Genomic DNA, 227703 nt, shown 5'->3' with positions numbered 1-227703 from the left:
CACGATGCGGGCCCGCTCAACGTGATCGGGCCGATGGTCGCCCTCGGTCAGCGCCGACTGCAATTCGGCCAGCGTGTCGTCATTGTCCGGACCCTTCGAGAAGACCATGGAATAGACGGTCACCTCGGGGAAGTCGACAACGCACCACGCCGGAGCGCTCGGCGAGTGCCCCTCCGGTCGATTCGCTGACATCGGTCTGACAGATCCCGGCGAGGGATCCGCTCAGGCGCCGAGTTCGGCGGCGCGAGCCCGGAAGCTCTCGACGTTGGCCTCTTTGATGTCCTCGTAGCCGCGGATCATGTCCGGCAATTCGGCGATCTCGACGGCCCGGGCGTAGGCAGCATCATCGCCGCTCGCCAGCGTGTCGAGCGCCCGGGAGATCATCCCGCGGTACTCGTCGATCAGCTCCCGCTCCATGCGGCGATGAGCGGTCTTGCCGAAGATGTCCAGCGCGCCGCCCCGCAAGCCCTTCATCCGGGCCAGCAACGCAAATGCGACATCACCCGACCGGCCAAGGCCGATCTTCTTGTCGACGCCCATGCGCCGCATGATCGGCGGGTGCAGCTTGTAGGTGACCTCGGTCTTGTCGCCGAACTGGTCACGCACTGCCTGCTGGAACGCCTCGCTGCGGTGCAGGCGAGCAACCTCGTACTCGTCCTTGTACGCCATCAGCTTGTACAGGTACCTCGCCACGGCCTCGCTGAGGGCCGTCTCGTCACCTGCAGCAGCCTCGGCCTCGCGCACCTTGGCCACAAACTCCGCGTACGCCGCCGCATAGTCGACGCTCTGGTACGCAACGAGGTCGGGCACGCGGATGCGCAGCAGCCGAGCCAGCTCTTCTGACTGATCGGGCACCGTGTCGACGAGCTTCTGCTCCCGCTTGGAACGACCGGTCTCTCGCTTCACCCGGCCGACACGCTCCACGTGCAGCGTCTCCATGAAGTCCGGGTCGAGCACGATGTTGCGGCCGATGCGGAACGCCTGGGTGTTCATCTCGACGGCGACGCCGTTGAGCTCGATGGCCCGCTCGATGGCCGCGGCGCTGATCGGCACCACGCCCGACTGGTAAGCGGCGCCGAGCACCAGCACGTTGGCCGGCATGTGCGAGCGGAACAGGTTGTCCGACAGCGTGCCTGCGTCGAAGTAGATGTTGCGCTCCGGTGTGGTCGCCTCGTCGATCGAGCGCTGGAACGCCGTCCACTCAGGGAACTCAGCGGAGGTGTCACGCACCATCGCGCTGGTCGGCACCTTCGACGACGACACCAGCGCCACCGTGCGGCCCGCCTGAGCCTTCTCGAGGTTGACCGGATTCGTGCCCGACAGCAGGTCGAACACGATGTAGGCGTCGGCCTCGCCGGTCCCGACCTTGTTGGCCTCGCCACCATCACTGCCGTGGGGACCATTGGCGTCCGGTGCGCTGCCGAGGCGGCGGACCTTCAGGTTCGACACCACCGGGCCGCCTTTCTGGGCGAGTCCGGTCTGGTCGAGTCCGTTGGCCTGCTTGCCGTCGAGCAGCGCCGCTGTGGCGAGCATCTGGTTCACGGTCACCACGCCGGTGCCGCCGATGCCCATCATCAAGATGTTGCCCTCGTCGAGCCGGTCGGGCTCGGGCAGGTCGTGGCCGATCTCGTCCACGGCCGCTGTTGCTTTCGTGGGCACCTTGCCCCCGGGCACCACCTCGATGAATGCCGGGCAGTCGCCGTCGAGGCAGGTGAAGTCCTTGTTGCACGAGGACTGGTGGATCTGCGTCTTGCGACCGAACTCGGTCTCGACGGGCTGCACGCTCAGGCAGCTCGACTTCTCGCCGCAGTCGCCGCAGCCCTCGCATACGGCTTCGTTGATGAACACCCGTGTCTTGGGCTCGGCCACCTTGCCGCGCTTGCGGTCACGCCGGAGCTCGGCCGCGCACACCTGGTCGTAGATGAGCACGGTGCAGCCCTCGATGTCACGCAGCAGCCGCTGCGCCTCGTCGAGCCGGTCGCGGTGCCAGACGTCAGTGTCGGGTGCGAACTGTGCGTCGGCTGGGTACTTGTCGGGATCGTCGGCGACGACCATCACCTTGGCCGCACCCTCGGCATGCAGCGAGCGGGTCAGCTCCGGCACCTCCATGCCGCCGTCCACGTCTTGGCCACCCGTCATTGCGACCGCTGCGTTGTAGAGGATCTTGTAGGTGACGTTGGTGCCTGCCGCAATGGCCTGGCGGACCGCCAGCGAGCCGGAGTGGTGGAACGTGCCGTCGCCGATGTTCTGGAAACGGTGATCCATCGTCACGAACGGCGCTGCGCCGACCCACTGCACGCCCTCGCCGCCCATCTGGGTGGTGCCGCGCACGTTGCGGGTGGGAGTCATCGCCGCCATGCCATGGCAGCCGATGCCGCCCCCGGCCTCGGAGCCCTCAGGCACCCAGGTCGAGCGGTTGTGCGGGCAGCCCGAGCAGAAGCCCGGCGTGCGGCCCGCTGCTTTGGCACCGTCCTTCGTGGTGACAGCCAGCGGGATCGTGATGCGCTTGGGCACGGCGGGGCCGATGCCGTCGCTGCCGAGGCGGTCGACCAGGAACGGGCGGATCTTGCGGGCGATGAGGTCGGCGTCCATCTCGCCGTGACCGGGGAACCAGAAGCCGTCGGCGGCGTCGCGCTTGCCCAGCACCCGGGGGGCGGAAGCGGTGCCGTAGAGGATCTCGCGCACGAGCGTCTCGATGACCGAGCGTTTCTCCTCGACCACGACGATCACGTTGAGCCCACGTGCAAACTCACGCAAGCTGGTGGGCTCCAGCGGCCATACCACCGTCGGCTTGAAAATGCGGACGCCACGGCGAGACAGTTCTGCCTCGCTGAGACCCATGCGGTCGAGCGCCTCACGCAGGTCGTAGTAGGTCTTCCCGGCCGCGATCAGGCCGACCTTGGCGTCGGGACTGGTGACGGTCTGGCGATTGAGCTTGTTCTCCGCCACGAACTTGTCGACCGCGACCATGCGGCCCTCATGGATCTCAAGCTCCATGCGCACGGCATTCGGGCCGAACAGGGCGTCCTGCTGGGTGTGCGCCCAAGGCTTGCCGTCCCATTCGAGGGCGGGACGCACGGCGCTCACCCTTCCCGGGCCCACCTCGACGGTCGAGTAGCCGTCAGCGACATTGGTGACAATCTTCAACGCCGACCAGAAGCCCGAGTAGCGGGACAGCTCGTAGCCCCAGCGTCCGTAGTCGATGACCTCCTGCACTGAGCCGGGGTACAGGATCGGCGTCTGGAAGTGGATGAGCACCGGCTCAGATTCTGACGCCAGCGTCGAGGACTTGGAGGCCGGGTCGTCGCCCGCTACGAGCAGCACGCCGCCCTTGGGGTCGACGCCGCAGACGTTCGCATGCTTGATGGCGTCACCTGACCGGTCGACGCCGGGCGCCTTCCCGTACCACATGCCCAGCACGCCGTCGTAGCGGCCTTCGAAGTTGCGGTTCGCGAGCTGGCTGCCCCACACCACAGTGGCACCGAGATCCTCGTTGAGGCCGGGCTGGAACGTGATGTTGTTCTCGGCCAACTCGGTTGCGTTGCCGAGCATGAGGCTGTCGATGCCGCCAAGCGGCGAACCCCGGTAACCCGAGACCATCGCGGCGTTGTTCAGACCGTCGCGGCGGTCGGCGCGCAACTGGTCGAGCAGCACACGCAGCAGCGCCTGCACGCCAGACATAGCAACATCGCCCTCGGCGCGGTCGAAGCGGTCCTCGAGCTTGAAGTCTGCGAGTGCCATCGATTCCCCCTGATCCGCCGTCGTGGCTCCCTGCGGAGGCTACCCGTCGGCCCAAAGTGCTGCCCGCTGAACGAGGGCACTCATGTTTTGACGATGCCCGCCAGCCCCGACGACCCAGACTCTGCGCAAGAATGCCGCCACAGGCGGCAAATCTGCACAAAGAGTGCGTGGCAGTCGTTCCCCGAGCCGTGACCTATCCGCCCGGCTGCTTGGGCAGCAAGACTGGCCGCGGGAGCGTGAAGGCCAAACCCAGTGCGCAGGCGTTCGACACTGCCGCCAAGGAGAACGTCCAGCCGTAGCCGCCAGTGGCTCCGAGCAGCAGCTGCGCGACGTACGGACCCACTGCCGCGAACGACCCCGCTGTGGCGAAGAAACGTCCCACGATCGCGCCGGCATGGGTACGCCCGAAATAGTCGGCAACCAGCGCCGGGAAGACCGCCACGCTCCCGCCATAGGACAGGCCGAAGGCGATCGACGAGGCGTACAGCAACACCAGCCCGTCGGAGACGGCGATGCCGACGAACGACAGCGTCTCCACCGCCAGGGCCAGCATCACGGCACGGCGACGGTCGATGTGGTCGGACAGCGGGCCGGTCACGATTCTGCCCACGAGCCCGCCAACGCCGACGGAGCTGATGACTCCCGCAGCCCACAACGGTGAGAATCCGAGGCTCCGGGCGTACTGGATGCCATGCGCGAATGGCACGAACACCACCACGAACGTCAGGGCAAACATCCCGAAGATGCGCCAGAACACCGAGTTGCGCCAAGCCTGCGGGGCAGTCCACGCGGTGGCGGGGTCCTCGGTCTTCGGATCGCGGACGTCCGCTGCGTCCACGTCGAACCCCGCCGGCCTCGACGCGACTCGTGATCGCCCGAGCGAGCGGTCCCGAGGATCGGGCGCGGGCCCGTCGGGTTCCTGGCCGATCGACTCTGGGTCGCGCACGAACACCGTTGCGGTGACTGCCATGAGTACACCGCCCGTCACCGCCATCACGGCGATAGCGGTCCGCCATCCGTATTGCTCAACGAGCCACGCGGCGATCGGCGGTGCAACGATACCGCCCGCGCTCCCCCCGGAGCCGACGATGCCTGTCGCCAATCCGCGCCGCTCGGTGAACCAGCGCACGACGGTGGCGTTCGCGGGCACCCACGATGACGACATCCCGAGCGGTGCAATCACGGCGAGGCCGATGAACACCATCGCGAGGCTGCCCGCCGCTGACAGCACCAAGTAGCCCGCCGCAAGCAGCACGGCACCGCCGGCAATGACTCGGCGCGGACCGAAGCGGTCGGTGAGCTGTCCACTCCATGCGCTCACGGCGCTGTACGCGAGGATGTACGAGGCATATGCGAGTTGCAGCCAGCTCGCCGACCAGCCGGTGTCGGAGCTGATGGCACTCTCGAAGGTGCCGTAGCTGAACTGGATGCCGTAGACGATGAACAGCACCCAGAATCCGGCCCACGCCACGCGCCAGCCGTGGAACGGCTGGCCAATGAGCACGCTCGCCCCGTCAGGCGGCGAGCCATTGGACGCAGTCACAGGACGCGCTTTCTCGTTCGCGGGAGGCCGCTCCCGGCGGCCATCGCTACATGTCGCCAGGCGTGATGTAGAACCAGATGCCGTGCTTCTCGCCGGAGTCGGCCATCGCCTTACGGGCTGCGACGATGGTGCGCCCTGCTTCGGTCGACTCGAAGAACCAGCGAGTGCCTGCCCACGCTGAAGGAGCGTGCTCGGCGAGCGCAAGCGCCGCTGTCTCGTAGTAGCCGCGGATGTCCTGGGCCACACGTGCCGGGATGCCGGGCACACCTGCCTGTTTCCACGGCTTGCCGTCAGCGATGTCAGCGAATGCCTGCACCGCAGCTGGAATATCGCCGGCAGACACAGTGCGCCCGGCGCCAACCCGGTTGCCGAGCTTGGCTAGGGCACGGTCGTAGGCGGGGCGCAGGCCGTTGGCCTCGTCGACGGCGGGGTGCAGGTTCGGGTCGTGGCGGGGAGGCAGTGTGCACGACACCGTCTCGGTGCCGTCGTCGTCGATCGTCTCGGAGAACTTCTCCACGACCGGCTCGGGTGACGACAGCAAGCTGAACGCATGTGCCAGCACCCGATGCTGGAACTCGGCGTCGTTGGGCTTGCCGAGCGGCCGACCGAGAGGGAAGTCGCACCAGAGGCCTCGCGGCGGAGCGGTGCCCTGGATGTGGGCGCCGATGGATCCCAGCGCAACCGTCGCCAGTCCCTCTGCCTCAAAGACGTGTGCGAGCGTACTCACGGTACGCGTGCACAGCGGTCAGAGGGGAGTGAACAGGACGACGTCCACCTCGTGCTCACGGAGGAACTTCGCCCCCGCAGGACCCGAGTCCATCCGCACCGCAGACAGATCGAACTGGTTGCCCGCGTAGGACAGGTGGATGTCGGAGACCCGCCCGATGGTGCAGTCAGCCGCCAACTCGTCGAGGCGGTCGATCGGAAAGACGGTGTTGAGGTCGAGTGCGATGCCGGTGGCGTCGAAGTTCGGGCTCCAGTGGCCGCACATGTAGTCACGCCGGCCCGCCTCAAGCACTCGGTAGCCGACGTCGATGGGTGCAAAATCGTCCTGGTCGGGATGATGCAACGATGCCGAGGACACGATTGCCACGGTGGCATCGGCCAGCGGCGGGGGCGTGGTGAACGCCGTGGTCTCGAAATCGGGCAGCTCGAGCCCTCCGGTCAGGGCCTTGACATCAGAATCAGCCATGGCGGCAAAGTTAGGGCACAGTCCGCTCTACGCGCTGAAGCTGGCGCGGCGCGGCGGCCCGCCCACCTCAGACGTCTTCTTCGAGGTTCAGCGAACGCTGGCGGAGGCGGCGCATGCCTCGCAGCCAGCGATCCGGGTCGGAGGCCTTTCGCTCCACGTATGTCTGGGCTTCGGGATGAGAGAGGATCAGGAACCGCTCCTGTGCCATCGCTTCGGTAATGACTTGCGCCACGAACTCGGGTTCGACGATGCCGTCGGTGCCGCCGTCGGCGAGCCTCCTCGGCGCCATGGCGGTGTTCACGCCCTGCGGGCACAGCACCGAGACCTGGATGCCGTCGTCGCCGTGGAGGATCGCCTCCATCTCGGCCAGCTTGATGCATGCCGCCTTGGTGACCGAATACGGCGCCGAACCCATCGCCGCGAGCAGACCCGCCGCGCTCGCGGTGTGGACGAGGTAGCCCTCTCCCCGAGCCAGCATCGACGGCAGCACCGCACGGGCGGCGTACACGTGGCTCATGACGTGCAGCTCCCACTGGGACTGCCACGCGTCGTTGGACGCGTCCACTCCGCCTTCGGCGCCAGCTCCTGCGTTGGAGAAGAACACGTCGATCGGTCCGTGAGCTTCGAGCGTGCGCTCTACGAGGTCCGTGATGGCCGCCTCGTCGGTGACATCCAGCCCGACGCCCTCGCACCCCAGCTCATCGGCCACTGCCACCGCAGCTTCAGTGTTGTAGTCGGCGACCACGACATGGCGGGCGCCCTGCGCCAACCAGTGGCGCGCCGTAGCGGAGCCAATGCCCCCGCCGCCTCCGGTGATGATCGCTGCTCGATCGCGCAGTTCCATCTCATCCGCTCCTTGTCTGGCGTTGCGACGGCGTGAACCGGATCAGTGTCGCGCAGCGCAGCGCCTCGTGGCGAGGCGGGAGTCGTATCAGTCGGCTGCGGCCTGGGCCGGCTCGGTCGTGCCGATGCCGCCGACTTCGGAGCCGTCTTCAATCGCCTTCAGCCGAGCCGCATACGCGGTCTCGGCAAGACGATCGGCGCCGAGGTACCGGCCGGGGCTGGCCCCATCGACGTGCCCCATGATCCCCCGGTAGAGGCTGAACCCGCACAGCGCCGCCAGCTCTTCGGGCATGTCACGGACGTCGGCCCCCGAGAGGCTGTAGTACTGGTTCTGCTGCTGGCGCATCCAGCCCCGGCAGTACTGCACGCTGATGCCGAGGCGCCAGTCGTCGGGGGACGTGTTGGCGCCGCCGCAGTGCCAGGTGCCGCCATTCACGATGAGGACCGAGCCAGCAGGCATCTCAGCCGCTATGTAGGAGGGCTTCTCCCCCGGCTGGGGCTCGTGGTCGAAGCGGTGCGACCCAGGAACCAGGCGGGTTGCGCCGTTCTCGTCGGTGAAGTCGGTGAATGCCCAGATCGTGGTGACCATGAATGGCGGGCGCGGGCGCGGCACATCGATCTGATCGACGAGGCCGTCGTCAGAATGCAGGCCTTGGTGCACCTCGCCAGGGCCGATGTGCATGCAGGTGGTGCCCGACAGGATCGCTCCCGGCTCCATCAGCCGCTGCGGGAACGGCAGCACGTTGCGGTGGATCGGCAGCTTCCAGAACGACCGGTCCTTGCCCAACAGGTTGTACATGCGCTTGGTGGCGAACCCCTCGATGCGGTTCCCCTTCGGCTGGATATTCAGCTCGTCTTCGACCCGGGCGACGGTGTCGCGGATCTCGGTGAGGAGTTCCGGCTCGATGGCACCCTCGACGATGCAGTAGCCGTGAGCTTCCACTTCGTCGAGATAGCGCTGAAGTTCGCCTTCGTTTGCGGTGAGATCGGGGGTGCCGCTGCTCATGGTCCCAGTCTTGCAGGACACGATCGCCGATACCTCACCGCACAAGCGTTGCGGTACCGCGTTCGTAGGATGACTCCCGTGGATGGCGAGAGCAGGTACGCGTCGAGCCACGACGACGCCCACCTGCGCCCGCTCATTGACCTGACATCACGGCCCACGTCGCTCAACTATCTGCGCGAGGCCTGGCGCCGGCGAGAGTTCGCCATCGTCGTGCCCGCACAAGATCTTCGAGCCCAGAACATGGACACGACGTTGGGCCAGTTCTGGCATCTGATGAACCCAGCGCTGCTTGTGGGCGTCTACTTCCTGGTTTTTGGTGTCGTCATCGACACCAGTCGCGGCGTCAGCAACTTCCTGGGGTTCCTGATCGTCGGGATTGTGCTGTTCCATCTCACCCAACGGGTGGTGCAGGAGGCGGCAGTCTCGATCACTCAGAATCTCGGACTCATTCGATCTATCCAGTTCCCGCGCATCTTGCTGCCCGCCGCAACGGTGAACGGCCAGACCGCAGCATTCGTTCCGGCGATCGTTCTGGCACTTCTAGCGGTGTTGACCACAGGAGAGCGCCCATCGATGCGCTGGTTGTTGCTGCCGCTCGTACTGTTGGCGCAGTTCGTCTTCAACTTCGGATCGGCGCTGATATCTGCACGCATCGGCACTGCTGTCCCGGACCTGCGGCACATCTTGCCTCACCTGTTCCGGCTCTTGTTCTACGCCTCGGGCGTGATCTTCAGCGTCGATGCATTCGTGCACAGCTTCGCCTGGCGACGGGCTTTTGCGCTGAACCCGATCTACGACCTGATCACGTGCGCACGCTGGTGCCTGCTGGGACAGGCAGTCGACGTCTGGGTGCTGGCTGGCACGGTTGCGTGGAGCGTCCTGATGCCCATCGTTGGCTTCATGATCTTCTTCCGCTCGGAACAGCGACTCGGTGCGTGATGGCAGCGTCGACACGGGTGACCGTCGAGATTCGCGACGCTCACGTGAACTACCGGGTGTACGAGGAACCGGCCAAGGGACTCAAGCAGGGATTTGCCCGAGGTCGGATGCGTCGCCGCTACCGCATCATTGAGGCGATACAAGGTGTGACGCTGAATCTCCACGAGCACGAGACACTCGGGCTGATCGGGGCCAACGGAACAGGAAAGTCGACGCTGCTCTCGGCCATGACTGGGCTGTTGCCCCTTGCGTCAGGCAGCATTCGCGGCCGGTCGAGGCCTTCGCTTCTCGGCGTGTCGTCGGTGATGCGGCCGGCACTGTCAGGTCGCCGCAACATTCTGATCGGCGGGCTGGCTCTGGGCTTCTCCCGGGTTGAAATCGAGGGTCGCATGGATGAGATCATCGACTTTGCAGGTGTACGTGAGGCCATCGATCGGCCCATGCGCACCTACTCGTCGGGTATGCGCGCCCGGCTGCACTTCGCCATTTCCACGGCACGCGTACCTGAAATCCTCCTGATCGACGAGGCGCTCACAGTGGGCGACGAGGAGTTCCGTCGGCGTGCCGCCGAGCGCATAGATGACGTCTGCGGCGCTGCTGGTTCCGTCGTTCTGGTCTCGCACAACATGGCGGAGATCGAGCGCTACTGCGATCGGGTTGTGTGGCTGGACGGTGGCCGCATCCGAGCCGTCGGAGAGCCAGCCGAGATCGTCGAGGCCTACGTCACGACCTCCCGCCCCAACTCCCGTTGAGCCAGCGGGGCGCTGCGGGGGCGACAATGCGAGACTGACCCTGTGGCGGGAGAAGCAAGGCCGGGGCGGCGGATCATCCTGAACGCCTTCACGATGAACTGCGTCAGCCACATCCAGCAGGGCTTATGGGTGCGTGACGACACCCGCCAGCGGGAGTACACCTCGCTCGAACCGTGGCTCGAGCTCGCCCGCATCTGCGAGGCGGGGTACTTCGACGCCATCTTCCTGGCGGACGTGATCGGGCTGTACGACACCTACCAGGGCAGCGCCGACACCTCGCTGCGCGAGGGCATGCAGGTGCCCGTGAACGACCCGATGCTGCTGATCCCAGCCATGGCGACGGTCACTGAGCACCTCGCATTCGCCTTCACCAGCTCAGTGCTGCAGGCACACCCGTTCACGTTCGCCCGCCAGATCACCACGCTCGATCACCTCACCGGCGGGCGCGTGGCGTGGAACGTCGTGACGTCGTACCTGCAGAACGCCGCCCAGAGCCTCGGCTATGACTGCCTTCCGCGCCATGACGAGCGCTACGAACGGGCCGAGGACTACATGGAGGTCTGCTACAAGCTCTGGGAGGGCAGCTGGACCGACGATGCCGTGGTGGCCGACACCGAGCGCCGCGTGTACGTCGATCCCGACGGCGTACGGCCGATCAACCACGAGGGCGCCTACTACTCGGTGGCGGGGCCACACCTCTCGGAGCCGTCACCGCAGCGGACGCCGGTGATCTTTCAAGCAGGTTCCTCAGATCGCGGGCGAGACTTCGCCGCGAGACATGCCGAGTGCGTCTTTGTCGTGGCGGCATCGCGGGGCCTCACCCGCATCGCCGCAGACATCCGCCGAAGGGTGAGCGCGGCCGGTCGCCATCCCGACGACGTGAAGATCATTGCCGGCCTGTCCCCTGTCGTGGGCGGAACGGAGGCCGAGGCGAAAGCCAAGCACGCCGACTATCTCGAAACGCTCTCGCTGGAAGCGGGCCTCGCCCATCTGAGCGGCAACCTCAACGTCGATCTCAGCCACATCGACCCTGATCAGCCGCTCGAGACCTTCGACACCGAAGGCGTGCGGGGACCGGTGAAGTCCCTGCTGGATTCCGCTCAGCCGGGCACCCGCACCTTCGGGGATCTCGTCAAGCTCAACATGACGGGGCAGTTCCTGGTCGGCTCCCCCGAGCAGATCGCCGACGGCATGCAGCGCCGTCTGGACCAAGGCGTGGACGGCTTCAACTTGGTCTACGCCACCACGCCCGGCACGTTCGTGGACTTCATCGAAAGCGTGGTTCCCGTGCTCTCAGAACGTGGGCTGGTTCAGCGGGCGTATCAACCGGGAACGCTGCGGGACAAGCTCTTCGGCCGCAGTCGACTGCCCGGGACACACTTCGGCAGCGGCTTCCGTCGGTAGTCGGCGCAGCTGCTGCGCCGTCGCCTGGCCGTTCCGCTCGGGGGTTCAGCCGGCCAGCGTGGCCCGTGACGGCCCCCGCAAGGTCACACCGCCGTCGACGACCAGCGTGTGGCCGGTGATGTAACGAGCCTCGTCAGTGCACAGGAACCTGACCGCTGCGCCTACATCCCAGCCGTTGCCTTCGATGCCGAGCACGCTGGCGCGCCGGCGTGCCTCTGCAAGATCTTCGGGCATGTCGTCGCCGCCGACGAGTGGCGTACGGACGGGACCAGGGGCGACGCAGTTCACCCGAACGTTGTCGGCACCATGGTCGACCGCCATCGCCGACGTGAGCGCCATGATCGCCCCCTTCGAGGTCGAGTACGCCGTCATGCCTCGGGGCCTTAGCGCCGAGATGGATGAGATGTTGACGACGGCGCCTCCGCCCGAGTGCTCGATCATGGCGGGGATTGCGTGCCGTGACGCCAGCACCATCGAGGTCAGGTTCACATCCATGACGCGCTGCCAGCGGTCGACGTCATCGGTCACCACCGATCCGCTGCTGCCGATGCCCACGTTGTTCACCAGGATGTCCAGCCGGCCCCAGCGATCGAGTGCAGCCTGGGTCATGGCCTCGCAGTCGGCTTCGACGGTCACATCGGCCTCGACGGCGATGGCGCTGCCGCCTTCGGCGGTGATCATCTCGACGGTGAACTCAGCGAGCTCCGCCTTGCGGTCGACAGCAACGACATGCGCTCCGGCCTCGGCCAGCAACACCGCAGCGGCGCGGCCGTTGCCGATCCCGTCCCCCCGTGCCCCCGCGCCGGTGACCATCGCCACCCGGCCGCTCAGATCAGCATTCGCCCGTGTCGCACTCATTGACAGCCTCCTGCGCTGGGCGACCGCCTAGCCGCTGTTGCGGCGCAGCGTGCTGCGGTCGTCCAGCGGTGTCCACGCATCGGTGTAGTCGTCCTGCAGCTCACTCAGGCCGGCTGCCCAGGCGGTGGGGATCCACGCATAGCGGGACTCGAACATGAAGGCCAGCATGTCGGCCATCCGCCGGGGCTCGAGTTCCGCCGTGGTGCCGGCGTTGTAGGCGTCGATGTCGGGGCCGTGGGGCAGGAACGCGTTGTGAATGCTCACGCCGCCGGGCAGGAAGCCTTCGAGCTTGGCGTCGTAGGTGCCTTCGATGAGCCCCATCAGCTCGCTCATCACGTTGGAGTGGTACCAGGGCGGACGGAACGTGTGCTCCTGAACGGCCCAGCGTTCGCGGAACAGCACGAAGTCCACGTTGGCGGTGCCCGGAAGGTCTGAGGGCGACGTCAGCAGCGTCCAGATCGAGGGCGCGGTGTGATCGAACAGCAGCGGCCCGAGCGGGCAGTAGTTGCGCAGGTCGTACTTGTAGGGGGCGAAGTTGCCGTGCCACGCCACCACATCGAGCGGTGAGTGCGGCAGGTGTGTCTCGAGCAGGCGGCCGTCGTGCTTGAAGACCAGCCGGGTGGGATGGTCGTCGGCCTCGTAGCCGGCGACCGGATAGAGGAAGTCCCGCGGCATGGCCAGCGCGTCCACGCCGATCAAACCCGGGTCTGGCAGCCGGAATGGTGCGCCGTAGTTCTCGCACACATATCCCCGGGCTGTCTCCTCCATGAGCTCGACGCGGAACTTGACGCCACGGGGAACTGTTGCCAGCTCGGCAGGCCCAACCGTGAGCGTGCCGAGTTCGGTGACGAGTCGCAGCGTCCCCTGCTGGGGCACGATCAACATCTCGCCGTCGGAATTCGCGAACACTTCACCGTCCATCGAACGGTTGGCGAAGTACAGGTGCGTAGCAGCGCCGCATTGGACGTGAGCATCGCCATTGGCCGCCAGCGTGCAGAGCCCTTCGAGCCAGGTGCGCGGCTCGTCAGGAACCCCAATGGGGCCCCAGCGCAGCTGGGCCACCGGCGGTGAGCCCTCACGGCATGGGGAGGTCCGGATATTGCCCGGATCGATGTCGCGCAGTCCCGTGACGTGACGTACCGATGGCCGGATCCGGTACATCCACGTGCGCAGCGCATCCGTCCGAGCGACAGTGAAGGCGCTGCCGGTCAGCTGCTCGGTGTACAGGTCGTGGGCGACACGCTGGGGGCTGTTCTGACCGATCGGCAGCACGCCGGACTCAGCCTCGGTGGCGTGCTCGTTGCCGAATCCGCTCTGATACTCGACGCCGAAGTCATCCCCCATGCCTGCCAGCCTAGATCGGGCCTGCCGACCCGCTTGAGGGGGCGAGCACGGACCAGTCAGACCGGCGCTAGTAGCTGGGTCGGCGGTGTCGGCGCATGACCAGCGCCAGGACGGTTGCGCCAGCCGCGCAGACCGCGAAGCCGGTCCAAACCAGGTCGAAACTGCCCGTCCATTCCGCTATGTAGCCGGTCGCGACACCGCCGATGCTCAGCCCGGACATGAAGCCGAGCATCACGGTGCCTGATGCCCGGCCCGCCAGCGCAACAGGAATGCCGGTGATGATCGCCAACATCGCCACGGCGTTCCAGGACATCATGGTGAAGCCAGCCACCAGGGACATCACCCACAGCAGGCCGCCGTTGACAGAGGTGGCGGCGAGCAGGAGCCCCATCGCGACGACGGTGAACCCCGCTTGGACGGCCAGTGCGCTCGCCGGCCGGACTCGTCGTTCGGTGAGCCGAGCCCACCAGATGCGTGATCCCACCGCGGTGATGCCCGCGAGCGCACTGGCCAGCCCGGCCCAGAAGTTGGTCCAGCCCAGTGATTCCTCGGCAAAGAGGATCTGGAAGCGGCCGACGCCACCCGCGACGGCTCCCATCAACAGCGAGTACCAGGTGATCGCAATGATGAAGCGGTGCTCGGAGCGGCCCATGCGGAGCACCTTCGGTGCCAGCGGGGTGATGGTGAACACCGCGCCCGGCGGTGCGTCGTACGCCGCCGCCGATTCGGAGCCCGTCCGCGCGTCAGGACGAATCCACAGTTGGATGCCGAGAGCGCACACCAGAGCCACGACTCCATAGGCGCCGACCGCGGTACGCCATCCGAACCAGACAGCGAGCGTCGGCAGTGTCGCCCCCGCCAGGAAGGCCCCGAACATGACGCCCGATTGCTTGAGGCCGGTGATTGTGCCTCGTTGACCTTCCGGCACTCGTTCGGCGACGAGCTTGTTGGTTGCCGGGTTGCACCAGCCCTGGCCAAGGCCAGCGAACGTTGCAGAGGCCATCAGCGCCCAAACGTTGGGCGCGAAGGCCATGCCGACCATGCCGACCCCGGCCGTAACGATGGTCAGCACGGTGGAGAGCTTCGGGCCGATGCGGTCGGTGAGGCGCCCCGAGAGCGGGGCGAACAGCGCTGCTGCAACCGTGTTGGTCGTGAGCGCCACCCCGAAGACACCTTTAGTGATGCCGAGCGACCCGATGAGATCGGCCGCTACAACCGCCGGTGCGATCAGGGGAAACGGCCCGAGCACCATCGTGGCGACGAGCACGAACCTCAGACCGAAGCGCTGCAGCGGGCCATCGGGACCCGGCGGGGGCGCCTCGGCAGCGTCCGGTACTGCGCTGGAGACGCTGCCGACCGTTCGCATCGCTGCGCACCCTATGGCTGCTGTCACGCTTTCTGTGTGCAAATTTGCCGTCTGTGGCGGCATTTCTGCGCAGAGTCGAGGCCATCGGGGCTGCCGGGCATCGCCGCCTATCCGCTAAGGCTCTAATGGATCGTCCCGGCGATCGCATCTGAGACTGCGTAGCGTTCCGGCGTGAGTTGTCGACAGGTCCTCTTGCCCGCCGACGACTATGGGCGACTCGCTGATCGGCTGTCGGCGCTCGATCACGACATCGAGCCGCTGTTGTGGAGTCGCGACGGGGTAACGCTCGCCGACGGCACCCCGGCCTCCGACACGAACGGGATTCCGGTCGGCTCAGCGACGTACACGCCTGCTTCGGCTTGGGTGTCCATCGGGCTGCTGTTCGGCGGCGATCTGGCCGGCTTCGTCGAAGCTGCGCTTGCTCCGGGGACACTGCGTTGGACTCAGGCGTGCCTGGCCGGAACCGATGCGCCACCGTTCCAGCGACTCGTGGCCGATGGCGTTCAGTTGAGCCGCAGCGACGCTCCGAACGACGCCACCGCCGAGCACACGATGTCGCTGGTCCTGCACACTCTTCATGGCTGGGAAGGACGTATCGATCGCCGGAGAGCCGGTGTCTGGCTGCAGGTGCCGTGGCGAGAGGTGCGGGGCAGCCGCTGGCTGGTGATCGGCTTCGGCTCGATCGGCCGCAAGCTGGCGGCGCTGGCACGGCCGTTCGGCGCAGTCGTCGTCGGTGCCCGCCGCAGCGTTGCCGATGCCGTCGACCTCGGGGCCGCGGACGCGATGGTGACGATGGAAGCCCTTGCTGATGAGCTGCCTCTGGCTGACGTGGTGGTCCTGACGTGCCCGCTCACTGATGAAACGCGGGGACTCGTCGATGCCAAGTTCCTGGCGTCCCTGCGCGACGACGCGGTGCTGGTCAACGTGGCCCGTGGACCCGTCATCGACGCCGATGCCCTGCTGGCATGGCTGGACGAGGACCGTCCCGCGACGGCGGTGCTTGATGTCTTCGACATCGAGCCGTTGCCCGCTGACAGCCCGCTCTGGAATCATCCCAAGGTTGTGATGACAACCCATATCGGAGGCGCCGGCAGCGGGATGCCGTCTCGCAACGACGACCTGTTCATTTCCCAGCTCGATTCGTTCCTCGCGGGCCACACGCCTCGCCTGCTGGTGGAGGGCTGAGCCATGAGAACCGAGACACTGCTGCCACTTGGCAAGCTCGACCCCGGACTGCGAGCACCCGACGCGCCGCTCGACGTGACGAGCATCGGCGAGGCCGCTGCGCAGGTCGAAGAACTGGGCTACGACGCCCTCGTCGTCGAGGAGACCAAGGACGACCCCTACCAGCTCCTCGCAATGGCAGCAATGGCAACGACCACGCTGGGACTCGGCACCTCAGTGGCGATGGCATTCCCGCGGTCACCAACTGTCACAGCACTGTCGGCATGGACGCTGCAGAAGGCTTCTGGCAACCGGGCGATTCTGGGGCTCGGATCCCAAGTTCGTGGCCACATCCGCCGCCGCTACGGCATGGAGTGGTCGGCGCCGGGGCCGTGGATGCGCGACTACGTCGGCGCAGTGCGTGCGGTGTGGCGCTGCTGGCAGGATCGCTCCCCGCTGGACTACCAGAGCGAGCACTACAACCTGAACCTGATGGTGCCGCTGTTCGATCCAGGCCCGATCGCCCATCCCGACATCCCGGTGCACATCGCGGCAATCAACCCGAACATGTGTGCAGTCGCGGGCGAGGTCGCCGATGGCGTCCGGCTGCACCCGGTGTGCTCGCCGCTGTACATCACTGAGGTCATGGCGCCTGCGGTCGAGCGTGGCGCCCAACGAGCTGGGCGCAACGCCGCCGCAGTTGACTGGTGCATGAAGCCGCTCGTGGCCACAGCGCCAGACGAGGCCGCGCTGGCGGTCGTGGCACGCACCGTTCGCGAGCGCGTGGGCTTCTACCTGTCGACACCCGCCTACCGGGCAGCCTTCGACGTGCACGAATGGACTGACGAGGCGGAGCGGGCCGCGGTGATGTCGAAAGCTCAGCGCTGGGACGAGATTTCGGCGCTCGTATCCGACGAGATGCTGCACACCATCGCCACGGTCGGCACCTATGACCAGATCGGACGCCTGCTCGCCGAGCGATACGGTGCCCTGATCGACCGCATCGAGTTCTCGATCCCCGTCAACAATCCTGAAGACGGCGAGCGGTTGACCAGCATTCTCACGGAGCTTCAGGCCACCAGCCGACGCTGAGCGGCGCCGCGGCTCCTCGCCGGCAACGGCACCTGAGACCTTCTAGGTCTAGGGTCTCGTCGTCAGTCGCGTGCAGGCGCGGCCATGGAGTCAACCGCACACAGGCTGGGAGGCAGCAGATGGGTGTCCTGGACGGACGAGTTGCGATCATTACCGGGGGCGCACGAGGGCAGGGCGCTGTCGAAGGGCAGCTCTTTGCTGACGAGGGTGCAACCGTGGTCCTCACCGACGTGCTCGACGAAGAGGGCGAGCGGACCGCCGGTGAGGTGGGATGCGAGTACCTTCACCAGGACGTGGCCTCGGAGGCCGATTGGGATGCGGTCGTGGCCGACGTCGTGAATCGTCACGGCCGCATCGACGTCCTGGTGAACAACGCCGGGATCTTCCAGGACACCGGCCTGATGAACACCACGGCCGAGGACTACCACCGCATGATGAGCATCAACGCTCTCGGCCCGTTCTTGGGAATGCAGAAGGTCGGGTCAGTGATGGCCGAGGCAGAGTCCGGATCCATCATCAACATCAGCTCAGTCGCGGGCCTCATGGGCACCTTGGGAGGGTTCGCCTACGGCGCCAGCAAGTGGGCGGTGCGCGGCATGACCAAGTCGGCGGCGAAGGAACTCGGCCGCCGCAACGTGCGCGTCAACTCGGTTCATCCCGGCTACATCGACACCGAGATGCTGACCCAGACATCGGTCTTCAACGAGGACCCCGACCGCACTCGCCGGGTGCTGCGCAACGTGCCGCTGGGGCGCATCGCCGAACCGGCCGAAGTCGGCCGCGTGGTCCTGTTCCTGGCGTCGGACGCCAGCAGCTACTGCACCGGCCAGGAATTCACGGTCGATGGGGGCATGTTCGGTTGAGCTTGCTCAGCCGAACCATCAGACACAGCGGTTGAGCTCGCCGCCAGCTGCTCAGCCGAACCATCAGACACAGCGGTTGAGCTTGCTCAGCCGAACCATCAGACACAGCGGCTAGGAACGGCGCTCCCGCATCTTGACGGCGACGCGGACATCGGGCAATTGCTGCCCCACCTCGGGTCCGCTGGGCGAGTTTCAGGTGCTGCGGGGCGCAACGTCAGAGTCCACAAGAGGCTGTCAAGCAGTGAAATACAGTGACCCGCGGGTTGACCCCATGGGGAGAGATCTCACATGAACTACGACGCCCGGCTCCTCCGTGCGGACATCCGAGCTGGCATCACCTCTGCCGCTGTCGTCTTGCCGCTGGCGCTCGCCTTCGGCGTCGTGTCAGGGCTGGGTCCCGTTGCCGGTCTGTGGGGCGCAGTTGCCGTCGGGTTCCTCGCGGCTGTCGTAGGGGGCACGCGGGTACAGATTTCCGCCGCGACGGCCCCGGTGGCGATCGCCGTGTCGTTCATTCTCGTGAGGTACGCGGACTCGGCCGTCGAGGCGCTCGCAATCATCTTCATCGCCGGCATCATCCAGATCGTCCTGGGCCTGTTGCGGCTCGGGAATCTGGTGCAATACACGCCCTATTCGGTGGCTTCGGGCTTCATCAGCGGTGTCGGCATCATGGTGGTGCTGCTGCAGGTACTGCCCTTCTTCGGCACCGACCCAGTGCTCGGCAACCCACTCGATTCGATCCGCGAGTGGCCCGACGCTGCCCGCGACATGGACTTCCACGCGTTCGGATTGGCCGTCACCACCTTCGTGATCTTCGCGGGATGGCCAAAGCGGTGGCGCAACTACGTGCCAGCCGCCGCTGGCGCGCTCGTATGCGGGATCGTTCTCGGCGCATGGATCTTCGACGGGGCTCCCCGCCTCACCGAAGTCGTCGACGCCCCGGAGTTCTGGGCGATGGAGATGCCAGCCGGCGGCTTCTGGGGCGCTGTCGGCGCAGCGATGATCATCGCTCTCATCGGCACGCTGAACAGCCTCCTGAACGCCTCGGCATCGGACTCAATGACCGGGTACCAGCACGACCCAGATCGGGAACTCATCGGCGTTGGACTCGGCAATGCACTGGCGGGCATGTTCGGCGGCCTGCCGGGTGCCGCGGCTCCGGACGCTACGCAGACGAATATCCGGGCAGGGGCTCAGACCAGGGTGGCGGGCGCAGTATCCGCAGTGGTGTCGCTCGTGCTGATCATCGTGCTCGGCGGCCTCGTCGACGACATCCCCTACTCGGTCCTGGCGGGCATCTTGCTGTGGATGGGCTTCAGGCTCATCGACTGGCGACTCATAACGCACCTGAACAAGGTGCAACGAGAGCACGTGCTGGTGATGTTGCTCACGCTTGGGTTCACCGTTTTTGTCGACCTGCTGGTGGCCATTGCCGCCGGCCTGATCGCTGCGGCTCTGGCTGCCAGCCGTCGCTTTGAGCGGTTGGAGCTGGACAGTGTCTTGTCAGTGCCGATGCTCGACGCGGTGTTCTTTGCTGACAGCGACAGGGTCGACATCAGCCAATTCGATGCGTTCTCGGCGCGAGTCGGGATGGTGAAGATGCGTGGCAGCTTCACCGTTGCGTCATCCAACCGGCTGAGGATCGCCATCAGCAAGGACATCCAAGAACACGAAGTCGTGATCCTGGACTTCTCCGAGACGAGCTACATCGACGACAGCGCAGCGCTCGTGATGGAGCAACTCATCGACGCTGCGATGGAGCACGACACCGAGTGCATCGTGATCGGCCTCGACGGGCTGCCCGCGACCAGCTTGCAGGCCCTCGACGTGCTGCGCCGGGTGCCGGGCGACCACTTCGTCCAGAGCTTTGATGACGCCCGGGCAATCGCCGCTCGGTTGCTCGAGATCAACATGGAGACCTGAGCCAGCACGCTGCGACTCCGAATCGAGCCAGCCGAGGTCGGCTGAGGCAAGCTCAGTACAGCTCGGGGACGAACGTCTGGTCTGACATCGGCGGGCGCACGTACCCGCCTGAAGGACTGCGTTCTGGCAGCTCGACGGACTCCCACGGCACGGCTTCGTAGGGGATCTGCGACACCAGGTGGGCAATGCAGTTGAGCCGCGCCGCCCGCTTGTCGTCCGCCTCGACGACCCACCACGAGGCCTGCTTGATGTCGGTGTGTGCGAACAGCGTGTCCTTGGCCCGTGAGAACTCCACCCACCGTGCACGAGCTTGGAGGTCCATCGGCGAGAGCTTCCAGCGCCGGGCCGGGTCGGCAATGCGGCTCTGGAAGCGACGCTCCTGCTCCTCGTCGCTGACGGAGAACCAGTATTTGATGAGGATGACGCCCGAGCGCACCAGCATCCGCTCAAACTCGGGGCACGAGCGCAGGAACTCCTCATACTCCTCTTCGGTGCAAAAGCCCATGACCGGCTCGACGAGGCCGCGGTTGTACCAGCTGCGATCGAACAGCACCATTTCGCCGGCTGCAGGCAGCTCTCCGACGTAGCGCTGGAACCACCACTGCGTCTTCTCGCGATCACTGGGCGTGCCAAGCGCCACGACGCGCACCACGCGAGGGTTCAGGCGTTCGGTGATGCGCTTGATCGTGCTGCCCTTGCCGGCCGCATCCCGGCCCTCGAAGATGACCACGACCTTGAGCCCCTTGTGGCGAATCCAGCGCTGGAGGCGGGCCAGTTCTTGCTGCAGGAGCTTGAGTTCCCGCTCGTATTCGCGGCGACCGATGCGACTGCGACGCTTCGGCGGCGGGGCGGGGGGATCGGTGTCTGGCTCGGCTGCGGCAGCTGCTTCAGGCTCGGCGTCTTCAGACGTGGCCTCCGACCCCATGGGTTCGGACAGTAATTCAGCGATCCGAGTGACGAAGACCCACTGGAGGGGGCTGGTCTCAGGCCTTCCTGATCGCCTTAGTCGTGGTTCGATCAAGCACCGTCGCGTAGAGCACGCCGAAGATCACGATGATGGCGCCCGCCACCGTCCTGAGCGTCGGGTACTCGCTCAAGAACACGGCTGCCCAGATGATGCCGGCCGCGGTCTCCACCGGAGCGAACAGGGCCACCTCGCCGGCAGGTGCATGTCTCGATGCGGTGCTGTAGGACAGGCGTCCAAGCGGGTTGCAGACCAAGCCCATCACCAGCACGGCAGCCCAGGCTGTGGCGTCGAGCCGGCCCAGGTCGACGACGAATGCCGTGGGGATGACCACCAGCGCCGAAGCCAATGCCAGACCGACGATGCGGCTCATATCGCGATGGCGTCGCCAGACGACCGTGCTGGCGGCGAATGCCGCGACCGCAACCAGTGCCAGGAAATCGCCCAGCAGGTTCGGCGTGCCTATCGAGTCTGAGACCACCAGGCCGATGCCGGCCAGCGTGAGCGTGATGCCCACGACGACGCGCAACGACGTGCGTTCGCGCAGAGCAAACCATGCGATCGCCGCAGCCAGAACTGGCGCAGCCGCCACGATGGCCACGACGTGAGGGATCTCGGTGTGGGTGATCGCCGAGATGAACGTGAGCTGGCTGAGCGCCCCGAGCACGCCGATCGTGAGCAAGGGCACGGTGTGGGCCCGGATGGACGCCCAAGCGACGGATGGGCGCCGCATCGCCATTGCGCCATAAAGCACCAGTGCCAGCGCCCCGACGACGAAAGCGATGTCGAGTGCGTCGGCTTCCGAGATACGCACCCACAGCGAGTCAGTGGACACCAGCAGCATGCCGCTCGCCGCGAGGAACCAGCCGAGGCGTCGACCGTCGCGGTCGGAGTGAGTGTCCGTCACAACACCGTCGCGCTGCCGAGGTGGCCTGTTGTGATCATGAGAGGTTCAGTCATTGGCAGAGATGTCGCCGCCGAGGCGGCGGTGCACCAGCTGGGCTCCGGCCAAGTCCGACAAGGCGAAACCGACTGACTTGAACAGGGTGATCTCGGAATCCGAGGTGCGCCCGGGATGGTTGCCGGCGACAAGTGCCGCCAAGTCGGCTGCGATCGAGTCGCTCGTAATGAGTTCGTCGGCGAGCGGTTGGGCGAGATCACCTGCGAGCACTGCTCCGGCGCGCGTGTCGACGAACAACGTCGATCGAACGACCGCGGCATCGTCGGCCTCGCGCATGTCGGCGCGGAAGCCGCCCACGAGGTCGAGATGCGTGCCGGGCTGCAGGAGGCTGCCGCACACCAGCGGGCTGGTCGCGCCAGTGGCGCAGGTGACGATGTCGGCACGCTCGACTGCGACGTCAAGCGAGGGAGCAGGTCGGGCCGGCAGGCCGTGGTCTTCGAGTGCGCGCGCCACTGCAGCGGCCTTGGCCCGATCCCGTCCCCAGACCTCAATGACGCCGAATTGCCGGACCGCGGCATGGGCGAGCGCGAGGTTGGGTGCCAGCTTGCCCGTACCGACAACGAGCAACCGATCCGCATCGGAACGGGCCAGGCGATCAGCGGCCAGCGCTGAGACGGCGGCCGTGCGCCGCAGCGTGAGCTCGTCGCCGTCAAGCACAGCAGCGAGCTGGCCCGTCTGGCCGTCGAACATCAGGTAGCCCGCACTGATGATCGGCAGGTCGGTGCCCGCATTGGAGGGGTAATACGTGACGGCTTTCACTCCGAGCAGTTCGCGATCAACCCATGCGGCCATGACCAGCAGCGAGCCAGTGCCTCCGTCGGGCAGGGCCACATCGTGCACCTCCCGCTGGGGCACCGTGGCGCCACCGTCGAGGAGCATCTGGGCAATCGCCTCCATCAGCTCGTTCCACGGCGTGGCCCGCCGCACCGCTGCGGCATCGAGCGAGAGCATCACGAAGTGCCAGCGGCGAACAAGCGGGGAGGCCGGTAGACCCCGTGGGTGACGGCGCCGTCGACAACGTGAAGCTCCCAGACGGACGCCTTCTTGCAGCGGCTCGGGGTGACGTCGACTCCCCGGTGGGCGAGGCGCCACAGCACTTCGGGAATGACGTCACCGTGGCTGCACAACACGCTGTCCCCTGGCAGGCCGCACAGGTAATCGAGCATGGCTTCCGTGCGCGAGCCATCGGCGCCCTCGTCGAGCTCGACAGCGATCCCGATGTCGAGTCCCAGCGCTGCGGCGAGCGGTTCGACGGTCTGGACGCAGCGCACCGACGGGCTCGACAACACTCGGCGCACTGCTGCTGCGGAGAGCAACTCGGCGATGGCCGCCGCCTGGGCCAAGCCCTTCGAGTCAAGAGGTCGGACGCTGTCGTCACCCTGCCAGGCCCGCCGATCGCCAGCGGAAGCGTGACGAACGAGGTAGAGCACAGCGTGAACGCTAGGGCCGCGCAGGAATGTCTGCCGCCCCTCCGCGACTACTGAGACCGGGGTGGGGTATGAGACGATGAGCCCGAACCGAACGGGGGTGGGCGATGAGTAACACGACTCAGGATCCGGATCCGAGCGAGACGCCAAGCGTCGCAGTGCCAGCGCTGCCCGACGGCGCGTTTGCCTGGCACCGGCTGATCGGCGTCGACGAACTCGATGTCGGCCGGGTCACCGCGGTGACCGTCGAGCGCGAGAGCCTGTGCGTCACTCGCACGGATACAGGATTCGGGTGCCTCGCCAACGCCTGCCCGCATCAGGGCGGTCCGCTCGGCGAGGGCAGCATCGAGGGCGGTTGGCTGCGCTGCCCGTGGCATGGCTACGACTACTCCCCCAGCAATGGCAAGCCGCCGCCCCCATTCGACGATGCACCTGCCGCCTACCGCACCGAGGTCCGGCCCGACGGTGTCTACGTGGCTCTGCCGGTTTCGGCCACCCGGACTCGAACCGTGTCGGACCAGCTCGTCGAGACCATGACCGCGTGGGGCGTCGGGTGGGTCTTCGGCATGGTGGGGCACTCAAACCTGGGCTTCGCCGATGCACTGCGAGAGGCCGAGGCTCGCGGCTCGCTGCAGTTCATCGGTGTGCGCCACGAGGGCGCCGCCTCCTTCGCAGCGACCGCCTACGGAAAGCTGACCGGGAGTCTGGCCGCGTGCTTTGCGATTGCCGGGCCGGGCAGTACCAACCTGCTGACCGGGCTGTATGACGCCAAGATGGATCGGGCGCCGGTGCTGGCGCTGTCGGGCCAGGTGCCGTCGAGCGTGCGTGGCAGGGGCGCATTTCAGGACACCGACCTGTCAGCGGCCTTCGCCGACGTAGCGCGCTATTCCCAGACCGTCCAGGCCGGCTCCGACGCAGCAGAGCTGATGAACCTGGCCTGCAAGACGGCGTTGGTGGAGCGCGACGTGGCACACCTGATGCTTCCCGACGAGGTGCAGGTGCTTCGGGCGCCCGACGGGGGCCGCGGTGATGCCGGATCGCCGCAGGGCCGCACCGGCGACCGGGCGGTCTCGCCCGCGGCGAGCGCGCTCGACGCGGCAATCGATGTGCTGTCGGGCGCGGCGCGGCCGATGATCATTGTGGGGCACGGCGCCCGCAGCGGTATCGACGACATCGTGGCGCTGGCCGAAGCGATCGATGCGCCGGTCGCCACGACGTTCAAGGGCAAGGGTCTGATTGCCGACCAGCACCCGCTGGCCTGCGGGGTGCTGGGCCGCTCAGGTACGCCGATTGCCAGCTGGTTCATGAACGAGGCCGACGCGCTGGTGACCTTCGGCGTGTCATTCGCGAATCACACCGGCATTGCGTCGTACAAGCCGATCGTGCAGGTCGACTTCGACCCGATGGCGCTGGGGCGGTTCCATGCGGTGACGGTGCCGATGCTGGCCGACGTGGGCGTGGCGGCACGGGCGCTCGCCGAAGCGTTGCGCAGCCGGGCCGTCTCAGGTACGGCCGCGGCCGAGGTGGCAGCGCGTTGGGACATCTGGCGTGCGGAAAAACAGAGCCGGCGCGACGACGACCGGGGCAGCGGCATGAACTCGGCGGTCGTCTTCGAGGCTCTGAGTCGCCTCGTTCCGGCCGACGCCATCATGACGGTGGATGTCGGCAATCACGCCTACTCCTTCGGCCGCTACTTCGAGCCGTGCGGGCAGACCGTGCTGATGTCGGGATACCTAGGGTCCATCGGCTTCGCATTCCCCGCTGCGATGGGGTGCTGGGCCGCAACCCAGCGCGCACCGGGTGTCGACGGATCGCCGTGGGCGGAGCGGTCTGTGGTCTCCGTGTCAGGCGACGGCGGCTTCGGCCAGTACGCCATGGAGTTGACGACCGCCGTGAAGTACGGCATGAACATCACCCACGTGCTGCTCAACAACGGCGAGCTGGGGAAGATCTCCAAGGAGCAGCGAGCGGCCGAGCTCGACGTGTGGCAGACCTCGCTGCACAACCCCGGATTCGCGTCCTTCGCGCAGTTGTGCGGTGCGATGGGGCGCGAGGTGACATCGGCAGATGAGCTGGACTCGGCACTGTCGGACGCCCTCGCCCACCGGGGCCCTGCGCTCGTTGAGGTGATGACCGATCCGCTGCTCGTCTAGGTGCCGCGCGGATAGGTGGTGGCGTCTCGAAAAGTTGCTGTCACGCCTTCGTTGTGCAAGTTTGCCGTCTGTGGCGGCATTTCTGCACAAAGTCCAGGCCGTCGGGGCCGCCGGGCATCGCCGCCTATCCGCTAAGGCTCTTAGGGGCCGTCCGGAGGTGATCACTAGCGTCGAGGGACGATGACGAGACAAACGGCAGCACAATCGGCAGCCTCGAAATCCCCAGACGGGCTCGGGCTCGACGAGGCGTATGCGGTCGAGGGACCGGACGCCAACCGCGAGCTGTACGCGTCGTGGGCGGCGACATACGAGTCGGAGTTCATCGTCGAGAGCCGCTACGTGTACCACCAGCAGGTGGCCGAGGTGTTCTGCGCCGGCATGGCCGCCTTTGACCGACCGGTACTCGATGCAGGCTGTGGCACCGGCATCGTGGGTGACGAGCTGGCGAGGCTGGGCGTGACGGTGATCGATGGCATCGATATTTCGACGGAGATGCTGGCGAAGGCCGGCACCAAGACCCACGACAGTCGGCCTACCTACCGGCAGCTCGTCGAAGCCGACCTCACCGGCCGCATCGATCTCGCTGATGAGTCCTACGACGGCATCGTGAGCGCAGGCACATTCACTCACGGACATCTCGGTCCCGACACGATCTCGGAGCTGCTGCGGGTGGCACGCACTGGTGCGCATTGCGCGCTGGGGATCAACTCGGCTCACTTCGACGAGTCCGGATTCGGCGACTGGCTCGAGCAGTGCCGCGCAGACGGGCACATCACCGAGCTGCACTACGAGCTGCGGCCCATCTATGGCGGCGCGGACGAAGCGGATCCCAACCAGTGGGCCCGCATCGCCGTCTTCGCGGTCCGATGAGCACCGCTCCGACTTCCCAGCGGGCGATCTTCGCCGACTTGGGCCCCTGCCAGTGGTACCTGCACCTGAGCCGCCCATCAGCGGGTGGGAGTGGATTCGACCTGGGCTGGCTGGGTGCTGTGCTTGGCGAAGCGCGTGCAGCGTGTGCTTCGGCCGGCCTGGAGTTGCTGATGGGCTTCGGCCCAGCGCTGCTGGGCGAGCTCACCGACGACGTACCCGACGACTTCGGGCCTTACGAGACGATCGAGTCCGCCGACGATTCGGGCCGCCGAGCCATGGCCACGCAGGAAGAACTGTTGCTGTGGTTCCACGGATCACGCACGCACGACGTGTGGAAGGCCCAGTACGACACCCGGATCTCACTGCGGCCGCATTTCGCAGTGGCGCGCGAGACGCCGGCATTCGTCTATGGCGAATCGCTCGACATGACCGGGTTCGTGGACGGCCTCGGAAACCCCGACGATGACGAGCGGGTCGCCGTGGCGACGGTTCCCGCCGGCGAGCCCGGAGCGGGCGGCAGCCACGTCAACGCACAGCGCTGGGTGCACGACCTCGGGGCGTGGGAACGACTTGCCACCCGCGAGCAGCAGGACATCATCGGCCGGCGCAAGTGGCCGGGCACTGACAAGCTGGCGGTTCAGGCGCCGCAGAGTCATCTGCGCCATGTCGAGCTGCGTGTCGATGGGAACCATGGATTGAGCGGCAGCCCCGAGCGCGACGAGATGTGGCGCCGCTCGACGCCGTATGCAGTCCACGACGGCACGGTCGGACTGTACTTCCTCGGCTTCTCGGCGTCGCAGGCGCCGCTGCGCGAACGGATGCGTCTCATGTACGGCCTCGATGCCGCTGACGGAGTACGCGACGGGCTCACTGACTATTCGACGCCGGCGTCAGGTTCGCACTACTTCGCCCCCAGCCAACAGACCCTCGACGCAATCTGCGGCTAGGTCGCCGCGGCCGCTGCGAAGTGGAGAGCTACTGGCGGTACGCGAAGGTCTCGTCGAAACGCGACTGGAGGTACACGCCCGACGTCGTGGGCGGGTACTTCGGCTGCTCGCCTTCGCCGAGGCAGCTCGGCAGGCACTCGACGACCGTGTCGAAGGACGGGTTGACAAACGTCGGCACCGAGTATCGGTCGGCGGCGCGCGGCGACTGCACCCGGTGAACCGTGGCGCGATACCGATCATTCGTCCAGCGGGCCAGCATGTCGCCCAGATTCACGATGAAGCTGCCCGCCGGTGCGACGACGTCGTGCCACTGCCCGTCGACGTCCGCCAGCTGCAGTCCGGGCGTTCCGTCGGTGTGCAAGAGCGTTACGCAGCCGTAGTCGCTGTGGGCACCGCAACCCAGCTGGTCCAAAAGCGGTTCGCCGACAGCGGGGTACCTGATGAGACGGGTGCCGACCAGGGGCCGCACGAGGCGCTGACCAAAGAAGGACGGCGGTAGGTCGAGGGCCTCGGCAATCAAGCGCAGCAGGCGTTTCGCAGCATCGAGTACTGCCTCCTGGTAGGCCTCGACAGTCATACGAAACCCGGGCAGGTCCGGCCACTGATTCGGTCCCTCGAGCGGCGAACAATCGGGGTCATCGAGTGAGCGTTCGGGGCCGAAGTCCAACGTCTCCTTGAAGTCGGCACGCAGCCCTGGCTCGAGCAATTCGCCCTCCACACCCGCGTAACCCCGGTGATGACCGGAGAGTTCGATTGCGAGCGCGCACTTGGATGCAAGAGGCTGTGTGAAGAACTGACCTGCGGCCATGAGCACGCCATCGAGGAGTTCGTGCTCAACGCCGTGCCCAGTAGTGGCAAAGAAACCGATGCCTCGGCAGGCAGCGTCGATCTGCTCGCTCGCAGCCGCGAGCGAGGTATCGCCGGAAATGTTGATGACCGGAATCTCCGTATCGTCGCCCGGCATGGCACGCAAGATATCGGGTCAGCCAGGCGCGCCGAAACGGGCCGGCGGAGAGGAAACCGGCCCGCTTCGGATGCTGCTGGGGGTCGATGCAGCGGTCGTCGAAGCAGTGGAGCTGGACCCCTCGGAGTGGGTGTGGCTGCCCCAGCGGTCCTTGCCCATGAAGCCGCCGCGGTGACGTTGCCAACCGTCGGGGTCTTCGGATCGCTCGGGCCGCTCGCCGTTCACCATTGCAGTGATCTTGGCCGTCAGCTCGTCGGCGTCGACATCCCTGTCATGTTCTGCCGCCCGCTCGGTGACCGCCGTGACGAGTGCGTCGACCACGTCGGAGACTTCGACGCCCTGCTCGGCCGCGATGTCGGCCAGGGTTGACCCCTCCTTCAGCTTGGTCCGCAAGGTCTCAGCGTCGATGCCAAGCACTTCGGTCAGCGTTTCGGCAGTGCCGAATCGCCAGTGCTTGCCGCCCCGGTGCGTGCCGCCGTCGGTGTCCTCCGTCTGCGCACTTACGCTGCCGACGCTGAACGAGATGGCGGCGACCGCCGCCAGGAGGGCTGCGAGGAGAACGGCCAGCAGCCGGCCTCGCTTGGGTTTGCGGTGAGGCATCTCGCTCTGCAGGGTGATCTCGCCGGATTCGGCCATTCCGCCAGTCCTTTCGTCAGGGTGTTCTGTGACGACCCTGACGATGGCAGGCGAATCTGAAAGGCCCCTGAGATCAACCTGAGAGCGACCTAAGAACGCGCGCTCGGCAGAGGTGATCGCCAAGGCGGAGCGTGACCAGCCGGCTGTCAGCCAGCTTCGGAGTGGGTGACCGGCTCCTCGCCCATCCATTCGCGCAGCGTGTTCTTGAGCTTCGTCTGCTGAATGAACAGGTCATGCTCTGGACCGGCGGGATCTGCGGACTGCGGCGCCTTCAGGTAGAACGACAACCACTCCTGCACGCCGCCGTGACCGGTACGCTGGGCGAGATCCAGGAAGAGCGCCAAGTCGAGCACGATGGGCGCCGCCAAGATCGAATCGCGGCACAGGAAATCGATCTTGATCTGCATCGGGTAGCCGAGCCATCCGAAGATGTCGATGTTGTCCCAGCTCTCTTTGTTGTCTCCACGCGGCGGGTAGTAGTTGATCCGCACCACGTGGTCGATCTCGTCGTAGAGATCCGGGTAGGTCTCCGGCTGCAGGATCGTGTCGAGAACGCCCAGCTTGGAGGTTTCCTTCGTCTTGAAGTTCTCGGGATCGTCGAGGACCTCGCCGTCGCGGTTGCCCAGAATGTTGGTGGAGTACCAGCCGCGCAGGCCCAGCATTCGAGCCTTGAGCCCCGGCGCTACCAGCGTCTTCATGAGTGTCTGACCGGTCTTGAAATCCTTGCCGGCGATCGGGACGCCGCGGCGTTCCGCGAGCTCGGTCATGACCGGGATGTCGACCGCCAGGTTCGGCGCGCCGTTGGCAAACGGCACACCGCTCATAAGTGCTGCGTAGGCGTACATCTGGCTCGGCGAGATGTTCTCGTCATCGGCTGCAAGCCCAGCTTCGAACGCCTCCACGCTGGCGTGCACCTCGGTGGGCTCCTGGTACGCCTCGGTCGACCCGCACCACACCATCACCAGCCGGTCACACTCGTTCTCAGCGCGGAAGCGTTCAATGTCGTCCATCAGGGCTTGCGTCGCATCGAGCTTGCTCATAGGCGGCTTTGTACGGGTGCCTTTGAGCCGACTGACCCAGCGGGGGTCGAACACGGCGTCCATCGCCACGATGCCTTCGAGCTCGCGGGAGATCACGCCGAGGTCGCGCTCTTCGAGAACCCCCGCAGCGCGAGCACCCTCGAGTGCGTTCGGCGTAATGGGGTCCCAGCCGCCGAACACCAGGTCGTCAAGACTGGCCAGCGGCACAAAGTCGCGAATCAACGGGTTGCGGCCCTCGCCCCGGCCTCCCAGGCGAATATGGGCCATCTGGGTCACCGACCCGATCGGCGCTGCCAGCCCGGCCCGCATTGCCAGCACGCCAGCGATGAACGTGGTGGCAACGGCGCCCATGCCGGGCGTCAGCACACCGAGCTTGCCCGTCGCAGGTGCGATCTGGGGTGTCGTCATACCGCGAACCCTATGGGACAGGCGTGTTGCTGCGACTGTCGAGCGCAGCCAGTCAGGCAGCCAGCGGAGCCGTCGGCGTGAACTCGACGTCGAGGTGCTTGACGCCGTGAATGAACGCTGCTTGCAGGGCGTCGGGCTCGCTGACAGCGACGATGTCCGGTAGCCGGTCGAACAGCTCGCGGTACATCACCGTCATCTCACGCCGTGCGAGATGCGCTCCGAGGCAGTAGTGGGGGCCGGGACCGCCGAATCCGTACTGCGGGTTCGGATCTCGCAGAACGTCGAACTTGAAGGGGTCATCGAAGGCCGCTGGGTCGCGGTTGGCGGCGACGTAGAGCATTGCGACCTTGTCGCCCTCGCACATCTCGCGGCCCTCGAAGACGTAGTCACGGGTGACGGTCCGGCGCATGTAGCCCACGGGGCTGGACAGCCGCACGATCTCCTCGATTGCAGTGGGCACAACGCCCTCGAAGTCCGCAGCCCAGATGGCCCGCTGGTCGGGATGGTCGGTGAGGTACTTGAGCCCCCACGAGATGGCGTTGCGGGTGGTTTCGTTGCCGGCCACGACCAGCAGCACGAAGAAGCTGGCCAAGTCGGCGTCGTTCAGCTGATCGTCGGGGAGCTCGGCGTTGACGAGCACGCTCGTGAGATCGGTGCCGTCGCCGCCGCGCTTTGCCTGGGCGACTTCCTTCATCAACTCGGCCAGTTGGCCGCCGGCGGTGAGCAATGCCGTGAGGAAATCGACATCTTCGGGTTGGTACTCGGGATCCGAGATACCCAAGATGACGTTCGTCGCCTCGAACACGCCCTGGTACTCCGACCCCGGAATGCCCATGAGGTCGCACACGATCTTGAGCGGGAGCGCTGCGGCCACATCGGTCACAAAATCGCAGCTTCCCTGCTCGCACACGGAGTCCACGATGTCCGCCGCTGCCGCCTGAACGCTGCCATCGAGATCGGCCAGCATCCTCGGCGTAAATCCCTTGGCGACGAGGCGCCGCAGCCGGGCGTGGCGCGGGTCGTCCATAGCGATCATCGAACTGAAGAATTCGGTGAACTCCGGCGGCGCATCCAGCAGGGTGATGCCGGCAGCAGAGCTGAAGACCTCGGTGTTGCGGGAGACGGCGGCTACGTCGGCATGCCGGGTGACGCACCAGTAGCCGGGGCCCGGTTTGACAACTTCGTCGTCGTAGTCAGGCTCCTCGAACCAGTCCAACGGAGCCTCGGCATGGTGCCGGGCGATCACCGCGTCGATCACATCGGCGGGCTGGGTCCAGAACCACGCCTCCATCAGGTTGGGCAGGTCCGTGTTCCACTCGCGCATAGCAGCACGGTAGCGCCGCGCCGCGAACGGCAAGCACGGCCCACACTCAGACACGCGGGGCCATCTGGCACGATGTACCGCCGTGGTGACGAAACGTGTCCCAGATCTCGATTCGGCCGAGGACGATTCCGAGCTGAACTACATCGTTCACGGAGCCGGGGCCATCGGCTGCGTGCTCGGAGCTCGGCTGACCCAAGCGGGGCGCCGGGTGGCCCTGGTCGCTCGCGGGGAGCATCTGGAAGCTCTGCAGCGCGACGGGCTGCGGATCTCGGGTTACACCGAGGGCCATTTCAGGCTGCCGGCCGTGCGCGCCGCACACGAACTCGATCTTGATGACCGCACCGTGGTGCTGCTGGCCATGAAGACCCAACACACGTTCGAGGCCGTCGAAGAACACCGCGAGCTGTACGAGGGCGTGCCGCTGTTCTGCTTCCAGAACAGCGTCAGCAACGAGGAGTGGCTGGCCAGCCAGGGTCTGCGCGCCTACGGCGTCATGGTCCGCATCGGAGCTCGCATTGACGAGCCCGGCGTGGTCACCCACACCGGCGCGCGCCGGGCTCAGATCGGTTGCTGGCCGACTGGCACCGACGAACTCTGTGCACGAGTGGTCGATGACCTCGTTGCCGCCGAGATGAACGGTTCGCTTGAAGAGCGGGTCGCGGACGCCAAGTGGGGCAAGCTCGTGCTGAACCTGACGAACGCCTTCTCGGCGCTCGCCGATCTGCCGGTCCAGGAGTGGTTCTGCTCCGAAGAAAACCGGATCTTCATGGCCGACATCGAAGAAGAAGCGGCCAACGTGCTCGAGGCGGCGGGCATCACGCCGATCATGGAGGACATGGGCGAATTGCGCCCGTGGATCGCACGCCTGCGGAAACCTGGAGAGCGCGAGCCCCGGGGGGCTACCGACCCTGCGCTGCTCAGCTACCCCTCGACCTGGCAGGACCTGAACTTCCGGCGCCCGACCGTCGAGGTCGAGCACTTCAACGGCCGCATCTGCGAGCTCGGCGAGCAGTACGGCATCCCCACGCCGCTCAACCGGGTGCTGACCGAGCGCTGTGTTGATGCTGCAGCCCGACGCCTCGGTCCAGGTACCGAGACCGTTGCGTCGCTGCGCGCCGCCGCCCAGACGTGACCGCTGGGTAGGCAGCGGGTTGGTGCCCGGGGCGGGATTCGAACCCGCACGCTCCCGAAGGAGCCGAGGGGTTTAAGCCCTCTGCGTCTGCCAGTTCCGCCACCCGGGCCAGCCAGCGCGGCGAGTGCCGCCGCAGACGCAATCATGCTCGCTCCGCGGCCATCACGACACCTCGACCCGTGAACAACCCGTGTGTCGCGCCGAGAGCCTCGCGCACCCGATGCTCAAGCGGCCTCGTCCAGCGGGTGCGGCGAGCCAGATTCCTCCTTGGGCTGGTGGTTGGCCGGTGCTGGTGCACCGCGTGGTGCCGTAGCTCCCGAGGACATGCCGACACCGTCGACCAGTTCGTCAGCGCCCTCGACCGCGCGCCACAGCTCGTCACGGGCTGCGCCCGCAGTACCGGCGCCCAGCTCGTTGCAGACCACGATCCCCTCGATGGCGTCGGCGACGACCGCTCCGAATGGACGGCCACGCACACGCACCGCTACTACGCAATCGTCGGGAGGCCTGCGTTGGATCGAGCGATCAAGCTGGTCGGAGCGCGGCGGGCTTTGAAAGCTCGGAACGCTCAAGCCCAGGTCGCGAGCTGCAGCGGCGAGCGCCCGCACGGTCAGGACGAAGCGACCTGATGCATCGGGGCTGGGGCGCTCGACGCCCCGCTCGGTGCGGGACGGCGTGGCTCCCCCACGGTGTGGCCGGCTGCGGACCGGCGATGCATCGACCAGTCGAAGCGGTGCGGGAAGGTGGGTACGGGGTGTTGCTGGCATGTGCCCAGCATCACAGGGGGGTGTGACGGTCATGATGTTTGGGCCAGTGGTTCGGGCCTGGGTGTGACCCTGGGTGTGACGGGCTTGGTGCCTTGTGGCTGATCTGTCGGCTTGGTGCCCGGGCTGCTGGCGCGCACCGACCGGTCGGGCGGACGTGACCTCATAGGAGCCTTGGAGACCACCTTGACCGTCCTGTCCGCCCCGGCCGATGGTGCCTGACTGACCCAGATGGGAGAAAGGCAGGGGTTCATCATGGCTGATCAGCCAATCGGCGTCTACGGGGGCGTCGACACTCACAAGGAGGTCCACGTCGCTGCGGTGGCCGACCAGGCGGGCCGGGTGCTCGCCACGGCGTCGTTCGGGGCGGACCCGGCCGGGTATCGCCAGCTGGCGGGGTGGCTGGGATCGTTCGGGCCGCTGGTGCGCGTCGGCGTGGAGGGCACCGGCTCCTATGGGGCGGGGCTGACGCGCCACCTGGTCGGCTCGGGCGTCGAGGTGGTCGAGGTGAACCGGCCGAACCGCCAGATGCGCCGCCGCCGCGGCAAGTCCGACACCGTCGACGCCGAGGCCGCGGCCCGCGCCGCGCTCAACGGCGAGGCGGCCACGGCTCCCAAGGGCGGCGACGGGATCGTGGAGTCGATCCGGGCGATCCGGGTCGCGTTGTGCTCGACCCGTGCCCATCGCACCCGCATCTCCAATCAGATCCGTGATCTCGTCGTCACCGCTCCCGACCGGCTGCGCAGCGCCCTGGAACCGCTCACGACTGCGCAGCGGGTGGCTCGGTGCGCTCGGTTCCGTCCCGGCGACCCCGCCGAGCCCGCCGAGGCGGCAAAGATCGCGCTGCGCACCCTGGCCCGCCAATACGAGACCCTCGACGCCGACCTGGTCGAGCTGCGCCGCCATCTCGACGAGCTCACCTTGACCGCCAACCCGGCGCTGCGAGCCGCCAAAGGCATCGGCACCGACACGGCGTCGATCCTGCTCATCACCGCCGGCGACAACCCCGAACGGCTCACCACCGAAGCCGCGTTCGCCGCTCTGTGCGGCGCGTCACCCGTCGAGGCGTCCTCAGGCAAGACCACCCGCCACCGCCTCAACCCCGGCGGGGACCGCCAAGCCAACCACGCCCTGTGGCGCATCGCCATGGTCCGCCTCGCCACCTGCCCCCGAACACGCGCCTATGCCGGGCGCCGCCAAACAGAAGGCAAATCACGCCGCGAGATCATCCGATGCCTCAAGCGCTACATCGCCCGAGAAGTCTTCGCCCTGCTCGCCGACCCCCACCACACCACCCACACCGGCGACCCAGGCGAGCTCCGACACCGACGACAAGCCGCCGGCCTCAGCCTCGCCCACGCCGCCGACCAGCTCAACACCTGGCCCGCAACCATCTCGGTGATCGAACGCGGCAAAGCACCCCACCACCCCCTCGTACCCGCCTACCGCGACTGGCTCAACACACTCCAACCCGCCGCTTGACGAACCATAGGAGCATCAGCTATCCGAACAGCCACCGACACGCTTCCCCACGCGTTGACAATCACCGAGGCCTGCGCGGAGGCGACCACAATGGGCAGCGATGGCCGGCACTGCAACAGGACTGCTTCCAGCCCAGCAGGCGACGCTCGATGCAATCCGCACGCCTTCGCAGCAGCGGCCCGTCTATCCCAACGACTTCGCCGTTGAGTTGCGCCAACAGTCCGAAGACGCGCTGGCTCAAGTGGTCGATACGGCACGCGAGCTCGACAGCCGAGGCCTGCGGGTAGTCAAGCGAGACCTGGCCGGCGTCTTCGGCTGCGAAGCACGACACCTCGCCGATGCTGAGGTCCCCTTTGAATGGTCCGTGCCCACCGCCCGCGGCACAGTGCTGCACAAGGCCGTCGAATTGTCGATTCACCAACACTTCGAGCCCACCGATGGAGTGAACGCAGCTATCGAGCGCCTCATTGCCGACGATGAGAACTTGGGCAGCTTCCTGGCCGACTCCAGTCCTGGCGAGCGCGCCGACCTGATGGCCGGGTGCGTTGCACTGCTCACGCGGTTCGGTGAGACCTTCCCGCCGATGCAACGATCCTGGCGACCTGCCGCCGAGGTCAAAGCGCGCGCGCGACTGTGCGGCGGTGCCTTCGTGCTCTCCGGAAAGTACGACCTGACTCTGGGAACGCCAGCGCCGCTGGGTGGTCCTGACGGCAGCCAGCGTGCCGGCAAGGTCATCATCGACCTCAAGACCGGTTCGCGGACCCCGACCGATCCCGAGGACCTGCGGTTCTATGCGCTCGTCGAGACGCTGTCAGTCGGCGTGCCGCCGCTCGGCGTGGGCTCGTTCTATGTCGCAGAGGGTCGTATCGAACACGAAACAGTCACCGCCGAGGTGCTCGACAGTGCACTGCGTCGAACGGTTGACGGCATCGGAAGGCTCGTGACGCTTCGATCAGCCGAGCGAGAAGCACGCCGGGTGCCCGGCCCGCCGTGCCGATGGTGCCCGATCTCGGCGGATTGCAGCCCCGGTCAGGAGTGGCTGTCCGACCCTGACGACTGAGCGACACCGTCGCTGCGAGCGGCTCGCAGCCGCGCTGCCATCTCGTCGCGGCCCGCCCGCCATTCCTCCAACGTCAGGCCGAAACGCACGTGGTCTTCCCAGACGCCGGCGATCTGGATGTAGCCCTGCGCGATCCCCTCGGAGCGCAGGCCCAGCTTTTTTACCACCCGCAAGCTGGCGTCGTTGCGGGGCATGATCGAGACCTGCACCCGGTGAAGTCCGGCCTGCTCGAAGGCGAACTCGAAGACGGCCACGAGGCCCTCGGCGACCAGTCCCTTGCCCGCCAGCCGCTCGTCGACCCAGTAGCCGACATGAGCGCTCTGGAACGCTCCCCGTGCCACATGGGAAATGTTGATCTCGCCGCAGAACCAGCCTTCGTGCCACAGGCCGAAGTCGAACGCGGTGCCCAGCGAGCGCTCGCGTTCACGCATGCGGCAACGGTTGGCGAATGCTTGGGGGTCGCACGACGGATCGGACGCGCTCGAGGGTGGGCACGGCTCCCATTTCACCAACCAGTCGCGGCATCGTTCGCGAACCTCACTCCATTGAGCGAAGTCCGACGACACGAGCGGGCGAAGCTCGAGCCGGTCGGTGCGCAGGCAACTCACCCCCCGCACAGTACTGGCGCGCCGTCGGCGCTCACCGAGCGGCATGAGCGCCTCCTGCGGTATCCGTGGGGCGCTGCGGCGTTCGCAGCTCAGCGGCAATGCCATCGAGAAGATCGCGTTCACGCACCAAGCACTCGTCGATCTCCCAGTGGCGCATGATGGCAACCAGGATGCAGCAACCGCCCACGATCACGGGCGCCCGGTCGACGTGCAGGCCCGGATTGTGGACGCGGTCGGCCAGTCGCTCGGTGGCGAGCGTGCGGAACACGTCCTCGGCTGCAGCCCTGGTGAGTACGAACTCGTCGATCATCTCAGGATCGTAGGGATCGAGACCAATCTCTACCGCAGCCACCGTCGTGATAGTGCCGGCAACACCCACGAGCCGTGCCGCCGGAACACCTCGGCCGATGACCGGGTGCTCGCGGTCGATGTCGTCGAGGTGCAGGCGAGCGACCGAGATCGCCGAACTCAGCTCGGAGGGCTGAGGGGGATCGGATGCCAGGAATCTCTCGGTCCACCGCACCGATCCCATGTCGACTGACGTGGCGTCGACCGGGAAGGCGTTCGCGGCGGGCGTGCCGTAGGCGAGCTCAGTAGAGCCGCCGCCGATGTCCAGCACCAGCGCGGGGCCCGCATGGGCGCCAGCGAGGCCCGAGGTGGCTCCGGCGAATCCATATGCCGCCTCGCTGTTGCCGTCCAGCAGCTCAACCTCAGTGCCGAGCGTGCGGCTCGCCTTCTGCAGGAATGCGGCGCCGTTCGCTGCATCGCGTACAGCGCTGGTCGCCACCGCCCGCACTGCGTTCACCTCACGGCGTTCGATGATCTCGCGGTACTCCCCCAGCACGTCGAGCACACGGCCTATGGCGTCGTCCCGCAGCCGACCGCCAGCGTCGACGCCGCGCCCGAGCCCAGTGATCCGCTGCAGCCTCAGACCCAGACCCTCGCCGTCGTCGATGAGCAGCCGTGTGCTGTTCGTACCGCAGTCCACCACCGCCACTGGGCCGGCTGGGTTCTCGGCAGTCACCGAACCAACCCCTCGGGGCCCAGCCGTACAAGCACCCAGTCACCGACGGGGTCGTCGCCGCCCGCCAGCCGGTACGCCAGGTGCGCATGCAGGCACTTCACGCCCTGCGACGTGCCCCCGACACCGCCGCTTGGGCGCGGTCCGCGGTGATCCTGGGGCAATAGCGCATCCCGTTCGGCGGCGTAGCAGCGGTGGGCAGCAGCGAGCGCCGCTGGGTCAACGGCCGCCTCGGCCATCCGGACACCGCCGTCGCCCTCAAGCTGGGACACCCGCCTGCGCAAGTCGGCATCGACCAGCCAGTAGCGGGTCGGCATGGGGCGTCCGTCGTCAAGCAGCGGGGCATTGGCAATCACGACCGGTCGCCCGTCGTCGTGCGCGACGGCCACATCGAAGGTGCACTGGGGCGGGCGGCCGAGCAACTCGGCCACCGCTTCAGATTGAGCGGGCGTCAGAGGTGCGCCGCGAGCGCAACGGACAAGCAACGCCCTGTGGGGAGTCGCGGAGGCGGACCCTCAGCCTTGGCGGCGCTTGCGCCTGCGGCGACGATTGAACAAGAAGAACACCACCACTGCGAGCGGGGCCAGGATGCGCTTGAGCAAGGGCCTGCCCGCTGTCTCGAGCAGGTCAACCGGCTCCGGTTCGGCCATCTCGATCTGGCGCGGGCCCGACTCTGCGGGAGTCTCCGCCGCCTCGCCCGTCGTTTCAGCGTCGTCAGCGGAGGCATCGTCCGCCTCAGCACCGGGGTCATCTTGGTCACCAATCTGGGACAGTTTCTCCTCGAGCGAACTCACGAACTGCCCGATGAGCTTCTCGGTCACATCGGCCATGATCCCGCGGCCGAACTGGGCCACCTTGCCCGTGATCTTGAGATCGGTGGTGATCGACACGACTGTGCCGTCGCCGTCGGGGGTCATTTGGGCGGTCACCTCCGCGGCTGCATTGCCAGCGCCCCGAGAGTCTCGGCCGGTGGCCTCCAGCACGATCCGGTGGTTCGCCTCGTCCAGCTCGACGAAGCGGGCCGAGCCTTTGTACTGCGCGGTGATCGGGCCCACCTTGATCTTCACACCGCCCTTGAACTCATCGCCGTCGATCTCGGTGAGCTGCGCGCCCGGCATGCACGGCGCGATGAACTCGACGTCGGTCAGGGTGTTCCAAGTCTGCTCGACGGGAATGCCGACACGGAATTCACTCTTCAGCTCCATCGGCTCAGATCCTCCACGGTGTCGATGTCGTCGGGTAGCCCTTCGCAGGCTACCGGCACCACGATTTCGGGAAATCGGCGCATCACCGTTCGGGCCCCCTCATCGCCGTCGTGCGGCAGCAACGGCCAGACCTCGCGTGCGAGGCGGACCGGATTGCCTCGACGGCCGTCGTAGGTGGCAACTGCGATCGGCCCAGCGCTGGCCGCCACGGCGCGCCACGCCGCCGAAATCACGAACGGCTGGTCGGCAAGGCCGACCACGACTGCTTCGTGGCCCTGCCGTTCTGCCCAGCCGGCGGCGCACCGTACCGATGATGCAATACCCGACGCCCAGCGCTCGTTGGAGATCAGCGCAATCTTGTGACGTGCATCAGCGAGCGCGCCGGTGAGATCGACGGCGCCGGTCACGACGGCGACGGCGTCCAGCGATGCCTCGAACAGCGATTGGAGCGCTCTGCTCACCACGCTTCGGCCGTCGATCGTCGCAAGCAGCTTGTGCTGAGAGGCGGTGAATCGTGTCCCCGCCCCTGCGGCCAGCAACACCCCCGCAGTACTCACCGGATTCAGCTTTCCCGACGCTGCCTGGCCAGCCGGCTGGATATCGCTAGTACGAGCGCGGCAGGCCCAGCACCTTCGACGACACGAAGTTCAAGACCATCTCCTGGCTGACGGGGGCGATCTTCATAAGCCTCGCCTCGCGCCAGTAGCGCTCCACGTCGTACTCCTTGGCGTAGCCGAAGCCGCCATGTGTCTGCATCGCCCGGTCGGCGCATTCGAATGCTGCCTCCGACGCCAGATACTTGGCCAGGTTGGCCTGCTCGCCGCAGCTGAGTCCGTTGTCGTAGCGCCACGCGGCATCGCGCAGCACCAACTCGGCCGCGTGCAGGCGGGCATGACTGTCGGCCAACGGAAAGGCAATGCCCTGGTTCTGGCCGATCGGCCGTCCGAAGATCACCCGGCTCTTCGCATACTCCGCAGCGCGGCGCAGCGCTACCCGGCCGATCCCCAACGCTTCGGCGGAAATCAGGATGCGCTCGGGATTGAGGCCGTCGAGGATGTAGCGGAAGCCCTCGCCCTCCTCACCGACCCGGCGGCTGACCGGCACCCGCAGCCCGTCGTAGCGGACCTCGCACGAGACAACGGCGTTGCGGCCCACCTTCGGGATCGGCGTGATGTCGACAGCTGGGTCCTGCAGGTCAACGAGCAGCAGGGTCATCCCCTGGGTCGGTCCGTCGCACTCTTCCTTCGGCGTGGTGCGCACCAGCAGCAGGCACACGTCGCAATACGGGGCTTTGGTGGTCCACACCTTGGCGCCGTGGATCACGTACTCGTCACCGTCGCGCACCGCCCGGGTGCGAATCGACGTCGTATCGGTGCCCGCATCGGGCTCGGTCACGCCAAACGCCGCATGGATGGAGCCGTCGGCAACGCCGGGCAGGAACTCCTTGACGAGCGCATCGGAGCCGTACTTGCGCACCGGCTCCATGCCGAAGATGGACAGGTGCAGCGCCGAGCAGCCGTTCATGGCCGCACCGCTGGCGGCCACCTCCTCGAGCACGATCGAGGCCTCGGTGATGCCCTGGCCGCCGCCGCCGAACTCGGTGGGAATCGCGATACCGACCCAGCCTCCTTCGGCTATGGCGTTGTAGAAGTCCCAGGGGAACTCGTGGTTCTCGTCGCGGTCGCGCCAGTACTCGTCGGGGAAGTCGGCGCAGACCCGTCGGACGCCTTCGCGGATCGCCTCGTGGTCCTCGTTCGTTGTGAAGTCCATCGCGCCGAAGCTACCCGTCATCGCGACGCGCTTCGGAGGAAACCGCGATGAAGCGACCAGGCGCGGTCGTCACCCGGCTGAAAGTGACATCAGGGACCGAGGTTCGGTTCTCCAGAGTCCCATGGCAGCGCAGAGCGTCGACAGGGACTGTCGACTTCTTAGTGGGGAGGGGATTCGTCCGTCGTATCGAGCAATATGACGCTAGCTGGCAGGAATCGCCACTGGACTAGTGTCCTGAGTGGGGAATTTGTTGCATATATGCGGCCATGGTGTCGAAGATCTCGTCGGCGGTCTTGTGCCACACGAACGGTTTCGGGTTGTCGTTCCAGTTGTCGGTCCAGTGGTTGATGGAGTCCTTGAGTTCTGTGACGGAGCGGTGGGTTGAGCGGCGGAGCCACTTGGTGGTGAGCTCTGAGAACCAGCGCTCGACGAGGTTCATCCAGGAGCTGTAGGTGGGGGTGAAGTGGAGCTTGAAGCGGGGGTGGCGCAGCAGCCAGCGCTTGATCGTGGGGGTCTTGTGGGTGGAGACGTTGTCGAGCACGATGTGCACGTCGAGCCCGTCGGGGACCTGCTTGTCGATGAGGTTCAAGAACGAGCGGAACTCCTCGCTGCGGTGCCGGGCTGTCATGGAGGTGATGACCTTGCCCGAGGCGGCGTCGAGGGCTGCGAACAGGTCGGTGGTGCCGTGGCGGCGGTAGTCGTGGGTGCGCCGCTGGGGCGTGCCGGGCATGAGCGGCAGGATCGGCGCGGTGCGGTCGAGCGCCTGGATCTGGGTCTTCTCGTCCACGCACAGCACCACCGCCGCCTCGGGCGGGTTCAGGTACAGCCCGGCGACGTCGCGGACCTTGTCCACGAACTGCGGGTCGGGGGACACCTTGTACTCGTCGATGAGGTGGGGCTTGAGGCCGAACGCGCGCCATATCTGGCTGACCGCGGTCTGCGACACCCCTGCTGCTGTGGCCATCGACCGCGTCGACCAGTGCGTCGCGTCCGCCGGGACGGTCTCGAGGGTGCGCACGAGCACGTCCTCGATCACCGCGTCGGTGATCTTGCGCGGCGGGCCCGGCCGCGGGTCGTCGGCCAGCCCGTCCAGGCGGCGCTGCGCGAACCGCTTGCGCCACTTCGACACCGTCGCCGGATGACAGCCCAGCTCCGCGGCGAGGTCGTTGTTCGCCCGCCCCGACGCGGCGCCCAGCACGATCCTGCACCGCAAAGCCAGCGCCTGGGACGACTTGGGCCGTCGCGCCCACCGCTCCAGCGTCTCTCGCTCCGCGTCGTCCAGCTCCACCGGCACCGCCGGCCGTCCCCGTCGAGCACCCATAACAGCCTCCGATCCACGCCGAAGACCCCATGATGGCGCACCCAACACAAAAACGCGACTAACTCAACACTCAGGACACTAGGCACTTGCCCGGTAAGGCACGTCAAGCTCGACATCGTGCGAGAGCGGCTTGCCATCGCCCGTGTACGCCTGAACCTGGCGGGCCGCTTGGCCGTCTTCGGGCATCACGCATTCGGTTGCAGCCGGGAGCAACAGCGACACATCGGCAGCAGTGGGCTTGATGTGGATCTCCCACAGGTCGTTGCGCTTGTCGACGCGCTTGAACTTGTGAGCCTTTCCGTTGGTGACTTCCAGCAAGTCGTCACGCAGCGTGCGATAGCTCACCTTGAGCGGCTCACTGAAGAGGATGCGAACCGTGAACTTTCTAACGCCGGAGTGCGATTCGGGCAGGGAACCTTCAACGAATTCGGCAGTCAGGGGGGGTTCCGACGATTCCTCCTCGTCCTTTGTTTGCGTCTCACCGCCCTCGCCAACGTTCTTCGTGTCGGTGACGACGGTCTCAGTGCCCGAGTCCATAGTGACCTGCCGATCCGACTGCACCTCATCCTCGCTCGAAGATGGCGAGCACTGCGCGGGGGCCGCCGCAGTCTGGCTTCCAGCGCTGGCGCTCGGTGTGCCGAGGGATGCCTGGTTCAGATGGAACGGAGTGCTGAGATCGCCCCACGAAGTCTGCGCCCGCGCCACCACCTTGTACGAGACATCATTCGACAGACCAGAAATCACATGTTCCAAGTCCTCGGGCCCGTCCTCGCCGTCGCGGGGGTCGACGCTCGGGATGAACTCGCTCCTGGTCCATCTCGACAGGAGAAACTGGCTGTACGCCGTGGACTCGATCCATTAGATGTAATAGCCGGTGTAGTCGATGTCGGCGGCGTCCGAGAACTGCGGCCAAGTCACCTTCAGACTGCCGTCGCCAACCGTCACTGTCGGCCTGTGGATCGGTTGGGGGCGGCTCCGGGAGCGTTCCGTGAGCGAATCACTCCACGGGCCGAATCCCTGCTCGTTGCCCACACGCACTTGGATCACGTACCGGACATCGCGCTCCAAGCCGTTGATTTCGTGGTACCAACTGGCGTCGGCCGTCTCGACCGTCCACTGTTCGTCGGACTTGTCCTCTGCGTTCTCGCGGATATAGCGAACCTCAGCACGGTCCGACTCGACATCGTCAGAATCGCTCACCCATGTGAGCCACATCCAAGTAGGACCCCACATGTACAAGCAGCAAACAGGCGCCTTCATGACCGCAGGAATCTCGCCGCCATCGGATTGCGCGTGAGCCTGCGTCGGAATCGCTGCGATGAGCACCGCTGCACACAACGCCGCAACAATCCGCGACCTTGATGCATGGAGGAATCTGTACATGAGCACTTGCCTTCCGAGCCGTGGGCACTTCACCCTGGCGCCCAGCCAGCACGTCATATTCAATTCACTCATGTAGCAATGCATCTAATACAGATGCATTGCGCCAGCTCAGTGGATGCGGCCTTCGCCGTCTTTGAGGCGGGGGGCCTGGTGGCCGGTTCGGGAGGCGATGATCTCGGCCACGATGGACACGGCGGTTTCTTCTGGAGTGCGGCCGCCGATGTCAATGCCTATGGGGGCGGCGACGCTGGCGAGTTCTTCGTCGGTGACACCGGCTTCGCGTAGGCGCTCGGATCGTTTCTCGTGTGTTGTGCGCGAACCCATGGCGCCCAGATAGCCGACGCGTGTGGGCAGGGCGCCGACGATGGCAGGCACGTCGAACTTGTGGTCGTGGGTGAGCACGCACACGGCGTCTCTGGGGCCCAGGTCGTCGCCGATCCGGTCGAGCAAGCGGTTGGGCCAGTCCACGACCACCTCGTCAGCCATCGGGAATCGTCGCCTGGTAGCGAAGACCTCCCGTGCATCGCAAACCGTGACGCGGTAGCCGAGCAGCTTGGCCTGGGAGGCGAGAGCGCGGGTGAAATCCACCGCTCCGAAGATCACCATGTGGGGGCGGCGGGCGTGACACTCCACGAACACGCTGAGGTCCATCTGGCGGGCCTCGCCGTGCTGGCCGTAGTGGCGTACCTCGCTGATGCCCGCATCCAGCATCCCGAGCGCGTCGCGCTCGACGACCCGGTCGAGATCGGCGTCACCCAGGCTGCCGAGTGTCGGCGTGTCGGGTCGCACGAGGAGCTTCGCTCCGGCATCGGGGCCTTCGATGATCGTCGCCAGCGCAACAGGTTCCTCGGCCCGGATGGCATCCCGGAACACCTCGTAGATGCTGGCCCCCTCGGTGTTCGACGCGGCGCTCACCAGTCGAGTTCCTCCACGAACAGGTGGATCGTGCCTCCGCAGGTCAGACCAACGGCGAAGGCCTCGTCGTCGCTGTAGCCGAACGTGGTGATGCCGGCACCGCGGCTGCCGCCCAGCAACGCCAGTGCCTCACCCACCACGGCACCTTCGACGCAGCCGCCCGAGACAGAGCCCGCCACTTCACCCTCTTCGTTCACGGCCATCGCGGCGCCGGGGTCTCGTGGTCCCGAGCCTTCGATGTCCACCACCCGAGCAACTGCCACGCGTTGGCCCGCGGCCCGCCACCGGTCGATGTCATCCAGGATCTCGTCCATTTGTCCAGTCTCTCTTTCTTGGCAGGTTGTGCGTCGGGTGCCCTCAGAGCTAGCGCTCTCAGGCGGCGATGGCGGCAGCAAGGTGCTCCAGCGAATCGAAGGAGTGGCCTTCGATGAATTCGTCAACGTGCGGCAAGGCCGCGGCCATTCCACGGGCCAGAGGCGCGTAGCCCGGAGTGTGCTTGAGCGGGTTAACCCACACCAGACGGTGGGTCACCAAGTGCAGGCGCGCCATCTGCTCGGCCAGCTCGTCCGGAGTGCCGCGGTCCCAACCGTCAGAGCAGATCACCACGATGGCGCCGCGGGCGTGGCCCCGCACCCCCCAACGGTCGTTGAACTCATGCAAGGTGGCGCCGAGGCGAGTGCCGCCCGACCAGTCCTGAACTGAGTCGGATGCGGCGCGCAGTCCTGCGTCGGGATCGCGGGACGATAGCTCACGGGTGACGCGGGTGAGTCGGGTGCCGATCGTGAACGCCTCCACCCGGGTGCGTCCCACCACAGCGGCGTGTGCGAATCGCACGAGTGCGCGGGCGTAAGGCTCCATGGAACCCGACACGTCGAGCAGCAGCACGACCCGCCGCGGCTTGCGGTTCCCCGTGAGGAACTCGCGCTGGATTGCCTCGCCTCCGGTGCGCAAGGCACGGCGAATGGTGCGACGCAGGTCAGGCCGACGGGTGAACCGCTTGGCCCTCACCGCCCGGCGCGAGCGGCGAGTCACGGCATGGAATCGAAGCTCGCTCATCAACGAATGGAGCTCTGTCAGCTCGGCGTCGCTGCAATCGGCGAAGTCCTTGTGACGCAGAGTCTCGACATCGCTGTAACGAACGCGCAGCGTGGGTCCGGTCTCGGGCTCGTCACCCTCAGCCGTCGGCGGAGCGTCGCCGTCGTCGGTGTCAGTGGCGAGCGTTACCGAGATCGGCGGCAGCTCCACAACGATCCCGCTGGGTTCGCGGCCTTCCCAGAACACTGCGAAAGCACGGTCATAGACGCCGATGTCGGCCGGGCTGCCCACCAACGTGGCCCTGCCCGCCCAGTACACGTCGTCGCGGCCGGAAACCCCCAGCAGCCGCAGCGCCTCGGTGAACGCCATTACTCGGCGGATGGTGACGACAAGCCCCGCTCCGCGCAAGATCGACGAGAACGCCGAAGCCAAGAACTCGGGCTCGTTGACGTGACCGTCGGTCGCCGACTGCTCGGCACCCAGGTCAGTGCCGGTGGCGCCCATGGCCTCCCCGCAGTCCAGGCCGCTCAGGCCTCGGCCACGGCGGCCATGATCATCTCCATGCCCACTGAGGTGACCCGCTGCTGGTCCTCGCGGTACTTCAGCACGGTGCCCAAGGTGGCCTCCAGCATGGGACTGTCCAATTCGGCAGCACCGAGACGCCCAAGAGCGGTGGCCCAGTCGATGGTCTCGGCTACGCCGGGCGGTTTGTAGAGCCGCATTTCCCGCATGGCGGACACGGCCGAGGCAACCTGCCGGGCAAGGGTGCCGTCCACGTCGGGCAGCTTCAGCTTCACGATCTCGACTTCCCGCTCCACCGAGGGATGCGAGACCCAGTGGTACAAGCAGCGTCGCTTGAGGGCGTCGTGCACATCGCGGGTCCGGTTGGATGTGACCACCACGAACGGCGGTCGGGCGGCCGTGATCGTGCCCAACTCGGGCACGGTGACGGTGAAGTCGGAGAGCACTTCCAGCAGGAATGCTTCGAACTCGTCGTCGGCGCGGTCCACCTCGTCGATCAGCAACACCGCCGGCGTGGCGTTGTCGTGGTCGATGGCCTGCAGCAGCGGGCGGCGGATCAGGAACCGCTCGGAGTACAGCTCGTCCTCGATGGCCTCGGCATCGGCAGCGGCACGTCCTGCTGCTTCCGCAGTGCGCAGGTGCAGCAGCTGGCGCGTGTAGTCCCATTCGTAAAGCGCTTGCGCCGCATCGATGCCCTCGTAGCACTGAAGGCGGATGAAATCTCCACCGGTCCACGCTGCGAGCACCTTGGCCAGCTCGGTCTTGCCAACGCCAGCGTCGCCTTCGAGGAACAGCGGGCGACTCATGGTGACCGACAGGTACACCACCGTGGAGAGTCCCTCGTCAGGCAGGTAACCGTGCCGAGACAGGGCCGCCGAGACCTCAGCAGGAGTACCGGGCGCCTTGAACACAGCGGCCAAGGCTACGGCCTTGCGCTTACGCGGATGCAGTTCGGGCCGAACGCCCCCAACCCAGTTGGGCCTGGCTGGCCGCTCTCCCAGACTCTGCGCAAGAATGCCGCCTCAGGCGGCAAATCTGCACACAGAAGCGTGAGTTCTCCTCGGTGCATAAGCAATTCGCATATTTCATGCTGTTTCAATAGTTTCCAGTCGGCGTGTGCTCTGCAGCTGCCGAACCAGAGCCATCCGGCAACGGGCCGGTCGTGGACGAGGCGCGTCTTGAAGCCCACATGCGGCGACAGTACGGACTCGTCTCGCGCACCCAGTCCCTGGCAGCCGGAATGACCCGGCATCGCATACAGCACCGAGTGAGCACCGGGCGCTGGCGGCGTGTCGGACCCGGCGTGTACCAGCACTCGGCCCTGCCCGTCACTCCACATTCGAAGCTGCTGGCCGCATGCATCGCCTACGACGGCTTGGCAAGCCACCGATCCGCAGCGGCGCTGCACCGCATCGACGGCTTCGAGTTGGGGCGTCCCGAACTGGTCGTCAGCAAGGAGCGTGCGAGGTCCGCCGTCGGGGTCATCCTGCATCGCTCCGGACAGATGGACCTGGCCCAGCCGACCTGGCTCGACAGCATCCCCTGCACGGGACTGGCCCGCACTCTGCTCGACCTCGCCGCAGTCGTGAGCCGCAACCGACTCGAGCGGGCGATTGACGCTGCGATGCGCGACCGACGCCTGCGGTACGACGATCTCTCCGAGGTGCTCGCGACCCACACCGGCACGGGCAGGCGTGGCCGGGGCCCGCTCGGCGCGGTGCTCGCCGAGCGATGTGCCGACGTTCCCGTGCCGCTGAGCGACTGGAGTCGTTGGGTATGCGAATTGCTGTGTGAGTCCGGTCTTCCGAGGCCAGCGTTGGAGCATCGGGTGCACGAGGCCGACGGTCGCTTTCTGGCTCAGGTAGATCTGGCGTACCCCTCTCGCCAACTGGCCATCGAGCTTGACAGCATCCGCTGGCACCACAACCGCGAATCCTTTGTGAATGACCGGCGCCGCCGCAACCGGCTGCTAGCAGCCGGTTGGGATGTGCTCTCCTTCACCTGGGACGACTACTCCGAGCAGCCCACCGAGCTGTGCGCTGTTGTTGCCAAGGCCCTCGGTGATATGGCGTCTCGCTGAGTATCACGTAGGCAGTCCACGAGAACGCACCTACAGGCACGTCTCATCGGACTTTGCGCAGAAATGCCGCCTTGGGCGGCAATTTTGCGCAACGAACCGGTGCTCGACGACACCGGGACGGACCCACCGCCCAACGCAGACGATCCCGGCCCGGCTACGACCTAGCGCTTACGCGGATGCGTTGGCCTCCAGCCGGCAGAAGCACGAGGCAGTGATCGGGACGTCGGCGCGTGCGACCGCCAAATCGAGGCGCTGGCGGATGAGGGGCGCCTCGACGGTGTCCCCTCGCCGGACGAGGCACTCGTGCAGCCCATGCAGGCTCCAGACGTTGTCGGGATGCTGGCAGGGTCGACGCAGCTGGCCATCCAGGCCCAGGTCGGCTCGGTAGAGGACTTCGGCCTCGTCGAAGTGGCCCTGTTCTGCCAGCAGCGCGCCCAGCGCGTGACGCGTCGGCTGCATCCAGCCCCAGGGCTCGTCGTAGGGCAAGTTGTCGTCGAGCGCGACCGCCCGGCGGAGATGGGAGAAGGCGACGTCGAAGTTGCCGCGCCGGTACTCCACCTCGCCGTCCAGCATCGCCCCTGCGACGGCCAGGATGTCCAGGCCGGTGTTGTTGAACAGCGTCCGGCTCGGCAGCACCTGGGCCTTGGCGGCCAAGAAAGCCTCACGTTCGGCCAGCGCGTTGTCGACCCGGTTCGTCGAGGCATACGCCACCGTCCGTGCGTAGCGCATCATCGCCGTGGTGACGCAGTAGAACTGCTGGTCAAAGGGCAGGTGTTGGGCGAGGATCTGCTGCCACTTGCCGAAGCGCACCAGGACGTGCTGCTTGATCGCCACGAATCCCTCCAGCCAGTCGGCCATCGGCGGCGAGCCAGTACGCAGCAACTCCTCAGGCAGCGTGCGGTTCATCTCTTCAGCCGCTTGGAGTGCCGGGCCGAACTGGCCGGCGAGCATCGCCCCGTACACCTTGAAGTGATAGTCGTGGCAGCGGTAGGCCGAATAGAAGTTCATCGGACCCTTCAGGTCCAAGTACTTCCGATCGGCGACGATTGCCGCTGAATTGCGCTCCACGACATTGTGGTAGTGGCCGCACAGCACGTCGATATGGGTCGGCATGTGGACCAGGTGTCCTGCGTCAGGCGCAAGATCGACGAGCCGGTCGCCGGCTGACAGCGCCCGCTCGGGATGGGGCGACATCTCCATGAGGTGGATGTACATGTGCAGCAGACCCAGATGGCTGTTGGCACCGGAGGCATCGAGCGTCTCGAAGGCAGACTCCAGCACTTCGACCGCTTCGAGGGTTCCCGCGCCGTCGGCTGGCTCGCCGGTAGCCAGGTCCCACAGCCCCCACGGGGTCCGGTTCATGATCGCCTCGGCGAACAGGGCGCAGATATCGAGGTGATCGCTGTGGGCCCGGTAAACCTCGCGCATCGCCTCCGCGTAGGCGTCATTCCATCGCCCAAAGTCGTCCTCGTCCGGTACTTGGGGATTCGATGGATAGCGGTGCGTCAGTGCACCGATCAGCGCTCGTTCGAGATCGCTGGTGCCTGCTGATGCATCGTCAGCTGCCACCACCTCAACTCGAGCACGTTCCAACGAGGTGCGCAGATCGTCCTCGTCGAAGTCTTCCCACGGTTTGTTGTAGTTCGGCCCGATGGCATACGCGATGCCCCAGCGGGCCATTGCGAAGCCGGGATCGTGCAACAGAGCACGCTCGAAGCAGGCGATCGCCTCTTCATGATGGAAGCCGTAGCACCACGCCATGCCTCGGTCGAACCAGAGCTGGGCTTCGGCATCCCGTGTTGTCACCGGCCACTGGTACGAGCCCAGATCGAAGTACGCCATTCTTGTTTCTCAAGCCCTCCCGCTCGTATGGACAGTATTCCTCACGAAACCTGACAAAGCCATGACCACTGCTCATCTGCTATATCCGACTGCGCTCAGGATCCGACGGCTCCTACGAGGTCGATGATTCCGATTGACGGGCGGACGCCGAATCGGAGCTGTGGGGCATTGCCACGCTCGCGGCCGACGCCGGTTGACACATAGATCGGTGTTCCGTCCAGCTCATGCAACCCGCCTGCGGCGACGTGCCTCGGCACGCTCGACAACGTCAATGGCGGGCCGATGAGCGGGAACGAAACCTGCCCGCCGTGGGTATGGCCGGCAATGAGAAGATTGGCCGGCCGTGCGTGCAGCAACTCGATTGCGTCTGGCTTGTGGGCGAGCAGTATCCGAACGTCGGCATGCTCATCGCCCGAGAGTCGTTCAGCCATCCGCCGCGCCGACGCCTCGTCGCCGAAGAGCGTCGTCCCTCCGATGCTCAGCGTGATGCCATTGAGCTCGAACGTGTCGACCTCGTTGTCGAGCACTCTGGCGCCGGTGCCAGCGGTGATCTGCCGGAGGCCCGCAACGGTGTCGGTGTTGCCGCTCACCAAGAAAACCAATGGCACGTCGTCGAGAATCCGCCGGATCACTTGCGTGAATTGCGGCGCTCGCTCGTCGAAGAGGTCGTCGTCGAACTGGTACAGATCTCCAGGCATCACGACGATGTCAGGTGCGAATCCAAGCAAGCGGTCGACGGCCTCGTTCTCGTAGTTGCCGACCGCTGTCGTCTGCAGATCAGCGAGCACCCCGATCCGGATCCGCTCGTCGACGCCATCGACCGCGAGCTCCGCAGTGTCCACCCGTAGCCAGAAGGGCTCGACATAGGTCGCATAGACGCCGACCGGGATTGCGACAAGGGCGATCACGCAGACAGCGGTGATGGCTTGCGGGCGCGTGCGGGCAGCCAGCAGCGCGATGCCACCGGCGATCGGCGCACCCATCGCCCCTACGACATAGGTGACATGCACAAGCGTGAACCCGTCCAGTCCGGTAATGAACAACGCTCCGCCGCTCAAGATGACCGTGCCCACGAATCCAACGGTCACCGCGCGGGCAACGACCTGGCCGCTGCGGAGTCCTGTGCGGATCCACTTCACCCCGAGGTTCCCCGAAACGATCCCCACGACGACTGCGGCGACGATGGAGTAGTAGTTCAAGAACATCGGCAACAGACCCTCGCATCCCGAGGGTGCCACAGACCTGTCGAGCCGTTCGGTCGGAAGGGCACCGGTGCAGCTGCGCTGTGCGTTGAGTGCGACCTCAGCTGGTGCCGATGGTGAGCAGGTTCTCGACAGGCTGGTAGAGCTCTTCGAGGTAGGCGGTGTCGTCGGAGCTGAGCTCGATCATCGTGGCCTCGACGAGTTGGTCAAGCTGACTGATCTTCGATACGCCAACGACAGGGGCAGTGATCTCGGGCTTGTTCACCAACCACGCCAGCGCCACTTGGGCGGGGCGCACATCGAGCCGCTTGGCCACCTCGGACACCCGGGCGGCGATGTCGAAGTCCCGCTCGCCCCGGTACAGGCTCTCGGTACGAGCACGATCCTGACCCTGGGACCTGTCGGTGGTGCCGGCCTCAAGACCACCTTGGTATGACCCCGCCAAAATGCCCCGCGCCAGCGGCGACCACGGAGTGAGCGCCACGCCGGTGCGGGCGCAGTAGGGGTTCATCTCGCGCTCTTCCTCGCGGTAGATGAGGTTGTAGTGGTTCTGCATCGACACGAACTTCGTCCAGCCACCCATCTCCGCGGTGAGCTGCAACTCCGCGAACTGCCACGCGAACATCGATGACCCGCCGAGGTACAGCGCCTTGCCCGCCTTGACCACGTCGTGCAGCGCCTCAAGCGACTCAGTGATCGGCGTCTCGACGCTGCCGGGGATGCCATGAGGATGGCGGTGAATGACCAGCTGATCCACGTAGTCGACACCGAGGCGGCGCAGCGAGTTGTCGACGCCTTCGATGATGTGCTTTCGATTCAGGCCGCCCTCGTTGGCGTTGCGCCCCATCGGCATGGAGACCTTGGTGGTCAGGACGTACTTCTCACGCGCAAGCAGCTCCCGCAGCAGCTGGCCCACGACCTCCTCAGATGCGCCCACCCCGTAGATGTCCGCGCAGTCGAAGTAGTAGAGACCGCGCTCGATGGCGGCTTCGAAGATCGGACGGGCTTGGTCGACGTCGAGCGTCCAGTCGCCTTGGTGGCCCCGCCCGGGGATCCCGAAATTCATGGTCCCCAGACACAGTTCGGAGACCCGCAGGCCGCAGTTGGACCCGAGCTGGATTGACTTCAGTCGCGACATGGTCACGAAACGTATTCGACGGCGGCACTCACCCGTCGGGTCGCCGCCACTGGAAACTGGGAACCGGCGCTACGCAGCCTCTGGCGCACCAGAGGCGAGGGCGCGCCAGAGCGAGCGGTACGTCGGCCACGAAGCCTCGGCGGGCACGTAACCGTCCTCGATGAGCGCCCTGTTCAGACGCTTCAGATTGCGAGCCGGCACGCCCGAATCGACGTGATGCGCCAGGTGGTAGCCGACGTGGAAGGGCACGAACAGCACCCGGGCCAGCCAGCTCTGGCGGATGTGGTGCGTCGTATTGCGCCGGTCGGGAGTCCGGGTCATGCCGCCGTGCTCGGCGATGGCCCGCAGGCGGTTGATGATCTGGTACCAGGTAAAGAACGGCACCACCCACAAGAACAGGTACAGCCATGGGTGACCCGACAGCCAGAACGCAGCGAACACGATGGCCTGCCCCGCGAAGAACCGCAGGCTCAGCGGCAGGAACTTGAGCTTGGCCAAGCCGGTGAACCGGGGCTTGACGATGCGCCACGCGGACACGCCCACCACATCCCTCATGAACTTGCGGCGAAGCGACGGCCACGGAATCGGGTAGAACGAATACAGCAGGAAATCCGGCTCGCGGGGGCCGAATTCGTCCCGGTGGTGGTTGGCATGGCCCCGGCGGTAGTGGTGCGCGCCGGTGCCGAACGGGAACCAGCCCACCAGGTTGATGCCGATCCGGTCGTTCAGCCAACGATTCGAGAACAGCAGCCGGTGGGATGCCTCGTGGTGGAGGACGAACATCCGCAATTGCAGCGTGCCGATGATCGGCACCGCAGCAACGATGGCCAGCGGATGATCGATGGCGATGACCGCTGTGGTGACCGCGATGGGCGCAGCCAAGGTCGCGATGACTTCGACCGCATTGATGGCATTGGGAATGCGGCGCAGCTGAGCCCGGAACGCGGGCTTGGGACGGCCGTCGGGACGCAGACGCTCCGAGCCCTCGAATGCGGGCAGATCGGATCGCGCCATGCCGCCGGTCATCTTCGCCACGAGCTCGTCGTGAGTCGGCGGTGCGGCGGTCGAGCTCACGGTTCGATGCTACGGCGCTCGCGCAGTGACGGCGGTGCGTGGCGACACCGGGCTGGCAGGGCTGGCCGGGCACGCCGGCCGTTGGCTACGGTTCCGGGCGACCACAGATGGGCTGATGAGAATCAGCTGACCAAAACAGGGGAATCGGCGATGGACTTGGGAATATCAGGACGTACTGCGGCGGTGGCTGCAGGATCAGCAGGACTGGGGCTCGGATCGGCAAAGGCGCTCGCAGCCGAAGGCGTACGCGTGGCCATCTGCGGCCGCGATGCGGAGCGCTTGGCTGCCGCGGTGGCGCAGATCGACGGCGAGGTAGTTTCCATCACCGCCGACTTGGGCAACCCCAACGAGGGTCGCAGCTTCGTCGAGCAAGCCATCGAGAGCCTGGGCTCGGTGGACATCCTGGTGACCAACGCCGGCGGTCCGCCACCGGGCATGTTCACGAACACCGAGATCGACTCGTACCAGATGGCCTTCGACATGAACTGCAAGGCCATGATCGAGATGTGCCGGGTCGCCATCCCTGCGATGCGCGAGCGGGGCTGGGGCCGCGTGTGCGCCATCACCAGCGTCGGCGTCAAGCAGCCGATCCCGTTCCTGCTCGCCAGCTCGGTTGCACGGGCGGGGCTGACCAGCTTCCTCAAGATCACGGCCCGAGAGGTGGCAGCCGACGGCGTGACGGTGAACTCCGCTCAGCCGGGTACCCATTGGACCGACCGCGTGTCCAAGATGATGAACCAGGAAGACGCAGGCAAGAGCAACCCGATGGGTGTGTGCGGCGACTCCGACGACTTCGGCGCCGCAGTGGCATTCTTGTGCAGCGAGCAAGCCAAGTTCGTCACAGGCACTGGCCTGCTCATCGACGGTGGCCAAGCCACCGGGCTGCTGGACTGAGCTCGAAGCGCTAAGTGCCTCAGCGGATAGGCGGCGATGTCCGGCAGCCCCGACGGGCCTGGACTTTGCGCAGAAATGCCGCCACAGACGGCAAAATTGCACAAAGAAAGCGTGACAGCAACTTTCCGAGACGTCACCTATCCGCGCGGCCTCTAAGAAACGCCGGCAGCCTCGAGCGCCCGCCGGGTGAGTACCCGGGCGAGGTGGTTGCGGTAATCCGGAGTGGCGTTCAGGTCGGTGGGAGCGTCGGTGCCCTCGGCGGCCTGCTCGGCAGCTTCCGCCGCCGATGCCCCGCCTGCCAACGCCGCCTCGACCGAAGCAGCTCGAATCGGCACCGAGCCCATGTTCACGAGCGCCACGTTGGTCCCGCCGTTGACGGTCACCGCAGCTGCGCCGACGATCGCCCAGTCCTGGGCCCGCCGGTTGAACTTCTGGTAGTTCCAGCCGTCGCCGGGCGCCTTGGGAACCCGGATCTCGGTCAGCATCTCGTCGTCCGCCAGCGCTGAGGTGAAATAGCCGGTGAAGAAGTCGCCAGCGGCGATCTCACGGCTGCCGCTGGGACCTTGGGCGACGAGGGTGCCGCCCAGTGCCAGCACCGCCGCCGGCAGGTCGGATGCGGGATCGGAGTGGGCAAGCGAGCCGCCGATGGTCCCACGGTGGCGAACCTGCGGATCGCCGACCTCGCCAGCCACATGGCCCAGCAGCGGGCACTCAGCAGCCAGCAGATCGCTGGTCTCCAGCGCCCGGTGACGGGTCAGCGCGCCGATGCCGATGTGGTCGCCGTGGTCGGTGATGAAACTGAGGTCGGTCACGCGGCCGATGTCGACGAGCACGCTCGGCACCGCCAGGCGCAGCTTCATCATCGGCAGCAGGGAATGACCGCCAGCCAGCAGTTTGGCCTCGTCGCCGTGCTCACCGAGCAGTGCGATGGCCTCGTCGGCAGAACCAGCTCGTACGTAGTCGAATGCTGCAGGAATCATTGCTGCGCTCCCCTCAGGCTGACGTCTCGCCGGCCGCGCAGGCCAGCACCGACTTGACGATGTTGTGGTACCCCGTGCAGCGGCACAGGTTCCCTTCCAGGCCTAGGCGCACCTCTCGCTCGGTCGGGTCGGGATTCTCCTCAAGCAGCGATACCGACGCCATGACCATGCCTGGAGTGCAGTAACCGCACTGCAGTCCGTGGTTCTGGCGGAAGGCCTCCTGCATCGGGTGCAGCTCGTCCTCCGACGGCGCCAATCCCTCGATGGTCAAGATCTCCTCGCCGTCGGCCTGCACCGCCAGCATTGTGCACGACTTCACCGATTCGCCGTTCACGTGCACGGTGCAGGCTCCACACGAGGACGTATCACAGCCCACGTTCGTGCCGGTCAGCCGCAGGTCGTCCCGCAGCCAGTACACGAGCAGCGTGCGCGGCTCGACGTCGCCGGTGCGAGTCTCGCCGTTCACAGTGACGCTGATCTCCACAATGACCCCTCTTCTCGCCGGCCACCAGGCCGAGTGTTTGGTTCCGTGGCCGTCAGGCCGGGCGTGTGTCTGCACGGCCCGCCGGGCCGAGCGGCCACCATCATGCATCATGCAGCGACCACGCGCAGACAAGGGGACAAGCGGCACTGAACCGCAGCAGTAGTTTGACGATGTGGCCGGCGAGGAGGCCGTTGCGGGTACTGGCGACCAGTCGGAATGCGCGGGCGAACCTGCGCCGCCGGACACTCGGGACTTGATCCTGCAGCGGGCACGCGACCTGTTCGCCCGGCAGGGCTACCGGGGCACTTCGGTCCGGCAACTCACCTCGGGCCTCAGCCTGACGCCGGCTGCGCTCTACTACCACTTCACCGGCAAGGAAGACGTGCTCGCCGGGGTTCTGGCCTCGATGGAGCGCGACGGTGAAACGATCATCGCCCGGATGGCCGAGCTCGAGCGAACACCCGTGGCCCTGCGAGAGGTGCTCGACCGCTTCTTCGACCTGCTGGCCCGCGACATCGTGGCGTTCCGACTCGTCGCCGATGACGTCGACGTTCAGCAGAGCACTGTCGGTCAGCGCCTACGGGCGCAAGCCGGAGATCTCTTTGCCTGGCTCACAGGACCGTCACCCGAAGTCGAGGATCGCATCCGTGCTGCGGGCGCCGTCGGCACGGTCCGTCTGTCGCTTGAGCAAAGCGGCGTGGATCCCGATGTTCACCGTGATGCGATTGTTGGACGCGCCCTGCGCATCATGACCGACTAGCTGTGACAACTCGCCCTCTCAGTGGCTTGTTCTGGTGCCAACGAACGGATTCAGTTGCCGAGCAGGTGCGCCACGCCGCGCAGCGGCCACGCTGGCGGCAGCTTGACCACATCGGCGGGATCCACGTTCAGGCGGTACAGCGTGTCGCCGTCGCGCACCAGCGAGAGCTGCTCGCGGGCGATCCGCTCCACGACCACTGGATCCTTGGCCTCGGCCACCTGCTCGGCTAGGTGAGCGGTCTCCACCTGCAGCCGTGCCAGCGTGTCGGAAGCATGGTCGATGTTGCGCCGCTGGCTCGTCAGCGATGGCCAGGGAAACAGCAGCACTGCGAGCAGGCCGGCTGCGCTCACCACGATCACAAGACCGACAAGCACCGCCATCACCCGGGGTCGCCCCTCCCGGCGGCGGAGCTGCGTCGGCGCGTTCATGGGCTTCGGGCCAGTGAGCCGCCACCTCGATAGGCAGCAGCCTCGCCGAGCTCTTCCTCGATGCGGAGCAATTGGTTGTACTTCGCGACCCGATCCGAGCGTGCCGGCGCGCCCGTCTTGATCTGCCCGCAGTTGGTGGCGACAGCCAGGTCGGCGATGGTGGTGTCCTCGCTCTCGCCTGAACGGTGCGACATCACCGCGGTGTATCCGGCCTGCCCGGCGAGCTCGACGGTGTCGAGCGTCTCCGTCAGCGTGCCGATCTGATTGACCTTGACCAGCACGCTGTTGGCGACCCCCGCAGCGATGCCGCGTCCCAGCCGCTCGATATTGGTGACGAACAGGTCGTCGCCGACCAGCTGTACCCGATCGCCGAGCAGGTCGCCGAGTCTCGACCAACCGTCCCAGTCGTCCTCGGCCATGCCGTCCTCCACTGAGCAGATCGGGTATCGCCCGCACAGTTCGGCCAAGTAGCTCGCAAAGCCCACGGCGTCAAGCTGGCGACCCTCGCTGGCAAGGGAGTAGGTGCCGTCGGTGAAGAACTCGGTGGATGCCACGTCAAGCGCGAGCGCCATGTCAGCGCCGGGCTCAAAGCCAGCTTCGCCGATCGCCTCGACCAACAGCTGGAGCGCAGCCTCGTTGGACTCCAGGTCAGGAGCGAACCCGCCTTCGTCGCCGACCGCTGTCGACAGGCCCCGGGTTCGCAGCACGCTCCGCAGTGCGTGGTAGGTCTCGGTGCCCCACCTCAGAGCCTCCGAGAATGACGCCGCTCCCACCGGGACGATCATGAACTCCTGCAGGTCCACGTTGTTGTCGGCGTGGGATCCCCCATTGATGACATTCATCATCGGCGTGGGAAGCACATGTGCATTGGCGCCACCGACGTGGCGGTACAGCGGCACGCCCAGCGTTGCCGCCGCAGCGTGGGATGTCGCCAGCGAGGCGGCCAGCACTGCATTCGCCCCGAGCCGGCCCTTGTTCATCGTGGCGTCGAGCTCGATGAGCATGCGGTCGACAAGGCGCTGATCGGCAGAGTCGAATCCGACGAGCGCGCCGGCGATCTCGCCGTTCACGTGCCCGACCGCGACGGCGACACCTTTGCCGCCGTACCGGTCACCACCGTCACGAAGCTCGACGGCCTCGAACTGTCCTGTCGAGGCACCGGAGGGCACGATCGCACGACCTACGGCACCCCCCGCCGTGCGCACCTCGGCCTCAACCGTGGGATTGCCCCGCGAGTCCAGCACCTCGCGGCCGGTCACCTGGACGATCTGAGTGAGTGCGCGCGCTGTCACGCAATGCGAGAGTACCGAAGCTTGGCGCCAGCAAAATCAGCGCTCGAGCCAAGCGACTAGGCGGTGTGCGCCTCGCGAGCCGCGATGCGGTTCGCCCGTGCGGTGCGTTCGGCCTTCTTGATCGCCTCCCACTGCACCGACAGCTCGTCATCGCTGGGTTCGGGAGCGTCGGAATCGCGTGCGAACACATGGGGATGACGACGCAGCATCTTGGCCTCGATAGTGTCGAGCACCTCGGCCAGCGTGAACGTTCCCGCCTGCTCGCCGATGGCGGCATTCATCAGCACCTGCAGCAACACATCGCCGAGTTCGGAAACAAGATCCTCGATGGCGGTTGCCTGATCGTGCGTTGAGCCGGACAACGCGTGATGGGCGGCCTGCAGCGCCTCGGCCAGCTCGGCGGCCTCGTCGAGGGCGTATGGGGCCAGCGAGGCATGCGTCTGGCCCCGGTCCCAGGGGCACTCGCGTCGCAGCCTCGCAATCACCCCATGCAGCGAGACGAGTCTGGCACCGAGATCTTCCTCAATGGCCATAGCGACCCCCACGCAAGAAACGGCTCACGGCAGGATCGGCAACGACACCCTCAGGCTGTCGGCATTCCATGCGCCGAGCTCTGGGGCGACGCTCACCTCGTAGGTCGACATGATCGCGGTCAGTACGTGGCCCGCGAACGGACCGATTGACGAAAGATCGGTCTCATCGGAAAGCAGCGCATCCAGATGCAGCACCACCCAGAGCTCGCCGGTCGGACTGGCTGCGGACGGCAACATCAACGGCTCGGTCAACCCTCCAGGCTCGAGGTCGAGCAAGGCCAGCGCCAAATCGCCTCCTCGTAACAGACTGAACGGCTGGCCGCATCCAATGGCGCCGTCAGCACCGCCGAGCCCTGGAAGGTTGACCGCAGCAGCGACGTCAGGCAGCGCCTCACCTGCCCGCACGCGATCGGAGGCCGAATTGGCGTCGGCCTCGGTCGTCACTGCCAGCGCACTGACGCAGTGCGGCGTGGCCAACCGCTCGATGCTGGGATCTTCTTCGACACTGCGTTGCTGCGCAAACTCCTCGAAGGAACCCTCGAGGTGCGCCTGGACCTGCGCATTGATGGCCTCGTCGGCGGCGCTGATGTCGACGGGGAAGCCCAGTCCGTCGAGAGCGACACCAGCAAGGCGCAACTGAATCATTGACGAGAGCCGCGACACGAACTCCTCGTGCGTGGGGTTCTCCGGGTCGTCCATGAGCGTCACGGGCGAGTCCACGATGTTCGTACGAACGTCATCGACAAGCACCTGCCCGCCCGGGAAGCTCGCTGCGACGGCGGCACCATCGGAGAGCAGTGCCCCGAAAGCGGCATCTTGAGCAGCTCGCGCAGCGTCGCGTTCGGCTCGCTCGGCCTCGAGCTGAGCCTGCTCGGCCTCCCGTTGGGCATCCAACTCTGCCTGCTCGTTGGCCGCCTCAACGGCATCGCGTGACACCACGCCGTCGTCGTCGGTGTCGAGTGCGTCGACGAGATCGGGGTCCACCGCTGTGTCAATGGTGACGACGTCGCCATCGTCCCCACACGCAAACGCCATGAGCGCTACGAGCCCCGCGACGGCCCCGATGGCCAACTTGCGGCGCAGCGCCCGCCGTCGCCCCGACCGGGCAGTCACCGCCGCCTCGGACCCCGAGGCCGCCAGGCTTCGATCGGCATCAGGAATTCTTGGCGCCGAAGGGTTCGCCGTGGTCTGAGGCATCTAGGCAGGGTAGGTGTTCGCCGCTGCGGCGGTGTTGACACCATCGCATCGGAAGGTCAGTCGGCGGGCGGCCGCAGTTGCTGGCAGAACCCAAACAGGTGCCCGACAGTGGCCGGCTTCAACGCTCGGACTGACAGCTGCACTTCGCCCACGTCTGCCTTGTAGCGCGCTGCGCTGAAGGGCGTGCCTGCACAGATGCGCCGCATGCGCAACTCCTCGCTTGCGGTCAGCCCGAACGGTCCCAGGCGCACTCGTCCGCCGTCGTGACCGGGCGCGAACGCCACGGTTCGCATCCTCAGCCGGTGGCATTCCGCACGCAGCAGCGCGATATGCAACAGCGTCCGCGCTGCGTCAGGAATCGGACCGTAGCGATCGACCCATTCGGCTTCGATGTCAGCCACTTCCACCAGCTCGGTCACAGCCCCGAGGCGGCGATAGGCCTCCAAGCGACCCGTCTCGTCCGCCACGTAGTCGTCGGGCAAGTGCGCCACGAGCGGCAGATCGATGACGATCTCGGCCGGCTGCTCGGGCGTCTCGCCGTTCAGCTCGGAAACCGCCTCGCTCACCAACTCGCAGTAGAGGTCGTAGCCGACAGCAGCGACATGGCCAGACTGCACGCCGCTGAGCAGGTTCCCGGCGCCTCGGAGTTGGAGGTCGCGCATAGCGATGCGGTAGCCCGACCCCAACTCGGTGGACTCGCCGATCGTGCGCAGCCGCTCGTAGGCCTCCTCGGTGAGCGAGCGACCTTCAGGGTGGAACAGGTACGCGTATGCACGCTGGCCTGACCGGCCCACCCGTCCGCGGATCTGGTGCAGCTGCCCCAGACCCAGCAGGTCGGCGCGGTCGACCACCAGGGTGTTGACGCTGGGCATGTCGATGCCCGATTCGATGATGGTCGTGCACACCAGCACGTCGTAGGCGCCTTCCCAGAAGTCGATCACGACCTGTTCGAGCGTTCCCTCGTCCATCTGGCCGTGCGCGACCGCGATCCGCGCCTCTGGCACGAGCACCGCGAGGTCCCCAGCCACCAGATCGATGTCCGCGACCCGGTTGTGCACAAAGAACACCTGGCCTTCCCGCAGCAGCTCCCGCCGGATGGCCTCGCTGACGGCGCGCTCGTCATAGGGGCCGACGTGCGTGAGGATCGGCTGGCGCTCAGCGGGCGGCGTCTGCAGCAGTGAGAGATCCCGGATGCCAGTGAGTGCCATTTCCAAGGTGCGGGGAATCGGTGTGGCCGTCAGCGTCAGCACATCGACCTCAGAACGCAGGTGTTTGATCGACTCCTTGTGACTGACGCCGAAACGCTGCTCCTCGTCCACCACCAACAAACCGAGATCTTTGAACAACACGTCCCCCGACAGCAGCCGGTGCGTGCCGATCACCACGTCGACCGTGCCGTCGGCTACCCCGGCAAGCACCGCGCGCTGAGCGGCAGGTGTGAGAAAGCGGCTGAGCACCTCGACACGGACGGGTTGGTCGGCGTAACGCTCGGCGAAGGTCAGGTGGTGCTGCTGGGCCAGCAGCGTCGTCGGCACCAGCACCGCCGCTTGCTTGCCTGCGCTCACCGCGCAGAATGCCGCCCGCACCGCCACCTCGGTCTTGCCGAAGCCGACGTCGCCGCACACCAGCCGGTCCATCGGCGTGGGTTCTGACATGTCGGTCAGTACCTCGTCGATTGTCCGGCGCTGATCCGGTGTGGGCGTGTAGGCGAAGCTGTCGGCCAATTCAGCCATGCCGAATCCGTCGGGATCGAACGCGTTGCCAGCAGTAGTGATTCGTCGCTGGTACAGCACCACCAGCTCTTGGGCGATCTCGGCCACGGCCGCCCGCACCTTGGCCTTTTGGCGCTGGAAGTCGCTGCCGCCCATGCGGCTGAGCCGAGGCGTCTCTCCGCCGATGTACGGGCGGATGAATTCGATCTGCTCGGTTGGCAGGTAGAGCCGATCGGTTCCGCGAAACTCCAGCTCGAGGTAGTCCCGCTCATCGTCGCCGAACGCCCGGCGGACAAGCCCCGCGTAGCGGGCGATGCCGTGATAGTGATGAACGACGAAATCGCCGACGCTGAGATCTTCGAACGACGACGACACTCCAGTCCGCCGGCGAGCTGCCCGGTGAACGCGGCGGCGGCCGGAGAACTCTGCCTCGGGCAGCACCGCGACGCCGGCTTGGGGCGCGATGAATCCCTTCTCCAGGGGCGCGACCACCACGTGCCCGCCCGGCGCCGGAGCGAACCCATCTCGATGCAGGCGCAGCGGCACCTCTTCCGCGCCTAGTGCGTCAGCGAGACGTACAGCCGAACCCTCGCCTTCGGCTGCCACTATCACAATGGGTCGCTGCGCTCCCGGCACAATGGGTCGCTGCGCTCCCGGCACAATGGGTCGCTGCGCTCCCGGCACAATGGGTCGCTGCGTACCTGTCACCAAGCGACGCAACTGAGCCACCAAGCGCGTGACGTCGCCGGCGGCGGGCACCCAAGACTCAGTCGCTATGTGCGGGCCCGGTGTTCCGTCTGCCGCCGGAGTTGCGGTCGAGTCCACCGACCACACCGCGGCCTCGCAGCGCGCCAGCAACCGGTCGAAGGGAACGTGCAGCCGCGGGAACGACACCTCAGCCTGTTCGCCCGTGCCGTCGCGCTGGCCCGCATCGTCGGGATTGTTGAGGCCCCACGTCACCGCCAGAGAACGGGTCAGGTCGTCGGTTTCCGCCGTGATGTCGGCGGCCCGGTCGGCGAGTCGCCGCGGTTCGAGCAGCAGCACCAGCGCCTCGGGTCCGAGCAGATCCGGCAGCACGATCTCGTCGGGGCTGAGCCACGGCAGCCACGACTCCATCCCGTCGAACAGCTCGCCTCCAGCGAGGCGCTCCATGTGTTCGCGGCACCACGGTTCGCTGATTGCCAGCGCTGCGGCATGTTCCCTCATGGCGGCATCGGGACGCATCTCGCGTGCCGGGAACAGACGTGTCTCAACAAGATCTGCCACCGAACGCTGATCGGAGACGGAGAATGTCGTGAGACGGTCCACCTCGTCGCCCCACAGGTCGATTCGTATCGGCGCATCGGCCGTCGGGCAAAAGACGTCCACGATCCCGCCGCGCACCGCAATCTCGCCCCGGTGCTCGACCTGATGCTCGCGGCGGTAGCCCCACCCCACCAGCTGCGACACCAGCTCGCCGAGGTCGCACTGGCCGCCTCGGGCCACGCGAATCGAAGACGTTCCCCCAGCACACGTATCGGGACTGAGCCGTTGCAGCAGAGCTCGAATCGGGGCGACGATCACCTCGGGCACAGGTTCGCCTGGGTTTGAGCTCGAGCTCAGCGCCCCCAGCACCGCCAGACGGCGACCCATGGTCTCAGTCGCAGGACTCACCCGCTCGAACGGCAACGTCTCCCAGGCGCCGAACAGTGCTACCTGTTGCTCCCCCAGCCAGGTGCCGAGGTCACCGGCATAGCGCTCAGCCTCGAGGGCCGTCGCTGTCACGACGAGAACCGGCGTCCGCGACCCCAACGTCGCCAAGCCGGCGGCGAGGTAGGGGCGCGCCCCCTCTGCGACAGCAATCGAGCCGGACTCCCGGCCCAGCATCGACACGAAGCCCGGGTCGTTGCCGAGGCGCTCGGTCAACACCCGCAGCGGCGCTGAGCCTGCGGTGCTCACTGTGCGTCGGGGTCCCGACCCCGCCGGCGGGTGTTCGTGACGTTCATCGCCGCCTCGGGGCCATCGCGCACCAGCATCTCCAGCCCAGCCACCGCCAGGTCGACGGCCTCGTTGATCAATGGTTCCTCCCGGCGCGACGGGCGCTGCAGAACCCACTTCTTGCCGGCTTCGGGCCGCGGCGGCTTGCCGATGCCGATGCGCAGACGCACAAAATCCCGGGTGCCGAGCTGGCTGGCGATCGAGGCCAAGCCGTTGTGACCGGCGATCCCCCCGCCCACCTTCAGCCGCACCTGGCCAGGCTCAAGGTCGAGCTCGTCATGCACGACGACAAGTCGCGACGGTTCGACAATGCCGTGGCGCTTGACCAGCATGCCGACGCTGCGACCGCTCTCGTTCATGAATGTGGACGGGCACGCAAGCGTGACGCGGCACTCACCGACCGTCGTCACTGCCACCCGAGCGTGTTCGCGTCTCTGCGCGGTCAACTCGCACATGAGCGCCTCGGACCAGCGTTCCACGGCTAGGGCCCCGACGTTGTGGCGGCTCCCGGTGAAGCGCTCGGGAGGATTGCCGAGACCCACCACCAACCAGTCTGCGGTTGCCCCCCGCCGCGCGGCCGCCCGGCGGAAGACGGACACTGAGTGGGTCAGTCCTCGTCGTCGTCGGCGACGTCGTCGTCTTCGTCAGCCTCGGTTGGCTCGCCGTCGGAGTCCAACTGCTCGGCTGCGACAGCGGCCCGTGATCGCTGCGCGATCACCACCAGCGTGTCGCTGTCGAGCAAGCTCACCATGCCCTCGGGCAGGGCGAGATCGCTGACGCGGATCGAGTTCTCCAGCGACAGCGATTCCACGTCGACGTCGATCGCCGGGGGGATGACTCCTGCTGGCGACTCGACATGCAACGACATGAGCTGCTGCTGCACGACCGCTCCCTCGCGACCGGCCAATGCCGCTTCACCGACGAGCCTGACCGGCACGTCGACCACGAGGCGCTCGTCGAGCGAGACGAGCATGAAGTCGACATGCGTGACGCGGTTGGCGATCGAGTCGCGCTGCATGTCCTTGACGATGGTGAGATGGTTCTTGCCCCCGACCTCGAGGGTGATGATCGCGTTCGGCCCCGCTGCGTTCAGCGCCGCCCGGAAGCGCAGGCGATCGAGCGTGATCAACACCGGGTCGCTGCCGTGGCCGTACATGACCGCGGGAATCTTGTTATCGGCGCGCAGACGTCTTGAGGGACCGGAGCCGGTTGCCAGACGGGCCTCGGCGACGAGCTTCAGCTGTTCCATGCCGATCCCTTCAACATTTGGCCCCTTCAACACTTGGGCTCTTGGGCGATTGGCGCATGTTCTGATTGCGGCTGGGAAGCCTACGAGATCCAAGCGTCGACGCCGCCGAGAATTGCCTTAGAACAAGTTCTGGCCGTCAAAGATCTCCGAGACCGAAGCGTCCTCGAACACCGATTCGAGGGCATCGGCGAACACCCCAGCGACACTCAGCACCACCAACTTGTCGAACTGCTTCGAGCTTGGGATCGGCACTGTGTTGGTGACGATGACCTGGCTCAGCGACGAGTTCTTCAGGCGGTCGACGGCCGGCTCGGAGAACACGCCGTGAGTGCTGGCGCACATCACGTCGGCCGCTCCATGGGCCAACAGCGTCTCGGTGGCCGAACAGATGGTGCCAGCCGTGTCGATCATGTCATCGATGATCACGCAGGTGCGTCCCGTCACCTCACCCATGATGCCGAGCGCTTCCGATTCATTCGCGCTGTCAGCCGAGCGGCGCTTGTAAATCGACGCAACATCGCAGCCCAGCCGTGTGGCATAGCGCTCAGCCACCTTCACCCGACCGGTATCGGGCGACACGATCACTGAGTCGGGGTCCATGACGTCGGACAAGTACCTGATGAGCACCGGCGCAGCAGTCAGATGATCCACCGGACCGTCGAAGAAGCCCTGGATCTGACCGCTGTGCAGGTCAATCGACACGAGACGGTCTGCGCCGGCGACGGAGAACATGTCGGCGAGCAGTCGCGCAGTGATCGGCTCGCGGCCGGCGGCCTTGCGATCCTGGCGGGCGTAGCCGTACAGCGGCGCAACCGCGGTGATGCGCTTGGCCGATGCACGCCGGGCGGCATCCACCATGATGAGCTGCTCCATGATCGCGTCATTGAGGCTCATGGTCTCGCAAGCGGCGTGACTCTGGATGATGAAGACATCGCCGCCGCGAATCGACTCCGCGAACTTGCACTTGATCTCGCCGTTTGCAAAGTCGATGAGTCCTGGATCACCGAGTTCCACGCCCAGTTGCTCAGCGATCTCAGTGGCCAATTCAGGATTCGCCCTTCCGCTGAACAAGTGCAGGCGCTTCTTGGTGACCAGCTCCATTGCGTGTTCCTTTCGCAGCCGTCCCCTTGGCGCCGTGCTCAACACAGACGCGCTCGAAGCAGCAGCACTTGAAGGCTGGGCGAAACGCTCGGCAATGGGTTTTGGCGGCATGTTCAGCAGTCCGGCGACACTTCGAGGCTACCTGACGGCACCTGCAGAACACCGGAGATTTTCGCTGTGCGACTGCGTTTTGGACCCTCAGCGACCGCGCCGCGCCGCCAGCACTGCCTCGCACGCCGCCAGCTGGTCGGCATCGTTCACACCCAGCACTTCGGCAGGGTCCGGAGCCGGCACAGCCGAGATCGACTGGCCGGTGCGCGCGAGCAATCCGATGGCATCGGTGAGGTAGTACTCCGACTGAGCGTTGGCCGGGCTCAGCTCGCCCAGTACCCGGCGCAACAGTGAGATGCGAAAGCAGTACACGCCCGCATTGATCTCGTTGATTCGTGCTTGCGACGGCGAGGCGTCTCGTTGCTCGACGATCCCGATGAGCCCCCGAGAGCGCACGATGCGCCCGTAACCGGTTGGGTCGTCGACGTAAGCCGTGAGCAAGCTCGCAGCAGCGTCAACGCGCCGGCGCTCCAAGATGATCTGGCCGAGCGTCGCGGCACGCAGCAACGGCGTGTCGCCCGGCAACACCAGAACATCTGAGGCTTCTGAGAGCTGACTGAGGGCCAGCAGGCCCACGCGTGCTGCGTCGCCGGTGCCGAGTTGGGTGGGCTGGGTCGCGAACACCAGGCGGTCTGGCTGCGGCGCCCCGGTGTGAACGGCGTCGCGGACTTGGGTTGCGCCATGCCCTATCACGACCACGACCGGCTCGGCATCGACACCTGCGAGAGCGTCGAGCACTCGCAGCACCATCGCGCGGCCTGCAACCGGAAGGAGCGGCTTCGGCACGTCCGAGGCCATTCGAGTGCCCGCGCCCGCTGCCAACAGAATGGCTGCGCAGGGTTGGCTCATCAGAACCGAGCGCATCGTGCGGGTTCGACCTGGGAATGGGGCGGTTCGGGGAGGAGGGTTCGAACCTCCGTTGTCGGGACCAAAACCCGATGTCCTGCCAATTGAACGATCCCCGATCGCGCATGCCGCGTCAACCGGCGTGCTTGTGTATCGAGGGTAGCGACCTGCGCGAATGCCATGGTCAGGGAGTTGCCCGCGCTCGGAATCCGTGAGTTCTCGTGGGACGCCGACTGCGAGGCGATAGCGTTCAGCGCTCGATGGGATCGCTGGTCAAGAAGCGCCGCAAGCGGATGCGCAAGAAGAAGCACCGCAAAATGTTGCGGCGCACGCGTTACCAACGTCGCAACCGCTGACCCAGCGACCGCAATGGTTTAGGGCGATGGCCTAGAGCCGTCCGATGACACGCGCCCGCAGGGCGCTGATGCCGTCGCGCACGGGCAGGTTGAGGCGTGTGCCGAACGGCGCGGCGACGAACCACGTGCCGCCGCTGCCAGCCAGCTGAGGCGTTCGCCCGGTGGCTTGCGCGAGTTCATCGCGCCAAGCGGCAAGTTGGGGACAGACGGCCAGTGCGGCCGGTTCGAGGTCGTTCGAGCCCCCGCCCGGTCCCCCCATCTCGTCCCACATCCGGTACACCGCTGCGGTATTGACCTGAATCGGCGGCGTCCACAGCACAAAGGCCTGATGCCGGAACGGGATCGACTCGAGGATCTCGCCGATTCCCGTCACGCGAGCTCGGCCGCCGGTGAGGCAGAACGCCACGTCTGCGCCCAGGGTCGCCGCTTGTTGCGGAGAGACGAGGGTCGGAGTCTGGGGACGGGACGTTTTCGAGGCTGCCTGGACGGCCTCGCTGACTGCGACACGATTCGTCCAGCGAAGCACTGCGGCTGCGTCGGCCGATCCTCCGCCGAGCCCGGCGCCCGGCGGTATGCGCTTGCGGATCTCGATGTGGGCGGTCCGGCCCGCCAGCTCCAGCGCCCGGATCACCAAGTTGGAACGGTCGCTGGGGATGTCCCAGTCGGCTGCACCGGCTGCGCCGATGGAAGGCACCACCTCAACCGACGATGCAGTGCTCGGATGCACGACGAGCTCGTCGCACAGGTCCAGCGTCACCATCTCGGCATCAATGAGGTGATAGCCGTCTCGGCGAGTGTCAGTGATGCGCAGCTGCAGCGTCAGCTTCGCTGGAGCAAGCAGGCGAATTGGCTGCCGGTGAGCGGAGGTGTGCGCCAGCACAGCCGTCTCAGGCTTGCTGCCGAGCGGCCAGCGAGACTGTGGCGAGACGTACCCACTGCGCAAGCCCCAGCCGTTCGGGGCGCTCGGTCGGGTCGACGCCCGCGGCCACAAGCGCTGCATCGGCGTCATCGAAGGCGCTCCGCAACGTACGACGCAGCATCTGCCGGCGGTGCGCGAAGGCCGCGGTGACGAGCCGTTCGATCTCGGCGCGCAACTCGGATTCCAGCGCGTCTGCACGCCGGGTGATGCGCACCAGCGCGGACTCCACATCGGGACGGGGATAGAAGACCGTGGCCGGTACCGCGCCAGCCGGTTCGGCGTCAGCGTGGATCGCAACACGCACCGAGACGGCGCCATAGGCACCGCTGCCGGGCTCCGCAGCCAGTCGCTCGGCGGCTTCTCGCTGGCACATCACCAGCAGCTGGGACACCCCCGGCACCTCGTCGAGCACGGTCAGCACCAACGAGGTGGCGATGTTGTAGGGAAGATTCGCCACGAGGTGCCAGCCAGTACCCCCCAGGAGTGCGTTCCAGTCCATGCGGCGAGCGTCTGCGTGCACCACCTCCACCGAGCTCTGGTAGGGACTCAGCACCTCGCGCAGCAGTGGCACCAGCCGACCGTCGGTTTCCACCGCGACGACGGTGGCTCCGGCCTCCGCGAGGGCCGCCGTCAACGAACCCAACCCGGCGCCGATCTCGACGACACGGTCACCAGGCCCGACTCCTGACAAGCGGGCAATGCGGCGCACGGTGTTGGGATCGACCACGAAGTTCTGGCCGAGGCTGCGGCGCGGAACAGTGCCAGCCCGTTCCAAGAGCTCCTTGACGGCAGGGAGCGTCAGCAACTGGTTGGTCATGGGAGAGCAAAGGGGCCAAGCCGGAACATGCGCTCGGCATTGGCCGTGGTCTCAGCCGCAACCTGGGCGGTAGAGATGCCCCGTGTCGCTGCCACCGCGTGGCCTACGAAACGCACCCAGCTCGGCCGGTTCTGTTTGCCGCGCTTGGGCACAGGGGCCAGGTACGGCGCGTCTGTCTCGACGAGGTAGCGGTCGGCCGGAACGAGGGCGGCAGCATCACGGATCTCGGACGCATTGCCGAACGACACGATGCCGCTGAACGACAGCGAAGCGCCACGATCGAGTGCCGCGCGGGCCTCGTCGGGTCCCCCGGTGAAGCAATGGAAGATGGTGCGTTCAGGCACGCCCTCGGCGTCGAGCACGTCAAACGTGTCCTCCCAGGCGTCGCGGCTGTGAATCACCAGCGCCAGCTCGTAGCGGTGCGCCATCGCAATCTGGGCCGCAAACGCCTCACGCTGGCTGGCCCGATCGGAGTGCTCGTAGTAGTAGTCCAACCCGCATTCGCCGATCGCGACCGGCGACTCACCTGCAGCGATCAGCTGCTCCAGCGCCTCGAGCGCCGCAGGTCCGGAGTCCGCATCGTGGGGATGCAGCCCGATGGTGGCGGCGACACCCGGCAACGTGCGGGCGCGCTCCAGTGCCGAAATGCTTCGCTCAACGTCGGTGCCGATGTCGATGACCCAGGCGACGCCGTCTCGGTGCGCCTCGGCGACGAGGTCGACGCCGTTGTCCCACAAGTGGCAATGGCTGTCGATCCAGACTTCGGCCTGGTTCGGGGTGTTCATCGCAATGGGCTCATCGCAGGCGCGGGTACAGCGGCTTGCCGGTCTCCACCGGCAGGCCGCCGGGGTAACCGCCCCAGTTGGCGGCCTCCGGCAGACGCTGATCGGACACTGAGCCCTCCATGCCGATGCGCCGCCACACTTCCTGGCAACCCCTCGGCGTGGCCACCGACGCCAGCACCGCCACGATGCGCAGCGCCTCGAGGGCATCGCCGAGGACCGCGTCCACCTCGGGACCTGGTTCGGCCTTCCAAGGCTCGGCCGCCTCGAGCATGGAATTGGTCTCACGAATGATCCGCCACGTGGCGTCAAGGGCATCTGAGGGCGCCAGTAGTTCCCACGCCTCGGCCGCCTCGCCATAGCACTGGGTCGCCGCGTCGGCCAGCGGGCTGTCGGGGCGAGGCGCCGGTCCGATCCCGTTGCACTTGCGAGCGACGACGGTGGCCACCCGGCTCATGAGGTTGCCCAGGTTGTTGGCCAAGTCCGCGTTGTAGCGGGCCACCATCGCCTCATAGGAGAAGTCCCCGTCAGGTCCGAAGGGCTGATCGTGCAGGAAGTGGTGCCGCACACCATCGCTGCCGAAATCGTCCACGAGGTCGCCGGGAGCGATCTGGTTGAGCGCCGACTTCGCCATCTTCTCGCCGCCGACGAGCAGGAAGCCGTGGACGTGGACCCGCCGCGGCGGCAACACGCCGCCGCTCATCAGCATCGCCGGCCAGTACACGCAGTGGAATCGCAGAATGTCCTTGCCGATGAGATGGACCCCCGGCCAGCGGTGGTCGAACTGGACCGGGTCGTCGCCGTAGCCAGCCGCCGTGATGTAGTTCGTCAGCGCGTCGAACCAGACGTAGGTGACATGCCGAGGGTCCCACGGAAGGGGGATGCCCCAGTCCAGCGATGTGCGGCTGATGGAGAAGTCCTGAAGGCCGCCGCGGATGAACCCCAGCGCCTCGTTGCGCTTGGTCGCCGGGACCACGAAGTCGGGATGGGCCTCGTACCAGTCGAGCAAGGGCTTCTCGTACCGGCTGAGCGAGAAGAAATAGTTCTCTTCGGTGACATGTTCGGCGGGACGGCGGTGGATGCGGCAGTTGCCGTCGTCGAGGTCGTCGTCGGTGTAGTAGGCCTCGCAGCTCACGCAATACAGGCCCTCGTAGGTCTGCAAGGTGATGTCGCCGTTGTCGTAGCAGGCCTGCAGCAGCTGCTGCACCGAGCGGTGATGGCGCGGCTCGGTTGTGCGGATGAAGTCGTCGTTGGCGATGTCGAGCTGCTGCCATGCCTCCTGGAAGCGCACGACGGTGCGGTCAGCCCACTCGATGGGGGTGCAGTCGTGCTCGGTGGCGGCCCGCTGGACCTTGAGGCCGTGCTCGTCGGTGCCGGTCAGGAACATGACGTCATCACCGCACAGCCGCTTCCAGCGAGCGATCGCATCGGCGGTGATCGTCGTGTACGCGTGCCCGATGTGGGGGGCGTCGTTCACGTAGTAGATCGGCGTTGTGACGTAGTAGGAAGCCACGCCTGCAGGGTAGTGAGGGGCAGCCAAGGAGCTTGCGGGGTTTCAGCGACGAGCCTGGCCGCCCGCGGGCTTAGCCTGAATCCACCGATTGGCTGTTGGCGGGTGCGGGATTCCCGGGCGGGTCTCGGGTTGGATCACCCCGGGTGTGGACACTCGGAAAGTTTGTGTAACCGGCCGTGATGGTGTTCATCGGATGTGGTCGATCCACACCAGCTGCGAGTTGTCAAAGTGCTGGGCTAGCCGCTCGGCGTGCGCCGCAGACATCAGCTTGTCGTCGCGTGCCCACACGACCAGCACGGGCCCGTCGAACGATCGCTGCTGATCGGCCCATTCGAGCAGCGGCCGCTTCTTCGGCACGTTGCGCAGGCACTTATCGAGGTCGCGGCGGATGCTGCGGTCATGGCGGAGCGGATGGATCCAGCTCATGAAGACGTCGTTGGGGACCCCCTTCGCTGACATGCCGCCGAAGGTCATCGGCAGGTGCCGGATCCAGCGAGGCCGCAGCAGCTGGGCTGTCAAGAAGGGGCCCTTCGCGAAAATGTGGGATGACGGGGGGTTGAGGGTCCGCTTGTAGGGGTCGAGGCCCTGCTGGGATCGGTGTTGTTGGCCGCCGAACCCTGGAGGGCCTCGATGGCGAGTGATGTTATGTCGGTGCGGCTGTGGCTGCCGTGTATCAAGGTGCTGGGGGTCGTGGCGGACGCGCCGGAGCGGCTGGCGGTGAGGGTGGCCTCGACGGTGTCGCGTCCGCGCTGCTGTGATTGCGGAACGCCGGGCGGGCGCTGCTATGACCGCCGGGAACAGAAGATCCGGGACTTGGGGGTCTCGGGACGGCCGGTGCTGTTGTTGTGGGTGCGGCGCCGCATGGTCTGCGACGTCTGCGGTCGGCGGTTCTTGGAGGACCATCGGGCGTTCGAAGGCAAGGTCACGGCTCGTGTGGCGCGTCGGCTGGTGGCCGACGCCCGCTTGATGCCGGTCAACGCCGTCGCTGGTCGCCACAAGGCGGGCTGGCACACGGTGATGGCCCTGGTGGCCGCATATGCCGGTCTGGTCGCCCGGCACCGCCGCCGCCGGCGATGCCGGGTGCTGCTGGTGGACGAGACCTCGATCCGCAAACGGCACCGCTACGTGACGGTGCTCGTCAACGGCGACACCGGCGAGGTGCTCGCGATGGTGCCCCACCGCAGCAGCCAAGCGCTCAGCGCGTTTCTGGCGGCTCAGGGGCACAAATGGTGCCGCGGCGTCAAGGTCGTGGTGTCCGACGGGTCACGCGCGTACAAGGCAGCGATCGACCAGCGGCTCGGCCACGCCCGCCACGTCCTGGACCGGTTCCACGTCATCCGGTGGTTCGGTGCGGGGCTCACCGCGGTCCGCCGGGACGTCCAGCGCCGCCCCGAGGGCTCCAAGCCCGCCTTCGACCGCGACGTGTTCCGGGCCAGGTTCCTGCTGATGCGCAGACCCGACAAGCTCGACGCCGCCGACCAGGCCCGCCTCGACGCCCTGTTCGCCGCCCATCCACGGCTCAAGGCAGCCTGGGACGCGCTCGGCGAGCTGCACGGCCTCTATCTCGCCAAGGACCCCAAAGGCGCGATGGCCGCGCTCGACAGGTTCGCCGACATCTACAGCACCGGGCTGATCCCCGAGTTCAGCGACACCGTCGACACGTTCCTCGCGTGGCACACCGAGATACTCGCCTGGCACCACACCGCACGGCCAAGCAACGGCCGCATCGACCGCACCAACAACCTGCTCCAGGTCCTGCGAAGAACCGCTCACGGGTTCACCAGCTACACGAACTTCGAAGCCCGCGGCATCCTGCTGACATAATCGACCCGCCGAGCCCAGCAGCCCAAATCCCACAATAACGCGAAGGCTCTAAAAGGTCGAAATCAGTACTCAAGTTGAGGTGTGTCTGACTCTTCCGCGGAGATCGGCTCAGAAATGAACCAAGTCATGCCGTGTTCTCAGGTTTGTTGGCAGCGGTCCGGCGGTTGTGTTCGAGCCGTCGTGTTCGGGCTCGCTGGAGGCCCCGCCGGCGGGCCTCGCGGATCGTTTCTCCTCGTTGGTGGTGTTCGTCGTTGGGGGTGACGCAGCCGATCGCTTCGTGCAGTCGGACTTCGTTGTAGTCGATCCGGACGCGCGCCAGCTCGATGCCGGGCAGCGCCGGGTCTGTGATCGAGCACAGGTGGGGCCATTCGTGGGTGATGTGCCCGAAGAAGCTCTCGATCCAGGCTTGGCCGGTGGGTGTGCGGGGCCGGCCGTGGTGCTGGGCGATGGCCATCATCGCCATGCAGGCGCGGGTGTCGTGGCTGGTCATGGCCGGGCCGTTGTCGGACACGGCGAGCAGGATGGGCCGGTCGGGGTCGTCGACGTCGAGATCGAGGCGGTCGTCGGCGGGCAGCTCGTCGAGGCCTTGGGCCACCAGCGCCTGGTCGAAGACGGCACGCACTTGGGTGGAGGTCTCCTCGGTCGAGACCAGCGTGGCGGTCCAGCAGCGCGAGACCATGTCGACGATCGCGAGCACACAGCGCCGGGCCCGCCCGAGGCGGGTCACGTCCCAGACCCGGATCCGGTTCGGTTCCCAGACCAGCCAGTGCGGCCACGGTGTCCTCGGCCGCTTCGGCGCCGGTGCCCGCTCGGGCAGCACAAGCCCGTGAGCAGCGAGAACACGCCGCAACGTCGAGGGTGCCACCCACACCCTGTCCACATAGGAGCCACGGTGGGCGAGCTTGCGGTGTGATCGGTCGATTGGCCCCCACTCCTCGGCGACGACGAGGATCTCCGCGACCTCATCGGCCAGCAAGGCGTGCACCGGCGCGCCTGCGGGGGCCAGATCGCACAGGGTGCCCAGCTCCCGCCGGCGGGCCCGCCAGCGGTGCACCCGGTCGTCGCAGACCTGCCACACGCCCGCAGCCCACGTGTGCGAGAAACCGGCGGCAACAGCGTCGTCGACAGTGTTGAGGACCAGCTCTTTAGCCTCGGCGGGGACTCCTGCGGGGACCGGCCCGCTCAGTCCCAGCCGGATTTTCCCCGCACGATGGCCAACTCGATCGCCTGGGCCTTGACCGCCTCGGTGAGCCGGCCGATCTCCGCCTGGGCTTCTTCGAGCTCCCAGTTCCGCTCGGCAGCCGGCCGGCCCGGCCTGCGGGCCAGCGCCGCCAGCGCCGCGTCCTTCACCGTGCGGCCGATGGTGATCACCGTCGACACATCGACCCCCCACCTCCGGGCAGCGTCGGCCTGGGCGACCGCTCCGCTCGTGACCTGCAAGCAGATCTCCCACTTCGTCTCCGCGGACAGCCTCTTGGGACGGCGCCGCCCCTCGCTGATCGTCATCTGATGCTCCTTCACGCGTCAGCGAGAACACAACCAGACTTGGATCATCTATCAACCAACTCTCCGCGGCGAAATCAGACGCAACGCAAAGTAAGTCTCACGCATACAACAATCACTACATTCAAGCCTACATGGCACTGGAGCCACTCAACTTGGTGCATAAAGCCACGGCGACAAGCGATCCCAGGCCAACCCACTAAGCAGTCGGGATCGTTGCGAAATAATCTCAGCATCCCAATCACTGCTGAAGGCCGCTACACCGGCCACAATAGGCAGATACTCATTATCTACCAGCACATCCATAGCAACATCAAGCCCAGCATCTTTCGCACCTTGTCGGGCCGCCTCAATTTCCTCTCGATTGCGCGCCACAAGAATCTTGTACATCAAGCGTTTTTCGGTCCAAGGCCTATTGGATATCAGGGAATTTGCTCTCGCTGGCAGCAATAAGAGATTACCCAGGCAATCCTTCATTCCGGTATCTCTGTAAATGGATTGCGACCATTTCGAGCCGTCACCTGGATTCTGTGGCGCAATGTGCTCCACCGTCACGCTCCCGATATCGGTCCATTTTTCATAGTTCAACAGGGGCAGCACTCCGGATCTCGCACTCTTGATCAATCCCGGCTGAGCTGGGTCAACAGTTGTGTCATTAGTTGCAGCCAATAGCAGCAGACGGGCAAGATCTTTGTTATGCTGGTAGATTGGAATACTAGAAGCAGCAGCGACCCAGGCCTCGCGTCCACCTAGTCCTTCATCTTGCAGTGCAAGACGGAAATACTCACAAACACTTTCCGCGTCAAGAGAGACACCGCCAGCAAGCAGGCGGGCCAGAGCCGGTATCGCCGCATCTTGCCTTCCTTTCGATAGGAGATCTCTATGTGCCGCGTCGATACCAGACGTTCCACCTTTCGCACCCCTCCACAAGGCCAAGAAGGCAGTCACTGCTCGTAGAACCGTACCGATGTTGACTTCATCACCATTACGCTGTGCCGAATAGAACCTGGTCAGGACACCGATCGCAATGCGATGGTTAGTAGATTGAAGGACATCAAAGCAGAGCTTTTCTTGTGTATCTAATGGTTCCAAGCCGGTCAGGGATGGACCAGATGAAGCCCATGTAGCCTTATCCCAGGCACCTTCGAGCAGTTGAGCTGTGTGGCCCATATTGCTCAGGAATACATCACGCTCTGACTTTTCATGGCTATCGTAAGTACTCCTCAGATAGCGGCGTTGATCGCTCAGCCTCTTGGACAACTTGTATCCCGATTCCGCTAGAGCAAATGGAATAAGCAGGTTGCTCGTGGCAGCGAGTCGGCTCTGCGCCTTCTCGAATTGTTCGAGATAGGCCTCAACCTTGCCAAGATGTCCATGTGCTGTGGATTTTTGGTACTCAGAATGGCCTTCCTCGCGAATGACACGTGGTCGAAACGTTTCGAACGCGGTAAGCGGTTCGCCCGTAGTATTTAGGGACTCGAACATATCAAACGCGTAGTCCTCTGACCGAGCAGTAACAACTGTAACCGCGACCCGATGCAGTGCAAACCGGCCGAATACCAGCAGCCGAAAGAGCTCAGCGCACCCGTCAGTAGGTGCTGACTCCAGCGCCTCAGAAACTGGTGTCGGCAATTCGTCATTGAAGAGAGTCAATGCAAGGTATCCTGTCTCACCGAAGCTTGCTACATCAGGGAAGTCAATGTCCTGGTGGGTCGCTTGTGCTATGGCTCTTCGCAACATGCGTCGCACGAGGTCATAGCTCCGACTAATTGACCGGGTGCTATCGGGTTTGAAGACTCCGGGGTTGTCAGAGCGGCGATGTTTTCCGTATTGATGTAGCAAGCCTGCAATATCTGATTTGTACTGAGCCTCGTGCTTAAGGCGCGACCATTTGTCTAGATACGCTCGCGCCATGCGCGGATACCATTGAAAATGGCCATCACCATGACTCATGTCCTCCTCAAGCGTATCGAGGAGTTCTGACTGAGTTTGAAGACACTGTTGATATAGCCAGACTGATGCTTCGTCACTAGGCTTATTGAAACTTGTGTGGCGGTTTGCGAGTTCATCGTGCAATACCATATTGACCAACAACAAGGTCGTCAGGCGTTGCTGACCATCGATCACGGTCATGACTTTACTGGGAACTTGCGCGCGAACAAGTGGGTCAATTGTTGTGTAGGCAGTGTCATGTATAGTAATAAGCGTGCCGATGAATGTGGTTGCATCGTTACGCTGGAGCAGTTGGTCAAGCCCATGCACGATGTCGTCCACTAGACGTTCTATATTCTCACGGCCCCATGAGAACGGGCGCTGATATGCGGGTATGTAGAAGCACTGCCCGCGCTCACGCATGAAGTCGGCCGTACTCTTGGGATAGGCCTCAAAGACGTCTGATAGTTTCTTGATTACCATTCTATTTCTCCTGCATTTCCTGACAGCTGACCTGCTCCGTGAAAGGTATACGAAGCCTGATCAAGATGCTGCAGCACTTCATTGCTCCGATCGTTCGCGTATCGACGACTAGTACACCCCGCTTCAGCACCCTCTCACCGTCGATCGCCTGCTTCGGCGGCAGCCACTGCGAAAGCGTCCCAGGCATGGCTGTAAGGCCGTTGCTCCCACGACAGCCCCGACAATGTCCTAGCTGTGGCTTGTATCGGTATCAGCGGCATGGGCGTTATCCTCGCTAGTCGATGTGGCGAACTCGGCATCGGCCAATCCTTGCTCCGCAGCGGCGATAAGTTGCAGCCAGGGGACGTCAAAATAGCTATTGGCGTGGCCGACGCGCGCGACTGATCGCATCACGCTCTGCACGCGCTGAGTCGCCTTCGTTCCGCTTGGGACTTGTGTGTGGCGTGCCAGCACAGCAATCACTGCCGCGCGAGCGCGTGGAGCGGAAAGTGACGTCACGCGCCTGATGGACCACAAGGCCAGGTTCTCCCAAACTGTCGGCTGGCGAAGTGCTTCGTGGGCTTCGGCCGTAGTGAGTCGATCGTCGTGGCGCGCGGCCTCGTCGCTTGCTTCGAGCGCAACTCGGTAACGCCACCACGCCGTCGAAACGGGACAATCCGTTAACGGCGAGATGTTGCCACGGACACGGCGCAGCCCGCCCGTGCGACGCAGAAAATTTCGTGTGCGCGCCTCTCCATTGTCAGCCTTGGGCCCATCAAAAAAGACTGCGCCGAGATCACCTCCGAAGACAAACGACCGCATCCAGAATGCGTGACATAGTGTCCAAAACGCGGGATCGGCGGCCTGAGCGGGGGCGATGCTCTCGTGGAGCCGTACAGCGACCTGCTCTTCAGCGAAGGCCGGCAGGCTGCGCATTTCCGCGACCGTGAGCGGCTTAGGAAGCAGTGGGACGGCATCCGCGCCGATCTCCGCCTCACTCACACCGAGCCTCCCGAGCAGGTAGGAGAAAGCGGCCAATGGTCCGGCGTCGACCGCCTCTGCCAGGGTCTTCTGCTCTTGCGCAACACGTCGTCGGGCATCTCGCGCTGCGTCGCTGTCCTGGTCGCGGAATTGCTTCTGCTCATAGATGAGTTGTCGTTGCCAATCCTCGAATCGGCCATGGTCGATGACCCCCACAAGTCCGGCGACCCTCACTCTTCGTCCTCCTCACCGAGGTCAACTTGAAAGCGCTCCAGCAGCGTCGCCATTCGCGCTGGATCGAAACCGTCCAAGTTGTCCCACGTCTCAATGCCGGCGTCCTCAAGTCGCCCGCGTAGTTCTTGCGCCATCGGGTGATCCGAGTTCTCGCGCTCTGGTCCCATAGAGCTGCCCGGCAACCGAGCGCAGGCAGCGATCAGCCCAGCTAGCCAAACGTCGCGGTCGCGGTAGCGGACGTCGTACAAGTCAGCCGCAAGCCGCACGACGAAGCATGGCGTGGATGCGTCGCTGTCTTCGGAGACCGACATCTGGCCAGGTTCGAGACGGCCTTCGTTGTCGCGCCGAAACTTCACGAGTGATGCCAGGAGTGGCGTGACTCGATAGGCCTCGGCGCGGGCCAGCCACCATCCTGCCGGAACTGTGACCGACTCGCCAGCCGCCCATGCAAACGGGTTGAGGCCGGAAGTGTCGAGGCGTAATTCGCGCGTTGCGACCAGGCCAGGCAGGAGGAACGTCTCACCGACAGCCTCGTCTTGCGCCCAGGTCATTCTCTGCTGGGGCGAGCGCGTCCGAGTTTGGCGACTAAGCAAAGTGCGCGGGCATCTGAACTCAGTCACCCACTCCGCCTCACCAGCCTCAATCAGGGCCTGGAGAATCGGTGCATCCGTGAGATCGTGATTGATGTCGGCTTGACGATCCCGCAGCGCCACTTTCGTTGCGTATCGCGCGCTGATCCAGTCAAGACGAGAGCCGTCAGAAGCCAAAACGGGCAACGGCGCGCCAATCATCAGCTCACACCTGTCGCAGCGGCATGCGAGACCACAGATTCAGCCCCGGATCCGATCGGGTCAGCCAATCCGCTCTCATCCGCGGCTAGCCCGTCTGGAATTGCCCCCATGGCGTCGGGCTCATCGGCTTCGGGCTCGCTGGCCGGCGGCGGTTTCTTCTTGGGCGGCATGCGCTTGACGACATCGACTTCCAGCAGACCGGGCTGTGATATCGCTTCTGCCAGGCTTACTGTCAGCAGCCGTTCCCCCGAGACCGCGGGCAGCGACAACTCGAATTCGCCGTCAGCATCGGAAGCTCTCGAGCTATTTCCTGCCTCGTCGACAACGCGCCGGAGACGGAGCCAATTGTCCGGCAGCGGCTGCTCGCAGGTACCGTCCGATCCCGAGGCAACGCGAAGCCGAATTCCGATGGTGCCGCCAGCCGAGACTTTCTCGTCATAAGAGACGAGGACTTCGACGACGTCGGCTTGCTCGCCAGCCCTCAGAGACGATCGGTAGCGCGGGGTTGTCCCCGGCTGGGGCTGTCCGGAGCGCCTGGGGGATTTCTTGCCGCCTCCGGTCTTGTTCTTACCCCGCTCGACCTCAGCCTTGGCACCTCCACCGCCTGCAGGGAGCCGTGGGCGCTTGACTGTCTCAGCGGCTTTGACTTGCTGCCCCTCGATGGTGGCAAAGCCCGGCGGGGTGAACTCTGTCAGGTCGCGCCGCTTCCCCACCGCTCCGCGGAGATTCTCAGCAACCCCGGATATCAGTTCACGGAGCTTCGTCTTCTCAGCAACACTGAGACGACGTCGGTCGATGCCGCGGTGCTCTGGGCCTTCGGCGCTACGTACAAGGCTCTCCAATGGCCCCGAGTCCAACGAGAGCACTGCGTCGAATGCGTACACGTTGGAGAAGTCCGAAGCATTGAGGCCAGGAGCGATTGATGTAATCCACATCCCTTTGCGAAACACGTGCACCTGGGTGGTGGAGCGCTCCTCGCCCTCGACCGAACGCCAGCGCACCGAGGTGCCGTTAGCCACCTTGATAGGCGCTCCGGTATCAACCGTCTGCCATGCGGCATGAGCGCGAGAGCCGCTGATCTGTCCTTGTTTAGATGCTCGGCGCTGGCCCGCAATCGGTCCCAGAATCGCGCCGAGGGTGTCCGACGTCACCTCTGCTAGAGAACCTTGCAGCTCATCCTCCACGACCACGTGCAGTCGTCCCGCATGAACCGCGTCGGAGAAATTGGCCGCGGCCACGCGGCAGATCGACTCGGTAGCAGGCGGATCGTCGTCATCTCTGTAGAAATCGTTGAAGCCAGCGATGCAGACCACAGTGCCGGCGTCGACGAGGTCGTCGAGGTGAGGCGCCAAGAGATCCGGCGGGTCGCTCGGATAGCTCGTGTGGCTGCCGTCGAATGCCATCTCGCCTTGGCCAAGACGAAACCAGTAGCCATCAGCGGCGAATTCGTGTCCCGGTTCATCCGGATCTCGATGACTGGCAAGAATGGTGTGTCCCGACGCAATCGTCGCCAAACTGCCGCCGTGGTCATCTCGATACTTGGCGGCGTACAGCACGTAGCGCAGGTTCGACGCGCCGAACGCCGCATGGTGTCCGAGGCCGAAAGAACCCGCCCCTTGTTCACCCTTGCTGGTGTTGCCTGGCGTGAGCAACGCGTCCATGCGATGCCCGTCGAGGCCAACGCCATTGTCCACACATAGCAAGAGAGGGATCTCCACCTCGCTGCGAGCGCGCTCAATCCGCTCAATGACCATTCTCTCGTCGTGCGATGGCGAGCCTCCGTGCCACTGTTGGCGCGCTTCGAGAGCCCTCTCGAACGCTTGCTCATACGCATCCCAGCCGGGGAGCATGCGCCGAGGAACCTCGGTGATGCGAAACCGCACTTGTGCTGCGCGACCGGCCTGATGCGCAGCATCAAGGCTGTTCTGCAACAACTCGCGCACCACGGGCTCAGCGGAGCCGTCAAATTGCGCGACCACACCACTTGTGAAGCCGCATGGCGCATGGGTACGCCCGAAGTACAGGTCAGCGTGCTGTTGCTCCATAATTCGGTCCCTCAGTCCGTGCAGTCACACGCCGGAGTGCCGCTCGCGTAGCGGTCATCCTGGGGCGGACGGCCAAGAGCCACCTCTTGGAACGAGGCCTTATTCACGCCGAAAAATCCGAACCGCGACGTGCCTCCGCCACCACGGCGCGGGATGACTCGCGCGTGGCGCTGCTCGAATCCTACCCACCAGCTGACGTCGGTTGGTGTGTCGAGACGTCGCCGAAAGTCTGGCGTCGTTACCAACTCTGAAAGCTGTCGCGTTCCCTTCATGAAGCAGAACACGCAGTTGCCCGCACCGGTCGGGATGTCCAAGTCGAAGTCGCGCTGCGCCCAATAGTCAGCTACATCGTCTTTGCCAACTCCGCTGTCGTGCAAGGGAAAATATGGTCGCTCTCCAGGCGGCTGGGTCTTGACTGTGCAGGCCGCGGTTGTAGCACCTTCTGCGTAGAGCGTCCTCGAGAGCACACGGTCCACACGACCCGTCTCGTCGGCACGCAAGCCCAAGAGCCGCACGTGCTGCGCCGCGTTCGGGCCCCGCATCGGCGCAGGTTTGGCCCCCTCGCGCACTGCGGGAACCGGTGCAACCGTGAAATTGGCCCAGTACTGCTGAGGTCGGGCGGGCGGGTGGGTCGCCAGGAAAGCCGCTCGCTGACGAACTGACTCAAGCGATGCCATGCCGCCGTTGCGGATGTAGCGCCTTGCGACTCTCTCGGGGTCCACAAGTCCTGCAACGGTGGCACCCTCGACATCGTCTGTAGACGGCTCGCAGCCGGGCGTGGCGCAACGATGAGGGGACCAATGATGGCCTGAATGCGCTGGACCCGCTGTGCCGCCCAGCCATTCCGCCAGCAACTCATGGGAGGGGTACAATTTCAGTTTCGCGGTGCAGGTCCGAGAATGCGGGTTCGGCAACATGCCCTGCAACGACACCATCTCTTCAAAGAGCTCGCCACGCGAGCGGTACCCGTCAGGATCGTCTTCGAGGGGCACCGGCTTCACGAGCCGATACGAGGCCTTACGGTGGTAGTCACCGCGCCAAGCATCTTCGACCGTGCAGAATTCGAACCAGAAGCACGGCAGGCCGAACTCAAGTTCGAGCCTCGACGTGCACTCCGCAGCGAATTCGTACGTGCCCGGATGCTCCGCTGAGGTGTTGGCAAATAGCACCACGTCACGCCGTTCGGGTCGCAAGAGCCCTTCCTCAGCAGCCATGAACGCCAAAGCCGCAGACGAACGCCCGCCAGAAAAGCTCACGACGTGCGGGATCGATGCATGCGACGCGTCGCGGTATCGCAAAGCCCCCAGCGATATCTTCCTCAGCGTCGGTGCGTGTACTGCGGTGAGTGCCACCAAGGTCATCTGTCGCTCCTCATCGGTTCCGCCTCGGACAGCCAGTTCGGCTGTCATCTCCAGGGCAAGCAGGATGGACTAGGGGTGTGACAAGAATGGCACCATTGCCTCGCGATTGCGCCGATGCCGACGGCGCACGCCGCCGCGGCGCGGCTGCGCACGCGAGCCGTCTCCGCCATAAGGCATGGCCGTGTTAAGACCTCGGTGCGCAATGGCCGTTCGCTTGCGCGCGCACGACCATCGGAACCACAGCGTTGTTCCGAGCGATGACGTCGCGCGTCTCCGCGGGACGCTCACCACCAAGACATAGCTCGACGGCATATTCACGAAGCCATGTTCGGTCATTCACTCCCGGCAAGTCCAGTCAACAACTCGTCCGCAGCGAAAGCGACCATTTCGCGGCGCGCAGCGAGGAAGTCCCTATAGCGGCGAGCCTGCCATAGTGCTGGATCATCCGGGATCCACTGGGACGCCAGGACGCCCGGGTGCGATTCTTCCAAAGCATCGAGGTATGTCGTGGGTGCCTTAGAGCCAATCCGCAGGTTGGAGCCTTGGCTGATGTAGGCAACGTTCGCGAGTTGATCGATCTCACGCTGCTCAATGCCATTGGCCCGAAGGTACTTTCTGGGAAAAATATGATGCGCTTGAAGGCCCTGGAGTGGCCCGACAAGGGTGGGAGACAATGCCAATCCGGTTTGCAGATCCAAGCCGCCGCGGCATCGAGTAACGCTGTATAGGAGCTGCGAGTATCGTTTCATTTTATAGGAGACGGTCAGATGACTTGGTTTGACGTGCAATCCACCGATTTCGCCCGATAAAGACCGAAGCAATGCGCTCGAACCGCCAGCGAGCGCCGCTGCTAGGTCTAAATTCGTCCGGTTCCTCGTATCACGCGACCAGCGTTCTGCGAGATTGCCGTACATCCACCATGCGAGGAGTGCCGGCTCTTCACGTGCCAATTCTGCCGGTGTCGTTGTGCTTGTGGCACGGTAGACAACAACAGGAATGAGCCCGTTGTTGATAGCAAGCTTCACACGCGGGTCAAAACCCAGGTATTGTTGCAGTAGATTCAGAGTGCTGTCCATCGAGAATCGCACTGCATCGCAAGCGTACTCAAGCTCCCGCCGAGATCTCCCAAAAAGGCCCCTAAAATCGATGCGGTCGGAGGCGAGACCGGCCATGGCATGCAAGAACCAATCAATCTTGACTTGATATCCTGCTTCCTTCCACGCATCACATTGTGTTTCCACACTATTGCGGGCGTCACTCCAAGACAGACTGAGCTGCCCCAGAGTCAGATCACCTCTGTTGACTCGAGTGCCTGCCGTATTGACTATCTCGAACACGCGCTCAGCATGTTCTGGCTCCATGTGCTGCGGGAGAGACACGAATGAAACTGGCCGATCTTTAATACTCAGCAACTTCAGCACGCGGACCAGATACTCTGCGCGTTTGGAGGCATCGATAGTGCTTTCCTCCAGTTCCCGTAGCCACCATTCGGTTCCTTCGGAGAATAGGCGCGAGACATCGACACTGGTCGCACTAGGGAGCTTGCCCGCTGAGACGTGCTCGAATCTCTCTTCTTCGAGATCAAACTGGAGGCCGCTGAGTGCAGGCACGTCGGCGGAGCCAAGCCACGCTGGTGGTCTTCCTCGAATCACCCCGTATAACGCCGTAAGACGTTGTTGGCCGTCAATGACACTTTCTTCGGCTGATCCCACGCGTCGAGGCCACACGATGATCGAACCGATCGGGTAGCCCCGATAGAGCGAATCCATCAGGCTGCGCACAGCCTCGGCCTTCCACACCCACCCACGTTGGAATGACGCTACGACCGTGCGTCCATCGTCAATCCGGTCCAGAAGGCTAGAAATCTCGTGCATGACGTGGTCCCTTCACGCTTCGGGAATGGCCGCTCTTGCGAACAAGCCGACAGCGTAAACGCTGCGCAGCTCCAGACCCTCGGCCCATTACTCTCACCAGCGCACGCGCACCACGGCGTTCCTCCGACCGGAGGCCCTCCGACGACTTGGGCGGCGCACTGTTCGCAGGTGCAGGGTGAAGCTGTGCCGTCGGCGGTGCTCAGTACGTGAGGCGAACACCGTTGTGATAGGAAAGACTCGTGAACACGGCAGAGACAGATGGAGCTGACGACTGGGCCCGACGGGTTCTAGAGACCGATCGCTTTCAAACCAAAGAAGGCAAGCGAGCGCCGTACAAGCCATTGCTGTTGTTGTGGCTGATCGGGCGCGTTGCGAACGGCGAGGGGATCTCAGTGACGTTCGCTCGCGCCGAGGACGACGTCGGAAGGCTCTTGGCGTCGCATTCTGTGGCAGCGACGCCGCCTCAGGCGAAGAATCCGTTCGTGTACTTGGCCAGTGATGTCGAACTCTGGTCAGTACGGAATTCTGCCGGTGAAGATATAAGATCCATGCCGCAAAACGTCCGAGAAAACACGAAGTATCTGCGGGCGGAGGCGATTGGGCAGTTGGCACCGCGGTTCGCTGCAGCGCTGGGCGATGCCGACTTACGGGAGGGATTCGTAAACGAGCTGCTGCGCAGCGAATTTCCCGAGACGACCCACAGCAACATTCTGGCCGAGGTTGGTTTGGGCCAGCACATTCAGTTGGCATCGGCACCGCGCGACCCGAAGTTTCAGAGGGCTGTACCGATGGCCTACGAGTTCCGGTGCTCATTCTGCGAATTCGGCGCTCAGGTACGCGGGGAGCACGTCGGACTGGATGCGGCACATGTCCGCATGCACAGCAAGGCCGGGCCCAGCACCGTCGACAACGGCGTCCTGCTGTGTGCCCTGCACCACCGCCTCTTCGACAAGGGCGCGCTAGGTATCGACGAACATCACCGCATCTTGGTGAGCCAGCAATTGACGATAGTTGACAGCTTGTCGAACCGTAGCTTGCTGGACCTGTCCGGTCGCCGTATGCGTCTACCGCAGCATGGCTACGACCCGCCAGCCATCAAGCACGTTGAGTGGCACCACGAGAATCTCTTCAAAAAGCCCGCTCGCGCCCTTGCCTGAACTGTCCGGCAACACGGCGCGGCGCTCAGCCAAGGCCGAGCGTACGTTCGCTGTGTCGGTAAATGCGGACCGGTGGCGATTGCGCTGACAAGACGGATCGGTGTCCGATACTGAAGACATCTCTGCACAGAGGCAAAACCGCGGATTGAGCGACGGCACAGACGCGCTGGAACAGGAAGTGACGGACTAGCGGCGGCAAGGCACCGCCGTGAGGGTGCTAGCCCTGATTGTTCATGAGAATGCCTGGCCAGGGTTTTTGGGTTGTGTTGTTGGCGTGCGGGGCTGGGTTTGTCGGTTCGGCTGGTCGCGGTGGGGGCTGTTGGGGGCCGGTGACGAGGTCGGGCGGCCGGGGTTTGGGTGTGGGGGCGCGACGGGCCGGCCGCCGCGTGGGCGGTGCGCTGCGGGGTTGGGGGTGCGGGGTGCTCAGTTGGGGTGCTGGGCGGCGAGCAGGGCTCGGGCGCCGGGGTGTGCGGTGGGAAGCCGCAGCTTGACGCGTCGGCCGGTCTCGCACACGAGCGCGGGCAGGTGCCACAGCTGCCAGCGGAGCCGTTTGGGGGCCGCTTTGGCGAGCGGCCCGGCGAGGCGCTGTGTCTGGAACCAGTGCACGAGCGCTGCGCTGATCGTGCGCAGCGCTGCCCATGCACAATTGGCGTCCCAGGCTGTGAAGGGCATCCGCGCCGGCCCGGAGTCCTTGAGACGCGCGACGGCGTCGTCGACGTCGGCGTGTTTTCGCATGAGCTTGTCGAGCTGGGCCGGGCCGGCGGCGGCGTCGGTGAGGAATCCCCGGTAGCGGAAGTTCTCCGACTCGAACAGGCTGCGCTGCGCGCCCGGGTGCAGCGGCTCGCGTCGGATGATCAGCGGTGTCCGTTCTGGCCAGCCCGACAGGTCCACCAGATCGGTCAGCTCCCCGACATGGGCTTTGGGGTGCCGCTGCTTGGGGTTCGCCACAGCAGCGATCCAGCGTCGGGGATCGCAGCGGGCAGCCGCGATCGCGGCGTCGATGCCTGCGGTGGCCCGAGCGGACATGAAAAACGTCACGTTGCGGTCCCGGCATGCCTCAGCGATACGCGCCGAGCAGCCGCCGGCGTCGACCCGCAGCACCATCTCGCGTCCCCCCAGCGCCGCGGCGTCGCCTGCGCGGTGACCTGCGGCGTCCCCGTCGGGCAGCACCGATATCGCAGCGTCGAGCACCTCTATGTGATCGGCGATGTCGTTCGCGGCGGCGTTGCCCGGGCGCAGCTTGACCCACAGCGGCTCGCCGTCGCCGGTCGAGCACATCATCGGGTGGAAACCGAACCCGCCCTTGTAATGAGGCGCGGCACCCTGCTTGTTCTCCGAGCGGACCTCCACCAGCGTCGAGTCGATATCGACCGCCAACGGTCCCCGGCGACGACGCTGGGACCACGCCTCGGCGCGTGCGGCCGCCGCGGCCCCCCACAACGCGCCCAGCGCCGACCCGTCCATGCCGCCCAGCACCCGATACAGCGTCGAGTGCGACCCCACCGCCCCGAACAGCTCCCGCTGAGACCGCAGATGCTCGATATCTGTGCACGCCTCCCCGCCGCCGGCCAGCACCAACAACAGATGCACCAACAACGCGCCCCGGTCATGAACCGGCGCCCGCTCGCCGCGCCGAGGCACCGCCGCCGACAGCGCCCCGGTCAGCCCCACCCAGTCCGCGAAACCGCCCAAAGCGAACAGCCCCGCACCCCACACCACCCGATCCCCGCCGCCTGCCAGACGCGCATTTGCCACACTGCTAAGTCTCACCTCGGAGATGCCCCCCTGAACTGCCCGACACGTGCATCAACAACACGCATCGTCGCAGATCAGCGGGGCTTTTCCGCGAACCACCACAGCCCAGCCCACCAGACTCATGAACAATCAGGGCTAGCGCGAGCCGGTGACGTTGAGATGTATCGAACCACGACATCTCAGGCCGGTCGCGTGAATACCAGCTGTCGGCCAGAATGCGCCAGTCTGTCGGTTCTCGTCGACCCGAGCGATATGCGAGAGGTTGGTACGCAATGGTTGTGGCACCACGGTTGAGCGGTGAAGCTCTCAAGGCCGTCAAGCACCGAGGTACGCACCTGCAGATCATTGCGTCTGCTGGCTCTGGCAAGACAGAGGTGGTCTCCCAACGGGTAGCAGACCTCCTGACGGATGGTGTCCGGCCTGATGGCATCGTCGCCTTCACGTTCACGGAGCGAGCTGCCGGTGAACTCAAGGAGCGCATCGAACTTCGGGTCGTCGACCGGATGGGGCCCGCATCCATCGACCGGCTCAACGGCCTCTCTGTCGGCACCATTCATGCCTATTGCTTTAGGTTGCTCCAATCGCACGTCCCCGAGTACGAGAACTTCGACGTCCTCGACGAGAATCAGCTCACGGCCTTTGCATGCCGGGAAGCGAATCGGCTAGGGCTTCGCCAGTTTGACCCTGACAATCGGCTCTTCCGGTCTGTTGCAAGATTCCTCGAAAACGTCGAAGTAGTCGACAACGAGCTATTGGATGTCGACACGCTCCCTGAGGACTTCAGATCCGTTCTCACGGACTACTACGTGGCTCTCGACCGGTACCGGCTGCTGACGTACGGCCAGCAGATCCGCGCGGCAGTGGAACAGCTGGGTCGTCCCGAGGTCGCTGAGAGAGTCCACGACCAGCTTCGACACCTGATCGTCGATGAGTATCAGGACATCAACCCGGCTCAAGAAACGCTCATCGAGCGGCTCACCGGTCCGAACACCGAACTCTGTGTGGTCGGCGACGACGATCAGGCCATCTACCAGTGGCGTGGTTCGGACGTGAAGAACATCGTCACGTTCACTGAACGCTATGCGCCGGTGACCAGCTTCACCATCACGACGAATCGGCGAAGCAGGCCCGAAATCGTCAAGACGGCCAACCGTTTCGCCAAGTCGATTCCTGACCGACTGGCCAAGGCCATGCGGTCCCATCGGCCTTCGGCTGGGTCTGCCCCGCGAGTCGTCGTCTGGGATGCAGAGGACGAACAAGCGGAAGCCAGCTGGATTGCCGAAAAGGTTCTCGAGTTGCGTGACGCGGGGGTTCCTTACAAGGACATTGGCGTGCTCGTCCGGACCAGAGCGGCCTATGCACGCCTCCTCGAAGAACTCAACGCAAGCGAAGTGCCCGTCCAGCCAGGTGGCCGCACAGGGCTCTTCGACCAGCCGGAGGCCGAGGTGCTCGGCAAGACCTACTGCTGGCTGACTGACGTCGACTGGCGGGAGCCATACAAGACAGGCGGTGCCGTCGAACTCAAGTCACTGTTCGCAGAGTACGAATCGGTGTTCGGTCTTCGAGCCAGCGCAGACGCGAACCGGCTGAAGCGCCACCTACAGAGGTGGCAAACCAACTCACGCGATGAGGGTCGAACCGCCGATCTTGTGGGTGACTTCTACGGTCTGCTCGACCTACTCAAAGTGCGCGACTGGGACCTCAATGATCCGATCCGACTCAGTGCACTGGGCACACTTGCGCGCTTCACTTCACTACTTGCGGAATACGAGAGTGTCCGGCGCCGCTCCCGCCAGGACGCGGACAACGACGGCGAGCAAGTAGGGGGTGAATGGGGCGGCGAGTGGTATTACAGAAACCTCGCAATCCACATCGTCAACTACGCCCAAGGCCGCTACGAAGGGTTCGACGGAGAACCGGACCTCGCTGTCGACGCTGTCGACATCACCACGATTCACAAAGCCAAGGGCCTGGAGTGGCCGGCAGTGTTCGTCCCTTCGATGACCAAGAACCGCTTCCCTCCCAGCCGAATGGGGCGGGAGCGTGATTGGATCGTTCCTCGCGAGTTATTTGACGCAGCCCGATACGAAGGCTCTGATGCCGACGAGCGCCGGCTGTTCTATGTTGCGATCTCGCGCGCGCGTGAATGGCTATCGATCTCGCGGCACGCTCGGGTCACCAAGCAATCCGCTCAGCCCAGCCCCTACTGGACGGAACTCGGCGCCCACCACATCGACCCGAGTGACATCGACCTGCCAAACGTCGAGTCTCACTCCACGATTGACCAGGACCCGCTAGCGATCACCTTCAGCGATCTGGCTTCATTTCTCGACTGTGGAATGGCATACCGGCTACGCACTCTCGTCGGCTTCCAGCCCCGGCTCGCCCCGGAGCTGGGCTACGGAAGAGCCGTGCACCACCTCCTACGACGCGTTGCGGAGCAAACGCAAACCGTCGGGGCGGTACCGACAGAGAGCGAAGTTGAGCAAATGCTCGACAACCACTTCTTCCTTCCAGCGGCCAACAAGGCCGCCCACCGGACAATGAAGGACGCAGCCAAACGGCTTATCCAGGACTACATCAACAACCATGAGGACGATCTGCACCGGGTGTGGGAAACCGAGCGCCCGTTCGAACTTCACCTCGACGCTGTAACCGTGTCAGGGCGTGCCGACGTCATCTTGGACGAGGATAATGGAGTCCCGAGCGCGCTCGCGATCGTCGACTACAAGACATCAACCGATGGTTCGCTCGCTCCGTACGAACTCCAGTTGCAGGTCTATGCCGATGCCGGTCGCAGAGAAGGCCTCGACGTGCGAGGTGCCTACCTACACGACCTCAACGGAACCAGAAAACGCATCGAGATCGACGTCGTCACGATTGCGTCCGCCGAACGCAAAGTTGAGGAGGCGGCCCACAAGATTCGCAACCGCGAGTTCGAACCTTTGCCCGGGACACAATGCCGCACTTGCGAGGTTCGCACCATCTGCAACGCGAAGCCGACGTAGACATCGAGAATCGTCTCGATCAACCGGTGCTCCGCTCCCATCTCGACCGGTTCGGGAGCGGCCTAACCCGACCGCGGGAAGCAATTGGATTCGGCTCAGTTGACGCAGTTCAGGAAATCAGCAACTTCCATGATCGGGATCTGGTACTGCCTTGCCTTCTTGGCCTTGCCTGAGAGACTGGAGGCGTCGGCGGCTACCAACAAGTCGCAGTTCTTCTTGGTCACAGACCCGACTGGTTGCAGACCAGCCCTGGTTGCCAGATGCTCCAGCTCGTCCTTGTCAAAGTGTCTGCTGTCCACTACCGCGGTCCCGGTGAAGCAAACTCGTGCACCGACGTCGATGCCGTTCACGGACGGCAAATCCGTGACGTCTGGGATCGGAGCCTCGGGCAGTTCGAGCGCGACGGCAATCTGCTGCATCAGATGGTGCTCGTCGGACGTGACGACATGGTCGCGTAGCGCCGCGGCGACGACCGCGTCGAAGTATCGCTGGTGGGCCAGCCGCGCCTGCGCTGGACCAATTCCAAGGTCCTGCGCTAGCTCAGTCAGCTCACGGCGCTCATCCGCAGTGATCACGTGATCGTCGAGCACCCAGTCGAGCATGTCCAGATACGCCAACATCGCCTCATCGGAGTAGGGGTAGTGGGCTCTGCCGATGGTGCGCACCATCTCGCTAGGAATCGTGCCAGTGCCCGCGCGCCGCTGCGTACGGGGTGTCCCGCTCCCATCGATATAGCCGATGCGGCATGGGACCAATCCTGGGTTACTCCTGTCTGCTTCCTCGGCCTCGTAGACCCGGGTGAGCAGTTGTGCAGTGGCGCGCGCGTCAGCCAAGGCTTGATGTTGCTCGGAGGCCTCGATGTCATGGCGTCGACATGCCACGCCAAGCTTCTCCGAGGTGGCTCTAAGAGTGCAGTAGCCCGACCCCGCAGCGAAAGTCGTGTTGATCCGCCCGAACTCCTGACTGAGCATTCGGGAATCAAACGACAGATTGTGAGCCACCAAGGTGCTGCCATGCATACGGCGCGCTAACGCAGCAGCGATCTCGGCGAATGTGGGCGCAGCCTCCACCATTGAAGCGGTAATGCCATGCACGTTGGTCGGCCCTACATCACGCTCCGGATTCACCAACGTGTCGAACTCATCGACCACAGCGCCGGTGTCCACATCCATCTCAACCGCGGCGATCTCGACGATCCGATCGTGCCTCCCGAACCCCGTCGTCTCGCAATCGACAACTAACCAGCGCCGATCCACAATGCACCCCCGTCGTCACTTGGCTCCAAGACCCCTCGACCCGAGAGTCTGTCAAGCAACGGAACCCTTCGTCATCTCTGGGAGCCGAACGAGCGCGCAGCGGGTCTGAGACGAACGATCTTGGATTAGTTGGTGCCGTCGAACAACTGCGGCCCCCCGACTTGTTCGCCACAGCCGTTCCGTGCCAACCAGTCAGCTGCGTCCAGCAAGATGTGCGATTCCTCATCGTTGATATGTCGCACGTCACGGTGTACGTGGTGGCGCGCAATACGTCTCACAGCTTCGTGCAGGGGAAGCCCTTGATAGCTGCGATCGTTTGCCATGCGGGGGAGTCTCGCGCGCCACCGGTACCTGCCAACCGGACCCTGTCTGCGGCTGCGGAACTTGGGCCTCAGCTCCGGGCTTCACGGATCGCCATCTCAAGAGCGGCGATGATCCGTTCTGGATCGCCGGACAACTCGGCGTCGCGGCCGGGTTTCACGGATCGCCATCTCAAGAGCGGCGACGATCCGGCTGCCGCCTCGCCGGAACCCCAGTTCGTCCATCATGGCGGCGATCATGTCGCTCTCGGTACGCAGCAACGTGTCCGACTCGATCCAGCGTGCAAGCGCCACGAGCTGATCGTGTCGATAGTCGGTGATGCCGTCGTAGCCAAGCGATCCACGACGAGGGACTGCCGGCCGAGGGGCCCGTTGGACTGACTGCATTTCGGGCCCATCGGCTGTGGGCGAGAGCCCAGTCACCCCCACCCCCGTGCGACTCTGCCTCCCGGTCACGCTGCTCGCGCTGGTCGCGGGATCTGTGAACCCGTCGGCGGCACGAACGGCCTCGCGCCAGGCAGCCTCAGCCTTGTCGAGTTCCGCTTCACGGTTGTTGAACCACGCGGTCGACCAGATGCGGTGAACTCGCCATCCCTTGCCTTCGAGCACCTGTTGGCGCAGCCGATCAGCGTCACGAGCTGTCGGTGTGGAGTGGTACGTGGCACCGTCCGCTTCGATGGCCAGCACCATTTGGCCGGGCTTGTCGGGGTGTGCGCACGCGAAGTCGATTCGATAACCCGAGACCCCGTATTGAGGCGTGATCGGGATCCCACGGCGCTCAAGACCTTCCTTGACCGAGAGTTCGAAGGGATTGAGCGGCACATCATGAGCGCTTGTGCCGAGTACGCGTGCTTCGGTGGCCGCGTACTGCAGGTACTGCCGCAGGAGTTCGACGCCTTTCGCGGACGAACGACCCGGATCCATGTCGTGATGGCCGAATGACGACACGACATCGACACGCGATCGAGCCCGGGTCACAGCCACATTGAGCCGACGCTCACCGCCCTCTTGATTCAGCGGCCCGAAGCGGTACGGCAGCCGGCCGTTCGCGTCCTTGTGATACCCGACGCTCAGAATGATGGCGTCGCGCTCGTCGCCCTGGACGCGCTCGATGTTCTTCACGAAGAAGCGTTCGTCGTTGGCTTCAGAGAAGAACTCGTCGAGCGCGGGTTCATTGAGGTCCCGCAACTCGCGCATGAGCGCATTCTCGATGGCGTCTGCGTGTGCCTGGCCGAACGCGATGACACCGAGCGTCTCATCGGGCAAGGTGCGAGCGTGGTCGAGCACGCGCTCAGCGACAAGCAGTGCTTCATCGGGATTCGACCGAGTGCCATTGACCTCGGCAAGCGGCCGGAACGGAACCAGATGGTGGGTCAGCGGGCAATCCGTGGAGGACCCGGGAAACGCTGTCAACGACCCGCCGTAGATGTGCTCGTTCGAGAAGGCGATGAGCCGATCGTCGCGGCTGCGGTAGTGCCACGTCAGCATCGTGTCGCGCAAGAAGATGTCAGCAACTTCGAGCAACGATTCGATGTCGTCCGTCGCAATCGGCGCCTCGTCATCGGCTTCATCGTCGTTCGCGCTCTCCCGGCCGAAGAAGGCTGTTGGGGGAAGCTGACGACTGTCGCCGGCGATCACAGCTTGTGGTGCGCGGGCGAGGCTGCCGATGGCTTCGGCGGGAGGAATCTGGGAGGCCTCGTCAAACACGACGACATCAAAGATGTTCGCGTCGGATGGAATCATCTCGGCGGTGAGCACTGGAGACATGGTCCAGCAAGGTCGCAGCGCCGTCAGCACATGGGGGGCGCGTGCGAGCAGTTGGCGAATGCTCAAGTGACGGCGCTTCTTGCCGGCTTCGGTACGGATCAACGTTGCTTCTTCAGGGTGTGCATCCATGGCGGAGATCACACTTTGGGCAAGGCGGCGACGCAGTCGCATCGGCGCAACGTCGAGGTGCTGCCGGTCGAACTGCGCATACTCGTCGCGGACCCGTGTTGCGCGATCACTGTCGAATCCGGAAAGGCGCGCGTCGGTGAAGCTCAGGTCTTCCAACACCCGGAACAGCCAGGCGTGCTCGACGACGTGAGCAGCCATGGGAGCCGGGTATGAGTGGCCGGCTTGCTCAAGAAGCGACATCACCTCGGCGGTGCGAAAGCCGGACTCAAGCTCACGTATCCGGGGCAGCTTCTGGGCGACATCGGAACTCGATGCCAAGCGATTGAGCGTTGCCGCTAGCGCCGCCACCGGTTCCGCCGTTGTGTCGCTCTCGGTCAGAACCCCGTGCTTCTGCAGCGCTGCGAGGCTCTCCGCCGCAGCCGTGACCCTGTCGGTTGCGTCGTCGAGCCCCTGGGGGACTCGAGGCAGACCCTCGGCCGACAGCTCCGACCACGCTGAGAGCTGCTTCCCTGCTCGATCCAACGTGTCGAGCGCGTCTGCGGGCGAAAGATCCCCAGACTCGCTCAGCGTTGCCACCACCGACTTGCACGCTTGTCGATAGGCGCCGGAGAACAGCCGTGCGCCGGCGCGGGCCATCGCCGACTTGCGTGCCGACGCCAGCGAACTGCGCAACCCCGAGTTGTCCAAGGCGTACAGATCATCGCTGAAGCGCTCAAGCATCTGCCTGATGTCGGCGAGCGAATCCAACGCATCGCGCCATCGTGCATACGTGTCCGGAAGTGCAGCACCGATCTCGTCGAGACAGGCCGCGATCGCGCTGCGAGCTGCAGGCAGCTGATCAACGGCAAGGCCCCGAACTAGCTCAAAGGCAGCTTGGGCCTCTTGAGCCGTTTCGATAGTGCTTCTTGACCATTCCGGGTGTGAAGTCGGCAGATCGTGTCCGCCAAGGTCGATCCACTCGGTGATGTTGCGGCTGAGTTGCTCGAAGCTCTCGCGATCGATGCTGCACGCCGAATCGGACGACAACCGCGACGAGGTACGCGCCTCGACAGGAACGCCAAGCAGTCGCTGGCGCATTTCGAACACGCTGAGCTTCCACGGTTCGCGTTGGTCGTGCACGGCGGCCTTGTCGGCGAGAAGTTCGTCCCGGCGGTTCTTCAGTCGACCGTGCAACTCGGTGTGGTCTTGGGCCGGAATCGTTGCGACGTGATCGAGCGAATCTGACAGATGGCGTGCAAACTCCCGGCGCGATGTGACACCTCCATGCAGGTCCATCACGAGATTGTCGAGACCGACCAAGTCCAGCCGCTTTGTGACAGCTTCGATAGCTGCTCGCTTTTCCGCCACGAACAGCACTCGCTTGCCGTGAGCGACCAGGGTGCCGATCAAGTTCGAGATGGTCTGCGACTTGCCAGTTCCAGGCGGACCCTGAATGACCACGGACTCGCCCCCGAGAACTCGGTTGATGGCCAAGTTCTGGCTCGAGTCGGCATCGAGGATGAGGAACTCCGACTCCGGTGGATCGCGGTCGGGCTGGCTGGGGCTCGGATCGCATGTTCGAGAAGTGAGTGCAGCCCGGGCCGGTTCGACTCCCGCGATGGCCGCAACGAGGTCATTCTGTGCGAACGCCTCGGCGCCTTGATCGAGGTCCTGGACGAGCGGCATCGTCGAGTACGAGAAGTTTCCGGCTACGACCCGCGACGTGATCGCGAACTCCGGCAGCTCGCTCCATGCACCCGTCAGCTGGTCCAAGAATTCGTCGAACGCTTCGAGCGACGTGGGAGGATCCTCGGCAACATCTGCCTCGATGTCGTCTATCTCGATGCCGTGTTCGCTGCGCACTATGCGTGCAAGCACTGGATTCAGGTGCGCATCGCCGGCGACAGAGACGTCGAAATCGCGGGTGGCAGCCCCGGTGGGCACGGTGTGCAACGGCACGAGGATGACCGGCGCATTGGGTTCCGTGCCCTGCTCGACCCTCCAACTCGCGAGGCCGATCGCTGCAAAGCAGGTGTCGATGCCCTTCTCTTCAAGGTTCGTCAGCGCCGTCTTGTGGATCGCGGATACTCGTCGCCGGGCATCATCGAGAGGCGCCGCCATGGCAGCAGACGCCACCGTGGAGTAGAGGTCACTCAGACGCACCTTTCGGCCGGCTAGCAGCCGGTCGAGCGCCTGTGCGCTCGCGCCGGCATCTGCTCCAGGCGTGAGATCGAGCGTGCCGGTCTTCAGATCGCGGTAGCGGCGCAGCCGATTGCGTCCGGTCGTGTCAAGAAGCTCGTTTTGCCACCGTTGAGCGGCCCTGCGCACGGCTTCGAGGCGGTCGTCGCCGACGCGCGTGGTCGCCGCCAGCGCGTCGAGGCGAGACAACGCATCGGTTTGTCCGTCATCAATCTGCGCCATAGCGGCGTAATCGTAGCCAAGCAAGTCGAGGCGGATATGAAGCACATTGCTTGACGATGTGAATCCTGTCGCGATTCGGCGGACGGCAAGACACATACGCGAGTAGCGAAAGGCCTCAACGAGGGAGCTGAGCGGGTAGGTGTGTTGTTCAGTTGGGTGCCCAGGGGTTTTCGGTGGTTGATGAGGCGTCCCGTGATCAGCGCGGTGAAGGCGAGGCACAGTGCGGCGTGGCAGTGGGCGGGTTTGCCGTCGGTGCTTCGTCGGAGTTGTCCGCAGTTGGACCATCAGGTGTTGGTGGCCTCGACAATCCCGCGTAGCCCGAGGCTGAGCCGACGGAAGGCGCCGGGTGACGGTTTGGTGCCGCGCCGCTGCATGTCAAGGTCGGCGAGGCCGCTTTCGGCGAGACGGGCGCGCACCTTGAGGTAGCCGTAGCCGCGGCCCGAGCTCAGTGAGCCAATGTCGTGGTGCATCCCAGTGACTTCCACGGCGTGAAGGGTCGGTTCGAGCATGGCGACATCGTTGGGTTCGCGCCGTCGACGCTTCGCCCGACCGGGATGTCGTGGCGTTCTGATGCCACGGATCACTTCCAGCCCGTCATGCGCCTGTCAACAAGGCTCTTGCTTGTCCCGGGACCACGCAGGGCGCTTTGTGCATGGACCCGTCGACCGCCACGGCTCCCAGATCGAGCCCAGTGACGCGGTCGAACGCGGCCGGTGCCCCCCAGTGCTGACGCGCGAGACTGCGCCGATGAGACTTGGGAGCATCATGGGCCAGTTCGTGCGCGCAGCAGCGGCGTCGAGCCGCGAGCGGCAGCGCCGACAAGAGCGAGCCGTGCGAGATCAGCAGGCAGCGCTCGTGGCAATCAACGCGCGCGCCGACAAGATCGACGCCGAGTGGAACATGATTTTCGCGAGGCTCGACAACTACGACGCAGCCTGGGAACTGGGCGACGCCGCAGCGTCACAACAGGCGTTCGATTACGTGAACGAGCGCATCTGGGCGCTCGCGGAACGGGCTGTTGTGCACGCCGAGGATGTGAGCGTGTTCGATCCCGAACTAGCGCAGGCGCTCATTGCGCAAGCGCACGACAGGCTCGATGAATGGCAGGCGATCAAAGAGGGCCATGTAGCGCTGCTGGCCGAGCTGCGCAGCAGCGGCAGCTAGAGCTCTGCTGGACGAACTGTGTGGGTCTTGGCATCGAGCCCACGACTGGTCTTGATCCAATCAGATGCCCGTGGAATAAGGCCTCAACGGCAACGGCCCGACTAAGGCTCGAACAGGTTCGCCGAACTGCTCGCCTAGCACCAGATCACGCACCGCCGCACGCAGGACGTCAAGCGTGCCCGGCTCATCGAGCGCTCGCTCGCTGCATTGTCAACATTCAGCCACCCCAGCGACGACTCGGGAACGTGGTCAGTCGTTGTCGCCAATGAACGACTCCAGAGGTTCAAAGCCGATCAACGTGCACACACAACGGCGATCAATCAGACCGTGCCTCGCCATTGCTCAGCCCGATGGGCGTCCCGCGCCTGCTTGCGGGCCTTGCGTGCCTCGATGCGACGCACCGCTCGCCAATACGACAGCTCAACTCGTTGAATCGTGCCGTTCGTCACTTGAGCAACCCAAGCCCCGCCATCGACGCTGAGACTATGCGCAACCCACGAGCGACGACTGCGTGGCTGCTAGCTAGACGCAAGCACGGGTGTCTGCAGCTCGGCATCGGACACTTCGACGCTGTCATAGAGCTCAGCAGGGTCCTCGTGTCGCCGCGTCGCGGCCTCGTCGAACAAGTCGCGAGGATCTTGCGGTTGCGGCGGGCGTGGCCTCATCCAATACACCACACTCGCCCCTGCGTCCACGGCCTTGACCGCCGACGGCAGATCAAGGAGCAACGCACCGGTAGCACGCAGCGGATCGTGGCCGACTCCTTCGATCGCGAAGACCGTGAGCCCCGTCTTGATGATGGCGGCCAGCTCGCTGGGATTCCGCAGCATGCGGTAGTTCAGGGTCACCAATCCCTCGAATCCGAGCTGTCGCAGAGCGATCAGCAGCGGGCGATCGTCGAGACCGGTCAACCGGTCATCGATCTGACGAATGGGCAGCAGTTCCAGCGAGCCCATCCAAGGCTTCAGAGCGTTGACGATCGGTTCAGAAAAGTTGTGATCCAGCGGGAGCTGCATCACGCAGCCAGTGAGCTCTCGAACTCGACTGCGTCCCTGAATGCCTCGGCATCGAAGCCTGGATACAGATTGGCGATCGCCTTGTAGTCACCGAGGCTCTCGTAGACAGCGGCCGCGGACAGGGTCGTGATGCGTGACCCGGCGAGGTGCGGCTCGCCTGAGACGCGTCCGGGGACGATGCGGAGGTTCGGGCGGGGACGGATGAGGTCGGGTCCTCGACGGTCGGCGACATCGAACGGACCCAGGAGGTCCAATGACTCCGGCATCGCCGCTTGCCCCGCTCGATGAGGGATTCCGTCGACGTCCACCCAGATCTTGCCGGAGGCATCGACCCGCAACGGCGACGTCAGCCGGCCGTCGCTGTCGTCCCAGATGTCCAATCCGAGCTGCTCCAACTCGGCGAGGGTCTCATGCACGCGCGGCATCGGGCTCGCAGGAACGCTTCCCTCTATCTCGAACTTCGGATGCCGCAGCCAGTAGACGATGCGCAGCGCCATCAAGTCGGCATAGGACCAGAGCTTCACGCGAGTCGGCGACACTGACGGTGTCACCAGCCCGTTGCGAGCCCAGAGATACACCGTTGACTGCGGCACGCCCGACAGGGCCGAGGCGCGATGGGCCTCGTAGCAGCCGTCAAATGCGGCGTTCAAGCGTGCCGAGAGGGGCTCGTAAGCGGTCATCGATCTGATCTGGCTCCGAGTTCCCGGCCGCGAACGGGCCTCACCGACGCTGAACTGCGCCTCAATGTACCCACGACGGGAAGCGCCGAAGAATCGTTTCCAAGCGAGGCGTGGCCCAGTACGACCAACGCCCTGCCGGTGTGTCACGCTGGCTCATGGCGCGCATCACGGTCATTGCGGACGACGACTGGGACGGCGAGCTCGGCGAGCTGTACCCCCGGGTTGTGGACCCCGCCTGGGGCCGGGTCGACCACATCTTGGCCATCCACTCGCTCAACCCCCGCAGCATGGCCGCACACCAAGGCCTCTACGAATCAGCCATGGCCGGCACCGCCACCCTGCGCAAAGTCGAACGCGAGCTCATCGCCCTGGTCGTCAGCCTCACCAACGACTGCCACTACTGAGTGGTCCACCACCGGCGCGGTCTGCGCCGCCTCATCCGCAACGACGAACTCGTCGACGCCGTCGAGCACGACTGGACCACCGCCGGGATGTCCCCCAAGCGCACCGCCATGCTGCGCTGCGCCGTCAAGCTCACCGAGACCCCCGCCGCCACCAGCGACGCCGACATCGACGCCCTGCGCGAAGCCGGCTTCAGCGACCGGGACATCCTCGACATCACAGAAGTCGTCGGCTACTACGCCTACGCCAACCGCATCGCGGACGGGCTCGGCCTCGAGACCGAAGACTGGATCCCCGACGGACCCGCAGCCCAGGCAACAGCCCGGTAGGAGCCGTAGCCAGCTACGGGTCGCGCCCAGCGCCTGCGCAGCTTCAGCAGTCCAACCAGGACGAAAAGCAGTAGGCCTCGTCGCACAGTCTGTGCAACCGTCTTGCGTTCAACCCTCGTGAGCGAAGGTGGCTGATGAGAGTCGGGGCTTACATCGACGGACTGAACCTGTTCTACGGAGGACGTTCGATCTGCGGACGCGGTCAGTCAGGATGGCGCTGGCTTGACCTCCGCCAACTCGCATTGCGCCTGATTGGTGGAGTCCCGTCGTGGGTTGCTCGGGGTGCGGTGCTGGATCGAGTCGTTTACTGCACAGCGTTCGTTGACGGGCGCAGAAACAGCAACGGCCGAAGTCATCAAGATCGCTATGTGGCGGCGCTGCGGCATCACCAATCGTTTGATCGAATCCTGGTGGGCAGGTTCGTTGCACGAGTCGTGCGGTCGCCGCTAGCGGTTGCCGGTGGAGACCGCAAGCCGAGGGTCGTGACGTCGCAGTGGCCGATGATGGTGCAGGATTCCTCGGGCGTTGATGTCCCCGATGCAGTCTTCATGGCTTCGCATATCCGCAGCGAAGAGAAAGGAACCAATGTCAACCTCGCTTCGCAGCTCCTGGTTGACGTGCTGACGCAGCGTGTCGACGCAGCCATCGTGATCACGAATGACAGCGACCTGAGCCTTCCCGTTCGCGAAAGCCGTCTGCGCGTACCGGTGGGAACGGTCAACCCAAGCAACCGGTGGCTTGCCGGCGATCTCGCAGGGCAACCCAACGACGGCGTGGGCGGCCACTGGTGGCAACAGCTGACTGCGATTGACTTCACCAGCTGCCAACTGCCCGATCCGGTCGGCACCCTGTCCAGACCGACTGGCTGGTAGGCAAAAGAAAACCCGGCCCCTCAAGGGCCGGGTGGTCTAGGTGCCCACCCTAGGTGGTGCCATTCGCGAAAGCAAGGCAATAGGACCCAGACCCGACAGCGTCGAGCATTGCTTCGCCGTGAAGCTCGCCAAGACACCGGCTGCGACCAACCACGCCGATGTCGACGGCCGCTCGGACCACATGCCGATCGTAGGGTCAGCTTGATCGGGTCCAGTGGCTGGTTTTCGTTGAAGTGTGGTGCCGGGGAGGTTCGCCAGCGCCGGCACGAGAGCCCGGAGCTGCCCGGCCGTCTGCTGCGTCGTTCAAGGCGAGCGCGGTCAGCCGCCGGCTGGAAACAATTCCCACGAACGTCATCGGCATGAGCAGCGCATAGCCCAACGACCCCCACCATGACGAAACGCCGAGGTCCGGAGCGCTCATGCGCCCGAGCAACCAGATTGCCAAGATCAGCGTCACCGAGGCGGCAAACGCGGCGATATAGGCGACGACGCCACCGGCGGCCACATAACGGCCATCGGGCCAACGCGCCGCTCGCCATCGCGTTGCCGAGCTATCAGTCTCAAGCAGCACGTTCTCGACTGATGCGGCGGCCGACGACCCACGCCCAGCCAACGAATGAGCGTGAACGTTCACTACCTGCGCAGCGCCCAACGACGCAGCCACCGACAACACGACCACCAACCCGGCCCCAGGGACCATTGCACCAGTCGGAATGCCCGCCAGCCCGAACAACCAGAATCCAACTGCGGCCAGAAACCAAGCGCCGAACTTGATCCAAGCAGCGATTCCGTCATCCCGCGGACTGATCAACCGCCCATCAGCCCAACGAGACCGACGCCACGAATACGGCGACGGCCTCACCGAAGGCGCTTGAGGGGACAACTCGGGTTCAGCGCTCACACTCACAGACGTTCCCCTCGACGAAGCCAACCGTAACGAGCAACCCATCCTCTTGATTGTCGTCGGCTACTACGCGTATGCCAGCCGCATCGCCGACGGCTCGGCCTCCAAACCGAAGACTAGATCCCGGACTGAACTACGACGGCTCGGCCGTCCACTCCGCAGTGGGGCCATGCCATTCCTGGTCGACGCTCTATTCGTATCGGATTGGTTAGCTGTCAGATATAGATATATAGTCATTATATCTGCATAGCGATACCTATCGATAGCGACAAGATCGGCAGGTGACCCATGCTGCGCGACAAACGAGCCCAATCACGCCGCCGGCTCGACCAACGCTTCGATCGGCACGGCGACCTCACTGACCTTGCCCCTCCGCCCCAGGGCTGGATCCGCACGCTGCGCGACTCGCTGGGGATGACCAGCGGCGACCTGGCTCGCCGCATGGGCGTTCACCCATCGCGCATCCCCGCCATCGAGCGAGGCGAGCGGGAACGGACGCTCAAGCTCGACACCCTCACCAGGGTCGCCGACGCCATGCAATGCGACATCGTCTATGCACTCGTGCCCCGCACAAGCCTCGACGGCATGGTCGCCGACCAGGCCCGGCGCCGCGCCATCAGGCACTTGCGAAACGTCATGGCCCACTCACGCCTTGAGGACCAAGAGGTCACCCCCGACGATCTCGAAGCTCAGATCGACGACCTCGCCTTCGAATTCAGGCGTCGACGCGACCTCTGGCGTACCGACTAGGGCAAGCCTCGATGAGCAACTTTGGCGTCTACGCCCATGCCAACCGCATCGCCGACGGGCTCGGCCTCCAACACACCTACCCAGCGTGACAGTCAGGAGAGCTCGACGGTCTGAAGGCTGCTGCGGCTCGCCCGGCAAGTGCGTCGAAGTAGAAGCGAACAGTGGCGGGCTTCACGCGGCGTGCACTGCGACACGCGATGTCTCGTAGGCGACAGCCCAACTGACGCTCTCGAGCGCAAGGTCGAACTGCTCGGCCACTTCGCTTTCGGTCTCGCCCCCGTCGAGATGCTCGACGATCGCCGACGTGCTGACGCCCGCGATGGCCGGACGGCCGAACCTTCGGTCTGGCCGGCATCGGACCGGCGACGCATCGTCGGCGTGCGGCCACCACGCGACCGGCCGGTTGTCGTCCCATTCCACCCGCTTCACGAATGAATCAGCAGGTGGAAGCAGCAACGGCTGGCCATCGACCAATGCGATGAGATGCAGTTCGCCGCGCAGCTCACACCGCTCCTGAAAACGGACGAGCAGCCGTCGTCCCTCGCCGACCCACGGCGCCGCGTACGCCAACGGATGCGCCACTCCCAACTCGTCCCGAAGGGCAGAGACGAAGCTGCGAATCTCATGGAGCCGGACCCCGAGCGTGCGCCGGTACTGACGCAGGAGCCCTGCTTCTAGGAATTCCGGCCAGGTGAGACGGGTGTCGCCGGTCGCTTCGACCCGGATGACTGGCTTGTAGTGGTGGCCGCGACGCTCGCCGCCCTCCAGCCACCAACCGAGCGTGCTCCGGCTGACAGCAAGGATTGCCGCCGCGTCAGTCAGCGAATAGACGGGTCGGCTCAGGTCGAGTTCGTGAGTTCCGTTCAGGGTCCACTCCAGTTGCCGCAGTTGCCGAACATCATCACTACCACCAGATGCCGCTGGGCAGCGACAACTTTGCCGCTGAGCTGCGGTTCGAAACCGAGCCCTGGATCCCCGACTGACCCGCAGTCCAGGCGGCCCGAGACACCGCCCGCACAGCTCTCAACGAATCCGCCGAACCGCAGCAACCAATCCGAACGCAAAGCCCACAAACTCGACCAGCGCCAGGCTGAGCGCCGTGTGGAAGAACACGCCTGCGCTGTCGCCGACGATGTTGGAGTGCAGGTCTGGGCTGTCGAGGACGAAGTGCATCAGGTAGCCGAACACGAACGAGGCGTACATCGACGCAGCGAACAGCGCAACACCCAGCCGCAAGCTGCGGCGGAACGCCAGCCACACCGCGGCAAGCGGCATGAGCGTCACGACGATCACGATGTACACCTGATGGACGGCCGGGATCGGCACGTCAGCGGCCGCATGGCTGTAGGTGTGCGTCAACCCCACACCGAGATGCAGCGCTGCGATCCCGGCCAGCGTCAACTGTTCAAACCTCACAGGCGTCGCCATGGCCGCCCCAATTGTGGCGGGCCGCCACGGGTGCGCGACGACTTCCCGGCCCGCACACGCCGAGGCGTTCACCGAACTCGTCGAAGAACTGGACCTGCGTGACATCACGCTGTTCCTGACCGACTGGGGAGGCCCGATCGGCCTGAACCTCGCACACCGCCAGCCCGACCGGATCAAACGGCTGGTAGTCGCCAACACCTGGTGCTGGCCGGTGAAGAGCGAATTCCACTTCCGGTTCTTCAGCTCGATGATGGCGAGCCCGCTGGGGCAGTACCTGATCAAGCGACGCAACTTCTTCGTCAACCGAGTCATGCCCAAGGCGGTCGCCGACAAAGACACGCTCAGCGACGAGGTGATCGGCCACTACCGCCAAGCGCAGCCCTCCCCCGCAGAGCGAGCTGCGAACGCCGCCCTGCCCGGGTACATCACCGGCGCGACGGACTGGCTCGAAGCCATCTGGGACAACCGCTGAGCGTTCGTCTCCAAACCCGCCCTGGCCCTGTGGGGAAACAAAGACATCGCCTTCCGCCCCAAAGAACTCGAACGCTGGCAAGCCGAACTCAGCGACTTCGAAGTGCACCAATTCGACGACGCCGGCCACTTTGTCGCAGAAGAAATCCCCGATCAGATCCTGCCGCTGCTGCGCAACTTCATGCAGTAGCGAATTACCAGCAGTGATGTGCTCCGACAGGGATGAGCCGGGCTTCGAGGCAGCGAGCCACGGTCATGCCGAAGTCGCGAAGTCACGCCAACCGACAGCTAAAGAGTCGGGAGGGTGAGCTGCCCGGTCTGTCGTTCGAGTACAAACCGGGCTCTCATGGCCAGCAGCATCTGGAACGGATTGATGACTCGGACCTCGAGCGCAGCAGCTGCATTCGGAATCTTGATCTTGCGCCGACTATCGCGGATCGTCTCGTGTGTCACGACGGTGTGGCTGCCGGCGAGAGCCTGGCCCAGGAGAAATGAGTCAGCGGCCCGAGCGAAGTCAGTTTTTGCCGCGGCTTCGTAGTTGGGCGAGTCATTGGCCCATCGATTGACGGCGGCGATCGACTCGATGTCATCCGCCGTAGGAGGCAAGAAGAATGAGCGATGATCCCTCGCCCATTGTGCGAGATCGTCACCTCCCTCGATGAGCTCGTGAAAGACCGCCTCGACGCTGCACACCGTTCCGGCAGCGTTCATCGTTTCGAGCCAGTCCCAGAAAACCCGGACAGAGGTCGAAGCCGTAGTGCTCGTTCTTCGCGCGGATGAACACATCCGTGTCGATCAAGTACGCCACTACAGAACCCCGAGCTGCTGGCCGAGGCCCTCGAATGTCGAGGTCTTCTTCACGCCGAGCAACCGGAACGCCTCGGTGTAGGTCGTTTGGCCCTCGATGGTGCTGGCGATCAGTTCGCGGGCGAACCTCTTGCCGACTTGCACCGGTTTGGTGGCGTAGTAGTTCCCCCCGCTCGCACCCTCGGCAACGATTGCGGCAACTCGCTCTTGTTCGATGCGCAGCTCGGTCATGAACTGGTCCCAGCTCAGCGTTCCCGTCTCTCGGATCCGGCCGAGGATGACCTGGGTCGACACCCGAAAGCGCTCCGCAAGCGGCTGCAGCTGGGACCGAAGGTCGCCCGCATCGTCGAATGCGGATTCGAACTCGTCCATCGGGACGAGCAGTTCGGCGGCCACCTGGTTGCACCACCGTTCCTCGTCGAAGCTGCGAGCAGACATGGGGTCGACGTCGGACAACGCAGTCGAGCCGAGCCAGAGGTGTGCCAGCTCATGGGCCAGCGTGAAGACCTGCGCCGCCTTGGAGTCGGCTCCGTTGACGAACACGAGAGCTGCGAAGGGATCGGCGAGGGCAAAGCCGCGGAACTCCTCGGGAGCGAGCTTGCGTCGCGTGTTGGATCCGACGATGCCGCTGATCATGACCAGGACACCCGCCGCCTCGGAGTTCTCGCGCAGGGCTGTCAACGCTGCGTCCCAACTGGTGAGGCGCTCGCGCAAACGGGGCGTCCATGCCAATTGCTCTCGCATGGAAGCAGCGGCCTGCACGGTTGGGGTCTGGAGAGTCGCCGTTCCGACGAATTCGAGAGGTCTTTCGCCGTTGAGCAATTGGCTGTCTCGGTACCACTCTTGCCGTGCAAGGCAGATGTACAAGGTGTCGAGCAGATTTGCGGTGATCGGGCCCGCCACTGGGCGGTCGCCGATCGTTCGGAAGTCCGGGACGGGGATGTTCTCCGTCGGAGGCTCGTCGAGGAAGAAGAAGCCGACGGGTGTGTACGTCCTTCGAGCGAACTCTTGCAACTGGCGCAACGTCGGGTTTGATTCTCCCGCGACCCATGTGTCGAAGCGGGGAAAACGCGTGGCCCAAGTGTCATCGTCGATACCCGAGCGGGCGCGAGCCCACTGCAGCATCGCGGAAGGCACCTCGACTCGGACCGTCACTGATTCAGTATCGCCCGTCCGCATTGATGTGCGTTTCATCTATACGAGTCGGCGAGTGACTGCCAACTGCGGCCAGTGAGGGCGGCGGTGACGGCGCGCGACGTCGGAGGATCTGCGACGAGGAGCGAGCCGTGGTACTGGCCGGTCGGGGCCTACCCGTTGGCGGCGTATGGCCAGTCCTGTTGCAACCTTTAACAGTTGCCTATTGGTTGCATCCAGCAATATCGCGTCGTTGTGACTTCCATGGATGAGCTGCTGGAAGGCGACCTTGAGTCGGCTTCGGCAGCCGCTGCTCTTGTTGTTCCAGATGTCGTTGTGGCGCTTGATGTGTTGGCCAAGTGGCTCGACAACGACGGCGGCATTTCGACGGTGCGTCGATACTGGGCGCAGGCCACCACAGCGTCTCGCGCCCTGGCCGACCTGCCGTCACGGGAGCCGGATCCTGCGCTGTCCCCCGACACGGTGTCCGCGCTGCTTCGACACCATGTTGCCGAGACGTACTGGGCAGCACCCAGCGTCGACGGCATCGGCGTGCTGACCGTGCTCGTTGATTGCCTGCGAGGGGTCGTCGGAGGCCTGCCGCACGAGTGCACCAAACCGCGGCCCGGCATCGACGAGCATCGCTTCGCTTGGCTGCTCAAGTCGTTCAGCGACATCGAGCTCGAACAGCATCACGCCGAGCCGCTGCGCAGGGCAATGGCCATCTTCGACCTGTCGAGCCGCGATGTGGCCGACATGATGGGCGTCACGCGCCAAGCGGTCGACAAGTGGCTGCTCGCTGGTCCGCCGCCCGAACGGCTTGCCAAGGTCGGTGCTATGGCCCAGATCGCCGACATCCTGCAACACCGGCTCCGAGCCGGCATGCCCGCCGCCGTGGTGCGTCGCCCCGCCAAGGCCTACGGCGGTCGCAACATGCTCGACGTCCTCGCCGACGGCGAGCACGACTGGCTGGCGGACTCGATCCGGGCGAGCTTCGATTACGCCGCCGTGGCGTGAACTTCGTCATAACGCAGATCGGCGGCGAGCACCACCGCATCGCAGATCCCGATTGGGCCGATCCCCTCGACGCCACCTGTGCGACCCGTGACGGCCAGCGATGGAACCCTGCGGGACTCGATTGCCTGTATCTCAGTAGCGACATAGTGACCGCTCGAGCGAATCTCGCTTGGCAGTTCGAGGGATTGCCCTACGGTCCCGAAGATCTCGATCCGGCCACGGCGCCGCTGCTCATCACTGTCGATGTACCGGCTGGCCGGGCAGCGGATGCGTACTCCGACGAAGGGCTGTCCACCGCAGGTCTTCCCGTGAGCTACCCGCTCGACAGCGACGGCTCACTGGTGCCGCATATCGCCTGCCGGCCTGTCGGCTGAGCAGCCTTCGACGAAGGACTCGACGGGATCGACTGCCGTTCAGCCGCGCCGGGCGTCACACGAGAGCTCGCATGGTTCCCACGCGGTGTCACGCTGCAACCCGAATCACATCGAGCGTTCGAGCAATGGTGGTAACTGGCAGATCAGACGTGTACCACCGTTGACCGAGCGACCAGATCGTTCAGGCCACGCTTCGTTGGCCGCAGGACCTAGCCAGACAGGACCGGGGCGTCCGGACCGCCAGCTGCGTCCTTCTCGGCCAAGGCCATGATTCGTCGGCTCGAAACGAATCCCATCACCGTCAGCGGAAGGAACAGCAGAGTTCCGATCGCCCCCCACGAGTACCCAATTCCGATGTCCGGCACGCCCATTCGCCCGGGCGCGGACGTGCGAGACCAGCAAAGCGCAAAGGGAGGCCACCAGCAGCAACACCACGAGTAGCCGAGGACGAATCACGGTCGCGGTTGTCGGAAAACCTGCCTGCCCGAACAACCAGAACCCAACTGCGGCCAAGAGACCCACGGTCAACTTGACCCACGCGGGAATTCCGTCATCCAGCGGGCTGATCAATCGGCCGTCAGCCCAGCGAGGCCGACGCCACGAATGCGACGAGCGCCGATTGGAAGTCCCTCGGCCCGCAAGCCCGAACCCCGCACTAGCACTCACAAGTGTTCCCCTCGATGCAGACCAACGTAGCCAGAGCCGGTCCGTGCCGGCTGCTGCCCGGTGCGTCGGATTGCCCGCTGGTGTGAGACGCTGCGGCATGGCACGTATCGAGATGATTCTCGACGACTCGTGGGACGGAGCGCTCGGTGAGCTGCATCCCCGGGTCGTGGATCGCACCTACGGCCGGGTCGACAACATCCTCACCATCCACTCGCTGAACCCCCGCGGCATGGCAGCACACCAAGGCCTCTACGAATCGGCCATGGCCGGCACCGCCACGCTGCGCAAGGTCGAGCGCGAGCTCATCGCCTTCGTCGTGAGCCTCACCAACGACTGCCACTGGTCCACCACCGGCGCGGTCTGCGCCGGCTCATCAACAACGACGAACTCGTCGCCGCGGTCGAGCACGACTGGACCGCCGCAGCGCTCTCGCCGAAGCGCACAGCCATGCTCGAATTCGCCGTCAAACTCACCACCACACCGGGCGCAATGAACGACGCCGACGTCGACACGCTGCGCGCAGCCGGCTTCTCGGACCGCGACATTCTCGACGTCGTCGAGGTCGTCGGCTACTACGCGTATGCCAACCGGATAGCCGACGGGCTCGGCATCGACACCGAATCCTGGATCCCCGACTGACCCCCGATCCAGCCAAACCCAGCCCAGCCGAAGCCCGACATCGCTGTCGCCGTCGACACAAGCCAGCTCCAGGCTCACAACGACCAGCCCGCGTACAACCCGGTGCCGTTAGCGACACATCCCGTGGCTGTATTCTGCGGGCACGACGGCTCCGCGTTCCCCCTTGCTAGTGGTGTCGATCGACGGGTTGGCCCCGCGCCATATCAGTCGCGCCACCATGCCCGCGCTCACCACACTTGCCCTCGAAGGGGCGTCGTGCTTCACGGCTCGCACCGTGACGCCGCCGTGGACACTCCCGGTCCACACGTCGATGTTCCGGGGCGTCGATCCGGCCACCCACGGGCTGTCCGACAACACGCCGGAACCGCTGCGCACCGACGCCCCCTCGTTCCTGAAAGCCGCCCGAGAGGCCGGCCGCTCCACCGCGATGTTCCTCAGCTGGCTGCCGCTCGACACCGTGATCGAACGGGACGCCGCCAACCAGCGGTTCGTGACCGACGGCGGCTATTACCCCGACGACGACCGCCGAACGGCCGACGCCGCGGTCGCGGCCATCGCCGACGGTCGCCACGACCTGGTGTTCGTGTATCTCTGCCAGCCCGACCTCGACGGTCACGCCCACGGCTGGGACAGCCCCCCGTATGTGGCCGCCGCCACCGGGTCAGACACGGCGCTGGCCCGGCTGCTCGACGCCGTGGGCCCCGAGGCATCCGTGCTGGTGACCACCGATCACGGCGGAGTGGGAACTGACCACAGCGCCGAGATCCCCGAGGTGCTGGAGACGTTCGTGGTGGTGCGGGCGCCGGGCCAGGTCGCGGCCGCCTCGGGCTGGCCGACCGCCTCACTCCTCGATGTCGCCCCGACCGTCGCCGACCTGTGCGGGTTCGCACCCGACCCCCGCCGGGAAGGGTCGTCGTTGCTGGGCCGGGAGTTCCCGCTCACCGACGTCCTGTTGGACCTGCTGGCCGCCACTGCCCACGAGTCCTACGGCGAGCGGGTGACCATGCTCGACCACGCACTGCAAGCCGCCGCCGGGGCTGCGGCGGACGATGCCGGCGACGAGATGGTGCTCGCCTGCCTCCTGCACGATCTCGGACACATCCTGGGCCGGGCCGGCGAGTGGGGGCTGCCCAGCCACGCCGAGGTCGCCGCCCGGGTCCTGCAACCCCTCCTGCACCCCGCCATCGTCGAGCCCATCCGGGGCCACGTCACGGCGAAGCGGTACCGCGTGGCAGTGGAGCCGGCCTACCACGACCGCCTCAGCGGGGCCTCGCAGATGTCACTCGCCGAACAGGGAGGCCCGCTGTGTGCCGACGACGCCGAGACGTTCGCAGCCGGCGCCTTCGCCGCCGAGGCGATGCGGCTGCGCGCCTACGACGACGGCGGCAAGGTGGACGGCCTCGCCATTCCCCCGCTCGAGACCTATCGGGGCCTGATCACCGCCGCGCTCGCGCCGCAGCGTCCTATCGACCCGGTGTGGGCTCGCGACGCGTGCCGGTGTGTCGAGTGCCGCGACCCGGGCAACGATCAACACCTGATCGATGCCTCCGAGCTTGATGGGTGGACGGTGATCCGCACCGACCGCACCCACCACGACCTGACCGTCACCCTGCATCACTGTTCGGGAGAGCGGCACGTCTGCCACATCCCCACCGGAGAATCCGGCGACGTGCACGTCGAGCCGTGGACGCAAACGTTCGCGGAGCAGCTCCGCGCCGACAGCACAAGCTGGTCCGGTGATCATGGCCCCTTCGTCGACCAACTGGCCCGGCGGGGCATCGCCCTGCTCCACGACTGCGGGGTCGAGCCCGCAACGGTCCTCCAGGTCGGCAACACGGTCGGGTTCGTGCGGGAAACCAACTACGGCACCCTTTTCGACGTCGTCGCCGAACCCGACCCCGTCAACCTCGCCTACACGTCGCTCGGCCTGCCCGCCCACACCGACAACCCCTACCGAGAGCCATGCCCGACCGTGCAGCTGCTGCACTGCCTGGCCGCAGCGGGCGACGGCGGCGGCGCCAGCCGGTTCGTGGACGGTTTCGCCGCCGCTGCCCGCCTGCGGGAAGAGGACCCCGCCGCATTCCGAACGCTCACCACAACCGACGTCACTTTCCGCTACCAAAGCGCGGAAGTAGATCTGCAGGCTCGGCGCCCACTCATCGAACTCGACTGCGACGGTGCGGTTCGGGCCGTGAGCGTCAACAACCGCTCGATGGAGCCGTACGGTGCCAACAGGGCCGATGCGGCGACGTTTTATGCCGCGTACCGCGCCTTCGTCGACCTCCTCGACAGCGACGAATTCGCGATCGAGATCACCCTGCGGCCCGGCGAGCTGGTGGCCTTCGACAACCGCCGGGTGCTGCACGGGCACCGCGCCTTCCGGTTGACTGAACGACGGCACCTGCAGGGCTGCTACATCGACATCGACGCCATCCGCTCAGCGGCACGGCGCGCAATGCTCAGCGGATTCGGCGAGCCGCCGTGACGAGACCGAATGCGAAGCCGGCGAATTCGATCAGCGCCAGGTTCAGCGCCGTGTGGAAGAACACGCCTGCGCCGTCGCCGACGACGTTGGAGTGCAGGTCAGGACTGTCGATGACGAAGTGCAGCAGGTAGCCGAATACGAACGCGGCGTACATCGACGCGGCGAACAGCGCAGCACCGAGCCGAAGGCGGCGGCGGAACGCCAACAAGACCGCGGCGACCGGCATGAGCGACACAACGATCACGACGTACGCCTGCTGGACGGCCGGGACAGGCACGTCTGCGGCCGCATGACCATAGGCGTGCGTCAACTGCACGCCGAGATGCAGCAATGCGATCCCGAGCAACGTGAAACGTTCAAACCTCGCAGGCAGCGCCATAGCAGCCCTGATTCTGGCGGGCGATCAACAGCGGACGATGACGTACGGCTCAATGGCGATGCCGGTCCGCCGCCTGGACCACCTCTCCACGATTCTTCGAGGATGCTCGAGGTGACCGAAAAATGGGGGGTTTCACCGTCGGTACGATCTTGCGATGTCGCGTTTTGTGGGTGCAAGTCGGGTCGCGCTGGCGGACGGTTTGGTGGCACTGTTCGACGATGTGCGCGATTCGGGCGGGTCGCGTTGGATTTCGTTGGAGGCTCCGTCGGGGTGGGGCAAGACGCGTGTGGGTCGGGAGTTCTATGCGCGGCTGGCCGGTGGGCAGTCGCCGCCGCGCTATTGGCCCGAGGTGATCGCTGATCCGAATCGCAAGGCGGTGGTTCCGACCGGGGACCGTCAGTCGGGCTCGCTGCCGGACTTCTTGTGGTGGGGGGTGTCGTGTTCAGATCGCCATGGCGTGGCCATCGAGGCGCTGCGCTCGGATTTGGGGCAGCTGGAACGGCATGCGCCGTTCGTCGACTTGGTGTGCCGGCGCGGTCGGGGCCTCAAGGAAAAGGCGATTCAGGGCGCCTTGAGCACGTGGAAGGCGCTCGCGGTGCCAGGCGCGAAGCATCTGGCGGGGACCGTTGTGCCGGGTGCGGGGTTGGCGTCGTCGATCGTGCGCACAGCGGCGGGCGCGGCTCGGGTCCGACGCCAGGAGCGGCGGCTGGTGGGTCAGGAGTCACCGGTCGATGCCGGGGGCGGAGACCTGGCTGCACAGGCGGTCGAACAGCTCTGCGCGTTGGGTTCTGCAGGGTTCCCGGTGGTGGTGTTTATCGAGGATGTGCATCTCGCGGACGCCGAGCTGTTGGAGGTGCTGGAGGGCCTGTTGCGCCGCGGCTCCCATCTGTTGGTCGTGACCACGACGTGGCCAGGAAAACTCGACGAGGTGCCCGAGTTCGCGGGCTTGGCTCGCGATCTGGGCGAGCGGGCGCTGCGTGTGGGGCATCTTGTCGCCGCGGGTCCGCCATTTCCTGACGGCGCGGGACTTGTCGCGTTGGACGCCGCCGATTGTGCGCAGATCGTGCGAGCTCACTATCCGCAGGCAGATTCGGCCACCGTGGGATTTCTGGTTGATCGGTACAGCAATCCGTTGGCGCTTGAGCTGGTGTGCGCGATGCCCAGATACCGCGAGCAGTTCGGCCAGCGGGGCGATCTTCGCATCTCTGCTGAAGACATCGACTCGCTTCCCGCCGCCACTATCGAGGGTCTCTACAGGGACTACTGGTCTCAGCTGCCTGAGCGGTTGCGGTTGCGGTACGCGGTTGCCGGCGCTATCTCCCCCGAAGCGATCAACTTCGAAGGCGGCCGCGGGCACCGCACATGGAGCGATGCGGTCCTTGATGAGGTCATCGCAGGCCTCAAGCTTCCCACCAGCGCTGATCTTGCCGGAGCTGTGGGCGCGACCCGCGACGCCTACGGCTGGGTTGCCCACGTCGATGAGTACCTGCGCCGATGGGCCGAGACCGACCAGTACGACATCGCGACCGACGACGGCCGCAGAATTCTGAACCGGTATCTGTCAGACGCACGCCGCAAGGTCCTCGGTGCGGTGGCGAGCGCCGTGCTGCGCGACCCCGCCCCTCGCTCTCACAGCGCCCGCACCATCGTTGCGCTGCATGCCGAGGGCTACATCGTCGACCCCGCCCCGGTCAGCGCCGCGATTGCGGTCGTGCTGGGCGACCTCGGCTACGACTCCGCCCGAGCATCCGAACGTCGCCGGCTCTACGAACTGTTCGGTGAGCTTCGAGAACGCGACCCCGGCAGCGTCGACGCCGACACCGACCTGGCGGTCCGATTCAACGGCATCGACGCCATCGCAACCGCAGGCCGGCCAGACCTCGCCGCCGAGCAGTACCGCGACCTCATCGCCCACACCCAAGACACCCTCGGGCCCGACCACCCAGACACGCTGACATCAGCCAACAACCTCGCATTAGCGCTTCGCGACGCCGGTCGCGCCCCCGAAGCCATCGACATCTACACCCGAGTCATTGCCGACCAGACTCGAGTGCTCGGGCCCGACCACCCAGACACGCTGACATCAGCCAACAACCTCGCATTGACGCTTCGCGACGCCGGTCGCGTCCCCGAAGCCATCGACATCTACACCCGAGTCATTGCCGACCAGACTCGAGTGCTCGGCACCGACCACGCCCACACACTGACGACGCGCAACAACCTTGCATTGACACTCTGGGGAGCAGGGCGCATTCTCGAAGCCGCCGACCTCCATGAGCAGGTTCTGGCCGACCGGACCCGAGTGCTCGGCACCGACCACCCCGACACGCTGACATCGGCCAACAACCTTGCATTGGCGCTTTGGGCGTCAGGACGCGTCTCCGAAGCCATCGACATCTACACCCAAGTTCTCGCCGACCAGACCCGAATACTCGGCACCGACCACCCCCAAACACTCACGACACGCAACAACCTCGCAACAGCGCTCCGCGACGCCGACCGCGTCCCCGAAGCCATCGACATCTACACCCAAGTTCTCGCCGACCAGACCCGAGTGCTCGGCACCGACCACCCCCAAACACTCACGACACGCAACAACCTTGCAACAACGCTTCGCGACGCCGGTCGCGTGACGTAAGAAGGCCCGGAAACATTGCAGCGAGCGAACTTGCCGCATGTCGCAACTTGGCCGAGTTCAACGGCTTCACAGGCTCGGCTCGAGCGCCGCAGGCTCCACCTCGACCCGCTCTCGCCAGGCGACCACGACGCCCAGCAGCGTGATCCCGAAGAAGATCGTCCCGAACCCCGTTCCGGTAATGGCGCCAAACATCTCGATCACCGTCACGAGAAACACAAAAAACAACGCCAGCGCTGCCAGCACCATCGCCAGCACGCGCCGCTGGACCGCCGCCAGCACGAGCACCCCAGCCGCCCACAGCCCGCCTGCGGCCGGCCAAACGCCCGGCGCGAACGCAAACGCGCACGATGCGCAGAACCCCGTGAACCAGATCATCCGCAGCCAGCCTCGCACCGAGAAGTGGTTGGGCAGCCGCTGCACGAAGGGTGCGAATGTGCAGCAGCTGAGCGACAGCACGACCAGTCCCATTGCCTGGCCTGGGCCGTCGTCGATGCCGCCGAACACGGTCACGCCAGCGGCGAAGAACAGCCTCGAAGCGGTCGACAGCAGGACCCATTCTCGCCCCCAGATCGCGAGCCCGGTCACGGCAGCCGCGGCGGCGACCAGTACGAAATAGAACCAGGACTCACCCTGCACCCGGGCGGAAATCACCAGCACCGTGCCGAGCGTTGATGAGGCGACGAAGACGATCCACGCGACCGTCGCGGGCACAACCAATCCGCGCCGCGCCGCCACCCGGGCGGCCTGTTCGACCAGCGTCACGGCAACCACCATCAGCACCAAGGTCACCCAGACCGAGACCGTTGGCACCGTGACGCTGAGCGGCAACGTGAAGCCCAGTCTCTCCTCGCTGCCGGTCGCCAGCGCCAGAGGCAACGCCACAAATCCCGCCGCCGCCCAGGACCCAGCGGCTCGCGAACGGAACCACCAGCAGATCGCTCCGCCGAGCAACATCGCCGGCACGCACACCAAGATCCAACGCTCGTCAGGACCGACCACCAGGCCGGAGGCGTCGAACACGGTGTCGACGCACAGGGTCAGCGATATCGCCGCGATCCCCGCCAGCACATCGGACACAGCCGCCGGGCGAAGCCGGCGCGTCGCCCAGCACAACGCGAGCGCCATAGCGCCGCCGATGCCCAGCAGGGCCACGATCCCCCACAGACTTGTCAACCAAGTGAAGGTCAGCGCCAGCAGCCCGAACAGCACCAGCGCCCCGCCCATGTACGCCAGGACGTCTGCAGTTCGCGACCCTCCGGCGTCGTCGGGCGGCGCGGGCTCGCTGTCGTCGGGCGCGCCCAGCTCGGCTTCGTCCGAACTTCGCTGCGCCTCCTCGTCGTCTCGAACCAATCCGGCACCGGCCCCGCGAGCCGGCGATTCTTCCGTGGGTTTGGCTGTCATAGATCGCCCCCCGCTGCAGCCCGCCGAGACCCCACTCTGCCAGTGCAGCCGCAGGCCATGTCCGGGCAGCACCCAGACGGCAGATGGTTCGTTGTGCTCTCGCGGGTTGCCGGGCAGCGACACGGAAAGGGTGAACGTGGGCGGTTCATCGCCGGTGGTCACAAATTGGGGACCGCCGGAGGCAACGTATTCCTCGACGGGGCGGGTGCGCAGCTCGAAGCTGCATCCATTGCTGGCGTTGCGCCGGATCTCCAGTCCGTCGTTCTCGGCGAGTGCGCCAAAGACGCCTTGGGACTGGTCCGCCGTCCGAGCGAAGGATTGCCAGCGCGACCCAGCCCAGCGTTGGCGTCGAGGCCCGCCCATGGCCTCACCGCAACTGTCTGGGAATCAGGGTGAATCAGCGACGTCCTCAATCGTCGACGGTGAGGATCCGGGCTGCCAGGTCCCGCGCTTCGTCCAACGTCTCCACAAAGTGGCTCTGGGGCACGTGCCGCAACGCGCCCAGACCGTTGAGGCTGACCGCAGGCGTGCCACGCAGGCCCACCACGATGGTCGCAGTGCGACGCGAGCAGCGAACTCGTCGATCATCGACTCCACCGTCGCTGGTTGTGCCCAGGAAGCTCCGGTCCAGCAGCGGCGTCGACATGACGCTGTCGAGCTCCAAGCGTTCGAACTGCCTGGCGGGGGCCAGCGCTGCGACGATCAGGCCCAGAGCCACGGCCGTGATCAAGTCCAAGAAGACGGTGAACCCGAACGTCACTGCCATGATCGCCAGGTGCTCGCGCTGGACCCGAAAGATCCGCGTCACGAAGCGCCAGTCGATGAAGTCCCAGCACGATCTGCAACAGGCCCGCCAGCATCACGATGGTGAACACTTCGGTGAGGCTTGTCGCGTGTCAAGGTTCTTGAGACAGGTCATTGTTTGGTGCTGACCTGAAGGAGAACCCTGATGGGCCGTCAGCCCGCCATGTCGGTGGAGGACAAGACGAGGATCGTGCTGGATGTCGAGGTCGGTGAGCCCGCGAGCGGCGAGCCCGGCGCGCACCGCGGGGGAGTCGTAGCCGCGGTCCAGGCTCAGGGTGCCGATGTGGCAGCCGAGGCCGATGGCGTCCACAGCGTCGAGGGTGGGTCCCAGCAAAGCGACATCGTTGCGGTTGGCGCCGTCGATGCTCCACGCGATCGGGATGCCGCGGCGCTCGGCTGCCACCGACCATTTCCAGCCCAGTTTTCCCCGGTCCACGGGGCTTTTCCCGGTCCCGTCCCCGCCGCAGGGAGCCTTATGGATCGACCCGTGGAGCGCCACAACATCGAGATCGAGCCCGATGATGCGGACGAACGCCGCGAGGGCCTGCGAGCACAATCGGTCGAACACCCCCGCAGCGATCCACTCGTCGCGTCGCGCGCGAAGCGTTGTGTCCGACACCACACGGCCCATGAACGCCTCGATGTCAGTCCACGACGAACCCGTCACCAACCGAATCAGGAGCCCCCGAAAACACACCTCGTCGGGGACTCTGGGGTTGTGGCACCCCAACGGATGAGTGTCATCTGGCGGCGGCACCAACGGCTCCACAGCCGCCCAGATCGCATCTGACACCTCAGGGTCCACAGCGCGTGTCATGATCGCAGAGCCTCCACTGGTCGTTGGCTGGTGAATGCACTCGCCATCAAACGCGAGACACCACAACGACCGGTGGATGCTCACCTGCCCGCGCGGCTCCTAAGAGGCCGCGCCCGCCAGTGCCACGGCCAGGGGGTACACCCGGTTGCGGCCAGCGCCGAGCTTGCGCGCCACGACTGCTGCAGCATCGCGAGCGCTGGCGCCGGCGGCGAGCTCGGTCTCCAGTTCGGCCCGTATCTCATCGTCGGAAGGGGCCTTGCGAGCCGCCGGGCCGATGACCACCACGATCTCACCCTTGGGATGGTCAGCGAAACGGGCCGCCAACTCGCCGAGCGTCCCGCGGGACACCTCCTCGTGCAGCTTCGTGAGCTCCCGCGCCACCACGGCGGGTCGGTCGTTCCCGCAGGCGTCGGCCAGCTCGGCCAGCGTGGCTCCGATCCGCTTCGGCGATTCGAGCAGCACCACGGTGTGCTCCCACGCAGCGATCTCGGCGATCCGCGCTGCGCGGGCGTCCCCGCTGCGCGGCAGGAAGCCCTCCATCGCCCAGCGTTGCGCCGGCAGGCCCGACACGGCGAGAGCGGCGATGGGCGCCGACGGCCCCGGGACGACACTGACGGGCACTCCGGCAGCCGCGACTGCCTCGACGAGGCGCTGTCCGGGATCGGAGATGCCCGGCATGCCGGCGTCGGTTACATAGGCAGCCGTCTCGCCGGCAACCAGGCGCTCGACCACCTGTTCGCATGCCGCGGCCTCGTTGTGCTCGCGCACTGCGAGCAGCGGTCGCCGGCCGATGCCCAGCCGCTGCAGCAGCAGACCCGTGCGGCGTGTGTCCTCGCAGGCCACGAATGACACCTCGCGCAGCACCTGTACCGCCCGGGGGGCGATGTCGGCCATATTGCCGATCGGCGTAGCGACCAGCCACAGCAAAGGTTGCTCTGCGGTGGCTGCGGCTGACCGGTCAGTCATGTCTGTAGGCAAGCACGCCCAGCGAGTGCCGGTGTGCTTATGCGTCGAGCCGGATGTCGAGCGAGTCGCCCACTCGAATTCCCCAGCGTTCGAACGCGCCCGCTCGGGCCTCGATCACCGATCGTGCACCGAGCCGGGGGCGGCCGATCCTGCCCGGCCGCATCGTGACGATGTCGACCACTTGCCTGCCGGCGTCGAGGTACGCCACATCGATCTCGAAGTTCATTCCCACGGTGTGCACCGCACGGCAGCGCTCGATCAGCAGCGCCCCGGTCAGGTCGTCGCGCCCCAGCAGTCCGCGACGGCGTGCGCGCCGGGCGCGGGCGACTTCGAGGCTTGCCACCACGCGGTCCTCATAGGCCAACCACGGCATGGCTACACGTTGAAGCGGAACTCCACGACGTCGCCATCGCGCATCGGGTAGTCCTTGCCTTCGACGCGCATCCTGCCGGCGTCGCGCGCCGCGCCCCATGAGCCCAGTTCGAGCAGCTCAGCCCAATCGATCACCTCTGCCCGGATGAAGCCACGCTCGAAATCGGTGTGGATCCGGCCAGCGCACTGCGGTGCCCGCCAGCCAGCACGGAATGTCCACGCCCGTGACTCCTTCTCACCGGTCGTGAGAAAAGTTCGCAATCCCAACAGGCCGTGCGCGCCAGCAACGAATCGCTCCAGCGCTCCGGAGCCCAGACCGAGCCCTTCCAGCAATTCAGCCCGTCCGGCCGCTTCGAGCTGGGCAGCTTCTGCTTCGAGCTGCACGCACAGCGGCAGCACCGTGGCGCCCGGCAGCTCAGCCTCGATGGGCGCGGCAAGCTCGGCTGCCGCATCCAGCTGGTCCTCGCCGATGTTCAGGACCGCCATGACCGGCTTGTCGGTCAGCAGGAAGTGGCTCCGCAGCGCCACGCGATGCGGGTGTTCGTCGGCACCGTTGCACGTCGCAGCGAGCGGCCATGCCCGGAACAGCGGTGTGCCGGCTTCGAGGTGCTCGAGTGCAGCCTCGAGTGCTGCTACTTCTTCGGCAAGCGCTGTGTCGGAGGGCTGGCTGCGCAATGCCTTGCGCCGGCGGTTGATCCGAGATTCCACCGACTCCAAGTCGGCCAGTGTCAACTCGGTTTCCACAATGCTGAGGTGCTCGAGCGGATCGGCGGGACCTGGCACATCGGCATCGGTGAAGGCACGCAGCACAAAGACAATCGCATCGACCTCGCGAATGCCGGCCAGGAATCGGTTGCCCAGTCCCTCGCCCTTGCTGGCGCCCTCTACCAAGCCTCCGATGTCAATGAACGCGGTGGTCGTGGGCACCACCTTGCGGCTTGCGCTCATGCGCGCCAGGGCATCGAGGCGGCCATCGGGCACGCGTGCCACGCCGACATTCGGATCGGTTGTCGCGAACGCATACGGCGCGGCCAGCGCACCGCCGCCAGCGAGGGAATTGAACAGCGACGATTTCCCCGCGTTGGGCAGGCCGACGAACCCAAAGCGCTCCATCGCCGGGCGAGGCTAGTGAGTGCGCCGACGCGGTCCGGCCAGCACCCCGACGGCCATGGGCTCGCAGCACGCTCGGGCATCACGCAAGCCGAGGTGCAAGACTTCGCCGACACGGGTGTGCGGCCACGGCGCCCACTGACGGGGAGGAATCCATGGGACCGTTGCAGGGACTCAAGGTGATCGAGCTGGCTGGCATCGGCCCAGGACCGTTCTGCGCAATGCTGCTCGCTGACCTCGGGGCGGACGTGGTCCGCATCGATCGCATGACGCCCGAGGACCTCGGCATCGACCGGGGACGCAAGTTCAACGTGCTCAACCGCGGCCGGCGCTCGGTTGCGGTCGACCTGAAGTCGCCCGACGGCGTCGAGACCGTGCTGAAGCTGGTGGAACAGGCCGACGCGCTGATCGAGGGCTTCCGCCCCGGTGTGACCGAACGGCTGGGCCTCGGTCCAGACGAGTGCTTCGCCCGCAATCCGAAGCTGGTGTACGGGCGCATGACCGGCTGGGGCCAGGAAGGCCCGATGGCGCACGCAGCCGGCCACGACATCAACTACATCGCCCTCACCGGCGCCCTGCACGCCATCGGTCCCGCCGAGGCACCGAGCCCACCGCTCAACCTGGTCGGCGACTTCGGCGGCGGGGGCATGTACCTGGCATTCGGCGTGTGCGCTGCGCTGCTCGAGGCGCGCGACTCCGGGCAGGGCCAGGTCGTGGACGCTGCCATGACCGAGGGTGCGGCATCGCTGATGGCAGCGATCTACGGCATCTACGGCTCGGGCGGCTGGCAGGACGAGCGGGAGTCCAACTTCCTCGACGGCGGCGCCTACTACTACGGCGTGTACGAGACCTCCGACGGCAAATTCGTCTCGGTCGGATCGATCGAAGGCAAGTTCCACGACGAACTGCTCGAGAAAACCGGCCTGGCCGACGCCCCCACCGTGGACCGCAACGACCGGGATGAATGGGCTGACAAGCGGGCACGCCTCGCCGAGGTCATCAAGACCAAGACCCGGGACGAGTGGGACGGGATCATGGCCGGCTCAGACGTGTGCTACGCGCCGGTGCTGGACCTGTCCGAGGCCCCCCATCACCCGCACAACGTCGCCCGTGGCAGCTTCGTCGAGGTGGAAGGCGTGATGCAGCCCGCGCCTGCGCCTCGTTTCAGCCGTACCCCCGGCGAGGTCGCCCGGCCGCCGGCTTCACCGGGCGAGAACACAGACGAAGTGCTGGCCGACTGGGGCTTCGACGAAGACGGCATCGAAAAGCTGCACGAGGTCGGCGCAGTCGGCTGATCGGGCCCTGGCCTCGGAGGCCGGGAAACAGGAACTGAAGCCTCAGGACTGATGCCGGTGCGGCGTCGATAGCCTGCAACGCCTATGTCGAAGCGCACCAAGAAGCGAAAGCTCCGGGCGCGCCGCAGCAAGGCAAACCACGGCAAGCGCCCCAACTGCGGCCGCGGCTAGTCCGCGTCAGCCGCTGCGGCGCTCTATTTCGGCCAGGATCGGCTCCGTCAGCACGATTCCGCCGTAGTAGGTGTAGTGAATGCCGTCCTGGGTGCGGATGTTGCGTTGCCCCGGTCCGAGACGCCGTGCATAGGCGCCATCCACCGCCACTGCGTCAAATGAGTCCATGTAGATCGCGCCGTCGACCTCGGCGGCGGCTGCTGCCGCGAGCGGGTTGACGACACCGGGCAACGGGGCAAAGTGCCTTGGTTGCAACGGCGGCAGGCCGACCCAGATGACCAACCGGCCGGGCCTGGCGGCCGCTGCGACGAGATCACGGACACGGGCCTGATAGCGCTCGTTCCATTCCGGCTCTCCAAAGCGCTCGGGAAAACCCCGGAAGCGCTGCTTGTCGTTGGCGCCCATCGCCAGCACGATGACGTCGTAGGGCCCCTCGGCAACTTCTGTCGCCATATAGGTGACCCAGTCGAAGTACCAGTCGGTCACCACCCCGGTCGACTTGATGATGTCCTCGGTGAAGCGGAACCGTTCGTCGTCGGCAATCAGCTGCCGGAAGCCATAGACGGGACCGCCCGATATCGAGTCGCCCCCGGACCACACCCGCAACGGCCGCTCCGGTGTCGCCGCCGGCAGGAGCGACTGCCGGTCGTCGCGTGCAAACCAGTAGTAGGTGGGTTCGGTGCCCAACTGTGACTCCGACAGCGGGTCCGGCCAGCGCAGCACCGGGTCTGCCCATGGATCCTCAGTGACCCTGGGTGCCGGCTCGGGCACCTGTTCGGGCGCTGGCATTTCCTCGCTGGCACCGTCGTCGGTCGAGGCCTCGTCGTCGGTCTGCGCCCCTGCCGGTCCCCCAAGCAGCCCTGACGCCAGCAGGCACACGACGACTGCGGCCACTGCTGCCCTCAGCGATCGCCGAGGGCGGCGCAGCTCCTGCAGGATCACGAAGGAGCGCCTGATGTCAGGTCGACGACGAGGCCGAGTTCGTCCAGCAGCACCTCCGACAACCATCTGCCACCGATCGTGCTGAGGTGGACGCCATCGGTGAGCCGGACGTCGGTGAGCTGGCCATCGGCATCAGCGACGTAGCGGCTGAAGCCGCCGTTCGGTCCCCGGAACAGGTCGCGGATATCCACGTAGCGCACCCTGTCGCGCTCTGCGGCTTCTGCTGCGAAGACCTCGTTGACCCTCTGCATCCGGGAGTCGTATTCGGGATCCTCCATGATCGGCTGGCCGACCCAGATCAAGATTCGTTCCGGGTCGGTCGTCACCAGGTCCATGATGTGACCGACTCGCGCCGAATACTCCTGTAGCCAGCTCTCGGAGAAGCGGCGGGCGATCTGTCCGTCCACGACGATCGCCTGGGCGTCGTTGCCTCCGAACATCAGCACTACCGCGTCGGGGTCTTCACCTGCCATGACTTCGACGATGCGTGTCGGCCAGTCGTAGAAGTCGGGTCTACTCAGGCCGCTTGCGAGCTGGTGCTCTGTCGAGGCATCGATGACACCAGTGTCGTTGGCCAGTCCGACCATGGTTTTGCCGAAGAACTGCACCATCGAGTCGCCCATGATGGACAGCTGCAGCGGGTCGGCGGGTGTCGGGAACCACGGCACGCTGGTGGGAGGTGCGCTCGTCGCCACGTCGTCGAGGGTGCCTGAGGCCTGTTGCTCGTCCCCGGCTGTCAGCTCAGTGCCAACTGTTCCGCCGACCGTCGACCCGGAATCCGTCATTTGGTCCGCCACCGCCGGGGTGTCGTCGCTGTCAGTGCCGACGGGCCCGGTGGCGGGCGTGTCGGCGACCACGACCCCGGTGGGGGTCGAATCGGCCACTGCTGCGTCGCCGGCGGCATCACCCACGACGGCGGAGGCGAATGGGTCGGTGGTCGCGCCCGGATCGGTCACCGAGTGGCCCAACGCCTCGTCGGCCCACAGGCGCGGCAGGTGCAAGCCGACGGCGCTGGACGCGCCCTCAACCGGCTCCCAGACCGCCACCGAGGCGTCGCGCTCCCAGCCGAATGGCTTCTGCTGGGCCTCACGCAGCAATTGCTGCGAGTTGAGCATGATCGCCAGCAGCAGCCCGAGCGCTCCGGCTGCCAAGACCCGGCCGGCAGCCACCCCGGTTCGGCGGTCCGTGGAGTCGAGGCGTGGCGGCCCTGCGGACGGAGTGATCCGGGGATCGGGCGGAGCGTGCGATGCCGTCATGACTCAGAACTGGAAGTAGATGAACGGGGCAACGCCCGTCGGGCCGAGGACATCGATCGCCACCAACGAGACGCCCACCACGGCGCCTTGTGCCACCCAGCCGAGGCTGGCAAAGCCGTCGCGCAGCAGATCGAACCAGTCGGTGGGCATGAACTGGAACGCCAGTGCGCCGAATGTCACTGCGATCACGAGCGGCGTTGCGGTGCCTGCGTAGTTGTCGAAGCTGGCGACCGCACCGAGCATCTCGACCGCCGCCGACAGCGACTCGGATCGGAAGAACACCCATGCAAGGCACACAACATGGAACGTGACCAGCCAGCGCACCACCTCGCCGAGGCCCGGGGAGAGCAAGGGGCCGGCGCCGCTGCGCTCCCGCTGCTCGCGCACCAGCCGCTCCACCGCCAGAACGACGCCGTGAATGCCGCCCCAGATCACGAAATTCCAGGTGCTGCCGTGCCACAGGCCGCCGAGCAGCATGACGATCATGAGGTTGCGGTACGTGTTGACGCGGCCACCCCGGTTGCCGCCCAGCGGCACGTAGAGGTAGTCGCGCAGCCAGCGGGACAGGGTCATGTGCCAGCGCCGCCAGAAGTCCTGCAGCGTCAGCGCCCGGTACGGATTGTTGAAGTTCTGCGGGAAACGGAAGCCCAGCAGCAGCGCCACGCCGATGGCGATGTCGGTGTAGCCGGAGAAGTCCGCATAAATCTGGACTGCGTAGGCGTACACCCCGAGCACAACTTCGGGCCCGCTGTGGGCCCCCGGATCAGCGAAGACACCGTCCACGATCTCGCTCGCCAGGAAGCTGGAGATCACGACCTTCTTGAACAGCCCGTTCAGGATCAGCCCGAACGCCTCCGCGGCTGGGACGTAGCGAGGGTCGGGCCGTGCAGCGAGCTGCGGCGCCATCTCTGCCGCCCGCACGATCGGTCCCGCCACCAGCTGGGGAAAGAACGACAGGTACACCGCAAAGTCCAGCGGCGCCATCTCGCGGACGTTCCCGCGGCCGATGTCGATGATGTAGCTCATCGCTTGGAACGTGTAGAAGGAGATGCCGACCGGCAGCGTGTACTCCAGCACCGGCAGGGCGCCCGAGATCCCGATGCTCTCGAGCAGGTTGGACATCTCGACGGCGAAGAAGTCCCAGTACTTGAAGACGCCGAGAATGCCGAGATTGGCGGCAACGCCGATCCGGACCCACCACTTCGCAGCTTGGGCAGAGCCGGCGACCCCCTGGCCCGAGTCCCACAACCGAGCTGCGGCGAAATGCCCCACGACCCAGTTGATGACAATGGTCGCGAACAGCAAGAAGACGAAGCGCCAGCTCCACCAGCCGTAGAACACGATGCTGGCCGCCAGCATCAGCGGCTTCCACAGGGCCGGGTGCGGCCGCGTGAGCCAGTTCACGACAAAGACGACTACGAAGAATGCTCCGAAGACGAACGTCGGGAACAACATGCCGAGCCGAACATACTGGCGTTCCCGTCCCTCCAATAGACACAGCTTCAGGATGGACACCGGTGAGCCAAGGCGTTTCTGTATGACGACCCCCGCAGCAACGCTCGACGCCTGGCTAGCCGTTGACCCAGATCCAGGGACGCGCAGTTCCATCGAGACCAACCGCGAGCGCCCGGACTGGGTGGAGGCCCATTTCGGCAGAACGCTGCGATTCGGAACCGCTGGAATGCGAGGGCCGACCGGACCAGGGCCTGCCTGCATGAACCGGGTCATGGCTCGATTGACCGCCCGGGCAGTCGGCGCTGAGCTGGTTTCCAGCGGCCTGGCCGACCGGGGCGCCGTCGTCGGCTTCGACGCCCGCGCCGGCTCCGCAGACATGGCGTTCGACGCCGCACGCCTGCTCGCCGCCATGGGCGTTCCGACAGCCATCGTCGACGGAGGGGTGCCGACGCCTTTGCTGGCACGGCAGCTGCTCGCCCGTTCCGCAGGGGCGGGGCTCATGATCACCGCCAGCCACAACCCTCGCGAGGACAACGGCCTCAAGGTGTATTGGTCCGACGGAACGCAGATCCGGCCGCCGCTGGACCGGCGCATCGAAGGCTGTATTGACCTCGAAGCCCTCCCGACCGACGACGACCTCGCAGCCCGCCACGAGCTGGCGCTGCTTGACGTGCGCTCGGTCATCGCCGAGTACGTCGGCGCGGCCGTCCGCCGACCGGTGTTCGACTCGGACGGCCGACCGGCCGATCCGACCGACGTGCCACCGATCGTCTACACAGCGCTGTGCGGTGTCGGCTCGCAGACCCTAGGCCATGCCTTTGCCACCGCCGGCCTGCCGCCGCCGATCTACGTGGAGCACCAGCGACATCCCGATGGATCGTTCCCGGGATTGCCGTTCCCGAATCCCGAGGAGCCGGGCACCCTCGACGATGCGATGAGCCTCGCCGACTCATGCGAAGTCGATCTTGTCCTCGCCAACGACCCCGACGCAGACCGGCTGGCGGTGGCCGTTCGCGATCGGGACGGGGTGTGGCACCGGCTGAGCGGCGACGAACTGGGCGTGCTGCTGTGCGACTGGCTGATCGGTCTGGCGGGTGACCACGGGACGGTGCGACCGTTGATCTCGGCGTCATCGGTCGTGTCAGGTCGGATGGTCGAAGCCCTGTGCGCTGCGCGGGACGTCGCCCACCACCGCACCCTGACCGGTTTCAAGTGGATTATGGAGCCCCGGCTGGCGCATCCCGATGCCCGCTGGGTGTTCGGCTACGAGGAAGCGCTCGGCTACTCGGTCTCCGACGCCGTGCTCGACAAAGACGGCATCTCAGCAGCCACCGAATTCGCGCGGCTGACCGGTGCCTTGGCTGCTCGCGGCATCAGTCCGCTCGAACGACTCGACGAGCTGGCGATCGAAGTCGGCCTCCACGTCACGGCGGCAGCTTCAGTGCGCGCCAGCGCCGGTGCGATCGCCGCCGCCATGGCGGCGTTGCGAGCCAATCCACCTCGCACGATCGCTGGCCGCTCCGTTGCGAACATCACGGACTGGCTCGACGCCAGCACGCCTCACCCCGCTGACCTCGTCGAACTGGAGCTGACGCCCGCCACGGCCGATGGCTCCAACCACGACCCCGAGGCGCAGGTGCGCATCTGCATCCGGCCGAGCGGCACCGAACCCAAGGCGAAGATCTACCTCGAAGCCGTGAGCCCGACCCCCATCGACGTCCGCGCCGAACGCAGTCGCCTGCAAGCACTGCTCGACGCCATCGCCTCCGACGTGTCAGCACTTCTCTTCACGGTCGAATAGCGGCACGAGCGGACAGGCGGCGGTGCCTGCCATCGACGCCAGCCCCGACTCTGCGCAGAAATGCCGCCACAGACGGCAAATTTGCGCACAGACAGCGTGACAGTTGCTTCCCGAGCCGCGACGCTGGCTCTAGAGCATGTCGGCGGCCAGCGAATCGAGCGGCACGAGCGGTCGGGTTCCCACGTGGGAGATGACCTCGGCTGCTGCCACCGAGCCCAGCCGGCCGCACCGTTCCAGGTCATACCCCCGAGCCAGACCGTACAGCACGCCCGCTGCGTACAGGTCACCTGCACCCGTCCGATCGACGACCTCGTCGACCGGCTCGACAGGGATTTCCACGATCCCTTCGGGCGTCACCACGACCGCCCCGTCTGCCGACAGCGTCACCGATGCGATGTCCACCCGACCCTGCACGGCTGCGAGCGCTTCGTCCAGGTCATCGGTCGCGTAGAGCGCCTTGAGTTCGGCTGCGTTGGCGAACAGGACGTTGGTGCAGCGATCGACCATGTCGATGAACTCGCGCCGGTGGCGTTCCACGCACAGCGAGTCCGAGAGGCTGAGCGCCACCTGGCAGTGGTTGCCGGGCGTGGCGCAGTGCTCCGCCACTTCGCGCAGCGCTGCCCGGGCCGCCGTCGGGTCCCAGAGGTAGCCCTCGAGCAGCACGGTCCGAGCGCGACCCACCATTGCCCAGTCCACATCGGCCGGGGCGAAACCAGCGGACGCGCCCAAGTACGTGCTCATGGTTCGTTCGCCGTCAGGGGTGATGACGACCGTGCAGCGACCCGTCGGGTCGTCTGCGGGTGCCCGCGCAGTGGCGTGTTCCACGCCATGGCCGACCATGTCCGAGACGAACAGGTCGCCGAGCGGGTCCTCGCACACCCGGCCCATGTAGCCGGCGCTGCCGCCCAGCGCCGCGATGCCCAGCATCGTGTTCGCCACCGAGCCGCCGGGCGTCATCTCGTCGGCGCCGCCCAGCATCTCGACGAGCGCGCTGAGCTCGACCGCCCGCTGGGTGTCCACCAAGGTCATCGCTCCCTTGACGATGCACAACTCGGTCACGACGGCTTCGTCGGCGCGCAGCAACACGTCCACCATGGCGTTGCCGATGCCCACGACGTCAAGAGGATGCTCACCAGCAGCGGCATCGGGTGCGTTGCCGCTGCCCACGACATCAAGAGGATGCTCACCAGCAGCGGCATCGGGTGCGTTGCCGATGCCGACGACATCCAGCTGTTCGCCCAACTCCACCCCGTCGGCTTAGCACCTCGTCCTGCCCGTTCGCACGATCTATCCGGCCCTCAGGGCGTCGGTAGTGTGCGCGCCGTGACGTTCCTCATTCCTGGCCCGCCCCCCAAGTCGGGATCCGACGGCTCCGGTGCACCTGACGCCAACCCGTACCGGCTGCCACGAGATGTGCAGCCAGTTCGCTACGACATCGTCATCGAGCCAGATCTCGAAGCTGCACGATTCGTGGGGGAGGTCCGCATCGAGGCGACAGTGCAGCGCCCGGTCGACAGCGTCACCTTGAATGCCGCCGACCTCGAGTGCTCCGATGCGACCTTGCGCCAGAGCGGCAGGGCCGTCGGCGCTGAGATCTCCTTCGATCCCGAGACCGAGCGGATGACGCTGCGGCCGGTCGACGGCAGCAGCCTCGATGTCGGCCAAGTGCAGATCGCATGCCGGTTTGCCGGCGAGCTGAACGACCAGCTGCGCGGCTTCTACCGATCCACGTTCGTCGACGAGGCCGGGGAGACGCGCACCATCGCCACCACCCAATTCGAATCCACCAACGCCCGGCGTGCTTTTCCCTGCTTCGACGAGCCCGACCTCAAGGCGGTGTTCGGCGTCACCATGATCGTGCCCCCCGACCTCATGGCGGTCAGCTGCGGCGAATTGGTGTCGTCCGAAGCCACCACCGACGGGCGCCGTCGCGACACATTCGCCGACACCATCCAGATGTCGACCTACCTGATGGCCTTCATCGTCGGCGACCTCGAAGCGACCGATCCGGTGGACGTCGGCGGAGTGCCGCTCCGGATCGTTCACGTGCGCGGCAAGTCGGCACTGACCGCTTTCGGGTTGGAGGCCGGGGCGTTCTCCCTCGCGTGGCTGGTCGACTACTACGGCATCGACTACCCGGGCACCAAGGTGGACCTCATAGCGGTTCCGGACTTCGCATTCGGTGCCATGGAGAACATGGGTGCCATCACCTTCCGCGAAACGCTGCTGCTGGCAGACCCGCAGAAGGCGACCACCGCGGAGCTGCTGCGCATCGTCGATGTCGTCGCGCACGAACTCGCTCACATGTGGTTCGGCAATCTCGTGACGATGGACTGGTGGAACGGCATCTGGTTGAAGGAGGCGTTCGCCACCTTCATGCAGGTGGCGACCACCGATGCCTTCCGGCCGGAGTGGAAGCGCTGGGACGAATTCTCGATCGAGCGTGGGGCAGCGTTCGACGTGGACGCGTTGAGCACCACCCGGCCCGTCGAGTACGAGGTGGTCTCCCCCGCCGATGCCGAGGGCATGTACGACGTGCTGACCTACGAGAAGGGCGCTGCGGTGGTGCGGATGCTCGAGCAGTACCTCGGCCCGGACCGGTTTGCAGCGGGAGTGCAGCACTACTTGGAACGCAACAGCTACGCCAACACCACCACGACCGACTTGTGGGACGCCCTTGAGTCCTCCAGCGGCGAGCCGGTGAGGTCGGTCATGGACGGCTGGATATTCAAGGGCGGCTACCCGATCGTGTCCGTCGACGCGCATAGCAGCGGCCTGACGGTCTCGCAGCACCGCTTTGTCTATGGCACCGGGGAATCCGACGATGCGGATGCCGAGATCTGGAGCGTGCCCGTCATGGTGCGCGCTCGCCTTGCCGACGGCAACACCGTCGAGCGGCGACTGCTGCTCGCCGATGCCTCGGCGACTGTGGACTTGGACGGACCGGTCGAGTGGACCGTCGTCAATGCCGGCGGCCACGGCTATTACCGGGTGCGCTACAGCGGGGACCTGCTCGCAGCTGTGGCCCGCCAGGCGCTCGAGGTGCTTGAACCCATCGAGCGCTACGGGCTGGTGGACGACACCTACGCCGCCGTCGTGGCCGGCGACGCCAGCGCTGCGGAGTTCATCGGGCTCGTGACCGACCTGGGCTCCGAGACAGATCTGCACGTGTGGCAGCGGATGATCTGGGGGCTGAAGGGGCTGCACGCCATCGCCGAGCCGGCGGGGCGCGAAACCGTGGCCGTTCTCATCAGGGACTTGGCCACGACCGCCCTGGGCGTGCTGGGCTTCGAGCCTCAGCCCGGCGAACCCGATCTCGACCGTGAACTGCGAGGCGTGCTGTTCGAAGCGGCTGGCGGCAGGGGGCGCGACGAGCTGGTGCGCACCCGCGCACGGGAACTCTTCGAGGCAGCTTCTGGCAACGGAGCCGCCGTCGAGCCGAATCTGGCCGCGGCTGCAGTGCAGGTCGCTGCGGCTTCGGGCGACGAGACCGACTACGAGCGGATGGTCGAGTTGTACCGCTCAGCTGACACTCCCCAAAGCGAGCTGCGCTACCTCCAGGCGCTGCTGCTCTTCGAAGATCGACAACTGTTCGAGCGCACGCTGGAACTGTTCGCCACCGAGGTGCGCACCCAGAACGCCCCGTACCTGCTCGGTGCCGCCATGACGCATCTCGACTGGGGACCGGTGGCGTGGGAGTTCATCCGGGACCAGTGGGACGAATTGACCAGCCGCTTTCCCCAGAACTCGATATCGCGCATGGTCGGCGGGATACGCGGATTGAACACCCGCGATCTCGCCACCGAGGTCGAGACGTTCTTTGCCACCCACGAGGTGCCACAAGGCGCTCTCACGGTCGCCCAGCACATCGAGAAGATGTGGGTCAACGTGCGGTTGCGCGAACATGAGGGTGCCCGCATCGGACTGCCGTCCCAGGCGCAGACCTCATGAACCCAGACGGCACGACTGCGTCGGCTCGCGGGGTCTGATGTTCGGCCGCCCACCTCGGCGCCCCATGCGACCGGGCGATGAGCTGTGGCTGTCATTGCGCGCACTCGCTGCCTCGGCGGCGCTGATCGTCGTGGTGATCTACTGGGCGCTCGTCATCGTCGACTAAGCGGCTGCCGGGCTGGACCTCTTGGACTCGTCGGCCCAACGCAGCATCATGGCGATGATGGTTCCCCACACGATCGGAATGCCGCCCAGCTTCATGATGAGCCCGGCCGTCTGCTGGTCTGTCGCAGCATCGAGGCCATAGAACCGGGGCGCCAGCTCATAGGTGGCATAGAGGGGGAAGCTGGCAAAGGTCAGGAACCCCGCAGGCACCGCCGGAACGACACCCAGCGCCAGGAACAGATACACCATCTTGCCGGGATAGGCGCGTAGCCGGTGCTCGATGAGCGGCGAGCAGATCGGCAGCCACACGAGCACGCCCGAGACCAGCCACACCACATCCATCACGAACGAGCCGAATTGGTTCGCCCGCAGCGTGTCCACGGCCCACGGCGAGTGCGTCGCGACGAGGCAACCGTTGAACACCAGCCCGGCGGCAACCGGCTTGGCGAGCCGGGTCATGAAGCGGTAGAGGCGCAGCCTCGCCAGGATCCTGCGAGCCATCGGCTCGGGCACGCCCATCACCATCAGCGGCGCAGCGACCAGCGTGTACAGCATGAACTGCACCATGTGGGCCGAAGCCAGATAGCCCGCGCCAAGCACGCCGAGCGGCCAATCGGAGGCCACCCAGAACGCCGCCACCCCGGCCAGGAATAGCCACATCTGGCGGCGCTGTAACGCTGCCTCGACAGGGTCCAGCGGCTGCATGCGCCTGGCCCGAGCGCGGCGACGGGCAATCAGGTACGGGACCGCTATGGCCAGCGACGCCACCCAGACGCCTGGGTAGGCACGCCACGCCCACGTCCACGGCACCTCGAGCGCCGAGCACCAGAAACGCATGGTGCTACAGGCCCGCGCCGGCCGGCGCGTCCGGTTCGATGACGGCCAGGATCGGCAGGTCGTGATCGAACTGGGACTGACGTGTGGGATAGGGGTACTGCACGTAGCCGTAGCCGTTGGGGGCAAAGGCGAACACACGGCCGTCGTGGGCTACGTCGTAGGCGCCGTGGTTGTGAGCCGCGTCCGCCTTGGCGTCTGTGCTGTGGTCGTGTTCCGTCGTCGGGGTGGTGTCAAAGATCTTGATCGAGGCCAACGAGCCCAGCGCGTTTTGCAGGTAGGTCAACTGCTGCTCGCTCTGGGGAATGAGCCCAAGGAAATCAGCGCTGAACTGATCAAGATACGCACGCAGGATCTCAGGTGTGTCCCGATCAGGGTCGACGGTGACCGCCAGCACTTGCACATTCTTCGGTGCCCCGGGCCGGCCGAGCACGCTGGCGAGCTGCGCCAGCTGCACACCGCAGATATCCGGGCAGTTCGTGAACAACTGGTACACGAGACGTACCTGCCCTTCCGTGTCGGCCGCGAGACCGAAGTCGTTGCCAGCGGTGTCTGATAGCACCATATGGGGGATCTGCCGCAGCTCGGAGGGGGCCACCGCGAGGCCTTCGTAGCGCGACTCGGTGTCGCCCCCGCCTCCGCATGCTGCCACGAAGACGGCAGCGACCAGAACTGACGCGACCATCCGCAGGTGTGCCCCAGGCGTGCGTCCTCGACGGCGACGCGCAGGAGACTGACGTGACGCCGATGTGGAGGTGAGGGGAATCGAACCCCTGGCCTCTTCGATGCGACCGAAGCGCTCTACCAACTGAGCTACACCCCCGAACCGGGCGGTTGTCGAATATATCTGCGCGATCAGCAGGCCCGTCTGTGACCACGATTCGCTGCACAGCAGCGCTTGGATGCGCTGGCTGATCGCCCTACGGCGCTGTGCCTACTAGTTCGCCGTTCGGCGAATCATCCTCACCGTCGACGAATTGGCCGGATCTCGCAGTGGCAGGTAGTGCACCTCAGCGGTGGGAGCCGCTCGGCGCCGACGCACCGCCAGCGCGACGTAACCCGTGGTGAGCCCGAGCATCACGACGAAGGCAGCGAGCGCCCACAGCGATCCCGTGGCGAGTGTGCCTGCGAGCGTCACCAGCATGCACAGCACGAGCAACGTGCCGATGTCGCGTCGACGGACCGCTGCCTGCTTGGGCGTGGTCGGCATTGACGTGGACGGGCTCGTCCACCGAGGTTGCGGCTCGGCAAATTCCCTCAACGCATGCGCTTGGGAGATACGTGCTGCAGCCGGCGCGGAACGACCGAGTGAGTCGAGTTGTTGGTGGAACTGGTCGACGGACGATGTTGTTCTGCGTCGTGGCTGGAACAGGCGCGCAACGTCGGGAGCCAGTACCACGATCCAAGCGACAGCCAACAACACCAAGACCAGTTGTGTCACGCATCACCTGCCTAGCGGGCGGGCCTGCCCACACAGGGTGCCATTCCGCCGCGCGCCCAACCTGCATTTCCGCTGTCCGCGCACTACAGCAGACTAATCTTCCCAGATTGACAGTAGCGATCGCGCGATCGTTCGCTCGGCGGGCACTTCGCAGCACCCCAACCGCATCAGGCGACTGGATCAGTCGGCGGCTTCCGCTTCTCGCCGGTAGGTGCCCGACTTGCCGCCCACTTTCTCCCACAGGGCGAGGTCGCCGATGACCATGGATCGGTCGGCCGACTTGCACATGTCGTAAATGGTGAGGGCTGCGACGGAACACGCCGTCATCGCCTCCATCTCAACACCGGTGCGGTCCACTGTCTCCACCTGCGCCTCGATCTCGATCCAGGTGTCGGCAATCTCAAAATTCACATAGACAGCGCAGACGAGCAGGGGGTGGCACAGCGGGATGAGATCTGAGGTGCGTTTGGCGGCCTGGATGCCAGCCACCCGCGCGACCGCGATGACGTCCCCCTTCGCAATCGCACCCCGGGCAACCAGTGACGCTGTCTCCACGTCCATGTACACGCGGCATCGAGCGATCGCCCGTCGATGTGAGATCTCCTTCGGCGTCACGTCGACCATGCGCGCCCGACCGAGAGGATCCAAGTGTGTGAAAGGTGACTCGGTCATGTCTCAACCACCGATTTGACTCATGGTTCGCTTGGGCCTGATGAAGTTGACCTGCCCGATCGAGTGGCCGGCCCACTTGGTGCCGACCGCATCGCGGACTGCAACCGCGAGGCGGTCATCGACCTCGTCGCCCGTAGCGCCGCTGCGCAGGATCGACCGCATGTCGAACTCGTCCAGCGCAAAGAGGCAGGTGCGGAACTGGCCCTCGGCTGTCAGGCGCACCCGGTCGCAGTTTCCGCAGAAGGGCTTCGTGACGCTGGCAATGACTCCGACATGACCGCCGCCGTCGAGGTAGCGGTAACGCTCGGCGGGCTCGTTGAAACGCAGCACGGGCTCGGTCGGGAACACGTCTGAGATCGCCGCCAAGATTTCATCGGCGGGAACCACCACGTCTGAGGTCCACACGTCTCCGGCTTCGAGCGGCATGAACTCGATGAAGCGGACCTCGACTCCGCGCTCGCGGCCGAACCGGGCGAAATCCACGACTTCGTCGTCGTTGATGCCGCGCATCATGACCGTGTTGATCTTCACTGGCGCGAGCCCAGCGTCGATGGCTGCATCGATGCCGTCGAGGACCCGATCCAGCTCGTCGCGGCGCGTCAGCTCCAAGAAGCGATCGCGATGGAGCGAGTCGAGGCTGATGTTGATCCGCGAAAGGCCCGCTTCCGCCAGCGGCTTGGCATGCATACGCAACGTGGCGCCGTTCGTGGTCAACGCCACGTCGACGCCAAGGGCGGCGAGTCGCTCGACCAGCCGTGGCAGGTGAGCCCGCACCAAGGGCTCTCCTCCCGTCAGCCGGATGCTCTCGAAACCGAAGCGGTCCACGCACACCTTAGCGAAGCGCTCGATCTCCTCGAAGCTCAGGATCTCTGAACGCGGCAGCCAAGTCATGCCCTCTGCGGGCATGCAGTACTGGCAGCGAAAGTTGCAGCGATCGGTAACCGAGATGCGCAAATCGCCCACGGTCCGACCGAACGGATCGACAAGGTCAACCGCTCGTGCCGGCGCTACGGCACCTGCTGCACCATTCATGGACCTGAGCGTATCGACGGCCGCGCAGAGAGGTAGCTGCCGGGTCCCCGACGATGGACTTGCTCAGTCCAGCAGGAGCACGTCGAGCTTGTCTCCCGCGCGTACGCCGTCGCCGTCGGGGATGACTGCGAGCGCATTCGACTTGGCCATGGCCCACAGCATGTGCGAGCCCTGACCTCCCGCGGAGCGCACTTCGGTCCGGCCGCCCAGCGGTGTCGCCAGCACCCGCATGAAGTGCGTCTTGCCGTCCGGGCGCCGGAGTAGGTCTTCCGCTGCGAAGGCCACGACCGTGGGTCGGATCGGCTGCGGGTGCCCCATCATCGAGCGCAGGCCGGGCCGGGCGAAGAGCTCGAAGGACACCATCGATGAGACTGGGTTGCCCGGAAGCCCGAAGACAGGCACATCGCCCACTGTGCCGAACGCCAGCGGCTTTGCCGGCTTGATCGCCACCTGCATCCACCGCATGTCGCCGATGCGGTCGAGCACAGCTTTCACGTAGTCGAAGTCGCCCATGCTCACGCCGCCCGAGGTGACGATGGCGTCGCATGTCTGGACGCCGATGGCGAGGGCGGCCTCGATCTCGGCTGGGTCGTCGCGAGCGAGGCCGAGGTCGACCGTTTCCACATCGGTCCGGTGTGCCAACGCCAGCAGCGTCCGACGGTTCGAATCGCGGATCTGCCCCGGCTGCAATGGGCTGCCGTCGTCGACGAGTTCGTCGCCGGTGGACAGCACGCCGACTCGCGGCCGGGGGTACACCTCGACCTCGGTCATCCCGAGGCTGCACAGGACGCCGAGATGCCCTGCCGCGAGCTCAGTTCCTGCCGGGAACAGTTTGTCGCCTGCATGCAGATCATCGCCGACAGGCCGCACGTGATTGTCGGGCGGGACGCTGACCTCCACTCGTACGACTTCGCCGTCTGCGGCCGAGTCCGAAATGATCGCCGTGCGCTCCACCATGACGACAGCATCGGCCCCGGGGGGAATGGTGGCGCCGGTCATGATGCGACTGGCTTCACCGGGCCCCACGGTGACCTCCGGAGCATGTCCGGCGGCGATCGTCTCGACGACGCGCAGCTCACAAGGAGCGTCCGCAACGTCCGCCGATCGCACGGCGAAGCCGTCCATGGCCGTGTTCGCAAACTGCGGGATGTCCTCCGAGGCGATGATCTCGCTGGCCGTCACCAATCCCAGTGCGTCCGCGACCCGTACACGCACGGGCTTGCGCGGTTGGCATCGGTCCAGAACGAACTCGCGCGCGGTCTCAAGCGGCAGCACCGGGCGCAATGTACTGGGCGCAATGTGCCCGAGGCGGCCTAGAGGGAGGTTTCGATGCCCCGCGCTGCGAGTATCCGGGCGATCTCGGGGCGGCGCGCTTCGAGTTCGGCAGGATCCTTCACCGGCTGGAAACGCCCGTCAGGCCCGTCACGCTCGACGAGCAGCATCGTGGTGTCCACGAAGGCCGAAAGTTCGCCGATCAGCCGTTCAAACTGGACGACCTGGGCGCCCTCGACCTGTTTGTGGACCTCGAGCCACGTGAGCGGCCAGTCCGCCTCGAAGACGTCGACGTCGGCAACCAATGAATTGGTGTTCACCGCACACGTCGCCAGCGGATCAATCCCGGGTGGCAGGCGAAATGCCTCCACGATCTGCAGTCGCCCGTCCACACGCCACGGCGATCCCCCCGATGCGCTGCCCGGGACGAATTCGCAGGTGAGCGGCTTCGCTTCCACCACGTGGGCGCCGATCACTGCCGGATCCAGCGTTGCCGCAACGTTGTCGACATTGGTCACGAACAGGTGCCGACCGCCGGCTTCGGCAAACTGGCCAAGCAGGCCGCTCCGGCGCATCGCCCATGGCGCGTCCCCGTGTCCCGGCGCGTGCAACGACACGGTGCCGCTGCGATCCCGGAACAGATCGCCGTCGGGCGTCAGGCGCATGGAGACGCCCTGGGGAGCGAAGTCGACCGGTGCCTGTGCGCTGTGGGTGCCGGCCGATGCCCAGTCGCGCAGCGCGCCGTCGGACTGGAAGCTCGTCATCAGCCACAGCGGGACGGTGCACCCCAACTCGCTCGCCAGGCGCCGCAAGTCCGCCATCTTGGCGTCCGCGAACCTCAGGCCAGGCAGCACTTCGGCCAGTGCCTTGACGCCACCGCCGAAACGAGTGGCCATGCCGCCCGCCAGGAGCAAGACGCCCACCTGCCCACGTGCGATTGCCTCCCGACCCGCATCTGCGAGCCGTCCGCGTTCGGCCGAGCCCAGCGGTGCCAACGCCACAAGTTCGTCGGGCTGAGCGGCTGCGATGCTGCCGCGCACCCAATTCGCAGTGGTCCGGTCGCTGCCGCTGCCCGAATTGCCGGTCAGCCGGCCGCGCAGCTCATCGAACGTGCCGGTGTCGAAGCCGTAGGCGGCCAGCGACTGAGCCGAGTGCTCGTCGATGCCATACCGGGCTGCCAGATCCGAAGCGCGCACGCCGCCAGAACCTAGAGCGTCAGCGGAGAGGCGGCGATGCCTGCCAGGCCCGACTGCCGCGACTCTGCGCAGAAATGCCGCCACAGACGGCAAATTTGCACACAGAAGGCGTGACAACGGCTTCCCGAGCCGTCAGCCCCACCCGTCGACGCGGCACGCGCCGAATTCTCCGGGCGGCCCTCGACGAACCACAGCTACACTGCTCGGCGGCTGGAGCCAGGACCACATCGCAGAACGGGACCTCATGCCGACCTACCAGTACCGCTGCACTGACTGCGGAGAGTCGTTCGAGCGCCATCAGAGTTTCTCGGACGATCCCATCACGATGTGCCCACTGCCGCGGGAGGGCGAAGCGCTCAACGGGGCAGGGTCGACGTGCGGCGGCGAGGTCCGCAAGATCTTCTCCAACGTCGGCATCAGCTTCAAGGGCAGCGGCTTCTACCGCAACGACAGCCGACCCTCTTCAAGCTCGGATTCGTCGGGCTCGTCGGAATCCGGCTCATCTTCATCAAGCACAACCAGCGAATCCCCAAGCAAGGAATCGACCTCTTCGGAGAGCGGCTCGTCAAGCGACAAGTCGAGCTCAACCGTCGGGGCCGCCTCGGCGTCAGGCTGACGCCTCCAGCATCGAAACGAATCCGCGGCGATGCAACCGCCGCGATGACTTCGCGGCGGAGGCTTCCATGGCGTACATCTCACAACTCGGCGATCTCTGGCAGCGCCGTCCCAACCTGGTCCACTGGACCGCCGTCGGCGCTGTTGCGCTCGTGGCACTTGTGCTCGTCTCCGGGATGACTGGCCGGGCGCGCACGGCTGCTGCTGCATGGGGGACCTCGGTACGCGTACTTGCCGCACAGTCCCCGTTGGCAGTAGGGACATCTCCCGAAGGGCACGTCGATCTCATCGAGGTCCCGGCCCATCTCGTGCCCGCCGGAGCGCTCACCAGCGCTTTCGAGCTCGGCGAGCTGACCCGAGCCGTCCCACGCGGGGGCCTGCTGACCGAGCTGGACTTTTACCCCGCGGCAGGAGTGAGCCCGGGGCGCCGGGGCATCGGCATCAGCGTCGATTCCCACGCACCCGACGTCGAGCCCGGCACTGGCGTGGAGCTGCTGCTGTTCGCCGACATCGATCCGTTCGATCCCTCCGCTGGCAATGCAAGCCCCGATCGCGTGCCTGCCTATGTCCTCGCCGCATCGGCAGATCGATGGTTTGTCGAAATCGAGCCCGTGCACCTCGAGGTGGTCGCGCGCGCCAGCGCGACTGGCATCGTGGTGCCGGTAGTCCTCAGCGCAGACCGCTGATAGCCACCACGGCCACGGCAGCCGCCAATGCCACGCGGTAGCCGGCGAACCACGCTAACGGGGATCGCTGCGGAGCCCGGCTCGTCCGATCCAGCAGCCACACCATTGCGGCAACGCCCGCCCACGACGACACCACTGCAGCTGCTCCCCCGACGATGAACAGCTGCAACTGCGCACCTGTGGGCGCGGCATCTGCGAGCGTGACCGAGCGGTAGACGCCCGCGCCCCCAATGAGCGGCAAGCTCATGAGGAAGGCCAGTCGCGCCGCCGCAGCCCGGTCGAAGCCGAGCCACCGGCCTGCCGTGATGCTCACCCCCGAGCGGCTCACACCCGGCAGCAAGGCTGCTGCTTGCGCGAGTCCCATTCCGACCGCGTCCCGCAGGCCGTAGGAATGCTGGGACCTCTGCGCACCTCGTCGCTCCGCCGATGCGTCGCTCCACCACAGCAACCCACCGAAACCAGCCAGTAGCGCAGCGATCAGCAGCGGCTGCTCTGCGAGGTCGAGCAAACGGTCCTCCAGCGTGACGCCCACCAGCGCCGCGGGGACGGCCGAGAGGGCCAAGCTCAGCGCAACCACCGTGTCGCGATCGGCGCGGCCGCGGATGCCGCTCCACAGTGCTCTGGCGTAGCGGGCGATGTCGGCACGCAAGTACACCGCCGCTCCAATGAGCGTGCCGACGTGCAGCGCGACGTCGAAGGCATTCTCCAGCTCGTTGTCACCATCGAAAAGATCCCAACCGGCCAGCCACGGCACCACTTCGAGGTGGGCGCTCGAAGAGACCGGGAAGAACTCGGTCACTCCTTGCAGCAGGCCGAGCACGATCGCCACGGCAAAGTCCGGCACCGAGGCGGCCTCTAGTCGTCGCTCCCCACCGATGGGACAATGCGCGGTCTCCAGCGACGGGGTGGGTCGTAGTGATGGCCGACCGCCAAGCCCTGACGCATCGATGCGAGGAAGGTTGCGGGATCGTCGTCGTCGAAATCCGGCATCTCGAGGTAGGCGCCCCCGAGTGCTTCGGCCACGTGGGCGTCGCTGCCGGCGCCCGGCGCCAAGCCGTGCTCGCCGGCATAGCGCGCCGCACGCGAGTTGAGGCTGGTGAGGCTCGTCTTCGCGTTGAGCACCTCGATGCCGTCGACGAGACCCTCGCCGACGAGCTCATCGAGCACGTCGTGACGCAGGTTGTTGCGCAGCGGATCGAACGGGTGCGGGATATAGACGAGCCCACCCTGGTCCTTCACGGCTCGCGCGGCCGTCACCGGCGCCAGACCTTGCGGCACGCGGTCGGTCAGGAAGAGCCCGATGATCTCACCCGCGTGGGTCTTCATCTCCTCGCCGACCACGACCCGAGCATCCAACTCGCCCTGCAGCTGTTGGGCACCGCGCACGGCGTTGTGATCGGTGATGCACACCACATCGATGCCGCTCTCCGACAGGCACTGCGCGAACTCGTCCGGTGTCGTGGTCGAGTCGCCCGACCACATCGTGTGCGTGTGAAAATCGACCCGCACCCATCCCGACGGGCACTGGTTGGCGAGATGCGGATGGCGTTCGACAGCTGCTGGTGCGGGTAGGCGCGGCATCGCTCACACCCCCGAGAGCGCCACGTCAGCGATGACCAGCGGCGGCATCGACATGCCGCCCGCGAGAGGTTCAGCGGTGGCGCCGACGCCGCAGATCTCCAGCAGCATCCGCTGAAGGGTGGACGCGATAGTGGACTCGCGAAACGGCTCGGCGAGTTCGCCCCCAGCGATGCGGTGCCCCCAGGCGCCGACCGAGAAATCGCCGCTCGTGGGATTGACCCCGCTGTGCAAACCGCTGACGCCGCGCACCAGCACACCGTTTCCGACCGCAGCGAACAGATCTTCAGCGGCGATATCGCCAGTGGCGACAACGCGCGCATGGGTGCCCACACCAGGAACGGACCGCGTGCCGCGCACTGCCGAGCCGGTCGAGGACGTGTCCGACCGGCGTGCCGTGTAGGCGTTGTGCAGGAAGCCGCAGAGCACGCCCGCCGAGATCAGCGCGTTGCGGCGGGCCGCCAGACCCTCGCCGTCGAAGTTCGCTGCACCAAGTGTCGTCGGGTCGGTGGGGTCGTCGACGAGGTGCAGGCGTTCATCGGCAATCGGCTCGCCGACCCGGTCGGCGAACGGTGAGCGGCCCTTGAGCACGCTGTCTGCCGCAAGCACGCTCGACACCACACCGATGAAAGCTGCCGCAACCGGCGGGGCCAGCACAACATTCATTCGTTCGCTGGGCGGCTTGGTTGCGCCCAGCTGGCCGGTGGCCAACGCTGTTGCTTCTGTGACGACTCGTTCGACGTCAAGTTCGTCGGGACGCCACGCAGCGTCGCCCGCGTAACCGATCTGCGTCTCGTCACCGTCGGTGGCGAGGGGTTGGGCGCCGATCGAACAGGTGCCGCGCTCGGATTGCACACAGATGCCGGTGCTTGATGCCAGCGCGGACTGCGACCACCCGTCGCTCCACGCCGCTACACGCACTCCCGAGATTCGGGGATCTGCGGCCAAGCAGCGGCGCTCGAGGTCGATGGCCGCCGCAATCCTGTCGGCATCGGACACGCCCAGCACTGATGAGTCGCCGAGGTCAAGGCCGGGGGGCGCCACGCCATCGGGCTCGGCGAGTCCGTGGTGGGGATCAGGCTCGCCGAACGTCACGTTGCGGCGGGCAGCTGCGAGTGTGTCGGACACCACGTCGGCGTCCAGAGAGCCGGCCGATGCGAAGCCTTGACGCCCTTGCGAGACAACCCGCACGCCGATCGCTGCGCTCACACCGGAGCGCAGCGACTCGACATCGCCGTTGTACGCACGCACCGTGGTGGAGCGCCCCGTCGACACGCAGACCTCGATCTGCTCGTTGCCGTGGGCTTGCTCGCACACCCGTTGGGCGAGGCGAGCCAACTCGTCAGTGTCGTAGTGCCGTCGTTCGCTCACGCGGCGGTGCCCCCGACCGTGAGGGCACGCACTCGCAGAGTGGGCTGGCCGTCGCCAACGGGCACGCCTTGGCCGTCCTTGCCGCAGGTGCCCGGGCTCCCCATGGCGAAGTCGTTCCCAAGGGCGTCGATGTCGAGAAGCACCTGAGGGCCATTGCCGATCAGGTTGCCCTCGCGCAGCGGCTCGGTGATCACACCGTCTTCGATGAGATACGCCTCGGTCATGCCGAATACGAAGTCGCCTGTGGCGGTGTTGACCTGACCACCGCCAAGGTGCGCCACATAGACACCCCACGGGGTGTCGGCGATGATGTCGGCGGGATCGATGTCGCCGTTGGTGACGAACGTGTTCGTCATCCGGACCATCGGCAGGTGCGTGTAGCTCTGGCGGCGACCGTTGCCCGACGGCGCGCGGCCATCGTCGCGGCTGCGCAGCCAATCCCACATGTAGTCGGTCAGCACGCCGTCGGAGATCAGCACGTTGCGTTGGGTCCGATGGCCTTCGTCGTCGATGGCCAGCGCGCCCCACTCGGGACCCATCGTGCCGTCGTCGACCAGCGTCACTCCGCTGGCAGCCACTTGCTCCCCCACCCGACCAGCGAACACCGACGCGCCTTTGCGCACCAGATCGGCTTCGAGTCCGTGACCGCAGGCCTCGTGGAAGAGCACTCCGCCCCCGCCCCGAGCGATGACCACGGGTACCTCACCGCTGGGCGCCGGGCGAGCCGACAGCTTGGTGACGGCACGCTGCGCAGCGCGCTCGGCGAGCTCGGCGGGGTCGTAGTCGTCGAACAGCTCCCACCCGACCGTGTAGCCGACAGTCTCGCGTCCGGTCTGCAAGCCGCTGTCGCCGCTAGCGACGCATCCCACTGAGAAGAGCGTCCGCACTTGGTCGTCGGCGGCGCACACCCCACTGGTATTCGCCACCATGATCCGGCGGCGGCCCTCGCCATAGCGGGCGGTGACCTGAGTGATGGCCTGGTGAGTGGACCGGGCAGCATCATCGGCGGCGCGCAGCAGTGCCACCTTGCGTTCCGCGCCGATGGTTGCGGGCAGTACTGCCACCCGTGGCTCTGCGAGACCGTTGCCCCCGAGCGACATCATGTCCACCGTCCCGCCTTGGGGCGAGCGGGTTGCCACCGCTGCAGCCGTGCGGGCCGCATCTGCCAGTCCTCCGGCACTCAGGTCCGACGTGTGCGCATAGCCCGTGATGTCGCCAGCGGTGACACGAATCCCCACACCACGGTCGCGACCCGAGTTCATCTCCTCGACCCGGCCCTCGTCGAAGACCACGCCAACCGATTCACGATCCTCGGCGAACAGCTCGGCCCACTCGCCGCCGGCGTGCAGCGCCGCGCGCAGCGCCGCGTCAACCACGTCGAGGTCGACGAGCGGCTCCGCTGCTCCGCTCACGGGTGTCATCGTGTCCGTTGTACGTGTCATCGCCAGTTTCGCTGCCAGAAATCCTCAGGCCGTGCCCAAATGTACGACCCGACACAATCGACGAAGTGGGGCCGCTGTACGGCCGCACGTGGATCGCGCCGTCGCCACACTATTGTGCGAAGCCACGTGAAACGCTTCGAGAGGGAAGTGCGCCGGGGGGCTGATTCAGGCACCGCAGTTTGCAGGCTCCGCGGGAGTGCAGCCTGAGTGCGCATCCCACATAGCCTCGTCACGGCCTTGCGCGTCTGCGTGAGCGCAGGGCTCTTGGCGCTGCTGATCATCATCAGCCGCGATGAGCTGTCGGCGCTCGACGTCGACTCCAAGAGCGCCGCCGCCGCCTGGCTGATTGCAGCGGCCATCGCAATCGCGGCTGCGTTCGTGACCGCCGCTGCACGCTGGTGGCGGGTAGCAGACACGCTTGACGTCAACGTGTCCGGACGCTCGATGCTGTCGATCTACGTCGCCGCACAGTTCGTCGGAAACTTCTTGCCCACCACGATCGGCGGCGACGTGTTGCGCGTCAACCGGCTCGGTCGCATCTGCGGCAGCGAAGCCAGCGCATTCGCGACCGTCATCATCGAACGACTCACTGGCTGGGTGGTGCTCCCACTGCTCACCCTCGTCGCACTCGTGTCGCAGCCGAGCCTGCTGACGCACTCGGGAGGTCAGATCGCCGCCGCGCTGGCGCTCGGGACCTTAGCGGTGCTCGCCTTCATTGTCTGGATCGCGGAGCATCCCCGCGGTCTCGGCCGGTTGTCCGGCGGCAGCCGCATCCGGGACGCCCTCGGCGCCGTGCATACCGGTCTGAGCGTCTTCCGACGCGCACCGCGAGCTGCCCTGCACCTCCTCGGCGTCGGGTTCGCATACCAGTTCCTGCTGGTGGTGGCGACGGCTTTGACCGGCGCAGCGATCGGCGTGAACCCGGGGCTGCGAGCGTGGCTGGCGTTTGCACCGATGGTGCTGATCGTCCAGTTGTTGCCGGTTGCCATCGGCGGCCTCGGCGTGCGAGAAGGCGCGCTCGTGCTGTTCCTGGATGCGCACGGTGTCAACGAAGGTGAGGCAGTACTGCTGGGCTTGCTGCTGTACGCGCTGACGCTGCTGGTGAGCCTTTCCGGGGCTCCGACGCTGGCGTTCGGCGGGCGACGGCGTCGCGGCAAGCCACAGGCCGAGGTCCCGCTGGGGCGCTGAGTACCCTTGTGCCGCGAATGCACCTCGCCAAGCTCACCAGTCCGGCTGACCTGCGAGCGCTCAGCCCCGCACAGCTCGATGAACTGTGCGCGGAGATCCGGCACTTCGTGGTGCAGGCCGTCTCGCGGACCGGTGGGCATCTCGGATCGAATCTCGGTGCGGTCGAGCTCAGCGTGGCACTGCATCGCGTCTTCGAGTCGCCACGTGACGTCATCATCTGGGACACCGGCCATCAGGCCTATGTGCACAAGCTCATCACCGGCCGGCGGGAAGGCTTCGAACGGCTCCGTCAGCGGCACGGTCTGTCGGGATACCCCAGCGCGACCGAGTCCCCCCACGACATCGTCGAGAACAGCCATGCTTCGACCTCGCTGAGCTGGGCTTCCGGCCTCGCCACCGGCTTCCAGCTGACAGGTCACGAGCACCGACGCGTCGTCGCCGTCATCGGTGACGGCTCCATGACCGGCGGAATGGCCTTCGAGGCACTGAACAATCTCGGCCACTACGCCCAGCGGGCGCTGATCGTGCTCAACGACAACGGCCGCTCGTACGCCCCAACCGTCAGCCGCCTCTCGGCCGCGATGTCTCGACTGCGACAGTCGCCGCACTACGTGCAGGGCCGTCGAGCGATGGAGCAACTGCTTGATCGCGTGCCGCTGGGCGACGGCGTGCGACGGGGGATCGACAGTGCTGCCGCCGCGATGCGCGAGATGTGGGAGCCACCGGCATTCTTTGAGACGCTCGGCGTCCGCTATCTCGGCCCGGTCGACGGGCACGACATCGCGGCCATGGAATCGGCGTTCCGCGACGCTGCGGCCTATACCGACGGCCCCATCGTCGTCCATGTCGTCACGCAGAAAGGGCGCGGCTACGCCCCCGCCGAACACGACACCGAAAAGCACCTGCACGACATTGGCCTGTTCGATCCCGCCACTGGTGGTGCGCCGGCGCTCAGCACGGGCGCCTCGCAGCTAGAGGCGAACGTGGTGGCGCAGGCCGAGCCTGATGCAGATGCCGACTCGCAGGCGGCTGCGAAGTCCCAGCCGACTGCCCCCACCGAGCCGACTGGGCCTGCTGAACCGGTCTTGCGCGACTACACGGCCGTCTTCACCGAAACGATCATCACAGCGGCCCGGCGCCGGCGCGAGATCGTTGCGATCACTGCGGCGATGGGCGGCTCCACGGGGCTATTGCCATTCCAGCGAGAGTTTCCCGAACGCTTCTACGACGTCGGCATCGCCGAGCAGCACGCGTTGACCTCAGCTGCAGGCATGGCGCGCGCCGGGCTGCGGCCTGTCGTGGCTGTCTACTCGACATTCCTGGCACGAGCCTTTGACCAGGCGCTGTACGACATCGGCCTCCATCGCCTGCCGGTCATCCTCTGCGTCGACCGGGCCGGCATCACCGGACCCGATGGCGCCTCGCATCATGGGTTGTACGACATCGCCATGTTCACGCGCGTGCCCGGCATGACGGTGTTCGCTCCATCGTCGCCCGACGAACTGCCCGTGGCATTCGCGCGGGCCTTGGAGATCACCGACGGACCCGTAGCGATCCGCTGGCCACGGGGCAAGGGCCCGGTGACGCAATCCAGGGAACACGCGGACGCAACGGCAAGCGGCATGCGGATGCAAGCCCGCCAGCACCGCTCCGGCCCCGACGCCTGCATCCTGGCCGCGGGCCAGACACTCGTCGCCGCCGCCGAAGCTGCCGAGCTCCTCAGCGCCGAAGGAGTGGACGTCTCGCTGTGGGACCCAAGGGTGCTGAAACCGCTCGATCGAGCGATGGTGCTCGACGCCGCCACGCACCCGCTCGTGGTGACCGTCGAAGACGGCGTCCGCGTAGGAGGCTTCGGCAGCCTTGTCAACGACGCCCTCCAGCAACTGGATGTGCCGACGGCGCCGCGCGTCAGCCAGCTCGGCACCCCCGACGCCTACCTCCCCCACGGAACCGCCGCAGAACTGCACGCCGAGCTCGGCCTCGACGCAGTAGGCATAGCCGCCGCAGTCCGCAAGACCCTCGCCCGCATCACGGCCTAAGAACCGTGAACGCCAAACGGCCCGGGGCAGACGCCCCGGACCGCTGGTTTTGGTGGTGTGTAAGAGCGGAGTGTACTAGCCGAGCTCGGAACCGACGACCGAGACGAAGCTCACGCATGCGCCCGGCTGGCCGCCGAGGTTGTGCGTGAGGCCCAGCGTCTTGCCCTGCTCGGTGACCGAGGCGATCTGCCGCTCAGGCGGTGCCTGACCACGCAACTGCAGCCAGCACTCGAAGAGCATCCGCAGGCCGGATGCGCCAATCGGGTGGCCGAAGCTCTTCAGGCCGCCGTCGGGGTTTACCGGGAGGTCGCCGTCGAGGTCGAACGTGCCGGCCATGGCTTCCTTCCAGCCCAGGCCACGCTCGGCGAACCCGAGATCCTCCATCAGGACGAGCTCGGTTGGCGTGAAGCAGTCATGCACCTCGGCCATCGCGATCTGCGAGCGAGGATCGGTGATGCCGGCCTGCTTGTAGGCCTCGGCTGCCGATACCTCCACCTCGCGGAACGTGGTGTAGTCGTAGGTGCTGTCGAGCGCCCCGGTCGCAGGGCCTGAGGCGAAGCTGAGCGCCTTGATGTACAGCGGGTTGTCGCAGTACTGGTGGGCGTCCTCTGCCCGGACCAGGATCGCGGCGGCCGAGCCGTCGCTCACGCCGGAGCAGTCGAAGATGCCCAGCGGACCAGCGATCAGCGGCGAGCCGGCGATGGTCTCCTTGGCGACTTCCTTGCGGAACTGAGCCCGGGGGTTCAGCGCTCCGTTGCGGTGGTTCTTCCAGGCGATGCGAGTGAGGACTTCCTTCATGGTGTCCTCGTCGAGCCCGTACTTGTGGGCGTATGCCGGTGCCAGCAGGCTGAACGTCGCCGGAGCGGTGATCGATGAGTCGGTACCGTCGCTGGGCGGGCGAGCGCCGGTCAGGCCGGAGTAACCGGAGTCCTTCAGCTTCTCGACGCCGATGGCCATCACCATGTCGTAGGCGCCCGATGCGACTGCGTACGCAGCGTTGCGGAATGCCTCCGAGCCGGTGGCGCACATGTTCTCGAGCCGGGTGACCGGCTTGTAGTCGAGCTGCAGCGGCTTGGACAGTGTCAGGCCGGAGACTCCCGAGCCCATCGTGCCGAGCCAGAAGGCGTCGATGTCGTCTTGTTCGACGCCCGCGGATGCGTACGCATCGTGTGCGGCGTCGGTGAGCATGTCATCGACGCTGCGGTCCCAGTGCTCGCCGAATTTGGTGCATCCCATTCCGACGATCGCGACCTGGTCGCGAATGCCATGTGAACTCATGTGTGCCTGCCTTGTGGTGGGTTGGGTGTTGGGTGGTGGGCCGGTTGGTGCTCCGTCGGCGCGACGTTGAGCGCGGAGACAACTGATCTTCCAAAGGCCATTATGGCCGCTCGGGCGCAGTGCTTGCTTGCTGCTGCTTTCGCAGCAGGTGCGTGCTGTGTCAGGAGGCGGCTGGCCGAGCCTTCCAGAAGTAGTTGTGAATGCCTTCGGCGCTGTAGAGGCGCCGGAACGTCATCTCGACGCGGTCGCCAATCCTCACTTCATCGGGATCGACGTCGGTCATCTCGGCCTGGAAACGACCGCCGCCGTCGTAGTCGATGACGACCGCCACGACCGGCGGCGAAAGCGAGAAGGCCAGCCGATCGACGGTGAACGTGGCGATCGTGGCGGGAATGTCCGCCATGCGGATGCGCTCCATGTCGTCCACGGCTCCACCTTCCATCGACACGCGCATCGGCGGCATGTGGATCGCACCCGAGCTTCGGTCACGGGAGCCGACGAAGGCGTACTTCCAGTCCTCGGAACGGAACGCAGGCGGCGCGCCTGGGCGTTGAGGGTCTGGACGGCGGGGAGGCTCCCGGTCGAGGAAGCCGCGCCACGTCAGGTACTTGTTGTAATCGAGCGCGTCGTTGCCGCGATCGATCTGGGACCGCACCGAGGCAAACGGCGTGTGGTCAGCGATGGCGTCGGTCGTGCGCAGCACATCTACCGTGGCGCCGTCGGCCAGATGGACCAGCAGGATCGTCTCGTTGGGGTCGGCCTCGTCCAGAATCGATGCCAGCACGATCGCCGGGTGGGCGGTTCCGGTGTTGCCGATCTCGCCTGTCAAGTCGGTGACCAGCTTGTCGCCCGCGACCCGTGACAGGCTGCGCACCGCCCGCGCGTGCAGGCCGACGATCGCGATCTTGTCGATGTCATCGAGACTGACGTTCGCGTCGCCCAGCGCACGCTCGATGGCGTCGTTTGCGAGCGGCAGATACACCTGCTCGCCGAATCGTTCTTCCCAGATGCGCGAGAACGCATCGCCCGGCTGCCGGTAGCGGTCGGTGAACTCCGCAGTCGCGACCGCCCCGCCGAGCCATTCGCACAGCACCGGCGAAACCGAGTCATCGCCGAAGACGTACGCAGCCGCGCCGTCGCCTCCGCTGGCCTCGTCACCACTGGTGGGACGACCGGTGCGAAGGTCAGAGGCGACGGCCAGGTTGGTGCCCCGATTCGCTGCGGCGAGCGCCCAGGCGGCCTCCGATGACCGCGGCGCTCCGCCGACGTCCACCGCCCACGATGACTGGGGCAGATCGAGCGCCGCGTGGATCGCCGCAGCGTTCGTCTTGTCCATGTAAGCAGGATTCGCCGTCGAGAACAGCACCGAGTCGGGCACGAGCTCGCTGCCACGCAGTGCATTGCGCGCCGCTTCGACACCCATCGTCGTGGTGTCTTCGTCGTAGCTGGCCGCCGCACGGTGCCCCCTGCCGCCGCCCGAGCCCATTACCGCAGTGATCTTGGAGCGGTCCAGCCGCCAGTACGGCACGTACGCCCCGTACGCAATGATCCCTCGTCCCATAATTCCGTCTCCCATCGACCATCGTCTTGGGCCCTTGAGCGGCCCCCACGGCCCTGGTCCGGCCTACACCGGCCAGCGCAGGAGCCTACGTCGTTGGGTGCCCTTGTCGCCTAGCCGGCAGAGACGACGCGGTAGGCCTCGGCGACGCGGCCTTCCGGCAATCCGGCGGCTTGCGCAGTCCTGGTGCACCATTCCCGAACTTGGTCGGCGAGCCCATCGAATGGGGCCAGCTGGCTGTGGTGTTCGCGCAGCGCTGCAATCTTGCGGTCGAACGTGTCGGTGATGTCGATGTAGCGGTTTGGCTCGGTGCCGGTCAGCCATATCTCGCTGACGCTGTGGGGCTTGTGGCCCTCGTCGAGAAGTTCAGGGAAGGCACGGGGATTACGAGCATCTGGGTAGACGGCTGCCAACGCAGCCGTGGCCGTGGCCAAGTGGTCGGGATGGGAGATGTAGATGTGGTCCCAGTTGGGGATCGTCGTCTGGCAAAGCACCACGTCGGGTCGGGACATGCGGATGACCCGGGCAATGTCGCGGCGCAGGCCCAGGTCGGCCACCACCATCCCGTCAGGGTGGCCAAGCCAGTGCAACTCGCTGACACCCACTTTTCCCGCGGCCGCCGTCTGTTCGGCCTGCCGCATTTCCGCCAACTCCTCGGGCGTACGGGAGAGATCGTCGTCGCCGGCCTCGCCGCTGGTCGCCAGGCAGTAGGCCACGTGACATCCGGCAGCCGTAAGCGCTGCCACGGTTCCTGCCATCCCAAAGTCGATGTCGTCGGGATGCGCCACGATGACCATCGCGCGCGCCGGCGCTTCGATCTCGCCCTGGTCGGTGAGAATCACGCCCACAGCAACTGCCTCCAGCGATGAGACGCCGAATGGGCGTTGGAGCGAGGGCGCAGGAGAACCACCTATTCGCCTCGGCGCCACTGGTCGAGGCCGCGCACGAGTGACTCTTCGAGCCATCGGTCGAAGCGCTGCTCGACCGATGCGGAGGCTTCCTTGTAGTTGAACTGGAAGAGTTCGCCGCACACGGGTTCGAGTTCGATGATCTGATGCTCGATGTCGTCGCCCTTCTGCCTGCGGTACAAGCACATCGATGCGCCGACAAGGCCCCGATATTCCCAATTGACGCCGTGCAGCGACAGCAAGATATCAGACCGTCCGGCCTCGGTTACAAGCCCGAGACGAACCCACGAATGGAATTCGCGAAGATTAACGTAGTAGTCGAGGCTCGGGTGCCGGGCCGTTTCAATGACTTGGTAGCGATGCCACGAGCGACGATCTGCATCTTCATCGGTGCCATCGTCCACGAACACACGGCGGGCTTCGCCGTCTGCACCGATGGCTGTTCCAACTTCGCAGCGAAGCGTGTCGAATTGTGAGCGAGCCATCTGAGCCAGCGTGTGTGCGGTCTCCTTGGCCTGTTCCATATCAACCCGCGTTTGCGCCCGCCGCTCACGGAATTGCTCGCCGATGGCCGCGATGAGTTGATCTGTGCGCTCAGCAGCGCGCCGCACCTCTTCGCCGATGCCGATCGCCTTGCGAAACCACTTGCGCTGTACGGCCGCGAACTGCGAGGCAAGCGGACGCAGGTCGCCGGCATCCGCGGCTGCCAGGTTCTCCAAGTATTTCGGCCGATCGGGCACGGCAATGACGAGCGGAAACCAGCCCTCGCGAATCAGCACGAGCGACGCAAGCGCGCGGGCCACACGGCCATTGCCATCCTGGAAGGGATGGATCTGTGTGAACCGATGGTGCAACCACGCCGCTTCTAACTCAGCGTCAACTCCAAGGGCCATATGCGCCAGGTGCAGATCGACAAGCCGATCCATCTCGGAAGCGACTTGCTCGGGTGGGCAGTACTGGAACACACGGCCGTCAGATTGCGTTGGATTGTACGGCCAGCGCTTGTACTCGCCGTGCTCTAGCGGAACTTCGACGTGTTTCCCGAACTGATCGATGCCTGACGCGGTGGCCTGCTTGCGAGTCATCAAGGCGTGGAGCTGCTTGATGTACGACGTCGAAAGAACCCGCTGCTGGCCGACGAAATCAAACAAGAAATCGACCGCTTGAGCTTGGTCGGCGATGATGCCAGCCACGAGCTGCGGCGACTTGTCGGTGGCGTCATGCGGGATCAGCGATGCGTCGATGCCTTGTTCGATCAGCAATTGCGTAATGCCAGCTTCCAGCGTGTAGATGCGCTCGATCAATCCTGTCTCGATCGCCCACTCGCGTTTGAGGCGTTCGTTGAACTCGTCGACCTGATCGGACGGAAGATCCTTCTTGACATCGTCCCAAACACTCGACAGCGAGAGCAGTTCGGCGCGGTCAAGCTCCCGATCAAATCCCGTGAGGTCCGTGATCGGGGACCAATGGTGCGCAACTTCAGCTTCTGCCATCTCGGCAACGCCGGATCAGGTGAAGTAGGGGTTCTCGCCCGAAGCGTGGTCGGTGAGGTCGACCACCCGCTCGATCTCGGGGATCAGCTCACGCAGCGTGCGCTCGATGCCGGCGGTGACGGTGGCGTTGGCCATGCCGCAGCCCTGGCAACCGCCTCCCAGCTTCACAACCACCGTGTCCCCCTCGACAGACACCAGTTCAGCGAAGCCGCCGTGTGCGGCAATGGAGGGGTTGATGCGCTTCGTCAACACCTCGCGGACGTTGTCTTCGATGGTGCCGTCAAGGTCGAGCGCAGCGTTGGGTCCGAGGTCCGGACGGTTCGGGTTGCGCAGCACCAGGCCCGGCTGGTTGGAGTTGGACGGCAGGTCCAGCGAGGCACCGTTGAGCTTGGCAACGTCGCGATCTGGAATCAGCACCGTCAGACCGTTCCCAACCGCGAATGGCACGTCGGAAGCGTCGGCCTCGGCCAGCAGCTCGAAGGCCAGGTCGTAGAGGTAGTCGACGCCTTGAGCGCCAGTCACCTCGATGCGAAGCGCTAGCTGGTCGCCGTCGACTTCGCTGTTGCGCAGCTCGATCACCTTGGAGAGCGCGTCCGGCGCGACCTCGAAGGTCTCGCGCCGCGTCTCCATCATCGATTCGCGCACGGTGTCGCTCAGGGCCATGCGGTCAGCCTACTAACGGCACCCCTCGAGTCCGAGGGCGGCTTCGAACGGTGGTGCCGAACCCCTGGGCGGCAATGTCCCGCAGGTTCGCTGGGCTCCTCACTCCGAGGACGCCACGTCGACGAGGGGACGTCCATGGCATTTCGCGCACTGATGCTGAACGAGCAGGACCGTACCGTTACCGCCGAGCTGGCCGAGATCGACGACGGCCAGCTGCCGGACGGCAACGTCACGGTCGCAGTGGAATACAGCACCCTCAACTACAAGGACGGGATGATCCTGGGAGGGATCGGCCGGCTGGTTCGCAACTTCCCCCATGTGCCCGGTATCGACTTCGCCGGCGTCGTGGAGTCGTCCGAGGATGCCCGTTTCGCTGCCGGCGGGGTCGGCAGCGTTGCGGTGCACCTGTTGTCGGCCGCCGGGTATCAAGTCGCCGCCTCGACCGGCCGGCCGCAGACCGCCGACTAGCTGCGAAGCCTTGGTGCCACCGAGATCATCGACCGGGCGGAGCTGTCGGAGCCGCCCCAGCCGCCGCGTCTGTCGATGTGCGCGGCTGACTAGAGCACCGAGGCGATTGCTGCGAACCCAGTCAGCAGCATCGCCGCGACGACGAGGACCGCTGTCCACCACACGCCAGGGCTGCGCTGGCGCAGAGGACGCAAGTTGCCTGCGGCGTCGTAGCGATTTCGTGGCATACCGCGGTGACTAGCCCTTCAGTCTCCACTCGATGGCGCCGATCTCATTCTGGACCTCGACCTCGATGTCCTGCGTGGCTCCCGTATCGGTCCGCTCGAGCGTGCACAAGAAGGTATGGCCGACCGAGACCACGAGGTACTGGTCATCGCCGCAGTCCGCTTGAACGCTGAATCCCAGCGCAGTCGCCGCTTCGGCACCAAGAGCGGTTTCGGTGGCGTTCACCTGCATCACCGCCTGTCTGGGTCGGACTTCACGGCGGCCCTGCTCGTCGATGATGGTCACTTGCGCCTCGTAGAACGCGCCCTCAACCTTGCCGTCGCACAAGAACGTCGAACCAGGCCTGATGGGGGCGTCCGGAGGACAGGAGATGTCGGCAATCGCCGCCGGTGCCACCACGCTCTGCAGGTAGGCCTGAACCTCGCGTTCGACCTGCGTCTGGTCGGGCCCACCGCCACAAGCCCCGAGAACCACTGCCATCAGCAGCGCCGTGACGGCGCTCCACGCAAACCGACCGGTACGATGCATCCTCGCCGTCCGCGCGCGCACGCAGGCTGTCTCCGGCGCGGACGGTCTGGTCAATGTGCCGGCCTCCGGGTAGGACTGACGGGACACTAGCCCACCGCTGCCGAACGGCTTGCACTTCGCACAAGCGGCGAAACCGCAGGTCACCCCCAACATCTGCGATGCCTCTCGCCGCACCCGGGGCAGAGTGCCGATCAGATGAACGGCCGCTCCTGATAGCGACCGAAGACATCGGCAAGGGCATTGGTCACTTCGCCCACCGTGGCCCGCGTTCGCACCGTGTCGATGAGGTGCGGCATGAGGTTTGCGTCAGTCTCAGCGGCCCGGCGCAGCGCCAGCAGGGCCTCGTCGACGGCTGCTTGGTTGCGATCAGCCCGAACTTGCTGCAGCCGTTTGATCTGTCGCTGCTCGTCATCGTTGGTGATCTTCAGCAGGTCGATGTCGTCGTCTTCGCTGCCCTCAGTGAAGGCACTCGCTCCAACGACAACCCGGCGACCCGCATTCACCTTCTTCTCGAACTCATAGGCGGCGTCCGCAATCCCGGACTGGTACCAGCCCTCGTCGATCAGGCGGAATGCGCCCTCAAGCATCGAGCCGTCGCCAACCAAGGAGATATGAGCAAACATCTCCTCTGCCTCGGCTTCGAGCTGGTCGGTGAGCTCCTCGATGAACCAGCTCCCGCCGAGAGGGTCGATGACGCTTACGGCCCCGGTCTCATGGGCAATGATCTGCTGGGTCCGCAAGGCGATGCGGGCCGCCTTGTCGGTCGGCAGCGCCATCGCTTCATCCATCGAGTTGGTGTGCAGGCTCTGCGTGCCGCCCAGAACCCCTGCAAGCGCCTCGATGGCAGTGCGGGCAATGTTGATCTCCGGCTGCTGAGCCGTGAGCGACACCCCAGCGGTCTGAGTGTGAAAGCGCAGCATCATCGACCGCTCGTGCTGGGCGCCGTAGCGGTCGCGCATCCACCGTGCCCAAATGCGTCGGGCCGCCCGGTACTTGGCGATCTCCTCGAAGAAGTCGATGTGAGCGTTGAAGAAGAAGCTGAGGCGCGGGGCGAACTCGTCGGTGGTCAGGCCCCGCTGGGCGGCCGCTTCCACGTACGCAAACCCATTGGCCAGCGTGAACGCCAGCTCTTGTGCGGCTGTCGAGCCTGCTTCGCGAATGTGATAGCCGCTGATCGACACAGAGTTCCATCGAGGCATCTCTTCGGTGGCGAATTCGATGGTGTCGGCAACGAGTCGCATGGACGGACGTGGCGGATACACCCATTCCTTCTGGGCTTGATACTCCTTGAGAATGTCGTTCTGCAGCGTCCCGCCGAGATTGCGGCGGTGCGCGCCGTGTTCTTCGGCGTTGGCCACGAACATCGCCCAGATGGTGGCGGCCGGTGCGTTGATGGTCATCGACGTGGTGGTCGCCTCGAGGTCGATGCCGTCGTAGAGGGTCGCCATGTCTTCGATGGTGTCGACGGCGACGCCGCAGCGACCCACCTCGCCTAGCGACATCACGTCGTCGGAGTCGAGGCCCATGAGGGTGGGCATGTCGAATGCCGTGGACAGTCCGCCGCCGCCTGCGGTCAGGATTTCGTGGAATCGCTTGTTGGTGTCTTCGGGAGTGCCGAAGCCTGCGAACATGCGCATCGTCCAGAGCCGGCCGCGGTAGCCGCTGGCATGTACGCCGCGCGTGTAGGGGAACTGCCCAGGCCAGCCGACCTCTGAATCGGGTTCGTCGTCAGCAGGCCCGTAGAGCGGCTCGAGTTCGATGCCGCTCATCGTCTCGAAGTCGGCGTCGCGCACCTCGGTGGCCTCGAACTCCGTTTGCCAGTGCTCGCGTGTCACCGGGTGCCTCCTGGAGTGTGCGGCCTCGTCGCCGCTGAGACGAGCTCAAGAACGACGCCACGTACAGCGCTCGCAGTGTACGCAGACGGGTCCGAACCGGTCCGGCCTCACACAGCGAACGGGTCGACAGGTCCTTGGCCGCCGCCGAGCTGGCGAGTCGCTGAAGCTGCGATAGCGCGTGTTGTCAGGGTGTGTGCGCGATCGATTGCCGAGTCGAGGTCAGTGCCCTTCGCCAGCTCAGCGCAGATTACGGCCGAGAAGATGTCGCCCGACCCACGGACATTGCGGGTCTCGATGCGCGGGGCGGACAGCAGCCGGACGCTGCCGTTGAGGACCACAACGTCGGTGACGGTGGCCCCATCTCGGAGACGGCCGCCGGTGACGATGACGGCTTCGGGACCCGCAGCCGCGAGTTCGTGGGCCGCTTCGATCCACGCCTCGGGCTCGCCGGGAAGATCTCTTCCCACCAACCGTCCCGCCTCGAGATGGTTGGGTGTCACAACACGGGCACAGGGCAGGAGCCGAGTTGCCACCGATCGTTCAGCATCGGGGGTGAGCATCGGCTCGCCGGCCCCATTGACGAGTACCGGATCCACCACCAATTGGGGTAGACGGCGGGCAGCGATTGATGCCACAACCGCGATCGTCTCGGCAGTGAGCAAGAGGCCCGTCTTGGACGCCGCTATCGGCATGTCGTCGAGCACTGCGTGAATCTGCGCTGCCACCAACTCGGCATCGACGGGCTGTGCCGCTCGAAACTCTGTGGTGTTCTGTGCCGAGACCAGCGTCAGGGCGAACGCTCCGTGCACGCCCGACGCCGCGAACGCCCGCAGATCGGCCGCGAGGCCCGCACCGCCGGAGGAATCCGCACCCGCGATGGTCAGTGCTGCGGGCGACCACGTGCGCGGTCCGGGTGGACTGTGGCTCTCATTCTCGATTCCACCTGCCATGACCCAAGTACAACAGTTCGGAGCGCCGCGCGGCAGTCAGGCGGCGAGGGTGGTTAGCGTCGGCGGATGATGGCCGGACCCGTTTCGAAACTGAGCGACCGCCGCGATGGCCGCGGCTCGGTTAACGGCACCGTCGGGATCATCGCGAACCCCGTCTCGGGGCGCGACGTGCGCCGAGTAGCGGCGCGCGGTGCGGTGTCCACCACCGAGGACAAGCGCAACCGCATCGCCCGAGCGGTGATCGGCGCAGTGACGGCCGGGGCCACGCGCATTGTGGCCATGGCAGAGCCATTTGGGATCGCCACAGGAGCGCTCACCGACTTGCGCATCGACGCCGAAATCGAGATCGTCGACGTCGGGCGCGACAGTGTCGCCGGCCGACACCGTGCGTGCCGTCGAGGCAATGCGAGCCCGCAACGTCAGCGTGCTCGTAACACTGGGCGGCGACGGCACCAACCGCACGATCTCTGGGGTGTGGCCCGAAGCCACGTTGGTGCCCATGTCCACCGGCACCAACAACGTGTTCCCCAGCCTCACCGAGCCAACCGTCGCCGGTGCCGCTGCTGGCCTTGTGGCCAGCGGCGTCGTGGACCCAGCGCTGTGCGCTCCGCGCTCGAAGCTCATCTCTGTCTGGCTTGCGGGGGGCGCAACAGACATCGCGCTCATTGACGCTGTAACGCTGGCCGACGACTTCGTCGGCAACCGGATGCCCGCCGACGGAGCACTGATACGTCAGGTGCTGGTGTCGCGTGCCCATCCTGCGAGCATCGGGCTCAGCTCGCTCGCGGGGCTGCTGCGGCCGTGTTCATTTGATGAAGACGCAGGTGTGCTGGTGGAGTGCGGTCCAGGTGGACAGCCGATGCGGGTGGCGCTGGCGCCCGGGCTGTACCGCACGGTTTCTGTGCTCGACCATCGTGAGGTCCCCCTGGGAGTTCCGGTGGAGCTTCGAGGTCCGACCGTCCTGTCGCTGGACGGCGATCGGGAGCACACGATCGGCGCCGATGACGTTGCATCTGCGGAGGTACGGCGCTGCGGGCCCCGGGTCGTGGACGTGGAACGCGCGCTGGAATTGGGTGCGGCGGCCGGGGTCTTCACAACGACGCAAGCGCCGACCGGCAACCGGGCGCTCAACGAACGACCCACAGTCCATTACCACCACGCCGACGGCACCCCGATACGGGACTGCTGCTGAGCGGAGGTACTCGTCTCGACAGCGGGGGGCTGGTTGTCCGATGAATTCCTGACTAATCAGGTCGGATTTATCGCCTAAGACAGCTAGCCTGTACCAAACAGCCCGTGCCCTCGCAGGCACGCTTCTTGCCGGAGGACAAACATGGCACTGCGCCTCAATGACACCGCTCCTGATTTCACCGCCAGCACCACCGAAGGCGAGATCAAATTCCACGACTGGATCGGCGACGGATGGGCGCTGCTCTTTTCCCATCCGAAGGACTTCACCCCGGTGTGCACAACCGAGTTGGGCGCCGTCGCCGGCCTGAACGACGACTTCGCCGCACGCAACTGCAAGATCATCGGCATCAGCGTTGACGGTGTGAGCGATCACCAGGGTTGGAAGGCCGACATCGCATCGGCCACCGGCCACGAGGTCAACTACCCGCTGATCGGCGATCCCGAGCTCAATGTGGTGAAGCTCTATGACATGCTTCCCGCCGATTCCGGTGATACCTCACAGGGCCGCACGGCTGCCGACAACGCCACGGCTCGCACGGTGTTCATCATCGGTCCGGACAAGAAGATCAAGGCGTCGCTCACCTACCCGATGACGACCGGTCGCAACTTCGCTGAGATCCTGCGTCTGCTGGATTCGTGCCAGCTCACTGCTGCCGAGCAGGTCGCAACGCCTGCCAACTGGCAGCAGGGCGAGAACGTCATCATCGTTCCGGCTGTATCGAACGAAGCCGCCGCCGAGAAGTACCCCGACGGCTGGGAGGCACCGCTGCCGTACTTGCGCCTGGTGCCGCAGCCGGGCGCCTGATCCGTCAGCTCGCCCGAACGCCGCGAGGCTGCGGCACCCAAGACAGCACAGGCCGCAGCCGGGCACCTAGTTCAAGCTGGATTCAGCCGCGACTTCGGCCTCGAAGGCTGGAGCGCCGTCCAGGCTCCGCATCGATGCGGCCATTTCGGCGCGGACTCGCTGGTGGAATGGGCGATCCTGCTTGAGCGAGTAGGGATAGACAGCCCGCCCATCCCGCACGAGCGGCACATGCAGTGGCCGGCTATCGGCCGGGCCCGGACGGTCACGCTCGACCAGTACCTCGGCTGTTGCAATGCCGTCCTGCAGCACGCGGTACGGCCGCACCACCCCGCCGCGGGTGGCCTTTCCCTCTGATTCCTTGTGCACCGGCACGACCGGTTCGAACGTGCCCGAGTGCCGAGCAATGGCGACCGCCTTGTACACCATGCCGGCGGTGGCATGTCCGGAACCCACCACGAGCTGGGTGCCTACGCCGTAGCCGTCAACCGGCAGATCCGCCAGGTCGGCGATGCGGTACTCGTCGAGGTCGCCCGAGACCACGATGCGGGTCGCTTCGGCACCTGCATCGTCAAGCCAGTGCCGGACTCGCGGCACCTCCACGGTCAGGTCGCCCGAGTCGATGCGCACCGCGCCGGGCACCCCGCCGAGCCGTTTCGCCGCAGCCAGACCGCGTTCGAGGCCTGTGCGCAGGTCATAGGTGTCGATGAGCAGCGTTGTCTCGAGTCCGTGAGCGCGCATCTGCGCATCGAATGCGGCTTCCTCGTCGTGGTGCGCGAGTGTGAACGCGTGCGCGGCGGTACCCGCGGTCGGGATCCCGTATTGCGTGCCGGCCAACAGGTTGGAGGTGGCGTCGAAGCCGACCAGCCAGGCGGCGCGTGCAGCCGCCACCGCCGCCAGCTCGTGCGTACGGCGGCCACCCATCTCGATGAGGTGACGTCCTACCGCTGCATCGTGCATCCGGGCCGCCGCCGAGGCCACAGCGCAGTCGTGATTCAGCACCGACAGCACCAGCGTCTCCACCAACAGCGCTGCACCGAACGAGGCGTCCACCCGCAGCACCGGGCTGCCGGGCACGTAGAAGTCGCCCTCGCGGTAGCTCCAGACGTCGCCATCGAAGCGGAACGTGGCGAGGTGGTTGAGCAGGCCGTCGCTGAAGCGTCCCAGGCCCGCCAGGTAGTCCAGATCCTCAGGCTCGAATCGGTAGTCGGCCAGGAGCCTGCCAGGCGCCCCGGGCCTGCGACGACGCCGTAGCCACGGCCGGGGGGCAGTCGCCGGGCGAATACTTCAAAGCACGCGCGTCGTGACGCAACCCCCGACTGCAGGGCCGCATCGAGCATGGTCAGCTCGTACAGGTCGGTCATCATTGCCGTGCCCATTCGGTAAGTCTGCCTTCTCGAGCCCCAGCCGCACTCGCTGACACTGCGCGGCCGGCTGCGACGTACGAAAGCAGGCGGGGTAGCGTCGCGGTGATGGTCGGTGTCGGGCTGGCGCGCCTCGTGGCCGCGTCTCACCTGGGCTACATCGTGTTCTTGCTGGTGGGCGGGTTCATGGCACGGCGCTGGCCTCAGCTCACGAAGTGGCACCTTGGGGCAATTGGCGCAGCGAGCGTGGTCAACATCACCGGCTCGGACTGCCCGCTGACCGTGTGGGAGAACTGGTTCCTGCGCCACGCTGGGCAGGAGCCGTATGAGACGGGCTTCATCTCGCACTACCTCGTGGAGCCGGTGTACCCGTCTGGCATCGACGGCCGTGTCAACTTCGTGATGCTGCTGGCTCTGACGGTCCCGAATGCGTTGAGCTACTGGCGTCTGTCACGCTCGCGAGCGCCGAAGGCGCCGAGCCCGTCCCGCTAGTCCGACCCTCAGGTCAGTGCGTCGGCGGGCGCTAGGCTTTCGCCCGGTTGTCGTGAGCGAAGCCGGTGAGATCCCGGCACTGTCCCGCAACGGTGATGCCCCTCCGGGGGACGAGTCCGATCGCCTCCCGACCGCCGTGACGAGATCCGATTCCTCGAGGAAGGAGCGGCTCGCGCGGTGGGAGCTCCCGCTGCTCGGCCCTGAACTCGAGCAGAAGGGAGAACACCATGAACCGCACATCAACAAGACGAGCCTCGCTGCCGCGGAGGCTGTTGTGGGCAGTTGCCGCCCTGAGTCTTGTGGCGGCCGCTTGCACCGGCAGCGACGCGGAATCTGAAGAGGACCGCGAATTCCAGCGGATCGTGTCGATCTCCCCGACCGGCACCGAGATCCTGTTCGCCATCGGCGCCGGCGACCGCGTCGTGGCCGTCGACCAGTTCTCGTACTACCCGCCCGAAGCTCCCGTCACCGACCTGGATGGCTGGAACCCCAATATCGAGGCCATTGCCGCATACGAGCCTGATCTCGTGGTGCTGCAGACCGATGGCGATCTCATCTCCGGCCTCGAAGCGCTGGGCATCGCCGTGCTCGCGCATGACGCGCCGTTCGTATTCGACGACGTGTACGCCCAGATCGCCCAGTTCGGCGAAGTCACCGGTCAGGTCGACGAGGCGGCTCAGCTCGCTGCCGACATGGGGGCTCAGATTGCGGACTTGATTGCAGCTGCGCCTGACGCATCGGGTCTGAGCTACTACCTCGAGCTCGACCACACCCTCTACACCGTCACGAGCGGCACGTTCATCGGCCAGGTCTATGGATTGTTCGGGCTTGAGAACGTCGCCGATCCCGCAGACTCCGACGGCACCTCCTACGGCTACCCACAGCTCAGCGACGAGTACCTGGTGGATGCCAACCCCGACGTGATCTTCCTGGCCGACACGCTCTGCTGCGACCAGAACGCTGCAACTGTCGCTGCACGCCCCGGCTGGGACGAACTCACGGCCGTGCAGGCGGGCAGGGTTGTGGAACTCAGCGACGACATTGTCTCGAGGTGGGGTCCCCGCCTGGTGGACTTCATCGCCGCCATCTCCGACGTGCTCCGAGATATCGGCGCGGCGAGCTGATTGGCACTGGACATGGCCAGCTCACCCATGTCGCTCGCCCCTGAGGTGACCGAGGCAACGCTTCGGCCGTCGGGTCTGCGGCCCGCAGCGCTCATCGCGGGGCTTGTGGCGGTCGCGATTGCCGTGACCGCGGGACTGACGATTGGCCCGGCCGGAATCCCTGTTCACCGGGCGGTATTGGAGCTGTTCGACGCGCTGCCCGGCCTCACGTTCGATTCTGGGCTGAGCTCGCCACACGCAGCGATCGTGCGGGAGATTCGCCTTCCCCGTGTTGTGCTTGGCCTGTTAGTGGGCGCCACGTTGTCGATGAGCGGCGCGACCTACCAGGCCGCGTTCCGCAACCCGCTCGCTGACCCGTACCTGCTGGGTATCGCTGCAGGCGCTGGCCTCGGCGCGACCATTGCCATCACCAACAACCTCGGCGACGGTGCTGGCGCCCTGGACCCAGTGCCGCTCGCCGCGTTCGCCGGAGGGCTCATTGCGGTGACGGTGTCCTACGCCGCAGGACACCTCGGCGGCCGCTCGACGGCGTCGCTGATCCTGGCCGGAATCGCCGTAGCCAGCTTCCTGACGGCATGCCAGACCTACGTCTTGCAGGCCAACAGCGATGCCTTTCGCAAGATCTTCGCCTGGATCCTGGGCCGCATCGCGACCTCGGGATGGTCGGAACCGGCACTGATGCTCCCGTACTTCGTGGTGACCACCGCGGTCGTGCTCCGTTACCGCCGGGCGCTCGACGTGCTCGCTGTCGGGGACGAGGAGGCCGCCGCACTCGGCATCGAACCCCGAAAGGTGCGCTTGATCGTGGTGCTCGCGGCCTCACTGGGCGCAGCTGCGGCTGTGTCGGTCAGTGGCTTGATCGGATTCGTCGGCATCATCGTGCCCCACACGGTGCGGCTCGCGTTCGGGGCCAGCAACCGCGTCGTACTGCCGCTCTCGGTGCTGTTCGGAGGAGCGTTCATGGTGCTCGCCGACCTGGGGGCACGCACGGTGCTGTCGCCGTCGGAATTGCCGATCGGGGTCGTCACTGCCTTCCTGGGAGCGCCGTTCTTCGTGCTCGTCTTGCGCACGACGCGCCGGGAGGTCTGGTGACCGAAACAGCGGCTCCCCCTGCGACCGCCTCCGCGGCTGCGGCCTCCGTCGAGGGCGCCGTACCCACTGCTTCACCTGGCCACGCCGTCAGGATCCAAGCGCTGGAAGTCAACCTCGATGGCGCGCAGGTGCTCGACGGTGTCGATCTGACCGTCACAGCAGGCGAGTGGGTGAACATCATCGGGCCCAATGGCGCCGGCAAGACGACGCTGCTTCGAGCGGTGTTGGGCCTAGTGCCGTTCCGCGGGAAGATCCAGATCAACGGAATTGGAGAACGTCGCCGCGCCGCGCGTGCTCGCCATGTGGCTTACGTTCCCCAGACGCCGGTGATCCCTCCGGGAATGCTCGTCGCCGATTACGTACTCCTCGGACGCACACCTCACCGAAGCGTGTTCTCCGCGGAGACCGCCGGCGACCGCCGGATCGTTGCCGAAGTCCTGGAACGGCTCGATCTAGGTGGCTTCGGCGAGCGCACTGTCCAGTCGCTCTCGGGAGGTGAACGTCAGCGGGCCGTGCTTGCGAGGGCGCTCGCCCAGCAGACCGGCGTTCTGCTGCTGGACGAACCGACCACAGCGTTGGACCTCGGACATCAGCAGGACGTGCTCGAACTCGTCGAGGCGTTGCGGTGCGAGCACGGGCTGACCGTCATTGCAACGTTGCACGACCTCACGCTCGCAGCCCGATACGGCGACCGGGTCGCGATCCTCTCGGACGGCCGGATCGCGCAGTGCGGATCACCGGCCGAGGTGCTTACCGTTGCGAACATCTCCGAGCACTTCAATGCGAAGATTCGCATCCTCGACGACCCTGACGGCCCCGTGATCGTCCCGAGCGCTACCAACTCGACCCCGAACTCGACGATCGAAGGGGTACCCACCAATGGAGGCACCCGATGACCGATTCCCCGACATCCGCCGACACGCCGCCCACGGAGGACCCCCGGCCCGATGGCCTGCGCACCGCTCGCAGTCTCGTTGTGGTGAATACCGGCGACGGCAAGGGCAAGTCCTCGGCCGCGTTCGGCACAGCAATGAGAGCTCGCGCCCGTGGCTGGCCAGTCGCTGTGGTGCAGTTCCTCAAGTCCGATGACTGGGTGACCGGAGAGCAGATGATGGCCGAACCGCTCGGCATCGACTTCTGGTCGCTGGGTGAGGGATTCACCTGGGACAGCGACGACCTCACCCGCGATGAGGCTGAGGCTCGCGAGGCGTGGCAGCACGGCAAGGCGCTTGTGGCAGCGGGCGATCACCGGCTGGTCGTCTTCGACGAAATCACCTACCCGCTCAACTGGGGCTGGATCGACGCAGCCGACGTGGAGGCCACGTTCCGGAGCCGACCCACCCACGTGTCCTTGGTGCTGACGGGGCGCGACGCGCCCAGCTGGATGATTGACCTCGCCGACACCGTGACCGAGATGCGCAAGACCAAGCACGCCTACGACGCGGGGATCCGGGCCAAGAAGGGCATCGACTACTGAACCATGAGTGGTGCCCGCTGCGGCATCTGTTCCCATCGGCCCAGGCTCTTAGCATCTGGCGCTATGCGGGGACAGACCCAAGCGTGAGCGGACTCAAGGTTTCCGGGCGCGCAGACATTGCGCCGTTCTTCGTCATGGAGATGATGCGAGCCGCCGCGCAACGGGAAGCTGCGGGTGGCGATGTCGTGCACATGGAGGTCGGCCAGCCGTCCACGCCCGCGCCTGCGGGTGCGCGTGCGGCCGCAAAGGCCGCAATCGACAACGACGTGCTGGGCTACACCGCCGCGGTCGGGATCGAGCCCCTGCGTGCCCGGCTGGTCCAACACTACGCCGATTGGTACGACCACGAGGCCGACCCTGGCCGCATCGTCATCACCCAGGGCGCTAGCGGTGCGTTCACGCTCGCGTTCCTCTCGTGTTTCGAGGCGGGCGACCGCGTGGCAGTGACGGCTCCAGGTTATCCGTGCTACCGCAACACGCTCGAAGCGCTGGACATCGACGTCGTCGAGATTGCAGTCACACCCGAGACGGGATTCCGGCTCACGGCCGACATGGTTGAAGGTGCCGGCCCGCTCGATGGATTGGTGGTGGCCAGCCCCGCCAATCCGACCGGCACCATGCTCATCGCCGACGAGTTGGGTCGGCTCGCTCTTTGGTGCCACGGAGCTGGCGTCCGGCTCATCTCCGATGAGATCTACCACGGCATCTCCTACGGCAGCGAAGCGGCCACTGCGACGGCGTACAGCCCAAGCGCTGTCGTGGTGAACAGCTTCTCCAAGTACTTCTCGATGACCGGCTGGCGCCTCGGCTGGCTGCTGCTGCCACCCGAACTTGTGGCGCCCGTCGAGCGCCTCGCCCAGAACGCCACCATCGCCGCTGCCACGGTCTCTCAGCACGCAGCGTTGGGGGCCTTCGACAGCATCGGCGAGCTCGAAGCCAACGTGGCCCGCTACGCCGCAAACCGCCAGATCCTGCTCGACGGTCTGCCGGGCGCCGGGATTGATCGCATCGCTCCGCCCGACGGGGCGTTCTACATCTACGCCAACGTCGATCACCTCACCGACGACAGCGCCGAGCTGGCAGCTGTCTGGCTTGGGGAACTGGGCATCGCCACCACACCCGGCATCGACTTCGACCCGGCTGAAGGCCACCGCTACATTCGCTTCTCGTTTGCCGGCAGCAATGACGACATGGAACAGACCGTCGAGCGGCTCACCGCCTGGGCCACACAGCGAAGCTGAGCCATCGGGCGCAGCGCGAGACCCACCGCGGCCTCTCGGTGAACTTCGGAGGCACGTGGATCCTGCCTCGGCTCATCGGCCTGCCGCCGGTCCCCCATTGCGATCGCGATGACCAAGCGTCTGCTCACCCTCAACGCCAGCGCCGACTTCGCCACTGCGCTCGAGGGCGAGGGCATGGCGCAGTCGCTCAACTTCACCACCGAGGACACCAAAGAGGCCGTCAAGGCGTTCCTCGAGAAGCGGCCCCCGACGTGCACTAGTCGGTAGCAGCAGCCCGGCGTGGGGAGGTCAGTCGGCGAACATCTCGCGCGCGACGGCGAGCACCCGCGCGGTCGTCGGCGCCGGGAGCCGGCCGAGGTTGCGCACAAGCCGCTCTTTGTCCACCGCCCGCATCTGATCCAACACGACGTGAGTGCGCACGCCGTCAAACCGGCAGGCGGCTCTGAACGGGTAGGGGTGGCTACCGGTGGTCATCGGCGCAACCAGACAGCTCGCCCAGTGCTCATTGAGCTCGTCGGGCGAGATCACCACAGCGGGACGGGTCTTGCGAATCTCCGAGCCAACGGCGGGATCCAGGCTGCACAGAAACACATCCCCGCGTCGGGGCGTCATCGGGCGTCTTCCCTCGCGGGTTCCCATTCCCATCCGTCGGTGTCGAACCGGGTCGGCGGCCAAGACTCGGTGCCGATGTCGTCGTCTCGCTCGCGAGCCAGTCGGGCCGCTTCGGCCCACCCTGCCCTCGTCTCAGGCCGGGGCTCGATGAGCACGCCGCCGTCCACGACGCGCAGCGAGACACGCTCGCCCAGGCCGGCCTCCTCGATGAGCGGCTTCGGCAGCCGGACGCCGCGTGAGTTGCCGATCGGCACGATTCTCGCGTCCATGCAGGCCTCCATGCGCCATCAGCACCATTGCTGGCACCGGCAAATTGTGATTACATTATAACCACAGCCAGCGTTGTGCAGCGAAACGCGGGCCAGCCCAGGGCAGGATCAGGCTAGTGACGCGCGGGACTCCGCCCAGGTCTTGCCGGATTCGACGTCAACGTCGTGAGGGAGGCCCAGCACTCGCTCGGCGATGATGTTTCGCTGCACCTCCGAGGTGCCGCCGCCGATCGTCAGCGCCGGGCTGAACAGGTAGCCGCCGTGCCAGCCGTTCCAGCCTTCCACGACGGCTTGAGACTTCGGGAACTCCGGCGAGGTGCCGAGCGGGCCCGTGTGTGTCAGCAGTCCATGGGCCCCGGCGAGATCCTTTGCCAGCGTCATCACGTGTTGGCCGTGATCGTCGGCAAGCGCCTTGCGCACGCTGGCCTCGGGTCCGGGCTGGCGCCCATGCAGGCGCGCGCTCAGTGTCCGCAGCCGGATGAGACGCAGCACCTCACCCTCGATGTGCAACTGCGCTGCGCGGTCACGCATGACCGGGTCGGTGAGGCCACCAGCGGAACGGACGATGTCGAGCAGGTCGGCAGCACTGGGACCGCTGCCCCACAGCGCGCCCTCGCCCGAGAGCGACACCCGTTCATTGCCCAGCGTGATCTTCGCTAGGCGCCACCCGTCGTTCTCGTCCCCGATGCGGTTCTCGACTGGCAACTCCATGTCGGTGAAGAACGTCTGGTTGAACGAGTAGGCCGTGGTCATGTCGATGATCGGGCGCAGTTCGAGGCCCGGCGTGTCCATCGGGCAGATGAAATACGACACGCCTCGGTGCTTGGGCACGTCCGGATCGGTGCGGGCAATGAGGATGCCGAATTTGCTGCGGTGCGCTCCTGACGACCAGATCTTCGAGCCGTTCACGATGTAGCGATCGCCGTCACGCACAGCCCGCGTGGCCAGGTTGGCGAGATCTGAGCCGCTGTCTGGCTCGGAGAACAGCTGGCACCACACTTCCTCGCCGGTCAGGATCGGCCACAGGTAGCGCTCCTTTTGCGCATCCGTTCCGCCGTACAGAATCGTCGGGCCGGCCCAACCCAGACCGATGCCGGCGGCCAGCCGGCGGATGCCTGCGCTGGCCAGCTCCTCGTCGATCAGCAGCTGGGTGATCGGGTCGGCTTCGAGGCCGTAGGGCTTGGGCCAGTGCGGTGCCACGTAGCCGGCGTGCGCCAGTGCCTCCTGGCTGGGCGCACCGTCGTGGTCGTCGAGCCAGTTGCGCACCGCAACACGGCGAGGATCATCATCGTCCGGCCAGTCGAAATCCATGAGCGGACCCTAGTAGTGGCTCGTCAGACGCGAACAGGCCCCGGCATCTCTACCGGGGCCTGTGCTTACCCGAAGATCGTTGTCGCGCCTCCGCTGCTTGGCGGGGCTGCAGCCGCGTGAGGACCAGCACGCGGATCTTGTGGGGTTCGGTGGTCCGGGTTGGAGTCGCCACCTGATGGAGGCGGCCCCTCTTCGGAAGCGGGTCGCCTCAGCGCCCGGCCACCTCCAGAGTCCTCTTGCGTTTCGCCATTGTGTGGACCACCCCCTTTCTCTGGTGCGCCCAGATTGCCACAGACGCGAGCCCCTCAGGTGGCGATGGCGGCCCTGATGGCTGAAGCCACCGCCCGCGCGCCGAGCATTGCGATCAGGTCGGCTCTGGTCTCGACCTCGCCTGTCGCAAGCAGGAAGAGGGCATCGCCGTCGAAATTGGTGTGGGGCGGCTCGATGGCCCGGGCGATGCCCGTGTGCGCCAAGTCGGCCGCGCGGCACGCTTCGGGCTTGGTGAGCCGGGCATTGGTGACCAGGCAGCCGATGGTGGTGTTGGCCCGCTCGGGATGGTCTGTCGTGGTGGTCGCGCTCGCCGGGTCGACCCCATCGGGCACCTCGGTGCCGCGCCCGGTGAAACCGGCGATGAGTTCGATTGGGGCGTACGGGTAACGATCCATCTCTGGTGACGCAGTGGTGCCAGCGAGCACAGTGCCGTCGGCACCGATGACGTCACCGAGGGCATTGACCGCCATGACGGCGCCCACCACCACGTCCCCGGAGCGCACGATTGCCGTGCCCAGTCCGCCCGGCACGGAGAAATCTCGTCCGGCGATCTTGCCGATCGTGCACCCGCGCCCGACGCCGATCCGGCCGTTGGCGGGATCGCCAGGCGTGGCCGCTTCGCACGCAGCCCAGCCAGCGGCTGCAGTGGGCCGAGTGCTCTGCGGCGAGGCGATGTCGTACACAACCGCGGCGCCCACGACCGGAACGATGCTGTCGCGGATGTTGAGCCCGCGGCCTTGCTCAGCGCACCACCGCACGACGCCGTCGGCCGCCGCGAGCCCGAACACGCTGTTGCCGCACAACACGACGCCGTGGCATTCCACCCCGGCGCCCGTCGGGCCAAGCGTCGCCGCCTCCCGCGTGCCCGGAGCGCCCCCACGCACAGCGATCGCTCCCAGGGTCCCCGCTGGTGGCAGTACGACTGTCACGCCAGTACCGGCCACCTCGTCAGTCCATGACCCGACGAGTACGGACTCCAACCCCAGCGCCATGAGCGCGGACCCTACGCGCTGCGTTGCCCACCCGCCGGACCGCGCCCTAGCGCGCTCCGATATCACCCAAAAGCACTCGGGCAAGATTTCTCGTGCGGCAGCCCTGGCTCAACTGATTCGCGAAAGCCGCGACGCGCGATGGCCGACCGGACACAAAACCATGCTTGACCGAAGACCAGGCTGCGGCAGTCTCACCGATGTGCGTGCGCAGACCTCAGACCGCGATCGACCAAGCTCATTCGGGCCGCGCCCTCGAGTACCGAGAACTCGCCGAGCATTCGGCCGAACAGGACAGCACGGTAAGGGCTCAGTCATTTCACTAGCTATTGTTACTGACAGAACTTCGACAGAATATATGACATCCAAGCGTGTCGACATACTTCCGAAAGGACGGGCTCCATGGCGGCAGGAATCGCCGAACGGGTTCGGGAACTCCAGGACGCAGCCCGGCTTACCCAAAGTGACATCGGGCGCGTCGTCGGTACATCGGCGCGCACAGTCGCCCGTTGGGATCGTGGCAGTTGCGCACCCCAACCTGGGGCCCGCCAGCGACTGCTCGAGTTGGTGTACGTCACTGATCAGGCGTCCACAGTCATCCAGCCTTCGGAATTCTCGCTTTGGCTGTTCGCCCCAAATCGGCTGCTCGACCACGATTCGCCTGCCGACCGAATCGCTCAGGGCGACTACCGATCCGTTCTCGCCCTTATCGAAGCGCTCGCCGACGGCATCACGGTCTAGTGGCAGCGACGATGCAACCGAAACGGCCGAGGACGACCCGCTATCGGCTCTGAACTCGCTCGGCGCGACACCACTGGATCTCATTGCCTACCGGCACACTTCTCGCAACCGTCCGCCCCTCTCCGGTCGCGGTGCGCAAGCCCTCGGCGGCCGCTGGAATCGTCGCGGAGGGAGCGCAGCCATTTACCTCACGGATTCCGTGCCGGGGTGTGCGGCGGAGTTCCGTCGGATGGCAGCAGGACAAGGCCGGGGGAGCTCCGCGCTGCTGCCCCGCGCGCTACACCATGTGCACCTCGATCAGATGCCGCTCGTCGATCTTGCTGTACCCGGCGCTCTCGACGCACTCGGACTCAGCCGGGACGACATCCGTGCCGCAGACTGGTCCAAGTGCCAGCTGATCGGCGAGACAGCTGCGCTGGCCGGTTACGCAGGCTTACGTGCACCGTCCGCTACCGGGATCGGGCACGTGATCGTCCTCTTTGAGGCTCTCATACCCGAGGGCCGAGTGCATCTCATCAAGACGGAGGATCTCAGCCCGTACCTGTGAACTCACACAACCCGTGCTTCCAGCAAGGCATCCACAATCGATCCATGACCGCTGACCGCTATCTTCAGCAGATCGGTGGCGCGAGTCATGCCGACATAGAGCAGGCGACGCCGCAGGGTGTCATCGGTGCTCGGACCCCCCCGGATGTCGTCCACGCCAATGATGTACACGCGTGCGAACTCGAGGCCCTTGGCGTGTTGCAACGTCGACAGGCGCGCGCCGTCACCCGGTTCGGTTCCGTCGGAATTCAGATCGGCCAGCTTGAACGTCGGGATTTCCTGCCGACGGGCCAAGTGCTCGAAATCGCTCAGCCCGCCCCGGTTCCCCGCCAAGACCGCCATATCGGACCAACGAACGCCTTCTGCACTAGATCTGCGCAATGCCTCACAGACGGCTTGGTATCCCTCGAGGTGCGACTCAAAGTGACGCACATCGGGCGCGGGGCCCGACCGTTCGGCGGCTTCGGGCGGAATGAACGTTGCCGGGTCTTCTTCATCGCCGCCTTCGGGCACGCCGCCAGCCCGAAGAAAGTCATCGGCGAACTTCAAGATCTCATAGGTGTTGCGGTAGTTGACTCGAAGCACTTCGGACCGGCCCCGTCCGCTGATTTCGGTGGTGTCGGTCGAGCCGGGCCGATGCTGCGCCGGAGGCGGCAGTCCGGGCTGACGCCGATAGAGGTTCTGCGCAGAGTCGAGGGCGACCACGAAATCACTCCACGGATGCCGCAGGAGCCCGAACACCATGCGGGTCCTGCTGGCGTCGAGGTCCTGCGCCTCGTCGATCAAGACTGCGTCGTAGCGAGAGCGCTCGGGGACTCTGCCGGCGTCGAGCGCTCGGTTCACCTCCCCCACACGGCGGTCATACTTCGCGTTGCCCAGATGATCTGTCCGAATCCCAAGATTCCCGCAAATGGCCGATGCCAATCCATCGACAGTTCGTACAGCGATATTGGCGCAATCTTCGAGTTGCCGTTCCAACGACCATGCCAATGGCCGGTTGAAGCAGGTCAGCAGGATTCGCCAATTGGGATAGTGCCGTGCAAGGTGCCGTGCCCGGAACACCAGCACCAGCGTCTTGCCAGATCCGGCTACGCCTTTGATGACCCGGTAACCGTCTCCGAGATGTTCGGCAAGACGTTCCTGCTGGCGGTCCAGCACTTGCACAACGTCTTCACCACCGTTTGATGGCCGGAAGACCAGCTGACCCTGCTCGGCCTGCGCAGTGCTGTTCACGACGAGTCGCGGATTCAGCGCTGCTCGTGCCCGGCGCTCTTCGGCCGCGCTGAGGCCCACGTCGGCGCGCCCTCGCTCCCCGTTCGAGCGGGCGAGCACCCGCTCGAGCGCCGATTCGATCGATGCGGCGGAGAAGTCTTCTTGCAGCAGGAACTGATCCACGCGGGACTTGCCCGCGGCCAGAACCTTCGCCTTCGTCAACCGAGGCGCCGCCACCGCGAGCGCAACCGGGACTCTGGCTTCGCTGAGGCCCTGGGCAACAAGCCGGTCTCGGACTTCCTCGGACAGGTGCCCCAATCGGCTCCGTGTTTCTCCGGCGAGTCGCTGCAAAACGCCATGTGGCCGCCGCTTGGTCGCGAGGTTACGAGCGGTGCTGCCGGGAACGAAGTCCAAGAACACGATGCCAAGCGACGGGTGCAGCACAACGAGGTACGGCCTGCTCGTCGTGCCTTGCGAATCGGCCGAGGTTGAGTCGTCATCGTCAGATCGGGTCGCGTTCTGCGCATACAGCGTCACCGTGACTTGCTCCGGAAGCCAGTCCCGGAAGACCTGCGCTGCCTGCCGCAGCGGCGGCGGCACTGCCATGTTGTTGACAAGATTCGCAGGCAGCAAGAAAGCCATGAGTGACGTTCACGGTAGCGGCGACGTTCGGCGCAGCAGGTCACTGCACGATGCGATCGCCAGTGCGCACGAAGTGGAACTCCTGCTAACCAGCGATGTCGAAGAGCGAATGCTTGGCTACGACGCGACGCGCAGCGCTTCCCAACTTACGCGCTGTTCCTCGATGCGCTCGATGCGTAGCTGGCCTGCGCGCAAGAGGCGATCGATCTCGCGCCGCACTCCGCGCCCCCCGAGCGCAGCGAGACGGCCGTACAGCCGGTGTGTGCGCAGCGGAAGCGGGAGTTCGTTGCGGGTGCCCTCGCCGGACTCGCCAGCCAGGCACCGTTCGATGTTGCGCCGCGACGGCGACCGGCGGTTCGGATCGCCCGGCGGCACCTCTCCCGCGATCTCCAATATGACGGTCGCCGCGTCAACGGCTTTGTCAATGTGCTGGCGAGAGATCACGACCTGTTCCCACGGTCGTTCAAGATCGCCTCTGCACACATCGCACGCATGACAGCTCGACGCTTCGGCCGCACCGAGATATTCGAGCAACACTCGACGGCGGCAGTCGTGGCGGTTATCTCGATAGCGCTTCGCCATGTCGCTGAGATTGCGAACGGCACGCCTGCGCTGCTCGAGTGATGCGCCGATTGCCGCGAAGTCCGGAGTGCTCCCGGGGACGCGCCGCCACAGTGGCGAGACCTGCCATGCCGTCAGTTCGAGGGCCTCGGCATGACTGAGGTCAATCAGCGCTCGTTCGAGTCTGCGCGGTGACGACCAGCCCAGCTCCGCCGCCCAAGAGCGAATGCCGAAGGACCGCTCGCTCACTCCCTCGAGCGACTTCAGGATCTCGCGCGCATCCTCGCTCAGCCTTCCTGGGCCACTCTCGGAACGGTGAAGCTGAGCCGCACCGGGCAGGACTCGAACGATGCCTTCTTCGATCATGTCCTCGACGCGCTGAGCGCACCCCTGCTCAACCAGCAGATGCGCAGCCAGCTCGAGGTGACTGCTGTCCCTGTCCATAGCAGCGCGGCGGTCCTCGTTGACCCGGGTCAGCGCTACCGGCCCACCGGTGCGCTCACCGGCGATCTCCAACGACCTCCAGTGCTGCTTCACCGTGTCCGAACTGGGCGCTGCGTCCCTGACGAATGACTCGTGCACGCCACAGTCACCGGGTGTCCTCAACAGGATGCAGCGTCCGAAGCTCGGTCCGCTGCCATCGGTGGCGCCTCGCGCCGCTCGCCCCACCTCTTGCACGTAACTCTCGACCGACGCGGGCATCTCGAGATGGACGACCACCTCCACGTCAGGCTTGTCGATGCCCAAGCCGAATGCGTTAGTGCCGATAACGATGTCGATCTCCCCCGCACGGAAGGCTTCCTCGGTGTGCACGCGTTGCGCCGTCGACATGCCGCCGTGATACGGACGTACCGTGTGACCGTCGAGTCGCAAGAGCTCTGACAGGCGTACCGCCGTCGCTCGGCTCGGCACATAGACAATCATCGCTCGAAGCCGGTACGCCTCGGCGATCCGCATCACGACAACATCGCGGTCGTCAAGCGAGTCACAGTCCTCGACGAAGTAAAGGAGCTCTTTGCGGTCAGGGTCCACTTCGTGCCTGCGTGCCGTGCCCCCGATGCCGAGGCACGCCACGATGTCTTCGGTGACCTCGCGAGTGCCCGTGGCTGTCACCGCCAACACCGTCGGGCGCCGCAAAGGCGACAGCTCACGCAGCGCTTCGGCGATGGCTCGGTATTCGGGGCGGAAGCTATGGCCCCATTGGGAGACGCAGTGCGCCTCGTCGATTGCCACGGCTGAGATCTCGACGTCAGCCAATGCTTGTCGTAGGCGGCTTGACCACAACCGTTCTGGGGAAACGTAGAGCAGCTTGTACTCGCCGTCGCGAGCGCGCCGCAGCACCTCAGCTTGCTCACCTTGACTCTGACCCGAACGCAGTTCCGCCACTCGGGTCAACCCGCGTTCGCGCAGACCCTCGACCTGATCGCGCATCAGCGCCACCAACGGAGACACGACCAGTGTCAGACCCGGACGCAGCATTGCCGGCAACTGGTACGTGAGCGACTTGCCAGCTCCGGTGGGCATCACCGCCAGCGTGTCGTGGCCCTCTGCGAAGCTGCGCATCACTTCTCGCTGGCCCGGACGCCATTCATCGAAGCCAAGCAACTTACGCGCCCGCTCCAGTAGTTCGTCAAGATTCTCCGTTCGGGTTGCAGCATCCTGCGCGTCTGACAACGTTTCGAGCTCTCGCCACGGGTCGGAGGATGGCAGTGCTCGCAGCTCCGCTTCGCCGGGTGCGCCATATGGGAGTCCCAAGTGCTGGGCGACCGCTGCGTAGGCCGCGCTCGCCGTTCGAGGTCGGTCTATTGACGGCGGCCGGGCAGCGAGTCCAGGAAGGCGCTGGCATACGGCGCGCTGCCTCGAATCCGTTTGTCAAGCACGACGCACACGCCACGGTCCGACTCCGTTCGCACCAAGCGGCCGACTGCCTGTGTGAATCGAAGCACGGCCTCGGGCACGAGATAGCGGCTAAAGGCATCCTCTCCGCGGCGTTCAAGTTCGGCCATGCGTGCCGCCACCACCGGATCTCCGAGCGCAGCAAACGGCAACTTTTCGATGATCAACAGGCTCAGCGCTTCGCCGGGCACATTCACGCCTTCCCAGAACGAGCGCGTGGCTAGCAGGCTCGACGATGCGTCGGTACGCATCCGCTCCACAAGCTCGCCCGATGGGGCATCGCCCTGGCACATCACACCAAGTCCGTGCAACCGGAGCTCGGGCACGCGCCAGAGATGGTCGCGTGCATGTGCCATGCGAGCCGAGGCGGTGAACAGCGCGAGTGTCCGACCGCGTGCGACCAGAACAAGGCGCGCGATCTCGTCGGCCTCTGCCTTGGTGAACTCCGCCATCGATCCTCCGCGGGGCACCGGCAAGTGGCGTGGAAGCACCAGGAGCTCGTTCTGTGAGAGATTCTCGAACGGCGTCTGCAAGGCGAGTCGCTGGGCATCGGACAACCCGATCCGCTCGAGCACGAAGGAGAACTCGCCGTCGACGCGCAGAGTGGCCGAGGTCAGCACGACCGAATCCAGTTCTTCCCACTTTGCGCGCAAGTGTTCGTCAACGGACACCGGCACCCGTCGCATCGACCACTCCCAAGTTGTCTTGCCGCTGTCGACAGGCCTGCGACAACGGAGATCGACAATGCTGATCCAGCTGTTGTCGTCCCGTGCCGATGTGGTGTCGGCGAGCACTTCGGCTGCAGTTCGCGCCTGACGACTAATACAGCCCAGCTCTGACTCGATGTGACGCCAACGAACGCTTCCAAGCGCAGATGCGGGCGGCTCCAATGCCATGCATCCGCTCAGCCGCCGCAGACGTTCGGACAGTGCCCGCGCTGCTCGGCGTGCGGGCGCGAATTCTGCCCGACTGGTATCGAGTCCGGGCCTCAGCCGGTGCGAGACTCCGAAGCTTGCGGCCGCCTCGACGGTCACCTCTGTGCGACCTCGTATGTAGTCGACGATGCATCGATCCAGATCTGCCAGCGCCTCACGGCACTGTGTCAAGGCATCCAGAGCCGCGGCGATTTGCTCAGCTGACGAGTCATCCGAGGCTGCCACCGAGTATCGACGCAGCACGCCGGCACCGCTGTCGACGTGCGCGACGCAGTCGAACAACACGGCGAGCGCCGCGCCGCCCATGGTCTCGGTCAGCGCACTCGTCGCGGCTTCTTCGAGGTTGTGGCCTTCGTCGACGATGACATGCGACACCTCCTCGACGAGCCTGCCGAGCGTCGCGAGCACGGCGTGGTTGGCGACCACGATGTCCGCCGAGGAAATGCCGGCGAGTGCGCGGCGATAGAAGCACATGCGATCGGCGTCGTCAGCGGCGAATTCACGTACTTCGTCCACGCTCAGGCGCGATCGCAGGGCCACGAGCTGCGGCCAAGCGATTTCGAGCTGCGAGATGCTCAAGTCATCCCAGTCGCCGGTGACTGTCTGAGCGGCCCACCCGGTCATCACTGCCAGACCGAGCGCTTCGATCGGTCCGTCGGGTCCGGCTCCGATGGCTGCGTCAAGGTAGGCGACGGAAACGTAGTTGGCGATGCCTTTGAGCAGCACCCATCGGACGTCGCCAACAGCCCTGCGGTAGAGCTCGATGTCGGTGAGGAGTTGATCCTGCAGCACCTTGGAGTGCGTCGCAATCGCAACCGGGTGCCCTCGCGCTTGCGCACATGCCACCGCAGGCACCAGATATGCCAACGTCTTGCCCGTGCCAGTCGGCGCTTCGACCGCCAGTCGTCGCGTCCGGGCAGCCGAGTCTTCATTGTTGACGCCGAAACCGTCAGCGAGCGACCTGAGCACCGCAGTGGCCATCTCGCGTTGCTGGGATCTGTAGGCACGGCCATCGCCGGTGACGAGTACCCCGCCGGGGCTCAACGGCGCCAGAACCGCCGCTTCATCGAGCGTTACCACGGGTTCGGCGTTTGCCGCGTTGCCCTTGGCGTCGCGCATCACATGATCCATGTCGGCGGCGCTCGGCTGCCCGCCCATTGTTGCGAGACGACGTGCCTCAGCACTTCTCAAGCAATCGATCACAGACGTGCCAGCAGGCGGTGCCTCCATGAAGCGCGCCCACGGATGCTGGCCAGCGTGCAGGATCCAGCGCTGCAGCCGGCGTGCCGGCGACGGGTCGGAGATCATCTTCAGCATCCGCTCGATCAGCACCGCCGTCAGCTGCGCATCAGGAACGGCCCGATGCCGCTCCGAAGGCCGAACAGCAACACCGAGCCACGCCGTAAGATCGTCAACACTGCGACTCGCCGGTGGCACCGACCCGTCGGCGTTCGGCCTCATCTCGCTTCCCACCCGCGGAGCAGCTAGGTGAGCAAGATCCAAGCTGTCGAGCCGGTCGTCGTGAAGCGCTGCGACATCGCAGCGGCGACAGGCTTCATCGAGCACGGCAAAATCGTGAAGCCGCCCGTTGTGAGCGACCACGGGACTTCCGATGCAGTACTGCGCCAAGTCCAGGAGTGCGTCCCGGCAGGCAACCAAGCCGGCGCTCAGATTGGCGGAGACAGTGTCCACCGCTGTGCACGGAACGGATCCCGTGTCGGGAGCTGTGCCAACGAACTCGCTGCGTACCAAGCGGTGGAATACATCCGGATGCACGGAATGCCTGCCGTCCGCCAGGACTTCGACTCGGTGTGCGCCGATCTCGCGGATGTCTTGATTGGGGCCGAGGCCCACCAACGGCATCGTCTCGATGTCGAGCACAACGTATTGCCGCACACGCGGCGTCACGTCATCCGCAGTGGCCAGCGACCTCGAATTGCTCACCCGTCTTAGGTCAGGTCGACTGTCTTAGGGGGCTACTCGCCGGCCGGGGCGCCGTTCGAGCCGCTTGCCGAAGCGCTGCTCTCACGGAACATCTCGCCCATTGCTGCCACGGCGCCGAGCACTCCGCTGGTATCGAGCGGCAGGAAGATCTTGGTGGCCTGACCGTTCGCAACGCCTTGCAGCGCCTCGAGGTACTTGATGGCGATCAGGTCGTCGGTCGGATCGCCATTGTGAATGGCCAAGAACACCCGCTCGATGGCCTGGCCCTCGCCTTCGGCGACCGTGAGCTTCTGGTACTTGTCAGCCTCCGCCACCCGCTTGATGGCCTCAGCCTCGCCCTCGGCACGCAGGATCTGGGACTGCTTCACGCCCTCGGCCTGCAGGATCGCAGAGCGCTTCTCGCCCTCGGCCTCAGTGACGACCGCGCGGCGGTCACGTTCGGCCTTCATCTGACGGTGCATCGCTTGGGTGACGTCGGGAGGTGGTTCGATCCGCTGGATCTCGACGCGCACCACCCGAGTGCCCCACTTGTCGGTGGCGTCGTCGAGAATCTGGCGCAGCTTGGAGTTGATGATCTCGCGCGACACCAGCGCATCGTCAAGCTGCAGGTCACCAATCACGTTGCGGAGATTGGTCTGCGCCAGCTTCGTCACGGCGATGATGAAGCTGCCCACCGCGTACTTCAACTTCACCGGGTCGGTCGGCTCGTAGTAGATGACAGCGTCGACGGTCACCGCCACGTTGTCCTTGGTGATGACCTCCTGGGGCGGCACGTCCACCACTTGCTCGCGCATATCCACCTTGAGCATGCGCTGGATGAAGGGGATCACAAAGCGCAGACCGGGATCGACCGTCGTGCGGTACTTGCCAAGATTCTCGATGAGACCCTGTTCGAATGGCCGCACGATGCGCAGGCCCTTCGCTGCAATGACGAATATCGCCAGTGCGATGATTGCCAGGAGGATCACTCCTGCGTCGATGTTGTCCATCACTCGCTCCTTGGAGACGGGGTCTCGTCGTCTTGTGTGCCTTCGGCGGCGTCTGCATCACTCACGTCGCCTTCCGAAGCCGCCTCGGCAACCGAAGCCGGCTCCGAGGCCGCACCGTGCGGCACATAATCGGGCGGCGGTGACTCGGCGAATTCGACCAGGAGCTTGGTGCCTCGAATCGCGGTGACTCGCACCAAGGATCCCTCTTTCACCGGACCGGTATCGGTGACGGCTCGCCATTCGTCGGACTCGACTCGGACGCGGCCCGTGTTCTCGACGATGTCGATGTCTTCGATGACCCGAGCCTCCATGCCGATATAGCGGTACGCGCCGACCGGAAGATCGTCAGGGCTGTCCTGGTGGCCCATGAATCGTCGCAGCACCAGCATCGACGCGCCGGTGCCGCCGAAGAAGAGCAGCCACTGGACGGCGCCGGAAAGGTCGAGCCACGCTGCGGCTGCGGCCAGCACGCCGCCGATCGCGAACGGAAGCAAAAAGAAGCCGGCGGTAAAAATCTCGCCAATGCCCATGACCATCGCGACCGCGACCCAGACCCATCGCCACAGTTCGTTGTCCACGCTGACCCCCGATCGCACGATGGGCGTGTCGCCAGTATGCACCTGAGACGCAGCCCTGCATGGCGCGTCAGCGGTACTGGCAGCTGGGGCACCAGGTGCTGGAACGCTGATCCAGCACCCGGCGGCGCATTTCGGTACCGCAGCGCACGCACGGTTCGCCTGCTCGGCCGTAGCAGACGAAGTACTTCTGATTGTCGCCAGCGCCTTCGAGGCTGTAGTAGTCGCGCAGCGTGCTGCCGCCGCGCTCGATGCTGGCGACGAGCACGTCCCGCAGTGCCGCCAGCAGCCGTTCGGCTCGCGGCTTCGAAATCGTGCGCGCTGAGGGGTCGATGCGGGCCAGAAAGAGCGCCTCGTCGGCGTAGATGTTGCCGATGCCGGCGACCAGCCGCTGGTTCAGCAGCTGCGTCTTGATTCTCTGGCTGGATCGCCTGCTGGCCCGCCAGAACGCTTCCGCATCGAAGCGGGGATCGAGTGGTTCGGGACCCATCGCCGCAAGCGTGGGCAGGTCGCGGTAGTCGCCCCGGTCGCAGACCGCTACCCGGCCGAATCGCCGGACGTCGTGCAGGCACAGCACCTCGCCGTTGTCGAGGTGCCACCAGGCGCGCACGTACGGGTCGCTCCGACCGATGGAGTATCGCTCCGCGAGCTTGCCGGCTGCCGTGACGTCGCCGATGGCATCGCCCATCACGTCGGCTGCAGGCCCATCGAGGGGGCGGACCGCCAAGGTCTGAGGGGAACTGTCGTGTGGGGCACCCGCAGCGTCGGCGCGCCAGGCGAAACAGAGCCGGCCCGTCATGCCGAGATGCACGACCAGGTCGCGCCCGCAGTCCAGCTCTGCGATCAGGTACTTGCCGCGCCGTCGCAGCGCCTCCACCTCGCTGCCGACCGCATCGGGACCGGAGACGAACTTGGGCGATGGGTGTGCCCAGGCCTCGGCGATCTGACGCCCGAGCAGCGGCCGTTCCAGCTGTCGCCGGACGACCTCGACCTCCGGCAGCTCAGGCATAGGTCTGGAGGCTCAGCGTTCCGGTACTGCTGGGGGCCGGAGACCTGTCAATGTCGGCTCACCGGAACTTGGGCGGGCGCTTCTCGAGGAAAGCAGCGACGGCCTCACGATGGTCGTCAGACGCGCGAGCCACGTTGAGCGCCTCCAGCTCCCGCCGCTGCACCGCACGCAGATCGGTGTCGGATCCGTTGTCGGAGAGCAGTTGCTTCGTCAACTGCAGCATGGTGGGCGGATTCTCCGCGTAGCTGCGCGCACGTGCGAGCGCCGCGTCAAACACATCTCCATCGGTGACTTCGTCGACAAGGCCCATCTCGGCAGCCTCGGCCCCGGTGACAATCCGACCGGACAAAGCGAGATCTGACGCCGCGCCCCAGCCGCAGCGCTGAATGAGGATGTGCGACGACGCCAGCTCAGGCGTGACGCCCATCTTCACGAACCGGCACGACAGCTTTGCCTCGCTGTGAGCAACCAGGAAATCCATCGACAGGACCATGGTGAGGCCGATACCGATTGAGGCGCCGTTGATGGCCGCCACCATGGGCTTGGATGCGCGCACCAGCTGGACCCAGTCGTCGGCAGCGGCATCACCTTCGGCAGCTGCTTCGCCCACGCTGCTGCCGGCTTCGTCGGCAGCAGCGATCCGGGCGGCAAAGACCTCAGCGATGTCCGCGCCGGCACAGAAGCCGCGACCCGCTCCCGTGACGACGAATGCGCCGACAGACGGGTCGTCGTTGCCGGCCTGCACGGCGTGGGTCAGCTCGGCATGCATGCGCGGTGTCCACGCGTTCAGCTTCTCGGGCCGATTCAGCGTCAGCACCCGCACGTCGTCGCGGTCGGTGACGGTGATCTGCTCGTAATTCATCTCGATGCTCCCCGGTTCGCAAGGTCGGCCTACAGCATGGCGCGAACGAACCGGGCGTGGCTCACGCAGCCAGCCGAGCTAGATGCGGGCTGGCTCACGCAGCCAGCCCGTGCCTCCGCTGATGCTCGAGTTGGCCTTCGGGGCAGTCGTCGCGGTAGGGGCACCAACTGCACAGCGGGCCCGGAGTGGGTTCGAAGCGGCCGGAGGCTGTGGCCTCGGCGATCCGATCCCAGGTGCTGCTGTGCTCGTTGACCGCCGCTGAGACTGCATCCGGATCGAATGGACGAGCGATCTCGGTGGGCTTCCGGTCGTCGCGGCCCGAGCCTGTCTCACCTAGGTAGAGAAGCCGCACCTCACTGACGTCGTTGCCCACTGTCTCAAGCGCAGCTGCATACAGCCAGACCTGCGACAGCCGGCTGTCGACGAAGCGCTGCCCGGGCGGACGGCCCGTCTTGTAGTCGGTGACGCGCACCCCATCGGGCACCCGGTCCACGAGATCCACGATGCCCCGGAAGGGCACCCCTTCCAGCGACGTCTGGACGTCGCGCTCGCGATCCACCACGTCGACCTGTGTGGGGTCGACCAGCTGGAAGTAGCCCTCGATATCGCGCCACGCATTCCACCGAAAAGCGCGTTCGTTCTCCGCCGGCAGTTCCAGCGCCGCAAAGTCGGGGTCGTCTGCCAACTGTGGCCACAGGTCCCGGCTGATGGCACGCGCGCGTTCGAGCGTGCGCTGCAAGGGTGCGACCGCGAGCAACTCCTCAAGCACGTGATGCACGAAGGTGCCGCGCAGCGCTGGCTCGCCGGGCGGGTCCGGCAGCTTGTCGATGTAGCGGAGCTTCCAGCGCCTCGCGCACTGCCGAAACGTCGACGCGCCTGAAGGGCTCAAGCTGTGGGGAGCCTCGACGTCACGGGCAACATCGGCAGTGACGCTGCCGGCGTGGGGTTCCACATTCACAGCGTGGCCCATCTGATCATTGCGAGCGTGGATGGTTTCTCAGCGTCGACGCCAGCGTCGCCACAGCCACCATGCGACAACCGCTGTGATCAGCCATCCAACTGCAACAGCGCCTCCGAAGGCCGCAAGCAGGCGGCGGTCGACGGGCTCGGCGTGCCGCGGCAGGAGGTGCGACGCAGGGGCGGGAGCCGGATCAGCATCGGAATCGGTGTCAAGGGGGTGCGCAGACGCAGCCGGCGGCATCTCTTGAGCCTCATCGGGCAGTGCATCGCCTGGAAGCGCGGCCGACCCGTCAATGCTCGGCCGCGGTCGGTTCGGGTCATAGTTGGCCATGGTGAAGCCTCACGCCTGAGCGTACCGTTGGCCCCTCAGCCCAACCGGCGCTGGAGGTCTGCCCACAATTCGTCAAATGCCTGCACCGCCTCGGGCGCGCCGGGCCGGCGTCCGAGCGCCCGCAGCGGTCGTGATTGCCCCGAGGCCTCGGCAATGGCGGCTCGCTGCGGGATCGGTGGCATGAGCTCGGTGACGAAGCGCTCGGCAAGCTGCTGAGCCCAGTACGCGTTGTCGCGTGTGCGCCCCATTCGGTTCAACACGACGCCGGCGACCGTCGGAGTGCCCTGACGCTGGGCAACCCGATTGATCGTGGACCGCATCAGGTCGACGCCATCGGCCGCCCAGGCTGCCGGCTCGGTCACGACGAGGGCCCGATCGGCTGCGAACAGCCCATTGATGCACAGCAGTCCCAGCGACGGGGGGCAGTCGATGAGCACGAGATCATGGTTCACGCCAGCCAGGGCAATCCGCAGACGATCCTGAGCACCGACAAGGTCGGCGGCCATCTGAGGCTCGCGGCTTGCCAGCGCGTAGCTGCCAGGCACCAGCTGCGGGCACGGGCCATCGGGCGGCCAACCACTGCTCACGACTGTCGCCAGAGCCGCACCGGGCGTCGCGTCCGCCAGCGCGCCGTCGATGTTCGGGGAGGCATTCCACACACCGAGGCCGGCAGATGCGTTGGACTGGGGGTCCAGATCGACGACGAGCACGCTGTGGCCCGCAGCACAAGCGGCTTCAGCGATGCCGAGCGCGACCGTCGTCTTGCCCACGCCGCCCTTCTGGTTGACCACAGCCAGCGTCACCATCGCTATTGCCCTACACCAGATTCGGAGCGCACTGTGTCATGGCGCTGCGGTTGCAGCCTGTCACTTCGCTGCAGTTGCAGGCGGCCTGTTGAGTTCGATGCCACACAGCGCCGCAGCAGCCACCAATTCGCCCCGCAGCACTGCGCCCGCAGCCCCGCGTTCGATTGCTGCAGCGGCATCGAGCAGCGCATCGCGGGCCATCGGGGCATTGAGATCGTCATCGAACACAGCCTGCACCTCAGCGAGCAGGCCCGATGACCCGCCGGCTGATCCTGTGGCTGGCGCCGCCCCGACCGCCGCACCAACCAATGTGTCCAGGTCGCGCTGAGCGGTGAGGCCCTCCGAGTCGAACCACTCCCATTCGGAGCGGTAGTGGTGCGCCATCAGCGCCAGCCGGATTGCCCTCGGGTCGATGCGGGCGCGCAGATCCGAGATGAACACGAGGTTGCCGAGCGACTTCGACATCTTGTGGCCCTGGTAGGAGACGAGGCCCGCATGCACCCAGTAGCGGGAAAGCGGTGCGCTGTGAATCGCCTCGCTCTGGGCGATCTCGCACTCGTGGTGCGGGAAGATGAGGTCGCCGCCTCCCCCATGAATGTCGATGGTCTCACCGAGCGCTGCGTGGCCCATCGCGGAGCACTCGATGTGCCAGCCGGGCCGCCCCGGACCGAACGGAGACGGCCACGAGGGCTCGCCATCTGCGCTGGCCTGCCACAGCACGAAATCGAGCGGGTTGCGCTGGCGGGGATCGTCGGGAGTGCCCCCACGCTCGGCCGCAAGCGTTGTCATGTGCTCGGCGCTGTAGCCAGACAGCTTCCCGAAACCGGGAAAGGTCGACACGTCAAAGAAAACCCGATCGGCCGAGACGTAGGCATGACCGGCGTCAAGCAGCTTGGTGATCATGGTGATCATGGCGTCGATGGACCGACTGGCCCGAGGCTCGTGCGCAGCAGGCCGCGCCCCCAGCGCCGCCATGTCCGCTGCAAAGCGGTCGATCTCGCGCTCGGCCAGCGACAGGTAGTGCTCGCCCAGCTCGGACGCCTTGGGCAGGATGCTGTCGTCGACATCGGTGTAGTTGCGCACCAGCGTGACGGTGTGGCCCATGTCTTCGAGCCGGCGGATGATCAGGTCGTATGCCAGGTAGGTGGCGGCGTGTCCGAGGTGTGTGGCGTCATAGGGCGTGATGCCGCACACGTACATGCCGACGTGATCGCCGAGCTCCAGCTCGACGACCGTCTTCTGCGCGGTGTCGTACAGGCGCATTCCCACGTCGGCGTCGCGCTCCCGTCTCATTTCTGCGCCTGCGGCGCGGATTCGTCGCCGTGCTCGCACCCAGATGCAAGCGGGCTCGGATCGGCGACCACCATACGCGGCGTTGCCGCGGCCAACCCGTCTCGGTGAGTCCTGCGCCGTTCGACGTCGGTCCTCGGCCTCTCTGCGACGGCACTGAATCCGGAGTTCCAAAGGCTGGCTCAACGATCACCTGCCCGGTACTGTCGGAGCGGGTGGACGAGCGTCGAGGTGACCGCGCGCTGCTCGAGCGAATTGCCCTGTACCGGAACCGCCGCGAGCTGCCGCCGATACAGCCAGTGCTGGTCGACGAGCTTGCCGACTGGCTGAGAGCCCACGGCACCGACCCGCTCACCTATGTGAGCGATCTCTTCGAACGCCACCAGGTCGTGTTCGTCGGCCACCACACCCCGACGCGACGTGCCGGATTGTTCCTGCAAGACCTCGTTGCCGCTGCATACCGATCCGGCGTGGGCATCGTGGCAATCGAGTACGCATGCGTCGACGACCAAGCGCGGCTCGATGCAGTGGTCACTGGCACGACCTTCGACGAGCCACTCGCACGCGAGGCGTTACTGCGCTGGGGTATCCGGCACAACTTCGCCTACCGCGAGTACCTGGACGTGCTGAGCGCGGTCTGGGAAGTGAACCGCCGCTTCGTCGGCGGCGGTGCGCCGATGCGCGTGCTGGGGCTCGACTACGACTTGGACCTCGATGCCGTCACCGACACAGCAGACCTGCGCACGTCGTACGCATGGCCGCACCTGCGCAGTCGCGGCCCGGTGTCTGCCCACATGTGCGAGGTGCTGCTCGCAGAGGTGATCGAGCCGGGACATCGTGCGCTCGTGCTGACACGCACAGCCCATGCGCTCACGCGAGCGCGACGGCTACCGCACCGGGTGTGGGATGCCATCGATGCCGAGGTCGTCGGCGGGTACGTGGTCGGCGCGGCGAACCGTCTGTACGAGGTGGTGGCTGACCGTGCGGTCACGGTGCTGATCCACGAGCCGCTCCCCGCCGATGGCGAGCTGTGCGACTACGCGCTGGTTGCCGACGGCGTACTCGACGCGACGTTCGCCATGAACGACGACCTCGCCGTGCCGCTTGCCTTCGACGTTGACCGGGGTCCGCCGGCACGGCTCGGGTGCACCACGAGTCTCGACCGCGAGCCGCTCGGCAGCCTTGCCACCGGCTGGATCTATCTCGAACGGGACTTCGAGCGTCGGGCGCCCACGCCGCTGCCCGAACCCGTGCCGGCGGTACACGTGGAGCACGCTCGGCGGTACGCCCTCGACCCGGTGCTGCGGGACCGCCAGTCGACCGCGGACGACTTCGCTGCGGCGGTGTCCGAATCGGCCTCGGCGGCCGAGCTGGCCTGGACACAGGTGCTCTAGGAGGGTGGTCGGCAATTGGGGTGTGGTGTGTGTTGTTTGTTGAGCGTGCGCGGTTGTCTGGTCGGTGGTTCGGGGTGGGTTGGGCGCGGGTGTTCTGCTTGATGATGCCCAGGCGCATCGTCGGTCGGCCAGTGGGGGCCGGGGTCGCCGGTCGGGGCGGGTGTTTTACCTGATGATGCCGAGGCGGCCGGCGCGGTCGAGGTTGAGGGCGGCGATTCGCAGGTCGAGCCACAGGTTGGCCTTGTCGAGGCCGCGCCAGGGGACGTTTTTGGTGCGGGACTTGATCTGAGCGATTTTGCGTTCGGCTTGGGTTCGCAGTCGGTATCGGCTGAGGAACTCCGGTGTCCATCGTTGCGCTCTTGCGGGGGCGAGGAGTTCTTCGTGGGGGTTGATCTCGACGATTCGGCCGCCGTCGCGTGTGGTGCATCGGGGCTTGAGCTCGCATGCTGCACAATCGGTTGCTGCGAACCGCGCCTGGCGCCGTTTGGCGCCCCGCGGCGGCGGGATGGGTGCGGTGTTCCCTTGCGGGCAGGTGACCGTCGCTGCTTCGAGGTCGATGTCGAAGTCGGCTTTGGTGAGCTTGTCGCCGCGGGTCGGGATCGGCTGGGCGGGGGCGACGAGGTGGATGCCTCGGTCGGCCATCGCTTGGCGGGTGGGCCCCGATCCGTAGTGGGTGTCGGCGATGATCTCGGCGACCGGGACCGGGTCGGCGTCGATGAGGTCTTCGATCACAGCGGCGTCGTGGGTGGTCGCGAGCGTCGCGGCCGCTGAGCAGACCAGGTCCGAGTCCACATCCGCGGACACGTGCAGCTTGTAGCCGTCGTAGCGGTCGGTGCGCGAACGGTGCCCGTGCCGAGCGTCGGGATCGACCGTGGAGATGACCCGGTCCGGGGCCACCCGTTGAGCTATCCGCGGGGTCTGGGCTCCGTCGTCGTCGGCGGCGATCTCGATGTCCTGGCCCGCCACGACCCTCAACAGCTCGACCGCCCCAGCCAGGCCCGGGTCCCCGAAACGGGCGCAGAACCCGATGACGGTCTCGGCGTCGCCGAACAGCTCCGCGACCAGAGCCGCCCGTGCTTGGGGGTCTGCCCACATGATCTGCGGCTTGGCCCCCCGGTCGTAGTCGTCACGCGACAACAGCCCCGCCAGCTCCGCCCCGGCATCGGCGTCGATCCCGCCCAGCACCCCGACGCACCTGCGGACCCCGGACCTGATGAGCGTGATCGTGTCCTGGGTCAGCACGCAGTCCGCCACACCGGTCGAGTCCATCGTGCGGCGATGGCCGATCACCCCGGCGCGCTTGGCAGCGATCTTGACACGATCCCCCAAAAAGGACTCCATCCCGGCGCGAACCAGACGCGCCCGGAACTCCACCAGCACCACATGAGCAATCCCCCGATGCTCCAGCGGCAAACCCAAAGCCGCTTTCCACGACATGTCGAACCGCGAACGCCGCTGCGCCTCACGGTCCGACACGCCATAGAACAACTGCAACAACAACAACGCCGCCACCACCGACGGCGGATGCGACGGCCGACCCCGGCCAGACGCATACAACGCATCAAAATCGGCATCACAGAACAGCTCGCCCCGAGCCTGCCCCAACGTCACCAAGAACCCCTCGGTGTCGAGCAGGCCGCCCACCAACACCCCGACATCGAAAATCGAACCCTGACCATCAGCCGAACCGCGCACCCCACCATCATCCGCGATCACGCCCCCCAACACGAGGACCCACCCCCGGACTTTCCGACCACCCTCCTAGGGCAATCGCACTGTCAGGTTCCGGTCGGATTCCGGGCAGACTCATTGGCAGTGCCGCCCGATGCCCCCACCGACGACGAGCGGCCTCCTTCCGCGATCGCATCGCCCGAGGAGTACCTCGGCGACATTTGCGGTCGACACCAGGTCGTCCTGCTGGGCGACCAGATCGGGGTTCGCCAGCATCTGCGCTTCTTGGCGGGCACGCTCGGCGAGCTGGCCGACAACGGAGTCTCCAACCTCGCCTGGGAGTTCACCAATTCGCGCCGTCAGGCCGAACTCGATGCCCTGACCGAAGCGTCAGCTTGGGACGGCCGCGCCTGCGTCGACCTCTTTGTCGACCTGCTCGGCGCTGGATTCGGCTACCAGGAGTACGCCGACGTGCTGCACGCCGTCTGGAAACACAATCAAGCAGAACGCCGTCGAGACTCGGACCGGCGGCCCATCCGTGTGATCGCGCTCGGCCTGCCGACCTACGTGGAAGACCCGGATCTGCTCGACGGTCGCTCAGCCGCCGAGCTCGGGCTTCGCAATTGGTGGCTCGGCGGGCACTACCGCGACATGTCGGCGTTCCATGCCGCCAGCGTGCTCACCGCGGAGGTGCTGCGCCGGGGAGAGCGGGCGATCGTGTACATGAACATCGCCTCCACCACCACTGGCCTCGTCGAGTGGGCTGACGGCACACCCACAACCTCCGCGGGAAACCTCCTGTGGCGCTGGATGAGTGATGGCTGTCGGCGAGTCGTCTTCCACGGAGCAGTGGCCGACTCCGCTGCGACGGAGCGCGTTGAGGAGCTGGTCTCTCGCTCTCCCGAGGGGCGTGGCAGCACCGACATCCGCTTCGGATTGGATCTCGTGGCCTCGTCGCTCGGCAGCGTCGCGATGACTGAGGTACGCGGCTCGGTCGACGGTGCCGAGACCTCGCTGCGGCTGCGCGATGTTGCTGATGGGTACGTGTATCTCGGACCTCGCGCCGACTGGGAGGCCTGCACGCTGATCGACGACCTGCTCACCGAGGCGAACTTTGCGAGCGCCGAGGCTCGCTACCGGGCACTCGATCCCCGGCCAGAGCCCTACAGCCGCGACGAGCTCGAAGAGTTGCGCCGCACCGGCCAGCAGGAGCTGTCTGATGCGTGGCCGCCGTTGCCAGAGCCTCCCGAAGAGCCGAAGCCCCGCTTTGCGCGCTTCTCGAAACGCGACAGCAGCTCAGTCCGGTTCCACAAGAACGACGCGTAGCGGGCGCCGTGCTGCACCGCATTGACGAGATCCCGCTCAAAGCCGCCCAGGACACGGGCCGGTTGTTCGTGACGAACTTCTCCGCGGTCGGGCCGGACGCGCAGGCGGCGCTCGACCGCGTAGGTGCATCGGTTTTGGTGTGCATGCTGACAAGCCGCGAGATCGAGCTGCGCTATCCGGAGTACGGCGTGTGGCTCGAATCGCGCAGCGACGAAACCGGCAACCCTCGTGCCCTGTGGCTGCCGACGCCGGACGGCAGCGTGACGAGTGATGAGCCGGTCCTCAAGGTTGTGGCCTCCGTCGTCGCAGCAATGGAGCGCGGCGACAGCGTGCTCGTGCATTGCGGCGCAGGTATGGCCCGCACGGCGGTCATCGGCATTCTGACGATGGTCGCATTCGGCGCCGATCCGGCGACAGCCGCCGTCGACTTCCGGGCTGCCCGCCCCGGCGGCGGCCCCGACGGCCCGCCCCAAGAACACCAAATCGCCCGCCTCAGGGGCGCCGCCCGGCAATTGCAAGCGAGCAGCTGAGGCGGCTTCAGCGTGTGGCGGCGGCGGTGCCGTCGTGTTCTTCCCAGCGCCAGCCAGAACGGACCATGGTGCAGCGACGACGCGGACCGGGCGTGTCGATGTCGCCGTCGGGAAAGGCAACGTCGCCGACATAGACCGCGACATGGCCCGGGTCGGGCTCGGGTGACTGGATGATCTCGGTGTGGAAGCAGGTATGTCCGCTCACGGAGGCCAGAACGTCTGCGGTGCGGCTGAAGCCCGACAGCCACGTCAAGGTCACAAACGTGGGCGTGACGAACTCGATCTCTCCCGCTGCCCTGCGGGCGAGCGCAGCAGCAGGCGAGACCCAAGCGTGGTCGAGGATCTCGCTGCCGTCAACGGTCACGGCGTCCAGTTCGGCGGGGGCCGCGCAGATGAAGAACTGGGTCGAGAAGCGCTTGGGCCGGATTGGGGGCGGCAGCCAGTGGGCCAAATGCACCAAACCGGCACTTGAGAGGTCGATGCCTGCCTCCTCGTGCGCCTCTCGGATCGCCGCCGTGCAAAAGCCGCGGGCGTCGCCGTTGTGAAGTCCTGCTGCACCATCCACCGTGCGGGGATCGCAGGGAATCACGATGTCGCCGGGATTTTCCCTGTCGGGCGGATCGACCCGGCCCCCGGGAAACACCCACATGCCGCCGAAGAAACCGCGTGAGTTTCGGCGCAGCATGAGCACTTCGATGTGCGCGCCGACGTCGCTCGCCGCAAGGTCGAAGCCGTGCCCGGGCGCCGCAGCCGGCTCAGCGTCTCGCAAGACGACCACCGTTGCCGCGTCGATCGGTGGCGACATTGCTGATGCACTTGGAGTGCTGCTCATGTCGTTTCCCGGGTGCGCAACTCGAGCCGGTCCGAGCCCGCATCCATGCCAGGCAGCGGGCGCGCCACAGCACTTCCGGCCGCCGCCATCAGCTCCACGATCATCTCCTCCACCTCGGTCCAGTCGTGGGCACGTGGGCCGTCAACGTGAGCGTTGTACGGCTGGTCGAATGCGATGACATGACCGCCGGCAGCTCGGATGGCCTCGATGTTGTGCGGCGCATCCTCGATGTGAGCGTCGGCGTTCACCACCGACTTGTCGGCGAGGAAGCAGATATCCCGGTAGGGAATGCGCTGCCGGTCAAGCCATTCCACCGTGTCGCTCACGGTGACCCGGTGGCCCCAGCTGGTGTAAAGCCGGTGCGTCACGATTCGGATCCAGACCCCGGCATCGGACAGCCGCCACAGCGCCTCCGAGCATCCTGCCATTGGCTCCATGTCGCGAAACATGCGGTACTCGAGGACCGCCACCTTGTGCAGCTCTTCGAAGTCGCCCTCACTGAAGCCCCACTCGGAGAAGCTCCAGCTGCGCACCAGTGGCAAAGTGTCTTCACTGACGTTCCGCTCACGCGCGACAACTCGCCGGAACGCCTCGGTGTGCTGCGCGCACACCCCGTCGAGGTCGACTGCCAGCACGAACTCAGGCATTCACGCAACCTAACAACATGGCCCCTCCAGACACTGGCGGTATCGCCCAACTGCAGCGAACGCCGAATGACCGCCGGAGTGTCGAACTGCGGCGACGATCGCCGCAGGTGCGAAGCTGTGGCCGATGCAACCCAATTCCCATGAGCGCCGTGTTCACGACCTCGGCGGCGCCCCCGGATACGGACCGGTGCCCCACGATCCGCACGAGCCGCCGTTTCACGCCGATTGGGAACGGCGCGTCTTCGGTCTGCTCGGCGCCGTGACTGCCTCCACGGCTCGCCGGCCCGGGGAGTTCCGTTACGTACTGGAACGTCTGGGGCCCGATGACTACTTCAGCCACGGCTACTACGGACGCTGGCTCGCGGGCTTCGAGGTGCTGCTCGCTGAGTACGGCGTGATCAGTCCTGATGAGATGGCGAGCCGGGTGGCCGAACGCACCGATCTGCCCGCTGCAGAGGCCACTGCGTCATCCCCGGTCCAGCGCGTGACCCTGGTCGCCGCTCTGGACCCGGATCTGCTGCCAGCGGATCGGCTCACGCCGGCACCGGAACGCCGCACGGTTCGGCGCGAACTTGACGATGCTCCCCGTTTCAGCGTCGGGGATCGGGTGGTGGCACCGGCACCGCCACCGGCACAAATTGGCCATACTCGGCTGCCGGGGTACGTCGTGGGCAAGCGGGGCACGGTTGTCAAGCTGCATCCCGCCGAGGTGCTGCCCGACAGCACAGCGCATGACATGGGCGAACGGCCACAGCACGTGTACTGCGTGGGCTACGACGCCCAAGCGCTTTGGGGCAAAGGCGCTGAGCAGGACACCACCATTCACGTCGACCTCTACGAGTGCTATCTCACGGCAGCAGACGACGACTGAGGCGCGGCGACGGAGGAACCCATGCACGACGAACACGGCCACGGCCACGATCACGGCCACGATCATCACGACGCCTCGTCGCCGGACATCCGCGTCGAGGCGCTCGAAGACCTGTTGGTCGAGAAGGGCCTGGCCGATCGGGAGAGGATCGACGCGACGATCCGACGATTCGAGCACGACATCGGCCCGATGATCGGCGCCGATCTGGTAGCCCGCGCCTGGGCCGACCCGGCACTGCGCAAGCGCCTGCTCGACGACGCCGACACAGTCGTGGCCGAGATGGGCATGCGCGGTCCCGAAATCGAACACATCGAAGTGAAGGCCAACGAGCCCGGCGTGCACAACGTTGTGGTCTGCACGCTGTGCTCGTGCTACCCGTGGGCGCTGCTGGGGCTGCCGCCGAATTGGTACAAGAGTCCCGAGTACCGGGCCCGCGTGGTGCGCGAGCCGCGTGCGGTTCTTGTCGAAATGGGCCTGGAACTTGAGCCTGAGACGAAGGTGCGCATCTGGGATTCCAGCTCAGAGACCCGGTTCTTGGTGCTGCCTGAGCGACCATCAGGCACTGACGGATGGCCGGTTGAGCGCTTGGCGGAGCTGGTGACGCGGGACTCGATGATCGGTGTGGCTCGGGCCACCGATCCCGACGGTCAGTGACGCTTCGCTCATGAGCATCGAGCTGCTGGAAGGCACCGATGCCGCACCGCCGCGTGACAACGGCGAACTGGTTTTCTCCGAGCCCTGGCAAGCCCGGACATTCGGTCTCGCGGCCGACCTCGTCGACGGTGGTCATTTGACGTGGGATGAGTTCCGGGAGCACCTCATCGTGACCATCGCCACATGGGAGGCGACCACTCACAGCGACGAGGTACCCGAGGCCTGGGACTACTACCGCTGCTGGCTCATTGCACTCGAACAGGCAGTAGCCGACCACGGGCTGTTGGCCGCTCAGGCGCTCGCCAACCGCGCCGAGCGGTACGCGGCCCGGCCGTCCGGTCACGACCACTGATCCCCACAGCACGCGCGCCTGCGGCGCGGGTGTCAGACTGGACCCATGAGCACCCTCACCTTCCATGATCCGCGGGGCGAGGCAAAGACTGCGCCCGAGCCGTACAGCTTGAGCACACGGCTCGATCAGCCGATCACCATCGGCCTGGTCGCCAATGGCTTCCCTGACAGCGTCCGCTTCCTCGACCATGTTGAGAAGGCGCTTGCCGAAGGGCTTCCGGCTGCGTCGTTCTACCGCTACGACAAGGGCGACGCCTCGTCGGTTGTCGGCGAACCGATGCTCGCCGACATCCGCTCCGAATGCGGTGCGGTGATCGCGGCGTACGGCCATTGAGGCAGCTGCACCTCTGGCACCGTGCGTGACAGCATCTCAGTCGCCCGGCAGGGCATTCCCGCCATCGCACTCGTCACCGATGCGTTCTGGCCTCAAGGCGACTTCGTGGCCGCCGCCACCGGCATGCCGGCTATTCCCCGCATCCGGCTGCCGCATCCGGTCGCTGGCAGCGGCGAGGACAACATGGCTCGGGTGGCAGCCGACATCGCGCCACAGATCGTGGCGATCCTGAGCGGCGCCGTAACGAACTGATCAAGCCGTGACGCTCTTGGAGGCCCGAAGCGAGGCCGACGCGCTCGAAGAACTGCACGCGCTCGGGCTCACCGACGGTCTGCCGGTCGTCATCCCGACTCCTGAACGAGTGGCCGCGATGGTGCTCGCGACTGGGCTCGATCCCGACGTCGAGTTGGGCGTCATGGGTCCCGCGCACGGTGTGGCGAGCGTTGAGAAGGTGGCCACAGCGGCCGTCATGGCGGGCTGCTTGCCCGACCACGTGCCGGTTGTCGTCGCCGCAGTGCGAGCCGTGTGCAAACCCGAGTTCGACCTGACCGAGATGCAGAGCACCACCCACTGCACCGCGCCGCTCATCGTGGTGTGCGGGCCCGCTCGGCACCAATGCGGAGAGGTTGCCTCGGGATTCGGGGCGCTGGGTCCGGGCCATCGGGCCAATGCCTCCATCGGTCGGGGGCTGCGACTGGCGATGATGAATATCGGCGGCGCCCGCCCGGGGGTCTCCGATATGGCGCTTCACGGCCATCCGGGCAAGTTCACCTACTGCATTGCAGAGGACACCGAGAACAGTCCGTTCGCGCCGCTGCATACGTCGTTCGGCTACGAACCCGACCAGAGCGCCGTGATCGTGACAGGCGCCGAGGCGCCCCACTCGACGTTCTTCACCGGCGACGCCGACGATCCCGAGTCGGCCAACCGCCTGCTGAACGTGATCGCCGCCGTGATGGCGAATCCAGGCAGCAACAACGCACACCTTCGCCACGGCTCGCTCGTGGTGATCATGAATCCGGACCACACGGCCGTGCTGGCCCAGGCAGGACTGAGCCGTGAGGACGTCCAGGCCGAACTCGCTGCTCGGGCCGCCAACTCGACGGCCATGCTCGTCCGCATGGGGTCCGTGTTCCATCTTGGGAACGACTCGCCGCCCGACGAGATGGTGCCGATTCTCAAGGACCCGAGTCGGATCGTGGTGTTCCAAGCGGGCGGCAAGGGCCTGTACACGATGGTGATGCCTTCGTGGTGCGCCGGCCCGCACCAGAACCCGGTGGTCCACACCGAGATCGAACTCGACCAGGCCTGCGAGGTGCCCGGCATCGCCGACGCTCTCGGCGTCGGCGCATCGGACACTTCAACTAAAGGACAAGGAGCTGCCTGATGAGCAATGCTCCACGCCCGCACGGCGGCTTGTGGTTCGAAGAACTGACACCGGGGCTGGTGATCCACCATCGGCTTCGGCGATCCGTCACCGAAGCCGACAACGTCATGTTCACGACCATGACCATGAACCCGGCGGCCCTCCACCTGGACTTCGAGTACGCCCGCACGGAGACCCAGTTCGGCAAGCCGCTCGTGAACTCGATGTTCACTGCCGCAGTCGTCGTCGGCATTTCAGTGCACGAGACCACGCACGGCACCACCGTCGCCAACCTGGGCTTCGAGCGCATGGACTTCCCCGCGCCGGTGTTCCACGGCGACACGCTGCGTGTCGAGAGCGAGGTCGTGTCAGCTCGGGGTTCGAAGAGCAAACCCGATCAGGGCATCGTGCTGTTCGAGCACCGCGCCTACAACCAGGACGATGCCCTCGTCGCCATCATGCGGCGCAATGCCCTCATGTGGCGCAAGCCTGCCGAGGGGACAGACGCCTGAGAGCGCTGGTTCGTCGTTCCGATTGACCCGAGGCATGTTGCTGTCGCCGGTGCATCCTTGAGCTACATGGATCCCGAGGCACCGCCTGACGCAAACGCGTTGCTGCACACAGCACGGCAGCTCGCGGGAGACGTGCTTCTTGGGCGCTCGCTGGATGTGGACGCAGCCAGAACGGTGCCCGGGGAAAATCTGGACTTGTTGCGCGACGCCGGTTTCTACGGCTTGTGGACGCCACGCGAGGTCGGCGGCTGCGGCTTCGATGAACTCGAACGGCTCGCGATTCTCGAGGCGCTGGCTGGGGGCTGCCTCACCACGGCATTCGTCTGGGCGCAGCACGGCGGCGGGTCGGCGGCCGCTGCGCGTATGCCTGGGGGCTCGCCGCTGCACGATCGCTGGGCCCGTGCTCTTGCGACCGGCAAGTCCCGCAGCGGAGTGGCGTTCGCGCATGTCCTGCGCCCTGAGCCTTGCCTGTTTGCGGAACGTTCTGGCGGTGGCTGGTCACTGCGTGGTGTGGCGCCCTTCGTGACCGGGTGGGGCCATATCGACGCCGTGCTGACCGCTGCCCACACCGCGGACCGTCTGGTCTGGATGCTGATCCCGGCAACCGAGGTGCACACGTTGCAGTCGCGCCGGCTGAGTCTGGCCGCGGTGGACTCGTCGGTCACTGTCGAGCTGCATTTCGACGGCCACATCATCGGCGACGACTCTGTCGTCGAGGTCATTGGTTACGACGAGTGGCTGGCTGGCTACCGCCTGGGACTGCGAACCAACGGGGCGCTCATGCTGGGGGTTGCCTCGCGAGCGTTGGCACTGCTGGGTCCATCACCGCTTGACGCGGAACTCGACACGGCACGCCGGACCCTGCACGCCGCCGAGGTGGACGACATGCCAGAACGCCGTGCACAGGTCGGGTACGTGGGCATCCGCGCGACGAGCGCGCTCGTGTCATCGGTAGGCGGGCGTGCCATCACGCTCGGCCATCACGCGCAGCGCCTCGCACGCGAGGCCTTGTTCCTGCTCGTCCAGGGCCAGACCGCCGAGATCCGCTCCGGCCACCTGCGTCGCCTGGGCGCCGCCGACGGCTAGGGAACGCGGGCTAGGGCAGGCCGGCGCCGGGAATGTCGACCCGGACGGTTTCGATGCGACCCCGCGGGGGTTGATCGGCGGGTGGCCGTGATGTCGGTGCGGTGACCATGTAGAGGGTGCGTCGATCGTCGTCGCCGAGCATGCACGCGAAGCAGTTCAGCTCCAGCTCGATGACGTCGGTGACCTCGCCGCCATCCACCACCCGGAAGCAGCTGGCGTTCAGGGGATCTGCCACCCAGATGCCGCCGGTCTCGTCCAAGCAGATGCCATCGGGCACCCGCTCGCCGAGTTCGGCGAACGTGCGGCGGCCGCTGAGCGAGCCATCGGGCTCGATGTCGAACGCGGTCATGCGACGGCCGTAGCTCTCGGCAACCACCATGTGTCGCCCCGTGGGATCGATGACCGTGCCGTTGGGGAAGTCGAAGCCATCTGGTCCTGGCCGCGCCGTCCCGTCAGGGGCCACGATGGCCAAGGTGGCCTGCGCAAAAGTCTCCCCCGCGCTGTCGTCAAAGCCGAAGTTGCCGACATACGCGGTGCCGTCGTCAGCTACCACCATGTCGTTGCAGGGCCCGCCGGCGATGTGCGACAGGTCGGCATGAAGCGACTCATTGCCACCGGCGTCGAGTCGCCGGAGCTGCCGGTCGAGCATCGACACGAACAGCAGGTCCCCGTTCGGCAGCCAGCCCAGTCCCGATGGCTGGGTCGGCACGCTGTGGATCAGCTCCTCGTGGCCGTCGGGCATCACGGTGAAGATTCCGTGGCGGTAAAAGTCGCTGTACCACAGCTTGCCGTCTCGCCAGCGGGGGCCTTCGCCGAACCTGAGCCCGGTCACCACTACGTCGGTCGTCGTCATGCGTGCCGACGCTAGTAGCGGACCTGGCGCCGGACTCTGGTGGATCGGCGCTCCTACGTGCGCGGCGAGGCGTTCACAAACCCGGACCCTCAGGTGCGCGGAACGACCATCTGGTGCTTGATCGGGCCGACGTGGAGGTGGCCGATGCGCGATTGGCCGCCCGCGAGCTTCAACCCGTCGAGCAGCGGCGCCACCACGCGGAAAAACGCCCGCAGCTCCCAGCGCGCCAGGTGTACGCCTAGGCAGAAGTGGGCGCCGTGCCCGAATGCAAGGTGATCGTTCGGGGTGCGCTGAATGTCGAAGCGGTAGGGATCGGGGAATTGGCGCTCGTCACGGTTAGCCGACGGGTACCACACGCCGACGTGCTCGCCCGCTTTGATCTTCTGGCCTCCTAATTCGGTGTCGACCGTGCAGGTGCGTGCGAACTGGATCACGGGTGACGTCCAGCGCAGGATCTCCTCCACCGCTGCCTCGACCGCCCCGCCGGCGTCGCCGGCGTCAGTACGCCGGTCGTCGTCGATCCGCTCGTTGAGCAGGTCGAGCTGGTCGCGATGCTCCAGCAGTGCGATCGTCCCGCCGCTGGCCGCGTTGCGGGTCGTCTCATTCCCGGCGGCGATCATCAGGCGCAGGTAGCCGACCAGCTGCTGGGGCGTGAGCAGGCCCGACTCGATCTCCGAGCGCAGCAGGATGCTCACCAGATCCCGGCCGTGGGCGCCAACGCTGCGTCGTTGCCTGATCAGGCCGCCGATCCACGTGTCGAACTCGCGGATCATGCGCGCCCGCATGTCGTCGTGAGCCTCGCCCGGCTCGCAGAACCGGTCCAGATCGGGATCGTCGAACAACACGGCGGTCCAGGCGTGCACCTGGGACCAATCGTCGGCGGAGACGCCGACCATCTCGCAGATCGCTGCCAGCGGCAGCTTCACTGCCAAGTCTTCCACCAAGTCCGCCGTGCCCTCAGTCGCAATGCGGGCCATGAACTGCTCGGCGAAGCGCTGGGCGTGGCGCTCCAAGGACTCGGACCGGCTGCGCATCGCCTTCGGCGTGAACTCCGGCACCACCAGGCGACGCAGATCCCAGTGGTCGGGACGGTCCTTGAAGATAAAGTCCGGCGGCTCGTCGGGGTCCCAGCCGATCTCGATCATCCGTTGGCGGTACTTCGTCCAGAAACGCAGGTCGCGGTCGGCGTCAGCCAGACGCAGGCGCCCGCCTCCGTTGATGAACGTGCGGTTCTGACCCGACACCCACCTCACGTCGGAGTAGCGGGTGATCGCCCAGAACGGGACGATGTTGTCGCGCACATACCAGTAGACCGGAGCCTCGGAGCGCAGCAGGTCCCACTCGGCCCACGGATAGCCCCCGGCCGCATATTGCTCGGTGTCGTGAATCACCACATCGTCGACTTGCATGGGGTTCGCCTCACTCGGGTGCGGATGCTCGCCAGCAACAACCGGAACAACGGTAGCGAGCCGCTCAGCGGCCTCGCTGAGTTGGATGGGCCTGCTGCCGCCTGAGATGCAGAGCAATACTGACGCCATGGAATACGAGTCGGCCGAGCTGCCGATTGTCTGGTTTGACCGTCCTGCGGGCACTCTGCTGCGCGAGCTGCTCGACGGGAAGGCCCGCATTGTTGATGTGCGTGGCGACGACCCGCTGGAGGGCATCGAAAGCGCCCACGGCGCCATCGTCGGCGCCGCGATCCGCTACAACCGCACCGTCTACGAACGTGCGCCGAACCTGCGTGTGATTGCTCGTGCGGGGATCGGCTACGACAACTTAGACCTCGACGACGCCACCGCTTACGGCATCGCCGCGTGCAACACGCCCGACGGACCGACGGTCTCAACCGCCGAACACGCGGTGGCGTTGATCTTCGCTGCAACCAAGGGAGTCCGCGAGTCGGTCGATCGGCACGAAGCCGGCGACGGCGACTACTGGGCGCGCCACAGCCACTTGGAACTGGACGGTTCGACGCTCGCGCTGTTGGGGCTCGGACGCATCGGCGGCTACGTCGCCCGCGTGATGTCAGCGGTCGGCATGAACATCGTGGCCTACGACCCCTACGCCAGCGACGAGCGCTTCGCCGCCCTCGGTGCACGGCGCGCGAACACACCCGCCGCCGCCGCCGCCGATGCTCACGTCCTGTCGGTGCACGCTCCGCTGAGCGACGCGACCCGGCATCTGGTGAATGCCGACTTGCTCGCGGCGATGCGCGAAGGCGTCTACGTCGTCAACACATCACGCGGCGGCTTAGTGGATCAGGATGCGCTCTTGGCGGCTCTGGATTCGGGACGAGTCCGTGCAGCGGCACTCGATGTCAGCGAGCCCGAGCCGCTGCCGCCGGATCACCCGCTGCTGGGTCGCCCCGACGTGGTTGTCACCCCGCATGTCGCCTCTGCCACGAACGCCGGTCGTCGCCGCATCTTCACCCACGCCGTGGCAGAAGTCATGACGGCCCTCGACGGCGCCCAGCCGCCGAACATGCTCAACCCCGAAGCCTGGCCTGGCCGCAGCGCCTGAAGTCCGGTTACGCCGCCACACATCACCAGCACCGCGACCTCGGACATAGCCTCCGATACCGATGGCAGACACGGCATCGGCAGCGGGACGGTTGGCGGTGTTTCTGCCACGCGAGCCCGATCCCGACTCGCTGTTGGACGCGTTTCTGGCCTACACCGCCGAAATCGGCCTAGAGCTGTATCCGGCTCAGGAAGACGCGATCCTCGAGATCTTCGACGGCAACCACGTCATCATCACCACACCAACCGGTTCCGGGAAATCACTCGTCGGACTTGCGGCGCACTTCGAAGCGGTCGCCCGTGGCCATCGCAGCTACTACACGGCGCCAGTCAAGGCACTGGTGTCGGAGAAGTTCTTCGCCCTGTGCGGCGAGTTGGGGGCGCACAACGTCGGCATGGTCACCGGCGACGGTGCGGTGAATCCTGACGCGCCGGTGGTGTGCTGCACGCAGGAGATCCTTGCCAATCTTGCTCTGAGCCACGGCGCCGACGCCCCGGTCGACAGCGTTGTCATGGACGAGTTCCACTTCTATTCCGATCGGGATCGGGGCTGGGCCTGGCAGGTGCCCTTGCTCGAACTGACTCGCTCACAGATGGTGCTCATGAGCGCGACGCTGGGGCCGACGACACGTTTCGCCGAGGATCTGCGACGTCGCTCGGGCCGCGAGGTCGCGACCGTGACGGGGGCAGAGCGTCCGGTGCCGCTCACCTTCACCTACCGCGAGACGACCCTGCACCAGTCGCTTGAAGAACTGCTGGAACTGCGGCGTGTACCCGCCTACATCGTCCACTTCACCCAGAGAGCCGCCAACGAGCGTGCCCAGGCGCTGACCAGCATGAACGTGCTCACGAAGGACGAGAAGGCTGCGGTCGCCGCCGAGATCGTCGGCTTCGGCTTCGATTCGCCTTTCGGGCGCGACGTTCAACGATTCGTCAAGGCCGGCATCGGTGTGCACCACGCAGGGATGCTGCCGAAGTACAGGATGCTGGTCGAACGGCTGGCTGGCATGGGCCTGCTCAAGCTGATCTGCGGCACCGACACGCTCGGCGTCGGCGTGAACGTCCCCATCCGAACGGTCGTGTTCACACAGCTCTGCAAGTACGACGGGCGCGACACCCGCACCCTGACGGTGCGCGACTTCCAGCAGATCGCCGGACGGGCCGGTAGGCGAGGCTTTGACCACGAGGGCTTCGTGTGGTGCCAGGCCCCAGAGCACGAAGTGGAGTACGCCATCGCTCTTGAGAAGGCCCGCGAGAAGTTCGGCGACGACCCGGCCAAGCTCCGCAAGGTCCGGCGCCCATCGGCTCCCAAGCGCGGTTATGTGGCATGGAACGCCGACACCTTCGAGCGGCTGGCATCAGGCCAACCTGAAGCCCTGCAATCCCGCTTTGACGTCTCGCACTCGATGCTCATGCACGTACTGGACCGGCCCGGTGACGGCCGTGCCGCAATGAAGCGACTGCTCATCGACAACCATGAGACGCGCAAGTCCAATCGCAGCCACATCCGTCGTGCGATCTCGATCTACCGGGCGCTGGTGGCCGCAAGTGTCGTCGAGCAGCTCGACGAGCCCGATGATGAGGACCGGCTCGTGCGCGTCAACGTCGATCTGCAGCTGGAGTTCGACTTGACCCACCCGCTGTCGCCATTCGCACTCGACGCGATCGAGTTTCTCGACCGGGACGAGCCGACCTACGCGCTGGATGTGCTCAGCGTGCTGGAGTCAACGCTCGAGAATCCGACCGTCGTGCTGGAGCGTCAGCGGGACATGGCCCGCACCGACCTGCTGGCTGAGATGAAGGCCGAAGGCATCGAATACGAAGAGCGCATGGAGCGCCTCGAAGAGGTCGAATGGCCCAAGCCGCTGCGCGACTGGCTCTACGACAGCTTCAACGCCTGGTCGACCAACCACCCCTGGCTTGGCAACGAGAACGTCCGCCCCAAATCAGTCGCCCGTGACATGTACGAGCGCGTCATGACGTTCCGCGAGTACGTCAACCACTACGGCATCAAAGGCTCCGAAGGAGTGCTCCTCCGCTACCTCAGCGACGCTTACAAAGCACTCTCGCGAAACATCCCCGAACATCACCGCAGCGACGACATCGTGGAGCTGACCCGATGGCTCGGCGACACCGTCCGTAAGACCGACAGCAGCCTCATCGACGAGTGGGAACGCCTCCAGGCACTCGCTGCCGGCTAGTTCGGAGCGCTGTAGTTGGGTGCCTCTTTGGTGATGATGATGTCGTGGGGGTGGCTCTCTCGCAGGGCCGCCGCGGTGACACGTACGAATAGGGTGCGCGTGCGCATGTGATCGATCGTCGAGGCGCCGCAGTAGCCCATGGCCTGGCGCAGGCCGCCAACCAGCTGGTGCAGCACGCCTGACAGCGGGCCCTTGTAGGCCACACGTCCCTCGATGCCCTCGGGGACCAGTTCGTCGGCGTCTCGGCCGTCCTGGAAATAGCGGTCCTTCGAGAAGCTGCGGCCCTTCATGGCGCCGACCGAGCCCATGCCTCGATATTCCTTGAAGCGCTCGCCCTGGTACAGCACGACCTCGCCGGGCGACTCGTCGGTGCCAGCGAGCAGGCTCCCGACCATCGCGCAATCGGCGCCCGCTGCGATCGCCTTGGCCAAGTCGCCCGAGAATTGCATGCCGCCGTCGGCGATGACCGGCACACCGGATTCCGACGCCGCTGCCGCACAGTCGAACACCGCAGAGATCTGTGGCACGCCGACCCCGGCAACGACCCGCGTCGTGCAGATCGAGCCTGGTCCGATGCCGACCTTGATCGCGTCCGCGCCGGCATCGATGAGTGCCCGGGCCGCATCGCCAGTTGCCACATTGCCGGCCACGACTTCGGTGCCGTGATTGGCCTTGATCTTCGCGACCATCTCGATGACATCACGGCTGTGACCGTGGGCAGTGTCGACCACGATGGCGTCGACGTCTCGTTCGACCAGCGCCGCGACCCGGTCAAACGTGTCTGGTCCCGTGCCGACGGCTGCGGCGACGAGCAGCCGCCCGAGCTTGTCCTTGGACGCGTTCGGGAACTGGATCCGCTTCTGGATGTCCTTCACCGTGATCAGCCCGACGAGGCGAAAGTTGTCGTCGACGATCGGGAGCTTCTCGATGCGGTGGCGCGCCAGCACGACTTGGGCGTCTTCGAGCGTGGTCGGTGCTTTCGCCGTGACCAGCCCCACAGAGGTCATCACTTCGTGAATCGGGCGCGACCAGTCGGTCTCGAAGCGGAGGTCTCGGTTTGTGAGGATTCCCACCAGCTTCCCCGCTGGGTCGGTGATGGGCACGCCGCTGATCTTGAAGCGCGCCATCAGCGCTTCTGCATCCGAGACCAGATCGTGGGGCCCGAGCGTGATCGGCTCAACGATCATCCCGGACTCCGAGCGCTTCACCCGGTCCACTTCCGCTGCCTGGTCGGCAAGACCCAGGTTTCGGTGGATGACTCCGATGCCCCCGTGGCGGGCCATGGCGATCGCCAGCCGGGCCTCGGTCACAGTGTCCATGGCAGCGCTGACGAGGGGCACCGCGAGCGTGATCCTGCGGCTGAAACGGGTCGCTGTGTCCACCGTGTCGGGCAGCACGTCGGATGCTGCGGGCACCAGCAGCACATCGTCGAACGTAAGGCCGTCGGCGGCGAATTTGGCCTCCAGAGACGGGAAACCGACCGGCGTTTGCTGCGGTGTCGAGACCATGGCGCACGATACCGCGCGACCCTCCGCGATCTGGCGACCGGCAACGGCGGGCACGGTAGGTTGCACGCGGTCAACCGACGGGGCACGATGTGGCCGATTTCCAGCAGCACGAGTCGATCGCGACGCTCCACCGGCTGAGCGATCGCCCCGTCGAGAGCTTCGAAGCCGACTTGTTCGAGCGGTCGCGCCGCAGTCCCATCGCCCTCATCATTCCGGCGCTGTACAGCGAACTCGGCGGACCGGCGCTCGGCCACATCGTCGACGAGATCGCCAAGATCACGTACCTCGACGAGATCATCATCGGCATCGACCGAGCAAATGCTGCGGAGTTTGCCGAGGCAAAGCAGTTCTTCGCCCGCCTGCCCCAGCGCACCCGACTGCTGTGGAATGACGGACCTCGGCTGCGCGACATCGACGAACAGCTGGCCGATCGGGTGCTCGCCCCCGCCGAGCCGGGCAAGGGCCGAAACGTCTGGTACTGCCTCGGCTACTTCCTGGCGTCAGGCCGCTGCGAGAACGTGGCGCTGCACGACGCCGACATCCTCACTTACGACCGCGGGATGCTGGCACGGCTGCTGTACCCGATCCTGGACCCCACATTCGGCTATTCGTTCTCGAAGGGCTACTACTACCGAGCCAGCGGCGATGTATCCGCAGACGGCCTCGGCGCGAACGGGCGGATGAACGGGCGGGTGGTACGCCTGCTGGTCACGCCGTTGTTGAGAGCACTGCGCGCCACCATTGGCGAGCACCACTACCTGCGGTATCTCGATGGGTTCCGCTACCCGCTTGCCGGCGAGTTCGCGATGAAGCTCGACATGACGCGCAGCATTCGCATTCCGAGCGACTGGGGTCTCGAGATCGGCGTGCTGTCGGAGGTATACCGCATCTACCAAGGGCGCCGGATCTGCCAGGTCGACATAGCAGATCGGTACGACCACAAGCATCAGGAGCTGTCGGTGGAGAATGCGAACGCCGGGCTCCACAAGATGAGCCGCGACATCGCAAAGGCCATCTATCGCAAGCTGGCGATCGACGGCACAGTGCTGGGCACCGAGACCTTCCGCACCGTGAAAGCCGTCTATTACCGCAACGCTTTGGACCTCGTCAGCCACTACCGCAACGATGCCTCGTTCAACGGCTTCGACTTCGATCTCCATGCCGAGGAGACCGCCGTGGAGCTGTTCGCGGCAGCGATCATGGAAGCAGGCGACGAGTTCCTGAACGATCCGATGGAAACACCGTTCATCCCGAACTGGTCGCGGGTGCAAAGCGCCGTCGACGGAGTGCTCGAACAGCTCTACGACGCAGTCGAGTTGGACAATGCCTAGCGCTGCGGGGTTGCCTCCCGGTCTGCCAGCGCAGGCTCCCTGCGCTCGGCTTCCAAGCACAGCCAGATCGTCTGGCCCGCTGTCAGGGATGCACGCGAACCCGGGTCGTACACCCGGTCCTCGAGAAGATCCACGCAGCCTTCGTCGTCGAACTGCGCCCCCGCACTGCCGGGCGGGCACAGCCCGGACAGCACTTCGAAGTCGATGGGGAGCTGATTGTGCGAGACGTTGGTGACCGAAACCACCGTCTGTTCCCATTGCGGCCCGCCCCGGATCACGCCGAACGCCCGGGAGCCCAAGTCCATCGACACCTGCGCGCTGTCGGGATGGAACGCTGGCTGGCCGCGCCGCACCAGCATCCGCCGCACCAGTTCCACCAGCACCCTGCGACGAACGCCGTCCTGTGCGCCGAGCAGGTCGACTGCCTCGTCGAGCGTCAGCTTGCGCCGGTTGATCGTGCGCTTGTTCTGCTCGACAGGCGGCAGGCCGTGATCGGTGACGATGCGAGGCGGATCGCTGATCGGTGTCCAGTAGCTGGGGGTGCCCAGCAACGCATGCACGTACACCGCAGGAATGCCGGCGAGGCTCAGCATGACCGTGTGCGCGGCAAGGAACTGCGCGACGCCGAGCGCGTCCCGGTCGCCGGCGAACAGATCCCACAGCGAGACGTTCAGCTCGTACGCCTTGGGTCCAGCAGGGGTGTCGAACTCCGAGTGAGTGCCGCCCGCGCTGTGGGCCGCCGCGATGAGCCGGAAGATTTGTGCATCCGTCAACAATCCCTCTACCGGACGCAGCCCGATCCCGTCGTGGCTGGCGATGAAGTTGAAGTACGACGCTCCCGCTGGCGGCGGCTCCAGTCGAGTGAGCCACTGCTGCAACGCGACGGCGGACCCCGACAGCATCGTGTGGGCGACCAACGGGGGGAGGCTGAAGTTGTAGACGAGGTGGGCTTCATCGCCTGAGCCCCAATAGGCCACGTTCTGGTCGTGAGGCACATTGGTCTCGGTGATGATGACCGAGCCAGGACAGCATGCATCCAGCAGCGTTCGCAGCAGCTTGACGATCTCGTGGGTCTGGGGCAGGTTCACGCATGAGGTGCCCGGCTCTTTCCAGAGATAGGCGATGGCGTCGAGGCGGAACCAGCGCACACCGGCGTCAACGAGGCATGCGACAGTGCGCAACAGGTCCAGCAGGACTTCGGGTTCGGCAAAGTTCAGGTCGATCTGGTCATGGCTGAAGGTGCACCACAGCAGCCGGCGGCCGTCGGGGGTTTCGACCTCGCGCAGCAGTGGGGTTGTTCGTGGTCGCACCACGCTCGAGGTGTCATCCTCGGGCTCCGCGGTGAGCAGGTTGCGACTGCCCGGCATCTCCCCCCCGCAGAACTGATCCATCCAAGGGTGATCGGCGCTGACATGGTTCACGACGAGGTCAGCCATCACCGTGTAGGTGTCGCTGAGCGCTGTGATGTCCTCCCAGCTGCCGAGCCGGGGGTCGACTGCTCGGTGGTCGGTGACAGCGAAGCCGCCATCGGAGCTCGCCGGGTAGAACGGCAGCACGTGCACGACGGTCACGACATCGCCCGTCAGGTCGTCGAGCATCTCACCCAGGGTGTGCATCGGAACCCTGCCCGCCTCGGTTATCGAGTCGGCATAGGTGATTACAGCGATGTCTCGCTGATCCCAACGCGGCCCGGCGTCGGGCACCTCATCGGCCGGGTCCCCGCCGATGGCTGCGAGCACATCGTCGACGATCCCGTCTGCGGGCAGCGCGGGGTAAACGATCTCGAGGTGGCGTCGGACACGGCTGCGAAGATCCCCATCCGTCACAACCTGAGGACCCCCATCACCAGCCCGTCTGCCTGCCCGTCGAGCCCGGAGCCGTAGCGAGCGACACTACCGATCGCATCCGGAGAGTCCGCGTACCAGCCGGCCGCCACGTAGCGTGATCCCATGACCGAGACCTTGCTCGAACGGCCCAGCGATGATGCGGCCACGCCACCGCGTCATCCGCTGTCGATGATGACCGAAGCGGAAGCCCATGCTGCCATCGAGGTGCTGCGTCGCAGCGGGCGCATCAGCGACAACGCACGTTTCCACGGATTCTGCATCTGGGAGCCGCCCAAGGCCGAGGTCGCGGCCTGGACGCCCGAAGCCGACACCGATCGCCGCTTCGAGGTCGTGGTACGCGAGAACGGCGAGGTGTACACCGCCGTGGTCTCGGTGACCCGCGGCGAGGTCGACTCCTGGGAGCACCATCCTGGCGTCGTGCCGCGGGTTGGCATGGCGGAACTGTTCGCCGTGATGGACGCCTGCCGGACCGACCCGGGATTCGCAGCGGCGATCGCCAAGCGGGGCATCACTGATCCGTCCCAAGTCCAGATCGACCCGTGGCCGACCGGCGACTACGGCTTCGACTTCGAGACGGGCCGGCGGGTGCAGCGCTGCATAGCCTTCTGGCGCCCGAACCCTGCCGACAACGGCTACGCCTACCCGCTCGACGGTCTGATGGTGCACGTCGACGTCGACACGCTGGAGGTGCTGCACATCGAAGACTTCGACCAGTGGCCGGTGAGCTCGGAGCGGGGCAACTACGACGTTGACGCCGTCACCGAGGATTTCGGGCCGATGCGCACCGACCTGCGCCCGATCGAGATCACCCAGCCCGAGGGAACCAGCTTCACGCTCGACGATAACGATCTGCGCTGGCAGAAGTGGTCGATGCGCGTGGTCATGGACGACACCGAAGGCTTGGTGCTGCACCGGATCGCGTATGACGACGGCGGCCGGGTCCGCCCGATCATCGACCGGGCATCGTTGGCCGAGATGGTGGTGCCCTACGGCGACACCAGGCCGTCGCAGTCGTTTAAGCACGCGCTCGACTCCGGAGAATTCGGCCTCGGCCTGATGAACAACTCACTCGAGTTGGGCTGCGACTGTCTTGGCGAGATCACATATCTCGACTCCGCCCAGGTGTTTGACGATGGATCAGTTGTCACAACGCCGAACGCGATCTGCATCCACGAAGAGGACTTCGGCATCGGCTGGAAGCACTTCGACTGGAATGCCGACACCACCGAGGTGCGCCGATCTCGCCGGTTGGTGGTGAGCGCCATCCACACGGTCGGGAACTACGAGTACGGGTTCTTCTGGTACTTCTACCTCGACGGCTCGATTCGGTATGAGGTGAAGTTGACCGGCATCCTCACCACTCGTTCGCACCGCGACGGCGACGACATGACCTTCGCCCGGCAGGTTGCCCCGCACGTGTCCGCCCCGATTCACCAGCACGTCTTTTGCGTGCGATTGGACATGGCGATCGACGGCACTGCGAACACGGTGGTCGAAGTGAACACCGAAGCGCTGCCGCCGGGCCCAGACAATCCGCACGGCACTGCGTTCGCGGCTCGTGAGACGGTGCTGGAGAGCGAGTTGGCTGCTCGCCGCGACACCAACTCGTCGTCCAGCCGGTACTGGCGGATCGAGAGCGCCGACCACATCAACCGGCTCGGGCGCCCGACGGCATTCCGGCTCTTGCCACCACCCACCGCGACGATGTTTGCTGCCCACGACAGCCCGCATTCCGAACGCGCCACCTTCGGCCGGCACAACCTGTGGGTGTCGCCGACACGCCCCGACGAGCGCTACGGCGCGGGCCGGTTCCCCACACAGCGCAACGCTGGCGACGGGCTGGAGCGCTATACGGCGGGTGACCGGCCGATCGTCGGCACCGACGTCACGGTGTGGCACACATTCGGCATCACCCACGATGCCCGGCCCGAGGACTTCCCGGTGATGCCTACCGAGTACGTCAGCTTCGGGCTGGTGCCCGACGGTTTCTTCGACCGCAACCCGATGCTCGACGTGCCGCCATCATCGAACGGCCACTGCGGCTGAGCCCGCTGCGACCTACTGTGGCCCGATGGCGGGAGCACCCGAAGTCGAAGAGACGAGCCTGACGTCGTCCGACGACGCCGGTCTATCCGGCGTTGAGCTCGTCGAGCACTTCTCCCCGGCGCCGACCGAGGGGCTACGCATCGCGCCGTTGCTGGACGCGATCGAGGCGCAGGCAGAAACGGCAGACCGGACCCGGTCCGTGTCGTCGGATGTCATCGAGGCAATCCGGGGCACCGACTTCATGCGCATGTCCGCTACCCCGAACATCGGCGGCGTCGAGGAAACGATGCTCCACATGGGCCGCGAGCTCGAAGCGGTGGCCGCCCGCTGTCCCAGCCTGGCGTGGTGCCTGTGGAATCACCTGTGCGTGTTCCACCTGTTCGTCGGATCCATGGGTCCCGAACAGCAGGATTTCCTCACCGACATCGTGACCAACGGCCATTGGGTGTCATTCCCCGGCGGTGCGCGCAGCTCCGTGTACGGACGCATCGAAGGCGATCAGGCCATCCTGAACGGGACCGGCCGGTGGGGCACCGGTGCCCGCTACGCCGACTATTGCGGTGTGGCCTTCGCCATCACTGGCCCCGACGGCAAGCCGGTGCGCCCGATGGACATCCGATTCACCATCGTGTCCACCAAGACCGAGGGGTTGAAGATCGATCCGTCGTGGGACGGCGCCGGATTGCGGGCCTCGGCAACCGACGACGTCCACTACACCGACGTGCCAGTGAACCTCAACGACTGCGTCGCCTGGTACGGAGTGAATCGCGCCGAGTCGCTGCGCAGCGTTCCGGTGGTGGACCACCGGTACCGGGAGGACTGGGTCGGCATCTCGGATCTTTGGCTCACCTGGATGGCGGTGGGCCTGGTACGCCGGGCTCTCGCAGAGGCAGCCGACGCTGCCGGCGGTCGCCGGGTCATCATCGGCGGCAAGATGGTCGAGCGACCGACGGTGCAGGTCAACTTCGGTCGCGCAGCAGCACTGCTGGCTGGCGCCGCTGCCGCGGTCGAGACCGCGTGCAACGAGGTCGACCGTCGCATCGCCGCCGGTGTCATTCCCGACGAAGCGGACTACCTGCGACAGATGGCCGTGACCTCGATGGCGGTCGAGCAACTCGATGAGGCCATGTCGCTGCTGCATCGCACTCAAGGCGGAACAGCGCTGCGAGAAGGCGGTGCATTCGAACGTCGCTACCGGGACTTCCGGGCCATGCCGGTGCACATCAATGTGCATCAGGACCGCGTCACCCATCAGCTGGGGCGCCACGTCCTCGGCCTCGAACTCAACCCATTCTGAGCCGCTTGGCGATGTCTGCGGCCGGTGGCCGCGGGCACAGATGCGCAAGATTAGGCTCGAAGTCAACCGCTCCGGGGTTCCTCCGCGGGCGTTTACGGAGAGGGAGATCATGCGTTCGAGGACTCTGACACGACTCGCCATTGCTCTGACCGGCGTGGCTCTGCTAGGAGGAGCGTGCGGCGGCGGCGATGGCGATCCCGAGGACGTCACGGCGGCATTCGTGCTGGTGGGACCCGTCGGTGACGCCGGCTGGAACTGGGCACACGACCAAGGTCGCCAATACGCGGAAGACCAAACCGGTGCGAGAACGCTGTTCGTCGAGAGCGTCCCGGAAAACGCCGAAGACTTCAAGGCAGTCGCCGTCGACTTCATCGAGAACGAGGACGCAGACGTCATCTTCGGCACCTCGTTCGGCTACATGGACCCGATGCTCGAGCTGTCCGAGGAGTACCCCGACGTCGTGTTCGAGCACGCCTCGGGCTTCAAGATGAACGATGCCAACTTCGGCAACTTCTTCGGCCGCATGTACCAGCCGCGGTACCTGTCGGGCATGGCGGCAGGTGCGATGACCGAAAGCGGGCAGTTGGGCTACGTGGCTGCGTTCCCCATCCCTGAGGTGATCCGAGGCATCAACGCCTTCACCCTCGGCGTGCTCGAGACCAACCCGTCAGCCGAGGTCCGCGTCATCTGGACCTTTACCTGGTTCGACCCGGCGGTTGAGGGCGACTCGGCCAAGGCCCTGCTGGAAGCCGGCGCCGATGTCATCGCCATGCACCAGGACTCCACGGCTGCGGGTGTCGCTGCGCAGGACGCTGGGGCGCGATGGGTCGCCTACAACTCCGACATGCGCGACTTCGCACCCGACGCGTTCATCACCGCACCTGTGTGGAACTGGGGCCCGCGCTACACCGCGATCATCGAGGCAGTCGCTGCGGGCACCTACGAGCCTGGTTCGTACTGGGGCGGCATGGACGACGGCATTGTCGACCTGGCGCCGCTGGCTGACGACGTGCCGGGCGATATCGCCGACCAGATCAGCGACGTTGCCGAGCAGATCCGTGAAGGCGAGTGGGACGTGTTCACCGGCGAGATCCGCGACCAGGAAGGCAACGTCCGCGTCGCCGCCGGCGAGACCCTGGATGACGGCTCGATGCTGGGCATGGACTGGTTCGTCGAAGGCGTCGTGGGTGACGCCAGCCCCTGATCCGACTGATCGAATCGCAGTAGCACCGCCGTTGGATCTGGGGGACTCCGAGATGTCCCTCGGAACCGGCGGCGGTGCCGCGCGCCGCTGCAGCAGCAGGCCGCGGGCTTCTGACACCGGTACGGCGTGAACGTTCAAGATCTCTCAGAGCCCCGCGCCGGCAGCGGCGACGCTGCCCCGATGGCCGTCGACCTGCGCGGCATCCGCAAGGAATTCCCCGGAGTGGTTGCCTGCGATGGCGCCAACCTCGCCGTGCGGGCGGGCACCATCCACGCGCTGCTCGGAGAGAACGGCGCCGGCAAGACCTCGCTCGTCAACGTGCTCGGCGGGGTGTACCTGCCCGACGGAGGCGAAATCTGGGTTCACGGCACCCAACAGCAGTTCCACTCGCCCGCCGATGCAATTGCCGCGGGAATCGGAATGGTCCACCAGGAGTTTCGCTTGGTGCCCACGCTCACGGTCGCGGAAAACGTCGTGCTCGGCTCGGCACCGCGATACCTGAACATGACCCAGATCACCGAACGCGTCGCTCACCTGGCAGCGACCTACTCGCTCGACGCCGATCCCACCCGGCCTGTGTGGCAGCTCTCGGTCGGCGAACGGCAACGCGTGGAAATCCTGAAGGCACTCTGGCGCGACGCAGACGTGCTGGTGCTGGACGAACCGACGGCGGTGCTCACACCTGCCGAGGCTGCCGACTTGGGTCTCACGCTGCGTGCCATGGCTGACCGCGGCCGCTCAGTGATCTACATCAGTCACAAGCTCGACGAGGTGCTGACGGTGTGTGACGAAGCCACCGTGCTACGCGGTGGACTCACCGTTGCGCAGCCGGGCAGCCTCACCGGAGTCGAGCGATCGGACTTGGCCCAGATGATGGTCGGAGAAGCCGCAGCCGAAGTTCAGCGTCCCGCGGGACAGCCGAGCGGTGACGTCGTGCTCGCGTTGGACGGCATCGCGGCATTGAGCGACCGGGGGTTTCCCGCACTGCACTCGGTCGACCTCTACCTACACGCCGGCGAGATCGTGGGTGTCGCCGGCGTCTCGGGAAACGGTCAGAAGGAGCTGGCCGAGGCCATCGCCGGATTGCGTCCCGTCACCTCTGGAAGTGTCCGCTTGTTGGGCGCCGACATCACCGGTGCTTCGCCGAGAGCGCGTTCTCGCGGCGGGCTGGCCTACGTGCCCGAGGATCGCCTCGGCGTCGGTCTCGCCCCCCATATGTCCGTCGTCGACAACGCCGTCGTGCGTTCGTACCGGGCCATGCGCCGCGGGGTCATGCTGGACCTGCGGCGCTGCGAGGACTTCTGCAAAAGCCTCGTCGAGAGATTCGGCGTGCAGGTCGGACGTTTGCACTCAGATGTGAGCGCCCTGTCAGGGGGCAACCTTCAACGCCTGCTGCTCGGCCGCGAGCTGACTGGAGAGCCCAGAGTGCTCGTGGCAGCCCAGCCCACCCGTGGTCTTGACGTGGCGGGCATCGCCGCCATCCAGGAACACATCGTCGCGCAGCGCAGCGCCGGCGTTGGAGTTCTGCTGATCTCTGAAGACCTTGACGAGCTGCTCGCGCTGTCAGACCGGCTGATCGTGATGTACGAGGGACGCATCGCGGCCCGTCTGGATCCGACGACATCCTCGAGAGCCGAGGTAGGCGCCGCGATGGCCGGAGGCGGAGGCGGCGGCACATGAGCGACCCGACGCACGCCCCGCTGCACACCGTCTCGCGCGGGCGAGCTCGCTGGCATCGCGGCCTGGTGCGGCCCGTGCTGCAGCGACGTTCAGACGTAGTGCCTGCGGCCCAGGCCTTCGCCTTCGTGATCGGAATTGCAGCGGCTCTGATCGCGGGAGCGCTCCTGCTGCTCGCCGCGGGCAACAACCCGGCCGAGGTGTACGGCCGGATGATCGATTCGTCGCTTGGCGGCATCAATTCGATCTCACGGACGTTGCTGCGAGCGACACCGCTTGCGCTGGCCGGTCTTGCGATTGCCGTTGCGGGATCGATGGGACTGTGGAACATCGGCGCCGAAGGTCAGATAATGGCGGGCGCGACGGTCGCAGCAGGTTTCGCCATGTCGGCGGGCGACTTGCCGGGTCCCCTCCTCATCATCTCGATGCTGATCGCCGGCGCGGTAGGCGGCGTCATCCTCATGCTGGGGCCGGCGCTCGCGCGTGCATACCTGGGTGTCAGCGAGATCATCACGACGCTGATGCTCGTCGAGGTCTCGATCCGGATCGTGGAATGGCTCGAGACCGGTCCGTGGAAGGATCCCGAGTCGCAAGGCTTTGCGTTGATCGAGCCCCTGCCCGACCATGCGTCGCTGCCGGGACTGTTCGGCCGCGCACACATTGGCGCAGTGCTCGCCGTCGCGCTGCTGGTGGCCTTCTGGCTGGCCGTCTCGCGCACAGCGTGGGGATACGAGCTGCGCATGGCGGGATCGTCGCCGGCCACAGCTCGCTATGCCGGCATCTCGCTGCAACGCAAGGTGCTGACTGCCCTGCTGCTGTCGGGCGGACTGGCTGGCCTCGCCGGCGCCATCGAGCTGACCGGAACTGCGACGCGACTCGATCCCGGCTTGTCGAACGGCTACGGCTTCGCCGGGATCATCGTGGCGGCGCTCGCGCTGATGCGGCCATCGGGCGTGGCGGCGGTGGCGTTCGTGTTCGGCGCGGTGCAGGTGGGCGGCCAGTCCATCCAGACGCTTGGCGTGACAAGCTCGATCGCCACGATCCTGCAGGCCATGATCCTCATCGGTGCCTTGGTGGCCGCGGTGCTGCTCAACTACCGCGTCCGATGGGTGCGACCCGTCGGCTACCCCACAGATGCAGCCCCACAACCAGACGGCGCCGCCACTCCGGGAGCTGCGGGTGTCTGAGGCAGCCATCATCGGACTGCTCGTGGCGACCGTGCAGTTCGCCACGCTCGTGTACTTGGCCGGGCTGGGCGAGCTCATCGCCGAACGATCCGGCGTGCTGAACCTCGGTGTCGAGGGAATGATGGCGATGGGGGCCGTGAGCGGATTCATGATGGCGCTCGCCACCGGCCGTCCCTGGATCGGCTTCGCATTCGCTGCGCTCGTCGGCATGGCGGTCGCAGGAGTACACGCTGTGGTGAGCGTGGTGATGGGCGCCGGCCAGGTGGTGTCAGGCTTGGCGATCACCATCGGCGGATTGGGATTCGCCGCCTTCATCGGACAGGACGCAGTACGCGAACGTGCCGATGCCGTGTTCACCGATCTGGGCATCGCCGGACTTGCCGACATCCGCTGGGTCGGTCCGATCCTTTTCGACCAGCCGCCGGTTGTCTACCTCGCGGGTCTTCTGGGCATCGTGGTCTGGTTCGTGCTGAATCGAACCCGGCTCGGCCTCGCACTGCGTGCGGTCGGGGAATCTGCCTCGACGACGGACTCGGTGGGCCACTCGGTGACACTGCTGCGTTCCGGAGCTGTGCTGATCGGCGGTGCCTTCGCCGGCGCTGCCGGCGCCTTCTTGTCGCTGTACATGGCCGCCGGCTGGACCGAGGGCCTCATCGCCGGCCGCGGCTGGATCGCAGTGGCACTGGTCATCTTCGGGGCGTGGCGGCCCGGGCGGCTTGCCGCTGGCTCGCTGTTATTCGGATTCACGCTTGCGCTGCAGCCCCGTGTCCAGACGTTCGACCTGAGCCTCTTCGGCCTCGAGGTCAACACGATCTCGCCGGCGCTGCTCGGCATCCTGCCGTTCCTGCTGACTGTCATGGTCCTCATCGCCATCAGCTTCCGGGCCCGGCATCGACCGAGCCCAGCACCCGCCGCCCTGACGCTCCCCTACCGACGCGAGGAACGCTGACAGCGCCGCTGAACGCCGCAGATGCCGCCGCCGGCCGCGTGACAGGGGCGGGCTAGCGTCTTCGCCGATGGCCGAGAGCAACCCGCACGAATCGCTACCCGACGGCACGAAGCTGCAGATTCGCCTCCCACCAGAGCTTGAAGGCGGCGTGTGGTCCAACTTCGCCGTAGTACGCCACTCGCCGTATGAGTTCACGCTCGACTTCATCCGGCTGGACTTCAGCGGCAAGCAGTCACCCCGGCGAGGCGTCGTCGTGCAGCGCGTCAACATGTCGCCGCAATTCGTGGAGCAGCTCATCAGCGCCCTGAGCGACAATATGTCCAAGTTCGCCTCGAACCTTGCGCCGACCAGTCTTGAATCCCTGAATCCTGATGATGAGGAAATGGAACCGTAGATTTAGGCCCCTCATCCCTAGGATTTGGAGAGCGCCAATTTCGAGCCAATCGGTACGAAGTACAGCCCGTCACTGTTGACAGGGCGCTGCTCAGATATCCCCAGCCAATTCTTGGACAATGTCTGCAGGTCAGCCGTCGCGCCTCGACGCCACCGGGATGCCGACCACTGCTTCCCGGCTTGGAGACGATCGGGCTCCGTTCCCTATCGAGACATCCACTGAGGCAGGACTGATGAACAGTATGATCGATGGCAACGAGCCCGAGTAATATACTGCTATCGTATGTATTGCGACGATCGTATTATCAACTGTAAACTACGCTAACAACCGCAGAGGAGAACAGGGGATGACCCAACTTACAGACGAACCACAGCCGGAGTCGGGACCGAAGTCCTCCCGCTCCCCCAGGGGCGCCGCCTTTCCGCGCATGACCGTGCCGGAGGCAACTCAGGCCCTCCGGCAAGTACACAAGGCAGGACGCCACCACAGCCCGGGCTCGATGTCGTCTCTGCTTGGCCACTCAAGTCCGAACAGCGGCGCTTTCCGACAGAAGCTCGCCGACCTCCGGGAGTTCGGTCTTGTAGCTGGACGAGGTGAAGAACTTGAATTGACCACTCTGGCGCTACGGATTACACGGCCGACTTCGACGGACGATGCAGACGCCGCTATTCGAGAGTCGTTCCTGCATTGCGCCACATTTGAGCAGATGTATACGCAAGTCGCTAAGGGTGAGCCGATGGCTCTGGAGATTCTCGGAAACCTCGCAATCCACACGCTTAACGTCGGCGATCATGTGGCCGACCGTTTTGCCCAGTGCTTTGCAGAGGGTGTCGTAGCAGCTCGTCTCGGCGAGCGCGACGACGGCAACATTGTTCTGTGGGAGCGAGAAGAAAGGCCCGCAGTCACGGCTGGGGCCTCTTCTGAAGAGCCCAGCAGCGGAGCACAGGATTTGATCGCTCCCGTTGGCCACGACGAGGCAGTCGCGCTCCATCAAACCTGGTCACTCGATCCCGGTTCAGTGCAATTGACGATCCGCGTCTCAGAGGCGCTGCCATCGTCGTCGTTTGCCCCGCTGGCGGAAGCAGTAACGGCGATCGAATCGCTGGTGACGCACCTCCGTGGCGGCCGCGACCCCGCCCCTGCCTCGGACTCTGGTGAGGAGTAGAGCCCAATGGCTGAGTCATCGGAGGCGGACGAGTGGAACATCCACTTCTTCCAACGCGCCGATGAAACAGCGGATAGGTCCGGTGCCGTGCCCTCGCAGGATTTCTTGGATTCGCTCAGCATCAACACACGTGCGAGATTCGAAGCCGTCCTGAACGCGGTTGCCGCTGCGCCACCCCCCAACTTCAGCGGAGGCGGGTACTGGCATGCGATGCACGGTCAGATGTCTGGGTTGCATGAAGTCCGCATTCGGGCCGATGGGCAGAACCATCGACTGTTCTGTCTGCTCGACCGCCGCGGCGACGGGCTCGGTGGGCCATCGATCGTCTGCCTCGGCGGCTTCTCCAAACGACTACGCACCGGCGCGCATCCGAGAGAATATCGACGTATTCGCAGCTATCGCGATGAGTTTTCGAAAGACCGATGCGTCGCTAGCTGACTGCCACGACGTGCGCATTGGTCTCATGATCGACGCGCACAGCGATGCCTAACGCTGCGGCCACCGCAGCGACGGTCCGGAGACGAAGCGCACTGCGGCGTGCCACCAGCAGCCCACGTACCGACCGTGCTGGCACGCCCGCACGTTGTGCAAGCTCTGCTTCGCTCAGTCCGAGGTGACTCCGACGGCTTTCGATCTCGCGCACGACGCTGTCGATGAAATCGATCTCAGCCTTTGCCCGCGCGTACTCGGCCCGGTACTCAGAGTTCTCGCTCTGCCGGGCAAAGTAACGCTTTGCTCCCGCCACGTTTGAAGCCACACTCAGGAGCGTAACGCTGACGGAGCCACATTGAGGCCTCATGCGGCATGACCAGCCCGCATGGTCTACAGGGAAGAGACATCCTCTGTCTCGTCGATCAACGGCAGGCGAGAGCGAGCTCGAGGCTGGCGTGTGGTCCAACTTCGCCGTGGTTCGCCATTCGCCGTATGAGTTCACGCTTGACTTCATCCGGCTGGACTTCAGCGGCAAGCAGTCACCCCGGCGAGGCGTTGTCGTGCAGCGCGTCAACATGTCGCCGCAATTCGTGGAGCAGCTCATCAGCGCCCTGGGCGACAACATGTCCAAGTTCGCCTCGAACCTTGCGCCGACCAGTCTTGAATCCCTGAATGAGCCGCAAGTCGACCCAGACGCTTGATCGTGCTCAGCGCTGCGGCGAGCGCTGGTGACCCTTGGACCTAGAACGGTTGTTGTTGCTTCGACGGTGCCGGGATTGATGCTTGGCCGCCGGGCGCTCAAGCGTGCGACGCCGGGTCTGCGAGCCCTTGTGGTGCCAATCCGCGTCGGCACTCGCCTTGCGGGTCTCAGAGCGGGGCTGACCTGATACGGCGTTGGCCTTGTGGGTCTTCGAGCCCTTCGGGCCTGAATTGCTGGCGAATCCGGCGCCGTTGGCGCTGACCTTGCGTGGGCTGGCTGACCGGATTGCAGCCACGTCGACTTCGGTGATGGGCTGCTCCAGGCCCATCTTGCGCTGCATGGACTTGAGTTCTTTGACCTGCTCGGGCTGAACCAACGAGACCACCACGCCACCCAGACCGGCCCGGGCAGTCCGGCCCGATCGGTGAAGGTAGGTCTTGTGGTCGGCCGCGACGTCGTAGTGAACGACAGCGCCGACACCTTCGACATGGATGCCGCGCGCAGCAACGTCAGTCGCGACCAGCGCCTGGACCTTGCCGGCGGCAAACTCGGCCAGCGCCCTGGTGCGCTGGCTCTGGCTGCGTCCGCCGTGAAGTGCCGCAGTGCGGATCCCTCGGCGATCCAGCTGCCGGGCCACACGATCGCAGCCATGCCGGGTTCGACAGAACACGACCGTCGATCCTGCGGCGTCGATTGCTTCCGCGCAGATGTCGGTGCGGTCAGTCCTGGCCACGCTCCAAAACACGTGGTCGGCAGCGCTGACGTCGGGGGTCTCGTCACCGACCTCGTGACGCACGGGATCGCGCTGGTAGTCGCGTGTCAGTGTTGCCACATCGCCGTCGAGCGTGGCCGAGAACAGCATGGTCTGGCGTTTTGCGGCGGTCTGGTCGAGCAAGCGCCGCACGGCCGGGATGAATCCCATGTCGGCCATGCGGTCGGCCTCATCGATGACGACCTTGTCAACAGCGGACAGGTCGACTTGGCCCTGTTCGATGAGGTCTTCGAGGCGACCTGGGCACGCCACGAGAATGTCGACCCCGCGACGCAGGGACCCGATCTGGGCGCCATAGCCCACGCCGCCATAGGCGACGCTGACCCGGCGCTTGCCTGCAAAGGTGCGCAGCTCGGTCATGATCTGGTCGGCGAGTTCACGGGTCGGCGCGAGCACGAGTGCTCGGGGCTTGTGTGGCTGGGCGCTGCCGACGCTGGCTACGAGCGGAATCCCGAACGCCAGCGTCTTGCCGGATCCGGTTGGCGCTCGGCCGCAGACATCGCGTCCGGCCAGGGCATCGGCCACGGTGGCCGCCTGGATGGCGAACGGCTGGCTGATGCCACGTTGAGCGAGGGCGCTGACGATGAAGTCAGGGGCGCCCAGCTGGGCAAAGGTGGGGGGCATGTGTCTCCTGGCCCGCTGCGCGCGGGCTCTGCACGGGTTCGGTGGCGCCTCAACAGGGGGTGAAGAGGTCGGCGATAACAGGGGTTTGGTCCACGTTGACAGGAAGAACCAAGACCGGCCTGCGAACCCGTCGGCCGAACATGCCGGCCAGACGACGGGAGGGTACCGGCGCACGCTGCTCAATACTCGCGGAGCAGAACGCGGCCGAGTGGCCCGAGATGTGTTGACACAGGTGGCGTGTGACGCCGCCCGCGCCCGATGCGATTGCCGACGGAACTCTGGTGGACAAGATGTCTCGCGCCCAAAGCTCCGAACGTCGCCAGCCTGTTGGGCTAGCGACAGTCAGTGGCGAGTGCGCTCAGACGGGCTTGACGTTCTGAGCCTCGTCGCCCTTGCGGCCGGGTCCGATATCGAACTCGACCTCTTGTCCTGCCTCCAGCGTTCGGTAATTCTCACCGACAATGTTGGAGAAGTGGACGAAGACGTCGTCCGCCCCGTCACGGGAGATAAAGCCGAAGCCCTTCTCGCTGTTGAAGAACTTGACTGTTCCACGCATGTCTTGCCTCTCGAAGCCCGGCCTAGCCGGTCAAAGACCGCAAGGCTACGGCGGAAACTTCGCGTTCAGGCCCGGACTTGTGCGGAGGGTACGAATTCGGCCAGGAAACGGAGGGTTGCCTCGACGAAAATGTCGTTGCGATCACCGGCCACCATGTGCGCCGCGCCGGCCACACTGGCGTAGTGGGCGTGGGGAACAGCGTCGAGGAACGACTGTGCGCCCTCCTCGGACAACACATCGCTGAGCCCACCGCGGACGAGCAGCGTCGGAAGCGTCAGGTTCTCAGCGGCCGCCTGCTGACGCGGGATTCGTTCAGCGAAGCTGCGCGGCCGGTGCATGAACGCCGGGTCCCAATGCCAGCGATAGCGACCGTCGGGCCAGAGGCGAACGTTCTTTGCGAGACCGTCGAGATTGCGCGGCCGCTCGCGGTGAGGCTGGTAGTTCGCGATGGCCTCGGCGACCTCTTCGAGTGATGCGAACCCGTCGGCGCCTTGAGCCATGAAGTCTCGAATCTTGCGCACACCAGCCGCTTCGATCTGCGGCGCTGTATCGACGAGAACCAGAGCGAGTGCGTCCACTGCGCCTTCCCCGACGGCGGTCAGCGAGGTGCCCCCGCCCATCGAGGCGCCGACCAGCACCGGTCGTTCGCCGAAGTGCTCCACGATCGCCACCAGATCGGCCACAGACGCCTCGGTCGTGTAGTCGCCGTCAGGCGCCCAGTCCGAATCACCGTGGCCCCGGGCGTCGAGGCTCACTGCGCGGTAGCCGCCGTCGGCGAGAGCCTGCCCCGCTCCCTTCCAAGCGTGACGGGTCTGGCCGCCGCCGTGCTGAAGCAGGACGAGCGGACCGCTGTCGCCGTATACGTCGGCGGCAACCTTCACGCCACCTGACGCTTCGATCAGCAGGTCAGGGTCCAGTGCACCAGTGATGCGCTCCCCGTGCTCGGAGGGATGCGAGTACACATCCGCACCAGCCGGCTCGGAGGGCACGAAGTCGGGAGCATCGGCGTCGGCTGGGTCGACCAGGGGCCGGCGTTGCTGGCCAGGCGATTGCTGCGTCATGTGCTGCCTTTCGTACGCGCTGGCGCCGACTGCTCCAGCCGCCGATGCCCAGATTGCTCAGGCGTTCCGTGCGCGGCCGTCGGCCTTGGCGGCGGCCTGATCGCGTCGACGGGCTTCGCCCGCTGCAGCCAGGGCGGCCCGGTTCGAGTCGTCGACGCGCATGAAGTGTTCGCGCCAGCCGTCATTGTCGTCGGCATCCCATACATAGGACGTCTGCACGGTCGTGCGCGGCAGCCAGGCGCGCTCGAGCAGGTCGAGTGCGGTGCCCGCAATGTCGCGTTGCATCGCCACGTCGCCCGGCTTGCCGGTGGGATTGCCCAGCGGGAAGTCGGTGAACACGAAGCGCGCGACGCCACATTCTTCGACGATGTCACGGGCGCTGCCAGCGACCACTGTCGGTATTCCGGCCTCTTCCAGGTGTCGTGCGACCAGACCCACGGTCTGGTGGCAGACGGGTCAGAGGGGGACCAACAGCGCAACGTCGACGCCGTCTTCGCGCATCCACTCCTCGATGCGGGGTGAGTCGTTGCGCTGCGTACGGCGCTGGCTGTAATCGGTGGGAATGCCGTAGAAGCGCTCTGACACCGCACCGATGCGTCCTTTGGCGGCAAATTCGCGCAGCCGGTTGATCGGCAAGTACGTGTCGAGATCTTCGGTGTGGGTGTTGTCCTTGTCCCAGAACAGGTCAGTGTTGTAGAGGCCCTCGAGGGCGTCGTCGCAGCGCGCGGCGTAGGGCTGCTTCGGCCGGGCCGAGGGCACGCCGGCAGGCTCGCTGCCTGCCCGGAAGAACGATGTCGTGACCAAGCCGACTGTGCTCTGCGACAGCGGCTTGGACAGTGGGGTGAAAGCCACCTCGTGGCTGTATGCCCATTGGTACGGCTGCGGATAGCCGTTCGCCGCGTAGTACTCGCGCGACTTGTCGATGTAGCTCAGATACGACCGGCGTGCCCGCCGTCCGCTCGTCCGCCGCTGCGAACGTTCTGTCAACGCCATCGTCTCTCCCCTGCCTGCCGCTGGGTTCTTGCCAGCCTCACCACCGTGCGCCGACCCTGCGAGCCGGCGCACCAAGACTGTACGCGCCTCGCCCTGCGGGATGCCCGGTGCCGCCTCAGGCCGTCTCGCGCTGAACGGTCGGAATGACCTCTTCGAGATAGGCGTCAAGCGCGTCGTGGAGGATCGGCGCCCTCAACGCCACGTTGAGTCCCTGTGCGCCGGCCGCCCGGTATTCCAAGATCCGCTCGACCGCCATCTCGGGCGTGCCGACGAGCGCGCCTTCGTCGAACCGGTTTGCGAGATCGCCCCACGGAGCGCGCCCGCGCTCGCGCTCGGGCTCCACTTCCGCGGGGTCGGTCACAAGATGAAACATCACGTTGATCGTTCGCTCGATTTCGGCCGGGTCGCGCCCGGCTGCGGTGGCATGTGAGTCGAGGAGCGCCGAGAGATGGGCAAACCGCTCCGGCGTGATGTAGGCGGCATTCCAGCCATCAGCAAGGCGCGCGGCCATCGGGATCGTGCGCCGCTCGCCGATCCCGCCGAGCCAGATCGGCAGCCGCTCCTGCACGGGAGCGGGCAGGCACGAAGCGTCGTCAGCACGAACCCAGCGGCCGTCGTAGCTCGTGCGCTCCTGGGTGAGCAGCGAACGGATGAGCTCGAACGACTCCTCCAGCATGTCGAAGCGCTCACCCAGCGACGGGAAGTCGTAGCCGAACGCGGCGGCTTCGGTTTCGTGCCAGCCGGAACCGAGACCCAGCGTGAAACGTCCTGCGCTGAAGTGATCCAGCGTGGTGGCGGCCTTGGCCAGCAAACCCGCGTTGCGATATCCGACGTAGAAGACGAGGCAGCCGATGCGGGCGTTGCGAGTGTCGGCCACCAGCGTTCCCAAGGTGGAAAGCGCCTCAAAGTGAGGCACCGTTCCGCCCTGCGGCGGTGCCTCGTACAGGTGGTCCCAGATGGAGATCCAGTCGGCACCTCCGGCGTCGAGTCGCTTCCACAGGTCACGCATCTGGGCGGCGGTCATGTTCTGTTGCCCGATGTGTGCGCCTAGCTGCATCGGCCCATCGCCGTGGGGGTGTTGTGTCGTAGTCACCCGCGCAAGCTAACCCGATGGCGCTCTTAGCCTGATTATCGTGAACGAAGCTGACGCCATCCCGCCGAGCGAGACCGAAGGGTCCACATGGGGAGCGGGCGGACTGACGCTGGGCGGCAAGCTGGCCGATGCTGTGGAGCAGCCGCCCACGGTCTACGCCGCGGTCGGCGGGCAGCGGTTCTTTGACCAGTTGGTGGACCGGTTCTACGACGCCGTCGAGTCGGACCCGCTGCTGCGCCCCATGTATCCCCCCGACATGGGACCCTCTCGGCACCGACTGGCGGGATTCTTGGCCCAGTACTGGGGCGGGCCCGCCGACTACAGCGCCGAGCGCGGCCACCCGCGGCTGCGGATGCGTCACATGCCGTTCGCTATCGGCCAGGCCGAGCGGGATACCTGGATGCGCCACATGCTGGCATCGCTCGAGGCCGCAAAGCTGCCCGACGGGTCACCGCTCGACCCCGAGATCGCGAACGCCATGTTCGCCCACTTCGACAACGCCGCCACCCACCTCATCAACCAGCCCGACTGAACGTCGACGTGGCGGGCGTAAAGCACACGTCAAGGGACGTCGAGTAAGAGGGCGATGACCTCGCGGATCTGGGCCAGCGCGACTCCGCCGACGTTCCCACGTGGTTCCTGCAACCGTGCTGTAGCCACCGCGCGGACGTGCTGACACTGAGCGGCTGAGCGCTCCTCTAGACCATTGCTCGGATCGGCCGCTATCTCGATCTCCGAAGCGAACCTGCGAAACCGTGATGTCAGGGGCACAACATGGACGATGGCCGGGTTGGCATCGAGGACACGCTGCGCAGTGACGACGATCGCTGGGTGCGGGAAGCCTGCTTCGTGCCCAATGGGCGTACCGAGGTCAACGTTGACAACGTCGCCTGCGCTGAACGTCATCCCAAGTCGGCGTCGAGCCACGCGGACTCGACTTCGTCGAGATCTGCACGAAGCTCTGCGCCGATCTGATCTTGTCGAAGGCGACGCACCGCCAACGACACGGTTTCGCCCACAGTCATGGCCATCGCTGCGGCGAGATGTTTGAGTTCGCGATGCGTCGCAACGTCGATACGCACACTCGTGCTCTGCATGTCGGGAGCATAGCGCCGCATGCAGATAGATATGCATATCTGCATGCAGTTTCAACGGCATACGCCGCTCCCGCGGACCGTCGACGATGTGCACGCTCTTTCACTCAGATCAACTGAGCGTTACGCCGCGGGAAGAGGCGGGATAGAACATCGGGCGATGGCTGAGACAACCAGAATGCGAGCACGGCAGATGTGGGAGTGCGTGGAGCGCTATCACCAGCTCTGCTACTGGGCTCCCGAAGTGCGTGAGACGGGCTCTGCGGCGGGGTTGCGGGGGTTCTGGATGAACTACTTCGCGACGCGGGTGGCGCCGCTCGGCCCGGTGCCCGCCAGCGTCGTGGAGTCGTTGTTCTTCTACTACGCACCGGCGCGAGTTCGGCGGGCGATCCCGGATGCTTGGGCGTACTCGTCACCCCCAGCAGTGCTGGCGGCGCGCTACGAAGGCATGGACGCTGCACTGAGACGTGAGCTGGGCCAGTTGGTCGACAGCGAGGAGGTGCGTCGCTGCGTCGACGTCGTGCGCGCAGCCTGCGATGCAGCCGACCCGGTCGGGCGCGTGCTGTTCGCGGGCTGGGCTTCGCTGGACTGGCCTGATGAGCCCCACCTGGCGCTGTGGCACGGAGGCACGCTGCTGCGCGAGTACCGCAGCGGGTGCCACTTGGTGGCGCTCGCGGCAGCTGGTCTGGGGGGCTGTGAGTCGGTGGTTTCCCAGGTCGCCGTCGATGAGGCGCCGCACGAGTGGATCAGCCAAGAAGCCGGCTGGACCCCCGAAGAGGCTGCCGAGGCGTACGCGAGCCTGCGAGCACGCGGCTGGGTGGACGCGGACGGCTGGGCCACACAAGCTGGACGCGAAGGCCGTACCGAGATCGAAGCAATGACCGATCGGCTCGACGGCGCCCACTGGGCCGCCGTGGGAGACGAGGCGGCAGACGCCTTGCTCGCTGACATGGCGTTTATCAATGCGTTGTTGCCCCCCGACGATCAGATCGACTGGCGCGAGCTGTACCCCGCCAACGAAACCGCCACCAGCTAGCAGTCGGCGGCCCCGCGACGCCGCCCATCCGCTGGCCGGGCACCATGCCCGCGTGGCGGCGACATCTGCAAGGCTGCGGCTCATGAGCGAGCAACTGCTAGGACACGTCGACAACCCGGTCATGGAGCACGCGGACTCCATCGACATCGATGCTCCCCCGTCGAAGGTGTGGGGAATGGTGACTGCGCTGGATCGCTACGGCGAGTGGAGCAGCGAGAACACCGGCGGCTACTGGCGCAAGGGTCCCGACGGCGAGCCCGGGAACGGCCAAGTCGGCGACATGTTCGTGGGCATCAACCGGCGTGGCGGCGAGGAATGGAAGGCACCCGTCGAGATCATTCGCCGGGTCGACAACGAAGACTTCGCATTCGTCACGGGCGGTCTCGAATACAACATCGTCCTGTGGCGCTACCAACTGGCACCCAAAGGCGACGGCACGACGCTGACCGAGACCTGGACGCTTCGCAAGCTGTCGCCCCGCATGGTCGAGCACGGTCAAGGCGAGGTCGATCAGCGATCCCACAATGCGCGCACGAGCATCCGGGCGACGCTCGAAGCGATGAAGGCAGCCGCAGAGGCCTAGCGCTCAGACCTAGCCGGGAATGCCGATCATCTGCGTGCGTGAACGCAGAACCACCATACGCTTGATGTCGACGAAGGCGCCAAAGCCGTCTTCGGTGACCGTCGACTTGTAGGCCTCCCAGCCGTCCGGGTCGGCGAAATAAAGCTCGGCCATGCCCATGTAGGACTCGTTGGCCGGGTTGACGCTGTGGTTGACCACGTAGCGCAATCCGCCGATCTCTCCCATGACGCCGCGCACGTTAGGCGCATGCGCCTCCAGCCAGTGACGGAACGCCTCTTCGACGTCGACGCCGTCGCGCGCGGGCACCAGGAACGTCACCTTGTAGAAGCCCGAACGCGTCGCCGGGAACGGCTCGTTCAGCGTGTTGGGGACGACGGGCAGGCTGCCGTCGAGCACCACGTACTCCGTCACCGGCCACTGCACATACGGTTCGGCCTTTTCCTGGAACGTGTCGGCCGGCGTGGTCCCGTGCGGCGCGTCTGGGGGCGGGAACGGCCGCTCGAACCACAGCTGGGCCATGCCGTCCCACGCGGCATCGCTGCCATCATCACGACGCTCGAACAGCGTGGCGATGTATTTCTGGGCGTGGAGCTTGCCCGCCGCGGCCTGCCGCTGCTGGCCCTCGATCACGTTCGGCATGTGGTTCTTGAACCAGTTCGCCACCAGCTCGTCGCGTGAGGCTTCGGGACGCCGCTTGATCAGGTAGATCATCTTCGCCGCCGGGTTGGCTGTGATTTCGCCTGACATGGATGCCTCCTCGACAAGGGCGGTCGGGCCGCAGCCGACCTGCGTGCCGCGATCCTGCCACTTGTCCCCGGTCGTCGCAGCGCCGCAGTCGCGCCGGCGCTCGGAAGTCAGGTGCCCAATTCCGCCACAAGTGCCTCGGCCAGGCGGTCGTAGTCGCCTTGTTGGTTGTAGAGGTGGGCAGAGATCCGCAGGACTCGTTCCGGCGGGGCAGGCCACGTGAACACTGGCACCTCGATGCCGTGCCGGTCCCGCAGCGCCCCCATGAGCGGGTCAAAGATTGCAGAACCCGGATTGTCGGCGGGCGGCAACGGCACGCTCGCGATCGCGCCAATCATGTCGCCAGGTGCTGGCGGCTCGATGCCGAGGGCTTCGACCAGCCGCTCCCGTCCCTGTAAGCACCGCTCACGGATGACGTTGCGCACACCCGGCCAGCCGTCGGCGTGCATCGCCTCCACAGCGGTCAGCGCATCGGGGACCGTCAGCCACGCGCTCGGGTCGTGGGTTCCCGTCCAGTCGAACTGGGCGTGGAGGTGGCCTCCTTCAGTCGGCCAGCCGCCGTTGTACCCGTGGCTGATAACCGCCGGGTACACGTCATCACGCCGGTCGGGCCGCACCCACAAGAACGCAGCACCCTTGGCCGAGCACATCCACTTGTGGCAGTTGGCCGTGACGTAGGACGCACCCAACTGGGACACGTCGAAGTCGATCATGCCGGGGGCGTGCGCAGCGTCGACCAGAACCCGCACGTCGGGCTCTAGCCGTGCCACAAGCTCGGCCACCGGCAGCACTAGCCCTGTTGCCGAAGTCACTGCGTCGATCAGCAAGATGCGGGTGCGTTCGGTCACGGCGGCGAGCACGGCATCGACCACTTCGCGCTCGTGCTCAAGCGGGAACGGCACTGCCGCGGTGGTGACCACCGCCTCAGCCCGCGACGCCGACACGATTGCAGCGTTGGTGCACGCGTTGTACTCGTGGTCGGTTACCAAGATCTCGTCGCCGGGTTCCAGGCTCGGCTCTAGCGATCGGAGCACGGCGTTGACGCCGGCCGTGGCATTCGTGACAAACACCAGGCCCGCCTCGTCGGCACCGACGAAGTGGGCCACAGCTCGCCGTGCCTGGTCCAGCCGTTCCTGGTACTCGCCTTCCAGGAAGAACCGTGTGGGATTCAGCTCGATGCGCTCCCGGATGCCTTGCTGTGCCTCGAGTACCGCCGCAGGGGTTGCGCCGAACGAACCGTGATTGAGGTGCAGTACTCCCGGGTCCAATAGCCACGCAGTCACGCAGCGCACGCTAGGTCAGCGAAAACAGAGGCGGCGCGGAGAACGGCTGCCACGCTTTCTGTGTGCAAATTTGCCGCCTGAGGCGGCATTTCTGCGCAGAGTCGAGGCAAACGGGGCTGGCGGGCACCGTCACCTCTCCGCCGACGCTCATAATCTCTGAGCACCGGAGGTCGTCATGAAAAAGCTCCTGGTGGCCAACCGAGGCGAGATCGCCATCCGCGCCTTTCGTGCGGCGACCCAACTCGGCATTCGTACGGTGGCGATCCTCCCCGTCGAGGAAGAACGCAGCGGCGCCTTGCACCGCATCAAGGCAGACGAGGCATACGTCATCGGCGAGGAGGGTCGGCCAGTTCGGGCGTATCTCGACCACGCCGCCATCGTGGACAAGGCCGTCGAAGTCGGCGCCGACGCGATCTATCCCGGTTATGGATTCCTCTCCGAGAGCCCAGATCTGGCAGACGCGTGCGCAGCGGCAGGCGTCACGTTTGTCGGGCCGAGCGCAGAGGTGCTGCGCCTGACCGGCAACAAGATGCGGGCGCGGCAAGCCGCCGACGAAGCCGGCTTGCCGGTGCTGCGCCAGTCGGCACCCATCGACGACGCCGACGCCGACATCATCGCCACTGCACACGAGATCGGCTTTCCGCTGTTCGTAAAGGCGGCTTCGGGCGGCGGCGGTCGTGGCATGCGGCGCGTGGAGCGCCCCGGGGTTCTCGCCGAAGCGGTCGACGCGGCCCGCCGCGAGGCGCACAGCGCCTTCGGCGACGGCACCGTGTTCTACGAGGAAGCCATGACTGATGTGCGCCATATCGAGGCACAGGTCCTGGCTGATGCCAGCGGGAAAGTCGTGCACCTCTTCGAGCGGGACTGCTCGGTGCAACGACGCTTCCAAAAGGTCGTCGAGATGGCCCCCGCCCGGGATCTCGACGAAGCCGTCCGTCAGCAACTGCTCGCCGATGCCGTGCATTTCGCCGAGGCCATCGGCTACACCAACGCCGGCACGGTGGAGTTCCTCGTCGATGCCGAGGGGCGCCACGTCTTCATCGAGATGAATCCCCGCATCCAGGTCGAGCACACCGTGACTGAGGAAACGACCGACGTCGATCTGGTGGAATCGCAGCTGCGCATTGCGTCGGGTGCTTTGCTGGCGGACCTCGGGCTCGTCCAGGAACGCATCAGCCTGCGCGGCTTTGCAATGCAGTGCCGGGTCACCGCCGAAGATCCGGCGCATGACTTCCGGCCCGACACCGGCCGGATCGTCGCGTACCGGCCCGCCAGCGGCGCCGGGGTGCGTCTCGACGGCTGCGTCTATCAAGGCGTGGAGATCACACCGCACTTTGACTCGATGATCGAGAAGATCACCTGCCGGGGTCCCGATTTCGACACCGTGGTCCGCCGGATGCAGCGCACCCTGGCTGAGTACCGCGTCCGTGGCGTGTCGACCAATCAGCCATACCTGCAGGCGATCCTCGCTGACCCCGAATTCCGAGCC

At 65.9% G+C, this 227703-nt stretch carries 214 protein-coding genes, 3 tRNA genes, 4 pseudogenes and 1 riboswitch (2 of these 222 running past the window's edge); of the genes and pseudogenes, 78 read left to right on the top strand and 143 right to left on the bottom strand.

Annotated features, from left to right (window positions below; genetic code table 11):
* The 7 genes from ACPXYO_RS06845 to ACPXYO_RS06815 form a co-directional block, all read right to left on the bottom strand.
* Positions 1–192: the 5' end (the start) of a phenylacetaldoxime dehydratase family protein gene (locus ACPXYO_RS06845; RefSeq protein WP_423918082.1), read on the bottom strand. The gene continues 738 nt to the left of window position 1, outside the view; the window shows 192 of its 930 coding nt (coding positions 1–192); the start codon lies at positions 190–192; the stop codon falls past the left edge of the window.
* 30 nt (positions 193–222) lie between these two features.
* Entirely contained in the window at positions 223–3741 is a 3519-nt protein-coding gene (locus tag ACPXYO_RS06840; protein WP_423918079.1) for an indolepyruvate ferredoxin oxidoreductase family protein, read from the bottom strand.
* Between the two features lie 193 nt (positions 3742–3934).
* Positions 3935–5284, bottom strand: a complete 1350-nt coding sequence (locus tag ACPXYO_RS06835; RefSeq protein WP_423918076.1) for an MFS transporter — start codon at positions 5282–5284, stop codon at positions 3935–3937.
* Positions 5285–5330: 46 nt separating this feature from the next.
* Positions 5331–6011 carry a hypothetical protein gene (locus ACPXYO_RS06830; RefSeq protein WP_423918074.1) on the bottom strand — a complete coding sequence of 227 codons (681 nt, stop codon included), beginning with the start codon at positions 6009–6011 and terminating at the stop codon, positions 5331–5333.
* Positions 6012–6029: 18 nt separating this feature from the next.
* Positions 6030–6476 (bottom strand): hypothetical protein, encoded by a 447-nt coding sequence (locus ACPXYO_RS06825; RefSeq protein ID WP_423918071.1) that lies wholly within the window; start codon positions 6474–6476, stop codon positions 6030–6032.
* A 67-nt stretch (positions 6477–6543) separates the two neighbouring features.
* Positions 6544–7320, bottom strand: a complete 777-nt coding sequence (locus ACPXYO_RS06820; protein ID WP_423918069.1) for an SDR family NAD(P)-dependent oxidoreductase — start codon at positions 7318–7320, stop codon at positions 6544–6546.
* 87 nt (positions 7321–7407) lie between these two features.
* Positions 7408–8325 carry a phytanoyl-CoA dioxygenase family protein gene (locus tag ACPXYO_RS06815; protein ID WP_423918066.1) on the bottom strand — a complete coding sequence of 306 codons (918 nt, stop codon included), beginning with the start codon at positions 8323–8325 and terminating at the stop codon, positions 7408–7410.
* A gap of 78 nt (positions 8326–8403) precedes the next feature.
* Here ACPXYO_RS06815 and ACPXYO_RS06810 point away from each other — a divergent pair, with 78 nt between their 5' ends.
* Genes ACPXYO_RS06810 through ACPXYO_RS06800 form a run of 3 tightly spaced genes read left to right on the top strand, consistent with a single transcriptional unit; the run spans position 8404 to position 11420 of the window.
* The gene (locus tag ACPXYO_RS06810; protein ID WP_423918063.1) at positions 8404–9264 is read left to right on the top strand and encodes an ABC transporter permease; all 861 of its coding nucleotides are present in this window, start codon (positions 8404–8406) and stop codon (positions 9262–9264) included.
* The gene (locus ACPXYO_RS06805) at positions 9264–10016 is read left to right on the top strand and encodes an ABC transporter ATP-binding protein (protein WP_423918060.1); all 753 of its coding nucleotides are present in this window, start codon (positions 9264–9266) and stop codon (positions 10014–10016) included. Before ACPXYO_RS06810 ends, ACPXYO_RS06805 begins: the two co-directional genes overlap by 1 nt.
* Before the next feature lie 42 nt (positions 10017–10058).
* Positions 10059–11420, top strand: a complete 1362-nt coding sequence (locus ACPXYO_RS06800) for an LLM class flavin-dependent oxidoreductase (RefSeq protein WP_423918057.1) — start codon at positions 10059–10061, stop codon at positions 11418–11420.
* Positions 11421–11465: 45 nt separating this feature from the next.
* Here the strand turns inward: ACPXYO_RS06800 and ACPXYO_RS06795 are convergent, their stop codons facing one another.
* From ACPXYO_RS06795 to ACPXYO_RS06785, 3 genes are all read right to left on the bottom strand, one after another.
* Positions 11466–12278: an SDR family NAD(P)-dependent oxidoreductase gene (locus ACPXYO_RS06795; protein ID WP_419552209.1), complete on the bottom strand. Its 813-nt coding sequence runs from the start codon at positions 12276–12278 to the stop codon at positions 11466–11468.
* 27 nt (positions 12279–12305) lie between these two features.
* A complete protein-coding gene (gene hmgA / locus ACPXYO_RS06790; protein ID WP_423918054.1) occupies positions 12306–13622 on the bottom strand; it encodes a homogentisate 1,2-dioxygenase in 1317 nt (438 codons plus the stop codon).
* A gap of 67 nt (positions 13623–13689) precedes the next feature.
* The gene (locus tag ACPXYO_RS06785) at positions 13690–14988 is read right to left on the bottom strand and encodes an MFS transporter (protein ID WP_423918051.1); all 1299 of its coding nucleotides are present in this window, start codon (positions 14986–14988) and stop codon (positions 13690–13692) included.
* A 171-nt stretch (positions 14989–15159) separates the two neighbouring features.
* On the opposite strand from ACPXYO_RS06785, the gene ACPXYO_RS06780 reads away from it, so the two are divergent.
* From ACPXYO_RS06780 to ACPXYO_RS06765, 4 genes are all read left to right on the top strand, one after another.
* The gene (locus tag ACPXYO_RS06780) at positions 15160–16173 is read left to right on the top strand and encodes an NAD(P)-dependent oxidoreductase (protein WP_423918049.1); all 1014 of its coding nucleotides are present in this window, start codon (positions 15160–15162) and stop codon (positions 16171–16173) included.
* 3 nt (positions 16174–16176) lie between these two features.
* On the top strand, positions 16177–17244 hold the full coding sequence (locus ACPXYO_RS06775; RefSeq protein WP_423918046.1) for a TIGR03617 family F420-dependent LLM class oxidoreductase: 1068 nt from the start codon (positions 16177–16179) through the stop codon (positions 17242–17244).
* A 119-nt stretch (positions 17245–17363) separates the two neighbouring features.
* Positions 17364–18107, top strand: a complete 744-nt coding sequence (locus ACPXYO_RS06770; protein ID WP_423918043.1) for an SDR family NAD(P)-dependent oxidoreductase — start codon at positions 17364–17366, stop codon at positions 18105–18107.
* A gap of 288 nt (positions 18108–18395) precedes the next feature.
* Positions 18396–20027 (top strand): SulP family inorganic anion transporter, encoded by a 1632-nt coding sequence (locus ACPXYO_RS06765; protein WP_423918040.1) that lies wholly within the window; start codon positions 18396–18398, stop codon positions 20025–20027.
* Between the two features lie 52 nt (positions 20028–20079).
* Here ACPXYO_RS06765 and ppk2 read toward each other — a convergent pair whose 3' ends face one another.
* The 4 genes from ppk2 to ACPXYO_RS06745 are packed head-to-tail and all read right to left on the bottom strand — an operon-like array spanning position 20080 to position 23382.
* Positions 20080–20952, bottom strand: coding sequence for a polyphosphate kinase 2 (gene ppk2, locus ACPXYO_RS06760; RefSeq protein WP_423918037.1), 873 nt, complete (start codon positions 20950–20952; stop codon positions 20080–20082).
* A 58-nt stretch (positions 20953–21010) separates the two neighbouring features.
* Positions 21011–21898 (bottom strand): DMT family transporter, encoded by an 888-nt coding sequence (locus tag ACPXYO_RS06755; protein WP_423918034.1) that lies wholly within the window; start codon positions 21896–21898, stop codon positions 21011–21013.
* Positions 21899–21943: 45 nt separating this feature from the next.
* Positions 21944–22903 carry an ornithine cyclodeaminase family protein gene (locus tag ACPXYO_RS06750; RefSeq protein ID WP_423918032.1) on the bottom strand — a complete coding sequence of 320 codons (960 nt, stop codon included), beginning with the start codon at positions 22901–22903 and terminating at the stop codon, positions 21944–21946.
* Positions 22903–23382 carry a SixA phosphatase family protein gene (locus ACPXYO_RS06745; protein WP_423918029.1) on the bottom strand — a complete coding sequence of 160 codons (480 nt, stop codon included), beginning with the start codon at positions 23380–23382 and terminating at the stop codon, positions 22903–22905. The genes ACPXYO_RS06750 and ACPXYO_RS06745 overlap by 1 nt, the downstream gene beginning before the upstream one ends.
* A 104-nt stretch (positions 23383–23486) precedes the next feature.
* Here ACPXYO_RS06745 and ACPXYO_RS06740 point away from each other — a divergent pair, with 104 nt between their 5' ends.
* The 3 genes from ACPXYO_RS06740 to ACPXYO_RS06730 all read left to right on the top strand — a co-directional run bounded on the left by ACPXYO_RS06740 (position 23487) and on the right by ACPXYO_RS06730 (position 27349).
* Positions 23487–25532, top strand: a complete 2046-nt coding sequence (locus ACPXYO_RS06740) for a thiamine pyrophosphate-binding protein (protein WP_423918026.1) — start codon at positions 23487–23489, stop codon at positions 25530–25532.
* A gap of 180 nt (positions 25533–25712) precedes the next feature.
* Positions 25713–26402 carry a class I SAM-dependent DNA methyltransferase gene (locus ACPXYO_RS06735; RefSeq protein WP_423918023.1) on the top strand — a complete coding sequence of 230 codons (690 nt, stop codon included), beginning with the start codon at positions 25713–25715 and terminating at the stop codon, positions 26400–26402.
* The gene (locus ACPXYO_RS06730) at positions 26399–27349 is read left to right on the top strand and encodes a Dyp-type peroxidase (RefSeq protein ID WP_423918021.1); all 951 of its coding nucleotides are present in this window, start codon (positions 26399–26401) and stop codon (positions 27347–27349) included. Before ACPXYO_RS06735 ends, ACPXYO_RS06730 begins: the two co-directional genes overlap by 4 nt.
* Before the next feature lie 28 nt (positions 27350–27377).
* On the opposite strand, the gene ACPXYO_RS06725 is transcribed toward ACPXYO_RS06730, so the two are convergent.
* The 4 genes from ACPXYO_RS06725 to ACPXYO_RS06710 all read right to left on the bottom strand — a co-directional run bounded on the left by ACPXYO_RS06725 (position 27378) and on the right by ACPXYO_RS06710 (position 31721).
* Complete coding sequence (locus tag ACPXYO_RS06725) at positions 27378–28313, bottom strand: isopenicillin N synthase family dioxygenase (protein WP_423918018.1); 936 nt, start codon at positions 28311–28313, stop codon at positions 27378–27380.
* An 18-nt stretch (positions 28314–28331) separates the two neighbouring features.
* Positions 28332–28949 carry a hypothetical protein gene (locus ACPXYO_RS06720; protein ID WP_423918015.1) on the bottom strand — a complete coding sequence of 206 codons (618 nt, stop codon included), beginning with the start codon at positions 28947–28949 and terminating at the stop codon, positions 28332–28334.
* Between the two features lie 146 nt (positions 28950–29095).
* Positions 29096–30397 (bottom strand): inositol-3-phosphate synthase, encoded by a 1302-nt coding sequence (locus ACPXYO_RS06715; RefSeq protein WP_423918012.1) that lies wholly within the window; start codon positions 30395–30397, stop codon positions 29096–29098.
* Positions 30398–30449: 52 nt separating this feature from the next.
* Positions 30450–31721 (bottom strand): cytochrome P450, encoded by a 1272-nt coding sequence (locus ACPXYO_RS06710; protein WP_423918009.1) that lies wholly within the window; start codon positions 31719–31721, stop codon positions 30450–30452.
* Between the two features lie 82 nt (positions 31722–31803).
* Here ACPXYO_RS06710 and ACPXYO_RS06705 point away from each other — a divergent pair, with 82 nt between their 5' ends.
* Positions 31804–32853, top strand: a complete 1050-nt coding sequence (locus ACPXYO_RS06705; RefSeq protein WP_423918006.1) for a ketopantoate reductase family protein — start codon at positions 31804–31806, stop codon at positions 32851–32853.
* Between the two features lie 20 nt (positions 32854–32873).
* On the opposite strand, the gene ACPXYO_RS06700 is transcribed toward ACPXYO_RS06705, so the two are convergent.
* Positions 32874–32962, bottom strand: a tRNA-Leu gene (locus ACPXYO_RS06700).
* Positions 32963–33077: 115 nt separating this feature from the next.
* The gene (locus tag ACPXYO_RS06695; RefSeq protein ID WP_423918003.1) at positions 33078–33620 is read right to left on the bottom strand and encodes a hypothetical protein; all 543 of its coding nucleotides are present in this window, start codon (positions 33618–33620) and stop codon (positions 33078–33080) included.
* A 252-nt stretch (positions 33621–33872) separates the two neighbouring features.
* Between ACPXYO_RS06695 and ACPXYO_RS06690 the strand changes: the two are divergent.
* Both ACPXYO_RS06690 and ACPXYO_RS06685 read left to right on the top strand, forming a co-directional pair.
* Positions 33873–34892, top strand: a pseudogene (locus ACPXYO_RS06690) (IS110 family transposase); the annotation flags it as partial.
* A 307-nt stretch (positions 34893–35199) separates the two neighbouring features.
* Positions 35200–36159 carry a PD-(D/E)XK nuclease family protein gene (locus ACPXYO_RS06685; RefSeq protein WP_423918000.1) on the top strand — a complete coding sequence of 320 codons (960 nt, stop codon included), beginning with the start codon at positions 35200–35202 and terminating at the stop codon, positions 36157–36159.
* Here ACPXYO_RS06685 and ACPXYO_RS06680 read toward each other — a convergent pair.
* From ACPXYO_RS06680 to ACPXYO_RS06625, 12 genes and pseudogenes are all read right to left on the bottom strand, one after another.
* Positions 36129–36812 (bottom strand): GNAT family N-acetyltransferase, encoded by a 684-nt coding sequence (locus ACPXYO_RS06680; RefSeq protein ID WP_423917998.1) that lies wholly within the window; start codon positions 36810–36812, stop codon positions 36129–36131. The two genes, ACPXYO_RS06685 and ACPXYO_RS06680, sit on opposite strands and share 31 nt — an antisense overlap.
* A complete protein-coding gene (locus tag ACPXYO_RS06675; protein WP_423917995.1) occupies positions 36799–37791 on the bottom strand; it encodes an exopolyphosphatase in 993 nt (330 codons plus the stop codon). Before ACPXYO_RS06675 ends, ACPXYO_RS06680 begins: the two co-directional genes overlap by 14 nt.
* Positions 37788–38219, bottom strand: coding sequence for a DUF501 domain-containing protein (locus tag ACPXYO_RS06670; RefSeq protein ID WP_423917993.1), 432 nt, complete (start codon positions 38217–38219; stop codon positions 37788–37790). Before ACPXYO_RS06670 ends, ACPXYO_RS06675 begins: the two co-directional genes overlap by 4 nt.
* Before the next feature lie 84 nt (positions 38220–38303).
* Positions 38304–38993, bottom strand: a complete 690-nt coding sequence (locus ACPXYO_RS06665) for an SRPBCC family protein (protein WP_423917990.1) — start codon at positions 38991–38993, stop codon at positions 38304–38306.
* The gene (locus tag ACPXYO_RS06660; protein WP_423917988.1) at positions 38984–39550 is read right to left on the bottom strand and encodes a nucleotidyltransferase family protein; all 567 of its coding nucleotides are present in this window, start codon (positions 39548–39550) and stop codon (positions 38984–38986) included. Before ACPXYO_RS06660 ends, ACPXYO_RS06665 begins: the two co-directional genes overlap by 10 nt.
* Positions 39551–39596: 46 nt before the next feature.
* Positions 39597–40763 carry an acyl-CoA dehydrogenase family protein gene (locus tag ACPXYO_RS06655; RefSeq protein ID WP_423917985.1) on the bottom strand — a complete coding sequence of 389 codons (1167 nt, stop codon included), beginning with the start codon at positions 40761–40763 and terminating at the stop codon, positions 39597–39599.
* Positions 40764–40989: 226 nt separating this feature from the next.
* The gene (locus ACPXYO_RS06650; protein WP_423917982.1) at positions 40990–42084 is read right to left on the bottom strand and encodes an IS630 family transposase; all 1095 of its coding nucleotides are present in this window, start codon (positions 42082–42084) and stop codon (positions 40990–40992) included.
* A gap of 78 nt (positions 42085–42162) precedes the next feature.
* Positions 42163–42789 carry a hypothetical protein gene (locus tag ACPXYO_RS06645; protein ID WP_423917979.1) on the bottom strand — a complete coding sequence of 209 codons (627 nt, stop codon included), beginning with the start codon at positions 42787–42789 and terminating at the stop codon, positions 42163–42165.
* Between the two features lie 153 nt (positions 42790–42942).
* Positions 42943–43539 carry a fibronectin type III domain-containing protein gene (locus ACPXYO_RS06640; protein WP_423917976.1) on the bottom strand — a complete coding sequence of 199 codons (597 nt, stop codon included), beginning with the start codon at positions 43537–43539 and terminating at the stop codon, positions 42943–42945.
* 36 nt (positions 43540–43575) lie between these two features.
* Positions 43576–44696: pseudogene (locus tag ACPXYO_RS06635) on the bottom strand (XdhC family protein).
* Between the two features lie 58 nt (positions 44697–44754).
* The gene (locus tag ACPXYO_RS06630) at positions 44755–45921 is read right to left on the bottom strand and encodes a vWA domain-containing protein (protein ID WP_423917973.1); all 1167 of its coding nucleotides are present in this window, start codon (positions 45919–45921) and stop codon (positions 44755–44757) included.
* A 23-nt stretch (positions 45922–45944) separates the two neighbouring features.
* Positions 45945–46850, bottom strand: a complete 906-nt coding sequence (locus tag ACPXYO_RS06625) for an AAA family ATPase (protein ID WP_423917971.1) — start codon at positions 46848–46850, stop codon at positions 45945–45947.
* Positions 46851–47053: 203 nt separating this feature from the next.
* Between ACPXYO_RS06625 and ACPXYO_RS06620 the strand changes: the two genes are divergently transcribed.
* Positions 47054–48019 (top strand): hypothetical protein, encoded by a 966-nt coding sequence (locus ACPXYO_RS06620; protein ID WP_423917968.1) that lies wholly within the window; start codon positions 47054–47056, stop codon positions 48017–48019.
* Positions 48020–48187: 168 nt separating this feature from the next.
* Here ACPXYO_RS06620 and ACPXYO_RS06615 read toward each other — a convergent pair whose 3' ends face one another.
* From ACPXYO_RS06615 to ACPXYO_RS06600, 4 genes are all read right to left on the bottom strand, one after another.
* A complete protein-coding gene (locus tag ACPXYO_RS06615) occupies positions 48188–49861 on the bottom strand; it encodes a tetratricopeptide repeat protein (RefSeq protein ID WP_423917965.1) in 1674 nt (557 codons plus the stop codon).
* 95 nt (positions 49862–49956) lie between these two features.
* The gene (locus ACPXYO_RS06610) at positions 49957–51066 is read right to left on the bottom strand and encodes a metallophosphoesterase (RefSeq protein WP_423917963.1); all 1110 of its coding nucleotides are present in this window, start codon (positions 51064–51066) and stop codon (positions 49957–49959) included.
* 97 nt (positions 51067–51163) lie between these two features.
* Positions 51164–52201, bottom strand: coding sequence for an aldo/keto reductase (locus ACPXYO_RS06605; protein WP_423917960.1), 1038 nt, complete (start codon positions 52199–52201; stop codon positions 51164–51166).
* 69 nt (positions 52202–52270) lie between these two features.
* Positions 52271–53275 (bottom strand): fatty acid desaturase, encoded by a 1005-nt coding sequence (locus tag ACPXYO_RS06600; RefSeq protein WP_423917958.1) that lies wholly within the window; start codon positions 53273–53275, stop codon positions 52271–52273.
* A 150-nt stretch (positions 53276–53425) separates the two neighbouring features.
* On the opposite strand from ACPXYO_RS06600, the gene ACPXYO_RS06595 reads away from it, so the two are divergent.
* Entirely contained in the window at positions 53426–54169 is a 744-nt protein-coding gene (locus tag ACPXYO_RS06595) for an SDR family oxidoreductase (protein WP_423917955.1), read from the top strand.
* Positions 54170–54321: 152 nt separating this feature from the next.
* Here ACPXYO_RS06595 and ACPXYO_RS06590 read toward each other — a convergent pair whose 3' ends face one another.
* Positions 54322–55149, bottom strand: a complete 828-nt coding sequence (locus ACPXYO_RS06590; protein WP_423917952.1) for an FAD binding domain-containing protein — start codon at positions 55147–55149, stop codon at positions 54322–54324.
* A 13-nt stretch (positions 55150–55162) separates the two neighbouring features.
* The gene (locus tag ACPXYO_RS06585; RefSeq protein WP_419552173.1) at positions 55163–55633 is read right to left on the bottom strand and encodes a (2Fe-2S)-binding protein; all 471 of its coding nucleotides are present in this window, start codon (positions 55631–55633) and stop codon (positions 55163–55165) included.
* Positions 55634–55805: 172 nt separating this feature from the next.
* On the opposite strand from ACPXYO_RS06585, the gene ACPXYO_RS06580 reads away from it, so the two are divergent.
* Entirely contained in the window at positions 55806–56393 is a 588-nt protein-coding gene (locus tag ACPXYO_RS06580) for a TetR/AcrR family transcriptional regulator (RefSeq protein ID WP_423917949.1), read from the top strand.
* A 50-nt stretch (positions 56394–56443) separates the two neighbouring features.
* Here ACPXYO_RS06580 and ACPXYO_RS06575 read toward each other — a convergent pair whose 3' ends face one another.
* The 10 genes from ACPXYO_RS06575 to ACPXYO_RS06530 form a co-directional block, all read right to left on the bottom strand.
* Positions 56444–56821: an FtsB family cell division protein gene (locus ACPXYO_RS06575; RefSeq protein ID WP_423917946.1), complete on the bottom strand. Its 378-nt coding sequence runs from the start codon at positions 56819–56821 to the stop codon at positions 56444–56446.
* Positions 56818–58113 carry a phosphopyruvate hydratase gene (gene eno, locus ACPXYO_RS06570; RefSeq protein WP_423917944.1) on the bottom strand — a complete coding sequence of 432 codons (1296 nt, stop codon included), beginning with the start codon at positions 58111–58113 and terminating at the stop codon, positions 56818–56820. The genes ACPXYO_RS06575 and eno overlap by 4 nt, the downstream gene beginning before the upstream one ends.
* 56 nt (positions 58114–58169) lie before the next feature.
* Entirely contained in the window at positions 58170–58646 is a 477-nt protein-coding gene (locus ACPXYO_RS06565; RefSeq protein ID WP_423917941.1) for a MazG nucleotide pyrophosphohydrolase domain-containing protein, read from the bottom strand.
* A gap of 24 nt (positions 58647–58670) precedes the next feature.
* Complete coding sequence (locus ACPXYO_RS06560) at positions 58671–59843, bottom strand: hypothetical protein (RefSeq protein ID WP_423917938.1); 1173 nt, start codon at positions 59841–59843, stop codon at positions 58671–58673.
* Positions 59844–59899: 56 nt separating this feature from the next.
* Entirely contained in the window at positions 59900–63493 is a 3594-nt protein-coding gene (gene mfd, locus ACPXYO_RS06555; protein WP_423917935.1) for a transcription-repair coupling factor, read from the bottom strand.
* Entirely contained in the window at positions 63490–64074 is a 585-nt protein-coding gene (gene pth / locus ACPXYO_RS06550) for an aminoacyl-tRNA hydrolase (protein ID WP_423917932.1), read from the bottom strand. The genes mfd and pth overlap by 4 nt, the downstream gene beginning before the upstream one ends.
* A 65-nt stretch (positions 64075–64139) precedes the next feature.
* Positions 64140–64781, bottom strand: a complete 642-nt coding sequence (locus tag ACPXYO_RS06545; protein ID WP_423917930.1) for a 50S ribosomal protein L25 — start codon at positions 64779–64781, stop codon at positions 64140–64142.
* A gap of 117 nt (positions 64782–64898) precedes the next feature.
* Positions 64899–65882, bottom strand: coding sequence for a ribose-phosphate diphosphokinase (locus ACPXYO_RS06540; protein ID WP_423917927.1), 984 nt, complete (start codon positions 65880–65882; stop codon positions 64899–64901).
* A gap of 198 nt (positions 65883–66080) precedes the next feature.
* Positions 66081–66842 (bottom strand): NTP transferase domain-containing protein, encoded by a 762-nt coding sequence (locus ACPXYO_RS06535; RefSeq protein ID WP_423917925.1) that lies wholly within the window; start codon positions 66840–66842, stop codon positions 66081–66083.
* 44 nt (positions 66843–66886) lie between these two features.
* Positions 66887–66958, bottom strand: a tRNA-Gln gene (locus tag ACPXYO_RS06530).
* A 141-nt stretch (positions 66959–67099) separates the two neighbouring features.
* On the opposite strand from ACPXYO_RS06530, the gene ACPXYO_RS06525 reads away from it, so the two are divergent.
* A complete protein-coding gene (locus ACPXYO_RS06525) occupies positions 67100–67195 on the top strand; it encodes a 30S ribosomal protein bS22 (RefSeq protein ID WP_323671112.1) in 96 nt (31 codons plus the stop codon).
* 31 nt (positions 67196–67226) lie between these two features.
* Here ACPXYO_RS06525 and ACPXYO_RS06520 read toward each other — a convergent pair whose 3' ends face one another.
* The 5 genes from ACPXYO_RS06520 to ACPXYO_RS06500 all read right to left on the bottom strand — a co-directional run bounded on the left by ACPXYO_RS06520 (position 67227) and on the right by ACPXYO_RS06500 (position 71745).
* Positions 67227–68075 (bottom strand): 4-(cytidine 5'-diphospho)-2-C-methyl-D-erythritol kinase, encoded by an 849-nt coding sequence (locus tag ACPXYO_RS06520; RefSeq protein ID WP_423917921.1) that lies wholly within the window; start codon positions 68073–68075, stop codon positions 67227–67229.
* A gap of 7 nt (positions 68076–68082) precedes the next feature.
* Positions 68083–68931, bottom strand: a complete 849-nt coding sequence (gene rsmA / locus ACPXYO_RS06515) for a 16S rRNA (adenine(1518)-N(6)/adenine(1519)-N(6))-dimethyltransferase RsmA (protein ID WP_423917918.1) — start codon at positions 68929–68931, stop codon at positions 68083–68085.
* The gene (locus ACPXYO_RS06510; RefSeq protein WP_423917915.1) at positions 68928–69716 is read right to left on the bottom strand and encodes a TatD family hydrolase; all 789 of its coding nucleotides are present in this window, start codon (positions 69714–69716) and stop codon (positions 68928–68930) included. Before ACPXYO_RS06510 ends, rsmA begins: the two co-directional genes overlap by 4 nt.
* A 10-nt stretch (positions 69717–69726) precedes the next feature.
* Positions 69727–71226: a methionine--tRNA ligase gene (metG, locus tag ACPXYO_RS06505; RefSeq protein WP_423917913.1), complete on the bottom strand. Its 1500-nt coding sequence runs from the start codon at positions 71224–71226 to the stop codon at positions 69727–69729.
* A 186-nt stretch (positions 71227–71412) separates the two neighbouring features.
* Positions 71413–71745, bottom strand: a complete 333-nt coding sequence (locus ACPXYO_RS06500) for an alpha/beta fold hydrolase (RefSeq protein ID WP_423917910.1) — start codon at positions 71743–71745, stop codon at positions 71413–71415.
* Positions 71746–71856: 111 nt separating this feature from the next.
* Here ACPXYO_RS06500 and ACPXYO_RS06495 point away from each other — a divergent pair, with 111 nt between their 5' ends.
* A complete protein-coding gene (locus tag ACPXYO_RS06495; protein ID WP_423917907.1) occupies positions 71857–73050 on the top strand; it encodes an ISL3 family transposase in 1194 nt (397 codons plus the stop codon).
* A 124-nt stretch (positions 73051–73174) separates the two neighbouring features.
* Here ACPXYO_RS06495 and ACPXYO_RS06490 read toward each other — a convergent pair whose 3' ends face one another.
* The 8 genes from ACPXYO_RS06490 to ACPXYO_RS06455 form a co-directional block, all read right to left on the bottom strand.
* Positions 73175–74128 carry a DDE-type integrase/transposase/recombinase gene (locus ACPXYO_RS06490; protein WP_423917905.1) on the bottom strand — a complete coding sequence of 318 codons (954 nt, stop codon included), beginning with the start codon at positions 74126–74128 and terminating at the stop codon, positions 73175–73177.
* Positions 74129–74232: 104 nt separating this feature from the next.
* Positions 74233–74556, bottom strand: a complete 324-nt coding sequence (locus tag ACPXYO_RS06485; protein ID WP_423917902.1) for a hypothetical protein — start codon at positions 74554–74556, stop codon at positions 74233–74235.
* 147 nt (positions 74557–74703) lie between these two features.
* The gene (locus ACPXYO_RS06480) at positions 74704–76968 is read right to left on the bottom strand and encodes a DUF262 domain-containing protein (RefSeq protein ID WP_423917899.1); all 2265 of its coding nucleotides are present in this window, start codon (positions 76966–76968) and stop codon (positions 74704–74706) included.
* 228 nt (positions 76969–77196) lie between these two features.
* Complete coding sequence (locus ACPXYO_RS06475; RefSeq protein ID WP_423917896.1) at positions 77197–77949, bottom strand: hypothetical protein; 753 nt, start codon at positions 77947–77949, stop codon at positions 77197–77199.
* A 209-nt stretch (positions 77950–78158) separates the two neighbouring features.
* On the bottom strand, positions 78159–78713 hold the full coding sequence (locus tag ACPXYO_RS06470) for a hypothetical protein (protein WP_423917893.1): 555 nt from the start codon (positions 78711–78713) through the stop codon (positions 78159–78161).
* A gap of 239 nt (positions 78714–78952) precedes the next feature.
* The gene (locus ACPXYO_RS06465; RefSeq protein WP_423917890.1) at positions 78953–80998 is read right to left on the bottom strand and encodes a hypothetical protein; all 2046 of its coding nucleotides are present in this window, start codon (positions 80996–80998) and stop codon (positions 78953–78955) included.
* An 11-nt stretch (positions 80999–81009) separates the two neighbouring features.
* On the bottom strand, positions 81010–82359 hold the full coding sequence (locus tag ACPXYO_RS06460; RefSeq protein ID WP_423917888.1) for a hypothetical protein: 1350 nt from the start codon (positions 82357–82359) through the stop codon (positions 81010–81012).
* Between the two features lie 332 nt (positions 82360–82691).
* Positions 82692–84233 (bottom strand): GmrSD restriction endonuclease domain-containing protein, encoded by a 1542-nt coding sequence (locus tag ACPXYO_RS06455; RefSeq protein ID WP_423917885.1) that lies wholly within the window; start codon positions 84231–84233, stop codon positions 82692–82694.
* Positions 84234–84472: 239 nt separating this feature from the next.
* On the opposite strand from ACPXYO_RS06455, the gene ACPXYO_RS06450 reads away from it, so the two are divergent.
* Positions 84473–85390, top strand: a complete 918-nt coding sequence (locus ACPXYO_RS06450; protein ID WP_423917883.1) for a phosphorothioated DNA-binding restriction endonuclease — start codon at positions 84473–84475, stop codon at positions 85388–85390.
* A 423-nt stretch (positions 85391–85813) separates the two neighbouring features.
* Here ACPXYO_RS06450 and ACPXYO_RS06445 read toward each other — a convergent pair whose 3' ends face one another.
* The gene (locus tag ACPXYO_RS06445; RefSeq protein ID WP_423917880.1) at positions 85814–87145 is read right to left on the bottom strand and encodes an IS1380 family transposase; all 1332 of its coding nucleotides are present in this window, start codon (positions 87143–87145) and stop codon (positions 85814–85816) included.
* 278 nt (positions 87146–87423) lie between these two features.
* Here ACPXYO_RS06445 and ACPXYO_RS06440 point away from each other — a divergent pair, with 278 nt between their 5' ends.
* On the top strand, positions 87424–90153 hold the full coding sequence (locus ACPXYO_RS06440; RefSeq protein ID WP_423917877.1) for an ATP-dependent helicase: 2730 nt from the start codon (positions 87424–87426) through the stop codon (positions 90151–90153).
* Positions 90154–90248: 95 nt separating this feature from the next.
* Here the strand turns inward: ACPXYO_RS06440 and ACPXYO_RS06435 are convergent, their stop codons facing one another.
* The 3 genes from ACPXYO_RS06435 to ACPXYO_RS06425 form a co-directional block, all read right to left on the bottom strand.
* Positions 90249–91409 (bottom strand): exonuclease domain-containing protein, encoded by a 1161-nt coding sequence (locus tag ACPXYO_RS06435; protein WP_423917874.1) that lies wholly within the window; start codon positions 91407–91409, stop codon positions 90249–90251.
* Positions 91410–91828: 419 nt separating this feature from the next.
* A complete protein-coding gene (locus ACPXYO_RS06430; RefSeq protein ID WP_423917871.1) occupies positions 91829–96025 on the bottom strand; it encodes an AAA domain-containing protein in 4197 nt (1398 codons plus the stop codon).
* Positions 96026–96309: 284 nt separating this feature from the next.
* The gene (locus tag ACPXYO_RS06425; protein ID WP_423917868.1) at positions 96310–96534 is read right to left on the bottom strand and encodes a hypothetical protein; all 225 of its coding nucleotides are present in this window, start codon (positions 96532–96534) and stop codon (positions 96310–96312) included.
* 238 nt (positions 96535–96772) lie between these two features.
* Between ACPXYO_RS06425 and ACPXYO_RS06420 the strand changes: the two genes are divergently transcribed.
* On the top strand, positions 96773–97189 hold the full coding sequence (locus ACPXYO_RS06420) for a hypothetical protein (protein ID WP_423917865.1): 417 nt from the start codon (positions 96773–96775) through the stop codon (positions 97187–97189).
* Between the two features lie 320 nt (positions 97190–97509).
* On the opposite strand, the gene ACPXYO_RS06415 is transcribed toward ACPXYO_RS06420, so the two are convergent.
* From ACPXYO_RS06415 to ACPXYO_RS06405, 3 genes are all read right to left on the bottom strand, one after another.
* Positions 97510–97638 carry a hypothetical protein gene (locus ACPXYO_RS06415; protein WP_423917863.1) on the bottom strand — a complete coding sequence of 43 codons (129 nt, stop codon included), beginning with the start codon at positions 97636–97638 and terminating at the stop codon, positions 97510–97512.
* Between the two features lie 69 nt (positions 97639–97707).
* On the bottom strand, positions 97708–98205 hold the full coding sequence (locus tag ACPXYO_RS06410; RefSeq protein ID WP_423917860.1) for a hypothetical protein: 498 nt from the start codon (positions 98203–98205) through the stop codon (positions 97708–97710).
* Positions 98205–98885, bottom strand: coding sequence for a hypothetical protein (locus tag ACPXYO_RS06405; RefSeq protein ID WP_423917859.1), 681 nt, complete (start codon positions 98883–98885; stop codon positions 98205–98207). The genes ACPXYO_RS06410 and ACPXYO_RS06405 overlap by 1 nt, the downstream gene beginning before the upstream one ends.
* Before the next feature lie 110 nt (positions 98886–98995).
* Between ACPXYO_RS06405 and ACPXYO_RS06400 the strand changes: the two genes are divergently transcribed.
* From ACPXYO_RS06400 to ACPXYO_RS06390, 3 genes are all read left to right on the top strand, one after another.
* On the top strand, positions 98996–99289 hold the full coding sequence (locus ACPXYO_RS06400) for a peroxidase (protein WP_423917857.1): 294 nt from the start codon (positions 98996–98998) through the stop codon (positions 99287–99289).
* Positions 99290–99616: a peroxidase-related enzyme gene (locus ACPXYO_RS06395; protein WP_423917855.1), complete on the top strand. Its 327-nt coding sequence runs from the start codon at positions 99290–99292 to the stop codon at positions 99614–99616.
* A gap of 134 nt (positions 99617–99750) precedes the next feature.
* A complete protein-coding gene (locus ACPXYO_RS06390) occupies positions 99751–100488 on the top strand; it encodes an NYN domain-containing protein (RefSeq protein WP_423917852.1) in 738 nt (245 codons plus the stop codon).
* A 196-nt stretch (positions 100489–100684) separates the two neighbouring features.
* Here ACPXYO_RS06390 and ACPXYO_RS06385 read toward each other — a convergent pair whose 3' ends face one another.
* Complete coding sequence (locus tag ACPXYO_RS06385; RefSeq protein ID WP_423917849.1) at positions 100685–101299, bottom strand: hypothetical protein; 615 nt, start codon at positions 101297–101299, stop codon at positions 100685–100687.
* Between the two features lie 381 nt (positions 101300–101680).
* On the opposite strand from ACPXYO_RS06385, the gene ACPXYO_RS06380 reads away from it, so the two are divergent.
* On the top strand, positions 101681–102142 hold the full coding sequence (locus ACPXYO_RS06380) for a mobile mystery protein A (protein ID WP_423917846.1): 462 nt from the start codon (positions 101681–101683) through the stop codon (positions 102140–102142).
* Positions 102143–102313: 171 nt separating this feature from the next.
* Here the strand turns inward: ACPXYO_RS06380 and ACPXYO_RS06375 are convergent, their stop codons facing one another.
* Both ACPXYO_RS06375 and ACPXYO_RS06370 read right to left on the bottom strand, forming a co-directional pair.
* The gene (locus ACPXYO_RS06375; protein WP_423917843.1) at positions 102314–102724 is read right to left on the bottom strand and encodes a DUF433 domain-containing protein; all 411 of its coding nucleotides are present in this window, start codon (positions 102722–102724) and stop codon (positions 102314–102316) included.
* 441 nt (positions 102725–103165) lie between these two features.
* Positions 103166–103558 (bottom strand): hypothetical protein, encoded by a 393-nt coding sequence (locus tag ACPXYO_RS06370; RefSeq protein WP_423917840.1) that lies wholly within the window; start codon positions 103556–103558, stop codon positions 103166–103168.
* Positions 103559–103568: 10 nt separating this feature from the next.
* Between ACPXYO_RS06370 and ACPXYO_RS06365 the strand changes: the two genes are divergently transcribed.
* Complete coding sequence (locus ACPXYO_RS06365; protein WP_423917837.1) at positions 103569–104042, top strand: alpha/beta fold hydrolase; 474 nt, start codon at positions 103569–103571, stop codon at positions 104040–104042.
* Between the two features lie 287 nt (positions 104043–104329).
* Here the strand turns inward: ACPXYO_RS06365 and ACPXYO_RS06360 are convergent, their stop codons facing one another.
* From ACPXYO_RS06360 to ACPXYO_RS06350, 3 genes are read right to left on the bottom strand one after another with little or no spacing between them, the layout of a single operon-like run.
* Positions 104330–104752, bottom strand: a complete 423-nt coding sequence (locus ACPXYO_RS06360) for a DUF4411 family protein (RefSeq protein WP_423917835.1) — start codon at positions 104750–104752, stop codon at positions 104330–104332.
* Positions 104688–104825 carry a hypothetical protein gene (locus ACPXYO_RS06355; protein ID WP_423918719.1) on the bottom strand — a complete coding sequence of 46 codons (138 nt, stop codon included), beginning with the start codon at positions 104823–104825 and terminating at the stop codon, positions 104688–104690. The genes ACPXYO_RS06360 and ACPXYO_RS06355 overlap by 65 nt, the downstream gene beginning before the upstream one ends.
* Positions 104826–104848: 23 nt before the next feature.
* Positions 104849–106003 carry an ImmA/IrrE family metallo-endopeptidase gene (locus ACPXYO_RS06350; protein ID WP_423917832.1) on the bottom strand — a complete coding sequence of 385 codons (1155 nt, stop codon included), beginning with the start codon at positions 106001–106003 and terminating at the stop codon, positions 104849–104851.
* 243 nt (positions 106004–106246) lie between these two features.
* Between ACPXYO_RS06350 and ACPXYO_RS06345 the strand changes: the two genes are divergently transcribed.
* The 4 genes from ACPXYO_RS06345 to ACPXYO_RS06330 all read left to right on the top strand — a co-directional run bounded on the left by ACPXYO_RS06345 (position 106247) and on the right by ACPXYO_RS06330 (position 111163).
* Positions 106247–106999: a hypothetical protein gene (locus tag ACPXYO_RS06345; protein WP_423917830.1), complete on the top strand. Its 753-nt coding sequence runs from the start codon at positions 106247–106249 to the stop codon at positions 106997–106999.
* A complete protein-coding gene (locus ACPXYO_RS06340; RefSeq protein ID WP_423917827.1) occupies positions 106996–107373 on the top strand; it encodes an RES domain-containing protein in 378 nt (125 codons plus the stop codon). Before ACPXYO_RS06345 ends, ACPXYO_RS06340 begins: the two co-directional genes overlap by 4 nt.
* Before the next feature lie 921 nt (positions 107374–108294).
* Complete coding sequence (locus ACPXYO_RS06335) at positions 108295–108678, top strand: peroxidase-related enzyme (RefSeq protein ID WP_423918716.1); 384 nt, start codon at positions 108295–108297, stop codon at positions 108676–108678.
* Between the two features lie 169 nt (positions 108679–108847).
* Positions 108848–111163 (top strand): TauD/TfdA family dioxygenase, encoded by a 2316-nt coding sequence (locus tag ACPXYO_RS06330; protein ID WP_423918714.1) that lies wholly within the window; start codon positions 108848–108850, stop codon positions 111161–111163.
* Here ACPXYO_RS06330 and ACPXYO_RS06325 read toward each other — a convergent pair.
* Complete coding sequence (locus ACPXYO_RS06325; RefSeq protein ID WP_423917824.1) at positions 111138–111542, bottom strand: hypothetical protein; 405 nt, start codon at positions 111540–111542, stop codon at positions 111138–111140. The two genes, ACPXYO_RS06330 and ACPXYO_RS06325, sit on opposite strands and share 26 nt — an antisense overlap.
* Before the next feature lie 154 nt (positions 111543–111696).
* Between ACPXYO_RS06325 and ACPXYO_RS06320 the strand changes: the two genes are divergently transcribed.
* Positions 111697–114180, top strand: coding sequence for a tetratricopeptide repeat protein (locus ACPXYO_RS06320; protein ID WP_423917821.1), 2484 nt, complete (start codon positions 111697–111699; stop codon positions 114178–114180).
* A 66-nt stretch (positions 114181–114246) separates the two neighbouring features.
* On the opposite strand, the gene ACPXYO_RS06315 is transcribed toward ACPXYO_RS06320, so the two are convergent.
* The 6 genes from ACPXYO_RS06315 to ychF form a co-directional block, all read right to left on the bottom strand.
* Entirely contained in the window at positions 114247–115944 is a 1698-nt protein-coding gene (locus ACPXYO_RS06315; protein ID WP_423917818.1) for a hypothetical protein, read from the bottom strand.
* 46 nt (positions 115945–115990) lie between these two features.
* Entirely contained in the window at positions 115991–116389 is a 399-nt protein-coding gene (locus tag ACPXYO_RS06310) for a hypothetical protein (RefSeq protein WP_423917815.1), read from the bottom strand.
* Positions 116390–116440: 51 nt separating this feature from the next.
* Entirely contained in the window at positions 116441–117202 is a 762-nt protein-coding gene (locus ACPXYO_RS06305) for a transposase (protein WP_423917812.1), read from the bottom strand.
* Between the two features lie 99 nt (positions 117203–117301).
* Complete coding sequence (gene rsmI / locus ACPXYO_RS06300) at positions 117302–118168, bottom strand: 16S rRNA (cytidine(1402)-2'-O)-methyltransferase (RefSeq protein ID WP_423917810.1); 867 nt, start codon at positions 118166–118168, stop codon at positions 117302–117304.
* A gap of 37 nt (positions 118169–118205) precedes the next feature.
* Entirely contained in the window at positions 118206–118541 is a 336-nt protein-coding gene (locus ACPXYO_RS06295; protein WP_423917807.1) for a DUF192 domain-containing protein, read from the bottom strand.
* 2 nt (positions 118542–118543) lie between these two features.
* The gene (ychF, locus tag ACPXYO_RS06290; RefSeq protein ID WP_423917804.1) at positions 118544–119653 is read right to left on the bottom strand and encodes a redox-regulated ATPase YchF; all 1110 of its coding nucleotides are present in this window, start codon (positions 119651–119653) and stop codon (positions 118544–118546) included.
* Between the two features lie 152 nt (positions 119654–119805).
* Between ychF and ACPXYO_RS06285 the strand changes: the two genes are divergently transcribed.
* Positions 119806–120945, top strand: a complete 1140-nt coding sequence (locus ACPXYO_RS06285) for a CaiB/BaiF CoA transferase family protein (RefSeq protein WP_423917801.1) — start codon at positions 119806–119808, stop codon at positions 120943–120945.
* Between the two features lie 84 nt (positions 120946–121029).
* Entirely contained in the window at positions 121030–121116 is an 87-nt protein-coding gene (locus ACPXYO_RS06280) for a 50S ribosomal protein bL37 (RefSeq protein WP_419554825.1), read from the top strand.
* Positions 121117–121122: 6 nt separating this feature from the next.
* Here ACPXYO_RS06280 and ACPXYO_RS06275 read toward each other — a convergent pair whose 3' ends face one another.
* The 3 genes from ACPXYO_RS06275 to ACPXYO_RS06265 are packed head-to-tail and all read right to left on the bottom strand — an operon-like array spanning position 121123 to position 124769.
* Positions 121123–122058, bottom strand: coding sequence for a hypothetical protein (locus tag ACPXYO_RS06275; RefSeq protein WP_423917798.1), 936 nt, complete (start codon positions 122056–122058; stop codon positions 121123–121125).
* Positions 122055–123314 (bottom strand): DUF459 domain-containing protein, encoded by a 1260-nt coding sequence (locus ACPXYO_RS06270; RefSeq protein ID WP_423917794.1) that lies wholly within the window; start codon positions 123312–123314, stop codon positions 122055–122057. The genes ACPXYO_RS06275 and ACPXYO_RS06270 overlap by 4 nt, the downstream gene beginning before the upstream one ends.
* A 3-nt stretch (positions 123315–123317) precedes the next feature.
* A complete protein-coding gene (locus tag ACPXYO_RS06265; protein ID WP_423917791.1) occupies positions 123318–124769 on the bottom strand; it encodes an MBOAT family O-acyltransferase in 1452 nt (483 codons plus the stop codon).
* Between the two features lie 82 nt (positions 124770–124851).
* Here ACPXYO_RS06265 and ACPXYO_RS06260 point away from each other — a divergent pair, with 82 nt between their 5' ends.
* Positions 124852–126570, top strand: coding sequence for a phospho-sugar mutase (locus ACPXYO_RS06260; RefSeq protein ID WP_423917789.1), 1719 nt, complete (start codon positions 124852–124854; stop codon positions 126568–126570).
* A 129-nt stretch (positions 126571–126699) separates the two neighbouring features.
* On the opposite strand, the gene ACPXYO_RS06255 is transcribed toward ACPXYO_RS06260, so the two are convergent.
* The gene (locus ACPXYO_RS06255) at positions 126700–127818 is read right to left on the bottom strand and encodes an adenosine kinase (RefSeq protein ID WP_423917786.1); all 1119 of its coding nucleotides are present in this window, start codon (positions 127816–127818) and stop codon (positions 126700–126702) included.
* 75 nt (positions 127819–127893) lie between these two features.
* Here ACPXYO_RS06255 and ACPXYO_RS06250 point away from each other — a divergent pair, with 75 nt between their 5' ends.
* A complete protein-coding gene (locus tag ACPXYO_RS06250; RefSeq protein WP_423917784.1) occupies positions 127894–130521 on the top strand; it encodes a M1 family metallopeptidase in 2628 nt (875 codons plus the stop codon).
* Positions 130522–130683: 162 nt separating this feature from the next.
* On the opposite strand, the gene ACPXYO_RS06245 is transcribed toward ACPXYO_RS06250, so the two are convergent.
* The 8 genes from ACPXYO_RS06245 to ACPXYO_RS06210 all read right to left on the bottom strand — a co-directional run bounded on the left by ACPXYO_RS06245 (position 130684) and on the right by ACPXYO_RS06210 (position 137133).
* Positions 130684–131523 (bottom strand): cytochrome c oxidase assembly protein, encoded by an 840-nt coding sequence (locus ACPXYO_RS06245; protein ID WP_423917781.1) that lies wholly within the window; start codon positions 131521–131523, stop codon positions 130684–130686.
* Between the two features lie 4 nt (positions 131524–131527).
* Complete coding sequence (locus tag ACPXYO_RS06240; RefSeq protein WP_423917778.1) at positions 131528–132205, bottom strand: SCO family protein; 678 nt, start codon at positions 132203–132205, stop codon at positions 131528–131530.
* A gap of 65 nt (positions 132206–132270) precedes the next feature.
* Positions 132271–132343 (bottom strand) — tRNA-Ala (locus tag ACPXYO_RS06235).
* 114 nt (positions 132344–132457) lie between these two features.
* A complete protein-coding gene (locus ACPXYO_RS06230) occupies positions 132458–132961 on the bottom strand; it encodes a hypothetical protein (protein WP_423917775.1) in 504 nt (167 codons plus the stop codon).
* A 180-nt stretch (positions 132962–133141) separates the two neighbouring features.
* Positions 133142–133633 carry a cyclic pyranopterin monophosphate synthase MoaC gene (moaC, locus tag ACPXYO_RS06225; RefSeq protein WP_423917772.1) on the bottom strand — a complete coding sequence of 164 codons (492 nt, stop codon included), beginning with the start codon at positions 133631–133633 and terminating at the stop codon, positions 133142–133144.
* A gap of 3 nt (positions 133634–133636) precedes the next feature.
* Entirely contained in the window at positions 133637–134665 is a 1029-nt protein-coding gene (moaA, locus tag ACPXYO_RS06220; RefSeq protein ID WP_423917769.1) for a GTP 3',8-cyclase MoaA, read from the bottom strand.
* Between the two features lie 63 nt (positions 134666–134728).
* Positions 134729–135940, bottom strand: a complete 1212-nt coding sequence (gene glp, locus ACPXYO_RS06215; RefSeq protein ID WP_423917766.1) for a gephyrin-like molybdotransferase Glp — start codon at positions 135938–135940, stop codon at positions 134729–134731.
* 38 nt (positions 135941–135978) lie between these two features.
* Entirely contained in the window at positions 135979–137133 is a 1155-nt protein-coding gene (locus ACPXYO_RS06210; protein ID WP_423917763.1) for a UTP--glucose-1-phosphate uridylyltransferase, read from the bottom strand.
* Here ACPXYO_RS06210 and ACPXYO_RS06205 point away from each other — a divergent pair.
* A pseudogene (locus ACPXYO_RS06205) lies at positions 137099–137455 on the top strand (FmdB family zinc ribbon protein); the annotation flags it as partial. The gene ACPXYO_RS06210 and the pseudogene ACPXYO_RS06205 overlap by 35 nt on opposite strands.
* 116 nt (positions 137456–137571) lie before the next feature.
* Here the strand turns inward: ACPXYO_RS06205 and ACPXYO_RS06200 are convergent.
* Entirely contained in the window at positions 137572–137709 is a 138-nt protein-coding gene (locus ACPXYO_RS06200; RefSeq protein ID WP_423918765.1) for a hypothetical protein, read from the bottom strand.
* A gap of 107 nt (positions 137710–137816) precedes the next feature.
* Here ACPXYO_RS06200 and ACPXYO_RS06195 point away from each other — a divergent pair, with 107 nt between their 5' ends.
* Entirely contained in the window at positions 137817–138434 is a 618-nt protein-coding gene (locus ACPXYO_RS06195) for a hypothetical protein (RefSeq protein ID WP_423917761.1), read from the top strand.
* Here the strand turns inward: ACPXYO_RS06195 and ACPXYO_RS06190 are convergent.
* The 4 genes from ACPXYO_RS06190 to ACPXYO_RS06175 are packed head-to-tail and all read right to left on the bottom strand — an operon-like array spanning position 138418 to position 142795.
* Positions 138418–139278, bottom strand: a complete 861-nt coding sequence (locus ACPXYO_RS06190; protein ID WP_423917758.1) for an undecaprenyl-diphosphate phosphatase — start codon at positions 139276–139278, stop codon at positions 138418–138420. The genes ACPXYO_RS06195 and ACPXYO_RS06190 overlap by 17 nt on opposite strands.
* A gap of 11 nt (positions 139279–139289) precedes the next feature.
* Positions 139290–140015: a PHP-associated domain-containing protein gene (locus tag ACPXYO_RS06185; protein ID WP_423917755.1), complete on the bottom strand. Its 726-nt coding sequence runs from the start codon at positions 140013–140015 to the stop codon at positions 139290–139292.
* Between the two features lie 3 nt (positions 140016–140018).
* Positions 140019–141383: a TldD/PmbA family protein gene (locus ACPXYO_RS06180; RefSeq protein ID WP_423917752.1), complete on the bottom strand. Its 1365-nt coding sequence runs from the start codon at positions 141381–141383 to the stop codon at positions 140019–140021.
* Positions 141380–142795 carry a TldD/PmbA family protein gene (locus ACPXYO_RS06175; protein WP_423917749.1) on the bottom strand — a complete coding sequence of 472 codons (1416 nt, stop codon included), beginning with the start codon at positions 142793–142795 and terminating at the stop codon, positions 141380–141382. The genes ACPXYO_RS06180 and ACPXYO_RS06175 overlap by 4 nt, the downstream gene beginning before the upstream one ends.
* Before the next feature lie 237 nt (positions 142796–143032).
* On the opposite strand from ACPXYO_RS06175, the gene ACPXYO_RS06170 reads away from it, so the two are divergent.
* Together ACPXYO_RS06170 and ACPXYO_RS06165 are read left to right on the top strand one after the other, a co-directional pair.
* Entirely contained in the window at positions 143033–144013 is a 981-nt protein-coding gene (locus tag ACPXYO_RS06170) for a lysylphosphatidylglycerol synthase transmembrane domain-containing protein (RefSeq protein WP_423917746.1), read from the top strand.
* A gap of 17 nt (positions 144014–144030) precedes the next feature.
* Complete coding sequence (locus ACPXYO_RS06165) at positions 144031–146052, top strand: 1-deoxy-D-xylulose-5-phosphate synthase (protein WP_423917744.1); 2022 nt, start codon at positions 144031–144033, stop codon at positions 146050–146052.
* 75 nt (positions 146053–146127) lie between these two features.
* On the opposite strand, the gene ACPXYO_RS06160 is transcribed toward ACPXYO_RS06165, so the two are convergent.
* The 5 genes from ACPXYO_RS06160 to ACPXYO_RS06140 form a co-directional block, all read right to left on the bottom strand.
* Positions 146128–147330 (bottom strand): acetyl-CoA acetyltransferase, encoded by a 1203-nt coding sequence (locus ACPXYO_RS06160; RefSeq protein ID WP_420622927.1) that lies wholly within the window; start codon positions 147328–147330, stop codon positions 146128–146130.
* Positions 147331–147490: 160 nt separating this feature from the next.
* Positions 147491–148906 carry an OB-fold domain-containing protein gene (locus ACPXYO_RS06155; protein ID WP_423917741.1) on the bottom strand — a complete coding sequence of 472 codons (1416 nt, stop codon included), beginning with the start codon at positions 148904–148906 and terminating at the stop codon, positions 147491–147493.
* A gap of 95 nt (positions 148907–149001) precedes the next feature.
* Positions 149002–149736, bottom strand: coding sequence for a PIG-L deacetylase family protein (locus tag ACPXYO_RS06150; protein WP_423917738.1), 735 nt, complete (start codon positions 149734–149736; stop codon positions 149002–149004).
* Positions 149737–149798: 62 nt separating this feature from the next.
* Complete coding sequence (locus ACPXYO_RS06145; RefSeq protein ID WP_423917735.1) at positions 149799–151289, bottom strand: Fic family protein; 1491 nt, start codon at positions 151287–151289, stop codon at positions 149799–149801.
* A gap of 15 nt (positions 151290–151304) precedes the next feature.
* Complete coding sequence (locus tag ACPXYO_RS06140; protein ID WP_423917732.1) at positions 151305–151952, bottom strand: NifU family protein; 648 nt, start codon at positions 151950–151952, stop codon at positions 151305–151307.
* A 135-nt stretch (positions 151953–152087) separates the two neighbouring features.
* Here ACPXYO_RS06140 and ACPXYO_RS06135 point away from each other — a divergent pair, with 135 nt between their 5' ends.
* Positions 152088–152420, top strand: a complete 333-nt coding sequence (locus tag ACPXYO_RS06135) for an alcohol dehydrogenase catalytic domain-containing protein (protein ID WP_423917729.1) — start codon at positions 152088–152090, stop codon at positions 152418–152420.
* A gap of 89 nt (positions 152421–152509) precedes the next feature.
* Here the strand turns inward: ACPXYO_RS06135 and ACPXYO_RS06130 are convergent, their stop codons facing one another.
* From ACPXYO_RS06130 to ACPXYO_RS06110, 5 genes are all read right to left on the bottom strand, one after another.
* Positions 152510–152647, bottom strand: a complete 138-nt coding sequence (locus ACPXYO_RS06130; protein ID WP_419552113.1) for a hypothetical protein — start codon at positions 152645–152647, stop codon at positions 152510–152512.
* Positions 152648–152657: 10 nt separating this feature from the next.
* Positions 152658–153125: a DUF4333 domain-containing protein gene (locus ACPXYO_RS06125; RefSeq protein WP_423917726.1), complete on the bottom strand. Its 468-nt coding sequence runs from the start codon at positions 153123–153125 to the stop codon at positions 152658–152660.
* Positions 153126–153364: 239 nt separating this feature from the next.
* Entirely contained in the window at positions 153365–155008 is a 1644-nt protein-coding gene (locus ACPXYO_RS06120) for an acyl-CoA mutase large subunit family protein (RefSeq protein ID WP_423917724.1), read from the bottom strand.
* 107 nt (positions 155009–155115) lie between these two features.
* Positions 155116–155958, bottom strand: a complete 843-nt coding sequence (gene thiD / locus ACPXYO_RS06115; protein ID WP_423917722.1) for a bifunctional hydroxymethylpyrimidine kinase/phosphomethylpyrimidine kinase — start codon at positions 155956–155958, stop codon at positions 155116–155118.
* A 36-nt stretch (positions 155959–155994) separates the two neighbouring features.
* Entirely contained in the window at positions 155995–156342 is a 348-nt protein-coding gene (locus ACPXYO_RS06110; protein WP_423918762.1) for a hypothetical protein, read from the bottom strand.
* On the opposite strand from ACPXYO_RS06110, the gene ACPXYO_RS06105 reads away from it, so the two are divergent.
* Positions 156230–157150, top strand: a complete 921-nt coding sequence (locus tag ACPXYO_RS06105; protein ID WP_423917720.1) for an NAD(+)/NADH kinase — start codon at positions 156230–156232, stop codon at positions 157148–157150. The genes ACPXYO_RS06110 and ACPXYO_RS06105 overlap by 113 nt on opposite strands.
* Before the next feature lie 141 nt (positions 157151–157291).
* On the top strand, positions 157292–157954 hold the full coding sequence (locus tag ACPXYO_RS06100; RefSeq protein WP_423917717.1) for a peroxiredoxin: 663 nt from the start codon (positions 157292–157294) through the stop codon (positions 157952–157954).
* A 66-nt stretch (positions 157955–158020) separates the two neighbouring features.
* Here ACPXYO_RS06100 and pncB read toward each other — a convergent pair whose 3' ends face one another.
* Complete coding sequence (gene pncB, locus ACPXYO_RS06095; protein ID WP_423918711.1) at positions 158021–159118, bottom strand: nicotinate phosphoribosyltransferase; 1098 nt, start codon at positions 159116–159118, stop codon at positions 158021–158023.
* 305 nt (positions 159119–159423) lie between these two features.
* Here pncB and ACPXYO_RS06090 point away from each other — a divergent pair, with 305 nt between their 5' ends.
* The 7 genes from ACPXYO_RS06090 (at position 159424) to ACPXYO_RS06060 (ending at position 165008) form a co-directional block, all read left to right on the top strand.
* Positions 159424–159807: a DUF2784 domain-containing protein gene (locus ACPXYO_RS06090; protein WP_423917714.1), complete on the top strand. Its 384-nt coding sequence runs from the start codon at positions 159424–159426 to the stop codon at positions 159805–159807.
* Between the two features lie 31 nt (positions 159808–159838).
* Positions 159839–159982, top strand: a riboswitch (adenosylcobalamin (AdoCbl) riboswitch).
* A 52-nt stretch (positions 159983–160034) separates the two neighbouring features.
* Positions 160035–160931 (top strand): ABC transporter substrate-binding protein, encoded by an 897-nt coding sequence (locus ACPXYO_RS06085; RefSeq protein ID WP_423917711.1) that lies wholly within the window; start codon positions 160035–160037, stop codon positions 160929–160931.
* Between the two features lie 12 nt (positions 160932–160943).
* A complete protein-coding gene (locus ACPXYO_RS06080) occupies positions 160944–162023 on the top strand; it encodes a FecCD family ABC transporter permease (protein WP_423917708.1) in 1080 nt (359 codons plus the stop codon).
* Positions 162024–162115: 92 nt separating this feature from the next.
* Complete coding sequence (locus ACPXYO_RS06075) at positions 162116–162919, top strand: ABC transporter ATP-binding protein (RefSeq protein ID WP_423918708.1); 804 nt, start codon at positions 162116–162118, stop codon at positions 162917–162919.
* Complete coding sequence (gene cobO / locus ACPXYO_RS06070; protein ID WP_423917705.1) at positions 162916–163500, top strand: cob(I)yrinic acid a,c-diamide adenosyltransferase; 585 nt, start codon at positions 162916–162918, stop codon at positions 163498–163500. The genes ACPXYO_RS06075 and cobO overlap by 4 nt, the downstream gene beginning before the upstream one ends.
* 83 nt (positions 163501–163583) lie before the next feature.
* Entirely contained in the window at positions 163584–164741 is a 1158-nt protein-coding gene (locus tag ACPXYO_RS06065; protein ID WP_423917703.1) for a pyridoxal phosphate-dependent aminotransferase, read from the top strand.
* A gap of 108 nt (positions 164742–164849) precedes the next feature.
* Complete coding sequence (locus ACPXYO_RS06060) at positions 164850–165008, top strand: enoyl-CoA hydratase/isomerase family protein (RefSeq protein WP_423917700.1); 159 nt, start codon at positions 164850–164852, stop codon at positions 165006–165008.
* 21 nt (positions 165009–165029) lie between these two features.
* On the opposite strand, the gene ACPXYO_RS06055 is transcribed toward ACPXYO_RS06060, so the two are convergent.
* The 4 genes from ACPXYO_RS06055 to ACPXYO_RS06040 form a co-directional block, all read right to left on the bottom strand.
* The gene (locus ACPXYO_RS06055) at positions 165030–165353 is read right to left on the bottom strand and encodes a type II toxin-antitoxin system PemK/MazF family toxin (RefSeq protein ID WP_423917698.1); all 324 of its coding nucleotides are present in this window, start codon (positions 165351–165353) and stop codon (positions 165030–165032) included.
* Positions 165350–165622 (bottom strand): AbrB/MazE/SpoVT family DNA-binding domain-containing protein, encoded by a 273-nt coding sequence (locus tag ACPXYO_RS06050; RefSeq protein ID WP_423917695.1) that lies wholly within the window; start codon positions 165620–165622, stop codon positions 165350–165352. The genes ACPXYO_RS06055 and ACPXYO_RS06050 overlap by 4 nt, the downstream gene beginning before the upstream one ends.
* 108 nt (positions 165623–165730) lie before the next feature.
* Positions 165731–166933, bottom strand: coding sequence for an acyl-CoA dehydrogenase family protein (locus ACPXYO_RS06045; protein WP_423917692.1), 1203 nt, complete (start codon positions 166931–166933; stop codon positions 165731–165733).
* A 305-nt stretch (positions 166934–167238) separates the two neighbouring features.
* Complete coding sequence (locus ACPXYO_RS06040) at positions 167239–168195, bottom strand: P1 family peptidase (protein WP_423917689.1); 957 nt, start codon at positions 168193–168195, stop codon at positions 167239–167241.
* Between the two features lie 399 nt (positions 168196–168594).
* On the opposite strand from ACPXYO_RS06040, the gene ACPXYO_RS06035 reads away from it, so the two are divergent.
* Together ACPXYO_RS06035 and ACPXYO_RS06030 are read left to right on the top strand one after the other, a co-directional pair.
* Positions 168595–168933, top strand: a complete 339-nt coding sequence (locus ACPXYO_RS06035; protein WP_420446466.1) for a hypothetical protein — start codon at positions 168595–168597, stop codon at positions 168931–168933.
* Positions 168830–169480 carry an RES family NAD+ phosphorylase gene (locus ACPXYO_RS06030; protein WP_423918705.1) on the top strand — a complete coding sequence of 217 codons (651 nt, stop codon included), beginning with the start codon at positions 168830–168832 and terminating at the stop codon, positions 169478–169480. Before ACPXYO_RS06035 ends, ACPXYO_RS06030 begins: the two co-directional genes overlap by 104 nt.
* Positions 169481–169482: 2 nt before the next feature.
* On the opposite strand, the gene ACPXYO_RS06025 is transcribed toward ACPXYO_RS06030, so the two are convergent.
* The 11 genes from ACPXYO_RS06025 to cysS all read right to left on the bottom strand — a co-directional run bounded on the left by ACPXYO_RS06025 (position 169483) and on the right by cysS (position 183494).
* Positions 169483–171333 carry a DEAD/DEAH box helicase gene (locus ACPXYO_RS06025; protein ID WP_423917686.1) on the bottom strand — a complete coding sequence of 617 codons (1851 nt, stop codon included), beginning with the start codon at positions 171331–171333 and terminating at the stop codon, positions 169483–169485.
* Positions 171334–171450: 117 nt separating this feature from the next.
* Positions 171451–173499: a RecQ family ATP-dependent DNA helicase gene (locus ACPXYO_RS06020; protein WP_423918702.1), complete on the bottom strand. Its 2049-nt coding sequence runs from the start codon at positions 173497–173499 to the stop codon at positions 171451–171453.
* A 197-nt stretch (positions 173500–173696) separates the two neighbouring features.
* Complete coding sequence (locus tag ACPXYO_RS06015) at positions 173697–176669, bottom strand: helicase C-terminal domain-containing protein (RefSeq protein WP_423917683.1); 2973 nt, start codon at positions 176667–176669, stop codon at positions 173697–173699.
* Between the two features lie 32 nt (positions 176670–176701).
* A complete protein-coding gene (locus tag ACPXYO_RS06010; RefSeq protein ID WP_423917680.1) occupies positions 176702–177658 on the bottom strand; it encodes an SPFH domain-containing protein in 957 nt (318 codons plus the stop codon).
* Positions 177658–178236, bottom strand: a complete 579-nt coding sequence (locus ACPXYO_RS06005) for an NfeD family protein (protein WP_423917677.1) — start codon at positions 178234–178236, stop codon at positions 177658–177660. The genes ACPXYO_RS06010 and ACPXYO_RS06005 overlap by 1 nt, the downstream gene beginning before the upstream one ends.
* Before the next feature lie 67 nt (positions 178237–178303).
* The gene (gene mutM, locus ACPXYO_RS06000; RefSeq protein ID WP_423917674.1) at positions 178304–179242 is read right to left on the bottom strand and encodes a bifunctional DNA-formamidopyrimidine glycosylase/DNA-(apurinic or apyrimidinic site) lyase; all 939 of its coding nucleotides are present in this window, start codon (positions 179240–179242) and stop codon (positions 178304–178306) included.
* A 58-nt stretch (positions 179243–179300) separates the two neighbouring features.
* Positions 179301–180104 (bottom strand): enoyl-CoA hydratase/isomerase family protein, encoded by an 804-nt coding sequence (locus tag ACPXYO_RS05995; RefSeq protein ID WP_423917671.1) that lies wholly within the window; start codon positions 180102–180104, stop codon positions 179301–179303.
* A 94-nt stretch (positions 180105–180198) separates the two neighbouring features.
* Positions 180199–181056, bottom strand: a complete 858-nt coding sequence (locus ACPXYO_RS05990; protein WP_423917668.1) for a RecB family exonuclease — start codon at positions 181054–181056, stop codon at positions 180199–180201.
* A gap of 45 nt (positions 181057–181101) precedes the next feature.
* Complete coding sequence (locus ACPXYO_RS05985) at positions 181102–181395, bottom strand: hypothetical protein (protein WP_420622902.1); 294 nt, start codon at positions 181393–181395, stop codon at positions 181102–181104.
* Between the two features lie 35 nt (positions 181396–181430).
* Positions 181431–182201, bottom strand: a complete 771-nt coding sequence (locus ACPXYO_RS05980; RefSeq protein ID WP_423917664.1) for a ParA family protein — start codon at positions 182199–182201, stop codon at positions 181431–181433.
* Between the two features lie 60 nt (positions 182202–182261).
* Positions 182262–183494, bottom strand: coding sequence for a cysteine--tRNA ligase (cysS, locus tag ACPXYO_RS05975; protein ID WP_423917661.1), 1233 nt, complete (start codon positions 183492–183494; stop codon positions 182262–182264).
* 212 nt (positions 183495–183706) lie between these two features.
* Here cysS and ACPXYO_RS05970 point away from each other — a divergent pair, with 212 nt between their 5' ends.
* Complete coding sequence (locus ACPXYO_RS05970) at positions 183707–184885, top strand: hypothetical protein (protein ID WP_423917659.1); 1179 nt, start codon at positions 183707–183709, stop codon at positions 184883–184885.
* A 165-nt stretch (positions 184886–185050) separates the two neighbouring features.
* Here the strand turns inward: ACPXYO_RS05970 and ACPXYO_RS05965 are convergent, their stop codons facing one another.
* Complete coding sequence (locus tag ACPXYO_RS05965; protein ID WP_423917481.1) at positions 185051–186601, bottom strand: transposase; 1551 nt, start codon at positions 186599–186601, stop codon at positions 185051–185053.
* A 99-nt stretch (positions 186602–186700) separates the two neighbouring features.
* On the opposite strand from ACPXYO_RS05965, the gene ACPXYO_RS05960 reads away from it, so the two are divergent.
* Together ACPXYO_RS05960 and ACPXYO_RS05955 are read left to right on the top strand one after the other, a co-directional pair.
* Entirely contained in the window at positions 186701–187882 is a 1182-nt protein-coding gene (locus ACPXYO_RS05960; protein WP_423917656.1) for a hypothetical protein, read from the top strand.
* A gap of 8 nt (positions 187883–187890) precedes the next feature.
* Complete coding sequence (locus ACPXYO_RS05955) at positions 187891–188412, top strand: protein-tyrosine phosphatase family protein (protein WP_423917654.1); 522 nt, start codon at positions 187891–187893, stop codon at positions 188410–188412.
* Positions 188413–188419: 7 nt separating this feature from the next.
* Here ACPXYO_RS05955 and ACPXYO_RS05950 read toward each other — a convergent pair whose 3' ends face one another.
* Both ACPXYO_RS05950 and ACPXYO_RS05945 read right to left on the bottom strand, forming a co-directional pair.
* Positions 188420–189244, bottom strand: coding sequence for an NUDIX hydrolase (locus tag ACPXYO_RS05950; protein WP_423917651.1), 825 nt, complete (start codon positions 189242–189244; stop codon positions 188420–188422).
* Positions 189241–189891, bottom strand: a complete 651-nt coding sequence (locus ACPXYO_RS05945; RefSeq protein ID WP_423917648.1) for a 5' nucleotidase, NT5C type — start codon at positions 189889–189891, stop codon at positions 189241–189243. The genes ACPXYO_RS05950 and ACPXYO_RS05945 overlap by 4 nt, the downstream gene beginning before the upstream one ends.
* 124 nt (positions 189892–190015) lie before the next feature.
* On the opposite strand from ACPXYO_RS05945, the gene nthB reads away from it, so the two are divergent.
* From nthB to ACPXYO_RS05910, 7 genes are all read left to right on the top strand, one after another.
* The gene (gene nthB, locus ACPXYO_RS05940; RefSeq protein WP_423917645.1) at positions 190016–190762 is read left to right on the top strand and encodes a nitrile hydratase subunit beta; all 747 of its coding nucleotides are present in this window, start codon (positions 190016–190018) and stop codon (positions 190760–190762) included.
* A 21-nt stretch (positions 190763–190783) separates the two neighbouring features.
* Positions 190784–191416, top strand: a complete 633-nt coding sequence (gene nthA, locus ACPXYO_RS05935; protein ID WP_423917642.1) for a nitrile hydratase subunit alpha — start codon at positions 190784–190786, stop codon at positions 191414–191416.
* 10 nt (positions 191417–191426) lie between these two features.
* On the top strand, positions 191427–191768 hold the full coding sequence (locus tag ACPXYO_RS05930) for a nitrile hydratase accessory protein (RefSeq protein ID WP_423917639.1): 342 nt from the start codon (positions 191427–191429) through the stop codon (positions 191766–191768).
* 45 nt (positions 191769–191813) lie between these two features.
* Entirely contained in the window at positions 191814–192353 is a 540-nt protein-coding gene (locus ACPXYO_RS05925; RefSeq protein ID WP_423917636.1) for a UGSC family (seleno)protein, read from the top strand.
* Positions 192354–192360: 7 nt separating this feature from the next.
* On the top strand, positions 192361–193488 hold the full coding sequence (locus tag ACPXYO_RS05920; RefSeq protein WP_423917634.1) for a hypothetical protein: 1128 nt from the start codon (positions 192361–192363) through the stop codon (positions 193486–193488).
* Complete coding sequence (locus tag ACPXYO_RS05915; protein ID WP_423917631.1) at positions 193488–193979, top strand: MaoC family dehydratase; 492 nt, start codon at positions 193488–193490, stop codon at positions 193977–193979. Before ACPXYO_RS05920 ends, ACPXYO_RS05915 begins: the two co-directional genes overlap by 1 nt.
* 66 nt (positions 193980–194045) lie before the next feature.
* Positions 194046–195065 carry an acyl-CoA dehydrogenase family protein gene (locus ACPXYO_RS05910; protein WP_423917628.1) on the top strand — a complete coding sequence of 340 codons (1020 nt, stop codon included), beginning with the start codon at positions 194046–194048 and terminating at the stop codon, positions 195063–195065.
* Positions 195066–195075: 10 nt separating this feature from the next.
* On the opposite strand, the gene ACPXYO_RS05905 is transcribed toward ACPXYO_RS05910, so the two are convergent.
* Positions 195076–195918, bottom strand: a complete 843-nt coding sequence (locus tag ACPXYO_RS05905) for an SMP-30/gluconolactonase/LRE family protein (RefSeq protein WP_423917625.1) — start codon at positions 195916–195918, stop codon at positions 195076–195078.
* Positions 195919–196007: 89 nt separating this feature from the next.
* Entirely contained in the window at positions 196008–197327 is a 1320-nt protein-coding gene (locus ACPXYO_RS05900) for a cytochrome P450 (protein ID WP_423917622.1), read from the bottom strand.
* Positions 197328–197454: 127 nt separating this feature from the next.
* Here ACPXYO_RS05900 and ACPXYO_RS05895 point away from each other — a divergent pair, with 127 nt between their 5' ends.
* Together ACPXYO_RS05895 and ACPXYO_RS05890 are read left to right on the top strand one after the other, a co-directional pair.
* Positions 197455–198438 (top strand): NAD(P)-dependent oxidoreductase, encoded by a 984-nt coding sequence (locus ACPXYO_RS05895; RefSeq protein ID WP_423917620.1) that lies wholly within the window; start codon positions 197455–197457, stop codon positions 198436–198438.
* 61 nt (positions 198439–198499) lie between these two features.
* A pseudogene (locus ACPXYO_RS05890) lies at positions 198500–200620 on the top strand (DEAD/DEAH box helicase); the annotation flags it as partial.
* A 14-nt stretch (positions 200621–200634) separates the two neighbouring features.
* On the opposite strand, the gene guaB reads toward ACPXYO_RS05890, so the two are convergent.
* On the bottom strand, positions 200635–202146 hold the full coding sequence (gene guaB, locus ACPXYO_RS05885) for an IMP dehydrogenase (protein ID WP_423917617.1): 1512 nt from the start codon (positions 202144–202146) through the stop codon (positions 200635–200637).
* Between the two features lie 89 nt (positions 202147–202235).
* On the opposite strand from guaB, the gene ACPXYO_RS05880 reads away from it, so the two are divergent.
* Positions 202236–203477, top strand: coding sequence for a glycosyl transferase (locus tag ACPXYO_RS05880; RefSeq protein WP_423917615.1), 1242 nt, complete (start codon positions 202236–202238; stop codon positions 203475–203477).
* Here ACPXYO_RS05880 and ACPXYO_RS05875 read toward each other — a convergent pair.
* Both ACPXYO_RS05875 and ACPXYO_RS05870 read right to left on the bottom strand, forming a co-directional pair.
* Positions 203474–205303 carry an alpha-amylase family glycosyl hydrolase gene (locus ACPXYO_RS05875; RefSeq protein ID WP_423917612.1) on the bottom strand — a complete coding sequence of 610 codons (1830 nt, stop codon included), beginning with the start codon at positions 205301–205303 and terminating at the stop codon, positions 203474–203476. The genes ACPXYO_RS05880 and ACPXYO_RS05875 overlap by 4 nt on opposite strands.
* Positions 205300–205428 (bottom strand): hypothetical protein, encoded by a 129-nt coding sequence (locus tag ACPXYO_RS05870; RefSeq protein WP_423917609.1) that lies wholly within the window; start codon positions 205426–205428, stop codon positions 205300–205302. Before ACPXYO_RS05870 ends, ACPXYO_RS05875 begins: the two co-directional genes overlap by 4 nt.
* On the opposite strand from ACPXYO_RS05870, the gene ACPXYO_RS05865 reads away from it, so the two are divergent.
* From ACPXYO_RS05865 to ACPXYO_RS05825, 9 genes are all read left to right on the top strand, one after another.
* Complete coding sequence (locus ACPXYO_RS05865) at positions 205427–207370, top strand: primary-amine oxidase (RefSeq protein ID WP_423917606.1); 1944 nt, start codon at positions 205427–205429, stop codon at positions 207368–207370. The two genes, ACPXYO_RS05870 and ACPXYO_RS05865, sit on opposite strands and share 2 nt — an antisense overlap.
* A 25-nt stretch (positions 207371–207395) precedes the next feature.
* On the top strand, positions 207396–208667 hold the full coding sequence (locus ACPXYO_RS05860; protein WP_423917603.1) for an acyl-CoA dehydrogenase family protein: 1272 nt from the start codon (positions 207396–207398) through the stop codon (positions 208665–208667).
* A gap of 109 nt (positions 208668–208776) precedes the next feature.
* Positions 208777–209871 carry a BMP family ABC transporter substrate-binding protein gene (locus tag ACPXYO_RS05855; protein ID WP_423917601.1) on the top strand — a complete coding sequence of 365 codons (1095 nt, stop codon included), beginning with the start codon at positions 208777–208779 and terminating at the stop codon, positions 209869–209871.
* A 126-nt stretch (positions 209872–209997) separates the two neighbouring features.
* A complete protein-coding gene (locus ACPXYO_RS05850) occupies positions 209998–211551 on the top strand; it encodes an ABC transporter ATP-binding protein (RefSeq protein ID WP_423917598.1) in 1554 nt (517 codons plus the stop codon).
* Positions 211548–212735 (top strand): ABC transporter permease, encoded by a 1188-nt coding sequence (locus tag ACPXYO_RS05845; RefSeq protein WP_423917596.1) that lies wholly within the window; start codon positions 211548–211550, stop codon positions 212733–212735. Before ACPXYO_RS05850 ends, ACPXYO_RS05845 begins: the two co-directional genes overlap by 4 nt.
* Entirely contained in the window at positions 212728–213684 is a 957-nt protein-coding gene (locus tag ACPXYO_RS05840; protein ID WP_423917593.1) for an ABC transporter permease, read from the top strand. Before ACPXYO_RS05845 ends, ACPXYO_RS05840 begins: the two co-directional genes overlap by 8 nt.
* A 67-nt stretch (positions 213685–213751) precedes the next feature.
* Entirely contained in the window at positions 213752–214078 is a 327-nt protein-coding gene (locus tag ACPXYO_RS05835) for a DUF3467 domain-containing protein (RefSeq protein ID WP_423917590.1), read from the top strand.
* Between the two features lie 736 nt (positions 214079–214814).
* Positions 214815–215243 (top strand): hypothetical protein, encoded by a 429-nt coding sequence (locus tag ACPXYO_RS05830; RefSeq protein ID WP_423917587.1) that lies wholly within the window; start codon positions 214815–214817, stop codon positions 215241–215243.
* Positions 215244–215249: 6 nt separating this feature from the next.
* Positions 215250–215681, top strand: coding sequence for a hypothetical protein (locus tag ACPXYO_RS05825; protein ID WP_423917584.1), 432 nt, complete (start codon positions 215250–215252; stop codon positions 215679–215681).
* Here the strand turns inward: ACPXYO_RS05825 and ACPXYO_RS05820 are convergent.
* On the bottom strand, positions 215674–216000 hold the full coding sequence (locus ACPXYO_RS05820) for a helix-turn-helix domain-containing protein (protein WP_423917582.1): 327 nt from the start codon (positions 215998–216000) through the stop codon (positions 215674–215676). The genes ACPXYO_RS05825 and ACPXYO_RS05820 overlap by 8 nt on opposite strands.
* Positions 216001–216130: 130 nt before the next feature.
* Between ACPXYO_RS05820 and ACPXYO_RS05815 the strand changes: the two genes are divergently transcribed.
* Positions 216131–216376, top strand: a complete 246-nt coding sequence (locus ACPXYO_RS05815) for a DUF3467 domain-containing protein (protein WP_423917579.1) — start codon at positions 216131–216133, stop codon at positions 216374–216376.
* A gap of 6 nt (positions 216377–216382) precedes the next feature.
* Here the strand turns inward: ACPXYO_RS05815 and ACPXYO_RS05810 are convergent, their stop codons facing one another.
* The 6 genes from ACPXYO_RS05810 to ACPXYO_RS05785 form a co-directional block, all read right to left on the bottom strand.
* Positions 216383–217771 carry a DEAD/DEAH box helicase gene (locus ACPXYO_RS05810; protein WP_423917576.1) on the bottom strand — a complete coding sequence of 463 codons (1389 nt, stop codon included), beginning with the start codon at positions 217769–217771 and terminating at the stop codon, positions 216383–216385.
* A gap of 358 nt (positions 217772–218129) precedes the next feature.
* On the bottom strand, positions 218130–218327 hold the full coding sequence (locus tag ACPXYO_RS05805; RefSeq protein WP_419552062.1) for a cold shock domain-containing protein: 198 nt from the start codon (positions 218325–218327) through the stop codon (positions 218130–218132).
* Between the two features lie 65 nt (positions 218328–218392).
* A complete protein-coding gene (locus tag ACPXYO_RS05800; RefSeq protein WP_423917572.1) occupies positions 218393–219388 on the bottom strand; it encodes an alpha/beta fold hydrolase in 996 nt (331 codons plus the stop codon).
* A 57-nt stretch (positions 219389–219445) separates the two neighbouring features.
* Entirely contained in the window at positions 219446–219826 is a 381-nt protein-coding gene (locus tag ACPXYO_RS05795; RefSeq protein WP_423917569.1) for a hypothetical protein, read from the bottom strand.
* An 18-nt stretch (positions 219827–219844) separates the two neighbouring features.
* On the bottom strand, positions 219845–220381 hold the full coding sequence (locus ACPXYO_RS05790) for a hypothetical protein (RefSeq protein ID WP_423917567.1): 537 nt from the start codon (positions 220379–220381) through the stop codon (positions 219845–219847).
* A 115-nt stretch (positions 220382–220496) separates the two neighbouring features.
* Complete coding sequence (locus ACPXYO_RS05785; RefSeq protein WP_423917564.1) at positions 220497–221474, bottom strand: LLM class flavin-dependent oxidoreductase; 978 nt, start codon at positions 221472–221474, stop codon at positions 220497–220499.
* Positions 221475–221514: 40 nt separating this feature from the next.
* Here ACPXYO_RS05785 and ACPXYO_RS05780 point away from each other — a divergent pair, with 40 nt between their 5' ends.
* Positions 221515–222006 (top strand): globin, encoded by a 492-nt coding sequence (locus ACPXYO_RS05780; protein WP_423917561.1) that lies wholly within the window; start codon positions 221515–221517, stop codon positions 222004–222006.
* 29 nt (positions 222007–222035) lie between these two features.
* Here the strand turns inward: ACPXYO_RS05780 and ACPXYO_RS05775 are convergent, their stop codons facing one another.
* A complete protein-coding gene (locus tag ACPXYO_RS05775; protein ID WP_423917558.1) occupies positions 222036–222380 on the bottom strand; it encodes a type II toxin-antitoxin system PemK/MazF family toxin in 345 nt (114 codons plus the stop codon).
* Complete coding sequence (locus ACPXYO_RS05770) at positions 222377–222571, bottom strand: hypothetical protein (RefSeq protein WP_420622859.1); 195 nt, start codon at positions 222569–222571, stop codon at positions 222377–222379. The genes ACPXYO_RS05775 and ACPXYO_RS05770 overlap by 4 nt, the downstream gene beginning before the upstream one ends.
* A 157-nt stretch (positions 222572–222728) precedes the next feature.
* Here ACPXYO_RS05770 and ACPXYO_RS05765 point away from each other — a divergent pair, with 157 nt between their 5' ends.
* Entirely contained in the window at positions 222729–223604 is an 876-nt protein-coding gene (locus ACPXYO_RS05765; protein WP_423917554.1) for an SCO6745 family protein, read from the top strand.
* Positions 223605–223686: 82 nt separating this feature from the next.
* Positions 223687–224187, top strand: a complete 501-nt coding sequence (locus ACPXYO_RS05760) for an SRPBCC family protein (RefSeq protein ID WP_423917552.1) — start codon at positions 223687–223689, stop codon at positions 224185–224187.
* Positions 224188–224196: 9 nt separating this feature from the next.
* On the opposite strand, the gene ACPXYO_RS05755 is transcribed toward ACPXYO_RS05760, so the two are convergent.
* Both ACPXYO_RS05755 and ACPXYO_RS05750 read right to left on the bottom strand, forming a co-directional pair.
* Positions 224197–224934: an EthD domain-containing protein gene (locus tag ACPXYO_RS05755; protein ID WP_423917549.1), complete on the bottom strand. Its 738-nt coding sequence runs from the start codon at positions 224932–224934 to the stop codon at positions 224197–224199.
* Between the two features lie 107 nt (positions 224935–225041).
* A complete protein-coding gene (locus ACPXYO_RS05750) occupies positions 225042–226214 on the bottom strand; it encodes an aminotransferase class V-fold PLP-dependent enzyme (RefSeq protein ID WP_423917546.1) in 1173 nt (390 codons plus the stop codon).
* 175 nt (positions 226215–226389) lie between these two features.
* Between ACPXYO_RS05750 and ACPXYO_RS05745 the strand changes: the two genes are divergently transcribed.
* A protein-coding gene (locus tag ACPXYO_RS05745; protein ID WP_423917544.1) for a pyruvate carboxylase crosses the window boundary here: on the top strand, positions 226390–227703 show its 5' end (the start). Its footprint extends 2103 nt past the window's final position; only the first 1314 of its 3417 coding nucleotides appear in the window; it begins with the start codon at positions 226390–226392; its stop codon lies off the right edge, out of view.

Source organism: Candidatus Poriferisodalis sp. (assembly GCF_965237655.1).
GTDB lineage: Bacteria > Actinomycetota > Acidimicrobiia > Acidimicrobiales > Poriferisodalaceae > Poriferisodalis.
Note: the sequence above shows the minus strand (reverse complement) of the source record. Positions and strands in the feature narration are given on the sequence as shown.

Excerpts from the sequence above, each read along its gene's own strand:
- ACPXYO_RS06840 (WP_423918079.1), bottom strand. The coding sequence starts at position 3,741 with ATGGCACTCGCAGACTTCAAGCTCGAGGACCGCTTCGACCGCGCCGAG.
- ACPXYO_RS06825 (WP_423918071.1), bottom strand. The coding sequence starts at position 6,476 with ATGGCTGATTCTGATGTCAAGGCCCTGACCGGAGGGCTCGAGCTGCCC.
- ACPXYO_RS06820 (WP_423918069.1), bottom strand. The coding sequence starts at position 7,320 with ATGGAACTGCGCGATCGAGCAGCGATCATCACCGGAGGCGGCGGGGGC.
- ACPXYO_RS06815 (WP_423918066.1), bottom strand. The coding sequence starts at position 8,325 with ATGAGCAGCGGCACCCCCGATCTCACCGCAAACGAAGGCGAACTTCAG.
- ACPXYO_RS06805 (WP_423918060.1), top strand. The coding sequence starts at position 9,264 with ATGGCAGCGTCGACACGGGTGACCGTCGAGATTCGCGACGCTCACGTG.
- ACPXYO_RS06795 (WP_419552209.1), bottom strand. The coding sequence starts at position 12,278 with ATGAGTGCGACACGGGCGAATGCTGATCTGAGCGGCCGGGTGGCGATG.
- hmgA (WP_423918054.1), bottom strand. The coding sequence starts at position 13,622 with ATGGGGGATGACTTCGGCGTCGAGTATCAGAGCGGATTCGGCAACGAG.
- ACPXYO_RS06785 (WP_423918051.1), bottom strand. The coding sequence starts at position 14,988 with ATGCGAACGGTCGGCAGCGTCTCCAGCGCAGTACCGGACGCTGCCGAG.
- ACPXYO_RS06775 (WP_423918046.1), top strand. The coding sequence starts at position 16,177 with ATGAGAACCGAGACACTGCTGCCACTTGGCAAGCTCGACCCCGGACTG.
- ACPXYO_RS06770 (WP_423918043.1), top strand. The coding sequence starts at position 17,364 with ATGGGTGTCCTGGACGGACGAGTTGCGATCATTACCGGGGGCGCACGA.
- ACPXYO_RS06765 (WP_423918040.1), top strand. The coding sequence starts at position 18,396 with ATGAACTACGACGCCCGGCTCCTCCGTGCGGACATCCGAGCTGGCATC.
- ppk2 (WP_423918037.1), bottom strand. The coding sequence starts at position 20,952 with ATGGGGTCGGAGGCCACGTCTGAAGACGCCGAGCCTGAAGCAGCTGCC.
- ACPXYO_RS06750 (WP_423918032.1), bottom strand. The coding sequence starts at position 22,903 with ATGCTCTCGCTCGATGCCGCAGCGGTGCGGCGGGCCACGCCGTGGAAC.
- ACPXYO_RS06740 (WP_423918026.1), top strand. The coding sequence starts at position 23,487 with ATGAGTAACACGACTCAGGATCCGGATCCGAGCGAGACGCCAAGCGTC.
- ACPXYO_RS06735 (WP_423918023.1), top strand. The coding sequence starts at position 25,713 with ATGACGAGACAAACGGCAGCACAATCGGCAGCCTCGAAATCCCCAGAC.
- ACPXYO_RS06730 (WP_423918021.1), top strand. The coding sequence starts at position 26,399 with ATGAGCACCGCTCCGACTTCCCAGCGGGCGATCTTCGCCGACTTGGGC.
- ACPXYO_RS06725 (WP_423918018.1), bottom strand. The coding sequence starts at position 28,313 with ATGCCGGGCGACGATACGGAGATTCCGGTCATCAACATTTCCGGCGAT.
- ACPXYO_RS06720 (WP_423918015.1), bottom strand. The coding sequence starts at position 28,949 with ATGGCCGAATCCGGCGAGATCACCCTGCAGAGCGAGATGCCTCACCGC.
- ACPXYO_RS06715 (WP_423918012.1), bottom strand. The coding sequence starts at position 30,397 with ATGACGACACCCCAGATCGCACCTGCGACGGGCAAGCTCGGTGTGCTG.
- ACPXYO_RS06710 (WP_423918009.1), bottom strand. The coding sequence starts at position 31,721 with ATGCGCGAGTGGAACACGGACCTGCCCAACCTGATGGAGGCGTGGTTC.
- ACPXYO_RS06695 (WP_423918003.1), bottom strand. The coding sequence starts at position 33,620 with ATGCCAGCAACACCCCGTACCCACCTTCCCGCACCGCTTCGACTGGTC.
- ACPXYO_RS06685 (WP_423918000.1), top strand. The coding sequence starts at position 35,200 with ATGGCCGGCACTGCAACAGGACTGCTTCCAGCCCAGCAGGCGACGCTC.
- ACPXYO_RS06680 (WP_423917998.1), bottom strand. The coding sequence starts at position 36,812 with ATGCCGCTCGGTGAGCGCCGACGGCGCGCCAGTACTGTGCGGGGGGTG.
- ACPXYO_RS06665 (WP_423917990.1), bottom strand. The coding sequence starts at position 38,993 with ATGGAGCTGAAGAGTGAATTCCGTGTCGGCATTCCCGTCGAGCAGACT.
- ACPXYO_RS06655 (WP_423917985.1), bottom strand. The coding sequence starts at position 40,763 with ATGGACTTCACAACGAACGAGGACCACGAGGCGATCCGCGAAGGCGTC.
- ACPXYO_RS06650 (WP_423917982.1), bottom strand. The coding sequence starts at position 42,084 with ATGGGTGCTCGACGGGGACGGCCGGCGGTGCCGGTGGAGCTGGACGAC.
- ACPXYO_RS06640 (WP_423917976.1), bottom strand. The coding sequence starts at position 43,539 with ATGAGTGAATTGAATATGACGTGCTGGCTGGGCGCCAGGGTGAAGTGC.
- ACPXYO_RS06630 (WP_423917973.1), bottom strand. The coding sequence starts at position 45,921 with ATGGGCGCCACCGGCACTGACCTGGGTGCCGAGCAGTCGGCGACCGAC.
- ACPXYO_RS06615 (WP_423917965.1), bottom strand. The coding sequence starts at position 49,861 with ATGGCGTACTTCGATCTGGGCTCGTACCAGTGGCCGGTGACAACACGG.
- ACPXYO_RS06610 (WP_423917963.1), bottom strand. The coding sequence starts at position 51,066 with ATGTTCTTGAACTACTACTCCATCGTCGCCGCAGTCGTCGTGGGGATC.
- ACPXYO_RS06605 (WP_423917960.1), bottom strand. The coding sequence starts at position 52,201 with ATGTCGCGACTGAAGTCAATCCAGCTCGGGTCCAACTGCGGCCTGCGG.
- ACPXYO_RS06595 (WP_423917955.1), top strand. The coding sequence starts at position 53,426 with ATGGACTTGGGAATATCAGGACGTACTGCGGCGGTGGCTGCAGGATCA.
- ACPXYO_RS06590 (WP_423917952.1), bottom strand. The coding sequence starts at position 55,149 with ATGATTCCTGCAGCATTCGACTACGTACGAGCTGGTTCTGCCGACGAG.
- ACPXYO_RS06575 (WP_423917946.1), bottom strand. The coding sequence starts at position 56,821 with ATGAACGCGCCGACGCAGCTCCGCCGCCGGGAGGGGCGACCCCGGGTG.
- ACPXYO_RS06565 (WP_423917941.1), bottom strand. The coding sequence starts at position 58,646 with ATGGCCATTGAGGAAGATCTCGGTGCCAGACTCGTCTCGCTGCATGGG.
- ACPXYO_RS06560 (WP_423917938.1), bottom strand. The coding sequence starts at position 59,843 with ATGCCTCAGACCACGGCGAACCCTTCGGCGCCAAGAATTCCTGATGCC.
- ACPXYO_RS06545 (WP_423917930.1), bottom strand. The coding sequence starts at position 64,781 with ATGGAACAGCTGAAGCTCGTCGCCGAGGCCCGTCTGGCAACCGGCTCC.
- ACPXYO_RS06540 (WP_423917927.1), bottom strand. The coding sequence starts at position 65,882 with ATGGAGCTGGTCACCAAGAAGCGCCTGCACTTGTTCAGCGGAAGGGCG.
- ACPXYO_RS06535 (WP_423917925.1), bottom strand. The coding sequence starts at position 66,842 with ATGAGCCAACCCTGCGCAGCCATTCTGTTGGCAGCGGGCGCGGGCACT.
- ACPXYO_RS06525 (WP_323671112.1), top strand. The coding sequence starts at position 67,100 with ATGGGATCGCTGGTCAAGAAGCGCCGCAAGCGGATGCGCAAGAAGAAG.
- rsmA (WP_423917918.1), bottom strand. The coding sequence starts at position 68,931 with ATGACCAACCAGTTGCTGACGCTCCCTGCCGTCAAGGAGCTCTTGGAA.
- ACPXYO_RS06510 (WP_423917915.1), bottom strand. The coding sequence starts at position 69,716 with ATGAACACCCCGAACCAGGCCGAAGTCTGGATCGACAGCCATTGCCAC.
- ACPXYO_RS06495 (WP_423917907.1), top strand. The coding sequence starts at position 71,857 with ATGGCGAGTGATGTTATGTCGGTGCGGCTGTGGCTGCCGTGTATCAAG.
- ACPXYO_RS06485 (WP_423917902.1), bottom strand. The coding sequence starts at position 74,556 with ATGACGATCAGCGAGGGGCGGCGCCGTCCCAAGAGGCTGTCCGCGGAG.
- ACPXYO_RS06480 (WP_423917899.1), bottom strand. The coding sequence starts at position 76,968 with ATGGTAATCAAGAAACTATCAGACGTCTTTGAGGCCTATCCCAAGAGT.
- ACPXYO_RS06470 (WP_423917893.1), bottom strand. The coding sequence starts at position 78,713 with ATGACCTGGGCGCAAGACGAGGCTGTCGGTGAGACGTTCCTCCTGCCT.
- ACPXYO_RS06465 (WP_423917890.1), bottom strand. The coding sequence starts at position 80,998 with ATGGAGCAACAGCACGCTGACCTGTACTTCGGGCGTACCCATGCGCCA.
- ACPXYO_RS06460 (WP_423917888.1), bottom strand. The coding sequence starts at position 82,359 with ATGACCTTGGTGGCACTCACCGCAGTACACGCACCGACGCTGAGGAAG.
- ACPXYO_RS06455 (WP_423917885.1), bottom strand. The coding sequence starts at position 84,233 with ATGCACGAGATTTCTAGCCTTCTGGACCGGATTGACGATGGACGCACG.
- ACPXYO_RS06430 (WP_423917871.1), bottom strand. The coding sequence starts at position 96,025 with ATGGCGCAGATTGATGACGGACAAACCGATGCGTTGTCTCGCCTCGAC.
- ACPXYO_RS06425 (WP_423917868.1), bottom strand. The coding sequence starts at position 96,534 with ATGCTCGAACCGACCCTTCACGCCGTGGAAGTCACTGGGATGCACCAC.
- ACPXYO_RS06420 (WP_423917865.1), top strand. The coding sequence starts at position 96,773 with ATGAGACTTGGGAGCATCATGGGCCAGTTCGTGCGCGCAGCAGCGGCG.
- ACPXYO_RS06410 (WP_423917860.1), bottom strand. The coding sequence starts at position 98,205 with ATGCAGCTCCCGCTGGATCACAACTTTTCTGAACCGATCGTCAACGCT.
- ACPXYO_RS06405 (WP_423917859.1), bottom strand. The coding sequence starts at position 98,885 with ATGACCGCTTACGAGCCCCTCTCGGCACGCTTGAACGCCGCATTTGAC.
- ACPXYO_RS06390 (WP_423917852.1), top strand. The coding sequence starts at position 99,751 with ATGAGAGTCGGGGCTTACATCGACGGACTGAACCTGTTCTACGGAGGA.
- ACPXYO_RS06380 (WP_423917846.1), top strand. The coding sequence starts at position 101,681 with ATGCTGCGCGACAAACGAGCCCAATCACGCCGCCGGCTCGACCAACGC.
- ACPXYO_RS06365 (WP_423917837.1), top strand. The coding sequence starts at position 103,569 with ATGGCCGCCCCAATTGTGGCGGGCCGCCACGGGTGCGCGACGACTTCC.
- ACPXYO_RS06360 (WP_423917835.1), bottom strand. The coding sequence starts at position 104,752 with ATGAACGCTGCCGGAACGGTGTGCAGCGTCGAGGCGGTCTTTCACGAG.
- ACPXYO_RS06345 (WP_423917830.1), top strand. The coding sequence starts at position 106,247 with ATGGATGAGCTGCTGGAAGGCGACCTTGAGTCGGCTTCGGCAGCCGCT.
- ACPXYO_RS06325 (WP_423917824.1), bottom strand. The coding sequence starts at position 111,542 with ATGGCGCTGCCTGCGAGGTTTGAACGTTTCACGTTGCTCGGGATCGCA.
- ACPXYO_RS06320 (WP_423917821.1), top strand. The coding sequence starts at position 111,697 with ATGTCGCGTTTTGTGGGTGCAAGTCGGGTCGCGCTGGCGGACGGTTTG.
- ACPXYO_RS06315 (WP_423917818.1), bottom strand. The coding sequence starts at position 115,944 with ATGGGCGGGCCTCGACGCCAACGCTGGGCTGGGTCGCGCTGGCAATCC.
- ACPXYO_RS06305 (WP_423917812.1), bottom strand. The coding sequence starts at position 117,202 with ATGACACGCGCTGTGGACCCTGAGGTGTCAGATGCGATCTGGGCGGCT.
- rsmI (WP_423917810.1), bottom strand. The coding sequence starts at position 118,168 with ATGACTGACCGGTCAGCCGCAGCCACCGCAGAGCAACCTTTGCTGTGG.
- ACPXYO_RS06295 (WP_423917807.1), bottom strand. The coding sequence starts at position 118,541 with ATGCCGTGGTTGGCCTATGAGGACCGCGTGGTGGCAAGCCTCGAAGTC.
- ychF (WP_423917804.1), bottom strand. The coding sequence starts at position 119,653 with ATGGAGCGCTTTGGGTTCGTCGGCCTGCCCAACGCGGGGAAATCGTCG.
- ACPXYO_RS06285 (WP_423917801.1), top strand. The coding sequence starts at position 119,806 with ATGGGACCGTTGCAGGGACTCAAGGTGATCGAGCTGGCTGGCATCGGC.
- ACPXYO_RS06280 (WP_419554825.1), top strand. The coding sequence starts at position 121,030 with ATGTCGAAGCGCACCAAGAAGCGAAAGCTCCGGGCGCGCCGCAGCAAG.
- ACPXYO_RS06270 (WP_423917794.1), bottom strand. The coding sequence starts at position 123,314 with ATGACGGCATCGCACGCTCCGCCCGATCCCCGGATCACTCCGTCCGCA.
- ACPXYO_RS06265 (WP_423917791.1), bottom strand. The coding sequence starts at position 124,769 with ATGTTGTTCCCGACGTTCGTCTTCGGAGCATTCTTCGTAGTCGTCTTT.
- ACPXYO_RS06260 (WP_423917789.1), top strand. The coding sequence starts at position 124,852 with ATGACGACCCCCGCAGCAACGCTCGACGCCTGGCTAGCCGTTGACCCA.
- ACPXYO_RS06245 (WP_423917781.1), bottom strand. The coding sequence starts at position 131,523 with ATGCGTTTCTGGTGCTCGGCGCTCGAGGTGCCGTGGACGTGGGCGTGG.
- ACPXYO_RS06240 (WP_423917778.1), bottom strand. The coding sequence starts at position 132,205 with ATGGTCGCGTCAGTTCTGGTCGCTGCCGTCTTCGTGGCAGCATGCGGA.
- moaC (WP_423917772.1), bottom strand. The coding sequence starts at position 133,633 with ATGACCGAGTCACCTTTCACACACTTGGATCCTCTCGGTCGGGCGCGC.
- moaA (WP_423917769.1), bottom strand. The coding sequence starts at position 134,665 with ATGAATGGTGCAGCAGGTGCCGTAGCGCCGGCACGAGCGGTTGACCTT.
- ACPXYO_RS06195 (WP_423917761.1), top strand. The coding sequence starts at position 137,817 with ATGGCGTACATCTCACAACTCGGCGATCTCTGGCAGCGCCGTCCCAAC.
- ACPXYO_RS06185 (WP_423917755.1), bottom strand. The coding sequence starts at position 140,015 with ATGCCGCGCCTACCCGCACCAGCAGCTGTCGAACGCCATCCGCATCTC.
- ACPXYO_RS06165 (WP_423917744.1), top strand. The coding sequence starts at position 144,031 with ATGCACCTCGCCAAGCTCACCAGTCCGGCTGACCTGCGAGCGCTCAGC.
- ACPXYO_RS06160 (WP_420622927.1), bottom strand. The coding sequence starts at position 147,330 with ATGAGTTCACATGGCATTCGCGACCAGGTCGCGATCGTCGGAATGGGA.
- ACPXYO_RS06155 (WP_423917741.1), bottom strand. The coding sequence starts at position 148,906 with ATGGGAGACGGAATTATGGGACGAGGGATCATTGCGTACGGGGCGTAC.
- ACPXYO_RS06145 (WP_423917735.1), bottom strand. The coding sequence starts at position 151,289 with ATGGCAGAAGCTGAAGTTGCGCACCATTGGTCCCCGATCACGGACCTC.
- ACPXYO_RS06140 (WP_423917732.1), bottom strand. The coding sequence starts at position 151,952 with ATGGCCCTGAGCGACACCGTGCGCGAATCGATGATGGAGACGCGGCGC.
- ACPXYO_RS06135 (WP_423917729.1), top strand. The coding sequence starts at position 152,088 with ATGGCATTTCGCGCACTGATGCTGAACGAGCAGGACCGTACCGTTACC.
- ACPXYO_RS06130 (WP_419552113.1), bottom strand. The coding sequence starts at position 152,647 with ATGCCACGAAATCGCTACGACGCCGCAGGCAACTTGCGTCCTCTGCGC.
- ACPXYO_RS06125 (WP_423917726.1), bottom strand. The coding sequence starts at position 153,125 with ATGGCAGTGGTTCTCGGGGCTTGTGGCGGTGGGCCCGACCAGACGCAG.
- thiD (WP_423917722.1), bottom strand. The coding sequence starts at position 155,958 with ATGGCAGGTGGAATCGAGAATGAGAGCCACAGTCCACCCGGACCGCGC.
- ACPXYO_RS06100 (WP_423917717.1), top strand. The coding sequence starts at position 157,292 with ATGGCACTGCGCCTCAATGACACCGCTCCTGATTTCACCGCCAGCACC.
- ACPXYO_RS06090 (WP_423917714.1), top strand. The coding sequence starts at position 159,424 with ATGGTCGGTGTCGGGCTGGCGCGCCTCGTGGCCGCGTCTCACCTGGGC.
- ACPXYO_RS06085 (WP_423917711.1), top strand. The coding sequence starts at position 160,035 with ATGAACCGCACATCAACAAGACGAGCCTCGCTGCCGCGGAGGCTGTTG.
- ACPXYO_RS06080 (WP_423917708.1), top strand. The coding sequence starts at position 160,944 with ATGGCCAGCTCACCCATGTCGCTCGCCCCTGAGGTGACCGAGGCAACG.
- cobO (WP_423917705.1), top strand. The coding sequence starts at position 162,916 with ATGACCGATTCCCCGACATCCGCCGACACGCCGCCCACGGAGGACCCC.
- ACPXYO_RS06060 (WP_423917700.1), top strand. The coding sequence starts at position 164,850 with ATGACCAAGCGTCTGCTCACCCTCAACGCCAGCGCCGACTTCGCCACT.
- ACPXYO_RS06055 (WP_423917698.1), bottom strand. The coding sequence starts at position 165,353 with ATGACGCCCCGACGCGGGGATGTGTTTCTGTGCAGCCTGGATCCCGCC.
- ACPXYO_RS06050 (WP_423917695.1), bottom strand. The coding sequence starts at position 165,622 with ATGGACGCGAGAATCGTGCCGATCGGCAACTCACGCGGCGTCCGGCTG.
- ACPXYO_RS06045 (WP_423917692.1), bottom strand. The coding sequence starts at position 166,933 with ATGGATTTCGACTGGCCGGACGATGATGATCCTCGCCGTGTTGCGGTG.
- ACPXYO_RS06040 (WP_423917689.1), bottom strand. The coding sequence starts at position 168,195 with ATGGCGCTGGGGTTGGAGTCCGTACTCGTCGGGTCATGGACTGACGAG.
- ACPXYO_RS06035 (WP_420446466.1), top strand. The coding sequence starts at position 168,595 with ATGGCGGCAGGAATCGCCGAACGGGTTCGGGAACTCCAGGACGCAGCC.
- ACPXYO_RS06025 (WP_423917686.1), bottom strand. The coding sequence starts at position 171,333 with ATGGCTTTCTTGCTGCCTGCGAATCTTGTCAACAACATGGCAGTGCCG.
- ACPXYO_RS06010 (WP_423917680.1), bottom strand. The coding sequence starts at position 177,658 with ATGGACAACATCGACGCAGGAGTGATCCTCCTGGCAATCATCGCACTG.
- mutM (WP_423917674.1), bottom strand. The coding sequence starts at position 179,242 with ATGCCTGAGCTGCCGGAGGTCGAGGTCGTCCGGCGACAGCTGGAACGG.
- ACPXYO_RS05995 (WP_423917671.1), bottom strand. The coding sequence starts at position 180,104 with ATGAATTACGAGCAGATCACCGTCACCGACCGCGACGACGTGCGGGTG.
- ACPXYO_RS05985 (WP_420622902.1), bottom strand. The coding sequence starts at position 181,395 with ATGGCCAACTATGACCCGAACCGACCGCGGCCGAGCATTGACGGGTCG.
- ACPXYO_RS05980 (WP_423917664.1), bottom strand. The coding sequence starts at position 182,201 with ATGGTGACGCTGGCTGTGGTCAACCAGAAGGGCGGCGTGGGCAAGACG.
- cysS (WP_423917661.1), bottom strand. The coding sequence starts at position 183,494 with ATGAGACGGGAGCGCGACGCCGACGTGGGAATGCGCCTGTACGACACC.
- ACPXYO_RS05950 (WP_423917651.1), bottom strand. The coding sequence starts at position 189,244 with ATGAGCAGCACTCCAAGTGCATCAGCAATGTCGCCACCGATCGACGCG.
- ACPXYO_RS05945 (WP_423917648.1), bottom strand. The coding sequence starts at position 189,891 with ATGCCTGAGTTCGTGCTGGCAGTCGACCTCGACGGGGTGTGCGCGCAG.
- nthB (WP_423917645.1), top strand. The coding sequence starts at position 190,016 with ATGCAACCCAATTCCCATGAGCGCCGTGTTCACGACCTCGGCGGCGCC.
- nthA (WP_423917642.1), top strand. The coding sequence starts at position 190,784 with ATGCACGACGAACACGGCCACGGCCACGATCACGGCCACGATCATCAC.
- ACPXYO_RS05930 (WP_423917639.1), top strand. The coding sequence starts at position 191,427 with ATGAGCATCGAGCTGCTGGAAGGCACCGATGCCGCACCGCCGCGTGAC.
- ACPXYO_RS05915 (WP_423917631.1), top strand. The coding sequence starts at position 193,488 with ATGAGCAATGCTCCACGCCCGCACGGCGGCTTGTGGTTCGAAGAACTG.
- ACPXYO_RS05910 (WP_423917628.1), top strand. The coding sequence starts at position 194,046 with ATGGATCCCGAGGCACCGCCTGACGCAAACGCGTTGCTGCACACAGCA.
- ACPXYO_RS05905 (WP_423917625.1), bottom strand. The coding sequence starts at position 195,918 with ATGACGACGACCGACGTAGTGGTGACCGGGCTCAGGTTCGGCGAAGGC.
- ACPXYO_RS05900 (WP_423917622.1), bottom strand. The coding sequence starts at position 197,327 with ATGCAAGTCGACGATGTGGTGATTCACGACACCGAGCAATATGCGGCC.
- ACPXYO_RS05895 (WP_423917620.1), top strand. The coding sequence starts at position 197,455 with ATGGAATACGAGTCGGCCGAGCTGCCGATTGTCTGGTTTGACCGTCCT.
- guaB (WP_423917617.1), bottom strand. The coding sequence starts at position 202,146 with ATGGTCTCGACACCGCAGCAAACGCCGGTCGGTTTCCCGTCTCTGGAG.
- ACPXYO_RS05865 (WP_423917606.1), top strand. The coding sequence starts at position 205,427 with ATGACCGAGACCTTGCTCGAACGGCCCAGCGATGATGCGGCCACGCCA.
- ACPXYO_RS05870 (WP_423917609.1), bottom strand. The coding sequence starts at position 205,428 with ATGGGATCACGCTACGTGGCGGCCGGCTGGTACGCGGACTCTCCGGAT.
- ACPXYO_RS05860 (WP_423917603.1), top strand. The coding sequence starts at position 207,396 with ATGGCGGGAGCACCCGAAGTCGAAGAGACGAGCCTGACGTCGTCCGAC.
- ACPXYO_RS05855 (WP_423917601.1), top strand. The coding sequence starts at position 208,777 with ATGCGTTCGAGGACTCTGACACGACTCGCCATTGCTCTGACCGGCGTG.
- ACPXYO_RS05845 (WP_423917596.1), top strand. The coding sequence starts at position 211,548 with ATGAGCGACCCGACGCACGCCCCGCTGCACACCGTCTCGCGCGGGCGA.
- ACPXYO_RS05835 (WP_423917590.1), top strand. The coding sequence starts at position 213,752 with ATGGCCGAGAGCAACCCGCACGAATCGCTACCCGACGGCACGAAGCTG.
- ACPXYO_RS05830 (WP_423917587.1), top strand. The coding sequence starts at position 214,815 with ATGGCTCTGGAGATTCTCGGAAACCTCGCAATCCACACGCTTAACGTC.
- ACPXYO_RS05825 (WP_423917584.1), top strand. The coding sequence starts at position 215,250 with ATGGCTGAGTCATCGGAGGCGGACGAGTGGAACATCCACTTCTTCCAA.
- ACPXYO_RS05810 (WP_423917576.1), bottom strand. The coding sequence starts at position 217,771 with ATGCCCCCCACCTTTGCCCAGCTGGGCGCCCCTGACTTCATCGTCAGC.
- ACPXYO_RS05805 (WP_419552062.1), bottom strand. The coding sequence starts at position 218,327 with ATGCGTGGAACAGTCAAGTTCTTCAACAGCGAGAAGGGCTTCGGCTTT.
- ACPXYO_RS05800 (WP_423917572.1), bottom strand. The coding sequence starts at position 219,388 with ATGACGCAGCAATCGCCTGGCCAGCAACGCCGGCCCCTGGTCGACCCA.
- ACPXYO_RS05790 (WP_423917567.1), bottom strand. The coding sequence starts at position 220,381 with ATGGCGTTGACAGAACGTTCGCAGCGGCGGACGAGCGGACGGCGGGCA.
- ACPXYO_RS05775 (WP_423917558.1), bottom strand. The coding sequence starts at position 222,380 with ATGACGTTCAGCGCAGGCGACGTTGTCAACGTTGACCTCGGTACGCCC.
- ACPXYO_RS05770 (WP_420622859.1), bottom strand. The coding sequence starts at position 222,571 with ATGCAGAGCACGAGTGTGCGTATCGACGTTGCGACGCATCGCGAACTC.
- ACPXYO_RS05765 (WP_423917554.1), top strand. The coding sequence starts at position 222,729 with ATGGCTGAGACAACCAGAATGCGAGCACGGCAGATGTGGGAGTGCGTG.
- ACPXYO_RS05760 (WP_423917552.1), top strand. The coding sequence starts at position 223,687 with ATGAGCGAGCAACTGCTAGGACACGTCGACAACCCGGTCATGGAGCAC.
- ACPXYO_RS05755 (WP_423917549.1), bottom strand. The coding sequence starts at position 224,934 with ATGTCAGGCGAAATCACAGCCAACCCGGCGGCGAAGATGATCTACCTG.